Consider the following 226,193-nt stretch of genomic DNA (forward strand, 5'->3'; position numbering starts at 1 on the left):
TCTGCCGCTGCCCACGCTCGCCGACGGAGGCTCGAGCATCCGCCAGGGTGCGCCGGGCCGCGGAGGCGAGGTCGACCCGCTCGCCGAGGCCGCGTGGGGGAGGCTGCTCGCGAACACCGAGCGCGCCGCGGGCATCGTGCGCGCGGCCGGCTTCGAGCCGACCTTCCACCACCACGCCGGCACGTTCGTGGAATCGCCCGACGAGATCGACCGGTTCCTCGCGAACGTCGACGTCGATCTCACCCTCGACACCGGTCACCTCTTCATCGCCGGGGGAGACCCGCTCGACGCCGTGCGCCGCTGGGGAGACCGCATCAACCACCTGCACCTGAAGGACGTCGACCTCGGCGAGCTGACGCGCGTGCTCTCCGCCGGCGGCGGGATGCGCGAGGTCTGGTCGTCGGGTTCGTTCGTCGCGTTCGGCGCGGGCGACATCGACCTCGCCGCCGTGATGGATGCCGTCGACGAGCGCGGTTTCGACGGCTGGATCGTCGTCGAGCAGGACGTGCTGAACGGCCCCGACGTCTCCCTCTCCGAGTTCCGCGCCGCGCGCGGGGCCGACCAGATCCGCAACCGCGAGGCGCTGCGCCCCTGGGCGTGACCCCTTCTCCCCGACCCCTCTCCCCGAAGGACCGCACGATGTCACACGCTCCCCTCCGCTTCGGCCTGATCGGCACCGGACGCATCGGCCAGGTGCACGCCGCGAGCATCGCCGCCGACCCCGACGCGCAGCTCTCCTGGGTCGCCGATCCCTTCGTCGACGGCGCGCGCCGCGTCGCGGCGACGTACGGCGGCACGGCGACCGACACCCCCGACGAGGTGTTCGCCTCGGGGGAGGTCGACGCGATCCTCATCGCCTCGCCGACGCCGACGCACGTCGACCTCATCGCTCAGGCGGTGGATGCCGGCATCCCCGTGCTCTGCGAGAAGCCGATCGACCTCGACATCGCGCGGGTGGAGGCGCTGCGTCCCCGGGTCGCGTCGGCCGGGGTGCCGGTGGCTCTCGGCTTCAACCGCCGCTTCGACCCCGCGTTCGCGTCGGCCAGGGCCCGCGTCGCCGCGGGTGAGATCGGCGCCCTCGAACAGCTCACGATCATCAGCCGCGACCCCTCGGCCCCGCCCGCCGACTACGTCGCCGTGTCCGGCGGGATCTTCCGCGACATGACGATCCACGACTTCGACATGGCGCGGTTCTTCCTGCCCGAGATCGTCGAGGTCTCGGCATCCGGCTCGACGACCTTCGACGCCGGCGCCGCCCAGCACGGCGACTTCGACACCGCCGTGACGACCCTGCGCGCGGCATCCGGCGCCCTCGTCACGATCGTCAACTCGCGGCACAGCGCCGTCGGCTACGACCAGCGCATCGAGGCCTTCGGCGGCACCGGGATGCTGCAGGTCGCGAACGCGCCGACCAGCCTCGTCAGCCTGTCGACCGCGGATGCCGTCGAGGCGAAGCCCCCGTACGAGCCGTTCTTCCTGGAGCGCTACGCCGCCGCCTACGCCGCGGAGCTGCACGAGTTCATCCTGCTCGCCCGCGGAGAGCAGTCGACGAGTCCGACGTTCGAGGACGGCCGCGCGGCGCTGATCCTCGCCGACGCCGCGCAGCGTTCGGCGACCGAGCGCGTCGTCGTGCCGGTCGACCTGCGATGAGCGCCGTCGAGCAGCCCGCCCGCTACCGGCTGGCCGCGTCGGCCGAGATGCTCTACACCGACCTCGACTTCGTCGAGCGCGTACGCCGGCTGCACGAGCGCGGCTTCGAGGTCGAGATCTGGGACTGGAGCACCAAGGACCTTCCCGCTCTCGCCGCCACCGGCGCGGTGTTCTCGTCGATGACGGGGTACCTCCGCGGCGACCTCACGACGCCCGACGGCATCGCCGACCTCCTCGCGACGGCGGAGGAGTCGCTGCGGAAGGCGGAGGTGATCGACTCACCCCGGCTGAACCTGCACGGCACGGGGCTGGCGCCCGGCGGCCTTCCGGTGCGCCCGCAGACCGAGGTCGCCCCGCACGAGTGGGAGATCGCGGCGGACACCCTCGCGCGACTGGCCGCGCTGGGTGCGCGCGAGGGGCGCGTGTTCACGCTGGAGAACCTGAACACCGCCGTCGACCACCCCGGAACCCCGTTCGCCCGCGCTGCCGACACGCTGCGTCTGGCGCGGGCCGTGGACTCCCCGTGGCTGCGCCTCAACCTCGACCTGTACCACGCGCAGATCGGGGAGGGGAACCTGATCGAGCTCGTGCGGGAGGCGCTGCCGTGGGTCGGCGAGATCCAGGTCGCTGATGTGCCTGGTCGCTGCGAGCCGGGCACGGGGGAGATCCGCTACGAGGCGATCGCCGCGGCGCTGCGCGACCTCGGCTACGACGGGGTGATCGGCCTCGAGGGCTGGGCGCGCACCGACACGGATGCCGCGCTGGACGCGTTCCGGAGCGCCTTCGGGGTCTGAGGAGCAGAGACGCAACAAGAGGCCGATGCGGACACCGCATCGGCCTCTCTGTGGTCACGCGTCGTACGTCGTGGGGCCCGTCACCTCGGGCACGGACTCCCAGGCTCCGGATGCCGTGCTCCGCAGCGCGGCATCCACGATCTCCGCCGCCGACCACGCATCGGATGCCGACGGCGCGAGCTGCCTGCCCTCGGCGACCGAGCGCAGGAACAGCGAGGCCTCGATGGTCTTCAGGTCGTCGAAGCCCATGCCGGTGCCGGCCCCGGGCTGGAAGCGCGCGAAGTCGCCGTAGTCGGGCCCGGCCATGACGGTGCGGTAGCCGGAGGCGTCATCGGCCAGCTGGAGCTCGTTCAGGCGCTGGAAGTCCCACCGCAGCGAGCCCTTCGTGCCGTACACCTCGATGCGGTACTCGGCGCGGGGGCCGATCGCGACGCGGCTGGACTCCAGCACGGCGACCGCGCCGGAGTCGAAGCGGGCGAGGATCGCGGCGTAGTCCTCGTTCTCGACGTCGCCGCGGGGGCCGTCGTCGGCGCCCTTGCTGAAGTGGCTGGCCGCGCCGGCCGACGGCAGGGGACGGCTGCGGATGAAGGTCTCGGTGAGCCCGCTGACGGAGCTGATCCGGCCGACGATGTACTGCGCGAGGTCGGCCCCGTGCGAGAGCAGGTCGCCGAGCACGCCGCTGCCCGCGCGATCGCGGCTGAACCGCCACGTGAGGGCGCCGTCGGGATCGGCCGAGTAGTCGGCGAGCAGGGCGACGCGCACGTTCGTGATCGTGCCGAGCGCCCCGTCGCGCACCAGGCGCCTGGCGTGCGCGATCGCGGGGGCGTGCCGGTAGTTGAAGCCCACCGAGGTCACGAGGCCCGCGTCGAGAGCGCCCTGTGCGATCTCTCGCGACTCGCCGGCGCCGCGGCCCATCGGCTTCTCGATCCAGAACGGCTTGCCCGCAGCGATGGCGGCCAGGGCGATCTCGTGGTGGAGGAAGTTCGGCGAGCAGATCGAGACCACGTCGACGTCGGGGTGGGCGATCAGCTCGCGGTAGTCGGAGACGGTCTCGCGGTAGCCGAGCACGTCGGCGGCGTGTTCGCGGCCCCCGGCATCCGGGTCTGCGGCGACCGTGAGGTCGGCGACGAGGGGCAGGTCGGGGTAGTGCCTGTGCGCCTCCAGATAGGCGCGTGAGTGCAGGCGCCCCATCCATCCGACCGAGACCAGACCGACGCCGATGTGCTTCTTCGTCACCACGGGCGACTCCTTCCGTTGGACACAGCGTATACCCCGAATGGAGATGTTGACAGAATGTATTGACATTTGGACTCCACGGTGTCAGGATCGCCCTGACACCGACGTCACCAGGTGGGACGTGTCGACGTCGACAGGATCCGCATCGAAGGGAAACCGAAATGAAGAAGCGCCTCATCGGCGTTCTGGGGATCGCCGCCGCAGCCGCGCTGCTGCTGTCGGCGTGCTCTGGAACCGGACAGGAACCGACGACCGACTCGCAGGGCGGCGGCGGCGACACCAAGTCCTCAGGGCTGAGCTACGCCGTGGTCACGCACGCAGCGCCCGGCGACGCGTTCTGGGACCGCGTCAAGTCCGGCGCGGAGAAGGCCGGAGCCGACTACGGCGCCGACGTCACCTACAACTCCGACCCCGACCCCGCGAAGCAGTCGCAGCTCATCGACAACGCGATCGCGCAGAAGGTCGACGGCATCGTCGTCTCCATGGCCAACCCCGACGGCGTCCAGGCGAGCGTCGAGCGCGCCGTCGCCGCCGGCATCCCGGTCGTGACCATCAACTCGGGCATCGAGAAGTTCAAGGAGTTCGGCGCGATCACCCACGTCGGGCAGAGCGAGTCGATCGCGGGAGCCGCTGTCGGCGAGCGCCTCAGCACGGAGGGCGCGACCAACGCCCTCTGCGTCATCCAGGAGGCGGGCAACATCGGGCTCGAGGAGCGCTGCAAGGCCGCGGCCGGCGCGTTCGGCGGCACCATGGAGAACCTGCAGGTCGACGGCACGAACGATGCCGAGGTCAAGGCGACCATCAAGTCGAAGCTGCAGGCCGACCCCTCCATCGACGCCGTGCTGACCCTCGGCGGCCAGTACGCGATCGACGCGGTCGGCGCCGTCGAGGAGTCCGGCAGCGCGGCGAAGGTCGCGACCTTCGACCTGTCGGAAGACGTCGTGGCCGCAGTGGCCGACGGCAAGATCCTCTTCGCGGTCGACCAGCAGCCGTACGTGCAGGGCTTCCTCGGGGTGACAGCGCTCTACCTCAAGAGCATCAACGGCAACGACATCGGCGGTGGGGAGCCGATCTACTCCGGACCGGCGTTCGTCACGAAGGACAACGCGGCCCAGGTCGCGGAGTTCGCCAAGAAGGGCACGCGCTAACACCGGCGGAGGGGGCGGGATGACACCCGCCCCCTCGTCCGGCGAAAGGACTGAAGATGACAACGACGGACATCGTCACGGTGGGCAACAGACCGCGACTGGAACGGCGGCCGCTGCGCAATCTGCTCGTGCGGCCCGAGATGGGAGCGCTCGTCGCAGCGCTGGCGGTGATGATCTTCTTCTCCGTCTACACGAAGAGCTTCATGACCACCGCCGGAGCGGGCGTCTGGCTCGAATCCGCATCGACCTTCGGCATCATGGCCGTGGCGGTCGCCCTGCTCATGATCGGCGGGGAGTTCGACCTCTCGGCGGGTGTGCTCACCGGCTTCACCGCTCTCGTGGTCGGCATCCTGACCACCCGGTACGGACTGAATATCTGGGTGGCCGTGCTCGTCTCGCTCGTGCTGGCCCTCGCGATCGGCGCCCTCAACGGCCTCCTCGTGATGAAGACCGGGCTGCCGAGCTTCATCATCACTCTCGGCACGTTCTTCGTCCTGGCGGGCATCGACCTCGCCGTCACGAAGCTCATCACCGGTCAGGTGGCCATCCAGGGCATGACCAAGGTGCCCTACTACGACAGCATCCAGCCCCTCTTCGGCTCGTCGATCGAGATCGGCGGCGGCACCTTCTACATCTCGGTGCTCTGGTGGTTCGTCGTCACCGCCGTCGCGACCTGGGTGCTGCTGCGCACCCGGCCGGGCAACTGGATCTTCGCGGTCGGCGGGGCGGTCACGTCATCCCGCCAGGTGGGCGTTCCCGTGCTCAAGACCAAGATCGGCCTGTTCATGGTCACGGCCGGTGCGGCGTGGTTGGTCGGCATGATCTCGCTGTTCCGCACCTCGACGGTGCAGGCGAACACGGGCGTCGGGCAGGAGTTCATCTACATCATCTGCGCGGTCGTCGGCGGCTGCCTGATGACGGGAGGCTTCGGCTCCGCGATCGGCGCGGCGCTGGGCGCCCTCATCTACGGCATGGTCTTCCAGGGCATCACGTTCGCCCAGTGGGACACGAACTGGCTGCGCACGTTCCTCGGAGCGATGCTGCTGCTGGCGGTGTTCCTGAACCACTGGGTGCGACTCAGGGCGGGAGGAGTGAAATGACCGCGGTCAGCACGACGGCGCCCGTCGTCGAGGTGCGCGACATCGGCAAGAGCTACGGTCCGGTGAACGCGCTCGCCGGAGTCAGCACGACGGTGAACGCCGGACAGGTCACGTGCGTCCTGGGGGACAACGGCGCGGGCAAGTCCACGTTCATCAAGATGCTGGCCGGGGCGCACACCCCCTCCAGCGGCGAGCTGCTCGTCGACGGGGAGCAGGTGACGTTCTCGTCGCCGAGGGCGGCGCTGGATGCCGGCATCGCCACGGTCTATCAGGACCTCGCTGTCGTGCCGCTGATGCCGGTCTGGCGCAACTTCTTCCTCGGGTCGGAGCTGACGAAGGGCTGGGGGCCGCTCCGTCGGCTCGACGTGAAGCGCATGAAGCAGATCACGTACACGGAGCTCGCCAACATGGGCATCGACCTGCGCGACGTGGATCAGCCGATCGGCACGCTGTCCGGAGGGGAGCGCCAGTGCGTCGCGATCGCCCGTGCGGTGTACTTCGGTGCGAGGGTGCTGATCCTCGACGAGCCGACCGCTGCGCTGGGTGTGAAGCAGTCGGGCGTGGTGCTGAAGTACATCGCCAGGGCCCGCGATCGCGGACTGGGCGTCGTGTTCATCACGCACAACCCGCACCACGCGTACCCCGTGGGCGATCGGTTCCTGCTGCTGAACCGCGGCACCAGCATCGGCAACTTCGAGAAGGAGGAGATCTCCCTCGCGCAGTTGACGAGCATGATGGCGGGCGGCGCGGAGCTCGACTCGCTCGCTCACGAGCTGCAGCGGGAGATCGGCGACGACTCACCGGTCGTCGAGGAGATCGTGCGCGAGGCCGAGCAGGCGTCGGAGCTGGGGAGCCCCGACGCGGAGTCGCCGTCCGGCGGCCCCACCCCTGCATCCGCCTGAGCGCGCGGAAGAGATCGGCCGGCATCGCCCCCGCGATGCCGGCCGATTCCGCGTGTCCGGGGATACCGCTCGCCGAATCGATTCGATAAACTGGTCGGACCCCCGATCCACCCCCCAGTTCTGCGAGCCGCTCCTTCATGGCCACCTCTCTCACCACGGGCCGTCCGTGGCGTGTCATCCTTGCCTTCTCCATCCCGCTCCTGCTCGGCAACGTCGTCCAGCAGCTGTACCAGTTCGTCGATGCGATCGTCGTCGGCCGCCACCTCGGCGTCGGCTCCCTCGCCGCCGTCGGCGCGACCGGACCGCTGCTGTTCCTGCTGCTCGGCTTCGCGTGGGGTCTCACGAGCGGCTTCGCCATCTCCATCGCGCAGGCCTACGGCGCCGGCGACGAGGTCGCGGTGCGCCGCTCCGTCGCGACCGGGGTGATCCTCACCGGCATCACGAGCGTGATCCTCACGGTCGGGGCGCCCCTGATCTCGCACCCTCTCCTCGCGTTGCTGCAGACGCCGAGCGAGCTGATGGCCGAGGCCACCGTGTTCACGCAGATCAGCTTCATCGGCGCCGGCGCGACCATGTTCTTCAACTACCTGTCGGCGATCATCCGCGCGATCGGCGACTCCCGCACGCCGCTGGTCTTCCTCACGGTCTCGTGCGCCCTGAACGCGGGGCTCGTCGTGCTCATGGTCGGTCCGCTCGAGTGGGGCGTGGCCGGGGCGGCGCTGGCGACGGTCGTCGCGCAGGCCGTGTCGGTGCTGCTGTGCCTGGAGTTCGTGCGCCGCCGCCTGCCGCTGCTGCACCTGCGCCGCAGCGACTGGCGCGTCACGCGCGCCGACGTGGCGGAGCACCTGCGTCTCGGACTGCCTATGGGATTCCAGGCGTCGATCATCGCGATCGGCACCCTCACCGTGCAGGTCGCGCTCAACACCATCGGCGCCGAGGCGGTGGCCGCGTACACCACGGGCGCCAGGGTCGACAGCCTCGGCGTGGCCTTCCTCTCGTCGCTCGGCCTCGCCGTCTCGATGTACACGGCGCAGAACCTCGGCGGGCGCCGTCCCGACCGCATCCGCCGCGGCGTCGTGGAGGCGACGTGGATGGCGGTGGCCGCCGGTGCGGCGATCGGCATCGTCATCATCGCCTTCGGCGTGCCGATGGTGCGGCTGTTCATCGGCGACGGCTCCGACGAGGTCGTGAGGCTCGCGCACCTCATGCTCATCGTGAACGGATGCGGCTACTGGGCGCTCGGCGTGCTCTTCGTGCTCCGCGGCGCGCTCCAGGGCCTCGGGCACACGCTCGTGCCCACCGTCACCGGCGTCATCGAGCTCGTGATGCGCGTCGCCGCCGCGGTCGCCCTCGGCGCGTGGATCGGATTCCCCGGTGTCGCGCTCAGCAACCCGCTCGCCTGGGTGGGGGCGATCGTGCTGCTCGTGCCCGCGTACATCAGCGCGCACCGCGCCCTCGGACGGATGCCGGTGAACCCCGCGGAGGCCACCGAGACGTCGGCGATCGCCATCGTCGGACCGGTCGACGGATCGATGGTGGTCGACGCCGTCGTCACGCAGCCGGTGCGCGTGGTGAAGAGGTCGCCGCTCGCCCGCCTGAAGAGGCGTTAGACCGCAGGAGTACGAAACATCATCCTTGAGACGGATGCGTTCATCCAGACACTTTCCTAATGTAGAAGGTGCGGAGATACCGCTGACGGGGGGTCGTCATGACGACATCGAGGGTGGCCAGCGATCTGGCCCAGATCATGGTCCCGATCGGAGTGGTCGGCGCGGTGCTCGCGGCGGTCTGCGCGATCGTCGCAGCCGTCGCGATCACACGCGGCGCGAGCGGTCTGAGCGGAGGCGCGGTGGGGCTCTGGATCCCCAGCGCGATGATCAGCTCCATCGCCGGATTCGCCAGCCAATGGATGCCGCTGCTGGCCTCCGTCGCGGCGCTCGTCGGCCTGCTGGTGATCGGCGGCGTCGTGCGCGCGATCATGAACGCATCCGGCGCCGAGTGGCCGACGCGGGCGGAGAAGGCCGAGGCGGCGGCCGCTGCACCGGCCGTCGCGGCTCCGGCATCCGTCGCCCCGGCGACCAGCACGATTCCGACGCTCACGCGGCCGAATCCGGTCCGCGCGGCCTGAGCCGCGCGACCCAAGCGACTCCGCGGGAGACTCAGCGGTAGTCGCGGTCGCGGTGCTGCCCGGTCTCGTCTCCGGACTCGACGCGTGCGGCCTCGCGGGCGCGCAGCTCGACGCGACGGATCTTGCCCGAGATGGTCTTCGGCAGCTCGGGCGCGAACTCGATGATCCGCACCCACAGGTGCGACGACAGGCGGTCGTGCGCGTAGGCGAAGATCGATCGTGCGGCCTCCGCCTCGTCGGCTCCGGCATCCGTCCGCAGGCACACGTACGCCTTCGGCACCGCCAGGCGGGTCGGATCCGGGCTCGGCACCACCGCCGCCTCGACCACGAGGTCGTGCTCCAGCAGCACCGACTCGAGCTCGAACGGCGAGATCTTGTAGTCCGAGGCCTTGAAGACGTCGTCCGCCCTGCCGACGTAGGTGAGGTGGCCGTCGGCATCCCTCGTCGCGATGTCGCCCGTGTGGTGGAACCCGCCTGCGCGCGACTCCGCCGTCTTCTCCGGGTCGTCGTAGTACCCGGCCATGAGGCCGAGGGGCGGCTGCGACAGGTCGAGGGCGATCTCACCCTCCCCGTCGGTCACGGCGCCCGTCACGGGGTCGAGCAGCACGACGGGGTAGCCGGGGAGCGGTCGTCCCATCGATCCGATCTTGATCGGCTGGCCGGGGGAGTTGCCGATGCACGCCGTCATCTCGGTCTGACCGAAGCCGTCGCGGATCGTCCCTCCCCACGCGTTCCGCACGCGCTCGATGACCTCGGGATTCAGGGGTTCGCCGGCGCCGACGAGCTCACGCGGCGGATGCGTGAGGCGTCCGAGGTCGGCCTGGATCAGCATGCGCCACACGGTCGGCGGTGCGCAGAACGTCGACACGTGGTGGGTGTCCATGACCTGCATGAGGGCGTTCGCGTCGAAGCGGTCGTAGTTGTAGACGAAGACGGTGGCCTCGGCGAGGAACGGCGAGTAGAAGCTCGACCAGGCGTGCTTCGCCCACCCGGGCGACGAGATGTTGAGATGCACGTCGCCCGGCCGCACGCCCAGCCACCACATGGTCGACAGGTGGCCGATCGGGTAGGAGACGTGGGTGTGCTGCACGAGCTTGGGACGACTGGTGGTGCCGCTGGTGAAGTAGAGCAGGGCGGTGTCGGATGCCGGGGTCGGGGCATCCGGCTCGAAACCCGTCGGGGCGTCGGCGGAGTCCGCGAAGCGCTCCCACCCAGCGGGGATGCCGTCGCCGACGCCGATCCGCAGGGTGTCGATGCCGTCGAGCCGCCCGGCGAGTGCGCCGAGGGTCACGACGGCGCGGGCGCGGCCGTGCTCGATGCGGTAGGCGAGGTCGGATGCCGACAGCAGCGTCGAGGTCGGGATCGACACCGCGCCGATCTTGGTGATCGCGAGCATCACCTCCCACAGCTCGATCTGGTTGCCCAGCATCACGATGACGTGATCGCCGCGGCGGATGCCGAGACCCGTGAGCCAGGCGGCGACCTGGTCGGAGCGGGCGGAGAGTTGCCCGTAGCTCCACTCCGCGAGCGACAGGTCGGCGGACACGATCTGCACGGCGGGGCGGTCGGGGTCCTCTCCCGCGACGACGTCGAACCACTCCAGCGCGAAGTTGAACTCGTCGGGGTGCGGCCAGGAGAAGCCGGCGCGTGCGGCGTCGTAGTCCGTGGCGTTCGCGAAGAGGAAGTCCCGCATCTTGCGGATCGTGTGCGTGGCTGCGGTGGCGCTGCGGCTCATTCGGTGCTCCCTTGCTTCACGTGCCGTTCCATCCTCGCGTTCTCGGGCCCTGCGCGCGAGTGCGGGGCTGGGCATCCGTCGACGGCGCGGCTACCGGCCGAGCAGTCCGCTTCCGTCGCGGAGCTCGAACACCAGCTGGGTCTCGGTGCCCCGCACGACGGGGTGGATCGTGATGTGCTCCAGCACGATGTCCCGCAGTGCCGTCGCATCCTGCACGGCGACGTGCACGAGGAAGTCGTCGACCCCGGCGACGTGGAAGACCTGCAGCACGCGGGGGATGCCGACGAGCGCATCGAACAGCGCGGTGACCTTGGGGCCGGTGTGGTTCGCGAGGCGCACCTTGATGATCGCCTGCAGCGGGAAGCCCAGGGCGGCCTCGTCGACGCGGATGCGGGTGTCGCGGATGACGCCGCGCTCGCGCAGCGCCCGCACGCGGTGCGCGCACGTCGACTCGGCGAGACCCAGACGGGTGGCGAGCGCCTTGTTCGTGACCTCGGCATCGGCGGTGAGGGCGGCGAGCAGTTCGAGGTCGAGCTCGTCGAGTTGCGGTTTCGCCAAGATGGCTCCTCTTCGAAGGTCGCTTTCGGCACAGAATAGCGAATGCAGCGGAAGAACTGGCGGATGCTGTCGAATCCCTGCGCCCGGATTGGGATTCGGGCAACGTGGAGACATGACTGCACCGCTGCATCCCGACACCGTCGCCGTCCACAGCGGCCGCTCCGACCTCGAGGGTCTCGGGGTCCATGCGCTGCCGATCGACCTCTCCACGACGAACCCGCTGCCCGACATCGAGCGCGGAGGAGACTCGTACGAGGCGATGGCCACGGGCGGACGCCCTCCCGCCGACGGCAGCATGGTCTACGCCCGCCTGTGGAACCCCACGGTCGCGCGTTTCGAGGAGGCGCTCGCCGAGCTCGAGCACGCCGAGGCCGCGGTCGCGTTCGCCTCGGGCATGGCGGCGATGACCGCGGTGATCCTCGCGCACGGCCCCGCGACGGGCATGCGCCACGTCGTCGCGGTGCGCCCGTTGTACGGCGGAACCGATCACCTGCTGGGCTCCGGGCTGCTCGGCGTCGAGACCACGTACTGCCACCCCGACGAGGTCGCCGCCGCGATCCGACCCGACACGGGGCTCGTCGTGGTCGAGACCCCCGCGAACCCCACGCTCGACATCGCGGACATCGCCGACGTCGTGCGTCAGGCCGGCGGGGTTCCGGTCGTGGTCGACAACACGTTCGCGACCCCCGTGCTGCAGAACCCGATCGACCTCGGTGCGGCGATGTCGCTGCACAGCGCCACGAAGTACCTGGGCGGTCATGGAGACGTGATCGCGGGCGTCGTCGCGTGCAGCGAGGAGACCGCCGAGGCGCTGCGCCGCGTGCGCGCCGTCACGGGAGGGCTGCTGCATCCGCTCGGTGCGTACCTGCTGCACCGTGGACTCACGACCCTGCCGGTGCGGATGCGCGCGCAGCAGGAGAGCGCCCGCCGCATCGTGCAGTGGCTGATCGATCGGCCCGAGGTCGCCGAGGTGTTCTACCCGGGGCTGGACGGCGATCCGCGCGGCATCCTCGGGCGGCAGATGCGCGGCACCGGCGCGATGATCGCGATGCGGATGCGGGGCGGCTTCGCCGCGGCATCCGCCATCACCACGGCGACCGAGCTGTTCACGCATGCGGTCTCGCTCGGAGGAGTCGACTCGCTCATCCAGCATCCGGCGGCCCTCACGCACCGCCCGGTTCCGCCCGAGGCCCGGCCGGGCGCCGACGTGCTGCGCCTCAGCATCGGACTGGAGAACGTCGACGACCTGATCGCCGACCTCGCCACCGCGTTCGCCGCCCTCCCGCAGCACGCCCCCGAGCTGCACGCCGCCCGCTGACCCCCGCCCTCACCCCGAGGGTGGCGTCGAGATCCCGTGCACTCGTCGAGTGCACGGGATCTGCGCGTGAAGATCTCGTGCGTTCGAGAGGATGCCGTGCACTCGCGCGGCGCGTTGCCGCGAAGGGTCGCGCAGCAGGACGCTGTTGACTCGGGGTCAATGGGAATTGTGAGATCACTACAAGGAACCGAGTATCAGTGCTCCTGAGACTTGGTCCCGAGCGGCAAAGCTGTGCGGAGGCTGGGAAAGCCGCCCATACACTCGCCGGTGGCAACGACGCCACCGACCCCAGGAGTCCTCAATGATGAGTGCTAGACCCCATGCCCACGGACTTGGAATGCGCATCGCCGTGATCGTGCTCAGCGTTCTGCTGGCCGCGATGGTGATCCTGTTCTTCATCGTGACCGGCAAGATCGCCGCCGGTGCAGCCGAGCTCGCCGGCGGAACGACCACGGCCGAAGACGGCTCCGCCGCGCTGGCCGACGGGGCGGGAGACCTCTCGTCCGGCGCAGACAAGCTCGCCGCAGGCACCGAAGACCTCGCCGCCGGAGCGACCACCGCACACGACGGCGCGCAGAAGCTCGCCGCCGGAGCGCAGTCGGCCGCCACCGGTGCGGCGACGCTCTCCGAGGGCGCCGGAGCCCTCGCCGCAGGAGCGTCGAACGCCGTGGCCGGTGCGGGCAAGCTCAGCGCCGGGGCCCAGACGGCCCTCAGCGGCGCCCAGGACCTCCAGGCCGGGACCACGAGGGCGGATGCCGGGGCGCAGCTCGCCGTCGACGGCGCGAAGCTCCTCGCGGCCGGCGCCCAGAAGGTCGGCGGCGGCAGCGTGTCCTTGGCCGCCGGCGCCCAGCAGCTCGCTGCCGGGGCGAGAGAAGTCGATGGCGCCGCACAGCTCGCCCTCGACGGAGCCGGCAGCCTCTCCCGAGGCGCGTCAGATCTGGATGCCGGAGCGCAGCAGGTCCTCGACGGCGCCAACAACCTCGCCGCTGGTGTCGCGGGAGCGCACCAGGTCGCCGTTCAGGTGAAGGCGGGCGCCGACCAGCTCAGCGCAGGGCTATCTTCGGCGGTGACCCCTCAGCTGCAGAGCCTCGCCAGCGATCAGGCCGCGACCGCGATCAGCGGCGCGGCGCAGGGCGCGCCGGCCAACTCGCAGGCGCTGGCCGATGCGTTGGCGCAGCTCGCCGCTGCAGACCCCTCCAACACGAAGCTGCAGGAGCTGAAGGCGCTGGCGGCCGGTCTGGATCAGCAGGTCGACGGCATCGCGGGAGCGGCGGCCGCAGCGCCGCAGCTCGCCAAGGGTGCGCTCGCGGCGGCGAGCGGTGCACAGGGTCTCGCCGCGGGAGCGAACGCGCTGGTGAACGGCGACGCGGCGAAGGGGTGGCCCGGAACGGTCGCGCTCGCAGCCGATACGGGCGCTCCGGCGTTCGTGCTCGGCGTTCAGAGCCTCAAAGCGGGCAGCGCTGAGGTCGCTGCGGGAGCGTCCCAGCTCGTCGTCGGCCTCGACACGCTGAAGACCGAGGGCACGTCCGTCGTCGCCGCAGGGGCCGCGACCGTCGCACAGGGAGCGGTGCCCCTCGCGGCCGGTTCGACCGAGCTCTCCGCCGGAGCACAGCAGCTCTTCACCAAGCTGCAGCCGCTCAAGGACGGTACATCCCAGCTGTCCGCGGGAGCCGCCAAGCTCTCGGGCGGTCTCCAGGCACTCTCGTCCGGCGCCTCCACGCTCCACTCCGGAACGATCAAGCTCGACTCCGGCGCGACCTCGCTGAGCCAGGGCGCGGTGTCCCTCGCCGAAGGCGCGGCGACACTGCAGTCCGGAGCATCCGACCTCAGCACCGGCGTCGGCGACCTCTCCGAAGGCGCGGCCACCGTGGCCGAGAAGACCGGCGAGCTCGCGGCGGGCGGCGACAAGATCGAAGCGGGCGCGACCGACCTCGCCGAGGGCACCGGCCTGATCGCCGACGGCTCCGGCACCCTGGCATCCGCCACCGCCGGTGCGGCCCCGTCGACCCTTCCGTGGATGCTCGGCATCGGACTCGTGGGCCTCATCGCCCTCGGATTCTGGGTCGGTCACCGCATCTCCCACCGCCGCGCGCTCGCCGCGGCCTGAAACCCCACTCCCCACCCCACTCCCCACCCCACCCCCGCAGACCGCCCCCTCGACACGACGTCGAGGGGGCGGTCGGTGCGTGGGCGCCGCTCAGGGCAGAACCGCCCACAGCAGAAACCGGTCAGCGCAGAGACGGGGCGGCGGATGCTGGGGGCATGAGCGAAGACACCCCCATCCCGCAGTTCGGCCCCGAAGCGCGGCGTGCGCTGTTCCACGACCGCATCCTCGTGCTCGACGGCGCCCTCGACGACGACAACGGCACGCTGCTGATGACGCAGCTCCTCACCCTCTCGGCCGAGGACCCCGTGGCCGACATCGCACTGTGGATCCACTCGCCCGGAGGCTCGGTTCCCTCGATGCTCGCGATCCGCGACCTCATGAGGCTCGTGCCGAACGACGTCTCGACGCTCGCCCTCGGCCTCGCCTGCAGTGCCGGGCAGTTCCTGCTCTCCGCGGGCGCGAAGGGCAAGCGCAGAGCCCTGCCGCACGCGCGCATCCTCATGCACCAGGGGTCGGCGGGCATCGGCGGATCGGCGGTCGAGATCGAGACCCAGGCCGACGACCTCCGCCACATGCGCGACACCGTGCTCGGGCTCATCGCCGGCGACACCGGTCAGCCCCTGGAGCGCATCTTCGAGGACTCTCTCCACGACCGCTGGTACACGGCGGAGCAGGCGCGCGACTACGGCTTCATCGACGAGATCGTCGGCTCGTTCGCCGAGATCATGCCCCGCAGACGCGCCCGCGTCGGGCTGGGGGCGGACGCATGAGCAGCTACACGATCCCGAACGTGATCGCGCAGCATCCGCGGGGCGAGCGCGTCATGGACGTCTATTCGCACCTCCTCGCCGAACGTGTGATCTACCTCGGCACCGGCATCGACGCCGGCGTCGCCAACGCACTCATCGCGCAGCTGCTGCACCTCGACGCCGACAGCCCCGAGAGCGGCATCCAGTTCTACATCAACAGCGAGGGCGGCGATCCAGGGGCCGCTCTCGCGATCTACGACACCATGCAGCACATCCGTCCGACGATCGCGACGACGTGCGTCGGCCAGGCGATCGGCCCCGCGGCGCTGCTCGTCGCATCGGGAGCACCGGGTCAGCGGTCCGCCCTCGCCCACGCGCGCATCGTGCTGCATCAGCCCGCCGGGCAGTCGCGCGGCGCGATCCCCGACCTGATCCTCGCGGCCGACGAGGTGGTGCGGGTGCGCGCGGACATGGAGGAGATCCTCGCCAGGCACAGCGGCCGCACGGTCGCCGAGCTGCGGGCCGACACCGACAGGGACCGCGTGTTCGCGGCATCCGCTGCCAGGGACTACGGCCTCATCGACACCGTGCTGGGGGAGCGGGGCTGACCCCGGACGCCGTGCGGGGCGCCGGTGCGATAAGGAACGTGTCGGATGCGCGGTCGCGGTTTCCCGCTGTGCCTGACGTTCTGTCGGCCCCGAACCTGCTCTGTCGGCGCGCCTGCACGCACCGCGCCGACAGAGCGGCACCCGCGCCGACAGAGTGTCGGGCCGTCGGGCCGTGGGGGAGACACAGGCGACGGATGCCGGATTCGCGCCGACAGAACGGCACCCGCGCCGACAGAGTCTCGGGCCGTCGGGCCGTGGAGGGCGAGGCGACGGGATGCCGGATTCGCGCCGACAGAACGGCTCTCGCGCCGACAGAGTCTCGGGCCGTGGGGGAGACACAGGCGACGGATGCCGGATTCGCGCCGACAGAGCGGCACCCGCGCCGACAGAGTGTCGGGCCGTGAGGCCGTGGAGGGCGAGGCGACGGATGCCGGATTCGCGCCGCTCCTCAGGCGGCGAGGGCGAACGCGCCGCGCGCGGCCGAGACGGCGGATGCGGATGCCGGCTCCGACCGCAGCTCGTCGGCGACGGCGCTGGTGAGCTCGATCAGGGACGTGTCGAGGGCGCCGGCGATCGCGGCGATCATCTCGCTCGACGGCTCCTTGAGTCCGCGCTCGACCTCCGAGAGGTACTGCGGGGAGACGCCCGCCTTCTCTGCGGTCTCGGTGAGGGTCTCGTCGCGGTCGTGGCGACGGCGGCGCAGCTGGTCGCCCAGCAGCTGCCGCCACAGCGGCTCGGGCTCGGAGGGGCGACGCGGTGCACGGGGGAAGGGGACGAGTGCGGCCATGCCTCACGGTACGTCGGGCCGTGGCGCGGCATCCATCGATTCTGCTCTGAGCAGAACGATCAGGACTGCTCTCACGCGGAGGCGCGTCAGGCCTCCGTGGTGAGGCGGACGGATGCCGCGGCATCCGTCGCCGTCCAGCTCGCCAGCAGCCCCAGCTTCTCGGCCGACGCCGAGCCGGGCTCCGCGGTGTACGCCGACAGTTGGAGTCCGGGGTCGGCGGGAAGCTCGAACGCCTCGTAGGTGAGCTCCATCTCGCCGACGACCGGGTGGTTGATGCGCTTGCGGCCCGTGCGGTGGAAACGCACGTCGTGCGCCGCCCACAGCGTGCGGAACCGGTCGCTGCGCGTCGACAGCTCTCCGACGAGATCGGTGAGCTTCTTGTCGAAGGGGTTGCGACCGGCCTCGCCGCGCATCGCGGCGACGAGCTCCTGCGTGTTGCGCTCCCACTCGGGGTAGAACTCCTGAGCTGCAGGGTTGAGGAACGCGAAGCGCGCGCTGTTGGGCCGCGGCTCCGCGAACACGGGGGCGTACAGCGCCCGGCCGAGCGCGTTCGCCGCGCGGTAGTCGAAGTGATTGTCGCGCACGATCGCCGGCGCCTCGGTCATCGCGTCGAGCAGACGCAGGATGCTGGGCCGCAGCTGTCCAGGCTTGGTGCGGGGCGAGCGCGGAACGGGGCCGGCGTTGGCGGAGCGAGCGAGGTCGAACAGGTGCGCGGTCTCGGCCTCGTCGAGCTGGAGCGCGCGGGCGAGGGCGTCGAGCACGCTCTCGGACGCCCCGGACAGGTCTCCGCGCTCGAGGCGGGTGTAGTAGTCGACGCTGACGCCCGCCAGCAGCGACACCTCCTCGCGCCGGAGCCCCGGCACGCGCCGGTTGCCCCCGTACACGGGGAGTCCGGCCTGGTCAGGGGTGATGCGGGCGCGCCTCGACGAGAGGAACTCGCGCACCTCGCTGCGGGTGTCCATGCCTTCGACCGTACGCCCTGTCGGCCCCACGAGACAGGTACTGACGGTACCTCGCACGGCGGGCGCGGTTCGCACGTTCGGGCTGGGTTCGCACGTTCGGGCTGAGGTTCTGCCGGCATCCGTCCTCCCGAGCGTGCTTTCTCCTCCCGAACGTGCTCTCTCTTTCGGGGGCCTGAGGGCGTGCGCGCCGCGCCGCGCGTTGGGGCTGGGTTCGCATGTTCGGGCTGAGTTCGCACGTTCGGGCTGAGGTTCTCCCGGCATCCGTCCTCCCTAGCGTGCTTTCTCCTCCCGAACGTGAGGCGTGCCAGGAGGGCCGCACGTTGGGGCTGAGTTCGCACGTTCGGGCTGAGGCTCTCTCGGCATTCGTCCTCCCGAGCGTGTTTTCTCCTCCCGAACGTGCTCTCTCGGGCTGGGCCTGAGGGTGTGTACGCCGCGCCGCACGTTCGGGCTGAGTTCGCGCGTTCGGGCGGAGGTTCTCTCGGCATCCGTCCTCCCGAACGTGCTCTCTCTTTTGGGGGCCTGAGGGTGTGCACGCGGGTCGCGCGTTCGGGCTGAGTTCGCGCGTTCGGGCGGAGGTTCTCTCGGCATCCGTCCTCCCGAGCGTGCTTTCTCCTCCCGAACGTGCGGGCGTGCGAGGCCGCACGCGTCAACTCGCAGCACACCCCGCAGCACGACCCCGCACCTCACCCCAGCACGAGCCCCGCACCCCCGCAGCACGCACCCGCACCGCACCCCCAGCACGACCCCCGAGGCTCGCGCGCTACAGGGCGGCGGTGATCCCGGGCAGGAGCTTCGAGAGGATGCCGCCCAGCTGATCGCGCTCCTGCGTGGTCAGCGGATCGAGCACCAGCTCGCGGATCTGCGCCACGTGCACCGGGGCCGCCGAGCGCAGCAGTTCGCGTCCGGCATCCGTGAGCGCTGCCGTGAGGGTGCGCTTGTCGCTGCTGCAGCTCGTGCGCGTCACCCACCCCCGCTCCTCGAGCGAGTCGATGGCGTGACTGAGGCGTGAGCGGCTGAGTCCGGCGATGTGCGCGAGCTCGGTCATCGGGATCGCCCTGTCGGCCTGACCGGCGAGGGTGATGAGGATCGCGTAGTGCGCGTGGTTGAGTCCGGTCTCGGCCTTCAACGCCCGGTCGAGCACCTGTGGCAGCAGCTGCACGAAGCGGATGGTCGGCAGCCAGGTCGCCATCTCGGCGTCGTCGAGCCGCCGCTCGCTCATCAGGCGGCCGACAGGTCGAGCGTGTGCGAGGTGTGGTCGCGCTTCGCCTGCAGGTACCGCGTGTTCGCCTCCGACAGGTGGACGCCGGTCGGGATGCGCTCGGCGACGCGGATGCCGAGCTCTTCGAGCTGCACCGCCTTGTCGGGGTTGTTGCTGAGCAGGCGGATGCCGTCGACGCCCACGGCGCGCAGCATCTGCGCGGCGACGGTGTAGTCGCGTTCGTCCTCGCCGTGACCGAGGGCCACGTTCGCCTCGTAGGTGTCGAGTCCCGCGTCCTGCAGCGCGTAGGCGTCGAGCTTGGCATAGAGGCCGATGCCGCGACCCTCCTGGCGCAGGTACAGCAGGAAGCCGCCCTCGTCGGAGATCCGCTCGACCGCCTCGCGCAGCTGCGGACCGCAGTCGCAGCGCTCCGAGCCGAACACGTCGCCCGTGAGGCACTCGCTGTGCGGGCGCACGAGGGGTGCGTCGCCGCCCTCGGCTGCGCGCTCCATGGCTCCGCGCCAGTCGCCGAGTCCCAGCAGCAGGTGCTCGCGCCCGTCGACGAGACCGTCGAAGGTGACCACGTCTGCGGTGGTGGAGAACCCGTCGGCGAAGCGCATCGGCACGCGCACACGGGTCCGCTCTGCGGCGATCGGAACGACGGTTGAAGTTTCAATCATGTCTGGTGCAACGCGGACGCCCCGTCTCTATTCCCGGCATCTCCCGGTCACGATCGGGTTGCGGAGTCGCGGCGTTCTCAGCGTGTGGCGTAGAAAGGGAGGATGACGAAGGGGGCGAAGAGGGCGCTGTGGATCGTCCTCGGCTGTCTTCTCCTGACCACCGTGCTGTTCGCCCCCGTGTTCGGGGCTGGCATGTGCGTGGACGCTCAGGACTCCGCGAACTCGTACTGCCGCGAGTGGCAGACCTCGCTCATCGGGCTCGAGACCACGCCGTGGATGTGGCTGGCCCTGAGCGCTGCGGCCGTGGTCGTCGCGCTTCTCGTCGTGCGTCCGTTCCGCGCGAACGACTCGACGCCCCGGAGAGCCCGCTCCCCGGCGTCGACCTCACGTGACGTCGACGAGTGCACGGCATCCTCGCGTCGACAACTCGTGCACTCGCCGAGTCCGCGTGACGTCGACGGCGACCGCGGGGGACAGAAGAGTCAGGGCTGTCTGCGGCGGCGGATGAGCTTGAGCTCGCTGGCGAGGATGCCCAGCACGACGAGCCCGCCGCCGATCAGCGCGGTGACGGGCAGACGCTCGCCGGCGATGCGTCCGACGACGGCCGCCCAGACCGGCTCCCCGGCGTAGATGATCGTGGCGCGGGTCGGCGACACCGACTTCTGCGCCCAGTTCATGGTGAGCTGGATCAGGCAGCTCGCGGCTCCCAGACCGATGGCCGCCCCCACCCACACCCACGAGAACGCGGGAACGCCCTCGCCGACGACCGGCATGGTGAGGATGCCGAGCACCCCGGCCGTGAGCAGCTGCACGATCGTGACCCTGCCGAGGTCTACGCGGGTCGCGAAGAAGCTGATGAGGATGATCTCCGCCGCGATCGGCAGCGTGCTGATCATCGTGGCGAACTCGCCGGGGCCGAGCGTGAACGTGAGGGCGTCCGGCCCCGCGATCAGGAGCAGGCCGACGAACGCGAGACCCGCCCCGACGAACGCCATCACGGGCGGACGCCTGCGGAACACCGCCCACTGCGCGAACGGCACCAAGGGCACGTACATCGCCGTGATGAACGCCGACGTGCTGGAGTCGATGGTCTGCAGTCCCACGGTCTGCAGGCCGTAGCCGAGGTGGATCATCACGCCGATCGCGGCGCCCGCGCCGATGTCGCGCCAGCGGATGCCGCGCAGCGACCTCCGGAAGATCACCACGCTGATGAGACCGGCCACGAGGAACCGGATGCCGACGAAGAACCACGGCCCCGAGTGCTCCATGGCCCAGTGCACGAGCAGGAACGTGCTGCCCCAGACCGCGGTGATCGCGACGAGGGCGACCTCCTGAGGACGGAGACGCATCCAGCGGAGACGAGCGGGCATTCGGTGCCTTTCTCGATCTGCCTCCCCGAGCCTATCGCCGCCGCGGCGTCCGTCACCGGCATCCCCCTTTCGCGTTCACAGCGTTCGGACGGCGGGCGAATTGTCGGCGGGGAGGCCGGTGTGCCGGCGGGATTCTCCGGATGCTGCCGACACACCGCCGACCGCGCCGACAGGATGACCCCGTCCGCGGTCGGATGCCGCCGCGGCCCATGACGGAATGCGACCGGATCGGCGAGCCGAGGGTCGCCGGCGGGTAGCCTCGCCCCATGAGCAACTTCGTGACCGCCGCCGAACTCAACGACCTGCTGACCACGGGCGCGCCCGTGCGCGTCATCGACGTGCGCTGGCGGCTCGACCGTCCGGACGGACGCGGCGAGTACCTGGAGGGGCACGTCCCCGGTGCGGTGTACGTGCCGCTCGATCAGGAGCTCGCGACGCACGGGGAGCCGTCAGAGGGCCGGCATCCGCTCCCGTCCACCGCGACGCTGCAGGCGGCGGCCCGCCGCTGGGGCGTGCGCCCTGGCGACACGGTGGTCGTGTACGACGACGCCAAGGGCATCGCGGCGGCGCGCGCGTGGTGGCTGCTGCGGCAGGGCGGGGTCGATGTGAAGGTGCTCGAGGGCGGCATCCGCTCCTGGAAGGCAGCCGGTCTCGACACGACGACCGACGATGTCGCGCCGGAGCACGGAGACGTCGTGCTCGCCGAGATCGGGGCGGACGCGATCTCCATCGACGAGGCCGCGGCGTTCCCGGCATCCGGAGTCCTGCTCGACGTGCGCGCACCCGAGCGCTACCGCGGCGAGACCGAGCCCCTCGACCCGGTGGCCGGCCACGTGCCCGGCGCCCGCAACCTGCCCACCGTGCTGCACTTCGACGCCGAGGGGCGGATCCTCGATCACGACACCGTGCGGGCGACCTTCGCGTCGGTCGGCGTCACCCCCGGCACGGCCGTCGCCGCGTACTGCGGGTCGGGCGTCACGGCCGCGCACACCGCGCTGATCCTCGACGAGGTCGGCATCCCGGCGAAGGTGTTCCCCGGTTCGTGGAGCCAGTGGTCGAACACCCCCGGCCGCCCCGTGGCGACCGGCGATCAGCCGGGCTGATCCGTCCGCTCCCCGAAGCCCCAGCGCAGCTCCACCGTGCCGGGGCCGAACGCCCTGCGCACCTGATGGATCGACGACCGGCCCTCGAGCGACAGCGGGGCGAGGTGGATGCCGGTCGGCGTCTCGATCTTCTCCTCGATCCAGTCCGGCAGCGCGTCGGGGTGGAATCGCGTCCAGACCATCAGCTCACGGCACTGTCGGGCGACCGCATGACCCGTCTCGCGCGTGGGCGGATAGTCGTCCGGGTAGGCGATGGACCACTCGATGACCGCGGTGCCGGGGGCGGTGAGAGGGCTCTCCAGCTCGAACAGCGCGCCGTGGACCTCGCCGGTCGGGTGCGAGTACCGCCCCGAGATGCTGCCGCCGGAGACCGCGTCGAGCAGCGGCGCCGGAGTGCTGATCCCGGGGCTCAGCTCGAGGAAGGGGATGGCCGACACCGTGCCGACGGTCGACTGCACCACGCTGCGGGTGATGCAGCGGAAGACGTTCCCGTCGGCGTCGACGTCGGTGACCGAGTGCGTCGTGAGCTCGCGGCTCGTGTCGGGGTAGGGGGTTCCCAGGGCCTCGAAGGTGTCCTTCACCGCCTGTTCGAGCTCCTTCTCGTCGAGAGGGAACTGGTTCGGCCCCAGAGGACCCGTGCGGTTGGTGCCGCCGAGCAGGGCGGTCAGCGCCCCATCGGGGAGATGCAGCAGCTCCTCGATGTCGTGCAGCGCCGCCATCGACTGCACACCCTCGGGGCGCCGAGCCCCGGACCGCCAGTAGCTGAGGGTCGCCATCGACACCCTGTTGCCGCGGACGCGGAGCTGCTCGTGCAGCCACGCGAGGGTCACGCCTCTGGCGTTGATGCCGTCGCGGAGAGCGGCGGCGACAGCATCCGTCCCGGACGTGCGGAGAACTTTCTTCGAACTCATCACAGGCCCCCTCCGGTATGTGAAGATCTTCGTCCTAGAGTGAGCTTACGACCGCGCACGCGCACCTCAGGGGACGGAGGTGCCGGAGTGGGGTCACTTGGCTGTGTCGCCGCAAGCAGGGTGCCCGACCTTGCACGACCAGCCTGGCGCAGTGATGCCCCCCTCGCTGCGTATGTCGTGGGGCCTGGTGATCGATCTGGGGAGATCCACCCGGCCCCACGAACGTCTCCGGGCACGGCCACAGCTCTCCGCGCCCGCGCGTAGACTGGGTGAGACACCTCGGAGGACCCTGCTCGTCATGTCTGCCCCTGCTCGCACGTTCACCGTGCGCCACGTCCAGCTGGTGCGCGCGCTGTTCGCCGCGGCCGCTGCGCTGATGATCACCTTCTCGCCCGACCACTCGGCGGCGGTGGGACTCGCGGTCTTCAGCGGCTTCGCCCTGACCACCGCCCTCGTGCTGGCCCTCTCGGCCTGGCTCGTCTTCCCTGCGGGATCGCGCTGGCCGTACGTGCTGCTCGCGGCCCTCGGGTTCCTGTTCGGCATGGCGGGCGGCGTGCCCGCCTGGCGCACCGACGACCTGTTCTTCGTCATCGTCGTCGCCTGGGGTGTCACCACCGGGGTGGTCGAGCTCATCGCGGGTCTGCGAGCACGGCGTGCCGGAGAGTCGACCGCACGCGACGCGATCACCGTGGGCGCGTTCGGCATCCTGCTCGGCATCCTGCTGCTGGCGATCCCCGCCGGGTTCACGCAGCCCTACGCGATCAAGGACGCGGGGGAGTTCGTGCTCACCGGCATCATCCTCGGCGTCGGCATGTTCGGCGGGTACGCCGCGATCGTGGCGGTGTTCCTCGGCATCGCGGGTCTCACCCCGAAGCGAGCGGATGCCGTCACCACGGCATCCGATGACGGACTGAGCGCGGCCGAGGCCGCGCGCGGAGGAGAGCGATGAGCGACGAGAAGCCCACCAGACGGGACATCCTGCGCCCCCTCCACCTGCTCGGCATCGCGCTCGGGTGCGGTGTGTTCGCCGCGCTGGTCACGCTGATCTCCACCGGCGCCTTCACGTCGCGCGTCAACACCGCGATCGCCAACGGCACCTATCAGGGGCTCACCCCGATCGCGCTGGGCCTGGTCGTCGGCGGGGGCGCGTTCATCGTGACGCTGCTCGCTCTGGCCATGCTGATCCTCGCGGTCGACCCCGCCGACGTCACGAAGACGGTCGATCGGCCCGTGCTGTACGACCCCGAGACCGAGGGCGACGCCGAGTCCGAGTCGCCGAAGGGCACCGCCTCCTCCTGACCGGCACCCTCCGCCGACTCGGAATAGTCCGGCAGAGCGGGGACTTGTCCCTGTAGTGACTGCTTCGATCGACCGCGCCTCCATCGGACTCCGATCGGAACGCGGACCGGTCCTCGCGGCGCTCATGCTCTCGACCGGTCTCATCGCGATCGACGCGACGATCCTCGCCACCGCGGTGCCCAGCATCGTGCGGGATCTCGGCAGCTACCAGCAGTTCCCCTGGCTGTTCTCGGTGTACCTGCTCGCCCAGGCCGTCAGCGTGCCCATCTACTCGCGCTTCGCCGACACCGTCGGGCGCAAGCCGATCATCCTGCTCGGCATCGGGCTCTTCCTCCTCGGCTCGATCCTCTGCGGCTTCGCGTGGAGCATGCCCGCGCTGATCCTGTTCCGCATCATCCAGGGACTCGGCGCCGGCGCGGTCGCCCCGATGTCGATGACGATCGTCGGCGACATCTACACGGTCGCCGAGCGCGCCAAGGTGCAGGGGTACATCGCGTCCGTGTGGGCGATCTCCTCGGTGGTCGGCCCCGCCCTCGGAGGCATCTTCGCCCAGCTGGACGCCTGGCGATGGATCTTCTGGGTGAACATCCCGCTGTGCCTGATCGCGGGGTGGATGCTGCTGCGCAACTACGAGGAGAAGAAGCAGACCCAGCGCCACCGCATCGACTACGCGGGGGCCGTGCTGCTGACGGTCGGGCTCACCGGTCTCATCCTCGGGATGCTGGAGGGCGGCAACGCGTGGGCGTGGCTCTCCCTGCAGAGCGCGCTGTGCTTCGGCATCGGCGCGCTGGCCCTCGTCGCTTTCGCTCTGGTCGAGCGCCGGGCCGCGGAGCCGATCGTCGACCTGCGGCTCGCCGCACGCCCGCTCATCCTCACGACCACGATCGTCTCGCTCGGCATCGGCGCGCTCATGACCGGCGTCACCAGCTTCGCTCCGGCCTACCTCGAAGGATCGATCGGCATCGCTCCGCTGCTGTCGGGGCTCGCGGTCGCCGCGCTCACGCTCGGCTGGCCGATCTCGGCGGCCAACGCGGGGCGCCTCTATCTGCGCATCGGATTCCGCCGCACGACGCTCACCGGCATGAGCATCACGACCGCCGCCGCGATCGTGCTCGCCGTCGTGTCGCCGTGGCCCAACCCGTTCTCCGTGGCCGCGATCGCCTTCGTGCTGGGCTTCGGTCTCGGCTGGAGCGCGGCGCCGACGCTGATCGCCGCCCAGGCGTCGGTCGGGTGGGGCGAGAGGGGCGCCGTCACGGGCATGAACGCCTTCGCCCGCTCGGCGGGAAGCGCACTGGGCGTCGCCGTGTTCGGAGCGATCTCCAACTCCGTGATCGCACAGGGAGCCGGCCCCGACGACCCCGCGACGATCATCTCGGCATCCGTCTGGGTGTTCGTCGGCGCCGCGGTCGTGGCCGCGCTGACCCTGGCCGCCGCGTTCTTCATGCCCCGTGACTCCGTGGAAGAGCACTCCGGCGAGGCGCGCTAGCCCCCTCTCTTCCGCGCCTCAGCGTCGCGTCGACGTCGCGTGAACTCGACGGCGGCGGCAGCGTGACGCAGGGAGAGCGGGTCAGCTGCGGGGGCGCTTCTCGATGTCGTCGAGCATGGCGCGGAGCTCGGCCTCCTGCGCCTTCTCCTGCGCCGACTCCGGGTCGTACGCGCGCAGGCGCACGCTGACCTCGTCGAGCAGGGTGTCCACGGCATCCGCGTCGTAGCCGGTGCCGAAGAACGGCGCGTTCCGGAACTGCGCGAGCACGATCTCGTCCACGCGGAGCGCAGGGCGGAACCCACGCTCTCCGGCCCTCAGAGCCTCCCCGCACCGCGCGAGGAACGCGTCGACCTCCTCGACGTCGTACCGGCTCCCGATGCGACGCAGCGGCAGCGTCGCCGCTGCGAGCTGTGCGCTGTCCATCCGGGCTACTTCGCCAGCTGCTCGGCGATGCCCGTGTAGGTCGCGGGGGTCAGCGCGAGCAGTCGCTGCTTCGCGGCATCCCCGATCTCCAGCTTCTGCACGAACTCCGCGAGGTCCGCAGCGCCGACGCGGTGGCCGCGGGTGAGCTCCTTGAGCAGCGCGTACGGGTCCTGGATCGTGGAGCGCCCGGCGACGACCTCCGCGCGGATCACGGTCTGGATGGCCTCGGCGAGCACCTCCCAGTTCACGTCGAGGTCGGCGAGCAGCACGTCGCGCGACAGCGAGATCGCGTTCAGGCCGCGGCGCAGGTTGTCGAGCGCGAGCAGCGAGTGCCCGAACGCGACGCCGATGTTGCGCTGCGTCGTGGAGTCGGTGAGGTCGCGCTGCAGGCGGCTCGTGACCAGGGTCTGGCCGAGCGAGGCGAGCAGGGCGCCCGAGATCTCCAGGTTCGCCTCGGCGTTCTCGAAGCGGATCGGGTTGATCTTGTGCGGCATCGTCGAGGAGCCGGTGGCGCCTGCGACGGGGATCTGCGCGAAGTAGCCCAGCGAGATGTAGGTCCAGATGTCAGTGGCGAGGTTGTGCAGGATGCCGCCGGCGTGACGCACGCGGTCGTACAGCTCGACCTGCCAGTCGTGCGACTCGATCTGCGTCGTGAGGATGTTGAAGCCCAGCCCCAGGCCCTCGATGTACTCCCGCGCGATGGTCGGCCAGTCGGCGTCGGGGTCGGCGGCGAGATGCGCCGACCACGTGCCGGTCGCGCCGGAGAACTTGGCGAGGTAGTCGGATGCCGCGATCTGGCCCCGAACGCGCTCCAGGCGCCACGCGAAGACCGCGAGCTCCTTGCCCATGGTCGAGGGGGTCGCCGGCTGTCCGTGCGTACGGGAGAGCATCGCGGCATCCGCGTGCTCGACGGCCAGCTCGCGGAGCTTGGTGATGATCGTGTCGAGAGCGGGCAGCCAGACCTCCTCGACCGCGCGCTTGACGGTGAGCGCGTAGGAGGCGGAGTTGATGTCCTCGCTCGTGCAGGCGAAGTGGGTGAGCTCGGCGATGCGGTCGAGTCCGAGCGTCGAGAGACGGTCGCGCACCAGGTACTCGATGGCCTTCACGTCGTGCTGCGTGACGGCCTCCTTCTCGGCGAGCCAGTCGATCTCGGCCTGGCCGAAGTCGCGGTAGAGGGCGCGCAGGCGCTCCTTGTCGGCATCCGACAGGGGAGACGTCTCGAACAGCGAGCGGTCGGTGAGGGCGATCAGCCACTCCACCTCGACCTCGACCCGTGCGCGGTTCAGGCCCGCCTCGGAGAGGAAGTCGGCGAGACCGGTGACGGCGCCGCGGTAGCGGCCGTCGAGGGGGCTCAGGGGCTGGGGCGGGAGCGAGGGCTGGAAAGTCAGGGGAGTCCTCCTGATCGGGCCCCTATGCTCGGGGCGTGCGAGGGGCGCGAAGGGCCGGTTCGAGCTGGCGGAACAGGCCGCGCGTCGCCGCCTCAATCATACCGAGCACCGCATCGAACATCTCCGTGCCGGCGTAGTAGGGGTCGGGCACGTCCTGGGTCGAGGCGTCAGGGTCGAACGCGAGAAGCAGCGTGACCTTGCCCTCCTCGTCTTCATCGTGCGCCCACTCGCGGAGGATGCGCTCATGAGTGCGGTCGAGCGCCACGACCAGGTCGTTGTCGGCGAAGGATGCGGTCGTGAACTGCTTCGCTCGGTGCTGCGAGCCGTCGTAGCCGCGGCGGGTGAGGGAGTCGATCGTGCGCTGATCGGCCCTTTCCCCGAGGTGCCAGTCGCCCGTTCCCGCGCTGCGCGAGACGATCCGCGACCCCAGACCCTGGCGCTCTGCGAGATCGCGGAAGACGACCTCCGCCATCGGGGAGCGGCAGATGTTCCCCGTGCACACGAAGATCACGCGGAAGGGATCCGGGGATGTCACCGTTCCATTCTGCCGGTCTCCGGCTCATCCCGCAGTCTCATCCTCCACATTCAGCCTCTGGAGTGACCTGTCCACCGTCGTCGCCGTTCCGCGGATCGCGGCCCCGCACGTCGATCGCGGATCGTGGATGCTGGCCGCATGTACGCATTCGCCATCGCAGACACCGGCGGCTCAGAGGCGGCCTGGGCCCTGATCCTCGCCGGTCACGCCGTCGACGAGGCCGTCCAGGCGCTGGATGCCGTCGGGGCCGCACTCGACCCGCTGATCGCCGACACCGAGTGGGAGTCCGAGGGTGTGCGGGCCCTCCGACGCGAGCTCCTCGGCTATCGCGACGGCGCGGCGGCGGAGGTCGCGCGTCTGCACGAGAGGTCTCGGGAGATGGAGAGGGCGCTGGCATCGTGAGCGGCGGGATGGAGATCGACCACGGCGGAGCGATCTGCGTCGACCCCGAGTCGCTGCGGGAGGTCGCGGCGCGGCTGGCGGCGCTCGCGACGGACATCGACGGAGCGCGCTCCTCGATCATGCGGGCCCATCGCATCATCGTCGACGCCCCTGGGGCGGGCGAGCAGGTCGACACCGTGGCGCTCTGGGCGAGTGGAGAGCGCGCGGAGGAACTGCGGTCTGAGTGCGATTCGGCCGTGATCGGGATCAGGCTGATGGCCGATGTCTACGAGTACGTCGAGCTGCAGGCAGAGGCCGACGCGCTGGCGCTCGCCCACGACGCCGGGGCCGATGCGCTGCGCCGGAGGATGGAGCGGCTCGCCGACGGAGACGCCCGCATCCCCGACATGGCGACTCTGCTCGTGCAGGGCTGGAAGGACGAGCGGTTCCGAGGGCTCGACAGCCAGTTCGACCTCGGCGGGCTGCTGGCGCCGCTGTTCCTCGGGGCCAGCGCGGTCGGCGCCACGGGCCTCGGGGTGATCCCGGCGGGGTCGAGCCTCACGGGCACGGCCGATCCCGTCTCGGTGACGCCCGTGCGCACCTCCTCGCCGTCGGGCGCGCCCGCCGGGGCCGCCGATGCCCTCCGCAGGATGCCGAGTGCGGCGGGCGCGCAGATCGCCGTCGAGAAGTACACGATGCCCGGAGGGGAGGCGAGGTATGTGACCTACCTCTCGGGCACGCAGAACGCCTGGCCGCAGTCGCTGCTCGGCGGGAAGGAGCCGTGGGACATGAAGTCCAACCGAGAGCTCTACACGGGCCGGCGGTCGTCGTCCTATCAGGCGACGCTCGACGCGCTCGCGGCGGCCGGCGCGAAGCCGGGCGACGAGGTCGACGTCGTCGCCCACTCGCAGTCGGGCATGATCGCCGCGCACCTCGCGATGGAGTCGGACTACGACGTGAAGGTGCAGATCACCGCGGGGAGTCCGGTCGAGCCCGCTCTCGACGACGATCAGACCATCGTCCAGTTCCGGCACACCGACGACCTCGTCTCGAGTCTCGCGGGTGGCGGTTCCCCCGGGGGCACGGGCTCGGCCGACAGCGTCACCGTCACGCGCGAGGGCGACCCGCGCGACGGCATCCAGGACGCGGGGCTGGAGACCCATCAGCTCCGCACCTACATCGAGACGGCGGAGATGGCCGATGCCTCCGGCGACCCGCGGATCGAGGCGCTCGGCGAGTTCTGGGCCGACCTCGACGAGGCCGTCGAGGTCGAGCGGACCGAGTACCGGGCGACGCGGGACTGACCGATGGCGCACACGAGAGGAGCGCGCCGACCGGTCAGGGCGGGGGAGTCAGTCGCGGCGGGACTTCTTGGTCTGCGGGCGGAGGATGAAGCCGAAGACGCCGTTGATGACCGAGATGATGAGCGCGGCGAGCACGCCCCACCAGAAGTCCCCGACGGTGAGACCCCAGCCGAATCCGCTCGTGATCCACGCCGTGAGCCACAGGAGGAACCCGTTGATCACGAAGCCGATGAGGCCGAACGTGATGATGTAGAGCGGGAACGCGACGATCTTCACGATCGTGCCGATGATCGTGTTCACGAGGGCGAAGATCGCCGCCACCGCGAGCAGGGTCAGCACGAGCTGCAGGGTCTCGCCGGGCGCGAAGGCCTTGATCTGCACCTGCAGCGCGGGGATCAGCGTCACCACCCACAGGGCGAAGGCGTTCACGACGACACGGATGATGAAGCGCATAGTCCCTCCAGTCTCACACGAGGACGCCGAGATGTCAGCGGGGTGCCTCGGTCTCAGCCGATCGACACGGCGACGGCTGCGTCGACCCCAGTCGGCTCTCGTCCCGTCTGCGCGCCTGCGTCTCCCCTCCACGGAGCCCGAGGGTCTCGGCCGCGGACTCGTAGACTCATGACCGTGACCGACCCGATCCTGCCGCGCATCCGTCCCGCCATCGCCGCCCTCGCGCCGTACCGCCAGGGCAAGCAGGCCGGCCCCGACGCGTACAAGCTGTCGAGCAACGAGAACCCCTTCGAGCCGCTGCCGTCGGTCCTCGACGCGCTCCAGCACACGACGCCGATCAACCGCTACCCCGACGCCACCGCCGGACGCCTGCGCGAGCGCCTCGGCATCCGCTTCAGCGTCGACCCGAACCAGGTCCACGTCGCCGCCGGAAGCGTCTCGATCCTGCACCAGCTCATCCTCGCCACGGCATCCGTCGGCGATGAGGTCATCTACGCGTGGCGCTCCTTCGAGGCCTACCCGAGCCTTCCTCTGGTCGCCGGCGCCACCGGCGTCCAGGTCCCGCTGACCGCGGACTTCCGCCACGACCTCGACGCGATGGCGGATGCCGTCACCGACCGCACCCGCGCGATCATCCTCTGCACGCCGAACAACCCGACGGGCCCGATCATCACGAGCGACGAGTTCGCGAACTTCGTGGCCCGCGTCCCCGGAGACGTCCTCATCGTCCTCGACGAGGCGTACGCCGAGTTCGTCACCGCCCCCGGCGCGGTCGACGGACTCGCCGAGCGCGTCTTCGAGCGGCATCCCAACGTCGTCGTGCTGCGCACCTTCTCCAAGGCGTACGGTCTCGCGGGGCTGCGCATCGGCTATGCGATCGGCAACGAGAAGGTGCTCGACGCCGCCCGCAGCACCGGCATCCCCCTCTCCGTGACCTCCGCGGCCGAGAACGCCGCCATCGCCAGCCTCGACGCCGAGTCCGAGCTCCTCGCCCGCGTCGCCGAGATCGTCGAACGCCGCACGCGCCTCGTCGAGCGTCTCCGCGCCCAGGGGTGGGATGTGCCAGACGCTCAGGGCAACTTCGTCTGGCTGCCGACGGGCGAGCGGACGGATGCCGTGGCCGCGCTCTTCCTCCAGAACGATCTCGTCGTCCGGCCGTTCGCCGGCGACGGCATCCGCATCTCCGTGGGCGAGGACGCGTCCATCGCCCGCGTGCTCGACGTCGCCGCGACAGCCCTCTGACCGGGGATTCTTCGGGTTCCCGACAGATACAAGGGCGTCCTAGGTATGCGTGCCGGGGCATGCGGGCGCGGGTAGCGTAAGAGCCGTGACTACCTCCGAGACCCCCCTCGTGCGCGTCCTCGACGCGACCGGACGGTTCGCCCCGTCGGATGCCGCCGAGCGCTACCTCCCGCTGATCGAGAAGATCAGCGACGCGGAGCTCGAGCAGTTCTACCGTGACATGGTCGTCATCCGGGCCATCGACACCCAGGCGACGAACCTGCAGCGTCAGGGCCAGCTGGCGCTGTGGCCGCCGAGCCGCGGCCAGGAGGCGGCCCAGGTCGGCTCCGGTCGCGCCGCCCGCGCGCAGGACACGATCTTCCCGTCGTACCGCGAGCACGCCGTCACCCGCATCCGTGGCGTCGATCCGGTCGACATCATCAAGCTCATGCGCGGCGTCTCGCACGGCGGCTGGGACCCGACCGACCCGAAGAACGGCAACACCCGGCTCTACACCCTCGTGCTCGGCTCGCAGGTGCTGCACGCCGCGGGCTACGCGATGGGCCTCTCCTTCGACGACCGCACCGGCACGGGAGACCCCGAGCGCGACGAAGCGGTCATCGTCTACTACGGCGACGGCGCGTCCAGCCAGGGCGACGTGCACGAGGCGATGGTCTTCGCCGCCAGCTACCAGGCCCCGACGGTGTTCTTCCTGCAGAACAACCACTGGGCGATCTCGGTGCCGGTCTCGACCCAGTCGCGGGTGCCTCTCGTCGAGCGCAGCGCCGGCTACGGCATCCCCAGCGTCCGCGTCGACGGCAACGACGTCCTCGCCAGCTACGCCGTCTCGCGCGTGGCCCTCGACGAGGCCCGCGCCGGCGGCGGACCCCGCGCGATCGAGGCCGTGACCTACCGGCTCGGCGCGCACACCACCAGCGACGACCCCACGAAGTACCGCGGCTCCGAGGAGGAGCAGTCGTGGGCCGAGCGCGACCCGATCATGCGGATGCGCGCGTTCCTGGAGAACCGCGGAGCCTCGGCGGAGTTCTTCGCCGACGTGGACGCCGAGGGCGCCGACGCCGCGGAGGACCTCAGGGCGCGCACCGTGGAGCTGGGCGCGCCCAGCGCCGACAAGATCTTCGACCACGTCTACAGCGAGCCGCATCCGCTGATCGCCGAGCAGAAGGCGTGGCGCGCCAGGTACGAGGCGTCGTTCGAGGGAGGCCAGTCGTGAGCGGAATTCGGACGGATGCCGTTTTCTCGGACGATCCGTGCCGCAGCATCCGATATTCCTGCAATCGTCCGAACTCCGTGAAGGGGCACCAGGCATGACTCTCGAGACGATGCCGTTCAGCAAGGCCCTGAACGCGGGGCTCCGCGCGGCCATGGAGAACGACGACCGGGTCCTGCTCATGGGCGAGGACATCGGCAAGCTCGGCGGTGTCTTCCGCGTGACGGAGCACCTGCAGCGCGACTTCGGCGACCGCCGCGTGCTCGACACCCCGCTCGCCGAGTCGGGGATCGTCGGCACCGCGATCGGACTCGCCATGACCGGGTTCCGGCCCGTCATCGAGATCCAGTTCGACGGCTTCGTGTTCCCGGCGTTCGATCAGATCACCACGCAGCTCGCGAAGCTCACGAACCGGCACGAGGGCAGGCTCTCGCTCCCGATCGTGATCCGCATCCCCTACGGCGGGCACATCGGCGCGGTCGAGCACCACCAGGAGAGCCCCGAGGCGTACTTCGCGCACACCCCGGGTCTGCGCGTGGTGTCGCCGTCGACGCCGAACGACGCGTACTGGATGATCCAGGAGGCGATCGCCTCGAACGACCCGGTGATCTTCATGGAGCCGAAGAGCCGCTACTGGACCAAGGGCGAGGTGGAGCTCGATGCGTCCGCGGCGCCGCTGCACTCGTCGCGCGTCGTGCGCACCGGCACCGACGTCACGCTCGTCGGCCACGGCGCCATGGTCACGACCCTGCTGCAGGCCGCCGCGCTCGCCGAGGCCGAGGGCACCAGCTGCGAGGTCGTCGACGTGCGCTCGCTGTCGCCCATCGACTACGAGCCGATCCTCGACTCGGTGCGCAAGACCGGCCGCATGGTCTACGCCCAGGAGGCGCAGGGCTTCACGAGCCTCGGCAGCGAGGTCGCCGCGACCGTGATGGAGCGGGCGTTCTACGCGCTCGAGGCTCCCGTGCTGCGGGTGTCGGGCTACGACACCCCGTTCCCCCCGGCGAAGCTCGAGGGCGCGTACCTCCCGGATGCCGACCGCATCCTCGAGGCCGTCGACCGTTCGCTGGCCTACTGATGTACAACTGGCGCTCCAGAACTCCGGAGAATTGCGCCCCTTCGCCGCTGAATCTGCGTCAGAGTGGGGATCAGGCCGTGGATCTCCGGAGTTTCGGACGAGGCGCCAGCCGAAAGGACTCGAAATGAGCACGCAGAACTTCACCCTCCCCGACGTCGGCGAAGGCCTCACCGAGGCCGAGATCGTCGCCTGGAAGGTCGCCCCCGGCGACGCGGTCGCGATCAACGACGTCATCTGCGAGATCGAGACGGCCAAGTCGCTCGTCGAGCTCCCGTCCCCACACGCGGGGGTCGTCGGCGAGCTGCTCGTCGCCGAGGGGACGACGGTCGAGGTCGGCACCCCGATCATCAGCTTCGTGACGGATGCCGCTCCCGCTGCGCCCGCGGCCCCTGCCGCTCCGGCAGCTGAGGAGGGCGGCGGCTCCGTGCTCGTCGGCTACGGCTCTGGCGGCGGCGCCACGTCGCGCCGCAAGCGCCCGGCCGAGCGCCCGGTGCGCTCGTCGGTCGGCGTGATCGCGAAGCCGCCGATCCGCAAGCTCGCCCGCGACCTCGGCGTCGACCTCACGACGGTCACCCCGACGGGAGCCGACGGTGAGGTCACCCGCGACGACGTGATGAAGCACGCCTCGCAGGCGAGCGTGTTCCGCAACATCGAGACGCCCGAGTGGGGCGCCGTCCGTGAGGAGACCGTGCCGGCCCCGCAGAGCGCACCGGTGGGTCTCGCCCGCGGTCTCGCTCCGGCTCCGGCATCCGCTCCGCACGTCGACGAGCCGGGCCGCACCGAGTCCATCCCGGTCAAGGGCGTCCGCAAGGCGACCTCCTCGGCCATGGTGCAGAGCGCCTACTCGGCCCCGCACGTGACGGTGTGGAAGGAGATCGACGCGAGCCGCACGATGGAGCTCGTCAAGCGGCTCAAGGCCTCCCCGGACTACGCCGACATCCGCGTCTCGCCGCTGCTCATCATGGCGCGCGCCGTGATCTGGGCGGCCCGCCGCACCCCGATGGTGAACGCGGCGTGGGTCGAGACCGAGAACGGCGCCGAGATCGTCGTGCGCCACTACGTGAACCTCGGCATTGCAGCGGCCACCCCGCGTGGACTCCTCGTGCCGAACATCAAGGACGCGCAGGACCTCGGCATGAAGGACCTCGCCCGTGCCCTGAACCGCCTCACGCTCACCGCGCGCGAGGGCAAGACCAGCCCCGCCGACCAGCAGGGCGGAACCATCACGATCACCAACATCGGCGTGTTCGGGATGGATGCCGGCACTCCGATCATCAACCCCGGCGAGGCAGGCATCGTGGCGATGGGCACGATCAGCCAGAAGCCGTGGGTCGTCGACGGCGAGGTGCGCCCCCGCTGGGTGACCACGGTCGCCGGGTCCTTCGACCACCGCGTGATCGACGGCGACGGCATGAGCCGCTTCATCGCAGACGTGGCGAGCGTGCTGGAGGAGCCCGCGCTGCTCGTCGACTGAGGTCGGCCGTTCAGGTCGGACGCCCGCGCCGTCGGAAAACGGAGACCGACCTGCTGATCTCCGGCGTGTCGTGGCGTGCAACGCCGGGGCGGATCGAGTTCGTCTCTGTTTTCCCACCGCGCCCCTGCGCCCGGGAAGCCGGATGCCGGGGCTACCCGCGCGCCAGCCGCCGCTCGGCCAGCAGCGGCACGGCGCGCTCCCTCGCCGCACGCCGCGCCGTCGCGACGGCGCCGAGCGAGACCACCTCGGCCCCGAGCGACGAGGCGAGCAGTTCGGGGGCGGGGAGGTGCAGCTGTGACGGCAGCACGGCGCGGGCGGCGGCCAGCACAGGCTCGATGCTCTCGGCGACGGCGCCGCAGATGATGACGCGGGCGGGGTCGTACATGCTGCCGAGCACACCGACGATGCGGGCGACGGTCTCGCCCAGCTGGCCGGCGATGAGCAGGGCGTCGGCGTCGCCTGCGGCGGCGAGGGTCAGGACGAGGCGGGGGTCGATCCGCTCGGCGTCGGCGAGCCGGCCGATCGGGCTGCCGGCGTCGACTTCTCCGGTGTCCACGGCGGCGAGCAGCTGATGGTGCAGCGCCGGACCGAGGCCGAACGCCGAGCCGACCCCGATGATGTGGTCGAACACGACGCCCTCGCCGACGCCGCCGTGGGCGCCGTGCAGCAGGTGGCCGTCGACGACGACGCCGCCGCCGAAGCGCTCGCCGGCGAGCAGGGCGACGTAGTCCCGGCATCCGATCGCCGCGCCTTGCGCGCCCTCGGCGACGGCGGCGAGCAGGGCGTCGTTCTTGATCTCGACGACCGGCGCCCAGTCGCGCAGCGCTGCGGCGAGCCCCGGGTTCGTGCGCTCCCAGAACCCCTCCGGATGCGGGGGTGAGATGCCGTCGCGGGTGACGGGGGCGGCGACGCCGACGCAGATCGCGAGGAGATCGTCGCGGGTGCGACCGGCTTCGGAGAGGGCGTCCTGGAGGCGTTCGAGGATGATCGCCAGACGCTCCTCCGGTGTCTCCTCGGGGTCGACATCGGTGCGGTGCTGCACGAGCGTCGTCTGCAGCGGGTCGGCGACGGTCACTGCGAGGTGCGTGTCTCCCGCATCGATGCCCACGACGACGCCCAGATCGGGCATCAGGGCGAAGCGCCGCGCCGGCCGCCCCGCGCGGTAGGCGCCGACCGCACGGGCGTTCGGGAGCTCGCACAGGATCTGCCCGCTGACCAGGGTGTCCACGGCATCGATCGCGGTGGATCGGGTGAGAGAGGTGGCCGCCATGACCTCGGTCGCGGTGAACTCGCCGGCGGTCCAGGCGAAGTCGAGGACGGCCCCGACGCTCGCGCGTCCGGTGCCCAGATCTGCAGAAACTTCTGTCACGGCTCTTGACCTGCCCTCTTCTCCAATGAGAGAGTACCGTCCGACGAAGTAAATTCGCTCACTAGATTTAGTCTACGGATCTACCAATCGGAAGGACGACGGTGTCTGTGAAACCCCAACGACTCGCGGCCGGTGCGACCGCGCTGATCATGATCGGCGCCGCAGTCACGGGCTGCGCCGCGGGAGACGGTCGCGAGACCATCCGCTTCACCTTCAGCAAACGCGAAGCGATCGAGTTCATGACGAACCTCGTGGCCGAGTACAACGCATCGCAGAGCGACGTGCGCGTCGAGATCGACACCTCGGGCGTCGACGTGGTCTCGGCCAGCTTCGTGCGCGGCAACCCGCCCGACATCATGCTCGCCAACTACAACTTCGAGATCGCCCGGTTCGTGCAGCGCTGCGCGCTCATCGATCTCGGAAACACGGATGCCGCGGCATCCGTCCGCGACGACCTCCAGCCCCTCATGGACCAGTACGGCTCGTGCGCCGGACGCACCAGCGCGCTGCCGTACTCGGTGATGGCGGCATCCGTCATCTACAACAAGGAGATCTTCGCCGCCCAGGGCATCGAGGTCCCGCAGACCTGGGACGAGCTCATCGCGGCGTGCGACCAGCTCAAGGCCGCGGGCATCACCCCGTTCTACGCGACCTTCAAGGACGACTGGACCGTCGGGCAGGGCTGGTACGACTACTCCCTCGGCGGCTCGATCGACGTGATCGACTTCTTCGACGGCATGAACGCCGAGGGCGCCGACGTCGGACCCGACTCGACCGTGTCGTTCCAGAACGACTTCGCCGAGCCGATGGACAGGATGCTCCAGCTGACGAAGGACTACGTCAACGAGGACGCACCCAGCCGCGGCTACGGCGACGGCAACCTCGCCTTCTCGAAGGGCGAGGCCGCGATGTACCTGCAGGGCCCGTGGGCGTTCAGCGAGATCGCGAAGACGGCCCCCGACCTGCAGCTGGGCACGTTCCCGCTGCCGATGACCGACGACCCCGACGATCTCGCCGTGCGCGTCAACATGGACCTCGCCGCCATGATCCCCGAGGGGTCGCGGCACCAGGAGGCCGCACGCGACTTCCTGGAGTTCCTGTACGAGCCGCAGAACATCGAGGCCTACAACGAGTCCCAGCTCGGCTTCACGCCGACCGAGAATGCTCCGGCACCGAGCGATCCGCGCATCGCCGGGATGATCGACTACTACGACGACGGCCGGATCTACCAGGGTCCGTCGGTGCTCGTCCCGAAGACGATCCCCGTCTTCAACTACGCCCAGGCGATGGTGCTCGGCGCAGACCCGAACACGACACTCCGCACGATGGATGCCGACTGGGCGCGCGTCGCCTTCCGCGCACCGGTCGTGAAGACCGAGACAGAGGAGTCCGGCGAATGAGCACCACGACCACGATCGTCACCTCGGGCGACCGCACCGTACGGCGCAGCTCGCGCCGCGTCGAGCCGATCTACTACCTGTTCCTGCTCCCGACGCTGCTGCTGTTCACGCTCGCGATCACGCTGCCCGGGGTCATCGGCATCTTCTTCAGCTTCACCGACTCGATCGGCATCGGCGACTGGAGCTTCAACGGGCTCACGAACTACATCGCCGTCTTCAGCGACCCGGCGATCCTGCAGAGCTATCTGTTCACGTTCGGCTTCTCGATCGCGACGGTCATCGTCGTCAACATCGTGGCCTTCCTGCTCGCGGTGGGGCTGACATCCCGCATCCGCTTCAAGACGGGGCTGCGCACGGTGTTCGTGATCCCGATGGTGATCTCGGGCATCATCATCGCCTACGTCTTCAACTTCCTGTTCTCGAACTCGCTCCCTGCGGCTGGCGCGGCCACCGGCATCCCGTGGCTGGAGACGAGCCTGCTCGCCAACCCCGACCTCGCCTGGGTGGCCATCGTGATCGTGACCGCGTGGCAGGCGGTCCCCGGCACCCTGCTGATCTACATCGCCGGTCTCCTGTCGGTGCCGGGCGAGGTCTACGAGGCCGCGTCGATCGACGGCGCCAACAAGACCCAGCAGCTCACCCGCATCACCGTGCCGCTCGTGGCGGGGTACGTGGTGATCAACATCATCCTCGGGTTCAAGGGCTTCCTGAACGCCTACGACATCATCGTCGGCCTCACCAACGGCGGCCCAGGCACCTCCACCCGCAGCGTCGCCATGACGATCATCGCGGGCTTCAACGGCGGCGACTACGCCTACCAGATGGCCAACGCGACCATCTTCTTCATCGTCGCCATCCTCATCTCCCTGCTCCAGCTCTCGATGACCCGCGGAAGGAACGCACTCTGATGTCGACGCAGACACTCACCACCGTCACCGCCTCCGGCCGCAAACCCCGCATCAGGATGGAGAGGGTCAACTGGTCGGGAACGATCATCCTGATCCTGTGCGCGGTCACCGTGCTCCTGCCGCTGTACGTGACCATCTCGATGGCGTTCAAGACGACCTCCCAGGCCGTCGACGGCAACGCCTTCTCCCTGCCGGCGCCCTTCAGCATCGAAGGGTTCGTCGCCGCCTGGAACCTCACGAAGTTCCCCGTCGGCGCCGGCATCTCGCTGCTCGTCACCGCCGGCACCGTCGTCGCGACCATCCTCCTCGCCGCGCTCGCCTCCTACGCGATCGTGCGCAACTGGGATCGGAAGCTCTTCCGGTACTCGTTCTTCTACCTGCTCGCGGCGATGTTCATCCCGTTCCCCGTCGTGGCCCTCCCGCAGATCCAGCTCACCGGACGCGTGGGGCTCGACAACCCGTTCGGCGTGATCATCCTCGCCACGATGTTCCAGCTCAGCTTCAGCGTGCTGCTGTTCACGGCGTTCCTGCGGTCGATCCCCATGGAGCTCGAGGAGAGCGCCCGCATCGACGGCGCGACGACGTGGCAGACGTTCTGGAAGCTGATCTTCCCGCTGCTCGCGCCGATGAGCGCCACGGTCGGCATCTTCGCCTTCCTGTACGCCTGGAACGACTTCATGATGCCGTCGCTGATCATCTCCGATCCCGCACTGCAGACCCTTCCGGTGCGGCAGAACCTGTTCCAGACTCAGTTCAGCAACAACTACAACGTGTCCTTCGCCTCGTACCTGATGGCGATGGCCCCGGCGATCCTCGCCTACCTGTTCACGCAGCGCTTCGTCATGGAGGGCGTGACCCAGGGCGCCGTCAAGGGCTGAGCCGCACACCCGCAGAACCACCCACAAGAAAGAAGGAGCACGACCCCTCATGACCGACGCTCTCCTCGTCGAGACCCGCACCGCCGACACCGCCGCATGGTGGCGTCAGGCCGCCGTCTACCAGATCTACCCGCGGAGCTTCGCCGATGCGAACGGAGACGGCCTGGGCGACATCCCCGGCATCCTCTCCCGCGTCGACTACCTCGAGAAGCTCGGCATCGATGCCGTGTGGCTCAGCCCGTTCTACCCCTCGGCTCTCGCCGACGGCGGCTACGACGTGGCCGACTACCGCGACGTCGACCCCCGCCTCGGCACGCTCGAGGACTTCGACGCCATGGTGGCAGCCCTCCACGCCCGTGGCATCAGGGTCGTCGTCGACATCGTTCCCAACCACACGTCCGACCTGCACGCGTGGTTCCAGGAGGCGCTCGCCGCAGGGCGCGGCTCCGCCGCCCGTGAGCGCTTCATCTTCCGCGAGGGGAAGGGCGAGAACGGCGAGCTTCCTCCGACCGACTGGGTGTCGGTGTTCGGCGGCTCCGCCTGGGAGCGGGTCGAGGACGGGCAGTGGTACTTCCACAACTTCGCCGTCGAGCAGCCCGACCTCAACTGGGACAACCCCGAGGTGCGCGAGGACTTCCTGACGACGTTGCGCTTCTGGTCGGACCGCGGGGTCGACGGCTTCCGCATCGACGTCGCCCACATGCTCACGAAGGATCTCAGCGAGCCGCTGCCCAGCCGCGCAGAGCTCGACGCGATCCCGCAGGACGGCAACCACCCGCTGATCGACCGTGACGACGTGCACGAGATCTACGCCGAGTGGCGCCGCGTGTTCGACGAGTACGACCCGCCGCGCACGGCCGTCGCCGAGGCGTGGGTGTCGACGCCGGAGCGCCGCGCGAAGTACGCCTCCGCCGAGGGGCTGGGGCAGGCGTTCAACTTCGACCTGCTCGTCGCCGACTTCGACGCGGAAGAGTTCCGCACGATCATCACCGACAACCTCGCGCAGTCGGACACGACGGGATCCTCGACGACCTGGGTGCTCTCCAACCACGACGTCACCCGTCACGCGACGCGCTACGGCCTGCCGGCGCTGAACGGACGACACGTCAAGCAGGGCACCGAATGGGTCGCCGCCGGGGGGCCGGACGAGGGCATCGACCGCGAGCAGGGCCTCCGCCGCGCGCACGCCGCGACCCTGCTGCTGCTGGGCCTGCCCGGCAGCACGTACCTGTACCAGGGCGAGGAGCTCGGCCTCCAGGAGGTCGCCGAGATCACACCGGAGGAGCGTCAGGACCCGACGTTCTTCCGCGGCGGCGAGTTCGACGGACTGGGCCGTGACGGTTGCCGCGTGCCGCTGCCGTGGACGGCATCCGGGCCCTCCTTCGGATTCGGGGCCGTCGAGGCGCACCTGCCCCAGCCGGCGTGGTTCGCCGCGTTCGCCGCAGACGTCGAGGCCGCGGATCCCTCGTCGACGCTGTCGCTGTACCGCGAGGCGCTGCGCCTGCGTCGGGTGCTGCAGGCCGACGAGAGCCTGCAGTGGATCGAGACCGGCCGTGCCGACGTGCTGCGCTTCGCCCGCCCGAACGGCTGGCAGGTCGTGACGAACTTCGGCACGGAGCCGTTCGACCTCGGGAAGGATGCCGTCGACGTCGTGCTGGGCGCCCTCGACGGCGGTGCGGTGCCTGGCGAGTCCACGGTGTGGATCGCCCCGGCGGGCCTCATCGGCTGACGCCCGTCCGCTGCACGCGCTGCGGGCCTGTCGGTCGTCGAGATCGGCGGGCCCGCATCGCCCTGCGGGGCCAGGTGGCGCCGGTTCACACCACCGCGGTGTTCGGCAGCGAGCTCACGGTCGGCGTGACGTATGCGCGGCGTCGGGCGGAGATGTCGGTGGGGCGGGCGCTCCGCGGCACCGTGCGGTCGACGGCGATCACCTCGAACTCCTGGATCTGCGCGGGCTGCACGGGCGTGAGATGGATCATGCAGATCAGTTCGCCCCGGACGCCGGGGAGGGACCAGGTGACGTCGGCCGGCGTGGCGGAGGACAGGATCTCGGGCGCATCGGACCCCTCGCGGAGTCCGCCGACCTGGGAGATGAGCTCGTCGATCGCTGCTCTGCGCTGGGCGAGCGGGCGGTCGAAGTCGATGTTGTCGGCGAAGATCTCGGCCGCGGCGCCGTCGTCCCACGAGCGGACCAGCCCGTCGGCCGCGGCCATCAGCCGACGCGTCTCCGGCCACAGTCGGACCACCCGCGCCGGGGTGGCGTTGACGGAGAGCGTGCGGAGCAGCGCATCCTCGGACAGCCCGACCGGGTTGCCGCGATGGCTGTTGGTGAGCACGATCACCCCGGTGCCGGAGGAGGCGTGCCACACGATGTTCAGGATGAACCCCGGGAGCCCGCCGCTGTGCGACACGATCGACCCGCGGTGCAGGTCGTGGCGCACGAAGAGGCCGAGCGCGTAGCCTCCCGCCACGAACTTCCAGGTCCCCTCGGGCCGTGCCTGCAGCGACGGGATGTCGACCTGATGGATGCGCTGCAGCTCGCGCCGCGTCGCCCTGGCGACGATCGCGTCATCGCCGCCCGGACGGGTCGCCGCCGCGAGGAACGCCACCCAGATGCTGAGGTCGTTGATCGTGGAGTGCATGCCGCCGGCGGCGGCCATCGCATCGGAGACCTGGGGAGGGAAGGCCACCCAGTTCCCGTCGGCATCCAGCGAGTACCCGACCGCGCGATGGAACCCGCCGTCGGGTGCGCGGTTGTCGAACCAGGTGCGGGCCATGCCGAGCGGGCGCAGGATCTCCTCCGTGACCCAGTCCTCCACGCGCATGCCGACGGCCTTGGCGACCGCGAGACCGGCCATCGTGAAGCCGATGTTCGAGTACTCGAAGACCGTTCCCGGGTGGTTGCTGTAGGCGAGACCCGGTCTGATCCGATCCACGAGCTCGGTCTCGCTCAGACCGAGGAACGGATCGACCCAGGAGTTGTCCTCGGTGAGGCCCCCGCTCATGCTGAGCAGCTGTCGCAGGGTCGGCGCGGCGGCGGGCTCGTCGCCGACGGTGCCGTGCCACTCGGGGAAGAAGTCCGTGATCGGCGCCTCGATGTCGAGAAGACCGCGGTCCCTGGCCAGCAGCGCCCCCAGTGCGACGAAGCTCTTCGTGATCGACGCGATCGGGAACACGGTGTCGGCATCCGGCGCCCTGTCGTCGGCGTCGGCGGCGCCGAACCCCCGGCTGTGCGCGAGTCCGTCCGGGCCGACGAGCCCGTACACGAGCCCCCGGGCCTGACCCGCTGCGGTGTACTGCCCGAAGAAGGCGTCGAGCTGATCGACGAGGGGGACGGCCAAGGTTTCACTGGACATGGGGCTCCTTCGGTCTGTTCGTCCAGGCTCCCGTGCCGCGGCGCGCGACACAATGTCCCGGACGACCGAGAATCGATGTCGGCGTGTGCGCCACGACGAAGATTTGATAATGGTTCTCATTAGCGTTTAGAGTGGGAGCATGCACAAGCCCCTCGCCGCTCTCGCCCTCGTCTCCGTCGCCGCTCTCGCGCTCTCGGGCTGCGCAGGGTCGACCTCGGGGGCTTCACCCACGGGGGGAGCGGATGCCGGCGGCATCCGCGTCGTCGCGTCGACCAACGTGTACGGATCCATCGCCGCGGAGATCGGCGGCGACCGGGTCGACGTCACCTCGATCATCGACAACGCCGCGCAGGACCCGCACTCCTACGAGGCCACGGCCCGTGACCGCCTCGCCGTGCAGAAGGCCGACCTCGTGATCGAGAACGGCGGAGGCTACGACGCGTTCGTCGACACGCTGCTCGAGGACGCCAAGGACCCGGCCGTCGTCACCGCGGTGGAGTACTCGCACGACTACCCCGGCAACGAGGGGCACGACGCGGATGCCGAGGACCACGCCCACGACCACGGCGATGAGGCCGACGGCCACGCAGGACACGACCACATCGAGGGCTTCAACGAGCACGTCTGGTTCGACCCGCACACCATGACCCACGTCGTGGAGGCCATCGCCGAGGAGTTCACCGAGCTCGACCCCGATGGCAAGAGCGACTTCGAGGCCAACGCCGCGAAGATCACCGCCGAGCTGGAGGGCTTCGAGGGCGACCTGGAGACGCTGAAGACCGAGGCCGCAGGAGCAGAGGTCTTCATGACCGAGCCGCTGCCCGGCTACCTCGTCGAAGCCGCAGGACTCACCGACGCGACCCCCGACGGGTTCGCCGAGTCGGTCGAGGAGGGCACCGACGTCGCACCGGCCACCCTGCTCAAGGCGCTCGACGTGATCAAGGGCGGCTCGGTGCGCGCCCTGCTCGTGAACGCGCAGACCGGAGGCTCCGAGACGCAGCGCGTCGAAGACGCGGCGAAGGAGGCGGGCGTGCCCGTCGTGTCCTTCTCGGAGCTGCTGCAGGACGGATCGTCGTACGCTGAGTGGATGCGTGACGCGATCAAGAACCTCGCCGCCGCCGTCACCCCGTGAGCGGCGCCGGGGAGGGCGTCGCCGCGCCCGTGCTGGAGATCAGCGGCGCCGCTCTCCACCGCGGCGACCGAGAGCTGTGGTCGGGGCTCGACCTCACGGTGAACCCCGGCGAGTTCATCGCGGTGCTGGGGCCCTCCGGCTCGGGCAAGACCACGCTGCTGCGCAGCATCCTCGGTCTGCAGCCGCTGTCGGCCGGGACGATCACCGTGGCAGGAGAGCCCGTTCGCCGGGGGAACCCGCGCATCGGGTACATCCCGCAGCAGCGGTCCATCCCCGCGGACACCAGCATGCGGGCCCGCGACCTCGTCGCCCTCGGCGTGCAGGGCAGCCGCTTCGGGCTGCCCCTGCCGCACCGCGGCGACCGGGCGAAGGTCGACCGCCTCCTGGGGTCGGTCGGCGCGGCGCACTACGCCGAGCGCCGGGTCGGACTCCTGTCGGGGGGAGAGCAGCAGCGGCTCCGCGTCGGTCAGGCGCTGGCCGACGAGCCCTCGCTGCTGCTGTGCGACGAGCCGCTCTCCGCCCTCGACCTCGCGAACCAGGTCGCGGTGACCGACATCATCGACCGCCAGCGACGCGACCGCGAGGCCGCTGTCCTGTTCGTCACGCACGACATCAACCCGATCCTCGGCAGGGTCGACCGCATCCTCTACATCGCCGGTGGACACTTCGTTCTCGGCACCCCCGACGAGGTGCTGCAGACGAGGGTCCTCACCGATCTCTACGGCACCCCGGTGTTCGTGCTCAGGGCAGGCGACCGGCTGGTGGTCGTCGGGGTCCCTGACGTCGAGCCTCACCACGCGCACGACGAGGAGGGCGCCGCATGAACTGGGGTGACGTCTTCTCCTTCCAGGACTACGGCGAGCTCGTCGCCCTCCTCGCGAACTCGATCATCGCCGGCGCCGTGCTCGGCATCGTCGGCGGCCTGATCGGCGTGTTCGTGATGCAGCGCGACCTCGCCTTCGCCGTCCACGGAGTGAGCGAGCTCTCGTTCGCCGGCGCCGCCGCGGCCCTGCTGTTCGGCGGGAGCGTGGTGGCCGGATCCCTCGGCGGGGCGCTCGTGGCCGCGATCCTCATCGGGCTGCTCGGCGCCAAGGCGCGGGACCGCAACTCGGTCGTCGGCGTGCTCATGCCGTTCGGGCTCGGACTCGGCATCCTCTTCCTGTCGCTCTACGACGGGCGCAGCGCCAACCGGTTCAGCCTGCTCACCGGGCAGATCGTATCGGTGTCGAGCCCCGACCTCGGCTGGCTGATCGGCATCAGCCTGGTCGTCCTCCTCGGCCTGCTGCTCATGTGGAACCCGCTGCGGTTCGACTCGCTCGACCCCGAGTCGGCGGCCGCGCGCGGCGTGCCCACGCGCGCGGTGAGCCTGATCTTCATGGTGCTGCTCGGCCTGATCGTGGCCGTGAGCGTGCACATCATCGGCGCCCTGCTCGTCATGGCGCTGCTGGTGACCCCCGCAGCCGCCGCCATGCGCGTCACCGCCGGGCCGCTGGCCGTGCCGCTGCTCGCGGCGCTGTTCGGCTTCACGGCGGCGGTGGGAGGCATCCTGCTCGCGCTCGCCGGAACCCTCCCGGTGAGCCCGTACATCACCACGCTGTCGTTCCTGATCTACGTCGTGTGCTGGCTCGTGCAGCGCGTGCGCGGGCGGGTGCGCCGGGCCTGACGTCCACGGCTGTTGCTACACTGTAGTGCATGGTAGCGCCGACGAACGTACGCTTCACAGAGGCGGTCAACGATGCACTCACGCGCTTCGTCAAGACCACAGGTCAGACGAAGTCGAGCGTCATCAACAGCGCCGTCGAGGAGTGGCTCCGGATGCAGCTGCACCCGAGCATCCGCTTCCTCGCCGTCGAGACCGGAGAGCGGCGGGCCGCCGTGATCGGCGGTCCCCAGGTCTGGACGATCGCCGAGGCCTGGCTTGCTCACGACGTGAGCGAGCGCAGTCCGCAGGCGCTGGCCGAGACACTGGGCCTGCCGTTGGCGACGATCGACGATGCGCTGAACTACTGGGCCGAGAACCGCGCCGAGATCGACGACGTCATCGAGCGGCACCGGTCCGCACAGGACGAGGCGCTGGCCGCGTGGGAGAGGCGCAGGGCGATTGACGCCGCCTGACATCAGGCTGCTGCTCGACGAGCATTACCCGTCTCGGCTCGCTGCATCGCTTCGCGAGGCCGGGCTCGACGCCACGGCGATCGTGGAGCGCGCGGAGATGCTCGGGGTCGACGACACCTCCGTGTTGCGCGCAGCGAACGGGGAAGGGCGCATCGTCGTCACCGAGGACGTCACGACCTTCGGGATCGCGATGGCGCGGCTTCCCGACCACGCGGCGGGCGTCGTCTTCTGCCACCACGCCCGCTTCCCGCGCACTCGGCCGGGGCTCGAGAGGCTGCGGCGATCGCTGCTCGCTTTCGCCGCAGACCCGCCCCCCGGCATCGGGCGGCCAGGGTTCGTGTGGTGGCTGTCGAGCTGAATCGACTCGGACGCGTCTCGGCTCACACCCGGGCGAGCGCCTCGATGTCTTCCAGGAACTCGGCCGCGGTCTCGGGGGAGACGGTGGTGCGGGTGCCGGCGATCGCCTCGAGGTAGTCCTGCGTGCTCGGTCCGTCGGGTGCGGATGCCGTGGCGCCCGACGCGATGGCCACCTCGAACGCGCGCTGCGAGGCGCTCCGCGCCGCGAACTCGATGTCGGCGGGGGAGAAGCCTTCCGTGCGGTCGACGAGGATGTCGATGTCGACGGCATCCGACACCTGTGCGGGGATGTAGCGGAGCCAGATCGCCGCCCGCGCCGCCCGGTCGGGCAGCCCGATGGGGATGACGTAGTCGAAGCGTCCGTGGCGGAGGAACGCGCTGTCGAGCGCGCGGATGAAGTTCGTGGCGCACACCAGGAGGCGGCCCGGCTGCTCTCGGAAGGTCGGGATGATCTTCAGCAGCTCGTTCGTGACGCCCTGCAGCGGGGACGGCGGCTCGCCGGACCGCTGGGCGGCGATCTCCTCGACCTCGTCGATGAAGACCACGGCGTGCTCGAGCTCGGAGATCTTGGTGAAGGTGTCCCGCAGCGCGCCGGCGAGACCCTTCGGATCGGCGGCCAGCCGCGAGGGGAACACCTCGACGAACGACCACTCCAGACGCGAGGCGATGGCCTTCGCGAAGGTCGTCTTGCCGGTGCCGGGAGGGCCGAACAGCACCACGGCGCGCGGTGGCACGACGCCGAAGCTCTCCGCGAGGTCGGGTTCGGCGAGAGGCAGCACGAGCCGCTGCTCCAGGATCTCCTTCTCGCGCCGCATGCCCGACACCGACTCCCACAGGTCGCGCGGCATGAGGCGGCCGCCGAGCTCGGCGAGGGAGGTGAGCTCCTGCCGCTGCACCGGGATGCGCCGCTCGAAGTACTTCAGGTGGTGCTTCGACTCGAACCCGCGCGCCGCGAAGGCGGCGAGCCGCGTCTCGACCTCGGGCATCAGCGCTGAGAGCTTCGTCAGCCCGTGCGGCGCCATGCTCTTCTCCAGGGCGCCGAGGAGCGCCGAGCCGATGCCGCGGTCGCGCCAGGCCTCGTCGATCGCGAAGAACACGACCCAGCCCTGGTCGTGAGCCGCGCGTCCGACCACGGCGGCGATCACATCGTCTCCGTGCACCGCGACGATCGCGTGGTCCTTCTGGCAGGAGGCGACGACCTCGCTGAGGTCGTACACCGGCTCGATGCCGGCGCGCTTGAGCTCCTCCCACAGGTGCAGGATGCCGCCCAGATCGTCGTTGTGGAACTCGCGCAGTCGCCAGCCGGTCATCTGGACTCCCTCGTCTCGGATGCCGCAACGATACCGAGTCGCATGCACCCCGGCCGAACCCGCCCGTAACACTCCCCGCTCCCGCGTCTCTCGCCCCCACCGTCCCGGCATCCTCTCGCCTGCCGTCGAGCGCACGGGTTCTCGCCGAGTGCACGGCTTGTCGACGTGAAGATCCGGTGCACTCGTCGACTTCACGGGAAGTCGACGGGGGCGACGGGAGGGCGGGTGACGGTTCCCAGGCCGGGGAGAACACCGGCGATTAGACTCTCCTTATGGCTCAGCGGAACACCTGGCAGCGCGAACGCGTGCGCGAAGCGCTCGCCGACGCCCGCGGATTCGTGAGCGCGCAGAGCCTGCACGCGAGCCTCCGCGACGACAACACCGGCATCGGCCTCGCGACGGTGTACCGCGCGCTCGCCGGACTCGCGGCATCCGGCGACGCCGACTCGCTGCAGAGCCCCGAAGGGGAGGCGCTGTACCGCGCCTGCACCACCCAGGGGCACCACCATCACCTGATCTGCCGATCCTGCGGTCTGACCGTGGAGATCGAGGCCAAAGACGTCGAGCAGTGGGCGCATCGCACCGCCGCCCTGCACGGATTCACGGATGCCGCGCACGTCGTCGACATCTTCGGACTCTGCACCCCGTGCTCGAAGAAGGCCGCCGCGGCTCGAACCGACCTCGAGGAAGCGAGCGCGTGAGCAGCTCCGCCACCGCGGCGCCGCCCGCTCCGCACGCGCACCGCTCGGCACGCCCGCCGCGCTCTCCGTGGATCGGCGTGGGCCTGGGCGCCGCGATCGTCGCCGCGCTGTTCCTGGTCGACCGCTTCGTGCCGACGCTGTACACGGCATCCCTGCCGCATCGCGCGCAGGACGGCCTGACCCTCGCGATGAGCGTCCTCATCGAGGCGCTGCCGTTCGTGGTGCTCGGCGTGCTGCTGTCGATCGTCGTGCAGGTGTGGCTGCCCGCCGACGTCATCCACCGCTGGCTGCCGAAGGGGGCGTGGGCTCGACGGGCCGTGCTGTCGCTGCTGGGGATGCTGATCCCGGTGTGCGAGTGCGGCAACGTGCCCTTCGCCCGCGGTCTCATGATGCGCGGTCTCGCCCCCGCCGAGGCGCTCACCTTCTTGATCGCGGCGCCGATCGTGAACCCGATCGTGATCCTCACGACGCACGCGGCCTTCGGCTTCGACGACGGCATCCTCGTCGCCCGTCTCGTCGGCGGCTACCTGATCGCGAACCTGATCGGCTGGATCTACAGCCGGCATCCCTCTCCCGACGCCCTGCTCACCCAGCGCTTCGTCGACACCTGTGAGCGCGTCGCGCACGAGCCCGGCACGCCCGTGCGCCGCAGTCTCACGCAGTTCCTCGTCGAGTTGCGCGCCGTGATGCCGGCGCTCGTGATCGGATCCGCGCTCGCCGGGGCCGTGCAGGTGCTGGTGCCGCGCGACGTGCTGCTCGCGATCGGCGCGAATCCGGTGCTGTCGATCGTGGCGATGATGGCCCTGGCCATGACGGTCGCGATCTGCTCCAATGTCGACGCCTTCTTCGCGCTGTCGTTCGCCTCGACGTTCTCGGCCGGCGCCCTCGTGGCGTTCCTGCTGGTCGGTCCTCTGGTCGACGTGAAGATGCTCGCGCTCATGCGCACCACGTTCACCACCCGCACCCTGGCCGGCATCGTCGGCGTCGTGGTGCTCGCCGCCTTCGCGATCGGGATCGGGGTGAACGTCTTTGTCTGAGTCCGCGCACACTCACGCACCGTCCCGTGCCCGTTCGCTGGGCTCCCGGTGGCTGGGCATCGGCCTCGCGACCGTGCTCGCCGTCGTGACCCTCGGGCTCGGCGTCACCGGTCGACTCACGCTCTACATCAGCCCGGAGTCGGTCTGGTTCGCGTGTGCCGCCGCCGTCGTGACCCTGATCGGCGCGATCTGGTCGTGCACCCTGCCGCTCGGCGAGGAGGAGGGGCACGATCACGGCCACGAGCACGCGAGCCCCGGCGCTCTGGCGGCCACGGCCACGGTGACGGGAGGCGTGATCGCCTCCGGCGTCGTCGTCGCGGCGCTCGTGCTGCCCCCCGCCTCGCTCTCGGTCGAGCTCGCCATGTCGCGCGCGGGCGAGTCCTCCGCGCTGTTCGCCGGGGCCGACGACGTCACGCTCGGCGTCGCCGACACCACGAAGTTCGGGGTCGGCGACTGGGCCAGCGTCTTCGCGACCTCTACCAACACCTCCGCCTTCGACGGCACGACCGTGACCCTCACCGGCTTCATCACCCCGCAGGGCAGCAAGGGCGTGAACCTCACCCGGCTCGTGATCACGCACTGCGTGATCGACGCACAGCCCGCGAACGTCCCTGTCACGATCACCGCCGGCGAGTTCAAGACCGGTCAGTGGGTCAAGGTCACCGGAGCCGTCAAGGCGGATGCCGACGGCGCACTGCACGTCGAGCCCACCTCGGTCGAGGCGATCGACGAGCCGGGGGATCCGTATGAGTACTGACGACGAGCGGCCGGACGCCCCTGCGGTGCCGCGCACGCGCGCCGAGATGCGCGCGGCGCGAGAGGCTGCCGCTGCCGCTGCCGCTGCCGCTGATACGTCGGGCGCGGATGCCGTCGACCCGAACCCCACCGCGGGCTCGTCATCCGCTGACGCGCCGTCGGCTGACGCGCCGTCGGTCGCGCCTTCCGCGGTGCCGTCCGCTGAGGCGGGCGCCCGTGGTGCCGGTGAGGCGCTGACCGCGCGCGCGTCTGCAGCGGCTCCCTCGGAGCCCAGTGCCCTCGCAGGCGGTGCCGCGGATGCCGCTGAGCCCGCCCCCGAGAAGCCCGCCCCCGCTGCGTCGACCCGTGAGTCCACCCCGGATGCTCCGGCATCCCGCTCGCGCTTCGAGCCCGCAGACGAACGCGAGGCGGCGATGCGGGCGGCGATGGTCGAGGCAGCCGCCGCAGCGGCCGCAGCGACCGAAGCCGCGAATCGACCTGCAGACGTGTCGTCTCGCTCCGCTCGCTCGACGACCGGTTCTTCCGCGATCGACCCGTTCGCCCGCTCCTCGACCGAGTTCGCCTCACGGTCCGCGACCGACTCTGCCACCCGGTCGACCGACACCGACTCTGCCACCCGGTCGTTGAGCGGGGAGCGCAGCGACGAGACGACACGCCCGTCTCCGGCATCGACGTCGGATGACGCCCCGGCCGAGGCCGCGCGCACGACTGCGGGCGTTTCGTCTCGCTCCGCTCGCACAACGACCGGGGAGTCCTCGTCAGCGACCAGCGCCTCCGCTCGCACAACGACCGGAGAGTCCGCCCCGACGTCCGAGAAGTCCGGCGCCTCGCGGCGCTTCGCGCTGGCACTGGCATCCGTGCTCGGCATCCTCGTGCTGGTCGGAGCCGGGCTCGGCGCCGTGAGCCTGACGCAGGGACCGCGCATCACCGCGACGCAGGTCGACCCGATGCACGCGATCGAGTCGAGCGGCAGCCGCGTGATCCTCACCGCGAACCAGTCCCTCGCTCCTATCGACGACTCCCAGGTCACCGTGAAGCCCGCCGTGCCGTTCACGGTCGATGCCTCGGGCCGCGGCATCGGCGTCCGCTTCACGGTTCCGCTCGACGACTCCACGAAGTACACGATCACGGTCGCCGGGGTCACCGGCGCCGGCGGCGGGCCGACGACCACGCTCACGAAGAGCTTCACGACGCCGGCATCCTCGATCTTCCTGCTCAAGCGCGACGCGAAGAAGAAAGACACGATCTTCCGCACGGATCTCACCGGGGAGAAGGCCGTTCCGGTGTTCTCTGACGACAAGATCAACGACTTCCGCGCCACCTCGAACCTCCTCGTCGTCTCCGTCGAGGAGGACGAGGTCTCGAAGCTGTACGTGATGAACCGCGACGGCTCGAACAAGCACGAGCTGAAGCTCCCCGGCGTCGGGTACATCGGCTCCATCCAGGTGTCGGACCGCGGCGGGCTCGTCGGCTACACCTACTCCGACCAGGAGCTCAGCGACACCGAGGGGCGTGCGAGCGTCCTGGTCACGCAGCCCCTCTCCGGCGGGGATCCGACGATCGTCAAGGTCGGCGACAAGGAGGCGAACATCCTCGTCTGGCAGTTCGTGCCCGACTCCGCCGCGATGCTGTTCATCGACTTCGACGGTGCGCTCTCGCTCATCGACCACTCCGCGGATTCGGGGGTGCAGTCCCTGGGTCTCGCGACCGACATCCAGGGCGTCTCCCGGGGCACGTACACGGCCGTCATCGAGCGCCTCGACGGCTCGGTCGTGGATCTGAACCTCGCCGACGGAACGGAGCAGCCGCTCGCGGCATCCGACCCCGACTACGGCACGGCGAGCACGATCACGCCGTTCCCCGGCGGCACGCTGCGCCACGTGGCATCCCTCGACGAGACGGGGATGCCGAACGGGCAGGCGATCGTCAGGGTCGGCGACGACGGCAAGGCCGTGAAGATCGCCGAGGTCGGGCCGAGTGATTCGATCCTGCAGGCGTGCGCCTCGCCGAGCGGCCAGTACGCCGCCGTCGCGATCGCCCCGAACCTCGCGGACAACCCCTACGATCAGATGCTGCTGCCGCTTCCGCAGACAGTCCAGACGCACCTGTTCGACCTCCGCACGGGCAAGGAGCTGGTCGCTCTGACCGGCTTCGACGCCTCGTGGTGCGCGACCGCCCCGCACTACTGATGCGCCGTGCGACCCGGGACGATCTGAGCGGTCTGCCGCTCGAGGTCGCCCCGCGTCTGCTCGGCGCCGAGCTGCGCACGGTCGTCGGCGAGGACGAGGTGCGTCTGCGTCTCACCGAGGTCGAGGCGTACCACGGGCACGGCACGGGCGAGATCCCCGATCCCGGCTCGCACGCCCGCATGGGCCGCACGGCCCGCAACGCGACGATGTGGGGAGAGCCGGGTCATCTGTACGTGTACCTGAGCCACGGCATCCACTCCTGCGTGAATGTGGTCGCAGGGCCGGAGGGGCAGGCGGGCGGGATCCTGCTGCGCGCCGGCGAGGTCACGGGAGGCGCGGATGCCGCGGCCCTCCGTCGCGGTGCGAACCTTCCGCTGACGCCGCTCGCACTGCGGGATCTGGCGAAGGGGCCTGGGCGGTTCGGGCAGGCGTCGGGTCTGCGGCATCCGCTGCACGACGGCATCGATGCGGTCTCCGGCGACGGATGGCACGGGGCGAGGGCGCAGCTGTGGCTGGCGGAGACGCCGGTGGCCGACGTCGCGTCGGGGCCGCGGGTCGGCGTCGCCGGAGCGGCGGGAACGGATGCCTTCCCCTGGCGGTTCTGGATCGCCGGCGACCCGACGGTCTCGGCGTTCCGGTGGGGGAGAGGCGCGAGGGACGCTCAGGCGGAGGTGCGCCAGACCACGGGCGCGTCGAGCAGGATGCCCTCCCGCGGACGCTGATCGTCTCCCAGCTGGGAGAGGACGGATGCCGCGGCTGCCGCCCCCAGCCCCTCGGCCGGCTGGTCCACCGTCGACAGCGGCGGCGTCGTGCGGGTCGCCCACGTGCTGTTGTCGAAGCCGACGACCCCGACGTCCTCCGGCACGCGTCGCCCCGCTTCGCGGAGGGCCCACATGGCGCCGGCGGCCACCGCGTCTGAGGCCGCGAACACCCCGTCGACGTCGGGAGCGCGCTCGAGCAGGCGCGTCATGGCGGATGCCCCGTCGGCGTAGGAGTACAGCGGCACCTCTTCGACGAGGTTCTGGTCGAAGGCGTCGCCGAGCGCATCGGTGAAGCCGGCGAGGCGGTCGGTGCCCGAGTCCCTGTCGAGAGCGGCGGCGATCATGCCGACGCGCTTCCTGCCGGTCGCCACGAGCCGGGAGGTGATCGTGCGTGCGGCTCCGCGGTTGTCGATGCCGACCCAGGCGGCGTCGACGTCGGGCGGATGGCCGACGTAGGCCACGGGCAGATCGAGGCGCATCACGGCCTTCGTGATCGGGTCCTGCGTGCGCGCCGAGACGATGACGGCGCCGTCGACGAAGCCGCCGTTGAGGTAGCGCGCGACGCGTTCGGTGTCGCGCACGGAGTCGACCACGAGGCACACCATCTGGTAGTCGGCCTCGGAGAGCGTCTCGTTCGCCCCGAGCATGATCGCCCCGATGTTCGGGTCCTCGAGGAAGAGCGCGTGGGGCTCGTGCACGATGAACGCGACGGCCTGCGTGCGCTGCCGCACGAGGTTGCGCGCGGCGGTGTTCGGCACGTACCCGACCTCGCGGATCGCGTCTTCGATGGCGCTGCGCGCGGCGTCGGACACGTAGCCGCCGTTGAGCACGCGACTGACCGTTCCGCGCGAGACGCCGGCGACGCGCGCCACGTCGTGCACGGTGCTGCGACGGCGTCCGGACGAGGTCATGTGCACAGCCTATCGATCAGGACTTGACGTGATCCGCCGACACCTGCGACTATGTGTGCACGTTCACAGAAATCTGATCCTCTTTCTCTTCGGTTGGATCTGTGCACGTGCACACATCTCTCGCAAAGGAGCGTCACCGAATGGCCGCCGCCGTGTCCACCCGCATCTCCTCGCTCACCGAGGGGCGCGGACTCGTCTTCGGGTGCGACTACAACCCGGAGCAGTGGGACCGCAGCGTCTGGCCCGAGGACGTGCGTCTGATGCAGGAGGCGGGGATCGGCCTCGTCGCGATCAACATCTTCGGCTGGTCGTCGATCAACCCCGCGAAGGGGGTGTGGGACTTCGCCGCGCTCGATGAGATCATCGGACTCCTGCACGAGGGCGGCATCCGCGTCAACCTCGGCACCGGCACGGCATCCCCGGCGCCCTGGCTCACCGCCCGGCATCCCGAGATCCTGCCGGTCGGCGAGGACGGCACCGTCTTCCATCCCGGCGGACGTCAGGCGTACTGCCCCAGCTCCCCGGTGTTCCGCGCGTACGCCGCCGAACTCGTGACCCGCGTCGCGGATCGCTACGGAGACCACCCCGCCGTCGCGCTCTGGCACGTCTCGAACGAGCTCGGATGCCACAACGCCCTCTGTTACTGCGACGCCAGCGCCGAGGCGTTCCGCGGGTGGCTCCGTGCACGCTACGCCGACATCGACGCGCTCAACCGGGCATGGGGCACGACGTTCTGGAGCCAGCGCTACGGCGCCTTCGACGAGGTGCGGCCTCCCGCACAGGCGCTGTCGCTGCGCAACCCCGGCCAGGTCCTCGATTTCCAGCGGTTCAGCTCCGACGAGCAGCTCGCGCTCTACCGCGCCGAAGCCGAGATCCTGCGTGCGCGGAGCGACCGACCGGTCACGACGAACTTCATGGTCACCGCCCACATCCGCAACCTCGACTACTGGACGTGGGCGTCCGACATGGACCTGATCGCCAACGACCACTACCTCGACCGTCGTCTCGACGACGCCCGCGGCGAGCTGTCCTTCGCCGCCGATCTCACGCGCGGACTCGCGGGCGGTGCGCCCTGGCTCCTCATGGAGACCTCGACGGGCGCCGTGAACTGGCAGCCCTACAACCTCGCGAAGGCCCCGGGAGAGCTGCGACGCAACGTCGTCGCCCACATCGCCCGAGGAGCCGACGGCATCTGCTTCTTCCAGTGGCGGGCGTCGACACAGGGCGCCGAGAAGTACCACTCGGCGCTCCTCCCGCACGCGGGTGAAGACTCCGCGCAGTGGCGGGAGTCCGTCGAGCTCGGCGGCATCCTCGACCGGCTCGGGGAACTCGCCGGCACCGAGGTCGTCGCGGACGCCGCCCTGCTGTTCTCCTGGGAGAGCTGGTGGGCGGCGGAGGGCGAGGGGCGCCCCAGCGAGGGGCTCGAGTACCTGCAGCAGGTGCACGCCGCGCACGCCGCGCTGGCCGATGCGGGGATCACCGCAGACGTCGTGCGCCCCGGCGGCGCTCTCGACCGCTACCGCCTCCTCATCGTCCCGGCGCTGCACCTGATCAGCGATGCGGATGCCGCGGCCATCGCCCGCGCCGTCGAGAACGGCGCCACGGCCGTGATCACGTTCTTCAGCGGCATCGTCGACGAGGAGGACAGGGTGCGCACGGGCGGTTACCCCGGGGCGTTCCGTGAACTCCTCGGCATCCGCTCCGAGGAGTTCGCGCCGCTGCTCCCCGGACAGACCGTCGCCCTCACCGACGGCACGACGGCATCGACGTGGAGCGAGCGCCTCACGACGACGGGTGCCGAGATCGTCGCGTCCTACGTCGACGGTCCGGCCGCCGGCGGTCCCGCGATCACGCGCCGTCGGCACGGCGGCGGCGAGGCGTGGTACCTCGCGAGTCAGCCGAGCCGCGACGACTATCGACGACTGATCGCCGACATCGCGGCATCGGCCGACGTCGCGCCGCAGCCCGGAGCCGGCCGCGACGTCGAGATCGTCCGCCGCGCGGGGGAGTCCGGCAGCTACCTGTTCATCATCAACCACGGCGTCAGCGACATCGAGATCACGGCCACCGGCCGCGACCTCGTCACCGGCGCTCCCACCACCGGAACCGTCCCCGCCGGGGCGGTCCGCATCATCAAGGAGGACGCATGACGACGACGCTCGCGTCACCGGTCGGCGCGCAGATGCGCCGACGCCGGATACCGCACAAGCGCGCGATCGCGATGCTGCTGGTGCCCTTCGGCATCCTGTTCACGCTGTTCTACATCGTGCCGATCGTGTACGCGTTCTGGCAGTCGCTGCTGGTCGTGAAGCGCGACGGCACCTTCGGCAAGGCCGAGCAGGTGTTCGGCGGTCTCGCCCAGTACGCGCTGGTCTTCCAGGATGAGGCGTTCTGGGCGTCCATGGGGCGCATGCTGATGTTCGGCGTCGTGCAGGTGCCGGTCATGCTGGGCCTGGCGCTGCTGTTCGCGCTCCTGCTCGACTCCCCGCTGGTCAAGGGGCGGCGGTTCTTCCGCCTCGCCTTCTTCGTGCCGTACGCGGTCCCCGGTGTGATCGCCGCGATCGTGTGGGGGTCGCTGTTCTCACCGAACCTCTCGCCCTTCACGGCCCTGACGAAGAACATCGACTTCCTCGGCGCCGACCTCGTGCTGTGGTCGATCGCCAACATCGTCACCTGGGTGTTCGTCGGCTACAACATGCTGATCATCTACTCGGCGCTGCTCGCGATCCCGCAGGAGCTGTACGAAGCGGCCAGGCTCGACGGCGCCGGCCAGTGGCGCGTCGCCTGGTCGATCAAGATCCCGCTCGTGCGGCCGGCGATCGTGATGACCGCGATCTTCTCGATCATCGGCACGCTGCAGCTGCTCGCCGAGCCCCAGGTGTTCCGCTCGTTCAGCTCGGCGGTGACCAGCACGTTCACCCCGAACATGACCGTGTACGCCACGGCATCCATCCCGAACACCAACCTCGCCGCGGCCTTCTCGGTCGTGCTCGCGGTGACGACCTTCGTGCTCTCCTTCGGGTTCATGAAGTACATGCAGCGCAAGGAGGACAACGCATGAGCACCGCATCGATCGTCGCTCCGGGCGGAGTGAAGGCCTCATCCGGGAAGTCGCCGATCAGGGAGTCGGGGATCTCGCGCGCCGGGGCCATGCTGATCATGGTCGTCTTCACGCTCTACTTCCTGATGCCGCTGTGGTGGCTGCTGGTCGCGTCGAGCAAGGACACCGGCGACATCCTCACCACGGCTCCGCTGTGGTTCGCGGACTTCCGACTGTTCGACAACATCGGGGCCGTGTTCGCGTACAACGACGGCATCTACCTGAAGTGGCTGTGGAACTCGATCCTGTACGCGGCTCTGGGCGGCGCCATCGCGACGCTGCTCGCGGCCATGGCGGGGTACGCGCTCGCCAAGTACCGGTTCCCCGGCCGTGACACGCTGTTCAACATCGTGCTCGGCGGGGTGCTCGTGCCCGCCACCGCGCTCGCGCTGCCGCTGTTCCTGCTGTTCAGCCAGGTGCAGCTCACCAACACGTTCTGGGCGGTCTTCCTGCCCTCGATCGTGAGCCCGTTCGGGGTGTACCTCGCCAGGATCTTCGCGGCGCAGTCGGTGCCCGACGAGCTGCTCGAGGCCAGCCGGCTGGACGGCGCGGGCGAGATCCGCACGTTCTTCACCGTCAGCATCCGCCTGATGACCCCCGCGCTGGTGACGATGTTCCTGTTCCAGTTCGTCGGCATCTGGAACAACTTCTTCCTGCCGATGATCATGCTGCGCAGTGAAGAGCTCTTCCCCGTCACCTACGGGCTCTACAACTGGAACACCCAGCTGAGCCAGATCCCCGAGCTGCGCAGCCTCGTGCTCGTCGGAGCGCTGCTCTCGGTCATCCCGCTCATCGTCGCATTCCTCCTGCTCCAGCGCTTCTGGCGCAACGGCCTCGGGGCCGGCGCGCTCAAGTGAGCAGGATGCCGGGCGGACCCGCCGACCGGCATCGCACCACCACCCTCGCATTCACGAAAGGACAAGAAATGCAGCATTCGAAGAAGAAGGCGGCCGCCGTCGTCACGATCGCGGCGTTCGCGCTCACCGGCTGCTCCGCAGGCGGCGGAGACGGAACCTCGAGCGGCGACGGCGCCGCGTCGTGCACGCCCGCAGGCGGAGACGTGACCCTGGAGTTCACGACCTGGGTCCCCGGGATGGAAGACGTCGTCGCCATCTGGAACAAGGAGAACCCTGACATCCAGGTGAAGGTGCAGACCGGCCCCAACGGCAACGGCGGCACGTACCAGAACTTCTTCAACCAGATCAAGGCGGGAGACGCACCAGACCTCGGCCAGATCGAGTACGATGCCCTGCCGAACTTCCTGGTGCAGGACGGCGTCGAGGACCTCAGCGCGTGCAAGGACGTCGTGGCGGCGGAGGGCGACTTCGTCGACTGGGCGTGGGGACAGGTGACGCTCGGCACCGACGGCATCTACGGCGTGCCGCAGGACACCGGCCCCATGGCGCTGTTCTACCGCGCCGACCTGTTCGAGCAGAACGGCATCGCGATCCCGACCACCTGGGACGAGTACCGCACCGCCGCCGAGCAGATCCGCGCTCTGGGCGGATACATCACCAACTTCTCGCAGTCCGACATCAACCAGTTCGCGGGCTTCGCCTGGCAGGCGGGCGCCCAGTGGTTCTCGAGCGACGACGCGGGCTGGGACGTCACGCTGACCGATGACGCCACCACCACGGTCGCCGACTTCTGGCAGGGCATGATCGACGACGACCTGGTCGCCACCGTTCCGGCCTGGACCGACGAGTGGAACAACGCGTACAACTCGGGCCAGGTGTGGACCTGGAACTCCGCCGTGTGGGGCGCCAACTCCATCTCCAGCGGAGCCCCCGACACCGCGGGCGACTGGGCCGTCGCCCCGCTCCCGCAGTGGAAGGCCGGCGACAGCGCCGCCGGCAACTGGGGCGGATCGTCCACCGCCGTCCTCAAGGGCAGCGACCACCTCTACGAGGCGACGAAGTTCGCACTGTGGCTGAACACCTCGGACGAGGCGATCACCGCGCTCGCCGAGGCGGCCAACCTGTACCCCGCCACCACGGCGGGCCTGAAGCTGCCCGTCTACGCCGACGGCGTGGACTTCTACGGCGGTCAGAAGATCTACGACATCTTCGCGGATGCCGCCGTGCAGGTCTCGCCCGACTTCGCGTGGGGCCCGACCATGACGCAGACCTACGCCGACGTCTCCGACGGTTTCAAGGCCGCCGTGTCCGGTGACGGCACGCTGGGTGATGCGCTGAAGAAGGGGCAGGAGAAGACCATCGACGCCCTGAAGGCGGCGTCGATCCCCGTCACGGAGTAGCACTGTCCTGAGGCCCGTCCGCGCGCTCGCGGGCGGGCCTCTCGCGTGCCCGCTGCGCGAACTTTCGCGTGGCTTCCGCGTGAGGGGTCGCAGAGTGCGGGGTCGCGCCCTCGGTATCCGGCAGTTGCTGACCTCTCGCGTCGTGCGCGGGCGTGGGACGTGGGGCGTGGAGCGTGGAGCGTGGAGCGTGCTAAACTGTCTCTTTGTCTGCGCACACTCCTGTGCGCAGTTCGTGTGCATCCCCCTTCTGCGGCCGAGGAATCGGCGGGTGGAGGGTTGCGCGCAGACAAGGGATCTTGGGTGAGGCCGTCCGGTCTCACGGTATAGAAGGAGTCACATCATGGCAGCAGTGTGCCAGGTGACTGGAGCTGTTCCCGGCTTCGGTCACAACGTCTCGCACTCGCACCGCCGGACGAAGCGCCGCTTCGACCCGAACGTGCAGAAGAAGACCTATTTCGTTCCGTCGCTCGGTCGTAAGATCACGCTCAACGTGTCCGCCAAGGGCATCAAGGTGATCGACGTCCGCGGCATCGAGAACGTGGTCAAGGACCTCCAGGCGAAGGGTGTGAAGCTCTAATGGCCAAGAAGGCTCAGGACGTCCGTCCGATCATCAAGCTGCGTTCGACCGCTGGCACGGGTTACACCTATGTCACCAAGAAGAACCGCCGCAACACCCCCGACCGCCTCGTGCTCAAGAAGTACGACCCGGTCATCCGTCAGCACGTCGAATTCCGAGAGGAGCGTTGATCAATGGCTAAGAAGAGCAAGATCGCTCGCAACGAGCAGCGCAAGGTCATCGTCGAGCGTTACGCAGAGCGTCGCGCAGAGCTGAAGAAGACCCTGGTCGACCCGAACGCCACCGACGAGGCCCGCGAGGCCGCACGCGTCGGCCTGCAGAAGCTGCCGCGCAACGCGTCGCCGGCTCGCGTGCGTTCGCGCGACGTCATCGACGGCCGCCCCCGCGGTGTCCTCACGAAGTTCGGCATCTCGCGTGTCCGCTTCCGTGACATGGCACACCGTGGCGAGCTGCCCGGCGTGACCAAGTCCAGCTGGTAAGTCTCAGCAGACCGTCGAAAGGGGCGGGGATCTTCGGATCCCCGCCCCTTTCGCGTACCCCCCGGCGTCTGCGCCCGGCATCCTGCCCCGGCATCCTGTCCCTGTCCCTGTCCCTGTCCCTGTCCCTGTCCCTGTCCTTGTCCCTGCTCCGGCGCCCGCGCCTGGAATCCTGCCCCGGCATCCTGTGTCGGCGCCCGGCATCCTGCATCCAGCCCCCGCGCCGAGCATCCCTGCTCCTGCATCCTTGCCTCCGCGCCCCCTATCCTGCCCTGGCCGAACCCCTGCATCCTGGGGAGGAGTTCTCACGCTCGGGCTGAGGAATCCGGCAGAATCCTCAGCCCGAACGTGAGATCTCCTCCCGTCGTGCGAATCGCAGTCTTCCTCCACAGAGCCGGAAGTCCGGCATCTGTCCCCAGATCGTGGGTTCGGCGCCCAGCGAGGCCAGCACGGATGCCGCAGATGGGCATGATCGACGGATGGATCCGGTCGCCGCACTCATGAAGCGCGACGGCGTCGCGCGTGTCGAGACTCTCCGCCGCGACGGCGTCGCGGCGTATGCCCTGCGTCGCGCTCGTGAGCGCGGCGACATCGTCTCGGTGCGACGCGGCTGGGTGGCCATGAGGGATGCCGATCCGCTGCTCGTCGCGGCAGCCCGTCGTGGCGTGGTGCTCAGCTGCGTGACGCTCGCCGCGCGCAAGGGGCTGTGGGTCCTCGACTCCTCCGAGCCGCACGTGGCGGCGCCGCCCACTGCGGGCCACGTGAAGACGATGCGTGGGGTGATCCACTGGAGTGTTCCGCTCGTTCCCCGCGACGTCGACACCTGCGAGGACTCGATGGAGAACGCGCTGGTCCTCATCTCCCGCTGTCAGCCCTACGAGAGCGCCCTCGCCACGTGGGAGTCGGCTCTGCGCGCGCGGGTCGTCGATCCCGGCATCCTGGAGCGCTCACCGCTCCCGCCGTCAGCGAGGCGCCTGCTCGCCGACGCCCGGCCGTTCGCGGATGCCGGCACCGAGACGATCTTCCGCACGCGACTGCGCTGGCTGAACATTCCGATCACACCGCAGGTGTGGATACTCGGGCATCGAGTCGACTTCCTCCTCGGCGACCGACTCGTCATCCAGATCGACGGTGGTCATCACGTGGGAGCGCAACGCGCCAGCGACATCGCTCACGATGCCCTGCTGAAGCTGCACGGGTACCACGTCATCCGCATCGGATACGACCAGCTCATGAACCACTGGGCCGAGGTGCAGCGGATGATTCTCGCCGCGATCGGTCAGCGCCTGCACCTCGCGGCCTGAGCGGGCTCCCGTGCGGCGATGCCCCGCGGTGCTCCCTCGCCAGACCGAACGCACTCACGGGAGGAGTTCTCACGCTCGGGCTGAGGAATCCGGCAGAATCCTCAGCCCGAACGTGAGATCTCCTCCCGTCGGGCGATCCACGCAGCGCCCCGGCAACCTGCCCTGCCCCGGCAACCTGCCCTGCCCTGCCCGGCAACCTGCCCTGCCCTGCCCGGCAGCCTGGCCTGCCTTGCCCCCGCCTGCCCTACCCCGCCCGGCAACCTGCCCTGCCCCTGCCCTTGCCCTGCCCTGCCCTGCCCTGACCTGCCCTGCCCTGCCCTGCCCTGCCCTGCCCTGCGTCCGTCACGCGGCGTGCGACACGGCCCAGTCGAGGGCGTCGTCGGCGATCTCCTCCCAGCCGTCCTGGCTGACGAGTCGGTGCGTGCGTCCCGCGTACTCCCGGTACTCGACGACGGCGGGGCTGCCCGATGAGCGGTACTTCTTGACGAGAGCGCGCCCGATGGTCGGCGGCACGACGTGGTCGATCTCGCCGGTGATGACGAGCAGCGGGGCGCGGTCGGCGCGGGCGTAGTCGACGTGGGTGACGCCGCCCTTCTCGTTGAAGACCGAGCCGACTCCCTCGAAGAACACGCGGTTGTACGAGTTCACGGCGTACTCCTCCCACAGGGCGTCGGATGCCGTACGCGAGAGGTCGTTGCCGAAGGTGAAGTGGAAATGCCGCTTCGACAGCGGCTTGGCGCCGTTGATGCCGAAGGGGTTGGAGAGGATCGGGGTTCCCGTCCACAGCGTGGAGAGGGGGAGCGCGACGACGCCTGCCGTCTGTCCGGGGGCGACGCCGACGTAGGCGGCCCCGACGCCACGGTCGGCGAGCATCTGGGTGATGACCCCGCCGAAGGAGTGACCCATGATGATGGGCTTCACGGGCAGAGCGCGGATGATGCGCTCGTAGTGGTCGACGATCTTCTTCAGTCCGATGCCCTTCAGCGCGGAGGGGTCGCGTCGGATGTCTGCGACCGTGCGATCGTCGATGCCGGGCCACCCGGGGACGATCACCTCGTGTCCCCGTGCGCGGAACCGCTCCGCCCAGGTGTCCCAGCTCTTCGGCGTCATCCATAGGCCGTGGATCAGGACGATCGGCGTCTTCTCGGTGGTGCTCATGTCTTCTTCTCCTGGTTCGGACCCCTCGCCTGCTGCGGGGGCTATACTGATGGTAGACCGAACGTTCTATCTACTGCAATCTATTCCCGATGTCGAGAAGTCGCCCGACGGATGCGACGATGAGGGAGGACCATCATGAACACCACTCCGAAGCGCCCGAGCCCCGCCCGCACCCGACTTATCGATGCGGCGACCCACCTCTTCTACGAGGAGGGCATCCACGCGGTCGGCGTCGACCGCATCATCGACGAGGCACAGGTCACCAGAGCCACGCTCTACAAGCAGTTCGGCGGCAAGGAGAACCTCGTGCTCGCCTACCTGCGCAATGAGGACGAGCTGCTCAGGGGGATGTTCGCCGACGCGGGCGCCGCGGTGTCCGACCCCGACGAGCTGCTCGAGGCGGTGATCGCCGGCATCGCCGCCGACATCCGAGACCGCCACACCCGCGGGTGCCCGTTCATCAACGCGGCCGCCGAGTACCCGGATGCCGACGGCGCGGTGCGCGCGCTCATCGCCGAGCATCGGGAGTGGTTCCGCTCGACGCTGCAGAGCGTGGCGGAGGGGGCGGCGCTGGAGCGCCCGGCGGATGCCGCGGCATCCCTCGTCCTGCTGCGCGATGCGGCCCTGGTCGGTGGCTACCTCGACGGCGATGAACGCGTGAATCCGGCGTTCGAGCGCACGGCGCGGTCGGTCATCGCGGCTCACCGAGCCCGCTGAGCGTCGCGGCCATCACTGTTCGGGGCACGGTTGCGCCCCTCGAATCTGTGACTGAAGTGACAAATGTGACGCGACACGCCCTGAAAATGACCAAAACCCGCGAAATGACGCGGAAATGTCGGCTGTCGTTGGTACATTCAAGGCGGTCACTCGACCAGGAGCATCCGCTCCGACTCACACAACGATGCGACGGGATCCTCGTCGCTGGAGGATGACATGGCTGACAAGTCCATCACCAAGACCGAGCTCGTCGCGAGCATCGCTTCCGCCACCGGCCAGAGCCAGGCCACCGTCTCGGGTGTCCTCGACGCGCTGTTCTCCTCGGTCTCCGACGCTGTTGCCAAGGGCAGCAAGGTCTCGATCCCGGGCTGGATCTCGTTCGAGCAGGTCGCGACCGCCGCTCGTACGGGCCGCAACCCGCAGACCGGCGCCGAGATCAAGATCCCGGCCGGCAAGCGCGTCAAGGTGACCGCTGGTTCCAAGCTCAAGGCAGCCGTCAAGTAAGACCGCTTCCTCACCGAAGGCCGCCGCCCCGCTCGGGGTGGCGGCCTTCGTGTGTCGGGGCCCCGCGCCGGTCGGGATGCCGCGCCGCGCGGCTTAGGCTGGAGGGGTGACTTCCCGCGCCGCGCAGCCCCCGACACTGTCGGCGTACCGTCTCGGCGGAGTCGGGCTGCTCCTCGCCGCGGGCGTCATCGCGGTGACCATCGCCCTCATGTACGGCGGGGGCGCTGAGCCTCTGCTCATCCGTGACCCGGGGCCGTTCGTGCGGTGGGCGCTCCCGTTGGTCAAGCTCGTCATGAACGTCGCAGCGGCGGCGATGCTCGGCTCCCTCGTCCTCGCACTCTTCGCGCTGCGCAGCGGTGAGAAGTCCTTCGACACGGCGCTGAACATCTCCTCGATCGGCGCCGCCGTCTTCACGGTCACGGCGGGTATTACCGGCTTCCTCTCATTCATGAACGCCTTCGCGCCGAAGCTCAGCGCAGATGCGCAGTTCGGGGCGCAGCTCGGGAAGTTCCTCCTCGAGACCTCCCTCGGCCAGTCCTGGCTGATCACGACGATCGTCGGTTCCGTCATCACGGTGCTCGCCTTCGCATGGCGGTCGTGGACGGCCACTCTGATCACGGCGCTGCTGGCTGCGGCATCCTTCCTCCCGCTCGCGACCCAGGGGCACTCCGGCGATCTCGCCGGCCACAACATGGCGGTGAACTCGATCCTGCTGCACACCGTCGGCGCGGCGGTGTGGCTGGGCGGTCTGCTGCTGGTCATCCTGCTCCGCGGCCGGGGCGATGTTCCCGTCGCCGATCTGGTGCGGCGCTACTCGACCCTCGCGATCGCGGCGTTCGCGGTCGTGGCCGTCTCGGGCATCACCCGGTCGATCGTCGCGCTCGGCGACTGGAGCGCGCTGTGGACGCCGTACGGCGGCATCCTGCTCGCCAAGGCCGTGCTCCTGTGCGCCATGGGCCTGCTCGGCGCCTGGTACCGGGTGCGGCTGATCCCCAAGCTCGAGGGTCCGCGCGCCGCCGGCTGGTTCTGGATGCTCGTGATGTGCGAGATCGCGCTGATGGGGCTCGCCTCAGGAGCGGCGGCCGCACTGGCGCGCACGCCCCCGCCGGTGGGAGACGAGGCGCCCTTCGTGCGCACGCCCGCGCAGAACCTGACCGGCTCCGAGCTTCCGCCCGAGTTCACCATCGACCGCTGGTTCACGCAGTGGGACATCGACATCCTGTGGCTGGTGGCCGCCGGGTTCGGGCTCTTCTTCTACCTCGCGGGCGTGCGTCGTCTGCGCCTGCGCGGCGACCGCTGGCCGATCCACCGGACGGTGTTCTGGGTGCTGGGTCTGCTGATGCTGGTCTGGGTCACCGGCGGGCCGATCAACGCGTATCAGGAGTACCTGTTCAGCGTGCACATGCTCGGACACATGATGCTGTCCATGGCGATCCCCCTGCTGCTCGTCGCCGGTGCTCCGGTCACGCTGGCGCTGCGCGCGATCCACAAGCGCGACGACGGCACCCGCGGCGGTCGGGAGTGGATCATGTGGGCCGTGCACTCGCCGTTCGCCCGCGTCGTGACCCACCCGTTCGTCGCGGCGGCGATCTTCATCCTGTCGCTGTGGGCGTTCTACTTCACCGATCTGGTGCGCTGGTCGATGTACGAGCACCTGGGCCACGAGTGGATGACGATCCACTTCCTGATCTCGGGCTACCTCTTCGTGATGAGCCTGATCGGCGCCGATCCGGTGCCGTACCGCCTGCCGTACCCCGGTCGCCTGATCACCCTGATCGCCGTCATGGCGATGCACGCGTTCTTCGGCATCGCCATGATGATGCAGGAAGGCCTGATCGTCGCCGACTGGTTCGGTTCGATGGGCCGCGCCTGGGGTCCGGACCCGATGCAGGATCAGTACATCGGCGGCGGCATCGCCTGGTCGATCGGCGAGATCCCCACGCTGATCCTCGCGATCACGGTCGCGATCCAGTGGAGCCGCAGCGACACCAAGCTGCAGAAACGGCGCGATCGGCACGCGGACCGCACGGGGGATGCCGAACTCGAGGAGTACAACGCCAAGCTCGCCGCCCTCGCCGACCGGGACCGGCGTCAGGCCGAGCGCGAGGCCCGCTAGACCCTGTGCTTTCAGGCTCGTCGGCGTGCCGGCATCGCCTGTTCGGGAGGAGAACTCGCGTTCGGGAGGAGGTTTGGGCTGAGATCCTCAGCCCGAACGGGATATCTCCTCCCGAACGGCTGGGTCGCGCTTGGGCACCCGGGCTCGAGAACCCCGAGTACGAGAACCCCAGCGCGAGAACCCCGAGCGCGAGAACCCGAGCTCGAGCGCCCGGACGCGAATCGCGGAAGTGCCGAGCGGATGCGCGGACTCGGAGGTCACTCCTCCGGGGGCGGGATCACTCCTGCGGAACCTCGCCGGGGGAGCCGACGCGGATCGACGCCGACCCGTCGGGGAGGATCGTGATGGTCCCGTTGACCTGGAACGGGACGTCTTCGGAGACCTCCTCCACGCTCCCGTCGAACAGCGACTTGATGCCGACGTCGACGTGGGCGACGGCATCCGTCGGCGGGATCTGCCACTGTCCTCCGTCGGGCACGACGGTGATCTTCGGCTGCGTCGCGATCGACCACACCGGCAGGGAGGAGAGGCGGTTGCGCACCTCGAGCCCGAACGGGCATGCGGTCGGCTGCAGCACCTGCTGGGTGGTGCACTCGGTGAGGAACTCCTCGACGCGCTGCTGCACGACGCCGATGAACTCGTCGGTAGGCGTCGTCTGCACGGAGACGGGGGTCGTGGCCAGCGGGGAGTCGGCGAGCACGCCCACGCCCTTCGAGGTGGAGATGGCCGTGTCGACCGTGATCGAGTAGAGCCCCGGAGTGAAGACGAGCATCGGCAGCGGATCCAGGGGTTGGGCTTCCGCCCCCGCGGCGGAGATCTGCCGACGGTCGACCTCGAACCCGTTGACCGCGTACTGGTCGGCGCCGCTCAGCGTGAGGTCGACGACGGCCAGGGGACTCGTCGCGAACCGCCAGTTCGGGGTGACTCCGGCCCACCCGTCCTGCGTCACGAGGAAGGTCGTCTTGCCCTCGTGCCCACCAGCCCGGTACGACACCGTGACGGCGGTGCCGTCGTCATCCGCCGGCTTCTCCGACACGACCTCGACATCGGTGAGGGCGGCGAGGGCGGCGGGCCGGAGCATCGCCTCCGAGGGCGTGCCGGTGATGCCGGACTTCTCCAGCGTCGCGCGATCGAGGGCGACCCCGGGGACGTGCAGAGCATCGGCCGCCCGACCGCTGGAGAGGAGATCGAGATAGCGCACGACGAAAGCGGACGGACCGTAGTACGACGTGTAGAGCACGGATGCTCCCGCCCCGATGGCGGCGAGCAGCATCGCGCCGACCAGGGCCAGCAGCGCCAGGTCGACGCCGAGACGGGATCGCCGAGGCGTCGTCGTCTCCACCTGATCCATGCCGTCAGTCTAGAAGCGCGTCCTGAGACGACGCCGAGCGTGACGCCGTGAGGCGCGCGCGGGCACGTAGCATGGTGAGCGCCAGCATCCGTTCTTCTGCCGTGAGTGAGCCGTGTCCCTACCCGCCCTGTCCGAGGAGCAGCAAGAGCTGTTCCAGCTCATCGAGGACACCGGCGAGCACGTGTTCATCACCGGTCGCGCCGGCACCGGAAAGTCCACGCTGCTGCAGTACTTCGCATGGAACACGAAGAAGCAGATCGCGATCTGCGCGCCCACCGGAGTCGCGGCGCTGAACGTCGAGGGACAGACGATCCACTCGCTGTTCCGGTTGCCGATCGGTCTGATCGGCGACTCCGACATCGACCAGAACGACAACACGCGCCGCATCCTCAATGCCATCGAGACGCTCGTGATCGACGAGATTTCGATGGTCAACGCCGACCTGATGGATGCCATCGACCGATCCCTGCGTCAGGCGCGCGGACGCCGAGGCGAGCCGTTCGGCGGCGTGCAGGTCGTCATGTTCGGCGACCCGTACCAGCTCGCCCCCGTGCCCCCGCGCGGCGACGAGGCCCGCTACGTGCAGGATCACTACCGCTCGTTCTGGTTCTTCGACGCCAAGGTCTGGGCCGGCGGATCCGGCGGCATCGGGTCGTCCGACCAGCAGGGGCTCTTCGAGGTCGACACCCGCGCCGAGCTGCACGTGCGGGAGCTGGTGCAGATCCACCGCCAGTCCGACGACGGCTTCAAGGCGATGCTGAACGCCGTGCGCTACGGACGGGTGACCGCCGAGATCGCCGGAGTGCTCAACGCCCAGGGGGCGCGCACGCCCCCCGACCCGGAGCCGGGGGAGGTGCCGATGATCACCCTCGCCACGCGCAACGACATCGTGAACAGCATCAACAGCCGGCACCTCGCCGCGCTGCCCGGCAAGGAGCAGACGGCCCGCGCCGAGGTCAGCGGAGACTTCGGCCGCGGCGAGGCGGCGCTCCCCGCGGAGTCGGAACTGAAGCTCAAGGTCGGCGCTCAGGTCATGTTCCTGCGCAACGACACCGCCATGTCGGGAGAGCCGCCGCGGTGGGTGAACGGCACGATCGGCACCGTCATCCGCATCCTCGGTGAGAAGGTGCGCGTCGAGATCGACGGCGAGGAGGTCGACGTCGAACCCGCCGTCTGGGAACGGTTCCGGTACTCGTACGAGCCGACGACCAAGAAGCTCACGCGCGACGTCGTGGCCGAGTTCACGCAGTTCCCGCTCCGGCTCGCGTGGGCGGTCACGATCCACAAGTCGCAGGGCAAGACCTACGACCGGGCGATCATCGACCTCGGCTCCGGGGCGTTCGCGCCGGGTCAGACCTACGTCGCGCTGAGCCGGCTCACGTCCCTCGAGGGGCTGTATCTGTCGCGGGACCTGCGTCCGCGCGACATCAGGGTCGATGAGGATGTGCGGCGCTTCATGCGCGAGGCGTGGGAGGCGCGGTCGACGCCGGAGCTGCCGAGAGCCTGAGCGCACCGCCCCGGTCGCTGAGCGAGTGAGCGAGTCGAAACGGTGCGTCAGGCGGCGGCGCGCGCCCTGTCGAGGTCTTCGAAGAGCTCGGTGTTGAAGCGGTAGGCGAGCAGCACCTCGTCGATCACGCGCTCGCGCTCGGCCTCGTCCCACGGGGCGGAGTCGAGCTGCTCGCGGTAGACGTCCTTGAACGCCGACGGGTCTGCGATGTCGTCGAACAGGTAGAAGCCGATGCCGTTGGTCTCGAACCCGAAACGGCGGGCCATCACGCGGCCGATGAAGATGCCGCCCGACAGGTCGCCGAGGTAGCGCGTGTAGTGGTGGGCGACGAAGCCGCCGGCCCACGTCGCACCGACCTGGCGGATGCGGTCGACGTAGCGCTGCGTCGTCGGCAGCGGCGTGATCCGCTCGCGCCAGTCGGCGCCGATCAGGAACTCCAGGTCGGCCTCGAGGGCGGGCAGGCGCGTGAGCTTGTCGCTGAGGAAGACGGAGGCGATGGGGTCCTGACGCATCCGCTCACCCGCGCTCTCCAGAGCCTCGTAGATGAAGTAGTGCTGCGCGACGAGGGAGATGTAGTCCTCGCGCGACCCTTCGCCCTTCAGCAGGTCGGACATGAAGCCCGCGCCCTCGCTCTGGGAGTGCGACCCGGACGAGCGCTCGCGGAGCGCGGCGGAGAAGGAGAGGATCTCGGACATGCGTCCAGTGTAAGGGTTGCCTTACTCGTCCGCCACGTCGACGGCGAACGCGGCCTCAGGCGTGAGGGCGAACGCCGCCTCAGGCGTGCGGGCGGGGCTCGACGTCGAGCCGCTCGCAGGCGAGATCGTAGAGCGCCACGACCTCGCGGCGGACCGCGGGCCGCTCGGTGATCGGTCCACCAGGCCAGGGGACGCGGAGCTCGGATGCCGCGCCGTCGCGCGTGACCGACCACAGGCCGCCGTCGCCGTCGAACCCGGTCATGACGGCATCCGTGATCTCGTCCTGGCCTTCGGGTGCGAAGGCTCGGGCGATGAGCAGGTTGTCGTCCACGTGGTCGCCGTTCATGTGGCGGAGAACGGCGGAGACGATGTCGGCGTCGAAGGCGAAGGTCACGAATCCACCCTAAACGCCCGTACAGTGCGGGTTCTCAGCATCCGCGTTCTAGACTCGGGGAACACGTCTTCCGGGGGTCTTTTCCACATGCAGCTTCTCTCGTCGCGCCGGGTGCGCGCAGCCGTCGCGAGCGTCGTGGTGCTCGGGCTCTTCCTGACCGGATGCTCTGCGGACAAGACGTTCACGTACACGCCTCCTGAGCAGGTCGACGGCAGCCTCCCCGACGACACGGTCGCGGCGATGCAGGATGCCGTGTCGAACGCGCTCACGGCCTCCGGCGCCTCCGGGGCCGTCGTGGGCGTCTGGGTGCCCTGGAGCGGCACCTGGGTGACCGGCCTCGGCACGCAGGAACCCGGAGCGGGCGCGGAGATCAGCACCGACATGTCCTTCCGCGTCGGTGACGTGACGCGACTCATGACGTGCGACGTGCTCTACGCGCTCGCCGACGACGATGTGCTCAAGCTCGATGCGCCGGTGACGGACTACGTCTCCGGCGTCGCGGGCCTCCAGGACATCACCCTCCTCGATCTCTGCAACGGCACGAGCGGACTCGGCTCCTCCGAGCCGACGGTGAAGTCCGCCTGGCTCAACACCCCGGGTCGCGAGTGGGCTCCGCTCGAGCTCGCCTCGTACGGGCTCGGCCAGGCGCGTACCCCCGCGCACACCGCATACCGCGACTCGGATGCCGGCTATCTTCTTCTCGGCCTCGCGCTCGAGCGCGCATCGAGCCTCAGCGCGTCGGAGCTGATCGCCAAGTACGTCACCACCCCGCTCGGCCTGAGCGGCACGTCCCTTCCCGCCGCGCCCGCGGCCGCACCGTCGACGGGGCCGGTCATGAACGGTCACTACCTGTCTGCGGTCGAGGGTGGTTACAACTGTGCGGCTCCCGTCGACATCACGAAGCTGTCGTCCAGCGCCGGGTTCACCGACTCGGGCGTCGTGTCGACCATCGAGGACCTCGGGCGCTACGTGCAGGCCGAGGCGGCGCAGAAGCTGCGGACCAAGAAGAAGCCCGAGCGCTTCAGCGCGCCGCTGCCCGCCTACGACGGCGCCCCGTCGTGGCTGCAGGCGACGGGCGGCGGCAACCTCGTGGGCTCCATGATCGGCCAGCAGGGATGGGCTCCCGGCTATGCCACCGCCGCGTACTCCGACCCGGCGACGGGCTTCACCGTCGCGGTCGTGCTGAACGACTCGACGGCGAGCGGAACCTTCGCCTCGTACCTGGCGTGGGAGCTCGCAGCGATCGCCTCCAAGGCTCCGGCGGCGTCGGGCCAGACGGCCCCCGAGTTCGGTCTGCCGTTCACGGCTGAGCAGTACCATCAGGCGATCACGGATGCCGCGCTCGTCTGCGTCGAGCAGCCGGCCGCCTAGCACCGGAGCGGGGCCGCGATGACGATCATCGACAACGCGATCTACGTCGACGGGGTGCGCTCCGAGAACCCGAAGAGCCTCAGCGAGACGTTCGAGCGGATGCGGGAACGCGGCGGCATGGGCTGGATCGGCCTGTACCGGCCCAGCGAGGAGGAGATCCGCGCCGTCGCCGACGAGTTCGGCATCCACGCCCTGGTGGTCGAGGACGCCCTCGCCGGGCATCAGCGCTCGAAGCTGGAGCGGTACGGCGACATCCTCTTCATGGTGCTGCGCCCCGCGCGCTACCTCGACGATGTCGAGGAGGTGGAGTTCGGCGAGGTGCACGTCATCCTCGGTCCCGATTTCGTCGTCACGATCCGGCACGCCGAGTCGCCGGACCTCGGGCGGGTGCGCCGCCGGCTCGAAGGCGACCCCGCTCTGCTGAAGCACGGACCCGAGGCGGTGCTCTACGCGATCCTCGACGAGGTGGTCGACGAGTACGCCCCCGTGCTCGCCGGACTCGAGAACGACATCGACGAGATCGAGAGCCAGCTGTTCGTCGAGGACTCCGACGCGACCCAGCGCATCTACGAGCTGAGCCGAGAGGTCATCGACTTCCAGCGTGCGACGCAGCCGCTGGCGGGGATGCTGGAGGGGCTGCTGCGCGGCTCCGAGAAGTACGCGGTCGATGAGGAGCTGCAGACCTATCTGCGCGATGTGCTCGACCATGCTCTGCGGATCGCCGACAGGGCCACCACCTTCCGCACGCTGCTCGACAACGCGCTCACCGTGGAGTCGACGATCGTGGCCCGTCGTCAGAACGCGGAGATGCAGCGGATGACGGAGCTGAGCATCCGCCAGAACGACGAGGTCAAGAAGATCTCGGGCTGGGCGGCGATCCTGTTCGCGCCCACGCTCGTCGCCGGGGTCTACGGCATGAACTTCCACAACATGCCGGAGTTGAGCTGGGTGTTCGGCTACCCGATGGCGATCGGGTTGATGATCGCGATGGGCTGCGGACTGTACTTCGTGTTCAAGAAGAAGGGGTGGCTGTAGGCCCTCCGACGCACGCTCGGCGTGTTCAGCCTATTCACAGGATCGCCGCGCGGCATCCTCTCCCTTCGGTATGCGACCCGATATTCTCGGTGACGCTATGGAGGGTGCGTCGGCCGGAGTGCGCGGGCGGTCGAAGTGCTCACCGCATTCCAATCTCAAGAAAAGAGCACTCTCATGACCGGGACAGCACGCAAGGCGCTCGCTGAAGCGATCGCCACATTCCTCTTCGTCCTCAGCATCATCGGCGCGGTGAACAGCGGCAGCCCGCTGACGCCGCTCGCGATCGGCCTCGCCCTCGCGGTCCTCGTCTTCTCGACGGGCCACATCTCGGGCGCGCACCTGAACCCGGCCGTGTCGGTCGGCGTCTTCCTGCGCGGCGGACTCAGCGCCGGCGACCTCGTCGCGTACATCGTGGCGCAGTTCGTCGGTGGCGCTGCCGCCGCCCTCGTCAGCTTCGCCGTGTGGCCGGCCGCCGAGAAGGCCGTCGAGATCGAGGTCGGCCCCGCCTTCCTCGTCGAGGCGCTCTTCACCCTCGCCCTCGTGTGGGTCGTCCTGAACGTCGCGACGTCGAAGGACACCGACGGAAACTCCTTCTACGGTCTCGCGATCGGTGGCACCGTCTTCGTCGGCGCCGTCGCGGTCGGCGGCATCTCGGGCGGCGGCTTCAACCCCGCCGTCGCGCTCGGCCTGTCGATCAGCGGCCAGTTCGCATGGAGCAACCTGTGGCTCTACATCGTGGCCCCGATCGTCGGCGCCGCGATCGCTGCGGTCCTGTTCCGCGTGCTCAACAGCGACGACGCCAAGAAGATCGGCGCCTGACCTCAGCTGCACCCGAATGCCGCGCCCTCCCGGGCGCGGCATTCCTGCGTTCGGGGTGCGCGTGGGGTGGGTGCGGGGTGCTGGGCGCGTGGCGCTGGACATCCGTTCGGGAGGAGTTCGCACGTTCGGGAGGAAGTTTCGGCGGCATCCGTCCTCCCGAACGTGAGATCTCCTCCCGAACGTGCGTCGGGGTCGTCCTGGAGCGTGACGCGTTCGCAGGCGCGCGGCGCGGGGCTTGGGTTCGGGGCGGGTGCGGGTGGCGCTGGGCGCGTGGCGCTGGGCATCCGTTCGGGAGGAGTTCGCGCGTTCGGGAGGAGCTTTCGGCGGCATCCGTCCTCCCGAACGTGAGATCTCCTCCCGAACGTGCGTCGGGGTCGTCCTGGAGCGTGACGCGTTCGCAGGCGCGCGGCGCGGGGCTTGGGTTCCGGGCGGGGTGCTGGGTGCTGGGCGCGTGGCGCTGGGCATCCGTTCGGGAGGAGTTCGCGCGTTCGGGAGGAGCTTTCGGCGGCATCCGTCCTCCCGAACGTGAGTTCTCCTCCCGAACGTGCGTGGGTGGCCCGAATCGCCGGTCGCCCGGGAGGCCGTGTCGCGGAGTCCTCCTCGAGGGGGATGCCGGAGGCGGCGGGTGGGCTCTAGCCTGAGGCCATGCTGATCGTCGAGGAGCTCCACCTGCTGCTACTGCGCCCGGACGGGCGGGTCGAGAATGCGGTGAGCGTGCACCGCCTGTACGGGGAGATCGCCGCGGTCATCGTGGATCTCGCCCTGCACGGACGCGTCAGGATCGCCGAAGGCAAGAACCCGGTGCTGGAGATCGTGTCCGCCGAGCCCACGGGCAACCCGGTGCTGGACGTCGCTCTCGCGAAGCTCGTTCCGCTGCACGGCAAGAAGGTGCAGTCGCTCGTGATGCGCTCCGGCCTCGATCCGCTCGAGTCCGTCGTCGAGTCGCTGGTCGTGCAGGGCGTGCTCGTGCGCGGTGAGCGCGGCTTCTTCGGCTGGGGCTCGGAGCGCACGCCCGAGTCCGATCCGGGGCCGGAGCGACTGCTCCGCTCGCGCTTGGCGGCGGTCCTGGCAGGTCACGTCCCGCCGACTGCCGCCGACCAGGCCCTGCTCTCGATCCTGCAGGGGCTGGGGGCGGCGCATGCGCTCCTGCGCGAAGAGGCCGCCGGAATGTCGGCCGGTGAGCTGAAGAAGAGGATCGGGGCGCTCGCGGAGGATTCGGCCGCCGGAGACGCCGTCGCGAAAGCGGTGAGCACCGCGGTGAGTGCCGCGCTCATGGCGGCGATGACGCCGGTCATCGTGGCGGCGACCATCACCTGAGGTTCGGTTCAGCCGCCCTGGCGCGTGTACGTCCCGCGCATGAGCGGGGCGGGCTCGGCATCCGGTGGCGCAGCCGTGTCGAGCTCGATCGCAAGACGTTCGCCGTCTCGGCGCAGCCGCATGATCGTGCGCCCGCGCGCGGATCGTCGGTCGAGCACGAGCTCGTCGCCCTCCCACGCGGCCGTGCCCGGGGTCTCCGGCACGAAACCGTAGGAGTCGAACCACCAGAAGCCGGCGGCGCAGACCACGCCGTGGGCGATGAGGTGACCGGCATCCTGCATCTCCACGTAATCGAGGAGGATGCCGTCGGGTCCCGGCTCGACCGTCAGCGCGCCTCGTGCCGAACCGGCTGCGGTCCAGGCGGTGGCGAAGAGCTCTTCGTCGCCCGACCAATCGCCGAGCAGGGACGCGTATCGCTGGTCAGGGGCCATGTGAAGAGCGTACTGACCTGATGGGCGTCGACGTGATGTGGAGGCTGTGTCGCTTAACCTCGTGACCTGGGGTTCCTTGCGTCCACCGGTGAGCATTTGTACACGGGATTGTTCGTGTTTGTACACGGGCCACGGTGACGACACTCCGTCCTGAGTATTGAGTTGCCCGGTTCCCGAGTGCTGAGCAGCTTTGAGAGAGGCTTCTTCGCCTCCCCGTCATCCGCGATCACGAGGAAATCGTGCCGGCCGTTCTGCCGCCAACTGGGTCGGTACTCTGAACCCATGGCGGTAGACGACGAGCTTCCTGACAAGGTGCGCAAGCTGATGGTGGTCGAGTACGGCGCGGGCGGCGAGTTGTCTCCATCGCACAAGAGCGAGGGCGGGTTTAGCCCGCTCGTGCACGGTGCCAATGGCGTTGACGAGCAGGCCGTGCTCTTCGACTACGACGGCAAGGAAAGCAACACCGCGGGACAGATTCTCGTCGCGCTCGGGATCGTCGTAGTGACGGCAGCGACGACCGTCGTGGTGGATCGCGTGGTCGTCCCGCGCGTCAAGAAGTGGTGGTCGAACTGGCGCAACAAGACGGTAGTCGAGGAGCCGTCAGACGGCGCACCAAGCATCGAACTAGACGCGCAGACCGCCCCGGGTTCCGGCCTAGCCGATCAGGTTGGCACCGAGGTAGAGGCCTCCACCGAGGTGACCAGCGAGCAGTGGTTCCAACTCCTCTTCGATGCCATCGCGCATGGCGCAGCGGGCAGCAGGCACAATCAGATCAGCGCCGAGCGATGGGCGGAGCTGGCGACCGCTCACGTCGTCGATGACCCTGAGATTCAATCGCTTGCGAACGCGATGCGCGAACTCTCCCCGGAGGAGATCAGCGAACGGATCGATCGCGCGCTGGAGGCGCACCCGGAGCTTGCGAGCGAGGATCCGGAGTCAATCATCTCCACGCTGCTCGGCAATGCTCGCGATCCGCAGCCCATTCCGATCCCTCTCACCTCTGACGACATTCCGTGCACCCTCGCAGTAGAAGACCGTGCGCCCGAGGAAGACGATTCGGACGAGTTTGGAATTCCGCGGAGCTAGGATCGTCGCGTCCGCGATTGAACCGCGAGAACGATGACGGTGCGCTTGGTCATCTATCCCGACAGCAGCGCCTTCTTCTCGGATTGGAGGATGACGGGACAGAGACCGTGCTTCGTCGCATCTCCGGTCCCGGACGTCTCCGAGCAGCCTCGCTATCTTGAGGCGGAGGAACCTAATGCTGATGAAACCTCCGGGGCAGGGCCACAGTGACAACTATCTACCCCGACACGAACGTATTGCATGCTGATCCCTTGATGCGACGAGGCAGGCGCTCGTCGGGCAACTGACCGCATAGATATCCTCGACGCATGGACTGGACGCCAATCTTGACTGTCGTCGCGACAGGAGTCGTAACCCTGTCCGGCGTATGGATCAACGGACGAATCACCGCCCGATCGGATCAGCGGAAGCTTGAAGCGGAGCAGAAGAAGCTCGACGCGGAAGCGGCTCGCGAAAGGGAGCGTCAGCGTCGTGAGGACGAAGCTGAAGCGAAGCGCGAGGCGCGCGAACGCGACGATGCGGACACGGCGCGAGGGCAGGAGGTCGTCGATGCGTTGCTCCGGGGTCTCCGAGACGTTCGCGATTTCGAAGAGGCGGATGAGGAGGGATTCCGCACCTACTTCACAGAGAAGTGGTCCTCGCGTCTCGACCTGATCGTTCGACCAATCGTCGGGCGCATCCGTAGAGATGAGGCGCGTAACCGCCTGATCGTCGTGATGGACGGGCTGGACGACTTCAGCGACCTTGCCGATCAGTCGTACGGTCAGCATCCGAGAAGGTTCGCAGAGGGGACAATCTTGCTCGGCGCTGATCTCGCATCCGCGATCGCGCGCGGGCAGGAACCGGACGAAACGCTCCTCCGGCAGTACGACCAACTTGTCGAGTTGATTAGAGCGTTGGACGACCACCGTCAGTTCCAGCAACAGATGCGGGCGGAGGAGCGCCGAGAAGCCATTCGCGTCGAACGCGAGGAGCTTCTCGCCCAGGAGGAAGGTTCACTCCGCTCGCAGGGTTAGTTGTTGAACTGATGCACGCGAACGATGTTGATCTCGTGCAGGTCGTTTGTGGCTTCGCTATCGTCAACCGCAACGGGGAAGATCATGATCTCTTCTTCGGCGAAGCCGGGGGAGATCGCCAGACATCCTGTCGGCACGAGGGCTTCCAACACGACTCCGTTGGCTCCGTGGGCGAACCGCTCCGCGTCTTCGAACGTCGTGGACCACGACGCCAACGGTCGCATTGGATAACCGCTCCGGCTGACACCTTCAACGGTTGTCGGAACGTTGCCCTCACGGAGGCCTCGAAACATGAGCAGATCGTGGTTGCCCCTCGCGAGAGAGCGTAGGCGCAGTTCCGACGCCGACTGCTCAAGAATGCTGCCTATTACCTGGTTGTATGCGGGAAGCACCGATCTGATGCGGCTTGCGCCACGCTCAGCCTCGCGCTCAGCCTCGTTCTGCAGGTCGGCATGGAATGTGTGGGTTCCTTGGCGCATATTGATCAGTCGCGCGGCGTGGGCGAGGATCACTCGTCCGAGAACTGTTCGGCTTGGCCCAGTTGTCTGGAGCGATTCGCACATGGCCTGAGCGATGGAACGAGTCACGTCCAACCCGCCGAGAACGGTATCGGAATCGACTAGGGACCGGATAAGTTTTCCAGTCGCCCATCCGTACAGCTTGTTGAGGCGATCTACAGCGTCATCGGCGCACGCCGCCGTGAGTTCATCCGCGACACGAGACAACAAGGAGCCCGGCAGCTCCAACACGGGCGCAAGGTTTATGGGCGTGAGCCGAGGCAACGAGACCGCTAGTTCACCAGCGAAGACGGGATGCGACAGGTCCAAAATCGGACACCCTTGCGACTCGGAACATGCGCCGGGGACTCCGCACTCCGGCAACGTTCATGCGACCTTGCTGAAGTGATCTTGCGCACTTCTTAGTCACTTTCCGTGGGTGCCACCGCGCGGTCGGAGGTCAGCCCCCGCGTGTTGCAACAAGGTCCGCACTCGCTGGATGCTGTACTCAGTTGCCTCGGCGATGTCGCGGATGCTCTGTCCCGCCTCATAGAACGCCCGCACCAGCTTCGCGAGTTCGTCCGAAGCTGCGCCGTCGAGGCGCTGATGCGGTGAAAGGCGCGGTGCCTCGTCGGGCTGCCAGGTGCGCTCGATCTCGCCGCCGCTATAGCCCCTCTGCTCGCGGCCCCGGGGCTCAACCTCGTCCGGAGCTTCGTCGCCGAACGCGTGCCAACCCGGCTGGGCGCGACGTGCGAACATCTCAAGGAACGGCCCGGGCGAACATGCCTCGATGAGCGGATAGAACTCGTCTGGCTTGCGCGAGTGCTCGCGTTTGCGTGTTTCAACCATATTCACCTGGGAGCGTGCTGGCGCCAGGGTGCGCAAAGAGCCCCTCACCCCGAAGAGCAGAATTTCCGTGACATTCCGGAAGTAGAACCCGACCCCGCGCCCGTCAGGGCCGCCATCCTTTCGCCGCTTCGCCCAAATGATGTTGCTGACGTAGCGGAACCCCCACGCCTCCATCACCGCGAGTCCCTCGGGGAGCAACGCATTCGGCACCCAGAGGTAGAGGTGCGCGTCCTTCGCGACATGGTCGGCGACCGGCAACGCTTTGATGGCGTCCAAGGTCATTGTCGAGTATCGGTCAAGGCGGCGGTGCTCCGGTGCGACCTTGCCTGTCCTGTTCTGGAACTGCCACGGCGGGTCGGCGTAGACCGTCTTGAACCCGCCTTCGACAGTTGGCAGCGGCGGCGCGGTCTGCTCCTCGCGGAGGGGCGCAGCAGACGTCCTGCGGGGCGGCTCGACAGTCAAGGTCATGGGGGCTCCAATTTAGATCTTGGGAATGAGGCTACTTTAGATCTTGGGTCAGACGTTATGTGCGGTATCCGCCGCGCGTGTCGCATTCCGTGCCTCTCCGCCGGGGCGTCGATAGCATCGGATCATGGAAGTTGGGCTCGAACACATGTCTCTGACGAGGAACACGACCCTTGCGAGTCTGACGACCACCGCCGCACAGGTCTCGCCCGGCATGAGTCTGCAGCAAGTCATGGACATTGCTGATAGGAACAGCGCAGAGTCCGCATCGAGCTGGGTGGAGAGCATGTTCGCTTTCCACGGCGGCTTGCTCGCGGATGACGCTTGGCTTCGTGCGGCACGCTCGGGCGACACAGCTACGGCGAACGCGCTGGCCTGGGCGGCTCGCGTTTTCGCCGAACCGCGCATCGCCCAGGTCGTTGAAGAGACTCTCGGTAACGATGCTGGCAGTTTCGACACCGCTGGTTTCTCGACTGATGTAGTAGAGCAGGCGTTCGATCACCTCGGCGTTGGCGCTCAAGCCCGCAAGGCGGCATCTTCGCTTCTTAACCAAGCGGTCGCTGTTCCGCTGTTTGAGCCGCAGCGCTACGGCTCAACGATCGTCGGCGCTAGCCGGTTCCTCCCCACGGCGCAGTTTGTACCCGCCGTCGTCGAGTTCCTCACGGAGCGGATCCGTGGTCAGGTCAGCAAGGTGGTCGCGAAGCGCGGAGATCCCGTTGAGCTTGCACTTCTGTGGCGGGCAAACCGCTGGTTCGGGCTCACAAAGGACGAGTTCCGCGCAGCGGCACACCCCCGCGTGACGGTGCCTCTGTCGGCACGCGCCCCGCTCCCCTCCGATCTGCAGCTCCTGCACGAGGAAGCTCGACGGCGCAAGCAAGTGGTCTTGCAGGGCGCTCCCGGCACCGGCAAGACCTTCGTCGCGAAACGCTATGTAGAGTGGGCATCCGCGGGTCGAAGTGACGATTCGAACTTGTCCGCAGTCGTCGCTGCATTGCCGGCCAATGAACGAAGCCCTTTCGATGTCGCTCAAGCCGCCATGCGACGGGGGCTCACCGCTGTCTGGGACATCGCCCAATTCCATCCGAGCTACGGGTACGAGGACTTTGTGCGGACGCTCGCACCCGTCCCAACGGCCAATGGCGTCACGTTCCAAGCTGAGCACCGGGTGCTCAGCTTCCTCGCTGCGGTCGCCGTTGAACTGCGCGCCGCTGGGAGCAGTTGCGACGTCATATTGATCGTCGATGAAGTTAACCGCGCGGACATCGCGAGGGTCTTCGGTGAGCTCCTCTACGCGCTCGAGTACCGCGATGCTCCTGTGCGAACGCCGTACACCGTGGATGGCAGTGCCTCTATGACACTCCCGTCGAACCTCGTCCTGCTCGGCACGATGAACACCGCCGATCGCAGCATCGCGCTGATCGACTACGCACTTCGGCGGCGGTTCACTTTCCTCACGCTGGTGCCAGACGTCTCCGTCATCGACCGCGCTCCGTGGCATGGAACCGCTGACAGGGACGCGGCTCGACACCTCTTCGAGGCAGTCTCCGGGCTGTTCACGACGGCTGACAACAATGCCGCACTTGCCGTCGGGCATTCGTACTTCCTTCCGTCAGGCGACGCGACCAACGAAACTGAGTCGTTGAACTCGATCGCACGGCGATTCGCTTACGAGGTTGCGCCTCTGCTCACCGAGTACGCGGCCGAAGGCCTCGTTGACAGCGCGAAGCTGGCAGCCGTGTTGAGCACGGTCGGGGTGGACGGCGACACTGACAAGCAGGACAGCGTCGAGCAAGCGTTGCTCGCCTGGCTCACCGCGAGAGAGCCCGGTGACGACGAGACAGAGCATCTGGGCGATGCTTGACGTGCCGTCCGCGGACTGGGACGTCGGGAAACCGACTCTTGAGATCGCGGAGCAGTCGACAGCTCGCGCAACTACCGCGCTGATCGAAGCTGTGCCCGCGGAGCGATGGCAGGACCTGAACCTCTCATTCCAGAAGGCCCCTGGGGACGAAGACTGGACAGTCCGATCTGCAGATTTCACTGGTATCGCTCGGCTCGACGTCAACGGCGAGCCGGTCCACCTGAGGGTCACGCCGAAGATTAGCGGCCTCGACCTCTTTTTCCTAGCGGATTGGGCGTTCGGCACGAAGAGCGTCGGAAAGAAGCTCAAGGACGCGCGGGCGAACCTTGCGGCGATGCGCCCCGAACCCGCCGCGTGCTTGCTCGGCTGGTACGTGGCCGAAGTGCTTTCATTCGCGACACGCTGGCTCCGCCGCGGATATGTGGTGCGTGAAGAGGACCTGATCGGGCGTGTCCGTGGACGCATCGATGTAGCTCGATACCTCAGGCATTCTCTCGCAGGGGCACGACCGCATGTTATCCCTGCGCGCTTCACCGAACCCACCCACGACACCGCTGCGAATCGCTACCTAAAGGCTGGGCTCCGTCAGGTCGCCGTTCTATCGCGCGCAGTTCCTCTCGAAGGCGCGCGTACAGCGCTCGATGAGCTCACCCGGAGAACGCTCGCGCTGTTTGCCGGAGTCGCGGACGTGCCGATGCGCCCGCAGGATGCGCGCCGGTTCAATCTCTCTGGCCCACTCCGTCACTATGGTCCAATCGTGCGCTTCACAACTGCGCTGCTTGAGGGCACTTACGTCTCAACGGAGATCGGTGGGCATACGCAAGACGAAATCATGTGGTCGCTGAACGGGCTGTATGAACAGGCGCTGGGAAACGTTCTCGACGCGTGGCCTGGAGCGACGCGCGTGCAGGGTCGCCACCGTGCGACCCTCGTTGACGAACTCGGAGCCGTAAATGGCTCGACACCCGTGAAGCCGGACTACGTGATCGGCCGCGCCGATGGCACGAGACTCATCCTCGACGCGAAGTACAAAAATGTGATGCCGAAAGGATCGGCTGCAGAAGAGACGATCGATCTCGCCACCGCGCGGGGACAGCGCATTCGCGTTCGGCGAGCTGACATCTATCAGGCAGTCGCATATGGACGCCATTCGGGTTTGCGCACTGACAAGGTAGCGCTGCTCTACCCCGTCGCTCTCGGCCCAACCGAGCCCTACCCAGAGCCCTTGCGCGTACTCGGATTCTCGCCCGTCTGTCACGTGGTCTTCTTCGATGTCGGTCCGAGCGCAGACACTCGCCGAGCGGACCTCTATCGAGCCCTTGACGCTCTGTAGTTGTGATGTACAGGGATGCTTGTTGAGGCTGCTGGGCTAAGGGTCAAGCAGAGCAAGGGTCCGCGTGCGGTCGAATTGCTCGATCTTCCCGTTCGCATGCGGGCAATCAGATCGCGCTGCGAACTGTGCAGACGGCTTGCGACGTAGGTGTGGTCAAGCAATCACACCGCAAGCAGCGCACGCCCAGACAGGCTCACTGTCACGCTCAACCGCTTCCATAGGATGTAGACAACCAGGGCAGTTGGGGGTTCCGAGAGCCTCATCACGGAGCTTGCGCAATTCCCGCTGGTGTTCGAGGTCATCCATGGGGAGATCGTACGCTTAGCGGAGCGGGTGTCCCCCTTTTGATGGCCCGAGCGTCTTGATGAGTTCGCTCAGTTGAACGTCAAGCCCGTGTGCGATGGCCCATAGCGTTGCGATCCGGGGCTCATGGTGAGCGCCTTCCAGATTGATGATGCTCCGCCGTCCCAGGCCGGCCGCTTCCGCGAGCCGCTCAATCGACCAGCCGCGGGCGTGCCGCAAGCGGGCTATCTCGACACCGAGCGCGCGGTAGTCGGGATCGGGGACATTGGGCACAAAACAACGGTCTCGCGATGCAAAGCTTTGCACAGTGCTACGCGTTGCCCTATCTTCAGTGAAGCACCTAGAGAGAGGGCAGACCATGCGCGCATCCCAGATCAGACACCTCGGAGTAGCTCTCGTAATGGGACTCACGCTGACCGCATGCGCACCCGCCGTCTCGAATCCACCGCCGTCATCCGCCTCACCGTCGAGCGCGCCCGTTCAGTCGATCCCGGTCGCGTCTGAGGTGTTCGGACCTGCGGAGTGGTCGGCTCAGGCGCGGAAAGGCTCGACGCCTCTGGTCCTCAGTGGCGTCGTAGTCCTCGTGACCGACCGCGGAGTCACTGGCGTAGATGCGGACGGGAAGGAACTGTGGCGGGCCGACCTCGACCTCCTCTCGGGCGCGGCGAACCCGGATGGGGGACGGGATGTGATCGCCGTCACGCCGGATGTCGTCGCGGTCATCGACAAGGGCGTGCTCCCAAAGGGATCAGACCCGCTCGCAGCCGATGCACCTGGAACACGGGTCACTCTCCTGAACGTCACGGACGGGTCGGAGATCGCGCAGCAGTACCTTCCCGGCGAACAGGTCAAGCGGACGACCGGTCTCGCGTTCGAGATCGCCGGGAACGCTCCCGAATATGTCGCGTTCACCCCGATTGGAGAGAAGATCACCGCGCAGGATGGAAAGTTCCCCCTCGCGACGGTGGGCGAGCACATCGTCTGGGGCATGCCGTACACGGCAAACATGGGTGCACAGGTGATGCACGTCACAGGGCTTCCTCTGGAGAACGCGACCCTTGCGGCCTCCGATGAGCGGGATATCGTCGTCCTCACCAGCTACGACGGCACGACCACCACCACCATGTGGGTAAACCTCGCCACAGGCGAACCTCTCACACCTGATTCGGCTTGCCCGCAGACGCTCCTGCCGAAGACCCTCACCCCCAGTCTGAACGGCGCGTTCGTCGTCGGCGACAACGCTATTGCTGACACCGAGAACCGGACGATCACGTGCACGGGTGGCAGCGATGGCCAACGACCCGTGCTCTGGAGTGCCGTCACGAATGAGGGGGTCGCCTACGGGCAGACCGCGGATGCCAACGATACGTTCGTCATCGGGCGCGACAGCAGCATCGAGACCGTCACCATTCCCGCGGCTGCCGCCCACACAGTGCTCGTCGGGTTCGTCAGCGACCGTACTGCGATCCTCTACGACCGCAACACCGGCATCGTCAACGCCAACCCCACGCGCAAGTGAGGTTGTGCGTGGGAATGGCGATGAACCGTCGATGAGCTTCCTCCCTCACTGACTACGGCAGTGGACGGGTGTGCGCAGTTTCTGCCACGGTGTAATAGAGAGTGGGGGGAACGACCATGGATTTTGACAGGCTCTTTCGTGAGGCAGAGGCGGAGCAAGCGACGGAGCCTCGCGAACTCTACGAGCAGCTTCCTTCGAAGGCTCAGGGGTACGGGTACTTGCGCGACGTCCAGGCACAAGTGCTGACCAAGTGGGATGAGCGCCGTTCACGCCGGGACATCGTACTCAAGGTCAACACCGGAGGAGGGAAGACCATCGATGGGCTGGTCATCCTCCAGAGCTACCTCAACGACGGCGTGATTCCTGCGCTGTACGTGGCACCTGACAACTACCTCGTGTCGCAAGTAGTCACGGAGGCAGGCAGGTTGGGCATCCCGGTGACGACTGATCCGGAATCGCCGGAGTACCTCGCTGGGGAAGCCATCGGTGTCGTCAACGCCGCGAAACTGTTCAATGGTCGTTCGATCTTCTCCGAATCAAGGGACCCCAGCCACCGCATCCCGATCCAAGCAGTTGTCATCGATGACGCCCACGCCGCCCTGACGACGGTCCGGTCCCAGTTCGCGGTGACCGTCGCAAGGAGCAACGGAACGTTCGACAAGCTCTTGGCTCTGTTCAAGGAAGACCTGCGCACACAGGCTCCCGATGTGCTGCTCGATATCGAAGCGGAGACCGGCAACGGCTTTGCTCGCGTGCCGTTCTGGTCGATCACCAGCCATCTCGAAGAACTCCGCAGCATCATTCGCGATCACAAGCCCGAGAACGACCGTGACTACTCCGCGCTCGCGATCCGCGACGTGCTCCAGTTGTGTCGGGTCGTGTTCACGAGGTCGGCGGTGACGATCACGCCGCCGTGCCCGCCGATCCGACGTGTTGTGAGCTTCGACCAAGCCGCTCATCGCGTGTTCCTCACCGCGACTCTTGCGGACGACAGCGTCCTCGTGTCCGAGTTCGGTGCGGATTCTGAACTTGTCGCTCAACCGATCTACCCGCTCTCGGCGGGCGATATCGGTGAGCGAATGATCCTGGCACCCGAAGAGATCAACGAGTCGATCACCGCGGCGAAGGTCCGCGAGAAGATCGTGAAGCTGAGCGACAAATACAACACGCTGGTCATCGTGCCCAGCGACCGAGCGAGAGCCGCGTGGCCGGACGACGCGATCTTCGCGAACGCCTCATCGTTGGACAATGTGGTTGGGCGGATGCGCGAAGGGTACGTCGGCCTGGTGATCGTGGCGAACAAATACGACGGCATCGACCTACCGCAGGACGCGTGTCGCGTTCTCGTCATCGACGGGCTCCCGCAGAGCTACAACGGCGACGACCGGCTCAACGCATTGATGCGTGCCTCCGTCACAGGGATCGACGACCGCCAAGTGCAGCGTCTTGAACAGGGCATGGGCCGCGGTGTGCGCAGCAACGAAGACCACTGCGTGGTGTTCCTCATCGGTAGGCGTCTCGCACAGATCACAATCGACCCCCGCACGCTCGCACGCTTCAGCCCCGCGACCCGCAAGCAGTTGACTGCCTCGCGGACGGTTGCCAAGGGTTTGAAGGACACCCCTCTTGAGAAGATCATGCAGACCGCGCAGCAGGCACTGGAACGCGACCCCGACTGGGTGCGAGGTGCAAAGCGGGCGTTGAGAGGGCTTGCTCCCGAACCTGCGCGGATTGATCCCGCGACGACCGCGGAGCGCCGCGCGTTCGACCTCGCTTCCCAAGGCAATCTGGCAGCCGCCAGCCGTATCCTCACCGAAGCCGCTAAAGAGCTTCCCGACGAAAGGCGAGCCGGGAGCCTCCTCGAACAAGCCGCCGCCTACCTCAACCCTGTTGATCCGGCCCAAGCGCAGCAACTACTTGCCACCGCGCAGGCAAAGAACTACTACGTACTCAAGCCGCTGGCCGGGGTGACATTCGTGCCGCTCACATACGCGGGTGCGCAGGCGAACACCATCGCGGAGCGTCTTGCGGCGAAGTACGGCACACCCGCTCAGATGAGGGTCGAGATCGAGAGCATCTTCGACGCGCTCAGCTTCGATCCCGACCGCACTGAGGACTTCGAAGAAGCGATGCGTGAACTCGGTGCGTTCCTCGGGTTCAACTCGCAACGCCCCGAGCGGGAACTTTCCGCTGGCCCCGACAACCTCTGGGCACTCGAGACCGGTAGCTTCTGGGTGATCGAAGCCAAGAGCGGTGCAACCAGCGAGTTCATCGCCAAGAAGGATGCGGGCCAGCTTTCTCAGTCCATGCTCTGGTTCGGCAAGCACTATGCGCCGACCGACGTCGCCACTCCGGTGATGGTGCATCACTCGCGAAAGCTGTACAAGGACGCCTCGGCACCGGTTGGTATGAAGATTCTCGATGAGAGGACTCTCGGGGAGTTGGTCAACGATGTCCGGGCGTTCAGCGTCGGTCTCACGGGGAACCCTTGGTGTGACCCAGAGGCGATCGACAGACTCCTCACTGGACACCATCTGCGGCCCGCCGATATGACCGCTCGTCTCAGACCGGTGACTGGGGGAGCCGTGTAATGCCTGCCCTTCAACCGCAACCGGACAGGGCACTGCAGGAGTAGCGCCCGGGATGTCCGTCAGGACCCGGTCAAAGCCACGACAGTTCGTCCGCGTACTGTACGACAGCGCCAGGGTCGCGACCGGCGAGAAGCCACGCAGCAGGTGGCCACCCGTCGAGGTGATCCTCGTCCCAGGAGGTCATAAAGCTCTGCACAAGTAGAGGGTGCTCGTCGGCGGGGAGAGCCGCTATCACTTCTCGTAGATGCGGTACCACACGGCCCTCCTGGAACTGCCAACCAGGAAACAGTGGCTCGGGGGCTGGAGGTTCTCCCAGAACTGCGTACAAGTCGCCCGAAGCGGCGGCTTGCAGGACCTCGGCGCGAGGCTGGCCGAGAAGCGATGCAACTTCGGAGACCGTTAGTGCGCCTGCTCGAACCTCAGCGATAGATGCTGCAATAGCATGCTCTGCGACGGAGGCGGCTTCCGCGAGCGCCTCGGGCGTAAGTTCCGCAGCGGTGAGGCCTCCATACTCGATCAGGAATCGTCGCTCGCTATCTGTGAGGTCGTCGTCCGACATGACTCCATGATGTCGCACCGCTAACTCCCGCACACCCCGCAATCAGCGGCGGACACCCGGCATGCCGAGATCGTTGATGCCATTGCATGCAATCGTGGAATCAGAGACGCATGGGATCGGCGGAGTCGATCAGCCATTGGCCAGTCCGGGAAGACGGAAGATGCTTGGACGATGCCCGTCGCGCCTCTGAGTGCGCCAACGGCGCTTTCTGGAGAGGACGTCGTCGGGCTCCGCGAAGCCTCAGCAGGTCGCACGCTTGAAACCGAGCGACCAATATTGGACGACTTTTCTTTCCTATGTTCACCTCCCGCGCTAGCGTTCAAGTGTCGTGTCGCAGTGCGTGGAGTTTCCGGGGTGATAGCCGATGGTGGGTGTGGTGAGGCCCTCTCCGGCCGCGGCGCTGCATTCGCGGAACTGGCTGATCGATGTGCTCTCAGACAAGTTGAGGCCGACCCGCGGAGATGAGGCCGTCGCCGTCGAGTTCTCGCTTGTAGCGGGCACTTACCTGAACATGACTGGGGCGGTGAGAACTCCAGGGCCTGGTTCGGATCATCGTGGATTGGCCTCGGAGCTGGGGATTTCAAAAGCCACACTGGTTCGCACAATCAACGGGGAACGGTGGTTGAGTCTTCCGGAGTACGCTGCCGCGCTCGCTTCTGCACGGATTGGTGATGCCCTCACGGCGGGCGATTGCTCCAGACGTGACGCCCTGCTACACAGAATGATCGATGATCGGCCCGCCCCGCTTATGTCTCTCACGTCGGACGCCAGCCGTGGCACGCTGAGGGGAAATCAGCCGGAGGCGAAGGAGCAAGAGGACATGCCGCCCGAAGTCGCGAGGACGAAGTTTGAGAATGTCGTGGCGCTCGTTCGCGAACTCGAAGCCGCGCAGTACGCAGGACGTCTCCCCGCAGACACGCTCCCGTTTACCGTTCGCAACTGGACGCGTATCCGTGAACTCATCGAAGGCGAGCAACCCCTCGCGGGTCTTGCGCGTATCGCGCTCTCCAATGATGAGGAATGGACCGTCACCGGAGTACGACGATTTATGGAGCAGCAGGGGCGGTGGGCCGACGCCACGCAGGTTGGACGGTCACTTGACCTCCTTAGGCAACGCGGCGATGCCGAGCGTCCGCGGCGCGCGACCTACCGCAGGCCAGCGCGCGATAACTCCGCGACCTAGATCGATCGCGCGATATCACGGCGATTGCCGCGATACAGAGCCCTGGATCACGAACTACTGACGATCGCCTCCAAGGGGGAGGCAGGAAGGACACCGACAGGAACTCATCATGCTCACGCACCGAACTCGGGTGCGAACAAAGAGGAAGGCCTCCACGGTCTCCCGCAAAGGCCCTCAATCTCTAGACAAGTTTGAGACTACGCGGAACACGACTGCCGGTCAAGGTCATCTTCGGCGTGCGCTGAAACCCGCCACGATCTGTTTCAATGACGTTGCCTTGACGGTAACGCTCTCCGTCTGGCTCCTACTCGGGGTCGCAGTCCACCTTGGGTGGCTGTCTTGACCGGGCGGATGATCGCCGGGGACTGGATCACGTCCCCCACTCGCGTGTACGAGACCTACACGCCGCGGCACGAATATGTGCCTGAGCGCGTCTGGGCCGTGATTCGCCCGCTCGTTGTCGAATCGTGCGAAGCCGCCGATCACAGCAGCGTGGATGCCGCTTTGGCGGCGATCCGCGCGACTGCCCAGTTCCTCTGCTGGTGTCACCAGCAGGAGATACCCCTGACCGCGGAGCGGGTATTCCTTCCGGATCATGTCGAACGGTTTATCGCCACTCAGACAGCCCACATGACTCCGGCATCACGGGCGACGCGCCGCTCCCATCTGCGACGTGTCGCCCGTGCTGCGACGAAGGCGGTGCCGTGGCCGCAACCCGATCGGGTATATGCGCGCGACGCACCGATGACGGCTCCATTGGCGCCTGCAGAAGTTGACGCATATTGGGACGCTTTGCGCGCACAACCCACCGTGACGGCAGAGCGCCGACTGAAGGCGTTCATGGTCCTTTGCCTCGGTGCCGGACTCCGTGCTGGAGAAGCGCTCACGGTATCCATCGCGGGCCATCTTGGCTACACCGATGCCGACGGGATGCAGGTGTGCACGATTCAACTCCCCGACCGCGTCGTCCCGATCGACACCAGGTACGTGCCCCTCCTTCACGAGCTCGCTGAGTTCGATCAATCCGAGCCGCTCGTCGGGCCGTTCAATCCGCGAGCGAAGCATCCGGTGGGGAACTTGATCGATGGGATCGCGTTGCCTGCGAAGCAACGGACTTTGCGGTTGTCGAGGTTTCGAATCACCTGGATGGTGAACGTCCTGAGCCGCGACGTCCGGGTCAGCGAGTTTCAAGCTCTCGCAGGTGTCGTGTCAGCGAAGACGCTGGAGACGGTTGCCCCATTCGTGCCTGGGCGCTTCACCAACGGCCTGTGGCTGCGGAAGGCCGCAGGCGCGTGAGCGTCTTCCTCACCGAGGTCGACGAAGGCCTCGTGCGCCGCGCGATCGTCTGGAGTAGTGCGGCCTGGGTAGCGCGTCTCGACGCAGCACTTGTCCACGACAGGGGGCGACCGCGGATGCACAAGGTCCGGTCGATCGTCGCGCTCATGCTGATCGCGGCGATGGAAGCCAGAGGGGAACTGCTCCTCACCAACGCTGCGAATGTCGCCACCCGACTGAATTCGCATCAGGCGGCACGGCTCGGCATTCACCCCCTCGCGCGAATCTCGAAGCAGCAAGTTTCCCGTACGCTCACGGAGATCGTGCGCGCCACCACCGCGACGGTGAACGCGATCACCGGGGAGATCACGGAACCCGTAGCGCCGATGGACCTGTCGGTGCTTCTGACCCAGATGGTCGAGGGCATGATTCCCGCGTCGATCCCACCATCACGGGTGCAAGCGATCGACAGCACCGACCTGGAATCGTGGGCCGAACGACACTCCCCGCCCGGAAGCAAGCCTGACACCACGAAAGACGCGCTCCCTGAGCAGGCCGCGCCGAGCAAGAGCAAGAACCGGGTGTGGCCGGGATTCCCTCTCATCGGAGCGGACGGTCGCAAGCAGCACACTCTCGACCCCGAGGCGCGGGAGGGTTACCGGTCAGGGAAGAACGGCGCACCGAAGGGCACCTTTGTCGGTTGGGATAACCATCTGCTCGTGGATGTCACCGAGACACCCGGGGAACCGCGCCCGCTCTTGATCCGTGGGGTCGCGATCGTCCCCGCCGGAAGCTGCAAAGGCACCGCGGGCATCGCCGCGATCGATGCGGCGCTGTCCAGCGGCGTCCCCATCGATCATGTCTTCGCCGACCGCGGGTACACATACCTGCTTGCGGAGAACTGGGCTTACAAACTCGCCGACCGTGGCATCAAGTCGACCCTGGACCTACACGCTAACCAGCGCGGTGTCACCCCCGGCCCGAAGCCCGGGACGATCTGGGTAGACGGGGGACTGTTCAGCAACGCTCTCCCGGAACGGCTCCGTCGTCTTCCGGGCTACCCGCTGAATCAGCCTGCCGACGAAGCCGCCGAACTCGCCAAGATGTACGACGAGCGTCTCCTGTACGCGCTTCTCCCGCAGGGTGCCCCGGACCTTGCGAGGCGGAAGCAACGCTATCGGGGACCTGCGCGCCGTAGCGTGCTCCGCTGCCCGAACTACCCGGAGTCGATGCGGCTGCGTGCGGACCGCCATCCCACGACCTCCTGCACGCCCGGTGTCGCGTGCGGATGCGCCGCGACCGTCGTGGCAGGGCCGGGCGATCACTTCCGGGAACGGCAGGAACTGCTCTGGGGGACGACCGCGTGGCGGAAGCGGTACGGGGGACGGAACAAGGTTGAGACCGCGAACTCCTTGCTGAAGACCCACAAGACTCGAATCGCTCGGGGAAGTGTGCGTGTGCTCGGGCTGTTCAAGAACGCGTTTCTGTTCGGCATCATCATCGCCACCGTTAACATCGCCGCGCTCATGAGCGGCTACGACCACGACATCGGGGACCCGCACCCGGCCCCTTCGTCGGCCACCGTCGCGACCGACGAAGGTACGCCGCCGCCGGTTGAGTCGTCCACGCAGCACCTCGGTGACACCGGGTAGCAAGACCGAACCCACGCGCCGCACTACATCACCAACGCGCCACCAGGGCAATCGCCCCTGCCCTTATACGAGCGCAGGGGCTTCGACATGCTGGCGAACACTCGCTGGTTCGATGCTCGTCAGCCAAGACCGACCGAACCCGCGCCGAAATCGTCACTTCGAGGATGCTCCGCCCGCATTATGCGACGAGAACCGCCGAATAATGCGACAGAGCCGTGGAGGGGCTGACGGGAATCGAACCCGCGCTGTCTGCTTGGGAAGCAGAAGTTCTGCCATTGAACTACAGCCCCGGATCGCTCGCCGCGAAGTCGCGGGAACGGGGTACGGCCAGACTACCCGGCGCCCCGTGATTGGCAAAACGGCGCGGATGTCGTCGTCGGCTGCGTGTTGTGCGGCCGGGCGTCGTCGACGGAGGCGCCAGAACTCCGGAGATCCGCGGCAGACGGAGGGGATTGGAGGCTGGAGAGGTCGGAGAAGGCCGAGACTCCGGAGTTCTGGCGGAGGCGGGGCCGAGAGGACGGCGTCATCGGTCGAGGACGTCCTGGCCCCGCCGAGTAGGCTGGTCGCGTGCTTCTCAGCGATCGCGACATCAGGGCAGAACTCGCATCCGGCCGGATCGGCCTCGAACCGCACGCGCCGGAGATGATCCAGCCGTCGAGCATAGACGTGCGGCTCGACCGCTACTTCCGCCTCTTCGACAATCACAAGTACCCCTTCATCGACCCGTCCGTCGATCAGCCGGAGCTGACGCGTCTGATCGAGGTCGACCCCGACGAGCCGTTCATCCTGCACCCGGGGGAGTTCGCCCTCGGGGCGACGTTCGAGCAGGTCACGCTCCCCGACGACATCGCCGCACGCCTCGAAGGAAAGTCATCCCTCGGTCGGCTGGGCCTCATCACCCACTCGACGGCGGGATTCATCGACCCGGGCTTCACCGGCCACGTGACCCTGGAGCTCGCGAACGTCGCGACCCTTCCGATCAAGCTGTGGCCGGGCATGAAGATCGGCCAGCTCTGCTTCTTCCGTCTGACCTCTCCCGCCGAGAACCCCTACGGCTCCGGCCCCTACGGCAACCGCTACCAGGGGCAGCGCGGGCCGACGGCATCCCGCTCGTTCCAGAACTTCCACCGCACGAACGTCGGGACCACCGACGTCGGGGCGCTCGGGGGATGACGGGGCTCGAGCGGCCGGAGGACGTCTACCGGCCGCCCGCAGCGCCGACGCCGCCGGTGGAGTCCGACGGCGATGACGCCGAGGAATCGCAGGAGGTCGCCCGCGTCCGGCGACGCAGCCGTGTGGTGGTGATCACGGTGATCGCCGCGAGCGCGACGCTGCTGCTCGGCCTGACGGTGGCGATCGTGATGCTGACCACCGGCCTGCTCAGCGCGATCGGCGATCGCGGAGGGGATGCCGACACGGAGAAGCCGGCCGTCGTCGAGCAGGAGCCCGACGACCCGCAGCCCGTGCGCGCCGGAGAATGCGGCGAGCTGTGCGGTGCGCTGGAGTCCGAGATCGGCGTCGATGCGGGTGCATGGACCGCCGAGGCCGGATGGTCGGATGCCGAGCCCGAGGTCGGGGCGACGGCCGCGGCGACCGCGGTCTTCACGTCGGACCTCGGCGCCGGAACGCTCACGGTGCTGCAGTTCGACACCGACGAGCAGGCGGCGCAGGCCGTGAAGGACCTCGGGGCGCGCATCGGCGAGCCGGTGTTCCAGACCACGGTGTTCGACGACGGATCCGGCACCCGCTACGACTACGACGGCGCCCTCACCAGCCGGGTGCTGTGGCACCTCGATGCGCAGTCCACTCCGCACGAGGTCGGTCGGCTGTACCTGATCGAGGCTCCGGCCAACGACGCCGCCGACTTCTCGGAGCAGGCCGCGTACCAGCTCTACCTCGCGCTGCCGCTCTGAGTCTCCGCCGCCGCGCGACCCGCTCCCTGAAGCTGCTCGATGACCGCGTCGAGCACGGCATCCGCCCGCAGGATCCGCGTGTGCCCGAATCCCTCGGTGCGCAGCAGCCGCGAACGCCCCTGGTGTGCGGCGTGCAGACGAAGCGAATCGGCATCCGGCATCCGGCTGTCGGCGCGATCGTGCACGACGAGCAGGTCGACGGAGTCGGGGAGCGGATGCCGCACGGCGTCGTATGTCTCCTCGAGCTGCCGTTCGTCGACGCCGAGGCGGTCGCGGAACCGCCTCTCCATCCGCGTCACCGCCGCAGCCGGAAGCCGGAACTCGCGCGCGAACTCCTCGACGAACGCTGCGGGGCTCGCGGCGCCGGAGACGGCGACGACCGTGTCGGTCGGCACGCTCGCGCGCGCAGCGGTCAGTGCGGCCAGGGCGCCGAATGAGTGGCCGATGATCGCGTCGAAGCGTCCGTGCGCGGTCTGCAGCTGTTCGGCGGCCTCGATCCAATCGCGCATGTCGGTGCGACGTCCGGCCGACGAGCCGTGCGCCGGAGCGTCGAAGGAGACCACGCGGAACCCTTCGGCCACAAGCTCGCGCACGAGCGGCGCGAACTGCGAGGCGCGGCCCCTCCAGCCGTGCAGCAGCAGGACGGCGCGCGCGCCCGAGCCCCACTCGTAGGCCGTGATGTCGGCGTCGTTCACGCGCAGGGCCGTGGTCTGCGCATCGGCGTGGGTCGCCGCGTCGCGGGGGTGCACGGGCATCTGCGGCGCCGTGCTGAAGAACGCGCGGTAGGCCAGATCGCCGCCCAGTGACGGGGAGACCGTGGACGCGAGGCGGATGCCGCCGGCGATGAGCTCGGACAGGGAGGGCATGGGGATCCTTCCGACGAAGAATACGAACGATCATACGTATAGTACGCGAACGATCGTTCGTATACTAGAAGCATGTCGGAGATCCTTGACGGGCGCAGGGCCCGCGGCGATGCCTCGCGGCGCGTGGTGCTGGCGAGCGCGACCGACCTCGCCTCGGTCGACGGTCTCGACGGGCTGACGATCGGCCGCCTCGCCGAGGCGTCGGGATCGAGCAAGAGCAGCATCGCGACCCTGTTCCAGAGCAAGCAAGGGCTGCAGCTCGCGACGATCGCCGCCGCCAGGGAGATCTTCACGACGCGGATCGTGGATGCTGCGCGCACGGAGCCCCGGGGTGCACGCCGCCTCGCCCTCCTCCTGCGCAACGCGCTGATCTACTCGCGCGATCGGGTGTTCACGGGCGGGTGCTTCTTCGCGGCCACCGCGGCCGACGTCGATTCGAAGCCGGGGCCGGTGAGCGACGCCGTGCGCACGGCGCTCGTCGACTGGTACGGCTATGTCGAGGCGCAGGTGCGGCACGCGGTCGCGGCGGGCGAGCTCGTCGTCGACGACCCCGAGGTGCTCGCGTTCGAGCTGATCGCGCTCAACGAGGAGGCGAACTCCCGTTCGCTCATGATGCGCGACGAGCGTCCGTACTCGGTCGCCGCCGCGGCAATGCGCGGACGGCTGACGGATGCCGGTGCGGATGCCGCGGTCGTGGGGCTACTCGACCTCTGAGCCGCGAAACGCGCTGCGCTGCTGTTCTCTGCACGCGCGGTGGAAACTTCTGCCGCGTATGCAGATATGAGCAGCGTGAGTCGGCATCCGGCAGCGTGAGCGCGGCATCCTGAAGCGTGAGCGTGGCATCCCGCGGCATGAGCGTGGAACCGCCGCCGCCCCGTCGGAGGTTGTACGAGGCTCGGGGCGTTTCGTCTCGGTCGCTGCGCGTCCTCGCTCAACGACCGGGTAGCCCTATCGCTGCGCGAGCGGAGTGAGTCGGCACGGGGTGAGGCTCCGCGTGGACATGGCAGCGCCCCCCCCGCTCGACGACCGCTGGTCGCGGTGTGAGCGAGGGGCGCCGGTATGCGGGGTCAGGCGTCGCGACCGCGGGAGTAGCCGGCGTCGAAGCCGCGCTCGTACGCGTGCTGCGCGGCGCGGGCCGCACGGTGGTCGCCGTGCCCGTGGTGAGGGCGGCCGTGGCCGAACTCGGGGGCGAAGCGGTGTCCGCGCCCTCCGTCGAAGCCGCGGCGGTGCTCCGCGGGGGAGTCGTGACCGTGCTCGGCGTCGGCGCCGTGGCGGTGCGCGTGCGCGTGGCCGCAGTCGTCGCCGTGCTCGTCGCCGGGGCCGAAGCCGGGGCCGAACCCTGCGCGGAAGCCGGGGCCGAAACCGGGACCGAATCCTCCGCGGAACGGGCCGAATCCGCGACCGCGTCCGAACGGATGCCCGTGGCGACGGCCGAAGCCGCGGCCTCCGCGGCGACGGGGAAGGGGGGTGTTCTCGTCCCAGCCGAAGGCGCGGGCGATCTGCTCGAGAGTCGCGAGGGTGGTCGCGAGGTCGTCGGGGCTGACGGCATCCGTCACCGTGGCGCGGATGTTGTCGACCAGCGCTGCGAGGCGCTCCTTGGCGGCGCGGCCGTCGTCGGTGAGCGTCCAGCCGTCGGCGGTCTGCTCGACCCAGCCGCGCTCGACCAGTGCACGGACCTTGCCGGGGTGCAGCGGGCGTGACGCGGGGACCGTGCCGTCGATCACGTTGAGCAGGCGCCAGTCGCGGCGGCTCGCTCCTTCGCGCTCGAAGGCGGTGGCGAACTCGGCCGCCATCAGGCGATCGGTCGCGGTGATCCAGTAGCCGAAGGGGCGTGGGTTCTGTGTGTTGTCAGAGGTGTTCATGGTGAAGTCCTTAGATGTCAGTGTGCATGTGCTTGTCACAGTGCATGTATATGTATGGTGACATGAGTTCTAATGCATGTCAAGTCGCATGTAAAATCGAATCGTGAGCGCAGCAGAGAACGATCCGGCAGAGATCATCGCCCAGGCCCTGTCGCGGCTGCGTGGCCGGCGACCCGGCGGGCGAGGCCCCGGCGGCTGGCACGGCGGACCCCACCCTGAGCACTTCGGCCACGACGATCACGAGGGCAGAGGTGGTCGCGGCGGACACCCCGGCCGCGGCGGCTTCCCCGGCCCCCCGTGGATGACCGACCCCAGCGGGCGCTTCGGCGGTCCCGCCCGGATGCGGATGCTGGAAGCGCTGGCCGCGGCATCCGCTCCGCTCAGCGTGAGCGACCTCGGCGCGGCGATCGGCGTCGATCAGCCGCGTGCCTCCCGCCTCGTGCAGCAGGGCGTCGCGCACGACCTCGTGCGCCGCGAGGCCGACCCCGACGACGCCCGGCGCACGCGCATCGCCCTGACCGATGAGGGCCGTCGCCTCGCACGGGGCATGAGGGGAGAGCGGCGCGAGGTCCTCGGCAAGGCGCTCGCCGCCTTCACCGACGATGAGCGCGCAGAGCTCGCGCGCCTGCTGAACAAGCTCGCCGACAACTGGGGGCAGTGAGTCAGGCCCGCCAGGTCGGGGCTCCGGTCAGCGGCCGGAGGTCGCCTCGACGGGATCAGGCGCTGGGAGGCAGGGCTTCCGGGTCATAGGCGGCGAACTCGCCGCGCACCCGATAGGACGGGCCCAGCTCGTCCTGGATGTCATGGACCAGCGCTGCACCTTCGGCGATCCACTGTCGGCCGACGTCTGGATCAGGCCATCGGATCTCGGTGACGGGATCCAAGACCTCCTCCCAGATCTGGTTCCAGGCCTTGAGGCGGCGCCGGACGCCGATCGACAGCGGCAGCCAGCTCAACATCATCCCGCCGCCGAACCATCCGGGGACGACGACGACGTCCCGCGAGGGGCCTTCCGGGACAGGCATGCGCCGAGCCTACGAGCGGCCGGACTTGACCGGAAGCAGGAGCAGGAAGCCGGCGATCAGCACGACGACGATGCCGAGGATGCCGAACGCGGTCTGCGAGGTGAGGACGATCAGCAGCGTCCACGCGCCGGACGCCATCCAGCTCGCCGCCCTGCCGGTCGTGGCGTAGAGGCCGAAGATCTCGCCCTCGCGCCCCGCGGGGGTGACCCTGGCGAGGAAGGAGCGCGCCGCGGCCTGCGCCGGTCCGACGAATGCGCACAGGACGAGCCCGCCGATCCAGAACACCATCGTGCCGCCGTCGCGCAGGAAGAACACCACGAGTCCGGCGATCGTCATGGACGCCAGCGAGAGCAGGATGATGCGCTTGGGGCCGAACCGGTCGTCGAAGAGGCCGGCGATGATCGTGGAGACGCCCGCGATGAGGTTCGCGGCGATGCCGAAGATCACGAGCTCCTGGAACTCGAAGCCGAAGATCGTCGAGGCGATCACGGCGCCGAATGTGAACACGCCGCTGAGTCCGTCGCGGAACACCGCGCTCGCGAGCAGGAACCAGAAGGTGGTGCGGGTCTCGGGGGAGCGGTAGAGGCCGACGACGTCCTTCACGAGGAGGCCGTACGAGGCGAAGAAGCCCACCTTGCGCTCCGGGCGCCCCAGCGACGGCTCCGGCACGTTGAGGAAGATCGGGATGCTGAACACGATCGCCCACACCGCGCAGCCGACGGCGATCAGGCGGAACGGCAGGCCGTTGTCGGTCGACATCCCGAACCAGTCGAACGCGTCGAGCACGACGACGATCACGAGCGCGATGATGCCGCCGATGTAGCCGAAGCCCCAACCGAGCCCGGAGATGCGGCCGATCGTCTTCTGGTTGGCGATGCCGATCAGCATCGCGTTGGAGTTCACCGCCGCGATCTCCTGGAACACGGTGCCCGCCGAGATCAGCGCCACACCCACCCAGAACATGCTCACCTGCGGGGTCACGAACCAGAGCCCGAACATGCTGACGATGAGCGCGCCGGTGCCGATGCCGAGCCACAGCTTCTGCTTGCCCGCGGCATCCGCCCGCTGGCCGAGCACCGGGGCGAGCAGCAGGATCGCGAGCGCCGCGATGGTGCTGCCGAGTCCGAGACCCGAGGCGAGGTCGGCCTCGGCCGCCACGCGCACGGGGTCCTTCTCGCCGAGGGCCGCGATGTCGGCGGGCAGGAAGTCGGGGCCCACCAGGTACAGCGCCGTGAAGATGAACGTGAGGATCACCGAGTTGAACGGCTGCGTCGCCCAGTCCCACAGCGCCCACGAGTAGACCTGCTTCTTCGGAGCAGGGGTGTCGCCGCGGAGGTCGAGGCCGATCACGCCGACGGCGCCGCTCTTCGCGGTCGCCAGGGGTTCGGCGCGCTCTTCGGGTTCGCTCATGAGGGAAGTCTGGCGGCGGCCGGTGAACGGGCGGTGACGGCGCGCCGTGCGGCAGGGCGCACTCGACCGGCGGGGTAGGGTCGACGCATGTCGAGGCGGATGCGATGACGCGAACGGTCGTGCTGTTCGAAGGGGCCAGCGACAGGCTCGCGTTCGAGGCCGCCTCGCGACGACTCGACGTCGGAGTCGACGCGCTCGACCTCGTCGACCTCGACGGGATCACCAATCTGCGCGCCGTGCTCCGCGACCTTCTCGCGCAGACGGACGAGGTGCGGGTGCTCGGCCTCTACGACGCCGCGGAGGGCGCTTACGTGCGGCGGGTGCTGTCGGACCTCGGGGTGCTCGACTCCACCGCAGACCCCGAGCGCGTCGGATTCTTCGGCTGCGAACGCGATCTGGAAGACGAGGCGATCGCCGCCGCCGGCCCCGAGCTCGTCGTCGAGACGCTGGACGCCCGGGGAGAGCTCGCCCGCTTCCGCGTGTTCCAGGGGCAGCCAGCGCAGCGCGAGCGCGCCGTCGAGGATCAGCTCCACCGGTTCGCGGGAACGGCGGCCGGACGCAAGGCGCGGTTCGCGGCCGACGTGATCGACGCCATCCCCCTGGATCGGATGCCGCGCCCCCTCGTCGCGCTGCTCGATGCCGCGCTCGCCGGATAGCAGCGGCCCTCTTCTGTGGTCTAGCGGCCCTCGACGCTGATGCGGGGGTCGCGCAGCGTGCGGGCGTAGTCCTCCTTGAGCACGGCGAGGTGCAGCCACGCCTCGATGCGGGTGACGCCGGGCAGGGCGCGCAGCCGTTCGAGGCTCGCGTAGAGGGCTCCGGCCGACGGCTCGACCAGCGTCGCGACGATGTCGAAGCGGCCGAGGGTGCGCGCGGCGAAGTCGACGCCTCGTCCGGTGCGCAGCTCCTGCACGATCGCGGTGTCGTCATCGAGGTTCACCCCGACGCCCATCGACAGCTGCCGGTGCGCGAGGCCTCTCGCCTCCACGGCGCTGATCTTGATGACGCCGCCGTCGATCAAGCGCTGCACGCGGGTGGCGACGGCAGAGGGGGAGAGCCGCACGGCCTGGCCGAGGGCGCGGAAGCTCTTGCGTCCGTCGATCTGGAGCTGCTCGATGAGGGCCTCGTCGATCGCATCGAGGGTGATGTCGCCGTGGTACTCCGAGACGAAGAAGCCCTTGACGACGGTCGAGTAGATGATCGTGTTGATGTCGAGCACGCCGTCGAGGGCCCTGATGCGCGCGAGGAGGTCGTGCAGCTCCGCCATCGAGCCGAGGCGCACCTCGGTGACGAGGTCGTGCGCCCCGCCGACCGAGGAGACGAACACGGTCTCCGTCATGTCGCGCAGCGGCGCGGCGACGACGCCCGCCGCGCCCTCGGTGCGGATCGACACGTGCGCGAGCACGTGCTGTCCGAGGAACACCGGGTCGACGGCGGCGACGACGCGCACGGTGCGGTCGTCGAGCAGCACGCGCAGGCGCGCGGCCACGGCGGCGCGCGTCTGCGAGAGGCGGTCGGCGAGGGAGCGGATGCTGGCGCGTCCGTCCTCCTGCAGTGCGCGGATGAGATCGGCGTCGAAATCCATGGTCGTCCCGAAAGTGCTCGATTACCGGCGAACGCACGCGAGTGCGTACATGAATACAGTGCAGGATGGGCCACGCGTGTCGCAAGAGACACTTTTGCCTGTGAGGGCTGACAGAACTCCAGTGAATGAGTCTTCTCGCTGGAGTTCTGCCCTTGTCGAGGGGCTCGGACGCCCGTAGCATCCTTCGCTATCCGACATCTTCCGCAAAGGAGCGGGCTCCATGAACTCCACCACCACCAGGGCGCGACGCGCAGGCATCGCCGCCTTCGTCGGCACCACCATCGAGTGGTACGACTTCTACGTCTACGCGACGGCTGCGGCTCTCGTGTTCGGCCCCCTGTTCTTCCCGAGCGGCGATCCGCTCGTCGAGACCTCCCGGGCCTTCGCCACCTTCGCCGTCGCGTTCCTCGTGCGTCCGCTCGGCGGCATCATCTTCGGCCACATCGGCGACAAGTTCGGACGCCGCGTCTCCCTCGTGATCACCCTGCTCATGATGGGCGTCGCCACGGTGCTCGTCGGCTGCCTGCCGACCTTCGCCGACATCGGCATCGCCGCCCCCATCCTGCTCATCATCCTCCGCGCCCTGCAGGGTCTCGCGGTCGGCGGCGAGTGGGGAGGCGCGGTGCTCATGAGCGTCGAGCACGCCCCCGCGGGCAAGAAGACCTTCTACGGCGGCTTCACGCAGCTCGGCAACCCGGCCGGCGCCCTGCTCGCCTCCGGCATCTTCGCGATCATGTCCCGCGGCGGCGACGACTTCATCCTCAACGGCGGCTGGCGCATCCCGTTCCTGCTGTCGATCGTGCTCGTGGGCGTCGGCTTCTGGGTGCGCTACCGCGTCGAGGAGTCCCCGGTGTTCGAGCAGAAGGTCGAGGGCCGCAAGCAGTCCATGCCCCTCGGGTTCGCGCTCCGCGCCAACTGGCTGCCGATCCTCCTCGGCATCGGCATCCTGCCCATCTCCACCGGCGGCTACTACCTCGCCACGACCTTCGCGACCGCCTACGCGACCGGCGAGCCCATCGCCATCAGCGAGCAGGTCATCCTCGACGCCATGACCATCGCCTCCTTCGTGGAGTTCGTCGTCACTCTCCCTGTGGCCTGGCTCGGCGACAAGTGGGGCCGCAAGAACATCATGTACATCGGCCTCGTGACCTCGGTGCTGACGTTCATCCCGTTCCTGCTCGTGATGCCGGGCAGGGTCGAGCCGCTGATCTTCCTGTTCGCCTCGCTGGTGCGCATCGCGATGAGCGCGACGTACGCGCCGATCGCCGCGATCCTCGCGCAGATGTTCCGTCCGCAGGCCCGCTACACCTCGATCGCGCTGTCCTACGGCGTGGGCGCGGCGATCTGGGCCGGGTTCTCGCCCTGGTTCGCCACCCAGCTCGTCGCCTGGACGGGCAGCATCTGGTCGGTCATCGCGATGTTCATCGGCATGGCCGTCATCGCCGGAGTCTGCACCAGGCTCGCGCCGCAGCACTCCGACGAGGCGCCCGTCACGGCATCCTTCACCGCCCGCACCGACACGACTGCGAACCCGCTCCCATGAGAAAGCTCTCCCCCTTCGACCGCTCGGCCCAGACCGAGCCCCTCCTGATCACGGCCAGGGCGATCCACACGGCGGATGCCGTCGCCACGACAGCGTCCGCCATGCTGACCGACCGTGGACGGATCGTCGCGATCGGCACGGCCGCCGAGTGCGAGGCCGCCGCCGAACGCGCCGGTCTCGCCCCGGAGCGGATCGACCTCGGCGATGCCGTGATCGTCCCCGGGTTCGTCGACGCGCACGCCCACCCGCTCATGTTCGGCCAGATGATGACCTGGGTGGACTGCGGACCCGGCCAGGCCGGCAGCATCCCCGAGATCGTGGCGCTGCTGCGCGCGGCGGCGGCCGACGCTCCCGAGGGGCGGCCGGTGCGCGGCTACGGCTACGAGCAGCGCAACCTCGTCGAGCAGCGGCATCCGACCCGCTTCGAGCTCGACGAGGTGGCCTCCGACCGCGAGGTGTACCTCATGAACGCGTCGGGGCACGGCGGCGTCGTGAACTCGTACACGCTCGCGGCCGGCGGCATCGACCGCGACACCCCGAACCCCGCTGGCGGCGAGTTCTTCCGCGATGCGGACGGCGAGCTGACGGGCGAGCTCTCGGATGCCGCGTGCAACATCCTCACGGGCGTGCACGGCGTGAAGATCGGCCACCACGGACCGAACTTCCACCTCGCCGACGAGCCGGAGGAGCACCTGCGTCAGCTGGATGCCGCCACCCAGCGGTTCCTCGCCGGCGGCGTCACCTCGATCGGCGACTGCCAGGTCACCCGCCGCGAGTTCGACATGTACCTGCGTCTCGCCGAGGCCGGACGCCTGGAGCTGCGCGTCTCGATGTACCTGCTGTCGCACCTGCTCGACGAGGCCCTGGAGATGGGGCTCGTCGGCCAGTTCGGCAACGCCCACCTCAGCTTCGCCGGCATCAAGTTCTACGCCGACGGCACGCTCGGCGGCTGGACCGCGTACTTCCCCGACGGCTACGTCGGAGACCCGTGCCGCACCGGACAGCTGTACCACGAGCCCGCCGCATACGCCGAGCTCATCCGCAAGGCGCACGCCGCCGGCCTGCAGACGGCGACGCACGCGCAGTCCCCGACGGCGATCGAGATGGTCGTCTCGGCGATCGAAGCCGCTCTCGCCGAGCGCCCCGACGCCGACGCCCGGCACCGCATCGAGCACTGCGGTCTGCCCACCACCGAGCAGATCGAGCGCATGGCCGCCTCCGGCATCCGCCCCGTCAACCAGACGCAGCACTACTTCAACTGGGGCGAGGGCGTGGAGCAGGCGATCGGCACCCCCGGCGAGCGGTTCAACCCGCTCGGCGAGTTCGAGCGCGCGGGGGTCGGCTTCACCATCTCCTCTGACGCGCCCGTGGCCGAGCCCATCCCGCTCGAGGCGATCCAGACCGCCGTCACCCGCGTGACGCGCCGCGGCCACACCCTCGGCCCCGACGACCTCCGCATCTCGGCGCTGTCAGCGCTGCGGGCGCACACCATCGAGGGCGCCATCTCGATCGGCCGCGAAGACGACCTCGGCTCGCTCGAGGTCGGCAAGTACGCCGACTTCGCCGTGCTGTCCGACGATCCGCTCGCCGTGGCCCCCGAGACGATCTCCGCGATCATCGTCCGCGAGACCTGGGTCGACGGCACGCGCCGCCACTCGGCGGCGTGAGGGAGGATGCCATCATGACCGATCAGTACGCGGACACGGCGGGGCGGGCGGTCCTGGAGACCATCCGCGGCTACGGGGTGACGGCGGTGTTCGGCATCCCCGGCACCCACAACCTGGAGCTGTACCGCCCGCTCGCCGACCTCGGCATCCGCGCGGTGACGAACCGCCACGAGCAGGGCTCCGGCTACGGCGCCGACGGGTGGGCACAGCAGACCGGGCTCCCCGGGGTGGTCATCACGACCTCCGGGCCGGGACTGCAGAACGCCATGAGCGCGATCGGCACGGCCTTCTGCGAGTCGCGTCCGCTGCTCGTGCTCTCGCCGGGTGTGCCGCTCGGCTCCGAGTTCGCCGACGTGGGCACCCTGCACGAGACGAAGGACGCGACGGCGATGGTCGGCGCGATCGCCGAGTGGTCGCGCCGCGTCACCACGGCGGCGGAGGCGGTGGATGCCGTGCACGACGCCTTCGCGCTGTTCCGCACCGGGCGTCCCCGCCCCGTGCACATCGAGATCCCCCTCGACGTCCTGGAGGCGCCGGCCGGGGTCCCCGAGGCGCACAGGCTCCCCAGGCCGGCGCCGTCCCCTCACTCGGGAGACCCGGCCGGCGTCGCAGAGGCGGCGCGGCTGCTCGCGGACGCCCGCACCCCGGTCATCGTCGCCGGCGGCGGAGCGACGGATGCCGCGGCCGGCGTCACCGCGCTCGCCGAGCATCTCGGCGCCCCGGTGCTGACGACCCTGAACGGCAAGGGCGTCGTCGACGAGCGGCATCCGCTGTCCCTCGGATCGAACCTGCGTCTCGCCGCGGCCCGTGCGGTCGCCGAAGACGCCGACGTGCTGCTCGTCGTCGGCTCGAAGCTGGGGGAGGCCGAGCTGTGGGCTCCCCGGCTGGAGGCACGGGGAGCCGTGGTGCGCATCGACATCTCCGTCGCGCAGCTCGACAAGAACCTCGCGGCCACGGTCGGGATCGCGGGCGATGCCGCGGCGGTGGTCGACGCCCTGCTCGCGCACCTGCCCTTGGGCGACCGCCCTCCGCGCGACCTCGCGGCCGAGCGCGCCGCGATCGACGCGGAGATGCGCGACACGGCCCCCCAGACCGTCGCGCTCGCCGAGATCATCGCCGAGGCGCTGCCCGACGACGCGATCGTCGCCGGGGACTCCTCGCAGATCGTTTACATGGCGCTGGGGAGCGTGCTGCGGTCGCAGCATCCGCACTCCCTGCTCTACACGCCCACCTATGCGACCCTCGGCTACGGCCTGCCCGCCGCGATCGGCGCCCGCGTGGCCGACGACTCGCGCCCGGCCGTCACCGTGATCGGCGACGGAGCCCTCATGTTCTGCGTCAACGAGCTCGTGACTGCGGTCGAGCAGCGTCTCGACGTCACGGTCGTGTGCGTCGACAACGGCGGATACGCCGAGATCCGTCAGAACGAGCTCGATCGAGGGATGACCCCGATCGGCGTCGACCTCGTGCAGCCCGACTGGGCGGCCCTCGCGACCGCGTTCGGCGCGACCGGGCGCCGCGTCGAGCGCCGGGAGGACATCGCGGCGAGCATCCGCGACGCCATCGCCGACGGCGGCGTGCAGCTCGTGCACATCCCGCAGAACGCCCTCTGAACAGCATCCGACAGACAGGACCCACCATGACCGAGAACGTCGGACCCATCGACGCCTCCCAGAACCCGCGGTACTCCGGGATCGCCACCTTCGCGCGGCTTCCCCGCATCGAGGACGTGCCGCGCGCCGACATCGCCGTCGTCGGCATCCCCTTCGACTCCGGGGTGAGCTACCGCCCAGGCACCCGGTTCGGGCCGTCGCACGTGCGCGAGTCGTCCCGCCTGCTGCGGCCGTACAACCCCGCGCAGGACGTGTCGCCGTTCGCGATCGCCCAGGTGGTGGATGCCGGAGACATCCCGGTGAACCCGTTCGACATCACGGCGGCCGTGAACGAGGTGGAGAGCGCGGCGTTGGCCCTCGGCGAGCAGGTCTCGCGCATCGTCACGATCGGCGGCGACCACACGGTGGCCCTGCCGCTGCTGCGCGTCGTCGCGGCGAAGCACGGTCCGGTCGCCGTGCTGCACTTCGACGCCCACCTCGACACCTGGGACACCTACTTCGGCGCCCCGATCACGCACGGGACGCCCTTCCGCCGCGCGAGCGAGGAGGGCCTGATCGACCTCACCGCGAGCTGCCACGTCGGCACCCGCGGTCCGCTCTACTCCAAGCAGGACCTCGAGGACGACGAGCGCCTGGGCTTCTCCATCGTGTCGAGCGAGTACATCGAAGAGCACGGCGTCGAGGCCGGCATCCAGCGCATCCTGCAGCGCATCGGCGACCGTCCGCTCTACGTCTCGATCGACATCGACGTGCTCGACCCCGCGCACGCCCCCGGCACCGGCACTCCGGAGGCCGGCGGCCTCACGAGCCGCGAGCTGCTGCGCATCCTCCGCGCCCTGTCGGCGACGACCATCGTGGGAGCGGACGTGGTCGAGGTGTCGCCCGCCTACGACCACGCGCAGATGACCGGCATCGCCGCGAGCCACGTCCTGTACGAGCTGGTGACGCTGCTCGCGGCGCAGCTCGCGCGCGACTGACGCGGGGCGGCGCCGGCCGTGTCCTCACACGAAGGATGCCGCGAGCAGCTCGGCGAAGAGCTCCTCGGCGTCGCAGTCCACGCGGCGCCGGGCGAACCAGTCGCAGATGTTGACGCAGTCGCGGTGCAGCAGGTCGAGGCCCTGCGGATTGGCGATGATGTCGACGATCTGCGGCAGATCGATCACCCGCACACGCCCCTCGTGCACGAGGAGGTTGTACGCCGACAGGTCGCCGTGCGCGAAGCCGGCCACGGCGAACACCCGCATGATCTCCACGATCTGCGTGTAGAAGCCGGCGAGCTCCTCGCGTGAGGAGCGCACCTGCGCCAGCCGCGGCGCGGCCGTGCCCGACTCGTCGCCGATGAACTCCATCAGGATCTCGGTGCCGTTCACCTGCACCGGGTACGGCACCGGCGCCCCGAGCTCGTGCATCCGGCACAGGGCGTCGAACTCGGCGATCGACCAGGCGGATGCCGCGACCTCACGGCCGTGGGAGGACTTCTTGGCGAGCGCGCGGGCGTCGCGCGTGTTCTGCACGCCGCGACCCTCCGTGTACATCGCCGAGCGGTGGAAGCTGCGGGTCTCCTCGCCGCGGTACCGCTTCGCCGCGAGCAGCGTGCGCTGATCGGGGTCGTCGGGCACGGCGCGCTCCAGCAGGAACACGTCGGCCTCCTTGCCGGTCTTGAGGATGCCGAGCTCGGTGTCGAGCGCGCCGGCATCCGTCACGATCCAGGAGGGCCACGGCAGCGGTCCGCGCTGCGTGGGGATGGTGGTCGGCCAGGTGGTCCAGCGCTGCCCGTCGCCGGGCTCGACGTCGGCGAAGGTGAGGGAGAGTTCGAGTGCGTCGAAGGACGCGAGGGGATCGGTCACTTTTGATTGCTCCGTGATGGCCAGGAGGCCACACAGGCGGCGACCTCAGGGAAGGATGTCGGCGAGGGGCGCGACAAAGACGTTCGTCATCTTCTCGGCTCCTCTCGCTCGTTCTTCCCGGGCTCTTCCCGGTGCGCCGTCGAGCCTACCCTCGGCGGCGGCGGTTGTCACGACCGGGATGGCGGAACGAGACGGACCAGCACCCCGTCGCCTTCGCCCCCGATCGCGACGACCCAGGAATCACCGACCCGCGCGGCGGCGTTCGCCCCGCACAGGAACGGCAGCGGATGCTCGTCGCCGCCGGCGTCGGTCAGGAGCAGTGCATCCGCGCACCCCGAGCGCGCCTCGATGCTCGCGCGGGCCTCGGATGAGCCGCCGACGACCACACCCTGCTCGGCGGAGTCGCGGGCGCCTCCGCCCCACCAGAGGGCCGTCCCGTCGGCGGCGACAGCGACGTGAGGGCGCTCCGCGTTCTGCGCAGCCCGGGATCTCTCGGCGCCGTCGGGTTCGAGGACGACCCTGGCGGTGCGGGTGGCGAGGTGGATGGCGCCCGTCGCGTCGACGTCGACGTCGACGGGGGGAAGGTCGGGCGATGATCCGGGCGCATCGCTCCAGTCCAGCGGCTCGGAATGCAGCAGGGTCCGTGCGCCGTCGTCGAGCGAGACCCGCAGCACCTCGTAGCCGAGTGCGCCGTCGTCGCCCACCCGGTAGCGGATGACGATCGCCGCACCGGACTGGACGGCGACGTCGCCGAACTCGAAGTCGCCGAAGTCCGTGGGTCCGCCGGATCCGCTCGGCGCCTCGCCGGGCAGATCGCGCATGCTCAGGGTCGAGGTGTCGAGAACCGCGAGCACGGGGGCGCCCTCGTCGCGCACCACGACGAGCTCGGTCGGGGAGAGCGTCGCCATCGCGGTGACCCGCGAGAGGGGGGAGTCGAGCGGAGCGTTGAATCTCGCGACCGTCTCCTCCTCGGCGTCGACGTGCAGCCAGGACCCGGAGGACACGGCCCAGAAGCCGCCGTCGCCGTCGGGCGTCAGATGGGACATGCCGTAGGCGATGTCGGCGCGCTCGGCGCCGAAAGGGACCGGCGCGAGCGTCCAGTCGGAGGGCCCCGGCTGCGGCGCGCACCCCGTCAGCGCCGTCGCCAGCACGGCGGCCACCGCGGCTCCCGTCAGCATCCATCCGCCGTTCCGCCGTCTCCTGTACATGCGACCACCCTGCAGGGCCGACCTGGGAGGCTCCCGATCCCGACCGGCCACGGACTGCCCCGGACGAATGGTCGGATGCCGTGGACGCGACGTCGGGCGACGGCATCCGGAGCCTGCGAGGGTGGAACCATGACGACGACCGCCCCCGTTCCCACCATCGGCTCCGCCCCCGTCGAGCGCATGCGCTACGGCGGGCTCATCGTGCTGATGCTGATGGGGTTCCTGCTGGTGACGGCGGAGTTCCTGCCCAACGGCGTCCTCACCGAGATGGCCGACGCGCTGGGGGTCACCCCGGGGCAGGCCGGGCAGACCGTGACGGTGACCGCGCTCGTCGGTCTCGTGGTGGCGCCGACCATCGGCCTCATCTTCCCTCGTCTCGACCGACGATCGCTGCTCGTGTGGATGGCGCTCGCCGCGGCCGTGTCGAACCTCATCGTGGCGTTCGCGCCGAACCTCATCATCGTGCTGGCGGCGCGGTTCCTGCTGGGCGCCGCCATCAGCGCGTTCTGGTCGATGTCGATCACGGTCGCCGCGGCCCTCGCCGGCCCCGACCGGCTCGGACGCGGGGTCATGTTCACGTCGGCCGGCGTCTCGCTCGCCACGGTCGCCGGGGTTCCGCTCGGCGTCATGCTCTCCGAGCTCGTCGATTGGCGCATGGTGTTCGGCATCGCCAGCGCGCTGATGGTGGTGCTCGCGGTCGCGCTGCGGTTCACGCTCCCCTCGGTGCCTGCGGCGCAGGCCTCCAGCATCCGCCTCCTCGTCGACACGCTGCGTCGCCCCGGCATCGGCCTCGGCATGGCCGGTCACATCTTCGTCGTGCTCGGGCACTTCCTCGCCTACACGTACGTGCGGCTCGCTCTCGAGCGCATCCCCGAGGTCGACGCCTCCACGATCGTCGTGCTCCTCGCACTGTTCGGCCTCGGCGGCCTGGCGGGCAACATCGCCATCGGACTCGTGATCGACCGCACCTTCGCGTTCTTCGCGGTCTTCGCGCCCGTGGTGATCGCGGTCGCCGTGATCTCGATGATCGTCTTCTCGGGCTCGATCGTCGGCGTCGCGGTGGTCGTGCTCGTGTGGGGCTTCTTCTTCTCGTCCTGGCTGATCGTCGCGAACACGTGGGTGGGGCATCGGATGCCGGATCGCCTCGAAGCAGGCGGCAGCCTCGTCGTCGTGGGCTTCCAGGCGGCGATCACGATCGCGGCCGGTGTGGGCGGACTCCTCGTCGACACGCTGAGCATCGAGCTCGTCTACGTGGTCGGCGCCGTGTCGCTGCTGCTCGGCGCCGTGCTCTTCGGCGCATCGAACCGGGCGCGGGCTCCACGGATCGCCGTCGCGTAACCGCGCGCACCTGCAGGTGCCCGACCCGAGTCCGTCCGAGGCTGATGCCTGGGGAAACGGAGACGAGAGTGTTCGCGTGCGGGGTGTCGACCAGAGACACGCCGTGCACGGTGCACTTCGTCTCCGTCTTCCGACGAACGAGGCGAGGCGGGGCTAGGCCGAGACGGGGAAGCGGGATGCCGTGCGCCAGGCGCTCGGGGTCAGGCCGGTGCGGCGGCGGAAGGCGCGGCTGAACCCCTCATCGGAGGCGTAGCCCAGCTCGCGGGAGGTCTCCGAGACGGAACGCCCCGCCTCCAGCATCCGCTTCGCCGCGTCGACGCGCACCTCGGTGACGTAGTCGGCGGGGGAGCGGCCGATCGCGCTGCGGAACCGCTCTGCGAACGCGGAGCGCGACATGGCGCCGACGCCGGCGAGGCGTTCGACGGTCCACTCGCGACCGGGCTCCTCGTGGATCGCCTCGACGACGCGGTCGAGGAACGGATCCTTCGAGACCGACGGCCACCCCTCGGGGGCGCAGCCGTTCGCAGCCCAGGCGCGGATGACCGACAGCAGCACCGTCGTCGCCATCATGCGGCAGATCAGCGGATCACCCTGGCGCACCGCGCAGGCGGCCGGGTCGGTCGGGCCCATGCTGGCGGCCAGCGCCGCAGCCGCAGGTTCGAGCACGTCGAATCCGGTGACGGTGATGTAGTCGGGCAGCACGGCGTCGAGCGTCGATGCCGAGTCGGCCCATTCGAGATCGACGACCACAAGCGTGGTCTCGGCGTCAGCCTCGAGAGCGAGGGCGGCGCGCCCCACCGTGAGGAAGGCGTCGCCGGCCGTCAGCGCGGCGCGCGGGCCGGGGATGTCGACGGCGATGAGGTGCGAGGAGCGGTCGACGTCCAGTCGGCACCCGGAGTCCAGCGGAGGGATGCCGTGCACGGCGCCGTGGGCGATGTAGACGAGCGTCGCCGCACCCGGCGCGAGCGGAAGCAGCGCCCCGGCATCCAGGATCCGGCGTCGACCGACGCCGACGCGGAGGTCGACGGCGCCGAGAACCTGCGAGAGGGCTTCGGAGTCGACGGTCACCATGCCTTCGGCAACGTCGGGGAGCGCCGGGGTATTCCGCGGAGACGCGAATGTGACGGGCAGCACCTCCTGGGGGCGTTCCCATCCGCGGGCTCTAACGTTGATCTCGTGCAGAAGAAGCGTGGACGTCGTGTCCTGAAAGCGATCGTCTGGGGTGTCGTCGCCGTCGTCGTGCTCGGGATCGTCGGCGTCGTCGGCTGGAGCCAGATCGGGGTGATGCCCGCCGAGAAGGCCCAGCTGGCGAGCGTTCGCGAGAACCCGGCGATCCACGTCGAGGATGCCGAGCAGGGCATCGTGCTCGCGCCCGCAGACGGCGATTCCGAGCTGGGCCTGGTCTTCATCCCCGGGGCGAAGGTGGATCCGTGGGCGTACGCCCCGATCCTGCAGAGCCTCGCCGAGGAGGGCGTCACCGTGGTGATCACGCGCCCGTGGCTGAACCTCGCCTTCTTCGACCTGCGTGGACTCGACGCCTTCACCTCCGCCGCCCCCGACATCGACCACTGGGCCGTCGGCGGGCACTCGCTGGGCGGCGTGCGCGCGTGCCAGCTGGCCGCCGATGCGGACGCCCTCGTGCTCTTCGGCTCGTACTGCTCGAACGACCTCTCCGACACCGATCTCGCCGTGCTGAGCATCTCGGGGAGCGAGGACGGACTGTCGACGCCGGAGAAGATCGATGCGGCCAGGGCCCTGCTCCCCGGTGACGCCGAGATGGTCCAGATCGAGGGCGCGTCTCACGCGTCGTTCGGCGACTACGGTCCCCAGGACGGCGACGGGCAGCCGACGATCACGGACGAGGAGATGCACGCGCGCGTCGCCGAGATCCTGGACGCCTTCGTGGCCGACCTCCCCCAGTCCTGAGCGGTCGCTCCGCGCATCCGAGCGAGCACGACTCAACCATTCGATGGATCACGGATGCCGCGGAGCCGCCTAGCGTGGGGAGTACCCGATTCCTAGGAGCACTGTGTTCACCGAGCCCTCCCGCCTGTACCGCGTCCTGGCCATCACCGAGGCGATCACCTGGACGCTCCTCATCTCGGCCCTCATCGCGCGGGCGGCCGGCGCTCCGGGGATCGTCGTCACGATCGGCGGCGGCATCCACGGGTTCGTGTTCCTCGCCTACGGGGCGACCGCGATCCTCGTGGCATTGAACAACCGCTGGCATGCGGGCGTCGCCGTGCTCGCCGTCGCCAGCGCGATCGTGCCCTACGCGACGATCCCGATGGAGATCTGGCTGCACCGCACGGGGCGCCTCGCCGGCGCCTGGCGGCTGGAAGAGGGCGAAGACCCGCGCGACCGGCGCTGGATCGACCGGCTGATGCGCTGGTTCCTGCGGCGTCCGTGGGTGCTGGGCGGGCTGATCGCGATCGCGGTCGTGGCGCTCTACGTCATCCTGCTGCTCGTCGGTCCGCCCGGAGGCAAGTGACCTCGCCCGTCACGGGGTGATGATGATGGCGTTCTTCTCGACGATCTCGTCGAAGACCGCATCCACGTCGCCGCCCACGCAGTCGACGATCACGAAGACGCCGGCCCCCGTCGCCGTGAACGCGCGAGCCGTGATCGACCAGTCGTGCCCGTCGCGCGTCCCGGTCAGCTGACGCGCATCGACCAGCGGCGTTCCGCCGGTCTGGTACCCGAGCTGCACGGTCGTCGCGAGCAGCGTCACGGAGGCCGAGGTCGTGCCGCCGACGACCTGCGCGAGCACCGCGTCCGAACTGACCTCGTCGTCGCCCGGCGTCATGTCCACGTCGGATGCGAGCCCCTGCCAGAACCGCGCCGTGCAGGTGTCGTCGATCGTGCCGTCCGTCCATCCGCCGTTGCCGTCGTCGGGGGCGACCGACTTCCAGCCGTCGTCGAACAGGAGGCCGTCGCCCCACTGGATGTACGCGGTCGACGGCAGATCGGCGCCGTCGGCGAACGACATCGTCGCGGGGATGCCGTCTTCTGCGGGCTCGTCGGAGGGAACCGGGGTGCTCGTCGGCCCGTCGACCGCCGGCGGATCCGCGGGGATCTGCGCGTAGAGGCAGCCGCTCAGCGGCAGCGCGACGACTCCGACGATGATCGCCGCGGCGAGACGGCCCCCCGATGTACGCGTCATGCCGGTCAGCCTAGCCCCGGGGCCACGGGCGCGGGGAGTCAGTGCGCAGTGGCGACGCCGACGGCGTCGTGCACGATCACGGCCGCGACGCGGGCTCCGGCGCCGGCCGCGACGATGAGCTGCTGGGGTCCGGGGGCGGCGGCATCCCCCGCGGCGTAGAGGCCGGGCACGTCGGTGCGCCCTGAGCGGTCGGTGACGAGGTGCCCGTGCCCGTCGACCGCCGCGGTGAAGCCGTCGAGGAACGAGAGGTCGGTCTCCCACGCCGGCCGCACGAACCCGCCGCCGACCCTGATCACCTGACCGCCGTCGAGACGGATCGCCTCGAGCCTGCCCCGTTCGCCCACGAGCTCGGTGATCGGTTGCCGCAGCACGGCGATCCCCGCGGCGGCGAGCTCGGCCTCCTCCGTCGTCGTGACGGCGTCGGAGCCGTTCGTGAAGACCGTGAGGCTCTCGGTCCAGCGGGCGATCAGCCGTGCGCGATCGGCGAGGTCGGCGGACTCCCCGATGAGCGCGAGGCGTCGACCGCGCAGCTCCCATGCGTCGCAGGCCGCGCAGCTGAACAGGCTCATGCCGTAGAAGCCCCGCAGGTTCGGCACCTCAGGCAGCGTCTCGCGCAGGCCGGTGGCGAGCAGCACGGCGCGGGTGCGGACCGTCTCCGTGGCCTCCGTGCGGCCGATCCCCGCGGCGAACCCGTCGTCCGTCTGCGTCAGCGAGGCGACGCGCACGCGGGAGCGGATCTCGACGTTCGGGTAGGCGGCGAGCTCCGCCCGGGCGAGCTTGCGCAGCTCGTGCGGGGGCACGCCGTCGCGGGTCAGGAAACCGTGCGAGTTCAACGTCGCCGCGTTCCGTGGGCGATCGGCATCCACGACGAGCACCCGCACCAGGGACCGGCCCAGGTTGAGGGCGGCGGAGAGGCCCGCAGGGCCCCCGCCGATGATCAGCACGTCGTACGGAGCCGTCTCAGCCATGCGCACCCTCCTGTGGGGGAAGGGCGGCGACCACCGGGTGGTCGAACGCGGAGACGCCGACCTTGGCGGCGCCGCCGGGCGAGCCGAGCTCATCGAAGAACTCCACATTCGCCTTGTAGTAATCCTGCCACTCCTCGGGCAGGTCGTCCTCGTAGTAGATCGCCTCCACGGGGCACACCGGCTCGCAGGCGCCGCAGTCGACGCACTCGTCGGGGTGGATGTAGAGGGAGCGCTCTCCCTCGTAGATGCAGTCGACGGGGCACTCGTCGATGCAGGCGCGATCCTTCACATCGACGCAGGGCAGCGCGATGACGTAGGTCATCGGACGAGAGCGCCGTCGCGCGACACCGCGACCTGCTCGTCGCGGGGCACGACCTTCACGCGCTCGCGGGCGTGCCGGTGCGTCTCGCCGAGGCGCCGCTCGTGGGCGTCGAGGGCCAGCCACCCGTCCCAGGTCGTGTACTCGGCGCCGTCCGCGTCGAGCACGTCGAGCACGTCCTCGTCGGAGGCGGGGTCTGCGAGCAGCCCGGCCTCCGCGTCCGCCACGAGGTGCGTGATCGTCTCCAGCGCGTCGGACTTCGTGTGCCCGATGAGGCCGACGGGTCCGCGCTTGATCCAGCCGGTCGCGTACAGGCCGGGCTCGTCGGCCACACGGCCGCCGTCGTTCGGCACCACGCCGCGCGCCTCGTCGAACGGCGCATCGACCACACGGGTGCCGTAGTACCCGACCGCGCGGTACACGGCCTGCACGGCGTAGTCGCGGAACTCACCGGTGCGCACGAGGGCGCCATCGGCATCCGCGCGGGTCCGCTCGAAGCGGATGCTCTCGACCCGCCCGTCGCCCTCGATCGCGACGGGGGCGTGCCAGAAGTGCAGGTGCAGTCGGCGGGATGCCGTGCCCGCCGGGCGGTCGCGCCAGCCGTTCAGCGTGCGCAGCATGACCTTGAGCTGGTTGTTCGTCGCGGCTGCCGGATCGACGCCGTCGAAGTCCTCGTCGTGCAGCACGATGTCGACGTCGCGCACCTCGCCGAGCTCCCGCAGTTCGATGGGCGTGAACTTGATGTCGGCGGGGCCGCGGCGCCCGAACACGTGCACGTCGGTGACCGCGGAGGACTCCAGACCCGCCAGGACGTTGTCGGGCACCTCGGTCGTGCGGAGGTCCACGGCGTGCTTCGCGAGAACCCGGGCGACGTCGAGTGCGACGTTGCCGTTGCCGATCACCGCCACAGACGACGCGTCGAGAGGCCAGGTGCGCGCGACATCGGGGTGACCGTCGAACCACGCCACGAAGTCGGCGGCGCCGTAGGAGCCGGGGAGCTCGACGCCGGGGATGTCGAGGGCCGCATCGCGGATCGCCCCGGTCGCGAGGATCACCGCGTGGTAGCGCTCGCGGAGGTCGTCGAGGGAGACGTCGCGGCCGACCTCCACGTTGCCGATGAAGCGGATCGTGCGCCGGGTGGGCGCGGGGTCCCCGTCGTCGACGACGGGGAATGCGTCGAGCATCTCGTGCAGCGAGTTGACGATGCCCTTGATGCGCGGGTGGTCGGGGGCGACGCCGTAGCGGATGAGGCCGTAGGGCGCGGGGAGCGATTCGAACAGGTCGATCTCCACGCGGCCGGAGCGCTCGGCGACGGCGTTCGCGAGGAGGTTGCCCGCGTAGATGCCCGCGGGGCCGGCGCCGACGATCGCGACGCGCAGGGCCAGCGGGCGCGGCGAAGACGAGGAGACGGGGGTCGTTGACATGGCGGATCTTTCGGTGCGGGTGCGGGTGCGGGTGCGGGTGCGGGTGCGGGTGCGGGTGCGGGTGCGGGTGCGGTCAGCGGTTGAGGGAGGTCTCGACGACCTGGACGAGTCCGGTGTCGACGGCGAGCCCCGCGATGAGGGCGTCGCTCCAGTGGGTCCTGGGAGGCTGCGAGGAGATGGTCACGGATGCCGCGGCGTGTGGGCTCAGCCGCACGACGTCTCCCACCACGATCACGGCGGGGGAGCGCACCTGGCGGGAGGCCGCGAGCGAGGCGATCGTCCCGAGGGTGCCGATCGTGATGCGCTGGCTCTCGCCGAAGCCGTCTTCGATGATCGCGACGGGGCAGTCGTCGCCGCGGGCGCCGGCGGCGAGAACGTGGGCCGAGTGCCCCAGCGTGTTCACCCCCATCAGCAGCACGACGGTGTGGTCGGAGCCACCGGGGATGCGCTCGATCTGGTCGTGCGCGCTGACCACGGTGAACGAGGCCGCCAGGCCGCGATGGGTGAGCGGGATGCCGGCGACGGCGGGCACCGAGACGGCGCTGGTCACGCCGGGCACGACCTCGACCGTGACGCCGGCCTCCTCGCAGAACAGCTGCTCCTCACGGCCTCGGCCGAAGACGAACGGATCGCCGCCCTTCAGGCGCACGACGTCCCGACCCTCGCGGGCCAGGGAGACGAGGAGGTCGTTGATGCCGTCCTGGGGCACCGGGTGGTGGCCGGGGAGCTTGCCGACGTCGACGACCTCCGCCGTCAGCACGACGCCCTCCTCCGCGAGCTGCTGCAGCACCTGCCGCGCGCCGAGGCGGTCGGCGACGATGACGTCGGCATCCTGCAGCGCCCGCAGGCCGCGGAGCGTGAGCAGGCCGGCGTCTCCCGGTCCCGCCCCGACGAGGGTCACTCTTCCGGTCATCGTGCACCTCCGAGGAGCAGTCCGCGATTGCGCAGCATCCGGCGCTCGAGCGGGGCGAACAGGACCAGCTCGATGACGATGCCGATCGCGAGGATGAGCAGGATCGTGCCGAGCACGCTCGCGAGGTCGGCGAGCTCGCGCGACTGGTTGAGCATCGTCCCCAGCCCGAATCCCATCGACCCGCCCATCGTGATGATCTCGGCCGCCATCAGGGAGCGCCACGAGAACGCCCACCCCTGCTTGAGGCCCGCGAAGTACCCGGGCAGGGCGGCGGGGAGCGTCACCGCGGTCGCCAGCTGCCAGCGGCTCGCGCCGAGCACGATGCCGACGCGACGCAACTGCGGCGGCACCTGGTCGATGCCGGAGAGCAGCCCGTTCACGATCGAGGGGATCGCCCCCATCAGGATCACGAAGTATGCGGTGCCGTCGGTCAGGCCGAACCAGATGATCGCGGCGGGCACCCAGGCCACGGAGGGCAGCACGGTGAGTCCAGAGATGAGCGGGCCGGCGGCGCGACGCAGCAGCTTCCACTCGGCGAGCAGCATCCCGAGCGCTGTGCCGCCCACGATCGCGATGAGGAAGCCGATGACGCCGCGTTCGAGGCTCGTGAGCACCGCCTCCTGCAGGCGACCCGACTCCCACGCGTCGCCGAGCGCCGAGGCGACCGCGAGCGGGCTCGGAGCCTTGTCGGGGCGGGGGTTCGCGATGACGACGTAGAGCTGCCAGACGGCGAGCAGCACGACGAGCAGCGTGACCGGAGGCAGCGTCTTGGCGAGCACGTCGCGCCACCGCGGTGTGCGCTGCACCTCGTCGGACTGCAGGCGGTCGAGGCCGGTCGACAGCGTGCGCAGGTCGCTGTACGCATCGCCGCTCGCGGTGTCGTCCGCCGGGCGGAAGACGGTGGTCTCATGAGGCATTGCGGGCGATCTCCTTCCGCAGCTCGGCGGTGATCTCGGTGGCGAGGGCGGCGACCTCGGGCGACTCGATGCGGCGCCCAGAGGTGTTCGCGATGCGCCACTCGCCGGCGATGCGACCTGGGCGACTGGAGAGCAGGATGACCCGCTGGCCCAGTCGAGCGGCCTCTCGCACGTTGTGCGTGACGAACACGATCGTGCGGCCGGTGGCCCGCCACACGCGCTCGAGCTCCTCGTGCAGCAGGTCGCGGGTGATGGCGTCGAGGGCGGCGAAGGGCTCGTCCATGAGCAGCACGGCGCGATCCTGCGCGAGGGCGCGGGCGAGGGCGACGCGCTGGCGCATGCCGCCGGAGAGCTCGTGCGGCCGCTTGTCGGCGGCCTCGGCGAGGTTGACGGTGCCGAGCAGACGCTCGGCCTCCGCGCGTCGGTCGCCCCGGGGCACGCCGCGCAGTCGCAGCGCGAGCTCGACGTTCTGACGGGCGGTGAGCCACGGCATCAGCGCGGACTCCTGGAACATCACGGCCGCGCCCCCGTCGGGGGTCTCGATCCCGCCGCTGGTGACGGGCTCGAGCCCCGCGACGAGGTTGAGCAGCGTCGACTTGCCGCAGCCGGAGGCCCCGAGCAGGCAGATGAACTCTCCGGGGGCGATGTCGAGGGAGATGTCGTCGAGGACGACCGGCCCCGAGCCGTAGCGCTTGGTGACGTGCGAGAGGCGCACCGCGGGGTCGACGGAGGGCGCGGGCGCGGCCAGGGGGGTGACGCCGTCGAAGCTCGGCGTCAGCCTGGGTGCGGATGCTGGCAGGGGAAGGTCCCTGAGCCCGCCGAAGGGCCCCGCGGGCGCGCTCATCAGTCCTCCCCGAGACCTGCGGCCGAGACGGTGTCCTCGCCGGCCTTCTTCAGGAGCGCGTTCAGCGGCGTCAGATCGAACAGCCCGTCGATCGAGCCCTTCTTCTGCGTGCCGGCGGCCAGCCCGTTCTCCACGAGCTTCGTGAAGGTCTCGGCGTGCGGGTCGACCGTGAACGTGACGTTCTCGAGTGCGCGGGCCAGCACCTCATCGGAGAGCTTCTTGCCCGTCGCCTTCTCCAGGGCGTCGTTGATGACGGCCGGGGCCTTGTCGGCGTGCTCGTCGAGCCACTGCACCGCGGCGATGTGCCCCTCCAGCAGCTCCTCGACGATCTTCGGGTGCTCCTCGGCGAAGTCCTTGCGCACGAGCAGCACCGTGGTCGGGAACGCGCCGTCGGGCCAGAGGTCGGCCTCGTCGACGAGCACGTGGGCTCCCGCCTCGACGACCAGTCGCGACACCCACGGCTCGGGGAGCCAGGCGCCGTCGAGCTGCCCGTCCTGGAACAGCGTCAGCGTCTGCGCGTTCTCGGTGGGCGTGATGGCGACGTCGCCCCCGCCGGAGGTCGAGGTCTCGAAGCCCTCGTCTGCGAGCCAGCTGCGCAGCGCCACGTCCTGCGTGTTGCCGAGCTGGGGCGTCGCGATGTTCTTGCCCTTGAGGTCCTCCGGCTTGTCGATGCCGTCGCGCACGACCAGCGCCGCGCCGCCCGAGGTCGCTCCGGCGATGATGTTCGCCGACTCGCCGCCCGACTGGATGAACGTGTTGATCGCCGGGTTGGGCCCGATGTAGGTGGCGTCGATCGCCCCGGCCGAGAGGGCCTCGATCGCGGCCGGTCCGGCGTTGAAGACCTCCGTCTTCACGTCGACGTCGCCGAGAGCATCCTGGAACAGTCCCTCGGAGAGCCCGACCAGCGCCGGAGCGTGCGTGACGTTGGCGAAGTAGCCCAGACGCACTTCGGCGAGGTCGTCCTTCGCGGCGTCTGACGCGCTCGGCGCGGCGGATGCCGAGGCGCAGCCGGCCAGCATCATGGCAGCGAGTCCAAGGGCTGTGAGTGCGGTGGTCCTGCGGGTGATCTTCACGGTGTCGCCTCCTTAGCGAGTGGTGGGGTGGTGCGGGTCAGTCCCCGACGACGGTCGCTGCGGCCAGCGTCGCGCCGTCGGCGGGGTGGATGAGCACGAGGGAGCCGCCGGAGCGGCTCTGCTCGTACGGTTCGAGGGGGAGGTCGGCGGCGAAGCGCAGACGCACGCGGCCGATCTCGTTGACCGCGAGCGCGTCGGCGTCGAGGTGGCCGAGCGTGTCGAGGTCGCGGCGGTCGATGACCTCGGACACGAGCGCCTGCACGGTCAGCGTGCCGTGCTTGACCAGCACCCTGGCGCCCGCGGTGATCGTGCGCGGATCGAGCTGGAAGAGCTCGACGACCGCCTCCCGGCGCCCGGCGGGAACGGTGCCGGATGCCGCGATCACGGCGCCCCGTGCGGCGTCCAGCTCATCGGCGAGCGTCAGCGTGACCGACTGCGGAGCCGTCGCGGCATCCGCCTCCGCCCCCGCGACGTGGATGCCGGTGACCGTGGTGGCGTGCCCTCCGGGGAACACCTCCACGATGTCGCCGACGCGCACGGAGCCCGCGGAGATGCGGCCGGCGAATCCGCGGAAGTCCCGGTAGCGTTCGGCGTCGTCGGCGCTCACGGTCGGCGAGAGGCCGCCCTGGGGGCGCAGCACGAGCTGCACGGGAAGGCGGAAGTCCGAGGCCGCGGCCTCCGACTCGTCGATGGTCGGGAGGGTCTCCAGCAGCTCGATCAGCGTCGGCCCCTGGTACCAGGGCGTGCGCTCCGACCGGTCGACGATGTTGTCGCCTTCGAGCGCCGACACCGGCAGCACGTGGATGCCGGTGAGGCCCAGCTGCTCGGCGACCCTGGCCGCCTCGATCTCGATCTCCACGAAGACGTTCTCGTCGAAGCCTGTGAGGTCGATCTTGTTCACCGCGATGACGACGTGGGCCACGCGCAGCAGGGAGACCACGGCGAGGTGACGGCGGGTCTGCTCCACGATGCCCTTGCGGGCGTCGACCAGCACGATCACGGCATCCGCGGTGGCGGATCCGGTGACCATGTTGCGCGTGTACTGCACGTGGCCGGGGCAGTCGGCGAGGATGAAGCTGCGCCGATCGGTCGCGAAGTAGCGGTAGGCGACGTCGATCGTGATGCCCTGCTCGCGCTCGGCTCGGAGCCCGTCGGTGAGGAGCGCGAAGTCGAAGTCGCCGTGCGCGAAGCCGCGCTGACGGCTGGTGGCGGCGACCTGCTCCAGCTGGTCGGCGAGGATCGCCTTCGCGTCGTGCAGCAGTCGGCCGACGAGCGTGGACTTGCCGTCGTCGACGGAGCCGGCCGTCGCGAAGCGGAAGAGCGTCTGCTCTGCGGTCATAGCGGTCATCAGAAGTACCCGTCCTTCTTGCGATCCTCCATGGCGGCCTCGCTGATCCGGTCGTCGGCGCGGGTCGCTCCGCGCTCGGTGAGGGTGGAGCGCTGCACCTCGGCGACGACGGATGCCGTGTCCACGGCATCCGACTCCACCGCACCCGTGCAGCTCATGTCGCCGACCGTGCGGTAGCGCACCGTGCGGCGAACGACGTCTTCGCCGGTGCGCGGCTGCGAGAACTCGCCCACGGCCCACCACATGCCGTCGCGACGGAAGACCTCGCGCTCGTGCGCGTAGTACAGGGGAGGGAGGGCGATGCCCTCGCGCTCGATGTAGTTCCAGATGTCGGTCTCGGTCCAGTTCGAGATCGGGAAGGCCCGCACGTGCTGTCCGGGGAGGTGGCGGCCGTTGTACAGGCTCCACAGCTCGGGGCGCTGGTTGCGCGGGTCCCACTGGCCGAACTCGTCGCGGAGCGAGATGATGCGCTCCTTCGCCCGCGCCTTGTCCTCGTCGCGGCGGGCGCCGCCGAACACGGCATCGTGCTTTCCCGCGGCGATCGCGTCGAGCAGCGGCTGCGTCTGCAGCGGGTTGCGGGTGCCGTCGGGGCGCTCGGCCAGGCGGCCGTCGTCGATGTAGTCCTGCACGCGCGCGACCTCGAGGTCGATGCCGAGGCGGGCGACCGTCTCATCGCGGAAGGCGATCACCTCGGGGAAGTTGTGGCCGGTGTCGACGTGCAGCACGGGGAACGGCACCTTGCCCGGCGCGAAGGCCTTCGCCGCGAGGTGCAGCACCACGACGGAGTCCTTTCCGCCCGAGAACAGCAGCACGGGGCGCTCGAACTCGGCGACGACCTCGCGGATGATGTGGATGCCCTCCGCCTCGAGCAGGTCGAGGGCGCTCAGCCCCTGGGTCCGGGTGGCGACGCTCATAGGTGGAGTCCGCATTCTGTCTTGGAGAGCCCGGCCCATCGGCCGGAGCGTGGGTCTTCGCCGGCGGCGACGGGCTTCGTGCACGGCGCGCAGCCGATCGACGGGTAGCCGTTCGCGATCAGGGGGTTCACCGGCACCGCGTTCACGGTGGCGTAGTCGATGAGGTCGTCGAAGCTCCACGCGGCGACCGGGTTGACCTTCACGAGGCCGTTGCGCTCGTCCCACACGATCAGCGGGGTCTCGGCGCGCGTCGGCGCCTCCTCGCGGCGCACACCGGTGAACCACACCTCGTACTCGCCGAGCGAGCGCTGCAGCGGCTCGACCTTGCGCCGCGCGCAGCACAGGCCGGGATCGCGCTCGAACAGGTTCGCGCCGAACTCGGCATCCTGCTCGCGCACGGTCTGCTCCGGCTTCACGTCGACGATGCGCACGTCGAGCTCGCGCTCCACCTCGTTGCGCGTGAACGTGGTCTCGGCGAAGTGGTAGCCCGTGTCGAGGAACAGCACGTCGACACCGGGGAGGCCCTGCGCGACGAGGTGCGGCAGCGCGGCATCCGCCATCGAGCAGGCGACGGCCGCCTGCGAGACGTCGAAGTTCTCGGCGATCCAGGCGACGACCTCCGCCGGCGTCGCCTCGTCGGGCTGCCGACTGCGCAGCTCGGCCGCCCCGCGCTCGGCGAGGGCGCGCAGCTCGTCGACCGAACGCCGGGGAGGTCGCGCGGAGCGGATGACGACCGGAGTGCTCACTGCAGCGCCTCCTCGTCGGCCCTGTGCGCCCACTGCGCGAAGCTCTCGGCCTCCTCGCGGTCGGCGAGGTAGCGGCGGATCACCCGCTCGGCGTAGTCGGCGATGCCGTCAGCGGCGACCTTGAGGCCGCGCACGGTGCGTCCCAGACCGGCCTCCTCGCGGTCGACGCCCGCGAGGCCGCCGCCCAGGTGCACCTGGTAGCCGGGGACCTGCTCACCGTCGATCGACACCAGCTGGCCCTTCAGCCCGATGTCGGCGATCTGGATGCGGGCGCACGAGTTCGGGCAGCCGTTCACGTGCAACGTGATCGGGCGGCCGATCTCCGGCTCGAGCGCACCGAGGCGCTCCTCCAGCTGACGGATCGCATCGGCCGCGTTCGCCTTGGTCTCCACGATCGCGAGCTTGCAGTACTCGATGCCCGTGCATGCGATGGTGCCGCGGCGGAACAGGCTGGGCCTGGCCGAGAGCCCGAGGGCGTCGAGGCCGGCGACGAGGCTCTCGACCCCGTCCTCCGGCACGTCGAGCACCAGCAGCTTCTGATGCGGGGTGGTGCGGATGCGCTGCGATCCGTGCTGCTCCGCGAGGTCGGCGAGGGCCGTCAGCGCGCTGCCGGAGACGCGGCCGACGAGGGGAGCGGCGCCGACGTAGAAGCGTCCGTCCTTCTGCCGGTGGATGCCGACGTGGTCGCCGATCGTCGTGGGCTTGGGGGCGGCCGGTCCGTCGGGGAGGGGAGCGTCGAGGTACTCGGTCTCCAGCACCTCGCGGAACCTCTCGACTCCCCAGTCGGCGAGCAGGAACTTCAGGCGGGCCTTGTTGCGCAGGCGGCGATAGCCGTAGTCGCGGAAGATCTGCGTGACCCCGTGCCACACCTCGGCGACCCGCTCGGGGGCCACGAACGCGCCGAGGCGCTCGCCGAGCCGCGGCACCACCGAGAGCGCGCCGCCGACCCAGATGTCGTAGCCGATGCCGAGCTCTGGATGCTCGACCGCGACGAACGCGCAGTCGTTGATCTCGTGCACCACGTCCTGGCTCGGGTGGCCGGTGATGGCGGTCTTGTACTTGCGGGGGAGGTTGGCGAGCGACTGGTCGCCCACGAAGCGCTCCGCGATCTCGAGGATCTGCGGGGTGGGGTCGATGATCTCGTCCGCGGCGATGCCGGCGACGGGAGAGCCCAGGATCACGCGCGGCACATCGCCGCACGCCTCGGTCGTGCTGAGCCCGACCTCTTCGAGACGGCGCCAGATCTCGGGCACGTCTTCGACCTGGACCCAGTGCAGCTGCACGTTCTGACGGTCGGTGAGGTCGGCGCTGTCGCGGGCGAACTCGGTGGAGATCTCGCCGATCACGCGCAGTTGATGGGTGGTGAGCTGCCCGCCGTCGATGCGGACCCGCAGCATGAAGTACTCGTCCTCGAGCTCATGCGGCTCGAGCTGGGCCGTGCGGCCGCCGTCGATGCCGGGCTTGCGCTGCGTGTACAGGCCCCACCAGCGGAAGCGCCCGTGCAGGTCGGTCGGGTCGATGCTCGCGAACCCGCCCTGCGCGTAGACGTTCTCGATGCGCTCGCGGACGTTCAGGCCGTCGTCGGCGAGCTTCCACTCCTCGTTCGCGTTCAGCGGCTCCGTGCCGTCGACCGCCCACTGCCCGTGGGGTTTGGTCGGAGTCCTCGTGGTGCGCGTGCGGGCACCACGGATCGGCGTCGGCTGCTGGATGGTCATGAACGGCTCCCTGGGATGGCTTCGCATCACGGTAGGGAGTTGGACGGTGTTCAAGAACCTTGGACGACATGTGACGTCAAGGATCGTCACACAGCGTCATGCAGCACGGAATATGCCCGCAGGGTCTGGTGCGGGGCGACGTTCTGTGCTGTGCAGCCGGCGGATGACGGCGGCGGTGCTCAGAAGCGGGCGGCGGCGTCCTCGTAGCGCGCGACCACCAGATCGACGAGCGGCTGCGGCACGGGCCCGCCGTCGAGCAGAGGGAGGCTGAGGGCGCGGCCGTCGCCCTGCTGCACGGCCAGATCGTAGAAGTAGCCGCGGGCGAGGAGGAAGGTCGCCACGGGGGAACCCGGATGCTCGCGCAGCGCGGTCGGCAGATCGGGGTCACGCGCGGCGAGGTAGGCGAGCGCGACGTCGCGGCCCAGTCGCTCGGCGAACAGGGACGCCATGCCCTCGGCATCCGTGAGCGAGCGGGGGTCGCGGGATCCGGCGACGGCCAGGACCACGGGGCCGCCCGCGGCCGCGTCGGCGGTCGCCGCGAGGCGCTCCGCGAGCACGTCGGCGAGCCGCGCGTCTGGTCCCAGGGGGTCGGCGACGACGGCATCCGCCCGCTTCGCCGCGATGCCGTGCAGATCATGGTGCACGTGGAAGCCGCTCGACAGCAGCAGCGGCACGATGACGAGCTGTCCGCCGATCGCGGGGGCGAGGTCGGCCGCATCGGGCTCCTGCACGTCGACGTACGCCTCCCGCACTTCGACGTCGGGCAGCGCCGCGCGTACTTCGGCGACGAGGGCGGCGATCGCGGTCGAGCCGTCGGCATCCGCGGTCCCGTGCGAGACGGCGAGCAGTGTCGGTCGGGGCATGCCTGAGACTCTAGCTCCCGCTCTCCTCGGCGCCGGGATCGGTCAGGGATGCGGCTTCATGGGCGGGGGAGCAGCATTGGTGCCCGGTCATCGGCTCTCGTCGAGAGCAGGGAGGGCGATCTGCGCGTCGAGGAGCGCCCGGCGCAGCGGCAGGACGCCGGTGAAATGGTGCGTCGTGATGCCGAGCTCGTCCGCCCCGGTGAGCTTGGACGGGGAGTCGTCGGTGAAGAAGACCTCCTCCGCGCGGAGCTCCAGGGCATCCAGTGCGTGCTGGAAGGCGCGCGGATCCGGCTTGGCGTAGCCGATCTCGGCGGAGTTGACGATGCCGTCGAGGTGGGCGTCGAGCCCGCTGTCCCTCAGCTCCCGGGGGATGGTGTCGGTGCCGTTGGTGAGGATCATGCAGCGGATGCCGGTGGCTCTGAGCGCGTCGATCACCGCGAGCACCTCGGGGTCGAGGCGGAACGGCGTGCGTCCCCACTCCTCGGCGGCGGCGGGAGCGGTTCGCTCGGCGATGCGCGCGATCCATTCGGCGCGGGTGATGCGCCCGGTCGTGACCTCTTCGATGAGAGGGGAGGCGAAGGCGACGCGCGCGATGTCGCCGTCGTCGAGGCCGTGTCGGCGTTCGAGGTCGGGGTCGTGGTCGAAGTGGCGCACGACCCCGTCGAGGTCGAAGAACACGGCGCGGATCATGGACCCATCCTGCCCTGCCCCATCCTCGTTCAATCCCGCCGGGATCGGTCAGAAACGCAGCTTCGTGAGCCTCGGGAGCAGCACTTCTGCCCGATCATCGCGGTTCGGGTGTCAGAGGACGTCGGCGGACGAGAGCCAGGAGCGCATCACAGTGCGGAACTCGGCGGGCTGCTCGACCCAGGGGTAGTGACCGCAGTCCCGGATGAAGGCGACCTCCGCGCCCAGCGCCGCCGCGTAGTCGCGGACGGGCTGCACTCCGGTCAGATAGTCGCGGTCGCCGCCGATCACGAGCGTCGGCGGAATCCGCGCGGCACGCACCTGCTCGACCGCGTCGGCGGGGATGCCGGTGAACCAGGCGCTGGTCGCCGCGAGGCTGACCGAGCCGATCGTCGCGTGAGCCTGTTCCACCGGAGACCAGTGAGCGTAGGTCGCGGGGGTCTGGCGGAGGAAGGCGGCGGTGAACTCCGACTCCGTGGCGGGGTCGTCCTCCTGCAGCGCATCGATGGCCGCCGCGACCGCGGGGTTCGTGCGATCGAGCGGAATCGAGTCGCCGTCGTGCGGCGTCCCGGTGATCCAGGTCGCAGGCGGCGTGATGAGGGCCATGGATCGGATCCGCCCGGGGAAGCGCGTCGCCGCTGCGAGGGCGAGCCTGGTGCCGGCCGAATGGGCCACCACCTGCGCGTGCTCCAGCCCCAGGGCGTCGATGACGGCGATCACGTCGTCGGCATCCGTCCACCATCCTCGGGACACGTCGGTGCTGCCGGGGACGCCCCGCGGGTGCAGCACGACGATCGGGCAGGTGTCTCCGAGGCCGGCGAGGTCGCCGAGGTAGGCGGGGTCGCGACAGGGCCCGCCGGGGAGGACGACGACCGGATCCCCGGTCACCCGTCCGATCCGCGAGAGGGCGACGGGCAGGTGGGCGAGGTCAGCGCTCATGCGTCCAGCGTGGCAGAGGAGCATGGGCGATCGGCATCCGCGGTTCAGGGCAAAAGTTGAGCCGATTCATATCAAGTTTGTTTGACAGCATCCGAGCGTCGGAGTACAGTTGAGTCATCGCGACTCAGGTTTCTCTGGTCGCCGCAGGTTTTTCAGATCACCACACACTTCGAACACAAGGAGAGAACACATGGCACGTGCTGTTGGAATCGACCTCGGAACCACGAACTCCGTCGTCAGCGTCCTCGAGGGCGGCGAGCCGAAGGTCATCGCCAACGCCGAGGGCTTCCGCACGACCCCGTCGGTCGTCGCGTTCACCAAGGACGGCGAGGTGCTCGTCGGTGAGACCGCCAAGCGCCAGGCCGTCACCAACGTCGACCGCACCATCTCGTCCGTCAAGCGCCACATGGGCACCACCTGGGGCTTCGACGTCGACGGCAAGAAGTGGACGCCGCAGGAGATCTCCGCGCGCATCCTCATGAAGCTCAAGCGCGACGCCGAGGCCTACCTGGGCGACACGGTGACGGATGCCGTCATCACCGTCCCCGCGTACTTCAACGACGCCGAGCGTCAGGCCACCAAGGAGGCCGGCGAGATCTCGGGCCTCAACGTCCTGCGCATCATCAACGAGCCCACCGCTGCGGCCCTCGCCTACGGCCTCGACAAGGGCAAGGAGGACGAGCTCATCCTCGTCTTCGACCTCGGCGGCGGAACCTTCGACGTCTCCCTCCTCGAGGTGGGCAAGGACGACGACTTCTCCACCATCCAGGTGCGCTCGACCGCCGGTGACAACCGCCTCGGCGGCGACGACTGGGACCAGCGTCTCGTCGACTACCTGATCAAGCAGTTCAAGGAGACCACGGGCGTCGACGTCTCGGGCGACAAGATCGCCCTGCAGCGTCTCAAGGAGGCGGCGGAGCAGGCCAAGAAGGAGCTCTCCTCCTCGACCTCGACGAGCATCAACCTGCCCTACCTGTCGCTGACCGAGTCGGGTCCGGTGTCGCTCTCCGAGACCATCACGCGCGCGAAGTTCGAGGACCTCACGAAGGACCTGCTCGACCGCACCAAGAAGCCCTTCGAAGACGTCATCCGCGAGGCGAACATCAAGGTGGCCGACATCGACCACATCGTGCTCGTCGGCGGATCGACCCGTATGCCCGCCGTGGCCGAGCTCGTCAAGCGCGAGACCGGCAAGGAGGCCAACAAGGGCGTCAACCCCGATGAGGTCGTCGCCGTCGGCGCCGCTCTGCAGGCCGGTGTCCTGAAGGGCGAGCGCAAGGACGTCCTCCTCATCGACGTCACCCCGCTGAGCCTCGGCATCGAGACCAAGGGCGGCATGATGACCAAGCTCATCGAGCGCAACACGGCCATCCCGACCAAGCGCAGCGAGACCTTCACCACGGCAGACGACAACCAGCCGTCCGTCGCGATCCAGGTCTTCCAGGGCGAGCGCGACTTCACCCGCGACAACAAGCCGCTCGGCACCTTCGAGCTCACGGGCATCGCTCCGGCTCCCCGCGGCATCCCGCAGATCGAGGTCACGTTCGACATCGACGCCAACGGCATCGTGCACGTGTCCGCGAAGGACAAGGGCACCGGCACGGAGAAGTCGATCGTCATCTCCGGCGGCTCGTCGCTGTCGAAGGAGGACATCGAGCGCATGGTGCGCGAGGCCGAGGAGCACGCCGCAGAAGACAAGGCGCGCCGCGAGGCCGCCGAGGTGCGCAACCAGGCCGAGACGCTCTCGTACTCGATCGACAAGCTGATCTCCGAGAACGAGGACAAGCTGCCCGAAGACGTGAAGACCGAGGTCAAGGCCGACGTCGACGCGCTCAAGACGGCACTGGCCGGCGACGACGACGAGGCCGTGAAGACCGCGTTCGAGAAGCTGAACCAGTCGCAGTCCAAGCTGGGCGAGGCCATCTACGCGCAGTCCCAGGCTGAGCCCGCACCGGGTGCAGCCGAGGGCGAGGCCCCCGCGGGCGATGCCTCCTCCGACGAGGACGTCATCGACGCCGAGGTCGTCGACGACGAGGACGAGAAGAAGTAACCATGACCGACAAGAACTTCGACAACAACGAGGTTCCTGGGAGCGAGGGGTCGGATGCTGCGGCATCCGGCCCCGCGCCGCAGAACCCGGACTCCACCGAGGCCAGGGCCGCGGAGGGCTCCGACGAGGAGCTCACGGTCGACGACATCCTGGGCACCGAGCAGACCGGTGAGGCCGCGGCGGAGGACGCCGTGCTCGCCGACCTCGAGTCCACGCTGCTGAACGACCTCAAGCGCCTCCAGGCCGAGTACGCGAACTACCGTCGCCGCACCGAGGAGCAGCGCCAGGTCGAGATCGAGCGGGCGAAGGGCGAGGCCGCCAAGGGCCTCATCCCGGTGCTCGACGACCTCGGCCGCGCCGCCCAGCACGGCGATCTGGTCGAGGGCACGCCCTTCGCCGCGATCGCCGACAAGGTGCGCGGAGTCGCCGAGCGGCTCGGAGTCGTCTCCTACGGCGAGGCGGGCGAGGACTTCGACCCGCAGCGCCACGAGGCGATCTTCCAGCAGCCCACCCCGGGTGCCGAGAAGACCACGATCCTCGAGGTCGTCGAGGTGGGATACCGCCTCGGAGACGTCGAGCTGCGCCCTGCGAAGGTCGTCGTCGCTGTACCGGCTGAGTAGGCAGGTGATCGATGGCTAGCCAGGACTGGTTCGACAAGGACTTCTACAAGACCCTCGGGGTCTCGAAGGACGTCAGCGACGCCGATCTCAAGAAGACGTACCGCAAGCTCGCCCGCAAGTACCACCCCGACTCCAATCAGGGGGATGCCGCGGCCGAGGCGAAGTTCAAGGAGATCAGCGAGGCGTACTCGGTGCTCTCCGATGCCGAACAGCGCAAGGAGTACGACGAGATCCGCGCCATGGGCTCTGGCGCCCGCTTCACGGCGAGCGGCCAGGGCGCAGGCGGCTTCGAAGACGTGTTCAGCCGGTTCGGTCAGCAGGGCCGCGGCCAGACGGCCGACTTCGAGGACATCTTCTCGATGTTCAATCAGGGCGGCGGGAGCTTCGGCACCGGTCGCTTCGGCCAGACGTCGGGCGGTTTCCGCGGCTACGGAGGCCCGCAGCGCGGCGCCGACGTGACGGCGCGCACCACGCTCGACTTCGCCACGGCCGTGCAGGGCGAGACCATCACGCTGCAGGGCGAAGACGGCAAGCCGTTCAAGGTGAAGATCCCCGCGGGCGTCGCCGACGGGCAGAAGATCAAGCTGCGCGGCCGCGGTCGCCCCTCGCCGGACGGTGGGGAGAACGGCGACATCGTCGTGCAGATCGCGGTGCGCCCGCATCCGGTCTTCACGCGCGAGGGCCTCAACCTCCGCGTCGTGGTGCCGGTGACGTTCACCGAGGCCGCGCTCGGCGCGACCATCGAGGTGCCGACGCTCGGCGGCGACACGGTCAAGCTCCGTGTGGCCCCCGGCACGCCGTCCGGACGCGTGCTGCGCGTCAAGGGACGCGGCGTCACCACCACCAAGGGCACCGGCGACCTGCTCGCCGAGCTGCAGATCGCCGTGCCGTCGCACCTCGACGAGGCGGCCCGCGAGGCACTCGAGAAGTTCCAGTCGCTGGAGCCGAACGAGAACCCGCGCGCCGACCTCATGGCGAAGGCGCGGCGATGAGATCACTCCGGTCGTCGAGCGGGCGACGCGAGACGGGACGTCCCACAGCGGAGTGTTCCGTCTCGTCGCCGCGCTCGCTCGACGGCCTGGGGCGCGCCTCGTCGGGCCGCGCCTCGCTCTACGGCCGAGGGTGGGTGACGCGTCATGGCTGAGCAGCGCATGGATGCCGACACCCCGGTGTTCGCGATCGCCGTCGCGGCCGAGCTCGCCGGCATGCACCCGCAGACCCTGCGGCAGTACGACCGCATCGGCCTCGTCGTGCCAGGGCGCACCTCCGGCGGCTCCCGCCGCTACTCGACCCGCAACATCGAGCAGCTCCGCGAGGTCGCACAGCTCTCCTCCGAAGGGGTGAGCCTGCCCGCCATCGCACGGCTGCTCGACCTGGAAGACGAGAACCGGATGCTGCGTCGCCGCGTCGCCGAGCTCGACACGGCGCTGCGAGCCGAACGGGAGAATCGCCCCGGCGTCCGTGTGTTCGCCGCGGGGTCGGCCGGTGTCGTCCCGATGCCCGGCGGCCGGCGCATCCGCCGCTCCACCGAGGTCGTGCTGTGGCACCCCGGGGGCGGGCGCGACTGATCCCCTGGAGAGGCGGATCCAGGGCGATCGCCGGCGCTGTGGAGAACGCGTAGACCTCGCCCCTGTGTGGACGACGGATGCGCGCGCGGTATCGTTGCGTCACGATGAGGATGACGCGTCGCACTCTGCTGATCGGCGCCGGAGCCGGCGTCCTGGGAGTGCTGCTCGCCTCCTGCACCCCGGAACCGGTGCCGTCTCCCACGCCCGATCGCTCCCCGTCGCCGCGCCCGACCGGCAGCACGATCGCTCCGCTCGCCTTCGCTCGCAGCAGGTGGGCCTCCGATCCGTTCGCCCTGGGGTCGGCCAGCTTCACTCCCGCCGGCGTGCAGGCGAGCGCGCGCGACGCCCTCGCCGCGTCCGTCGACGGACGGCTGTTCTTCGCCGGGGAGGCGACGGATGCCGATACTCCGGGAACGATGTCGGGTGCGCTGCGCTCCGGCACGCGAGCGGCGGAGGAGCTGCTGGCCGCGGCCGAGTACGGAGAGCGCATCGCCATCGTCGGTGCGGGCCTCGCCGGGGCGGCAGCGGCCGCACGGCTCTCGGGAACGGGTTTCGAGCTCACGGTCTTCGACGCCAGGGACCGTGTCGGCGGGCGCGTGCAGTCCGTCGTCGATGAGAAGTCCTGGCCGGTGCCTGCTCAGCTCGGCGGCTGGCTCCTCGGTGCGCAGGACGCCGACGTCAGCGAACAGCTGAACGCGCTCGACATCCGCACGGGGTCGCTGTCGGCATCCCTCTGGAAGTCGACGGAGGGCGACGTCGAACCCGTCGCCGACCAGGTGCTCACCGACGCGATCGCGTCGGCGCAGGCCCTCCCCGCCGACATCCCGCTGGCGCGGGCCCTGACCGACGCAGGCGCCGACCCCGCCGAGCCCGGCCTCGCCGCTCTGCTCGCCTCCCTCTCGGCCTCCTCCGGCTCCGACGCCGACCAGGCCTCGTCGTGGTTCCCTCCCGTGATCCCTCCCGCAGAGCGCACGGCGGTGCTCGGCGATCTCGGTGCGCTCGCCGCCCACCTGCTCGACGACGTCAAGACGAGCCTGTCATCGCCCGTCAGCCGCGTCGCGTACGACGACGCGGGGGTGAGCCTCGGCATCGCGACGGGCGAGTCGCTGTCGTTCGATCGCGTCGTGATCACCGTGCCGCTCGGAGTGCTGCAGAGCGACGGCATCGAGTTCTCGCCGAAGCTGCCCTTCGGTCAGCGCGGCGCGATCGCGGATCTGAGCATGGGTTTCATCGAGACGGTCTGGCTGCGTTTCGAGGAGCCGCTGCTCGTCACCGATGCCGCCATCTGGCATGTCGTCGGAGGCGACGCGACCATCCGCACCTGGTTCAACCTCGCACCGCTCACGGGCGAGAACATCCTGGTGGGACTCGTCGGCGGTGCGGATGCGGCGGACTTCGCCGACCTCGACGACGACGCCGTGCTCGCCGCGGCCGCGGCATCCCTGGCGCCGTTCCTCGCACCAGCGAGCTGAGCTCTGTTCACGCGGCGTCGGTGCGCCCCCGCCGCGTCCGGCTGATGAGCACGATCGCCGTCGCGACCAGCGCGAAGATCGCGAGCGCGACGGCGCTGGTGAGCAGGAACTCCGGCGGTCCCGAGACCTGCCGCGGGTCGAGGAAGTAGTACGGGTACCAGCCGACGAGCGGACCGCGCCACAGCGTCACGGCGCCCCATGTGAGGGGGAACGCGAGCGACGCGGGCACGACCCACCACGGCACCTCACGGTGCCCCGGGGTCAGCGCCCAGGCGAGCGCCGTGCACGCGGGGAGCCAGAAGTGCAGCAGCTGGTCGGACCACGGCACGTCCACGCGGATGCCGCGGATGCCGGCCTGCCACACGATCAGCGCGAACGCGAGGCCTGCGGTGATCGTCCAGGTGAGGACGAGCGCCAGGCAGACGGAGAACCAGCGGGGGTCCGTCGCGCGGAGGAATGCGAGTGCTCCGCCGATCACGAGCACCACGACGAGTGCGCAGTTCGACTGCACGGTGAGGTAGGCGAAGAAGTTCTCTCCGGCGATCGTGCGCGAGCTGAGGCCCCAGAACAGCCGGTGCACGAGGGCGATGACGCAGGCGGCCGCTGCGGCGAGACGCAGCACGCCGAAGACCGCTCGTGCCCTCACCTTCGCCTCTGCCCTTCCCCGCGCGGGTTCGCGCCATCCGGCGAGTCTACGGAGTCGGGCTGAGCGCGCGGGTCAGCGTGACCGCTCTCCTCGGCTCACGCATCCGACCGGCCGCCGTGCACGGTCCGCACGCGGGGTCTCCGCTCGTGGTGCCGCGTCCGCAGATTCTCGAATTCATCGACATGCAATAGATTCTTCATAGCGGGGGGCGCGAGAAGCCTTCTGCGTGACTGGAGGAGGACATTATGCGTACAGCACGCAAGGGCGCGCTTTTCATCACCGCGATCGCGATCGCCGTGGGACTGACCGGATGCTCCGGAGGGGGCCAGTCGGTGGCCGACGCCTGCAAGCTCATCAACGATCAGGGTGAGGCGATCACGAGCAAGGCGCAGAGCGCCATGACCGAGGCGGCGAGCGACCCCAAGGCTGCTGCGGAGACGCTGGCCACCATCGACGCGGAGTTCCAGAAGCTCGCCGACAAGGTCACCAACACGGAGGTCAAGCCCGTGTTCGACAAGTTCACCGACGCCTACAGCGACCTGGCGACCCTCATGAAGGACGTCGCAGAAGACCCGTCCAGCGCCGCCAAGGCGACCGAGAAGCTCACGGCCTCGTCGACCGCGATCCAGGAGTCGGGGACGAAGCTGCAGGACCTCTGCTCCTGAGCCACCCATGACCGCGGCGGCCTGTCCTCGATCTCGAGGGCAGGCCGCCTTTCTCTGTACCTCGGAGGATCAGTCCACGGGGTCGACCGAGAACCGGAGCGCGGCACCCTGCCGGAACGGCTCCACGACTTCGACGTTCTCGTAGGCGGGGCCGCCGGGGATGGGTGAGGCGCTCGCCCAGTACGACCACCGTGCGTTGACCAGCGCCTCGAGAGCCGGATGGGGGTCGTCGACGCGCCAGGTCTGCACCGCCCTCCGTCCGAGGAAGCGCCAGTGCTCGGCCGTGTCGGCGGAGTACTCGACCGACCACGGGTCGTCTTCATCTCCGGTGGCGCTCACGATCGCGGCATCCCCGTCGCGCGTCAGGGCGTCGAGCGGGAAGCGCGCGTGCTCCGCGAACCCGGTGCCGGAGAATCCGGGCCACAGCTCGGCGGGCGTCACCACGCGCCCGGCGAGGTGCAGGCGGCGCAGGCGCGCCCAGTTGCCCATGGTCGCGGTGAGGATCAGGTGCGACAGCGGAGCGGATGCCGCGTTCGCGAACCCCGCGAGCTCGACCTCGTGCGGTCGGTCAGCCCGGAACCGCACCCGCACTCTGACGTCGGCGCCGCTGTCGAAGCGCTCGACGCCGATCCACACGGTCAGCGTCTCGATGCCGTCGATGGCATCGATCACGCCGCGGGCCGGCGGGGCGTCTGACACCTGCTCGGCGAGGTCGGACGAGTCGGCCGACCAGAACCTCTTGCCGCGCTGGCCGGGGTCGAGGCTGCTCGCCTCCAGCTCGGAGAATCCGCGCTCCGAGCCGCCCTGCACGATCGGCTCGACGGCGACGAAGTTCACCAGCCGTTCGCGCGGGTGGTCGAGGTACGGGGTGAACACGCGGAGGAGGCCGCGCGGCCCGGGGATCGGCGCGATGCCGATCTGGAGGCCGTCCGGGTGCCCCCACCGGGGCTCGGAGGAGGCGCTGCCGGATGGGCGCAACCACGGGGTCGAGACGGAATCGGACATGCCGAAGACCCTAGTGTCTTGAAATCGATTTCGCTAGATTCGGGTCCATGACCGTCGCCGATCGAGGAGGATCATGTCCGTCACCGCAGCACCCCGCAGGACCGCCGTCGCCGCATCCGTCGTCCTCGCTCTGGCGCTCGCCGGATGCGCAGGGGGATCGGGTGTGAGCGTCGACCCGAACCCCGACAAGCCCTTCGTGCTCGACGGCGTCTCCGGCCTCACCGAGATCGCGCAGCTCACCGGTCCCGACGCCATGAACGACACGGCATCCGTGTCCGTCGCCGGCACCGATCTCGGATCCATGGTCGACGTCGGCGACCGCACGCTCTTCCTGTTCGGCGACACGTTCGGGGAGCGCGATCCCGAGTCGATCGGCGGGCAGGGCGGCTTCTGGCGGTCGAACGTCGCGGCCTGGAGCACCGACGACGACCCCTCCGACGGCATCTCGTTCGACGGCTGGGTGACGGATGACGTCGGCTTGGCCGCCGCGCTGATCGAGGGCGATCACGACGCCAACGGGGCGGGCGGAGAGGTGACGAAGATCCCGACATACGGCTTCACGGTCGGCGATGCGATCTACGTGTCGTACATGTCCGTGCGGTTCTGGGGAGAGCCGGGCGCCTGGGATGCGAACCGCTCGGCGCTGATCGTGTCGCGCGACGACGGCACGACCTGGCAGCCCGTCGAGGGTGTCGAATGGCCGGGGGGCTCGAACTTCGTGCAGGTCGCCACGGCGCGCGTGAGCGAAGGGGGCGAGGACTGGATCTACTTCTGGTCGATCCCCTCGGGGCGCTTCGGCGGCGTGCAGCTGATGCGCGTCCGGGCGACGGAGGAGGCGGTCGAGGACCAGTCCGCCTACTCCTACTTCGCCGGCGCCGACGGGGCGACCCCGCGCTGGAGCAGTGATCTCGCGGACGCGGAGACCATCGTCGAGGGCACGATCGGCGAGCTCTCCGTGATGTGGTCGACGTACCTGGAGCGCTGGATCATGACCTACTCGGATGCCGGGAACGCCTACATCCGCGAGGGGATCACGCCGTGGGGGCCGTGGGGCGACCCGATCGAACTCGTGCCGGGCGCGGACTACCCGGGGCTGTACTCGCCCTACCTGAATCCGCGCTACGTGAGCGACGACGGCAGGACGATCTACTTCACGCTCTCCCTCTGGGGACCGTACAACGTGTTCTGGTTCTCGGCGGATCTCGAACGGAAGGGCTGAGAAGCACATCTGAGACCTTGCGCATGAAATCGATTTCGCATAATCTGACGCATACCCGGTCACCGAAGATCGACGGCGCGGCCGGAACCCTTCGGCGGCAGCCGAGCACACAGCAGCGACTCGACGAGGAGTCCGTTCCTGAGGAGGAACCCATGAGAATCACCACACGCACGCGCCGCACGGCGATCGCCGCTCTCGGCGCGCTGACGGTCGGCTCGATGCTCGCCGCCTGCGGCTCGGGCACGCCGGGGGAGTCGGCGGGAGGCGGCGGCGAGAACGGCGTCACCACCGTGCAGTTCTGGCACCGCACGTTCACCCCCGTGGAGAACGAGTGGTACGCCGACATCGTCAAGAAGTTCAACGCCTCGCAGGACAAGATCAAGGTCGTCGACACCGAGGTGCCGGCGGACGCCTGGGACCAGAAGATGAAGGCCGCGCAGGCCGCAGGCAAGGCGCCCGACGTCTACACCAGCTCCGCCAACCTCCACGACCTCGTGAGCGCGGGCTCCGTGCACGAGCTCGACTCCATCGTCTCGAAGGACGCGATCGGCGAGATCCTCGACATCGCCTCCTCCATCTCGGAGATCGACGGCAAGCACTACGCGTATCCGCTGCTCCTCGAGCCTCAGACCGTGCTCTTCTGGAACACCGACATGCTCGACGCCGCGGGCGTCGACTCCAGCAAGGCCCCCGAGACCTGGGACGACCTCCTCGCCGCCTGCGCGAAGATCCAGCCCACGCTCGGCGACGGCCAGTACTGCATCTCCCCGGCGCAGGATGCCGTGACGATGGCCTGGTCGACGGTCGGCCAGCAGTACAACTTCGCCGGACACCTGGCGCTCACCGACGACTGGTCGGCCCCCGACATCGACAACAAGGGCTACCGCGCCCTCATGGAGCAGTACAAGGTGCTGTGGGACAAGGGCTACATGCCCAAGCAGCCCCTCGCGGCCTACGTCGCCGGCGAGGACTTCGGACAGCAGAAGGTCGCCTTCAAGGTCTCCGGCTCGTGGATGATGTCGGAGATCGGCTCCGACTACGCCGACCTGCTCGGCAAGACCGGCGTCGGCCGCTTCCCGAGCTCGTCCGACGCCGACGGCCGCACCGCCACCACCATGGGCAACTTCACCTGGGTCGTCGACGCGAAGACCAAGAACGCGGATGCCGCCGGGAAGTTCCTCGAATGGGCCATCGCCGGAGACCCCGACAACCTCGTGCCGTTCTTCGTGAACACGCAGTTCACCAAGGTGCCCGTGCGGCAGTCGGTGCAGGATGCGGTCGCCGCGAGCGAGGAGGCCGCGAAGGCCCCCTGGTCGAAGGTCATCGTCGACGAGATCGCCCCTGACGCCATCGCCGGCTCCACCTACCCGTGGGACGTGAACCTGGCCGTCGGCACCGCGATGGAGTCGGTCATGAAGGGCTCCGCCTCCGTGGACGACGCGATCAAGACCGCGAACGCCGCGATCCAGACCGTGATCGACCGCGACGGGCTGCCGGACAAGGCCCCGAAGAACTGACCCTGCCCGCGTGACCGCCCGGGGCCCCAGCGGCCCCGGGCGGGACGACGCCCCGAGAGCACGACGAGGTGGATATGGCCAGCCAGGCTGTGGAGGAGCGCCGGGAGACCCGGCGCAGGAAGAACCGCTATCGATACCGCGACAACAGGACCGCCTACTGGTTCCTGCTGCCGGTCGTGGTGCTGCTGGGGATCTTCGTTATCTGGCCGGCGGTGTACGCCGGATACCTGTCCTTCCAGGACTGGAGCTTCTACAAGGATCCCGAGTTCGTCGGCATCCGCAACTACGCCAACGTCCTGAAGGATCCGCTGTTCCTCGCCACGATCGGACGCGGCTTCGCGTTCGTGCTCCTCACGGTGCCGGTGATGCTCGTGCTGGCCTTCTTCTTCGCGAGCCTCGTGGTCGCCGTGTCGCGTCGGGCGGCGAGCATCCTGAAGGTCAGCATCTACATCCCGACGATCATCTCCGCCGTGATCGCCTCGATCATCTTCGTGCTCATCTACAACTACTCCGGCGGACTCCTGAACGCGTTCCTCGGGAACTTCGGCATCGAGCCGATCGCCTGGATCGGCGACCCGAAGTGGGCGCTGATCGCCGTGGCCGTGCCCGCGATCTGGCTGGGCATGGGCCTCACCTCCCTCATCATGGTCGCCGCGATGGTCGACATCCCCGCCGAGTACTACGAGGCGGCCGCGATGGAGGGCGCCAACTGGTGGCAGAAGACCTCGTACATCACGATCCCGCAGATGAAGAACGTCGTGCTGTACCTGCTCATCACCGGCTTCGTCGCCGCGATCCAGCAGTTCGAGCTGCCCCTCGTCATGACCCAGGGCGGACCGCTCGACTCGACGACGCTGCCGAACCTCTTCATCTTCAACCACTTCCGCAACGACGTGAACGTCGGCTACTCGATCGCGGCAGCGCTGCTGCTGTTCGTCGTGCTGGGGACGATCTCCGCCCTCGTGTTCAAGTTCGTCAACTCCGAGAGGCTGGTGGACTGATGGCCGTCATGCAGGAGACCACCCGCATCGTCCTCGCCGGCAAGGAGCCGCGCTCGACGCGGACGCCGCGCAGCGCCGGAGGATGGCTCGTCCTCCTCGGCAAGGTGATCGTCGGCGCGCTGTTCGTGGTCGCGTCGCTGTTCCCGCTCGCCTGGATGGTGATCGCCGGCTTCAAGTCGAAGACCGAGGTCGTCGAGACGCCCTTCCAGTTCTTCCCCGAGGTGTGGCTGTGGCAGAACTACGCGCAGATCCTCGCCGACCCGACCTTCCTCCGGACGATGATCTGGACGTTCTTCGGGGCCGTGCTGTTCACGGTCGGCAGCCTCGCGGTGAACTCCCTCGCGGCGTACGCCTTCGCGCGGCTGGACTTCCGCTTCAAGGGACTGATCTGGGCGATCATCATCACGACCATGTTCATCCCCGGCATGACGATCCTGCTCACCAGCTTCATCGTCGTCACCCGGCTGGCGATGCTCGACACGCTCGCCGTGCTCGTCATCCCCGGGCTCGCGAGCGCGGGCATGGTGTTCTTCATCCGGCAGTTCTACCTGAACATCCCGAAGAGCCTCGAAGAGGCGGCGATGCTCGACGGCTGCGGCAGGTTCGGCATCTTCTGGCGGATCTTCCTGCCGCTCTCCAAGCCGCCTTTCGTCGTGATGGGGATCACCGCCTTCCTGGCCTACTGGAACTCGTACGTCTGGCCGATCCTCACGATCACCTCGCCGGAGAAGTTCGTGCTGCAGCAGTACCTCGCGACGTTCCGCTCCGAGCGCAGCACCGAGCTCGGACTGCTCATGGCCGGCTCCGTGCTGGCCGCGGCCCCGGTCATCATCCTCTTCCTGATCTTCCAGCGGCAGATCATCGGCAACATCAAGATGGCAGGTCTCAAGTAGCAGTACCCATGCGGTGACGAGAGGAGCGGTCGATGGAGACCGAGAGCACGAACGAGCGCGGCATCAGCCGCCGAGGACTCATCCAGGGAGCAGCGGTGATCGGCGCGGCCTTCATCGCCGCGACGGCCCCTGCGCCACCGGCATCCGCCGCCGGTCTCACCGTGACGAGGGTCAAGGTGCTGGCCGGAACCCAGGCGCCCCTGCAGTACGGGGTGGGGGCGACGGATCTCGGCATCCCCGCGCGCACGCCCGACGGACGGATGCTGTTCATGTTCGGCGACACCTGGGCCGACCACGTCGGTGGCGCGAACTGGCGCTCGCCGGTGGCGCTGTACTCGTCGACCACGAACCTCGTCTCCGGCGTCACGTTCAACGGCTGCGCGGGTGCCGGCGCGAACACGCAGGGCACGGCCCCGCAGCTCTGGTACTACCCGCACGACAACTACTTCACGACCGTCATCCCGTCGGACGTCATCACGATCGGCTCGCGGATGTACCTGCACGCGATCGTCAACGGCCCGCAGTTCGGCACGGTGCGCTGGACGGAGCTGTGGAAGTCCGACGACAACGGCGCGACCTGGCAGCACACCGGGCTGCAGTTCCCCGCGGACATGGCCGGTGGCAAGTTCCAGTGCATCACGTGGGGCGAGGGCAACGACGGCTACGTGTACATCTACGGCACCGGCTTCCAGCGCGACAAGGGCATCGTGCTCTACCGGGTCCCGTCGAACAACATGACCACGCTGTCGGCCTACCAGCCCTGGGGATACGCGAACGGCTCATGGGGATGGGGCAAGCCGGTCACCGAGGTGCTGGGCGGCACGTTCGGCGAGATGTGCCTGCGGCCCCTCGGCGGCAAATGGATCCTCACGTGGTTCAACTCCGGCGCGTACCGGATCGACGCGATGGTGCTGAACACGCCCACCGACAACCTCTACACGGCCACGAAGACCACCCTGCTCACGGGGTCGGAGTGGAACCAGGAGGACGCCTCGCACGTGGCGCAGCTCTACGGCGGATACATCATCCCCGGGTCGACGCTGTCCGACCTCCACCTCAGCGTCAGCCAGTGGCGCACCGACAACAACAGCGTCTACCACTCCGAGCAGTTCCGGGTGCAGGGGCTCGTCTGAGTCCCGCCGCGCGGTGCGCGGTGTGTAGCGGGCGGCGCGGCGAGGAGGGGCCATGGACAGTGGTTCGGCAGAGGACGTCGTCAAGACGGGGCGTTCTCGCGAGCGATCCGTCAACGAGGCGCTGCACTATCTCGCCATGGAGGTCGTACCCCCGCCCTTTCGGGCCCCGCGACTCGTCTCGTGGGGGTCGGAGGGGATGGTGTTGCGTCGCCTCGACGGTGCAGTGCTCGGCGAGGGGAAGATCCTCGATCGGGGCGTGTCGCCGGCGACCGCGCAGCAGTGCCTCGACCTCGCGCTCTCCACCGCCGGGTGGGAGTCGCCGGTGGACGGACATCGGGTCGACTATCGCCGTCGACTCGGCTGGGGACGCGAGCGTGGCCTTCTCAGCACAGCGGAGATCGACCTCCTCGGCGAGCACGAACGGCACGCGGACCGACGATTCCAGCACGGCGACCTCATCCCGTCGAACGTGATCGTCGATGAGGACGGCGTCGGCGTGATCGACTTCGAGTGGTCGGGGCGGAGCGCCGTGAACGGCCTGGACTGGGCGACGCTGCTCGTGAACGGGTGGAGGGCCGAGTCGTTGCGGTCGATCTTCCTCGGCGCCCGGATGGCGATGACGGCCGACGGCATCCTGAACTGGGCGACGGCGATCTGCCATGAGCTTCGCCAGGTCGAGCGGGACGGAGGGCAGAGCTCGTGGGCGCACGAGGCGCGCGACCTGTACGGGCAGCAGATCCCCGTTCTCCGGGATGCCATGGCGAGGGTGATGACGTGACGACGTGGAGGGGCCCGCGTGGACGCGCCGATGGAGCGAGCGGTAACGGGACGTCACACGCACAGGAGACGGATAGAACCGCTTCCTAGCGTGGTCGGCAGGGAACGACCCTGCTCCGCGCCTGGCGCGCGGGTGTCCTGCCACGAAGGAAGAACTCCTCATGACGAACACCACCGCCCCCTCCGCCTCCGCCTCGCTGGGACTCCTCGTCCTGCGCGTCGTGGTCGGTCTGATCTTCGCCGCCCACGGTGCGCAGAAGATCTTCGAGTACACCCTTCCTGGGACCATCGGCAGCTTCGCCGACATGGGAGTCCCGCTCCCCGAGATCGCGGCGCCCGTCGTCGCGTTCGTCGAGCTCATCGGCGGCATCCTGCTCGCCCTCGGGCTGTTCACGCGTCCCGTCGGCATCCTGCTGGCGATCGACATGCTCGTCGCGATCGTCGCCGTGCACCTCCCGGCCGGCCTCTGGGTCGGCGAAGGCGGCTACGAGTTCGTCGCCGTCCTCGGCGTCGCGGCCCTCGCGCTGGCGTTCACCGGCGCCGGACGCTTCTCCCTCGACGGCGCGTTCCTGCGCGGACGCGCGCCCGCCTGGCTGGCCTGAGCAGGATCGCCCGTCTCACCGGGCACGGTTTCGGATGCCGCGGCGAACACGCCGCAGCATCCTGAGATGGCCCGATAGCCGCTCCCGTCGCAGAAGATCCCGGAAACCGGCATCCATACCGGGAGGTTTCGCGACGGGAGCGGAGAACCTCAGAGTGCGGCGCGCTCGCGGCGCACCCAGGATTCGACGGATGCCGCGACCTCCTGCGGGGTCAGCGCGTCCGTGTCGATGATCTCGGCCGACCACCGCGGGTCTCCCGGTTCCAGGTCGGCCCAGCGCTCCCACCGCATCGGCAGGGGGCTCGCGACGCGGATCACCTCCGGGGCGTGCCGGGGGTCGAGGGTGTGCGCGCGGAACCACTCGCCGAAGCGGTTGTGGTGCACGATCGCCTCCAGGTGCTCGCCGCGGTGCACCAGCCGCTCCGTGCGCACGTCAGGGGAGCAGTCGAGCAGGCACACGCGGATGCCGTCGAGCTGATCGGCGGAGGGTGCGGCGAGGAGCTCGCCCATCGGCACCTGGCCGCACAGCAGCACGTGGGCGCCGTCGGCCTGGGCGATCAGCGCCTGCTGAACCCAGTGCTCGACGGCGCCGTGCCGCCACGCGGTGTCCGCCCCGTCGGGAACCCCGATCGAGTCGAACTCCACGCAGCGGACCGGGACTCCCCAGTCCACGGTCTCGAGGTGCGCCAGCACGGTCGACTTGCCCGCGCCGCTCGCACCGGTCAGAGAGAACAGCATCCGCCCTCCGTCAGCTCCGCGGCTCGCGCGGCGGGGTCGCCCCGATGTCGGGCACCGGGGCCGTGCCTAGGTGCACCTCCAGGTCGTCTGCGGTCGGCGTCTTCGGCCGACGAGCCGTGGGGCGGTCGAGGTAGAACATCGCCGTGGAGGCGATGTCGTCACGGAGCGGCAGGTAGCGCCAGCCGCTGCGCCATCCGAGCGCCTGGATGTCGACCTTCGGGATGCCGGTGGCGAAGTGGATCGGGTCGAGCAGGTGCCAGCGGTACATGCCGAACCGCTGCTGACTCACGTACAGCCCATCGGGCTTGATGACCTGCGGCATCCCGAGGTAGGGCGTGGAGAACTCGGTGTATCCCTTGCCGGGGATGTCGAAGTTCCACGCGCCGCCGAAGTAGTCCTCGGTGCCGGTTCCGCAGATGGTGGGGTACTCGGCGTCGTCGTCGAGGTAGAACTTGATCTCGCCCTCGCCCCACCAGCCGTTGGAGTTCACGCCCCAGGCGATGTAGGTGCCGACGTACTGACCCTGGCCTTCGATGCCCTCCAGGATGACGTGGGGCGTGAGGTCCTCGAGCGGGTTCGAGCGCCGCCACTGCGCGTGGAAGTACGCGTCGTTCGAGTGGTCGCCGCCGATCTCGTACGTCACCTGGTAGTAGATGCGCACGTCGACGTCCGAGGTGTTCTCGATCGTGAGGCGCGCGCCGTCGCGGAACGGCATGGGCCAGTACGAGTTGAAGCCGCCGTGCGGGTTCGCGGCGATGGCCTGCGAGTTCACCTGCGCGAAGACGCCCCAGCCGTTGCAGAAGAAGTCGCCGTAGGGGACCTCGACGGCCGGCTCGTCTGCGCCGTCCCAGTAGGCGCGCAGCAGGAGCGTGCGCCAGTTGTCGGTGTGGGTGGTGATCCAGATGTGCGTGATCTTGCCCGATCCCTGGATGCGGGCGAGGTCGAAGGTCTCTCCCGCCCTCACGTCGACGCTCGGCGAGATCTTCCAGCCGGGGCCGAGGTCGCGGGCGCACGAGGCCCCCGTTCCCTCGGTCGCCCGGCCCCCGCCCCCAGCGGATCCATCGAAGTTCTCCGGCGAGATCGACCGCGTCTGCACGGGGCGCAGCGCTGCGAGGGATGCCAGATCGGAGGGTGTGAAAGTCATGAGCGCCAATGTAATCGATTTCACTCCTGAACGCCATAGATCGCCCTCCTGCGCGCTACTGTTGCTTTCATCTCCGACGGGGTCGGGGCAGCAGTGAGGGTGGGCATGGCTACGATCTACGACGTCGCGGCGCTCGCGGGCGTCTCTCCCGCGACGGTCTCGCGCGTGTTCAACGGCACGAGCGTCTCCGACGAGAAGGTGGCCGCCGTGCGGGATGCCGCGGCGAAGCTGAACTTCACGCCGAATCGCACCGCGCGCACGCTCCGTCGTCAGAGCTCCGAGGTCATCGCCCTCGTCATCCCCGACATCGAGAACCCCTACTTCACCGAGATGGCCCGCGGCGTCGAGGACGTCGCCTCCGAGGCCGGGTACTCCGTCGTGCTGTGCAACTCCGATTCGCAGACCGTGAAGGAGGCGACCTACCTGCGCATCGCGGTCGCCGAGCACATGTCGGGCGTCATCATCGCGACCGCCGACGAGGGCACCAGCCTCGATGAGATCCTCGCGACGGGGCGGCCGGTGGTGGCCGTCGACCGCAGCACGAGCTACGACATCGACGGGGTCGTCATGGCCAACCGCGCCGCCGGCACCTCGGCGACACAGGACCTGATCAACGCGGGATACCGCCGTATCGCCTACATCGGCGGCCCCGAGCACATCGACACCGCCGCCGAGCGTGCGGCCGGGTGGCGCTCCGCCCTGTCGGCCGCACAGCCGGATGCCGACATCGAGTCCCTGGCGCGCTTCGCGACCTTCCGCGTGGACGGCGGTCGCGCGGCGATGGAGGAGCTGCTGGCCCTGCCCGAACCGCCCGACGCTGTCGTCGCCGGAAACAACCTCATCGGGGTGGGGGCGATCCAGGTGCTCACCGAGCGGGGGCTCACCCCGCCCAAGGTGGGCGTCGCCGTCATCGGCTCCCTGCCCTTCACCACGCTGTCGCCGACCGCGGTGACGGTCGTGCGGCTGCCCGCGCGCCACATGGGCGTCACGGCGGCCCGGATGCTGCTCGAGCGCATCGGCGGCGACACCCAGCCGGCGCGCACGATCGTGCTCCGCAACGAGGTGCAGCCCGCCTCGGCCCTGCGCGTCTGAGCCGATCCGGACGGATGCTCCCTCAGGCGCTTGCGCCTTGAAATCGATTTCGCGTACAGTGGCGCACAGGTTTCATGATTCGCGGCATCGGTTTCAAGGAGGACGCCATGCGCTGCACCCTCGGGGTGGACATCGGCACATCCAGCAGCAAGGGCGTACTCGTGGATGCCGACGGCGCGATCCTCGCCACGGCGAGCAGGGCGCACGACGTGAGCCGCCCGCACAGCGGCTGGGTCGAGATGGACGGACGCGTCTGGTGGGAGGAGTTCGTCTCCCTCGCCGGTGAGCTGATCGCCGCCGTCCCCGGAGCCGAGATCGTCGGCGTCGGCGTGAGCGGCATGGGGCCGTGCATCCTGCTCGCAGACGAGGAGGACGAGCCCGTGCGACCCGCCATCCTCTACGGCGTGGACACCCGAGCCGGTGAGCAGATCGAGCGGATGACGGACGAGCTCGGCGCCGAGGAGATCGCCAGGGTGGGCGGCTCGCTCCTCACCTCGCAGGCGGGCGGCCCGAAGATCGCGTGGATCGCCGAACGCGAGCCTGAGGCCTGGGCGCGAGCGCGTCGCCTGTTCATGCCCGCCTCGTGGCTCGCCAGGCGGCTCACCGGAGAGTACGTGCTCGACCACCAGTCGGCGAGCCAGGTGTCGCCCCTCTACGACATCGAGGCGGAGCGCTGGCACGACGAGTGGTGGGAGCGGTACGCGGGCCCGATCGAGGCCCCTGAGCTGCGCTGGGCGGGCGACATCGCCGGCGCGGTCACCGCCGACGCGGCATCCCTCACCGGCATCCCGGAGGGGGTTCCCGTCATCGTCGGCACCATCGACGCGTGGACCGAGGCCGTGAGCGTCGGAGCGCACGAGGTCGGCGACCTCATGCTCATGTACGGCACGACGATGTTCCTCGTGGCGACGGGGGAGCAGACCCTCCGCACCCCCTCGATGTGGACCACAGCCGGGGCCTTCCCCGGCACGCGCAACCTCGCGGGCGGGCTCTCGACCTCCGGGGCGCTCACCGCCTGGCTGAAGGACCTCACCGGCGCCGACTATCCGGAGCTGCTCGCCGAGGCCGAGGTTTCCGGCCCCGGCGCGCGCGGGCTGCTCATGCTGCCCTACTTCGCCGGGGAGCGGACGCCGATCCAGGACCCCGACGCCCGCGGTGTCATCGCAGGACTCGCGCTGGAGCACACCCGCGGGGATCTGTACCGTGCGGCGCTCGAGGCCACGGCCCTCGGGGTGCGGCACAACGTCGAGACCATGCGCGCCGCAGGCGCCGACATCCGCCGCATCGTCGCGGTGGGCGGAGGCACGCAGGGGCGGCTGTGGCTGCAGGTCGTGTCCGACGTCACCGGTCTCGTGCAGGAGGTGCCGGAGAAGACCATCGGCGCCAGCTTCGGAGCCGCGTTCCTCGCCGCGGTCGCGACCGCCGAGGGAGAGCCGGCGGAGATCCGCGACTGGAACCCGATCGTCGAGAGCATCCGCCCGGCCCCTGAGACACGAGCGCTCTACGACGAGCTCTTCGACCGCTACCGGTGGCTGTACGAGTCCTCCAAGGACCTCGTGCACGAGCTCGCCGCAGACCAGAGAGAGGCATCCGCATGACCCGCAGGGCCCGCGGCATCCCGCACACCTCACAGGCCACGGCCTTCCCCCTCGGAGGCATCGGCACGGGCAACGTCTCGATCGGCGCCCGCGGAGAGCTGCGCGACTGGGAGTTCGAGAACCTTCCGGACAAGGGGCGCGACAACCCGTACTCCTTCTTCGCGATCCACGCGGCGCCCGAGGGCGGCCCCGCGGTCACCCGCGTACTGGAGGCGCGGCTCACAGGACGCCACGACGCCGACGCCGGCTACGCCTTCGACCGGCTCTCGGGCCTTCCCCGCCTGGACGCGGCCACGCTGCACGGCGAGTACCCGGTGGTCGACGTCGACTTCGAAGACGCGACGCTGCCGGTCGACGTCTCCCTGCACGCCTTCACCCCGCTCGTTCCCCTCGACGCCGACGCCTCCGGCATCCCCGCCGCGATCCTCCGCTACCGCGTGAGCAACCCCGGCTTCGCGCCCGTCGCCGTGACCGTGGTGGGCAGCGTCTCGCACACCGCCGGCCGCGGTGCGCCCGGTCCCGATGCGCCCTGGGGCATGCGCGCGACGCAGACCGTGCGCTGGCGCGAAGAGGGCGGAGTGCGCGGCCTCGACTTCGGCATCGACCTCCCCGCAGACGACCCCGGATACGGCACGCTGAGCCTGACCACGACGGATGCCGCCACCACGGTGAAGCCGCAGTGGGTGACCAGCTACTGGCCCGACGGCGCACGGCTGTTCTGGAACGACCTCACCGACGACGGGCTGCTCGCCCCCGAACCGCGGCTGACCCTGGAGGACCGCCCGCGCGGGCTGTTCGCCGAGCTCGACGCCGACCCCGACGCTCCGCCGCTGACCGAGGAGGAGATGCTCGCCAAGCTGCCCCGCATCCGCACCGGCTCCCTCGGCATCGTGCACACCCTCGCCCCGGGGGAGAGCCGAGACTTCGAGTTCGTCCTGTCGTGGAGCTTCCCCCACCGGCGGCGTGGGTGGCACGGGCACATCGTGTTGGCGGATCCGCCCGGCGACGAGATCGTCCGCAACCGCTATGCGACGCTCTGGCCCGACGCGTGGGCCGCGGCCTCGCACCTGCACGAGAACCTCGGTGCGCTGGAGTCCGCGACGGATGCCTTCGTCGACGCGCTCTACGGCGGCACCCTCGACCCGGTCCTCGTCGATGCGATCGGCGCGAACATCGCCGCGGCGCGATCGACGACCGGATTCGTGCTGGAGTCCCCGAACCCCGAGCTGGGGGAGGGGCCCGTCTTCGCGGCGTGGGAGGGGTCCTTCGACCACGGCGGCTCGTGCGAGGGCACCTGCACGCACGTCTGGTCGTACGCCCAGACCCTCGCGTGGCTGTTCCCCTCACTCGAGCGCAGCGCCCGCCGGGTCGAGTACCTGCTCGAGACCGACGACGCCGGTGCGCAGAAGTTCCGCGGCAACCGCATCTTCGGCGGCCCCTCCTGGTTCATGGGTCCCGCCGTCGACGGGCAGCTCGGCACCCTGCTGCGCCTGCACCGGGAGTGGCGGTTCAGCGGTGACGAGGGGTTCCTCCGCGAGCTGTGGCCCGCGGCATCCCGCACCCTCGACTACGCGATCCGCGAGTGGGACAGAGACGGCGACGGCCTGCTCGACGGCGAGATGCACAACACCTACGACATCGAGTTCCACGGGGCGGAGCCGCTCGCGAACGGCGTGTACCTCGCCGCGCTGCGGGCGGGGGCGCGGATGGCCTCCCACCTCGGCGAGGCCGAGCGCGCCGCCGCATGGACCGCGCGCGCCGACCACGTCGCCGCCGCGATGGACGAGACGCTGTGGAACGGCGAGTACTACCGGCAGGTCATCGACGATGCCGACGCCCACCGCTACCAGTACGGCGACGGCGTGCTGTCCGACCAGCTGCTCGGGCAGTTCCACGCGTTCGTGAACGGACTCGGGCTCCTCCTCCCGGCGGAGCGCGTCGACTCCGCGCTCGCCGCGATCGCCCGCCACAACCTGCGCGACGACCTCTCCGCCCACGAGAGCACGCAGCGCGTGTACGCCCTGAACGACGAGGGCGGACTGCTCCTCGCGTCCTGGCCGCGCGGCGGACGGCCGGCGATCCCGTTCGTCTACTCCGACGAGGTGTGGACGGGCGTGGAGCACCAGGTCGCGGCATCCCTCCTCTTCGCCGGCCGCTACGACGACGCCCTCCGCATCGAACGGGCGCTGCGCTCGCGCTACGACGGAGCCCACCGCAGCCCGTGGAACGAGATCGAGTGCGGCAACCACTACGCCCGCTCCCTCGCGTCCTGGGCGCTGCTGCTCGGCGCGAGCGGAGCGCAGTGGGACGCCCCGCTCGGGGTGCTCTCCTTCGCTCCGACGACCGAGGGTCCCTTCCGCAGCCTCTTCACGACCGGCGACGGCTGGGGCCGCGTCGAGATCGACGGAGACGCCCTCACCCTCCGCCTCGACGGCGGATCCCTCGACATCGACGATCTGCGGCTGCACGGCCGCAGCGTCGACCGCGGCATCCGACTCCGAGCCGGGGAGTCGCACACCACCCCCATCCAGACACCGGAGGCATCATGACCACCTACACCCTGCCGACGCCGGTCACCCGGCCGGCATCCGCGCCGAAGACCGCCTACCTCATCACCTCCGGCGATCTCCGCGAGTCGGCGAACATCGCCGGCTGGCCCACCCAGGTCGAGCTCGAAGAGGGCGTCACGGGGGTGCTCGACGGCCTCGGCTGGACCGTCATCCGCCCCTTCGGCGTCGACCCGGCGACCGGGCACGGGTTCATCTCCAGCCAGCGCATGGGTCTGGAGGTCTTCAGGGACATCCCCGTCGACGCGCCGCTCGTGGTGGCCATCGCCAACTGGCAGTACTCCCACCACGTGCTCGCGGGCCTCCGCACGCACGAGGGGCCGATCCTCACCGTGGCGAACTTCGCGGGCGACTGGCCGGGGCTCGTCGGCCTGCTCGGTCTCAACGCGGGACTCACCAAGATGGGCAAGCCCTACGCCACCACGTGGTCGGTCGACTACACGGACGCCTGGTTCACCGACGCGATCAGGGAGTGGACCGAGACCGGCTCCATCACGCACGACGACTCGCACGTGCGCCCTCTGCCCGAGCTCCCTGACAGCCCGGAGAAGCGGCTCGGCGAGGCGCTCGCCGCTCAGCTGCGCGCGGAGAAGGCCATCATCGGCGTCTTCGACGAGGGCTGCATGGGCATGTACAACGCCATCTTCGACGACGAGCTGCTCAACGGCACGGGCATCTACAAGGAGCGCCTGTCGCAGTCCGCGCTCTACGCCGAGATGCTTAACGTCACGGAGCAGGAGGCGGATGCCGCCTACGACTGGCTCGTCGCGCACGGCATGACCTTCAAGTACGGAGAGGATGCCGCGACCGAGCTCACCCGCGAGCAGGTGCAGTGGCAGATGAAGATGTACATCGCCGCCCTCCGCATCGCCGACGACTTCGGACTCGACGCCGTCGGCATCCAGTACCAGCAGGGGCTCAAGGACCTCGTGCCCGCGTCGGACCTCGCCGAGGGCATCCTGAACTCCACCGAGCGCCCTCCCGTGACCTCGCGCGACGGCTCGCGCGTGCTGCACGAGGGGCGGGCCTTCCCGCACTTCAACGAGGCCGACGAGGGCGTCGCGGTCGACGCGTTGGTCACCGATCGCGTGTGGCGAGCGATGGGGCTGGTGCCGGACAACACCCTGCACGACGTGCGCTGGGGTGAGGACTACGACGGCGAGTTCGTGTGGGTGTACGAGATCTCGGGCTCGGTGCCGGCCTCGCACCTGGGCGGGTGGCAGAACGCCGAGGGCTGGCGCCAGGGTCACGTGTTCTTCCCGGCGGGAGGGGCGACGATCAACGGCGTCTCGAAGCCGGGCGAGATCGTGCTGTCGCGCGTGTTCATCGCCGACGGGGTGCTGCAGGCCGACATCTTCCGCGCATCCGTCGTGGAGCTGCCGGAGGAGGAGACCCGGCGCCGCAAGGAGGCCACCAACCCCGAGTGGCCGATCGCGCACGTCGTGCTGCACGGGCAGACGCGCGATCAGTTCATGGCGCGTCACAAGGCCAACCACGCGCAGCTCGTCTACGCCCCCGACGCCGAGACCGCCGATCGGGCGCTGGTCGCGAAGGCCGCGATGTTCGCGGGCATGGGCATCCGCGTCAACCTCGTGGGGGACGTGACGTCGCTCTGACGCAGCAGTGAGGGGCCAGTGAGTGCGGCATACGGGTCTCTCGACCCCGCACTCACCGGCCCCTCACGTGATCGTCAGCGACGGAAGAGCACCGTCACGGGGTCGGATGCCGTGCCCTTCACGCTCTGCGTCACGGCGACGGACTGCGGCCGCGTCAGCTTGCGGTCGAGGACCAGCGCCCAGGTGCCGTCGGCGGCGACAGACGCGGTCGCGGGTGATGCCGTGCGCCCGGGGCCGCTCGTGAGCGCCGTGACCTCGGCGCCGGCGACGCCGGTGCCGCGGATCGTGATGCGGTCGCGGTCGAGCGCGGCGGTCGGCGCGGCCGGCGGCTGCGGGGTGACTCCCGCGGCCTCGTCCTGCACGGCGGAGAGGCTCGTCATCCACGTGAAGTCGGTCTTCGTGATGCTGTTGTCGCCGAACACCTTGCCGTCACGATCGACGGCGTAGGCGAAGAAGCCGCCCTTCGCGCCCTCCTCCGGCTGCCAGATGGCGTACTGGTAGGCGGTCGACGACGGCGCCGTGGCCGGGTCGTAGATGCCCTCGGCGTCGCCCCAGTGGGTGCGGTCCTGCTCCTCGTAGAAGGAGAAGCCGGGGAGGAAGCGGCACGGCGCGATGTCGTCGGCGAACGTCTCCCACGTCGCCTGCATGCCGCCCGTGCCGCGCCCGTACGCCTGCAGCAGCACGTAGGAGACGGTGTCGGAGACCGCCTCGAACAGTGCGGTGTCTCCGTCCTGGTTGGTGTCGTAGATGAAGATCCGGTCGGTGCCGGACTTCGGCCCGATGAGCTCGCCGAGGGCTCTGAACACGCCGATCGCGCGGGTGAGCTCGTCGCCCTGGGGGTAGGACTCGACGTCGATGTCGATGCCGTCGAGCCCGTACGGCGTGACGTAGGTGTCGACGAGCTCCTGCGCGTAGGCGGCGTAGGCGGCATCGGTCAGGGGGATGTCGGCCTTGGCGAGCCGGTCGATCCACAGCGTGTAGACGACCTTCGTCCCGCGCGCGTGCAGCGTGGGCACGTAGGTGTCGCGGAGCGTCGGCCAGTAGTCGGTGCCAGCGGTGGCGCCGGCGTCGAACACCATCGCGACGTCGATCTCGGACGGCAGGTCGGTCATGCGCGTGACGTTCGGGTCCGGCAGGTTCGAGTTCGCGCTCTGCGGCACCGTGACGTCGCGCCAGGTGCGGTAGTACGCCATGGTCTGCGGAGTGCTCTCGCACTGCGCGGTGCTGGAGGCGGAGGATGCCGCCGGAGCTGCGGTCGTGTCGGCGACGGCGGGCTGCGCGGCGAAGGCCGCGAGTCCGGTCAGCAGTGCGCTCAGTGCGAGCGCCGTCGTTCGCTTCATTGCTCTCTCCTTCGAGGGGTGGGGTGCTCAAGAGCGGCGAGTCGGCCGCCGCTACTTAAGCGCTTTAGTGGCACCGTAGCAGAGCGCAACTGTTGTGCCCAGTCCAATTTCACGATCGGCCTTGATCGCTACAGTTGTGGAATGTCCAAAGCCAAGCGCGTGACCATCACGGACATCGCCCGTCTGGCCGGGGTCTCTCCCGGCGCGGTGTCCTTCGCGCTGAACGGGCGCCCCGGAGTCAGCGAGCAGACGCGCCAGCGCATCCTCGACATCGCCGAGGAGCACCAGTGGCAGCCCAGCTCCGCCGCCAGGGCGCTGGTCGGAGCCCGCGCGGGGGTCATCGGCTTCGCGGTGAACCGTCCAGCCGACACGCTCGGCAACGAGGCCTTCTTCACCGACCTCATCGCCGGCGCCCAGTCGGCCCTCGCCGCCCACCGCATCGCCATGCAGATGGTGCTCGTCTCCTCGATCGAGGAGGAGGTGGCGACCTACCGCCGCTGGCGCAGCGCCAATCAGGTCGACGGCGTGATCGTGATCGATCCGCGCGACGACGACCCGCGTCTCGCCGTGCTCCCCGAGCTGGACATGCCCGCCGTCGTGATCGGCAGCCGTTCCTCCGAGGAGGGGCAGCCGGCATCCATCTGGCTCGACGACAGCCAGGTGGCCCACTCGCTCTTCGACTACCTGTCGGCGCTGGGACACCGCTCGATCGTCTACGTCGCCGGTCCCGAGGAGTTCCAGCACACGCGGCTGCGCATCGACGTGCTGGCCGGCCTCGCCGCCCGCGGCGTGACGGGAGAGGTGATCACGACGGACTTCTCCCCGCTCGCGGCATCCGCCACCATGCGCCGTGTGCTGAGCCGCCGCGATCGACCCACCGCCGTCGTGTTCGACAACGACGTGATGGCCATCGCCGGACTCCGCATCGCGCAGGAGATGGGCGTCTCGGTGCCGGGCGACCTCTCGATCGCCTCCTTCGACGACTCGGTCGTCGCAGGGCTCATGCACCCCTCGATCACCTGCGTCACGCGCGACACCTTCGGCCTCGGAGCGGATGCCGCGGCCTTCCTCCTCGAGCAGATCGAGGTGCCGGACGTGCTGCCCGACCGGGTGGGCGCGCTGCCCGTGCTCACCGTGCGCGAGAGCACGAGCGCCCCGCGCTAGCGGCTTCCCCTTCGGGACGGAACGGGCCGGAACGGCGCGGCGGCGGATGCGGTGCGGTCAGACGACCGTGTTCTGCGAGGCGTACGCGGGGCCGCCGACTCCGGGGCGCACGAGCTCGGTGATCCCTCGCGTCGCGAGGACCTCGGGCTTCTCGGCATCCGCCGACGTCACGAACGCGGGGTCGACGCCCGACTCGCACGCGTCGACCCAGGCCTGGAACACCGCGCCGCCGGGACCCAGGGCCGCGCGGCTGACGGGGGTCTCGTCCTCATCGACCTCGACGACGATGCCGAGCGTTCGTGCCGGAGCGTCCTGACGCTCGCGCAGTTCGGGGATGAGGTCGGCGAAGCGGCGGCCGATCGGCTTGGCCGATCCGTCCTGATCGATCAGCCCGAGCGTGTACTCCAGCTCGGGGAAGTCGGCGAGGCTGCGGCTGACGTCGTGGGAGCACCACCACGTCACGCCCCACAGGTTCTCGGTGCGGGCGGCCGAGCGCAGAGTCGCCTCGAGGAACCCGGGCGTCTCCTCCGGAGCGAGGCAGTTGGAGGGGGCGCCGACCTCCTGCAGCCAGATGGGCCGCGCGGGGTCGGTGGCGAAGCCGCGGGCCAGCTCGATCATGTACTCGGCGTGGCGGTCGGATGCCGTGGATCGGCCGCCGTAGCGCTGCGCCGTGCCGTTGAAGATCCAGGAGTGCACGGTCGTGATGTCGCCGAGCCGCGATGCGAGCCGCGGGGTGAAGCCGTGGCCGTCCATGTACCAGGCGGCGTCGTACTCGCTGTGCACGTGCTGCTGCGCGGGGGCCGCGGCGCGGGCGGCGTCGAGGAGAGTGGTGATCCAGTGCGCGGCCTCGGCTTCGGTCACCGGCCACGGCGACGGGTGCGTCTCCGCGGAGAACTGGTTGGTCTCGTTGCCCAGCGTGAAGCCGAGGAAGTTGCCCGCCTCGCTGAGGTTCGCGCCCAGCCGGGTGACGAGCTCGGCCTGGCCGCTCAGCGCGTCGGGGTGCGTGAACATGTTCTTGTCGTGCCAGGTGAACAGCCACGAGGGGATGAAGTCGAAGCTCGACAGGTGCCCCTGGATGACGTCGACGCTCGCGTCGAGCCCGAACTCCCCGGCCATCTCCACCACGGCGCGCACGTCGTCGATCGCGTCGCAGCGGATAAGGGTGCGGTTGGGCTGGAGCTGCGTCCACAGCGGGAAGATCCGCACGTGGTCGAGCCCGAGTCCGGCCAGCGCCTCGAAGTCGCGGCGGACCTCGTCGAGGTCGAGCGACATCCAGGAGTGCATCCACTGCGAACGCGGGGTGTAGTTGGCGCCGAAGCGCAGCGGGGCGACGAGACTGGGCATCGCTGTCCTTTCGAGAATCGACGCTGACACGAAGCATCCCGTGGCTGGACCCTCATGGCGACGGTGTGGCATGCTAAGGTCACTATACCGTTTTAGTACGGGTTGTGACAGCGACTCGAGCGAGACGCGCCAGCCTGGCCACTTCGAAGGAGAAGTCCATGAAGCACCGTTCCACAGCAGTCGCGGGCCTCGCGGTCGCGGCATCCCTCGTCCTCGCCGGATGCACCGGCGGCGGCGCCTCCACCCCGTCGGGTGGCGACGGCGAGATCGGCGGGGAGATCACCTTCCAGACCTGGTCTCTCAAGAACGACAAGTTCACGCCGTACTTCGAGGGCGTCGTCGCGGCGTTCGAGAAGGAGCACCCCGGCACGAAGGTGAAATGGATCGACCAGCCCGGCGACGGGTACGAGGACAAGATCCTGCAGCAGGCCGAGTCCGGCGAGCTGCCCGACGTGATCAACCTGCCGCCGGAGTACGCGTACTCGCTGGCATCCGCCGATCAGCTGCTCGACCTCGGCGGCGCATCGAAGGTCATCGACGACTACGTCGCCGGCGGCGTCGCGGCCTACCAGTACGACGGCGTCGAGGGCTCGTTCGCCTTCCCGTGGTACCTCGGGACCGAACTGAACTACTGGAACAAGGCGCTGCTCGCCAAGGGCGGCGTGACCGAGGCGCCGAAGGACTTCGACGAGACCCTGGATGCCGCCGAGAAGCTCGCCGCTGCCGGCGTGCCGATGTTCTCCTCCGTGCCCAGCCCGAAGACGCTGCAGATCGTCGGCGCCTCGCCCGACATCTTCAAGGACGGCGAGTTCGTCTTCAACACCCCCGAGGCCGCGAAGATCGTCGACCGCTACGCCGAGCTCTACAAGGCGGGCGCCATCACGGCCGAGGCTCTGCAGGGCGCGGGAACGGCGAACTCGAACATCAACATCTTCAACACCGGCGGCGTCGCCTGGACCACGGCCGGCCCGAACTACATCGACAAGGACGTCGCGGTCAACGCGCCGAACCTGCTCCCCGACGTCGATGTGACCAACGGCTTCGGCAACCCGCCGCTGTTCGTGCAGGGCATCAGCGTCTCGAAGAACTCGAAGAACTCCGCCACGGCCCTGGCCTTCGCCGAGTTCGTCACGAACACGGAGAACCAGATCGCGTTCGTGAAGCTCGCCGCGGGCTTCTTCCCCGGGACGATCGCGGCGAACGCCGACCCGTCCGTGTTCGCCGAGGCTCCGGTGAACGAGCTGCAGGGCACGGCGACGACGCTCGCCGCCGCGCAGATGGCCGACGCGAAGCAGACCGGCGCCCCGCAGTACACCGAGGCGATGGAGACCTACGCCAAGCAGCAGATCGCCCTCGCCATCACCGGCGAGATCTCCGGCCAGGAGGCGCTCGACAAGGCTGTGGAGTACGCCCAGCAGAACCTCGTCGGCTGAACGACGCGGCGGAGAGGACGAGACCGTGAAGAGACAGAGATGGTTCACGCCGTATCTGCTGGTGCTGCCGGCGGTGATCTGGGTGTTCGTGTTCGCGCTGTGGCCGTTCCTGAACACCGTGATGCTGGCCTTCACGGATGCTCGTCCGCTCCGCCCCGCCGAGTTCGTCGGGCTCGCGAACTTCGCGAAGCTCTTCGAGGACGAGCGGTTCGGCTACGCGCTGTCGACGTCGCTCGTCTACGTCGTCGTGTGCGTGCCGCTGCTGACGTTCCTGCCGCTGCTGCTCGCGATGCTCGTGCACAACAAGATCCCCGGCATCGGGTTCTTCCGCACGACGTTCTACTTCCCGGTGATCGCCTCGGCCGTGGTCGTGGCGATCGTCTGGGAGTTCCTGTTCTCCGGCAGCGGCACCGTGAACTCGGCGCTGAAGTTCTTCGGGCTGGCCGACCGGCCGATCGAGTTCCTCTCCGACCGCTGGCTGCTGATCGGCTGCGCGATCGGCCTCACGGTGTGGAAGGGTCTCGGCTACTACATGGTCGTGTACCTCGCGGCCCTCGGGAACGTCGGCCGTGAGCTGCACGAGGCGGCGGCGATGGACGGCGCCGGTCGCTGGCGCCGGTTCTGGTCGGTGACCGTCCCGGGGGTGCGCGGCCCGATGATGCTCGTCTCGGTGCTCGTCTGCGTGGGGGCGATGCGCGTGTTCACCGAGCTCTACGTCCTCTCCAACGGCTCTGGCGGCCCCGGCGGGCGCGCGATGAGCATGGTGATGCTCATCCAGTCGATGGGCAAGGGCCTCAACGGCCAGGTCGGCTACGCATCCGCCATCTCCCTCGTGCTGTTCCTGCTCACGCTCGTGCCCCTCGCGGTCGTCGGCATCCTCAACAACAGCGACACGATCAAGGAGGCGCTGGTGACCAGACGCACGGCGAAGGCCGCGAAGGTCGCCCGCCGCGCGCAGGAGGTGGCCCGATGAGCGTTGATCAGAAGCTGCGCCGCGAGCGCCCGTACCGCACGAGCGGATCGGTCGACATCATGAAGCCGTCGCTCGGCGGCCTGATCGGCAGGTACGCACTGCTGCTCGTCGTGCTCGCCGTCATGGTGTTCCCGTTCCTGTGGCAGATGTCGACGTCCTTCAAGGGCGCCACCGAGAACATCTACGACTTCCCGCCGACGCTGATCCCGCAGGCGCCGACGCTCGACAACTACGCCGAGGTGTTCCGCACCATCCCCGTGCTCGACTACGCCTGGCACTCGCTGCTGGTCGGCGTGGGCACGGTCATCACCAACGTCATCTTCGCCACCATCGGCGGCTACGCGCTGGGGACGATGCGCTTCCGCGGCAAGTGGATCGTGCTGGCGATCATCTTCTCGACGCTCCTGCTGCCCGGGGAGGTCACGCTGACCAGCCAGTACCTGACGGTGAAGTCGCTGGGGCTCGCGAACACCCTGTGGGGGGTCTTCCTCCCCGGAGCGATCGCCGCGATCAACGTGCTGCTGATGATGGCGGCGTGCCGCATGATCCCTCCGGACACCCTGGACGCCGCGACCATCGACGGCGCCAACACGATGCAGCGGCTGCGTCACATCGTGTGGCCGAACGTGCGGGGCATGGTCTCGGTCGTGGCGCTGTTCGCGTTCATCGGCGCGTGGGACGACTTCCTCTGGCCGCTCGTCGTGCTCTCCGACCCGGCGAACTACACCCTCACCGTCGGCATGCAGTACCTCAGCTCGAACTTCTCGGCGAACCCGCGCGTCATCGCGGCGGGCACGATGATCGCGCTCGTGCCGATCATCCTGCTCTTCGCGGCGCTGCAGCGGCAGTTCTTCAAGGGCGTCGAGGAGGGCAGCGTCAAGGGATGACAGCGGATGCCGAGAACACACCGCGCTGGCTGGCGCTCCCGCAGCCTCGGACGGCGACGCTGACCGGAGGGCTCTGGCGCCCGGCATCGGTGCGCGTCGTCGCCGACGACCCCGCGTTCGCGCGGGAGGCCGTGCGGCTGGAGGCGGAGCTCGCCGCGCGGGGGATGCCGAGCGGCGACCGCTCGATCATCCGCCTGGTGGCCACCGCTCCGAGCGCGGCCTCGACGGAGGCGTTCGAGATCGACATCGCCGACGACGTCGAGGTGCGCGCGTCGAGCCCGGTCGGGATCTTCCGTGCGACCAGGCAGCTGCTGCACAACCTCCGAGCGCAGGGCGCCGTGCCTCACGGGGCGGTGCGGTCGGCGCCGTCGGTGCCGGAGCGCGGCCTCCACCTCGACGCCGCCCGCAAGCACTTCCCGACCGAGAGCATCCTCGCCCTCCTCTCCGCGCTCGCCGACGTCGGCCTCACCTCCCTCCAGTGGCACGTGTCGGAGCACGAGGGCTTCCGCATCGGATCGGAGGCGTTTCCGGAGGTCGTCTCGGCGGAGCACGTCTCGCGCACGGACGCGGCGGTCATCGCGGAGGCGGCGGCGGATCTGCACATCGACCTCATCCCGTCGCTCGACATGCCGGGGCACCTCGGGCGCGTCCTGGCCGCGCACCCGGAGCTGCGGCTCCCCGGGGCGGACGGGAACCCGATCGAGGGAGCCCTGGACATCACCCGCGACGAGGCCGTGGCGTTCGCGCGCCGGCTGATCGACGACGTCGCCCCGCTGTTCCCGCACAGCACGCGGTGGAACCTCGGCGGAGACGAGTTCGTCGACTTCGCCCGCATCGACGACCATCCGGCCCTCGCCGGGGCGGCGCGCGAGCGCTTCGGCGACCGCGCGACGGGCTTCGACCTGCTGACCGACTTCGTCAACCGCATCGCCGCGCACCTGCGCGATCACGGCTTCGCCGCGCGGGCGTGGAACGACGGGATGCTGCGCGGCGAGGTCGTCGCGCTCGACCCCGACGTGACGCTCACGTGGTGGACCAACTGGCACGTCGACATGCGCCCGCTCTCCGCGGCGGTCGCGGCGGGCGCCCGGCTGGTCAACTTCCACGACGGCCTCTTCTACTACGTGCTGGGGGAGAAGGCCGGCTACCGCTACCCGACGAGCGCGCGGATCTGGGAGGCCGAATGGCACCCCGGGCTGTTCCCCTCGCTGCCGGACGGGACGCGTCAGGAGATCGCGGCGCCCTACCCGGCGCTCCTGCTCGGCTCGTTCTTCTCGGTGTGGTCCGACGACTCCGACGCGCAGAGCGTGGAGCAGGTGCTCGACGGCATCCGCTCACCGCTGCGGGCGATGGCGGAGCGCGCGTGGAACGGCGGCTCGCGCCTCCGGCTCGACGAGTTCGACGAGATCGACGCGCGGATCGGTGTCGCGGCTCTGCCCGCGGCGGCTGCCCGGTAGCGTCGAGGCGTCGAATCGATTCCGTGCGCTCCATCGAATTAGTAAAGTAATCTGAGTAATCCCCCGACCCGTCAAACGGAGACACCCCCCTCATGCATGACGACACCTCTCTCACCGTCGGCCGCGTCAAGCGGGTGCTCGATGAGCGCATCCGCCCCGCCATCCACTCGGCCGCTGTGCCGCTGACGGTGGAGCGCAACGAGCTGCCGGGCGAGCCGATCGCGCCCGCAGACGGCCTGGCGCTGCCCTTCGCCCCGGACTCCGTGCCGAGCGTGTGGGGACCCGCCTGGTCGACGACCTGGTTCAAGCTCACCGGTCGCGTGCCGGCGGAGTGGGCCGGCCGCAGGGTCGAGGCCGTCATCGACCTCGGCTTCGACATCAACATGCCGGGCTTCCAGTGCGAGGCGCTCGTCTATCGCGCCGACGGCACCCCGGTGAAGAGCATCAACCCGCGCAACCAGTGGCTTCCCATCACCGAGACCGCCGACGGCGACGAGCCGGTCGAGCTGTACCTCGAAGCCGCCGCCAACCCCGTGCTGCTCGATTACCACCCCTTCCTGCCGACGCAGGAGGGCGACATCCGCACCTCCTCCACGGAGCCGCTGTACCGCACGCGCCGCATCGACCTCGCCGTCTTCGAGAGCGAGGTGTTCGAGCTCTCCCTCGACCTCGAGGTGCTGTTCGAGCTGCAGGCCGAGCTCCCCGCGACGTCCCCGCGCCGCATGCGGATCCTGCAGGCGATGGACGACGCCCTCGACGTCCTCGATCTGCAGCGCATCGCCGCCACGGCATCCGATGCCCGCGCGCGGCTCGCCGACGTCCTCGCGGCGCCCGCCGAGGCGAGCGCCCACCGCATCTCGGCCATCGGGCACGCCCACATCGACTCCGCCTGGCTGTGGCCCGTGCGCGAGACGATCCGCAAGGTGGCCCGCACCACGTCCTCGATGACGACGCTGCTCGAGGAGCAGCCCGAGTTCCAGTACGGCATGTCGAGCGCGCAGCAGTACGCATGGCTCAAGGAGCACCGCCCTGAGGTGTACGCGCGGGTCAAGGCCGCCGTCGCCGACGGTCGCTTCCTGCCGCTGGGCGGGATGTGGGTCGAGTCCGACACCGTGATGCCGACGGGTGAATCGCTCGTGCGGCAGTTCTCCTACGGCCAGCGGTTCTTCGAGAGCGAGTTCGGCATCCGATCGAAGGGCGTATGGCTGCCCGACAGCTTCGGCTACTCGCCCGCCCTCCCGCAGCTCATGCGCAGGGCCGGGTTCGAGTGGTTCTTCACGCAGAAGATCTCGTGGAACCAGCAGAACGTCTTCCCGCACCACACCTTCCTCTGGGAGGGCATCGACGGCTCGCAGATGTTCACGCACTTCCCGTCGATGGACACGTACAACTCGCAGCTCAGCGGCATGGAGGTGGCCAAGGCCTCGCGGCAGTTCAAGGAGAACCGCCTGAGCTCGCGCTCGATCGCCCCCGTCGGCTGGGGAGACGGCGGCGGAGGCACCACCCGCGAGATGACCGGCAAGGCCACCCGCCTCGCCGATCTCGAAGGCAGCGCCCAGGTCGTGTGGGAGCACCCCGACGTCTTCTTCGACGCCGCGCGCGCCGAGCTGCCGCACCCCGCCGTGTGGGTCGGCGAGCTCTACCTCGAACTGCACCGCGGCACGCTCACCAGCCAGCACGCCACGAAGGCGCTCCACCGCTGGGCCGAGCACGCGCTGGTCGAGGCCGAGCTGTGGGCCGCGACGGATGCCGTGCGCACCGGCGCGGCGTACCCGCAGGAGGCGCTCGACCGCCTGTGGCAGACGGTGCTGCTGCACGAGTTCCATGACATCCTCCCCGGCACCTCCATCGCCTGGGTGCACCGCGAGGCCGTCGAGGTGCTGTCCGGGGTTCTCGACGAGGCGCGAGCGCTCGCCGACGACGCCCGTCGCTCCCTCGCGGGGGAGGGTGACCGCGAGCTGCGCTTCGTGCCCAGCTCCGTCGGTGCGGGCGGTGCGGGCGGTGCGGGCGGTGCGGGCGGTGCGGGCGGCGCGGGTCGGGCGCTGGGCGCCGCGTTCGCCGAGGCCCCGGCCGCGGCATCCGTCTCCCTCGCCGAGGAGAGCAGCGGCTGGCGTCTGGAGAACGACCTCGTGTCGGTGCTCATCTCGGCCGACGGGCTGATCGTCTCCGCGGTCGATCGGGCCTCCGGGCGCGAGGCCATCGCCGAGGGCGCCGCCGCGAACCTGTTCCAGCTGCACCAGGACTTCCCGAACATGTGGGATGCGTGGGACATCGACCGCTATTACCGCAACAGCGTCGACGACCTCACCGAGGTCTCCGAGATCACGGCATCCGTGGTCGACGGCGCCGCCGTCGTGAAGGTCGTCCGCCCGTTCTCGGAGTCAACGATCGCGCAGACGATCATCCTCCGCCCTGGATCGCGCACGGTGCTCCTGCGCAACGAGATCGACTGGCACGAGACCGAGAAGCTGCTCAAGCTCGCCTTCCCTCTCGACATCCAGGCCGCGCATACCGAGGCCGAGACGCAGTTCGGGTACCAGTCGCGCGTGACGCACACGAACACCAGCTGGGAGGCCGCCAAGTTCGAGACGTCCATGCACCGGTTCGTGCTGGTGCGCGAGCAGGACTTCGGCGTCGCTCTGGTGAACGACTCCATCTACGGCTACGACACCTCGCGCGAGGTGCACGACGACGCGGTCACCACGACGGTGCGGCTCTCGCTGCTGCGCGCCCCGCGCTTCCCCGACCCCGACACCGACCACGGCCACCACGAGATCGAGATCGGCTTCGTGATCGGGGCGGATGCCGCGATCGCCACCGCCGAGGGCATCGCGCTGAACTCCCCGGCCACGGTCGTGCAGGGCGCCCGCGAGGTCGCTCCGCTCGTGTCGGTGCAGGGCGACGGCATCGTCGTGTCGGGCGTGAAGCTCGCCGACGACGGCTCGGGAGACGTGATCGTGCGGCTCTACGAGGCGCTCGGACGCCGTGCGACCGGTTCGATCACGGCGGACTTCGAGCACAGCGGGATCCGCGAGGTGAGCCTCATCGAGGACGCGCTGGACGAGCCGCGTCTCGGCGGCGAGCTGCGACTGCGTCCCTTCGAGGTGCGCACGCTGCGCATCGTGCGCTGAGCCCCTGCGGGCGGTTCCCGTCGCGAAAGATCTCGGAATAGCGCCGAGATAGCGGGATCTTTCGCGACGGGAGCAGGCGGCGTGTCCTCAGGAGGCGCGGAACGCCTCGAAGTCGGCGCGCGAGACGTCGGCGTAGGCGCGGGCCCAGTCGAGCAGCGCCGATGCGACGGCGCGGCCTCCGCCGATGTACCCCGCGACCTCGGATGCCGTGACCGACTGGCTGTGCGCGCGGGCGACGGTCGCCGCGCACGCCTGCGCATAGGTCACGAAGGGTCCGTCGTCGAGCTCCTCGACCTCGATGCTGCCCTTCATGTCGTGGAACTGCCGCACGTAGAAGTCGGCGTTCGGCGACCGCAGGTGACCGAGGAACGGGTCGGAGAGCGCCTGCAGGATGCGCTGCATCGACACGACGCGGGCCCCCTCTCCGTGAGCTTCGATCAGCTCCTGCAGCGCGGGCGGCTGCTCGACGCGGCCGTACTCGACGAGCACGCTCTGCGCGGCCTCCTTCGGCTGCATCAGCACGGTGCTGTCCTCGCCGTCCTGGAAGAGCACCAGGTAGCAGCGGGTGCCGACGCTGCCGACACCGACGACGCGGCGGGCGACGTCGCTGACCGTGTAGTGCTCGAACAGCAGCGCCACGTCGGGGCTCGCCGTCCGGCGGTACTGGTCGACGAGGTCGTGCACGACGGCGAGCAGGTCGTCGGCGACGGGTGCGGTCGTCGGCTCCTGGTGGAGGAAGCGCCGGCGTCCGTCGGCATCCACCTGCGTCAACCGCCGGACCGCCCGCTCGCCGGTGCGACGCTCGGCCTGCTTCACCGCGCTGCGGATCGCCTTCTGCGACGCCCTGTCGAGCATGCTGCGGGTCTGGTCGACGTCGAAGTGCGTGAAGTAGCGGTCCTTCGGGCTGAGCGCGGTGGCCCTCGCGATGCCGCGGGAGTAGGTGGTGACGGCGGCGAGGGCGGCCTGGTCGATCACGGCATCCGTGCGCCCCGACGCCTGACCGCCGATCACGATGCTCGCGACGAGCCGCTTCACGTCCCACTCCCACGGCGCCCAGGCGGCCTCGTCGAAGTCGTTGAGGTCGAACATGAGGCTGCGCTGCGGCGACGCGTAGAAGCCGAAGTTCGACACGTGGGCATCGCCGCAGGACGCGACGAGGATGCCGCTGTGCGGAGCGTCGGCGAGATCGGCCGCCATGAGCGCCGCTGTTCCGCGGTAGAAGGCGAACGGGCTCGCCGACATGCGCTCGGTGCGCAGCGGCACGAGGTCCTGCAGCCGTGTGCGGTTCTGCCTCTCGAGGATGCCGAGCGGATCGCGAGCGCCCGTGGAGTGCTCAGCCAGCATGCGCCGCGGGGTGCTCTTGCGCGCCTCGGCTCCCTTCTGGAGGAGGGCGGCGTGCGAGGGCGGCGGTGTCCACAGAGCGACCATTCCGTCATTGTGGCAGGAGTCCGAGCGGAGGACGATGGCGGGATGGCGAACATCGACGACGTGCGGGAGATCGCGATGGCGCTCCCCGGGGTGGAGGAGCGCACCGGCGGTCACACGGGGGAGCCGGCATGGCGGCTGAAGAGCGGTCAGATCGCCTGGATCCGCGGGCCGAGGGCGACGGATCTGCGCCAGCTGGAGGAGCTCGGCCGCTCCTGGCCGGACGGCCCCGTGCTCGGGGTGCGGGTCGGGTCGCTGGAGGAGAAGGCGGCGCTGCTCGCCGCCGAGCCGGATGCGCTGTTCAGCATCCCCCACTTCGACGGGTATCCGGGGCTACTCGTGCGACTCGATGCGATCGACCGCGACCGCCTGGCGGAGATCATCGCCGACGCGTGGCTGCTGCGCGCTCCGGTGCGGATCGCGAGGGAGTGGCTCGCGGAGCGCGGGCTGGAGTAGGGCCGCTCCAGAACTCCGGAGAATCGGGCGGAATCAGGGCGGGAAGAGGCGCGGTCGGTGTTCTTCGGAGCCGATCTCCGGAGTTCTGGAGCCAGTGCGGGGCTGTCCGGGCTGACCGCGCTGCCGGGGGCTGCCGGGGGCTGCCGGGGGCTGCCGGGGCTAGCGGCTGCCGCCGACTCAGGCCGGAGGCAGCCGCAGGACCTCGGGCGACTCCCCGCCGGTGAGGTCGTCGGCGATGCGGATGCTGCGCGCCAGCTCGTCGAGCGCGCCGATCAGGGTGCCGAAGCGCTCGTGCTCGCCGCAGATCGCCGTGAGCGTCACGAGATGCGTTCCGGTGTCCCACGTGTAGGACGCGAAGGGCGGAGAGGAGGGCGACGCCGGCATCGGCACGACGAGCTTCTCGCCCCGGCCGAGCCAGCGGCTCTGGAACGACTCGGTGTCGTCGTAGTCCATCGGCATCGACGCCCGCGCGATGCGCACGTCGGGGGTGAGCGCCTGCGCCGTGACCATCGCGACGACGAGCTCGGGGTCGGCCTTCCACGTCCACACCAGCACGCGGCCGTCCGCGCGCTTCATGAGCAGCGGCGCCGCCTGGCTCATCACCCATGCGCCGAACTTCGACCCGGGGCGCTCGACGGCGCCCAGAGCGGAGTTCGCCTGACCCAGCAGCATCCGGATGGCGGCCTTGCGATGGCGGCGGCCCTTGAATCCGAGCGAGTCCGTCACGGGGATCCAGAGCTGGGGGTCGGCGTCGGCGATCAGTCGCATGACACCACGGTAGGGGGTGAGCCTGTGCGGATGCCGGTGCACGAACGGAACAGGACGCCGCTATCGTGACCGTGGGCGGAGTTCTGGGAGGGCAGCGCATGAGCGGGTTCGAGCGTCGGACGATCACGATCGATCGCCGCGATCAGCGGGCCGTGCTCGGCGGCCACGTCAGACAGTCGCGCAGGGTCTTCGTCCTGCTCGGGGTCGTCGTCGTGCTGTTCGCCGTCGCGGCCGGGCTCAGCGCCCTCGACGGCTCGCCGTCGTCCGCCTGGGGGATCGCCGGGGGCAGCGTGTGCCTCGTCGTCGTTCTGGTGACGCTCCTTATCGGGAACCAGGCCCTGATGGTCCGCCGGCAGCTGCCGCTCGGCGCCGAGTTCAGCCTCACGGTCTCCGATGACACCCTCGACATCGACGGCCCCGGCGGCGCCGATCGCATCCGGTGGCGTCAGCTGTCGAACCTGACGAGGGTCGGCGGCGGCGTCTACGTCACGATCGCCCCGTCGAACGCGCGCCTCGGGCTGCCGGGACGACTCATCGGAGATGACGCGCTGGCGCAGGCCGTGGAGTCGATCCGCCTGGCCGACGGCGTCGGCGGTCGGGCGGACGACATCGCTTCCGCCTCCGCGGACGCTTCCGCCTCCGCCTCCGCGGACGCTTCCGCCTCCGTGGACGCTTCCGCTTCCGCTCGCGCACACGCTTCCGCGGACGCTTCCGCTTCCGCTCGCGCACACGCTTCCGCGGACGCTTCCGCTCCCGCTCCCGCGGACGCTTCCGCCCGCGCATCCGCTCCCGCATCCGCCGTCGCAGACGCTGTCCCGTCGGCTCCCGCGCTCAGCGCCTCCATCGTGTTCACGGCGGGCGACCAGCGCGTCGCGCGCGCCGCGCTGCTGCGTCGGTCGGGACCGCTCCTCGCCGTCTTCGGGGTCCTCGGTGCGGTCGGCATCGCCGGACTCGCGGCGGGAGCCGCCGGCATCCTGTCTCGCGACACGATGGGGTTCTCGGCCGTCGTCGCGGCTCTCGCCGCCGTGTGCCTGATCGTCCTGGTCGTGGCGGTGAGCCGTGCGGTCACCCGGACCCTCGCGCTCGGTACGGCGCAGACCCTCACGCTCGCTCCGGACGCCCTCGAGCTGACCGGCCCCGGTGGCGAGACGCGACTGCTCTGGAATCAGCTGTCCGGGCTCAGGCACGCGGGGGCGCCGTGACGGTGAAGACGGCGCCGTCGCGGACGACGCTGCTGTTCGTCGGGCGCCTCATCGACGACGAGATGTACGCCGCGATCGAGCAGCGCATCGAGTCGGCGCAGAGGAGCGGAGCGGACTCGCACCGGGTCTGACTGTGCGGATGCCGGTACGCCTGAGCCGCGGGATCAGGGGCCTCCGGTAAAGTGGCGACCGCCCGACCAGGGCTTTCCTTGGCCGCCGAACCGTAAGGCAGCATGTCCTCTTCTCCCATCGATTCGACGAGTGCCCCCGCACCCGCGCCTCGCGCGCTGAAGATCCTCATCGGGTGCGACACCTTCTCGCCCGACATCAACGGCGCCGCCCGCTTCGCCGAGCGCCTCGCCGCCGGACTCGTGCAGCGGGGCCACGACGTGCATGTCGTCGCCCCCAACCAGGCCTACCGTCGTGCCGCTGCGCGGACCGAGGTCATCGAGGGCGAGCCCATGACGCTGCACCGTCTGCCGTCGGTCCGCTGGGTCGCGCACGACTGGATCCGCTTCGTGTGGCCGTGGCGCTCGAAGCACTACGCACGTCAGATCATCGACCAGGTGAAGCCCGACGTGGTGCACATCCAGTCGCACATCGTCATCGGCCGCGGGCTCGCCCGCATCGCCCACGAGCGCGGCATCCCCGTCATCGCGACGAACCACGTCATGGCGGAGAACATCCTCGACCACTCGATGATGCCGAAGTTCATCGACGACCTCGTGCTCAAGTACGCGTGGGCCGACGCGAAGAACACCTTCGACCTCACCCGCGCGGTGACCACCCCGACGCGTCGCGCGGCGGACTTCCTCGAGAAGACGGTCGATGTGAAGGGCGTGATCCCGATCAGCTGCGGCATCGACCGCACGCAGTACACCCCGGTCATCGGGCCGCGCGAGAAGAACCGCATCATCTTCGTGGGGCGCCTCACCGCCGAGAAGCAGGTCGAGGTCATCCTGCAGGCGATGACGAAGCTCGACCCGGCGCTCGACGCGACGTTCGACATCGTCGGCGGCGGCGACCAGCGCAAGAACCTCGAGAACCTCGCCGTCAAGCTCGGGCTCGGCGACCGCGTCACCTTCCACGGGCGCACGACCGACGAGCAGCTGCGCGCACTGCTGTCGCGGGCCTCGGTGTTCGCGATCGCCTCGATCGCCGAGCTGCAGTCGATCGCGACGATGGAGGCGATGGCGTCGGCGCTCCCGATCGTCGCCGCGGATGCCGTCGCCCTCCCGCACCTCGTGCACGACGGCGAGAACGGCTACCTGTTCGAGCCGGGGAACGTGGAGGAGCTCGCCGCACGCCTCACCGACGTGCTGACCGCCGACAAGGCGGAGTACGAGCGGATGCAGCAGGCATCCCTCGACGGCGTCGCGATCCACGACATCAACCGCACCCTCGACACCTTCGAGGCTCTGTACCGCGACGAGAAGCTGCCCGAGTAGCGGGCGGCCCGGCGCGATGCACATCGTCTTCTTCGGCGATCAGCACCTCGACTCCCTTGGCGGGGCGCAGGTGTCGATGCGGCTGCAGCGCGAGTTCCTCGAACGCGCCGGGCACACGGTCACCGTCGTCGCGCCGAAGATGCACGGACCGCGTGCCGGCGGCTTCGACGCGGCGAACGTCGATCTGCCGTCGATGCCGATCACCGCAGACCGCGAGTATGCGATGAGCTGGCCGGGGCGCTCCACCGACCGCTTCCTCGACCGCGCGATGACGCGGCGTCCGCCCGTCGATCTCGTGCACGTGCAGGCCGACTTCTGGGGCGGCTTCATCGGACACAGGTATGCGGAGCGCCACGGCATCCCCGTCGTGCACACGATGCACAACCGCGTCGACGTCGGCATCCGCGCGGTCACGCCGCTCGCCGCTCCCGTGCTGGCCTTCCTGAACGCGTGGCGCCGTCGTGCGCTGCGCGGCTCGGGCTCCGGTACCGACGGCTGGGCGTTCCTGCGGGGGCTCGCCGCCGGAGCCTCCGCGGTCACGGCGCCCTCGACGCACTTCGCCCGCAGGCTCGAGGAGCACGACGTGTTCTCCCCGGTCGACGTGGTGTGGAACGGCATCGACGACGACGTGCGCGAGGCGACCCTCGCGGCGGCGCCGGAGGAGCGGGCGCCCGGCCGGCCGCGCTTCGTGTGGCTCGGACGGATGAGCCCCGAGAAGCGGCTGCTCCCGTTCCTGGAGGCGTTCGTCGCCGCGGGAGTCGACGCCGACCTCGAGATCATCGGGGGCGGTGCGCAGCGAGCAGCAGCGGAGAAGATCGTCGCGGGACTCCCGCACGTGCGGTTCGCGGGAAAGCTCAGCTACCCCGAGACGCTCGCCCGCATCGCGGCGGCCGACGCCCTCGTGCAGACCTCGATCGGCTTCGAGACCCAGGGCATGACCCCCTTCGAGGCGGCGACCCTCGGCACCCCGTCGGTGATCAGCGATCCGGACATCGCGGCAGAGCTCGGCGGCGGCCTGTGGGCGGTGCCGGATGCCGACGGCGACGAGCCGCGACGCATCGCCGCGCTCGCGGAGACGCTGCGGCAGGCGGCATCCGATATCGCGGGAGGCACCGCACCCGTGCCGCTGCCGTCCGTCGCCGAGGCGTTCCGTCAGTCGTCGCGCACGGCGGCGATGGTCGAGGTGTACGAGCGGGTGCTCGCCGGAGCTCGCTGAACCGGACTCGCGGTCGTCAGCTCTTCGCGCCGGTCAGGGCGAGCGTGCCGCCGAGGCCGATCATCATCACGCCGCCGGCGCCGGAGAGCGTCGACATGCGCCGCGGAGAGCGCCCGAACCACGCGCGGGCCGTGCCGGCCACGAGGACCCACACGCTGTCGCAGACCATGGCAAGGGTCTGGAAGATCAGCCCGAGCAGCAGGAGCTGCGCCCACACCGGCCCCGCGGCGGGAGAGACGAACTGGGGCAGGACTGCGACGAAGAACGCGATGGTCTTCGGGTTGGTCGCACCGACGATGAAGCCCTGGCGCAGGAGCTTTCCGGCGGATGCGGGCTCGCGCGCGGCATCCGCACGGTGATCGTGCCGGTGGCGGATCGCCTGGATGCCGAGCCACACGAGGTAGGCGGCGCCGACGATCTTGATGATCGTGAAGGCGAGCACGGACGAGGCGACGATGGCTCCGACGCCGAAGGCGACGGCGACGACCGCGGGGACGGTGCCGAGCGCGTTGCCCACCACGCTCAGCGCACCGGCGCGGCGGCCGAGGGAGAGGGAGCGTCCGATGACGAACAGCACGCTCGGGCCGGGGATGACGATGATCACGACCGAGGCGACGACGAACGCCACGAGGCTGTCCAGAGGGATCATGAGCCGACCCTACACCTCGGTGTCAGAGGAGCGTGTAGGCCAGGTTCACCGCCCAGCCGCCGAGATGTGCGACGACCGTCGCCCCGGCGATGCCGACCGCGATGGCGGCGGCGAGTCGCGGTTCCGGGCGGCGCAGTGCGATGATCCCGAGGACGAGAGCGACCGCGCCCGCGATCAGCACGACGAGAGCGACGACACTCGACAGCACACTCACGATGCCGTAGCCGCCCCTGGTGATGAGGAAGGGGTAGATCAGGCCCGAGAGGGAGCCGATGCCGGCGGTGATCGCGGCGATGAGCAGGGCGATCCGGCCGAGCGGGTTCCCGGGCTCCGTCAGACCGGCGTACACGGGCGAGGTCGGATACGGCGGAGTGAGGGGATGCGGGGGGCCTCCGGCCGACGTCGGGTACTGCGGCGGAGCGCCGTACGGCTGTCCGGGGCTCGGCTGGTGCGGATCGCTCATGAGGTCTCCCGGTCAGATGAAGGAGTAGACGAGAGTGGAGAGCCAGGACACGACGGTGCCGAAGAGCTCCGCGGCCGCGATGCCGATCGCGATGCCCGCGAGCACCCGCGGCCCTGGACGCCGGAGCGCGGCCAGACCGAGAGCGAGTGCGACCCCGGCGGCCGCCAGGGTGATGACGCCGATGAGCGCGGAGAGCACGCCCATGCTGATCGGCGTGGAGTAGTCGAGCAGGCTGCTCGCGAGCGGGTAGGCGATCGTGCTCAGGGTACCGACGACGAGGCCGACCAGGGCGATGATGAACGCGGTGCGACCGAGCGCGCCGCTCGACGTCGGAGGAGAGGGAGGGCCGGCGGGCCCCGAGGTCGGGAACTGCCCGGGATGCGGGGCGCCGACGGGGTGACCGACCCGCTGATACGGCGCGGTCTCGGGCGGATGGCCCTGCGGGCCGCCGTAGGTCTGAAGAGGATGCGGTGCGGATTGGGGCTGAGGAGGATGCGGTGCGGACTGGGGCTGAGGAGGATGCGGTGCGGACTGGGGCTGAGGAGGATGCGGTGCGGACTGCGGCTGATGCGGTGCGGACTGGGGCTGAGCGCTCGGCTGAGGAGGAAGCGGTGCGGACTGCGGCTGAGGGCTCGGTTGTCCGTGCGGCGGGACAGGAGGCTGCAGGGGCTCGCTCATGCAGTCGAGCGTAGCCCCGGCATCCGACGGACGGGGAGACCTACCTGTACACGTGCCCGAGCTCGGCCCGGTCGAGGGCATCGTGCTCGGCGACGCGGTTCCAGTCGGTGGGCGTGCGGCGGTAGCCGTCGCGACGCAGTTCGATGACGGTGGCGATGAGCCCCCACACGCTGAGGGCGATGAGTGCGAAGACGAGTATCATGGCAGAAACACTACGATCAGTGTTGATCCGCCACGAGTGGCAGAATAGACTACAAACGCATGAAATCTGCCAAAGAACGGACGCGCTCATGAAGACGGTCGCCTGCATCATCCAGGACGGTTTCGCCCCCTTCGAGTTCGGCGTCGCCTGCGAGGCCTTCGGTCTCGACCGCAGCGACGAAGGGGTGCCGAGCTTCGACTTCCGCGTCGTCGCGCCGCGGGCCGGGGTCGTGAACTCGAAGATGGGGTTCTCGGTCAACGTCGAGAACGACCTGTCCTTCGCCTACGAGGCCGACCTCGTCGTCTTCTGTCCGCTGCCGCGCGAGTACTGGGCGCAGATCGATCCGCTGCTGCTCGATGTCGCGCGCGACGCCGTGGCCCGAGGCGCGTGGGTCATGAGCGTGTGCAGCGGCTCCTTCATCCTGGGGGCTGCGGGCGTGCTCGACGGACGCCGGGCCACCACGCACTGGATGTACGCGCACCACATGGCGGAGATGTACCCGCAGATCGACATCGACCCCGATGTGCTGTTCGTGCAGGACGGCCGCATCATCACGAGCGCCGGCACCGCCGCCGGCATCGACGCGTGCCTGCACCTGCTGCGGCTGGAGATCGGCGCCGAGCTGACCAACCGCGTCGCCCGGCGCATGGTCGTCCCCCCGCAGCGCGACGGCGGGCAGGCGCAGTTCATCGATCGCCCGATCCCGCACGGCAACGGGGACTCGCTGTCGGCGGTCGCGGACTGGGCCGTCGAGAATCTGCGCGACGATCTGGGCGTCGAGCGCCTGGCCGCGAGGGCGCTCATGTCGCCCCGCACCTTCGCCCGTCGGTTCAAGGCCGAGTACGGAGCGACGCCCGCGGCCTGGCTCGGCCGACAGCGGATCATCCACGCGCAGCGGATGCTGGAGCGCACCGACCTCGCGCTCGATCAGATCGCCGACGAGTGCGGCTTCGGCTCCGCGGCCGTGCTGCGGCAGAACTTCACGCGCATGCTCGGCACGACCCCGACCGCCTACCGTGCGCGCTTCTCCTGCGCGTCCGACGAGGCCTCCGCGGCCTAGCGCCGCGGCATCCGCTTCCGGCTGCGGCATCGGCATCCGCGTCCGGCGTCGTCACCCGCTCGCGTCTGCCAGAACTCCGGAGAACCTCGACGGCTCGGCTGTGAACGGGGCGGATCGGCGGAATCCGCCGCGGATCTCCGGAGTTCTGGCGTGCGTGATCGCCGCACCCCCGCGTCGGTCGTGCGCCGGGAGCGGACGCGGCGAGGCTCAGGAGGCCTTGGGGAAGAGGATGCGGAAGGCGCGCAGGTAGCGGTCGGTGCGCTCGGGCATGGAGAAGTCGGGGTCGATGTAGACGAGCGGGGACTCGCGGTCGTCGCGGACCTTCGGCGTCTGGTCGTCGTGCGTCATGTCGGTCACCTCTCCGTTGAGCTAGATTCCATGATTCGGAAGTTTACTTCTGATTTATGGAAGAGTAGCGCGATGGCCGCGATCCGGTCAAGGGGTGCACGCCGAAGCGCCCGGGTCGGCAGGCGACCCGGGCGCTCCGTTCGGAGGATCAGCTGCAGGTCATGGACCCTGCGCGCAGGGCGTGGCCTCCCGTGTCGCCGTCATCCGCCCAGACCGCGTAGCGAGAGCCGCTGACGCACTGCGGGGCGAGGGCGAATCCCTCGTTGTTGATGTTCGGCATCCCGCTCGGGCGGTCGTGGTGCGCGACCTCCGTGAACGAGCCGGAGGTGATCTTCAGCGCAGCCACCTCGCCATCGCAGGTGTCGTCGCACACGCTCCACAGCGTGTGCGTGCTCGGCTGGTACTCCAGCTCCATGACGGCGTCGAAGCCCGAGCCGAAGGTCGCGACCCTGGTGAAGCCGCCGCTGAGGTTCAGCGCGTAGGCGTAGACGTCGCCCGTGGCCTCCAGGCCGACGAAGAACAGGCCGCCGCCGTGGTTCGCGTAGGACGAGGGCGAGTACGCCGCCCCCGTGCGCTGGTCGATGAAGCCGTCTGCGACGAGGTCGGCATCCGGGATCCAGGCGATCGACTCGAGGCTGTCGTTCGCGCCCACCGAGGGCAGGTCGGACGTGAGGTTCCACTCCTTGACCGCCGTCAGCGATCCGGAGCCCGATCCCGGCTGGTATCGCAGGATCGACGGGCGGCTCGTGCTCTTGCTCGATCCGTTGCGCTCGGAGGCGACGAACAGGTCGGTTCCGACTGCAGCGACGCCCTCGGCGTCGACCGTGCCCGAACCGGTCGGGAAGCGCAGGGTGCGTCCGCCCGACCAGCCGGAGGAGTCCACCCAGGTCGTGCCCTGGCGGACGAGGCGGTGCAGCGTGCCGGAGCCGTTGTTCACGGCCCACAGCACGGAGCCGTCGGCGGAGAACGACAGGCCGCTCATGTCGGTGTCGAACGTGTCGGTGGCGTCGGCGACCGTGATCTGCGACGAGCCCGGCCATGCCGGTCCGGTCGGCGTCGTCGGAGTCGGGGTGGGCGTCGGGGTGGGCGTCGGCGTGGGGGTGCCGCCGCCGGTGAGGGTGTAGGCCTCGACCTCGAACAGCGAGTACCCGTAGGAGGTGCCGCGTGCGGTGCCGTAGATGCGCAGGTAGCGGCCGGTGCCGTTGAGGTTCGTGAACTCGTCGGTGGCGCCGTTCCCCGCAGCCTCCGTGGCGAGGGTGGTCCAGGTGGTGCCGTCGGCGGAGATCTCGACGCGGTACTTGGACGCGTACGCGGCTTCCCACTTCAGGACGACCTTGTCGACCTTGGACCCTGCGCCGAGGTCGATGCGGATCCACTGCGGGTCCACGCCTTCGACGCTCGACCAGCGGCTCGTCGCGTTGCCGTCGACCGCCTTCGCGCCCTCGAAGCCCGACCCCTCGACAGAGGATGCCGTGACCGGCTTGTTCTTCGAGATCAGCGTCGCGGTGCCGGGTGTGGGCGTCGGCGTCGGTGTGCTGGTCGGGGTCGGCGTGGGGGTCGGCGTCGTGCCTCCGACGGGCCAGTGCGGGGTGGGGTTGGTGGGGATCGAGTACGGGTCGCCGTAGACCGACCAGTTCAGCGGGGTGTTGAGGGTGAGGTTGCCGGCGTTGAGCCAGACGCGCTGCGCGTTCTCGATGCGGCTGACGTCCTCGTGCGCCTCCTCCTTCTTCATCTCGACCACGCGCGCGTCGAGGAAGGCCTTGAGGTAGGCGGTCTCGGTGCCGCCTGCGGCCGGCGTCTTCGCCTTCTTCTTCGCCTGGGTGCGCACGTCCTCGAGTCCGGAGTAACCGTGCACGACGGCGGCGTCGTAGTACGCGAACTGCCCAAGCGGACCGACGCCGTCGGCGATCGCGAGGTCGACGGCGGGGTCGAAGTACTGCACGGTGACCTCGTCGCGCTGCGCCTGCTGGAACGCGGGCACCGCACCCTCGGCGCGCCAGTCGGCCATGTACGCCTCGCCGAGCGGCGCCGTGTTGTCGGTGCCGTCGACCTGCTCCAACTCGTCGATCCACTTCGCGAGGCGGTTGTTCGGGTACTTCTGGGTGTAGTTCTGCACGAGCACGAGCATGTCGTGGGTGCCGGACGTGAAGCCCACGATGCCGGCGGTGAGGCCGCGGCCGTCGGGGTAGGGCTCGATGTAGCTGTACTGGTCGTACCAGTTCAGCGAGGAGTTCTCAGCCGAGGTGATGATCTCCTGGGCGATCTCCCGCTTCACGGGGTCGCGCAGGGTGATGGTCGTCGTCGCCTGGGCCGAGGTGGCGATCAGGCCGGTGAGCGGTAGTGCGACTGCGGCTGCCAGCAGGGCCAGCAGGGGTCGACGGTGACGCATTGTTCCTCCGGTGGGGTGGGGGGAGAACATTTAGGAAACGTTCTTTACGAAGAGTTATACCCGAGGAACCCGCCCGGAGCAATGGGTCGAGGCGAGAAGGCGCGACGCGTCAGGACGCCGGCGCCGCCCAGTGCGCCGGCGTCGGCAGCGCGTGATAGTCCAGGTCGATGCCCCGGTCGGAGACGGATGCCGTGCAGTACAGCAGCGACTGCGTCGGATACCCGTGGGGCCGGTTGTCGCGGATGATGGCCCTGTCGTCTTCGGGGGAGAGGCGGGCGGATGCCGCCAGCATCCCCACCCACTCCGCTCGCCAGTCGGCGCTCGCGGAGGTCGGTCCGAGAGAGCGGAACTCCGGCAGCCACGCCGCGATGCGCGGCGTCTCCTCGTCGTCGAGATCGTCGTGCGCGATCATGTGCGTGCCGGGCTCGATGGGCGTCTCCCGCAGTGTCGCGCCGTCCCAGCTGAGCACGCGGGCGCCCTCCGGACCGACCTCCAGGAGGTTGAAGCCGTGCATCCTCTCGGGGGCGACGGGCGAACGCCCCATGACCGACTCCAGGGCGAGCGACCCCCGCGACAGTGCCTGATCCGCCGGCAGATCGAGCACGTCGGCACGGTTCAGCAGCACAGCGAGACGGCGCTCCGCCGGGTTCGCGGCGAGCCAGGCCCCTCCGGCGCGGCGGTCGCGGATGCCGATCACGCCCGGATGGCTCTCCGGCCACCAGGCGCCGGGCTCGTCCCAGTCGCGCTGCGGGTCTTCATCGCGCACCGCGAGCAGACGGACGGATGCCGCGTCTGCCGCATCGACGATGACGGTGCACATCAGTGATCCCCTCCGGAGAGCTGATCGAGCACGTGGTCGAGCACGCCGTCGAGCACGGCGAGACCGTCGCGGACGCCCCCCGAGGATCCGGGCAGGTTCATCACGAGGCATCCGCCGGCGATGCCAGCCACGGCCCTGCTGAGCACGGCGGTCGGCGTCACGGCGGCACCGCGGCGGCGGACCTCCTCGACGATGCCCGGCAGCTCCGCATCGAGCAGAGCGCGGGTCGCCTCCGGAGTGCGGTCGTCGGGCGAGATCCCCGTGCCGCCGGTCGTGAGCAGGACGGACGGATGCTGCGACAGCAGCGCCGCGAGGGCATCGGCGACCCCGGCATCCGCCGTCACCTCGACCCGCACGTCGAAGCCGCGATCACGCAGCCACTGGGCGATCACCGGGCCGGTGCGGTCGTCGTACACGCCGCTCGCGGCCCTGGTCGACACCACGAGCACGTGAGCCGTGCGGGTCACGGGCGCGACCAGTCGCCGCTCTTGCCGCCCGACTTCGCGAGCACGAGCACATCGGTGATGACGGCGTGCTTGTCGACGGCCTTGATCATGTCGTACAGCGTCAGCGCCGACACGCTCGCCGCCGTGAGGGCCTCCATCTCGACCCCGGTGACGCCGTTCGTCACGGCGGTCGCGACGATGCGCACCCGATCGCCCTGGGGCTCCAGGTCGACCGACAGCTTCGTCAGCGGCAGCGGATGGCACAGCGGGATCAGCGTCGACGTCTGCTTGGCGCCCATGATGCCGGCGAGCCGCGCCGTGCCCAGCGCCTCGCCCTTGGGCAGCGAGCCGTCGGCGATCATCGCCACGACCTCCGGCGTCGTCACGAGCACGGCCTGTGCGGATGCCTCTCGACGGGTCACCTGCTTCTCGGTGACGTCGACCATGTGCGCCGACCCGTCCGCTCGCAGGTGCGAGAGCTCACTCATCGATCCTCCAGACCTCGACCTCGGCGCCGGCGGGAAGCGCGGCGATACCCGTCGGCACATGAACCAGAACCGTGGCGCGCGCGTAGTCGTGCAGCAGATGCGACCCCGGCGCCCCCACCGCGACACTGCCGTCGTCGCGCAGCATCCCTCGGCGGATCTGGTGCTTGCCCTGCGGGGACTCGATCGCGTGCGCGAGCGGCAGCCACGACACCTCGCGCCGTTCGCGCAGACCCGCAGCCCGCCGCAGCAGCGGGCGCAGGAACATCTCGAAGGACAGCAGCGCCGACACCGGGTTGCCGGGGAACGCGATGACCGGAAGATCCGGGAGCCCCTCGCGTCGGAGGAGGCCCGCGCCTTGCGGCCCGCCCGGCTGCATGGCGACGTGCCCGAAGCTCACGCCGCGGGGTTCGAGGGCGTCGCGCACGACCTCGAAGGCGCCGGCGCTCACGCCGCCGGTCGTGACCAGCAGGTCGGCCTCTGGGTGCGCGGCGACGACCGTCAGCAGGGCGGACGCGTCGTCGGGGGCCGCCGCACAGGCGACCTCGGCGCCGATGTCGACGAGGGATGCCGCGAGCGAGGCCGTGTTCGCGTCGTGGATCTGACCGGAGTCGAGAGGTTCGCCCGGGGCGCGCAGCTCGTGCCCCGTCGAGACCAGGAGCACCTTGGGGCGCGGACGCACCGGTGCGGACGTGAGCCCGACCGCGGCGAGAGCGGCGAGCTGCGCGGGGCCGAGGCGCGTGCCCGCGGCGAGCAGCGACTGCCCCGCGGTGACATCGCTGCCGACCTCGCGCACGAACGCTCCCGGCGTCGCGGGGGCCGAGAACGCCACCCCGTCGCTCGGATCGCCCTGCGCGCCGCCGATGCCGAGGAAGCGCGGGGGATCCACCGCCTCGATCTGCACGACCGCATCGGCGCCCTCGGGGATGGCGGCTCCCGTCATGACCGGGGTCGCCGTGCCGGGCTCGTGCACGCCCGCGGCATCGCCCGCCGCGCGCACGCGTCCGATCGGGAGCCGCACCGGCCGCGCCTCGGTCGCCGCGGCGAGGTCGGCGGAGCGCACGGCGTAGCCGTCCATCTGCGAGTTGGTGAACGGAGGAACCGGGATCGGGCTGGCGATGTCGGCGGCCAGCACGCGGCCCCTGGCCGGACCTGCGGGAGCGAGCGGCACGGTCTCGGCGTGCGCCGGATCGGCGAGCGCGGAGAGGACGGGAGAGAGCAGAGCGGCGACGGCGGCGGCGTGCTCGTCGAGGGTCACGGCCATCGCGTCACCCGCCCGCGAACGGGGGGAGGATGTCGACGCGCTCGCCGGCGGGCAGCGCCGGGTCGCGGCGCACGACGCCGTCGACGAGGAACGACCCGCTCTTCAACACGCGCGACATGGGGTCGCCGTAGCGGCCGATGAGCGCATCGCGAAGCGCCCCGAGGGTGTGGTCGGCTCCGAGGTCGAGCTCTTCCGCCTCGCGCCCCGCGGCCTCGGCGGCCGCGGCGAAGTACCGCAGCATCACGATCGCCATGCCGCTCATCCTATGACGAGCGGCCGACACCGGGCCCGCCGCCCCGACCTGCGCCGGACGTAGACTGGCGCGCATGACTCCTGGGCTCATCGAACCGGGGCCGGCGCTGGAGCCCGACCGCATCACCCGGTACAGCCGTCAGCTCATGCTGCCCGGCTTCGGCGAGACGGCGCAGCGACGGCTTGCCGCATCCCGCGTCCTGGTGATCGGCGCGGGCGGTTTGGGGAGTGCCCTCGTCCCCGCGCTCGCGGGAGCCGGCGTCGGCACGATCGGCATCGTCGACGACGACCTCGTGGAGCTCTCCAACTTGCACCGCCAACTCAGCCACGGCGTGGCCGACATCGGTCGGGCGAAGGTCGACTCGCTGGCCGAGACCGTGCGGGCGATCGACCCCGCCTGCACCGTGCACCGGCACCGCGAGCGGGCGGTGGCGGCGAACCTCCCCGGACTCCTCGCCGACTACGACCTGCTCGTCGACGGGAGCGACAACTTCGCCACCCGCTACCTCGCGAACGACACCGCGGAGCTCGCGGGTAAGCCCCTGGTGTGGGGGTCGATCCTGCGCTTCCACGGTCAGGTGGGCGTCGCGTGGAAGGGGCACGGCCCGACGTTCCGCGACCTGTTCCCCGCGCCGCCCCCGGCCGACGAGGCGCTCTCGTGCGAGCTCGGCGGAGTGCTGCCCAGCCTGTGCACGGCCATCGGATCGCTCATGGCGACCGAGGTCGTCAAGCTGATCACCGGCGTCGGAGAGCCGCTGCTCGGCCGCGTGCTGTTCTACGACGCGCTCACCGCCCGCACCCGGGAGATCGCCTACGCGGTCGACGAGACGCGCGAGGAGCTCACGGGGCTCGACGACTACGAGGTCCTGTGCGGCACGGCGCCCGACCCCGGCGCCTCGATCTCCGCGGCCGAGCTCCTGCGCAGGCGGCGGGCGGGGGAGCGGATGCTGCTGCTCGACGTCCGCGAGGCCGAGGAGGCCGCGCTGCGTCGGATCCCCGGAGGGAGCCTCCTCCCGGTCGGACGGATCGACGCGGGGGAGGGCCCGGAGACCGCCCTGCCCGTCGTGGTCTACTGCGAGAAGGATCCGCGCTCCCGCCGGGCCGCCGCGGCGCTGCGCGAACGCGGATTCGACGCGGTCCACGTCGTGGGCGGCATCCGCTCGTACGTCGAGATCGGCGGAGAGGTCGTCGGCGACGCCGACCGCCAGACAGACACGTCCGCCGCGCGCGGAGAAGGAGTTCCCGCATGACCTTCGCCCTGATCACCGACGAGCCGATCGACGAGGCGACCGTCCGCGGCGCCGTGGGCGGAGACGCCGACGGCGCGGTCGTGATGTTCTGCGGCGTGGTGCGCGACCATGACGGCGGACGGGCGGTGCGCGCGCTGGACTATCGGGCGCACCCCGACGCCGAGCGGTTCCTGCGCGAGATCGTCGAGCGCACGGCAGCCGAGACCGGGATGAGGGTGGCGGCGGCGCACCGCATCGGTGATCTGCACATCGGAGACATCGCGCTGTTCGCGGCGGCATCCGCCGGCCACAGGGCCGCCGCGTTCGAGGCGTGCGAGCGCCTGGTCGAGGAGATCAAGCGCGGCGTGCCCATCTGGAAGCGCCAGCACTACGACGACGGCGTCTCCGAGTGGGTCGGCCTCTGACTGCCGGCGGTTCCCCGTGGTCGTTCGATACGGATCAGAAATGCGGCTGCGCGACGGCGCGGGGAGGCGTTTCTGATCCACGCTGCGCGCCCGCCGCGCTCAGCCGCCGATGTAGCTCATCTCGATGCGCTGGCGTGCGGCGCGCAGCTCGGGGGTGAGGTCGGCGCGGATCTCGGAGTAGCGGTCGTCGCGCGCGGCCCAGATGCCCGCCATCGCCGCGGACAGCTCGTGGTCCGACGCGCCGCCGCGGAGCAGTGCGCGCAGGTCGTGCCCCTCGGTCGCGAACAGGCAGGTGAAGAGCCGTCCCTCGGTCGAGATCCGTGCGCGGTTGCAGGTGCCGCAGAACGTGTTGGTGACCGAGGAGATGATCCCGATCTCGCCCGAGCCGTCGGCGTAGCGCCACCGCTTCGCGGTCTCGCCCGTGGCTCTGGCCCCCACCGGCTCGAGCGGGAACAGCGCGCCGATGCGCTCCACGATCTCGGCCGCCGAGACCACCTCGTCCAGCTCCCAGCCGTTCGAGGTCCCGACATCCATGTACTCGATGAACCGCAGCGTGTACGGGGTGTCCTTGAAGCGGGCGGCCATCGCCTCGATCTCGCCGTCGTTGAGACCTCGCTTGACGACCATGTTGATCTTGATGGGGCCGATGCCCGCCGCCCGCGCGGCCTCGATGCCCTCCAGCACCCGTGACACGGGGAAGCGGACGTCGTTCATGCGCTGGAACAGCTCGTCGTCGAGGGTGTCGACCGAGACGGTGAGCCGGTCGAGCCCCGCGTCCTTGAGCGCCTGCGCCTTCACGGCGAGGGCGGAGCCGTTCGTGGTCAGCGCGATCTCGACCCTGTCGCCGTCCGGCGTCCGCAGCGCCGAGAGGCGGGAGATGAGATCCTCGATGCCGCGGCGCAGCAGGGGCTCACCGCCGGTCAGCCGCAGCTTGCGGACGCCGTGGTCGACGGCGATCCGCGAGAGGCGTTCGATCTCGTCGAAGCTCAGCAGCTCGTCGCGGTCGAGGAAGGCGTAGTCCCGCCCGAACACGGCACGCGGCATGCAGTACACGCAGCGGAAGTTGCAGCGATCGGTCACCGAGATGCGCAGATCGCGCAGCGGACGATCACGGGCGTCGAGGAGGCCGACGGAGGGCAGGCGCAGCGCTCCGGCGGTGCCTGCACCGGTTCCGTGAGACGGCGTGATCCTCATCGTCCACCCTTTCGAGTGGCTACGGTAGCACCGGATGCCGGGAGTGCCTCTCCCGCCCCCGGTCGTTCCGGTGGCGTTCCCCGCCGCCCGAACGGCGGGGCGGAGACGGATGCTCAGGCGGGAGCATCCGCGTCGCGCCGCAGGGAGACATCGGCGGCATCGACGCGGAAAGCGAGGGCCGCACCGGGGCGGATGCCGAGGGCCGCGGCGGTCCCTGACGGGCAGTCCACCGCCAGCTCCGGATGCTCGGCGGTGAACAGGCGCACGCCGCCGGCGACGGCCTCCATGACCGCGACCGTCCCGTGCCAGGAGTTCTCTCCCGGGGGCGGGGCCGTGCCGGCATCCGCCGAGATCCGCACCGACGAGGGGGGGAACACCGCCGATCCCGCCTCGCCGACCGCGAGGGCGTCGCCGTGGCCGACGAGGCGGAGGCCGCTCTCGGCCTGCAGGGCGTTCCCGGTCGCACCGGATCCCGCGATGAGGTTCACCCCGGCGATGGCCGCGGCGAAGCGAGAACGCGGATGACCGAGCACCTCGGCGGTCGGCCCGTGCTGCACGACGCGCCCGTCGTCGATCACGACGGTGCGCGCGGCCAGCATCACCGCGTCGAGCGGATCGTGCGTCACGATCACGGTCGGGATGCCGAGGCGGTCGCGCAACTGCGTGACCAGTCGGCGGGCCTGCGTACCCGTCTCGGCGTCGAGGGAGGCGAAGGGCTCGTCGAGCAGCAGCGCGAGCGGGTCGGCAGCGAGGGCGCGCGCGAGGGCCACGCGCTGCTGCTGGCCTCCGGAGAGCTCCGCAGGGCGGCGCCCCGCGACGTCGTGCAGACCGACCTCGTCGAGGTGCACGAGCGCTCGGCGCCGTGCCTCGGGGGCGGCCACGCCCTGGGCGCGCGGGCCGAAGGCGACGTTCTCCAGGGCCGTGAGGTGGGGGAACAGCAGCGCGCGCTGACCCAGCAGGCCGATCCGTCGCCGCTCCGGGGGAGTCGACGCGGCGATCGGCGAGCCGTTCAACGCGATCGTGCCCTCGGCGTGCGGAGCGTGACCGGCGATGGCCGCGAGCAGCGTGGATTTGCCCGCGCCGTTGGGTCCGAGCAGCGCCAGCGCCTCGCCCGGCGAGACGGCGAACGCCGCAGCCACGCGGAAGGCTCCGGCCCGAGCCGTGATGTCGACGTCGAGGGTCATCGCACGGCATCCGCTCGCCAGCCGCGCATCAACAGGAGCACGGCCACCGCCACGAGGATCAGCAGCAGCGACAGCGCGATCGCGGTGTCCTCCTGCACGCCCGCTCCGTTGAACGCCGTGTAGATCGCGAGCGGCATGGTCCTGGTCACACCGGGCGCGTTGCCGGCGAACAGGGCGGTGGCCCCGAACTCGCCCATCGCCCGCGCGAAGCAGAGCACGGCGCCCGCGATGAGACCCGGTGCGGCGAGCGGCAGGGTCACCCGGCGGAACACGGTCAGCGGGCGAGCGCCCAGGCTCGCGGCGACCGACTCGTGCCCCGTGCCGACGGCGCGCAGGGCCCCCTCGACGGAGATCACGAGGAACGGCAGCGCCACGAAGACCTGGGCGATCACGACCGCGGCGGTCGTGAACGGGATGCGGATGCCGAGCACCGCGAGAGCACCGCCGAGAAGACCGTTGCGGCCGAGGAGCGACAGCAGCGCGATGCCGCCGACGAGGGGCGGCAGCACCAGCGGCAGCGTGGTCAGGGTGCGCAGGACCGCGGCGAGGGCGCCCGAGCTGCGTGCGATCACGAGGGCGAGCGGCACGCCGAGCAGCACGCACACGGCGGTCGCGACCGCCGCGGTGGACAGCGACAGGCCGAGGGCCTGCAGGGCCGCCGATGCGGTGATCGCCGCGGGCACGGCCGTCCAGTCCAGGCGGATCAGGAGGGCGACGAAGGGCAGCGTCAGCACGAGGGCGCCGAGCGCGGCCGGCACCCAGAGCCAGGGCGGCACCCGTCGATGGATGCCGCCGCGCCGCCCTTCGTCGCCGCCGCTCACGGAGCGCCGAAGCCGAGGGTCGTGAGCACCTTCTGTCCGGCATCCGACAGCACGAAGGCGACGAACGCCTTCGCGGCCTCCGGATTCTTCGTGCCCTTCAGGGCGGCGATCGGGTAGATGTTGGTCGCGGCATCCGCGCCGTCGATCTCGATGCCGGTCACCGCGTCGCCCGCGGCCTTCACATCGGTCGCGTACACGAGCCCGGCGTCGGCCTCGCCCGACTTCACCTTGGACAGCACGGCTGTCACGTTCTGCTCCTCGCTGGCCGGGGTCAGCGTCACGCCCGCGGCGTCGAGCAGAGTGCGCGAGGCGCTGCCGCACGGCACCTCGGCCGCGCACACGACCACGGTGAGGGCGGGGTCGGCGAGATCCGCGAGGGTCTCGACGCGCGTCGGGTCGCCAGGGGCGACGGCGATCTGCAGCACGTTCGTCGCGAACGCCTCACCGGACCCGGCGAGCCCCGCTTCGGTGACCTTGGCGAGGTTCTTCTCATCGGCCGAGGCGAAGACGTCGGCCGTGGCGCCCTCGATCAGCTGGGTGGCGAGCACCGAGGAGCCGTCGTAGCTGATCGGGAGCACGTCGACGTCGGGATGCTGCGCCTCGAACTCGGCGGCGAGCTCGTCGAAGGCCGCGGTGAGCGAGGCGGCCGCGAAGATCGTCAGCTCGCCGCTGAGGGCGTCGGCTTCGGTGGTGGCCGCGGGGGAGGCCGGAGCGGCGTCGGGCGCGGGGGCGCTGCAGCCGACCAGGGCGGCGAGGCCCACGGCGGTCAGCGCGACGAGCGCGGAGGCGCGGATGGTGCGGGTCACGGAGTGTTCTCTCTCTCGGTCTCGACGACCACCATGGTCGCCTTGATGACGGCTGTCGCCTTGCTGCCGACCTCGAGTGCGAGCTCGCGGGCGGCCTCGGCGGACATCAGGGACACGACGCGGTGCGGACCGCTCTGCAGCTCGACCTGCGCCATGAGGCCGTCGATCTGGACGGACGTCACGAGTCCGGTGAAGCGGTTGCGGGCGCTGCGGCGGACGGGGTCGTCGTCGGCCGCTTCTCCGGCGAGCCGCTGAGCCTGCGCGGCGAGGTCGGCCCCCGCCACCACCTGGCGCCCCGAGGCGTCGGGAACGGCGGGCAGGATGCCGTCGCCCACCCAGCGGCGCACGGTGTCGTCGCTGACGCCCAGAAGATGGGCTGCTTCACTGATCCGGAAATGCGTCATGGCGATGACCATAGTTCCGCATCTGCGGAATCACAAGACACGATTTCGCATCGCGGAATGTGAATTTCACAATCTTCTGGACGTTCGGCTCTCACGGGGGTACAGTCGGTGCTGGCTGGACGACCGATGATGGTCGCCCGTCACGAAAGCACAACCTAGCGGTTCGACGTATATCTCGAGGCCGACCCCCACAGGGCCTGCCGGAAGCCGTATCACTGCGACGACAGCAAGGAAGCCTTCATGAGCAGCATCAGCGCGCCCGCCATCGACTCCCAGCCGACTCCGGCCGAGTACCTCTCCCGGGCCGTCGCCCTCGCCACCGAGAACGTCCGCGACGCGGGCGGTCCGTTCGGGGCGATCGTCGTCTCGGCGGACGGACAGGTCTTCGAGGGCGTCAACCGGGTTACGGCGAATCTCGACCCCTCGGCGCACGCCGAGGTCACGGCGATCCGCAACGCCTGCCAGGGGCTCGGCACGTTCGATCTCACCGGGGCCACGCTCTACACGAGCTGCGAGCCCTGCCCGATGTGCCTCGCCACCTCGCTCTGGGCCCGCATCGACCGGGTCTACTTCGCCGCCGACCGACACGACGCGGCAGACGCCGGCTTCGACGACGCGGTGTTCTACCGCTACTTCGAGGGCGGCCCCGAGGACCGGGCAATCATGCCCGTCGGCCAGGAGGCCCTGGCCCCCGCCGAACGCGTCGCCCCGTTCACCGAGTGGAACGCCAACGTCTCGCGCATCGACTACTGACGCGCACCGCTGACGCGCGCCGAAGGCCGACGCGCACCGACCGCTGACGGGCCCCTGCGCCCGCGGCGACCACCGGGGAGCCGCTCCTTCGGCGAACCCGAGCACCACCTCCGCACAACAACACTGGAGCCGATGATGTCTTCACATGTCTTCAACGACCCCGAGACCGGCGCGATCCCCGCGCCGGAGCTCCCGCCCCTGGCCACCGGAGCGACCGCCACGGTCGACGCCGAGCCCAAGAACGCGTTCGACCGATTCTTCGAGATCACCCGTCGCGGGTCGACGGTGGCCCGCGAGATCCGCGGAGGCATCGTCACCTTCGTGACGATGGCGTACATCGTCATCCTCAACCCGCTCATCCTCGGCGGCGTCGAGGATGTCGCGGGCAACGCCCTGAACGGCGCGCAGATCGGGGCGGCCACCGGCCTCACCGCCGGCGTCATGACGATCCTGTTCGGACTCATCGCACGACTCCCGTTCGCGCTCGCCGCGGGGCTCGGCATCAACTCCTTCCTCGCCGTGTCCGTCGTCGGACAGGTCACCTGGCCCGAGGCCATGGGGCTCGTGGTCATCAACGGCATCCTGATCGTGCTGTTCGGAGCCACCGGCATCCGGACCGCCATCTTCAACGCGGTTCCCGCCCAGCTCAAGGCGGCGATCACGGTCGGCATCGGCCTGTTCATCGCCTTCATCGGCTTCGTCGACTCGGGCTTCGTGAACCGCACGGCCGGCGGCCCGCCCGTGCAGCTCGGCGACGGCGGATCGATCACCTCGATCCCGACGCTCATCTTCCTCATCGGGCTCGTGCTCATCGGCGTGCTCGTCGCGCGCAAGGTGCCCGGTGGCATCCTCATCGGCATCGTCGCCTCGACCGTCCTCGCGATCATCGCGCAGGCGATCTTCAAGCTCGGCCCGAGCTTCGAGAACCCCGGCGGCTGGCACATGACGATCCCGGAGATCCCGACGGCGCTCGTCACGATCCCCGACTTCGGCCTCATCGGCCAGTTCGACCTCCTCGGATCCTTCGGCCGCATCGGCGCCTTGTCGGCCACGATGCTCGTCTTCACCCTCGTGTTCTCCAACTTCTTCGACGCCATGGGCACCATGACGGGGCTCGCGAAGAACGCCGGTCTCGCCTACAAGGACGGCACGTTCCCGCGGCTGCGCTCGGCGTTCGTCGTCGAGGGCCTCGGCGCCGTCGCCGGTGGCGCGACCTCGACCTCCTCGAACACGGTCTACGTCGACAGCGCCTCCGGCATCGGTGAGGGGGCGCGCACGGGTCTGGCCGCGGTCGTCGTCGGCATCCTGTTCCTGCTCTCGATGTTCTTCACCCCGCTCACCCTCGTGGTGCCGATCGAGGTCGGATCCGCCGCGCTCGTCGTGGTCGGCGCGATGATGATGGGGCAGATCAAGGAGATCAAGTTCACGAACTTCGCCGTCGCCCTGCCGGTGTTCCTCACGATCGTCACGATGCCGCTGACCTACTCGATCGCCAACGGCATCGGCGTCGGCTTCATCTCCTGGGCGCTCATCAACGCGCTCTCGGGTCGTGCCCGCAAGGTGCACTGGCTCATGTGGATCGTCGCGGCGGGCTTCGCGCTCTACTTCGTCCGCGGTCCGATCGAGGCGGCGCTCGCAGGCTGAGCCTCCTCTTTCTCTGCCGACGCCCCCTCTGATCTGATCCCCCGACGCCCCGTCTGGTTGTCCCGCCCCACCGGGCGGACGTCGCCCAGGTGGGGCGTCGGCGTGCGGGAGGGGCATTGCGTTCACGAGGGCGTCGCGTTAGCAGGGCGTCGCGTTAGGAGGGCGTCGCCTGCCGGAAGAGAGCCGCAGTGGAACGGGCGTCGGAGCGTGGGAGACGGGACGGCTCAGCTGAGCTCGGGCCAGGTCGCGAGGTCGGCGGGGACGTCGATGTCGGCTCCCGAGCCGAGGTCCCCGCACTCGATGTCGTCGACGAGCTGCGGATGCATCGCCATCCACACCCTCGCCCCGGAGTCGCCGAGCGCGGTGTCGGCCGCGTCGAACAGGTCGTCGATGTCGAACACGACGGGGGTGCCCGGCACGCCGTCCCACGCCGCTCTGGTCGCCCGACCAGGCCTGTGCGCGTCGAGGAGTCGGCGGATGACCGGCTCGCCGACCCCTGGCTGATCGACGAGGAGCACGATCACCACGTGGGGCCTCTCGCCCGCCGATCGGAGATGCCGGGCGGCGGCGCGCAGCGAGGCGCTCATGCCGAGCTCGGCATCGTGCACGTACACGGTGACCGCCGACGACGAGCGCCGACGCAGCCAGCGCCGCACGGTCGCCGCCTCGGGGCCGATAGCGATCGAGACGCTGCAGCCGGCGAGAGCCGCAGCCCGAGCGGCCCTGGTCGCCAGCACCTCGTCGTTCCAGGGCAGCAGCGCCTTGGGTCCGAGGCCGAGACGCGATCCGCGCCCCGCGGCCAGCACGATCGCGTGGCGATGGTGCAGCGTCATCCGTCCGTCCCCCTCGTCGCATCGCGCTCGAGGATCGCGGCGTGGATCACGTCCCGAGTGAAGGGCGTCGTCGTCAGGCGGATGCCGGTGGCATCGCGGATCGCGGCCGCCAGCGCGGGGGCGACGGGGTTGAACGGCGACTCGCTCATCGACTTCGCCCCCAGGGGGCCCAGCACGTCGCTTGTCGTCGCGAAGGAGATCTCCGACCGTGGCACATCGGCGAACGCGGGCACGTGATACATCCGCAGGATGTCGCTGGTCACCCGGCCGTTCTCGTCGACGCGCACGATCTCGTGCAGCGCGGCGCCGATCGCCTGGGCGATGCCGCCCTCGATCTGCCCGCGGCACTGCTCCGGATTCACGACCACCCCGGCATCGGCCGCGTGGATCGAACGGAGGATGCGCAGTTCACCCGTGGCCTCGTCGATCGCGACGCGGAACCCCTGCACGTTGAACGCTACCGACCGCGGGGTCCCGCCCCAGTAGCCGGCCGCCTCGAGGGGGCCGTCGGCGGCGAGGTCGATGAGCGAGACCGAGTCGCCTCCGCGCATGACGCGGTCGCCCGTGAGCAGGCACTCGTCGACGGGGGCGCCGAGCAGCGCGGCGGCGCGGGCGCGAAGCTTCTCGGCGAGTGAGGTCGCCGCGGCGTGCGTGGCGCGGCCGGCGACCACGGTGCCGGTCGAGCCGAACGCGCCCGTGTCGTGCTCGACGAGGTCGGAGTCGGCCTGGCGCAGCCGCACCCTCCTCGTCGTGGTCTGCAGCACCGTGGCCGCGATCTGCTGGTGCACGGTCGAGGTGCCGTTGCCGAACTCCGCGGTGCCGACGTCGAGCCCGAAAGCCCCGTCCGCTTCCAGGCGGATCGTGACGTGCGAGTGGTGTCCGCGCGGAGGCACCGTCGCGATCATGGCGACGGCGGCGCCCTCGCCGATCGTCCAGCCGGGCGCGAGGGCCGCCGCATCCGCCTCCCTGTTCCTCGCGAGACCCGCCTGCACGTCTCGCACGCACTCGTCGAGACCGTAGCTGCCGATGATGAGGTCGGGCTCCTCGTGCGCGGCGATCATCGCGTCGTCGGCGCCGATGAGGTTGCGGGTGCGCATCTCGAGCGGATCGAGGCCGAGCCTGCGGGCGAGCTCATCGACCGTCGACTCGATCGCGAAGATCATCTGGCTCAGCCCGTAGCCGCGGAACGCGCCGGACGGGATGGAGTTCGTGTAGACGACGGAGGCGTCGATCTTCTTCGCCGCGGCCCGGTAGACGGCGATCGACTCGCCCACGCCGTGGAACATGACCCCCGGGCCGTGGTTGCCGTAGGCGCCGGTGTTCGAGCGCACATCGACGGCGATGCCGGTGATCGTGCCGGAGGAGTCGGCGCCCATGCGCACGCGCATGCGGAACGGATGCCGCACGGTCGTCGCCGTGAGCACCTCCTTGCGCGAGAACTCGATGCGGACGGGGCGGCCCGTGGCCCTCGTCGCGAGCAGCGCGAGGTCTTCGGTGAGCATCTCCTGCTTGCCGCCGAAGCCGCCGCCGACGCGGCCCGTGTACACGCGCACCTCGTCCTTCGACAGTCCGAACACGCGCGCGAGCGCCCGCCGCACGAGGAACGGCACCTGCGTGCTGCTGCGCACGACGTAGCGGCCGTCGGCATCCTGCCAGGCGATCGATCCGTGGGTCTCCAAGGCCGTGTGCGAGACGCGGTGCGTGTGGAAGGTGCGGTCCTCGACGATGGCGGATGCCGCGAGCGCCGCCTCCAGGTCGCCGACCTCGGAGTCCATCCGCATCACGATGTTGCTGTCTCCGTGCAGGACAGGCGTGTCGGGGTGATCGGCGACCTCGGGGTCGAGGTTGAAGGGCAGCACCTCGTACTCGACCTCGACGAGGCGCGCCGCACGGTCGGCGGCCCGCTGGGTCTCGGCGACCACGAGCGCCACGCGCTGGCCGACGAAGCGCATGACGTCGTCGAACACCATCGTGTCGTCGGGGTCGTCTTCGACGAGCTCGTGCTGGGCGGTGGAGAACAGCGCGCGGGGCGCGTCGGCGGCCGTCAGCACCCGCACGACACCGGGGGAGGAGAGGGCGCGCGCCGCGTCGATGCGGACGACGCGGGCGTGCGCGTGCGGACTGCGGACCACGGCCCCGTACAGCAGCGCCCCCGGCAGCTCGTCGGGGTCGACGTCCATCGTGTAGCGGACCGTGCCGGTCACGACGCCGAGCGCCGCGGGGGTGCCCGTCGCGTGACCGACGCCGCCCGCACGGTCGTCGATGTTCTCGACGCCGTGCACCGCGTCCTCGATGCTGCGGTATCCGGTGCAGCGGCAGATGTTGCCCTTGAGGGTGCGGTCGAGGTCGTGCTCGGCGCCCTCCGGCATCCCGGCGACCGTGCACACCATCCCGGCCGTGCAGAACCCGCACTGGAAGCCGGCCGCCCTGCGGAAGCGCTCCTGCACGGGGTGCGGATGCTCGGGGGTGCCGAGTCCCTGCACCGTCACGATGTCGCGGCCCGCCGCGCGGTGCGCCGGATACACGCAGCTGTGCACGGGGTCGCCGTCGACGATCACCGTGCACGCGCCGCAGTCACCGCCGTCGCACCCCTTCTTCACTCCGTACGAGCCCTGGTCGCGCAGCCAGGTGCGCAGGCACTGGCCGGGCTCGGGGGCGACGTCGACCTCGCGTCCGTCGAGCGTCGCGGTGCGCGCGGCTGCGGCGACCGCGGCATCCGCGCCGACCCTGTTCTCGATGATGCTCATGCCGATGTCCTCTCCATGCGCAGATCCCCGGTGACGCGGCCTCTCGCCCCGTCGACCCCGGTCGCGTCGGGGAGCAGTTCGGCGAGGATCTCGTCGCCGAGCCGGTGGGTCATCAGGCGGCGCCAGGCCGGATCACCGTGGATGTCGTCGTACCAGCCGCCCGTGCCCGCCGCGGCCGTGTCGATCGCGGCGCGCCAGGCGCCGGCATCCGCGGGAGTGAGGCGGTCGGCGCGTCGACGCCCCGCCTGCCCGTCGTCGGCGTGGAGGTCGAGCAGGACGGGACGGAAGACGGATGCCGTGACCGAGAGCCGCAGCGAGCGATCGGACGTGCGGCGGCCGATCAGGAGCGCCGCCGAGCGGCCGCGCTCGGTGAGCGAGAGGCGACGGAACGCGTGCCGCTGCCGCAGCGCCTCCGCGGGGACGAGGAAGCTGCGGATGAGCTCGCCGTAGCCGAGACGGGTCCTGGCGGGGCCGACGACGAGGTCGGCGACGGCGGCGCGGCGACGGCGGCCGTCGGGGCGCAGGATCAGGGCGGTGGCGCCCCACGCGGTGAGCAGCGAGATCATGGGGCCGGCGGGCAGGGCGGTGGCGACGTTGCCGCCGACGGTGGAGACGTTCCAGATCTTCCACGAGGCGACGAAGGAGTCGCACGCCGGCGGGATGACGTCGAGCCCCGGCAGTTGGGCACGGGGGATGCCGCCGGGGAGCGGGTCGTCGGAGAGGGCGCGCAGCTCGGCGATGCGGCAGGTGGCGGCGATCTCGAGGTCGCCGTCCGGCGTCCAGGCGAGGGGCACCCAGCCGGCGCCGGTGATGTCGAGCAGGCGGGTCGGGGCGCCGCGGGTGATGTCGGTGCCGTAGGAGTAGATGACCGTGCCGCCGGCGAGCCAGGAGTCGCCGGGGCGCCAGCTGCGCGGATCCGCGCACATCAGGACCTCGTCGACGCTCGTCACATCCATGCGAGCGCCTCCTCCGTGCGCCGGGGTTCTGCGCCGGGCCCTCGTGCACTCTGCGGGTCGGGATGCTGCGTCGCGGGGCGCTGCGGGCCGTCGCCCGGCAGGTCGCCTCGCAGGTCGCCTCCGTGCGGCGCGACGAGCTGCGGCCCTGGCGCGCAGACGCGGCGCGCGTCGTGGACATCGCCTGTGGTGTCGCGCAGCTTGCGCTGCGGCGACGCGGTGATGCCGGTGCGCGCGGCGGTCTCGACGAGGATCAGCTCGGCGAGCACGGACACCGCCACCTCCGCAGGGGTGCGAGCGCCGAGGTCGAGTCCGATCGGGGAGTGCAGCCGATCGAGGTGCGCGTCGGCGAGGCCGCCCGCGCGGAGCTCCTGCACGCGCTTCTCGTGGGTCACGCGCGACCCCATGGCGCCGACGTAGGCGAGGTCGGCCCGGAGCGCGCGGTCCAGCACGGGCAGATCGAAGCGGGGGTCGTGGGTGAGCACGACGATCGCGGTGCGGGAGTCGATGCGACCGGCATCCGTCTCCGCGGCGAAGTGCTGCGCCGGATGCGCGAGCACGACCTCGTGCGCGCCGGGGTGCCGCGCCCGGGTGGCGAAGACGGGACGGGCGTCGCACACCGTGACGTGCCGGCCGAGCACGGCGGCGGCCTGGGCGAGTGCGGCGGAGAAGTCGTTCGCCCCGTAGATGACGAGGCGGGCGGGCGTCGCGCTCGACTCGACGAGCAGTCGGCGCGCGACCGGACACTCCGGAACGGAGCGGTCGGTGATCTCCACGACGTGCGCGCCGCCCAGGTCGAGGGCCGCGTGGACCCGGTCGCCGAGGTCCGCCGCCGTGTCGCCAGGGAGGAGAACGCGCGCTCGGGAGGAGGCATCCGCCGCAATCGTCCTCCCGAACGTGAGAACTCCTCCGTTGCGGGCGGCATCGTCGAGCGGCAGCTCCCGCACGAGCCGCAGGGCGCGGTCCGGGTGGGCGAGGGCGGAGAGGATGCCGGCGGGCAGGGTGCGCAGCGGCTGCACGAGCACGCGCACGTCCCCTCCGCACATCAGGCCGACGGAGATCCCGTCGTCGTCGGCGTAGCCGAAGGAGTGCAGCTCGACCTCGCCGGTGTCCAGGCATCCGATCGCCGCGTCGACCACGGCGCCCTCGACGCAGCCGCCCGAGATCGAGCCGATCGTGCGGCCGTCGTTGCGCACGGCCATGGAGGTCCCAGCGGGGCGCGGGACGGAGCCGGACACTTCGACGATCGTGGCGATCGCCCAGCGATCGGGGTCGGCCAGGCAGTCGGCGTAGTCGTGCAGACGGTCGAGCATGGAGCACCTCCGGGTCACAATCCGCGGCGTCTTCGCCGCTGGTTGCCCGGTAGATGGTTGTGAGAACCCGCCTAGGCCTGAGGAGATTCTAGATCAGGCGCGGGGAAGTGTCCATAGTGCGGAGTCAGGATTCCGGATGGTGGATAGACGGCGCCGACCCGTCGGACTATGCGCGGGCGTCGTGCACCCAGGTGCGCCCGAGCTCGAGGAGGACGTGGTCGGCGGTGAGCAGCGGCATCCCGTCGGCGAACGACTGCGCGAGAAGGAAGCGGTCGAAGGGGTCGTGGCGGGCCAGCTCCGGCTCCTCGCGCAGCGCGTTCGCATGGCGGGACGTGAAAGGAAGCTCCACGAGACCCATCTGCGCGAACACCTCGGGGAATCGGTCGCCGCCCGGAAGGTCGATCCTGCCGAGCATGTGCTTGATGACGATCTCCGAGATGGACACGGCGGAGTAGTGCACCCGGGGAGCCTCCGCGATGCGGGCGCGGCTGTGCGGGCCGAGTCGATCGTCGTCCGTCGCGAGCCAGAGCAGTGCGTGGGTGTCGAGCAGCATCAGTCGGCGGATCCGTAGAACATCTCGCGGATCTCGGCGTCGGCGTCGTCGAAGGCGGCGGCGTCGTAGATGAACGTGCCCTTGAGGGCGCCGATGACGGGGCGATCCTCCCGGTGGATGACGAGGTCGATCACCGGGTTGCCCGCGCGCGCGATCGTGACCTGCTCGCCGGCGAGGACGCGCTCGACCAGCGCGGAGAGCTGACTCTTCGCCTCGTGCATGTTCACCTGGATCGCCATGGGCTTAGTCTAGTCGGGCTAAGTGCGTCCGAGCCAGGGCCGCAGCTATCCGCTCTGCCGCGCCTGCTCGTCGATCAGCTGCAGCATCCGTGCGGCGACGCTGACCGCGATCGCCGCCGGCTGCTTGCCCGCCACCTCGGGGATGCCGATGGGCGTGGTGACGCGCTCCAGATCGGCATCCGTCTGCCCGAGCTCGCCGAGCCTCTTGCGGAATCGCGCCCACTTCGACGCCGAGCCGATCAGGCCGATCGAGCCGAGGTCCGGGGTGCGCAGCGCCATGTCGACCACGGCCAGGTCCTCGACGTGGTCGTGCGTCATGACGAGCACGTGAGCCCCCGCCGGCAGCGCGGCCAGCGCCGACTCCGGCACGGGGGCGTGCGTGATGTGCACCCGGGCCACGGCATCGGCGAGCACCCCGCTGCGGCCGGGGTCGCCCAGCCTTGCGACGTCGAGCATCGCCGGTCGCGAGTCGATCAGGTGCAGGTCGAGCTCGTGCCTGGCGAGGATGCGGGCGAGCTCGATCCCCACATGTCCGATGCCGAAGACGGCGACGGTCGGGACGACCCTGATCGGCTCCAGCATCATGGTGACCTCTCCTCCGCAGCACTGCACGCCGTACTCGGTCACGGTCTTGTCGCTCAGGGTCAGCGTGAGCAGCTCGGGCTCGGCGGAGCCCGCGGCCAGCATCTCCCTGGCGCGATCGATCGCCGTCTCCTCGAGGTTGCCTCCGCCGACCGTGCCGAAGACGGCATCCGGGGAGACCACCATCTTCGCCCCGCCGTTGCGCGGGGCGTGACCTCGCACGACCGCCAGGGTCACGACGACCGCGGGGCTGCGTCGTGCACGCAGCTCCTGCAGGGCGTCGAGCCAGTCCATCCGGATCCTCAGACGGATGCGAGCGCGGGCTGCGCCGCCTGTTGCGCCGTGCGCACCGCCCAGAACACCGCTTCCGGTGTCGCGGGTGACGCGAGCTCGACCGAGTGGCCCGCCGGTCCGAACGCGGCCACGGCGTCGCGGAGCGCCTCGCGGGCGCTGAACGCGAGCATGAACGGCGGCTCGCCCACGGCCTTCGACCCGTACACGGCGCCCTCCTCGCGGGCGTTCTCGAACAGGCGCACGTGGAACCGCTCCGGCATCTCCGAGAAGCTGGGCAGCTTGTACGTCGATGCCGACTGCGTCTGCAGGCGTCCGCGGTGCGGGCCGTCGCTGGTGTCCCAGCGCAGCTCCTCCAGGGTCAGCCAGCCGACGCCCTGCACGTACGCGCCCTCGATCTGTCCGATGTCGAGCATGGGGGAGAGCGAGTCGCCCACGTCGTGCACGATGTCGACCCGGCGCACCCGGTACGCGCCGGTGAACGCGTCGACCTCGACCTCTGTCGCCGCCGCCCCGTAGGCGAAGTACTTGAACGGGGAGCCCTGCATGATCTCCGGATTCCAGTGCAGACCCTCGGTGCGGTAGTACCCGGCGGCGAACAGCTGCACGCGCTGCAGATAGGCGGCCTTGGCGACCTCGGCGAACGACACCTTCTTCACCGGGGCGCCCAGCGCCGTCACGTACCCGCCGCCGAAGCGCACATCGCGCTCGTCGACGCCGAGCAGGCGGCTGGCGACCGCAGCCATCCGGTCGCGGATCTGCTCGCATGCGTTCTTCACCGCACCGCCGTTGAGGTCGGCGCCGGACGATGCCGCCGTCGCCGAGGTGTTCGGCACCTTGTCGGTGCGCGTGGGGGCGAGCCGCACCGCGTGCAGCTCGACGCCGAGGGCGGTGGCGGCGACCTGCAGCATCTTGGTGTGCAGGCCCTGGCCCATCTCGGTGCCGCCGTGGTTGATCAGGATCGAGCCGTCCTTGTACACGTGCACGAGGGCGCCCGCCTGGTTGAAGGCGGCGAAGTTGAACGAGATGCCGAACTTGATCGGCGTCATCGACAGCGCGCGCTTGGCGTGCGGGCTCGTCGCGTTGAACCGCGCGATCTCGGCTCGGCGCGCGTCGACCTCGGCCTCGGAGGAGAGCTGGTCCCAGATCGTCGACATGCGCTCGGCGTCCTTGACGACCTGCCCGTACGGGGTGGTCTGCCCCTGCCGGTAGAAGTTGCGCCGGCGCAGGTCGAGCGGATCGATGCCGAGCTGCGGCGCGACGCGACCGAGGATGTCCTCGATGAGGAACACGCCCTGAGGTCCGCCGAAGCCGCGGTAGGCGGTGTTCGAGGTCTTGTTGGTCTTCGCGATCTGCCCGTAGGCGTGCACGTTCGGGATCCAGTAGGCGTTGTCGATGTGGCACAGTGCCCGACCGAGCACCGGCTCGGAGAGATCGATCGACCATCCGCCGTCGCAGGTGAGCACGGCGTCCAGCGCCTGCAGCATCCCCTCCTCGTCGAAGCCGACCTTCCAGGCGATGTGGAACGGATGCCGTTTGCCGGTCATCGTAATGTCCTGCGTGCGGTTCAGTCGCAGCCGGACGGGGCGCCCGGTGAGCTTCGCGCCGAGGGCCGCGATGGCCGCGAAGCCGTGCGGCTGCATCTCCTTGCCGCCGAAGCCGCCGCCCATGCGCAGGCACTGCACGGTGACCTCGTTGGAGTGGATGCCGAGAACGTGCGAGACGAGCTCCTGGGTCTCGGACGGATGCTGGGTGGAGCACTGGATGAAGTACTGCCCCTCCGAGTCGCGGATCGCGAAGGAGGCGTGCGTCTCGAGGTAGAAGTGCTCCTGGCCGCCGAACTCGGTGACCCCCTCGAACACGTGCGCGGCGGTCGCGAGGCCGGCGGCGGCGTCTCCGCGCTGCACGGTGCGCGGCGTGCCCTGGAACGACTGCGCGTCGAGGGCGTCCTGCACCGTGATGACGGAGGGCAGCGGCTCGTACTCGACCGTCACCCGCTCGGCGCCGAGGCGGGCGGCCTCCTGCGTCTCGCCGAGCACCCACACGAGCGCGTGGCCGTAGAACATGGCCTCGCTGGGGAACAGCGGCTCGTCGTTGCGGATGCCGGCGTCGTTGAGGCCCGGCACGTCGTCGGCGGTGAGCACGCGCACGACGCCGGGCACCTCGTAGGCGCCGGAGACGTCGATCGTGACCTTCGCGTGCGCGTTCGTGGACTGCACCGGCCACGCGGTGAGCACCCCGGCGGTGTGCTCGGCGACGTCGTCGGTGTACATGGCGGCGCCGGTGACGTGCAGTGCGGCGCTCTCGTGGGCGGCGCGCAGGCCGACGACGGGGTTCTCGGGGCGGTCGGCGAGCGTGCTCATACCGGCACCTCCTTCGATTCGATGACGGTTCGGCTGTACAGCTTCAGCAGCGCGGTGTTGAGCATCAGCGAGCGGTACTCCGAGCTGGCGCGGTGGTCGGACATCGGCGTGCCCTCGGCGCCCAGTACCTCGGAGGCCGCGCGCACGGTCTCCACGTTCCACGGCCGCCCGATCAGCGCGGCCTCCGTGGCCGTGGCGCGCAGCGGCGTCGCGGCGACGCCGCCGAGGCCGATCCTCGCGGCGGTCACGACACCGGCGTCGATGTCGAGGGCGAAGGCGACGGCGACGCTGGAGATGTCGTCGAAGCGGCGCTTGGCGATCTTGTGGAAGGCGGTGACCCCCGCCAGCGGGAGCGGGATGCGCACCGACTTGATGAGCTCTCCGGGCTGGCGGACGGTCTGCCGGTACCCGGTGAAGTACTCCGACAGCTCGACCTCGCGCTCCACGACGTCTCCGTCGGGCCCCGCGCTCGCGAGCACGAGCCGGGCACCCAGGGCGAGCAGTGCAGGGGGAGTGTCGCCGATGGGGGAGCCGGTGCCGAGGTTGCCGCCGAAGGTGCCGCGGTTGCGGATCAGGCGGGAGGCGAACTGGGGGAACAGCTCGGCGAGCAGCGGCACGGCGCCGTCGAGGCCCTTCTCGACCTCCGAGAGGGAGAGGGCGGCGCCGATCTCGACCAGCTCCTCGGTCACGGTGAGGCCGCGCAGCTCGGGGAGGTGTTCGATCGCGACGACGAAGGGGGCGCGGCGGCCGCGGATGTTCACCTCGACGCCCCAGTCGGTCGACCCGGCGACGAGGAGCGCGTCGGGTTCGTCACGCAGCATCCCCAGGGTGTCGCCGAGGGATGCCGGTCGCACGAAGCGCGATCCGCCGACCTCGACGTCGGTGGCGACGGCGGCGGGCGCGGGCTGTGCGAGGCGCTGCTGGAGGGGGTCGTCGCTCTCGGGTGCGCCGAGGGCGTACGCGGCGTCGCGGATGGGGCGGTAGCCGGTGCAGCGGCACAGGTTGCCGCTGAGCGCGTGCAGGTCGAAGCCGTTGGGGCCGTGCTCGGCGTCGTGGACGGGGCACTCCTCTTCTGGAGCGGCGCGATCCGCGCGGTAGTACTCGCCGGCCATGCTGCACGCGAAACCGGGGGTGCAGTAGCCGCACTGCGAGCCGCCGGCCTCGGCGAGCTTCTCCTGCACAGGGTGCAGGCGCTCGGGGTCTCCGAGGCCCTCGGCCGTCACGATCTCCTGCCCGTCGAGGGCGTAGACGGGGACGAGGCAGGCGTTCACCGGCGTCCACGCGGTGCCGCCGTCAGGCGACGGCGTCGCGAGGAGCATGGCGCAGGCGCCGCACTCGCCCTCGGCGCAGCCCTCCTTGCTGCCGGAGAGGCCGCCTCCGCGCAGCCAGTCCAGGGCCGTCGTGTGCGTCGCGGTCTCGGAGAGGGCGCGGCGCACCCCGTTCACGGTCACGGCGGAATCGCTCATGGGCGTCTCCTCTTCGTCGAGGGCGGGTAAACATTCCGAGATGCGGAACTGTGTTTCTGAGTTCTGAAAGTAGCATTCGGGGTTCTGAAAGCCTATGACCACGGTCGGAGGTGGTCAAGGCGACCCGCGCGCGCGGCTGCTGAGGCAGAATCGAGAGCGTGAACATCGTCGTCGGGGTCACTGGCGGAATCGCCGCGTACAAGTCCGTGCAGCTCGTCAGGCTGCTGATCAAGGCCGGACACGAGGTGACGGTCGTCCCCACGGAGGACGCGCTGCGCTTCGTCGGACTGCCCACCTGGGAGGCGATCAGCCGCAACCCGGTGACCACCAGCGTGCACGACGACGTCGCCAGGGTGCGGCACGTCGCGCTCGGGCAGGGCGCCGATCTCATCGTCGTGGCGCCCGCGACGGCGAACACGATCGCGAAGATGACCGCGGGCATCGCCGACAACCTCCTCGGCACGACGCTGCTCGCCACCGAGGCGCCGGTGCTCATCGCCCCCGCGATGCACGCGGAGATGTGGCGGCATCCCTCGACCCAGGCGAACATCGAGACCCTGCAGCATCGGGGCGTGCGCATCCTCGGCCCGGCCGTGGGCGAGCTCGCCGGCGGCGACAGCGGGCCGGGGCGGATGGTCGAGCCCGAGGACATCGCGGATGCCGCGCTCGCGCTGCTCGCCCCGAAGGACCTCGCCGGTCTGCGGATCGCGATCTCGGCCGGCGGCACTCGGGAGCCCATCGACCCCGTGCGCTACCTGGGCAACCGCTCCAGCGGACGGCAGGGCGTCGCGCTCGCCGCAGAGGCCGCGGCCCGCGGCGCGGAGGTGACGCTCATCGCGGCGAACATCGCCGGCGACGTGCTGGCCGGGGCGCGGCATCCGTCGATCCGCATCCGACAGGCGGGCACCGCGTCCGAGCTGGCTCTGGCGATGGCGGATGCCGCGGAGACCGCCGACGCGATGGTGATGGCGGCGGCCGTCGCCGACTATCGGCCCGTCGAGGTGGCGCATCGCAAGCTGACCAAGGAGTCGGGCGGGATCCCGGTGATCGAGCTCGTGGAGAACGAGGACATCGTGGCCGGGCTGGTGCGCGCACGTCGGGAGGGGCAGGTGATCGTCGGCTTCGCGGCGGAGACGCCGGAGACCGCAGGCGACGAGGAGGAGCTGCTCGCCCGGGCTCGGCGCAAACGGCAGCGCAAGGGCGTCGATCTGCTGGTCGTGAACGAGGTGGGCTGGGAGCGCGGCTTCGAGGCGGGCGAGAACGAGGTGATGGTGCTCGGGCGCGACGGTCTCGTGACGGCGACGGCATCCGGCTCCAAGCGCGCGGTCGCCGCTGTCGTCCTCGACGCGCTGCGACCCCTCTGGACGGCCGGGCGCACCTCGGTTTAGACTTTTCGGAATGTAGAAAGTGATTTTCACAGAACGGAAAGAATCATGAACGCTCCTCTGGCTCCGCTGGCGCCGGTGACCGCGCGCGAGGTCGCGCCTGAGCTCGCCCGCTCCTGGCTGCTCGTCGCGGCCACCCGTCCGGAGACCTTCGACGAAGCCGCCGCGTCGCACGCCGACGCCGTCGTGCTCGACGTCGAGGATGCCGTCGACGCGAGTCACAAGGACTCCGCGCGTCAGGATGTCGTGGACTGGCTGAGTTCCGGCGGCAGCGCGTGGGTGCGCATCAACGACGCCACGAGCGAGCACTGGGCCGCCGACATCGAGGCGCTGCGCGCCGCCCCCGGCCTGCGCGGCGTGATGCTGGCCAAGACCGAGTTCGGCGGGCAGGTCATGGACACCTACAACCGCCTCGGCGCGAAGGTGCCGGTGGTCGCGCTCGTGGAGTCCGCGATCGGCATCGAGAACGCGACCGAGATCGCCCGCGCCAAGGGCGCGTTCCGTCTCGCCTTCGGCAGCGGAGACTTCCGCCGCGACACCGGGATGTCCGCCGACCGGGAGGCCATGGCGTACCCCCGCGCGCGTCTCGTGATCTCCAGTCGCGCGGCCGGCCTCCCCGGTCCGATCGACGGGCCGACCGTCGGCTCCAGTCATCCGCTCCTGCGTGAGCAGTCGGCGATCACGGTCTCGATGGGGATGACGGGCAAGCTGTGCCTGTCGCCCGATCAGACGCCCGTCGTCAACGAGGTCATCAGCCCGACCCGCACCGACGTCGAGTGGGCGTTCGAGTTCCTCGAGGACTTCGAGGCCAGGGGCCGGATCGTCCGCGACGGCAGCGATCTGCCTCGCCTGGGCAGGGCCCGCAAGATCATGCAGCTCGCCGAGGCGTTCGAGGTCCACATCGTGGTGCGCTGAGGCGCGCCTCGTCTCATCGCGGCGCTCCTCGCTCGACGACCGGATGTGCACCGCATCCTCACCCCAGACCGGACACACAAGGAGAGATCATGACCGACACCCTCGCCCCGGGGGACACCGCCCCCGCGTTCACCCTCGCCGACGCCGATGGCAGGAACACGTCGCTCGCCGACTACGCCGGCCGCAACGTCGTCGTCTACTTCTACCCGAAGGCCGCGACGCCGGGATGCACGACCGAGGCGTGCGACTTCCGCGACAGCCTGTCGTCGCTGAACGCCGCGGGCTACGCCGTGATCGGCGTCTCGCCCGACAGCGTCGACGAGATCCGCGCCTTCGCGGATGCCGAAGCGCTCACCTTCCCGCTGCTGGCCGACTCCGACGCCTCCGTGGCGAAGGCGTGGGGCGTCTGGGGGCAGAAGACCGTGGGTGACCGCACGTTCGACGGCGTCATCCGCTCGACCTTCGTGCTCGACGGCGACGGCGTCGTGCAGCGCGCCGAGTACGGCGTGGATGCCGACGGCCACGTCGCCCGCCTGCGCGCCGAGCTCGGGGTCTGACCGTCTGATCGAAGCGGCGGGGCGCGATGCGTCCCGCCGCTTCGTCGTGTCGCACCGCGCCGAAATCTGGGAAAGTAGGCGGAGAGGGTTGACACCGTCGACCATCCTGCTCATACTGTTTACACATGCTGAAATAACAGTTCCGGCATACGGAAAGAGCAAGGCTCCTCGACAGGGGAGATTCCGTATAGTCTTACGCGCCGGATGCCAGTATGTGCTTGAGGATCAAAGATGTTGCTCGAGGAGTTCAACTCCAGCACCCGCGATGACGCTCTGAGCATCGCGAAGCCTGCACTGGACATTCCCCGCTGGTACGACGCGATCGTCGACGGCCGCCCCTACGCCTCGGTCGAGGCGCTCACGGATGCCGCGATGGCGGTCGCCGCGCCCCTCTCCGAGGGAGAGCTCGACGCCGCACTGGCGCACCACCCCCGTATCGGGGAGCGCGCTCAGGGCGACAGCGCCGAAGCGGCGCACGCCCGCAGCGAGCAGGCGGGCGTCGACGCCGGCGCTGCCGACGCCCTCGCCGCAGGCAACAGGGCCTACGAGGCGAAGTTCGACCGGGTGTACCTGGTCCGCGCGGCCGGTCGCACGGCCGACGACATCCTCGCCCTGCTGCAGGAGCGCCTGGGCAACACCCCCGCGCAGGAGCTGGTCGTCATCGACCAGCAGCTGCGCGAGATCGCCGCGCTCCGGCTCGCCGGCGCCATCGAGACAGAAGGAGCGCGCGCATGAGCGTCTCTCACGTGACCACCCACATCCTGGACACATCGATCGGGCGCCCCGCGCCCGGCGTCGCCGTCGTACTCGAGGCCCGAGTCGGCGACGGATGGTCGGGGATCGGTACGGGCCTCACCGATGCCGACGGGCGGGTGAAAGCGCTCGGCCCGGAGCGGCTGGAGAGCGGTGCCTACCGCCTCCGGTTCGACACCGCGGCCTACTTCGCCGGCATCGACACGGACACCTTCTTCCCGGAGGTGGTGTTGACCTTCCTGGTCGACTCTGAGCAGGCGCACTACCACGTGCCGCTTCTGCTGAGCCCGTTCGCCTATTCCACTTACCGAGGAAGCTGAGTAGAAAATGACCGAGATCATTCTGGGCAAGAACCAGTACGGCAAGGCCGAGAACCGCGTCGTCCGCATCACGCGCGACACCGCTCGCCACGAGATCGAAGACCTGAACGTCACCTCGCAGCTGCGCGGCGACTTCGAGGCGGTGCACTTCGAGGGCGACAACGCACACTGCGTCGCCACCGACACGCAGAAGAACACGGTGTACGCGTTCGCCAAGGACGGCATCGGCAGCCCCGAGGAGTTCCTGCTCCGTCTGGGCCGCCACTTCACGGGCGAGTTCGACTGGGTCACCGGCGGCCGCTGGGCTGCCGAGCAGTACACCTGGGCCCGCATCGAGGGAGATGACGGCCCCCACGACCACGCCTTCGTGCGTGCGGGCACCGAGACCCGCACCGCCGTCGTGCAGATCGACGGCGACGACACGGTCGTCATCGCCGGTCTGCAGGACCTCACGGTACTCAAGTCCACCCAGAGCGGCTTCGTCGGCTACCCGCGCGACAAGTACACGACGCTGCCCGAGACCGAGGACCGCATCCTCGCCACCTCGGTCACGGCCAAGTGGCGCTACAACCGCAACGATCTCGACTTCAACGAGACCTTCGCGGACGTCCGCCGACTGCTCCTCGCCGGCTTCTCGCGCAACTACTCGTACGCGCTGCAGCACACGCTGAAGGAGATGGCGGAGGCCGTTCTCGAGGCGCACCCCGAGATCGACGAGATCCGCTTCTCCACCCCGAACAAGCACCACTTCGTCGTCGACCTGTCGCCGTTCGGCCTGGAGAACCCCAACGAGGTCTTCTTCGCCGCCGACCGTCCCTACGGCCTCATCGAGGCGTCGTTCCTGCGCGACGGAGCGGACACCGACCACTGGTCCTGGAGCGGCATCGCCGGCTTCTGCTGATCGTCAGGGCGGGGAGCCGCTCCGCTCCTCGCCCTGAACACTGCGCCGGATGATCGTCCGGCGCCGAGGGCGGGTCCGTTTCCCGACGCACCGGGCCCGCCCCCGACCCTCGCCATGCCCGCTCCCCCGAGCGAGCATCATTCGTCATGCCCATCACGCCCATCATGCCCACCCCGAAGAGCGGGTCCCGGACAAGGAGGTCCACCAGATGTTCGCTGCACGCAGTACCAGCAAGACCAAGACCACGACCGAGTCGGACCGACCGGAGGACGAGCGCCTCGGTCTCGGCACCGCCTTCACGTTCGGGCTCCAGCACGTCCTCACCATGTACGGCGGCATCATCGCGCCGCCGCTCATCATCGGCGCGGCTGCAGGCCTGACCCCCACCGAGGTCGGTGTGCTCGTCGCCGCCTGCCTCTTCATGGGCGGTCTCGCGACGCTCCTGCAGACCCTCGGCATCCCCTTCTTCGGCTCGCAGCTCCCGCTGGTGCAGGGCGTCTCGTTCGCGGGCGTCGCGACGATGCTCGCGATCGTGAACCAGGGAGGCGGGCTGCCGGCCGTGTTCGGCGCCGTCATCGTCGCCTCGCTGATCGGCCTCGTGATCGCGCCGTTCTTCGCGCAGATCGTGCGGTTCTTCCCGCCGGTCGTCACCGGAACCGTGATCACGATGATCGGCCTCTCGCTCGTCCCCGTGGCGGCGCGCTGGATCACCGGCGCCAACCCCGAGGCCGACAACTACGCCGATCCGGTGTTCGTCGGCATCGCCGGGTTCACACTGCTCGTCATCATGCTGCTGAGCAAGCTCGGCAACTCGACGATCTCGCGCCTGTCGATCCTCCTCGCGATGGTGATCGGCACCGTGTTCGCGGCCCTCATCGGCAAGGCCGACTTCTCGAAGGTGTTCGAGGGGCCGATCTTCGCCTTCCCGACCCCGTTCGCGTTCGGCGTCCCGACGTTCGATCTCGCCGCGATCGTCTCCATGACCATCGTCGTCCTGGTGATCCTCACCGAGACCACCGCCGACATCATCGCCGTGGCCGAGATCACCGGCTCGAAGGTCGATCGCAAGCGCATCGCCGCCGGTCTCCGCGCCGATATGGCGTCCAGCGCCATCTCGCCGATCTTCAACTCCTTCACCCAGAGCGCCTTCGCGCAGAACGTCGGCCTGGTCGCGGTCACGAAGATCAAGAGCCGCTATGCGGTGGCTGCCGGCGGCGTCATCCTCATCATCCTCGGCCTGCTGCCGGTGCTCGGACGCATCGTGGCCGCCGTGCCCACCGCCGTCCTCGGCGGCGCCGGCCTGGTGCTCTTCGGCACCGTGACGGCATCCGGCATCCGGACGCTCTCGAAGGTCAAGTACGACGGCAACATGAACCTCATCATCGTGGCGGCGTCGCTGTCGTTCGGTGTGCTGCCCGAGGTCAACCACGACATCTACTCGAACTTCCCGACGTGGTTCCAGGTCATCTTCGGATCGGGCATCAGCTCGGCGGCGATCATGGCGATCCTGCTGAACCTCGTGTTCAACCACTTCTCGAAGGGCACTCCCGACAACCCGTCGGTCTTCGCCGCGAGCCCCGTCAGGGCCGTGAAGACCGACGTCATCCGGGTGCTCCGCGAGGGCGACCGCTACGAGGGCGGCAAGCTCATCGACGCGAAGGGCACGCCGATCACGGTCGTCGACGAGGAGCCCGGGGGCTCCGGTCACTGATGCGGCTTCCCTGCGGGGTCCGCTCGGCCCGACGGGGCGAACGGACCCCGCAGAACCTTGACAAGAGCGCCTCTGATCGACACACTAGTTACACATACTGAAAGTATTATTCCATAATACGGAATGTATGTACTCGGGGGTGCACCGGATCCGATGCCGGCGCATCGGGGGTGAGCTCGTTCGATGACGCACCGGGCTCACCCCGAACCCCGCAGCCACCCGATGCCGACACCGGCGAGAGGACGAGGAGGTCCCGAGATGAACAGGACCCCCGCGCTCCTCTCAGCCGCGGCCCCCGTAGGGCATGCCGGATGCCGCGACCGTGAGGCTCGCGACGTTCGCCTCCGCCGGCAGCTGCGCCATGAAGAGCACGGCCCGCGCGGCATCCGCGACGTCGAAGGTCGGCTCCACCCGACGCGAGCCGTCGGCCTGCAGGGCGCCGTCGCCCACGCCGATCTCCGACATGATCGACGTCCGGGCGTTGCCGATGTCGATCTGCCCCGCCGAGATCCCGTGCGGGCGCCCGTCCAGGTCGATCGACCGGGTGAGCCCCGTGATCGCGTGCTTGCTCACCGTGTACGCGACCGACAGCGGCCGCGGCACCTGAGCGGAGATCGAGCCGTTGTTGATGATGCGGCCGCCCGACGGCCGCTGCGCGATCATCGCCCGCATGGCCGCGCCGGCGCACAGCAGCGAGCCCGTCAGGTTGACGTCGAGGGTGCGCCGCCAGTCGGCCGGGGAGATCTCCGCCGCGGATGCCGTCGGCCCGAACGCCCCGGCGTTGTTGAACAGCACGTCGACGCGTCCCCACTCCGCGACCACGCGGTCGAAGAGAGCCTCGACCTCGGACTCCACGGTGACGTCCGTCGGCACGACGAGAGCATCCGCATGCCCGTCCGCGGTCTCCCGCAGCGCCTCCTCCCGTCTCCCGGCCAGCGCCACGCAGAAGCCGTCCTCGAGCATCGCGCGTGCGACCGCCCGTCCGATCCCCGACCCCGCGCCTGTGACCACGGCGATCCGTCCCTCGCTCATCGCTGACTCCTCTCCTGAACTCGACGCATGACCCATCTAACAAGAAAGGCCGAATCGTGACCGACAATCGCGCCTCCGCCGCCCTCCCCGCCGACCTCGACCCCGAGGAGACCGCGGAGTGGCTCGAATCCCTGGACGCCCTGATCGCCGAGCGCGGCACCGACCGCGGCGAGCAGATCGTCCGCACGCTGGTCGATCGCGCCGGCATCCGCTCCGAGCCGATCGCGACCACCGACTACATCAACACGATCTCCGTCGCCGACGAACCCGAGTACCCCGGCGACGAGGAGCTCGAGCGCCGCTACCGTGCCTGGATGCGCTGGAACGCCGCCGTCATGGTGCACCGCGCGCAGCGCCCTGGCATCGGCGTCGGCGGCCACATCTCCACCTACGCGGGCGCCGCCACCCTGTACGAGGTCGGCTTCAACCACTTCTTCCGCGGCAAGGACCACCCCGGCGGCGGCGACCAGATCTACTTCCAGGGCCACGCCTCTCCCGGCATGTACGCCCGCGCCTTCATGGAGGGCCGCCTCAGCGAGGAAGACCTCGACGGATTCCGCCAGGAGAAGTCGCGCGAGGGTCACGCGCTCTCGTCCTACCCGCACCCCCGGCTCATGCCGGAGTTCTGGGAGTTCCCGACGGTGTCGATGGGCATCGGCCCGATGAACGCGATCTACCAGGCGCAGTCGAACCGCTACCTGCACGGGCGCGGCCTCAAGGACACGAGCGACCAGCACGTGTGGGCCTTCCTCGGCGACGGCGAGATGGACGAGCCCGAGTCGCGAGGGCTGCTGCAGCTCGCGGCGAACGACGGCCTCGACAACCTCACCTTCGTCGTCAACTGCAACCTGCAGCGGCTCGACGGCCCCGTGCGCGGCAACGGCAAGATCATCCAGGAGCTCGAGGGCTTCTTCCGCGGCGCCGGATGGAACGTCATCAAGGTCATCTGGGGTCGCGAGTGGGACGGCCTGCTCGAAGCGGATGCCGACGGCGCCCTGGTCGACATCATGAACACCACGGTCGACGGCGACTACCAGACCTACAAGGCCGAGTCGGGCGGGTTCATCCGCGAGAACTTCTTCGGCCGCGACGAGCGCACCCGCGCCCTCGTCGACGGGCTGACCGACGACCAGATCTGGGGCCTCAAGCGCGGCGGCCACGACTACCGCAAGGTCTACGCGGCCTACGAGCAGTCGATGCAGCGCAACGGCAAGCCCACCGTCATCCTCGTGAAGACCGTCAAGGGCTACGGCCTCGGGCAGCGCTTCGAGGCGCGCAACGCGACGCACCAGATGAAGAAGCTCACGCTGCAGGACCTCAAGGACTTCCGCGACCACCTGCGGGTGCCGATCACGGATGCTCAGCTCGAGGCCGACCCGTACCAGCCGCCGTACTACCACCCTGGTGCGGATGCTCCCGAGATCGCGTACCTGCACGAGCGCCGTCGCGCGCTCGGCGGCTTCGTGCCGGAGCGCCGGCCGAACGCTTCGGGTCAGATCACGCTGCCCGATGCCAAGGCGTACGAGGTCGCGGCGCGCGGCTCCGGCAAGCAGCAGGCCGCGACGACGATGGCGTTCGTCCGGGTGCTGAAGGACCTCATGCGCGACCCGGAGTTCGGCAAGAGGATCGTCCCGATCATCCCCGACGAGGCCCGCACCTTCGGCATGGACGCGTTCTTCCCCACCGCGAAGATCTACAACCCGAACGGTCAGAACTACCTCGCCGTCGACCGTGACATCGTGCTGTCGTACAAGGAGTCGACGAGCGGGCAGATCGTGCACGTCGGCATCAACGAGGCCGGGTCCATCGCCGCGTTCACGGCAGCGGGAACCTCGTACGCCACGCACGGCGTGCCGCTGATCCCCGTGTACGTCTTCTACTCGATGTTCGGGTTCCAGCGCACCGGCGACTCGCTGTGGGCGGCGGCCGACCAGATGGCCCGCGGCTTCCTCATCTCGGCCACGGCGGGGCGCACGACCCTGACGGGCGAGGGCCTGCAGCACGCGGACGGGCACTCCCCGCTACTCGCGGCGACGAACCCGGCCGTCGTCACCTACGACCCCGCGTTCGGCTACGAGATCGGGCACATCATGCGCGCCGGCATCGAGCGCATGTACGGACCGGACTCGACCGACCGCAACCGCATCTACAACCTCATGGTCTACAACGAGCCGATCGTGCAGCCGGCGGAGCCCGAGGGTGTCGACGTGGACGGCATCCTCGGCGGCATCCACCGCATCTCCGCCGTCGAGAACCCGCAGACGCACCTGCTCGCCTCCGGCATCGGAGCGACCTGGGCGCTCGAGGCGCAGCAGCTGCTGCGCGACGACTGGGGCGTGCAGGCCGACGTCTGGTCGGTCACCTCGTGGACAGAGCTGCGCCGTGACGCGGTCGCCGCCGAGGAGGACGAGTTCCTCGGACGTGGCGCGCGCACGCCGTTCCTCGTCTCGCAGCTGGCGGGGGCGGAGGGGCCGATCGTCGCCGTGAGCGACTACGCCAAGGACCTGCCAGACCAGGTGCGCCAGTTCGTGAAGAACGACTGGGCGACGCTCGGCGCCGACGGCTTCGGCTTCTCCGACACCAGGGCCGCCGCGCGGCGCTTCTTCAAGATCGACGGTCCGTCGATCGTCGTGCGGACCCTGCAGCTGCTCGCGAAGCGCGGAGAAGTGGATGCCGCGGCCCCGGCCCAGGCGGCGGAGAAGTACCGCCTCCTCGACGTGAACGCCGGCACGAGCGGCTCCGACGCGGAGTAGCCGGCGCGCGCGGGTCGTCGCCGCCTCGGGAGGAGAAAGCACGTTCGGGCTGAGGATCTTCGCGGATTCGTCAGCCCGGGCGTGCGTTCTCAGCCCGGGCGTGCGGGTCAGTTCGGGCTTGTGTCGGCGCGAGTGGATGCCGGTGCGGAGTGGTTGTCGCCGCTTCGGGAGGAGAAAGCGCGTTCGGGCTGAGGGTCTTCGCGGATTCGTCAGCCCGGGCGTGCGTTCTCAGCCCGAGCGTGCGGGTGAGTCCGGGCGTGCGGGTGAGTCCGGGCGTGCGGGGTGAGTCCGGGCGTGCGGGGCTAGTTTCGGGCGCACGTCGGTGCGAGTGTCCCCGGTGCGGAGTAGCCGGCGCGCGCGTTCGGGAGGAGAAAGCACGTTCGGGCTGAGGATCTTCGCGGATTCGTCAGCCCGAGCGTGCGTTCTCAGCCCGAGCGTGCGTTCTCAGCCCAAGCGTGCGGGGGCAGCCCGAGCGTACGTTCTCAGCCCGAGCGTGCGTTCTCAGCCCGAGCGTGCGAAGGCATCGGAGCTGGTGGATGCCGGTGCGGTGTCGCGCAGGGGAGTGCAGCGCGAGGCCGCGAGTGTCGGTCGGGGCTCAGTCGTTGAGCTCGGCGACGATCGCCTCGGCCGCGCGACGCAGCAGCGGCACGGCGCGTCCGCCGAAGGCCTCGTCGACGCGCGAGATCGGGCCCGAGACCGACACGGCGGTCGGGGTCGGAGCATCCGGCACCGCCATCGAGAAGCAGCGCACGCCGATCTCCTGCTCCTGGTCGTCGATCGCGTAGCCGCGCTCGCGGATCACGTCGAGCTCGGCCAGCAGGTCCTCGACCGTGCCGATGCTGTGCTCCGTGGGGGTCGGCATCCCGGCCCTGCTGACGATGCCGCGCACGGTGTCGTTCGGGAGCTGCGCGAGGATCGCCTTGCCCACGCCGGTGTCGTGCAGGTGCGCGCGGCGGCCGACCTCGGTGAACATGCGCATGGAGTGCAGCGACGGCACCTGCGCCACGTAGACGACCATGTCGCCGTCGAGCACCGCCATGTTGGCGCTCTCGCCGAGCGCGTCGACCAGGCCCTTGAGCTGGGGGCGGGCGAGGGCGCCGAACTGACGCTGCGCTCCCTCGCCGATGCGGATCAGCCTCGGGCCGAGCGCATAGCGTCGGTTCGGCAGCTGCCGCGCGTAGCCCAGCGACACGAGCGTGCGCAGCAGGCGGTGGATCGTCGGGAGGGGGAGATCGGTGGATGCCGCGAGCTCGCTCAGCGTGACATCACCACCGGCATCCGTCACGAGTTCCAGGAGCTCGAAGACGCGCTCGACCGACTGCACTCCGGATCCGGCGCTCTTCGGGGTCTTGCTCTCAGCCATTGAAACCTCCCAGTGTCGCGATCATTCCATCATGCGAGAGCCCCGTGTCGAAAATCTCGTCTCGAATACCTCGACTCTTGCGTCGAACTTCCATAAAGTAGACAATAGACTCCACGATACGAAAATCGTTGAAGATTTCTGAAGAAAAGCATCTCGTGTGCCACGGCGACTCGGCCGGGCTCACCTCGACGAGGAGGAAACATGGCGAATCCCGGACCAGGAAACTCGATCACCCTGCGGATCGACGCGCCGTCCAAGTTCAGCGTCACCAGCGAGCTCGCCGCGGCGGCCGCGGAGGCCGGCGCAGCCGTCACCGCCCTCGACGTCGTGGAGTCGCACCCGACCACGATCGTCGTCGACCTCACCTGCAACACCACGGGCGAGGAGCACGCCGACCGCGTGCGCGCAGCCGTCGACGCCCTCGAGGGCGTCACCGTGCGCCTCGTCAGCGACCGCACGTTCCTCATGCACCTCGGCGGCAAGCTCGAGGTCAACCCGCGGGTTCCGCTGCGCAACCGCGACGACCTCTCCCGCGCCTACACGCCGGGCGTCGCCCGTGTCTGCCTCGCCATCGCCGAGGACAAGAGCCTGGCCCGCAAGCTCACGGTCAAGCGCAACACGATCGCCGTCGTGACCGATGGCACCGCCGTCCTCGGCCTCGGCGACATCGGCCCCGAGGCCGCGCTCCCGGTCATGGAGGGCAAGGCCGCCCTCTTCAAGCAGTTCGCGAACGTCGACGCGTGGCCCGTCTGCCTCGACACCAAGGACACCGAGGAGATCATCCGGATCGTCAAGGCCATCGCCCCCGTCTACGGCGGCGTGAACCTCGAGGACATCGCGGCTCCCCGCTGCTTCGAGATCGAGGCCCGTCTGCGTGAAGAGCTCGACATCCCGGTCTTCCACGACGACCAGCACGGCACAGCGATCGTCACCCTCGCCGCCCTGCGCAACGCGCTCAAGGTCGTCGGCAAGACGATCGGCGAGGTCCGCATCGTCGTCTCCGGCGTCGGCGCCGCCGGCAACGCGATCATCCAGCTGCTCCTCGCCGAAGGCGCGCACGACATCGTCGCCGCCGGCCGCGACGGAGCGATCCACGGCGGCGGTGAGTACACCGACGCGCACCGCACCGAGATCGCCGCGACGACCAACCCGCGCGGGTTCCAGGGCACGCTCAAGGAGGCCGTGGTCGGCGCCGACGTCTTCATCGGCGTGAGCGCACCGAACGTCCTCGACGAGAACGACATCGCCGCGATGGCCGACGACGCGATCGTGTTCGCCATGGCCAACCCGACCCCCGAGGTCGACCCGATCGTCGCGTCCAAGCACGCCGCCGTGGTCGCGACCGGACGCAGCGACTTCCCGAACCAGATCAACAACGTGCTCGCCTTCCCCGGCTTCTTCCGTGGTCTGCTCGACGCGGGCGTGTCCGACATCACGCCGCCTATGCTGGTCGCAGCCGCCGAGGCCATCGCCTCCCGCGTCGGCGAGGACGAGCTCAACGCGAGCTTCATCATCCCGAGCGTGTTCGATCCGCTGGTGGCCGGCGCGGTCGCCGAGGCGATCGTCCGCGTCGTCGAGTCCTCCGCCTCGAACGAGGAGTGAGCACCGTGGCAGCAGGAACCCTGGGTGACGCCGACCTCGTCGACATCGACGCGCAGCTCGCAGGCACCGACGCGCTGCTGACGACCGAGTATCCGGGAGACGACGGCACCCGCCAGCCCGTGCACACCCTGTACGTGCCGGCGGACCGGTTCACCCCGGAGCTCCCCGCGGCGTACGGAGCGAAGGCGGCTGCGGCCGTCGCCGCGGTCGGCGGGACGGTCGCGCTCGCCGAAGCGGTCGGCCTCGGGCGCCTCGCCTCCGAGCTCGCCCCCCTGGTCGACGCGAAGCTCGTCGCCGAGCCGATCGAAGACCTCCGCCTCGACTTCGAAGACGGCTACGGCGCCCGACCGGATGCCGAGGAGGACGCGGATGCCGTGCTCGCCGCCGAGCGCGTGGCGGCAGCCGTGGCCGCCGGCGTCGCTCCGCCGTTCATCGGCATCCGCTTCAAGTGCTTCGAGGCGCCGACCCGGCGCCGCGGCATCCGCACCCTCGATCTGTTCCTGACGACCCTCGCCGGTCTCGGTCCGCTGCCCGCGGGGCTCGTGCTCACGCTGCCCAAGGTGACGACGGTCGCGCAGGTCGAGGCCATGGTCTCGCTGTGCGAGAGGTTCGAGGAGCGCCTCGGCCTGCCCGCAGGGCGCCTCCGCTTCGAGGTGCAGATGGAGACGCCGCAGCTGATCGTCGCGGCCGACGGGTCCGTGCCGGTCGCCACGCTGCTGCACCGTGCGAACGGACGCGTGTCGGCCCTGCACTACGGCACCTACGACTACAGCGCCTCGCTGCAGATCGCGGCGGCGTACCAGTCGATGGAGCATCCGGCCGCCGACTACGCGAAACAGGTCATGCAGGTCGCCGTCGCCGAGACGGGGGTGCGGCTCTCCGACGGGTCGACGAACGTGATCCCGATCGGCGAGAACGCCCTCGACGCCTGGAGGCTGCACGCGCGCCTCGTGCGGCGTTCGCTGGAGCGCGGCTACTACCAGGGCTGGGATCTCGCCGCCGAGCAGCTGCCCACCCGGTACCTCGCGACCTACGCGTTCTACCGCGAGGGCTTCGCCGCCGCGGCGAAGCGCCTCGACAACTACCTGCACGGCAGCGACCCCGCCATCATGGACGAGCCGGCGACGGCTCGGGCCCTCGCGCGCTTCGTCGTGCGCGGACTGGAGTGCGGCGCCGTCACCGAGGCGGAGGTGCGGGATGCCGCGGCCGCCACGCCCTCCGAGCTGATCAGGCTCGCCCACCCGAAGCTCGCCGTCTCCGAGGAGGACAACTCATGAGCACCGACACCCGCACGTACTACACGCCCGCCGGCGGACTCCCGCCGCAGAGCGATCTGCTCACCGACCGCGCGGTCGTGAAGCTCGCGTACACCTTCATCCCGAAGGGCGTGCTGCGCGACATCGTCACCAGCAGCCTCCCCGGCTTCACGAACACGCGCGCATGGATCATCGCCCGCCCGACCCCGAGCTCGGCGACCACGTTCTCGCAGCTGATCGTCGAGATCGCTCCGGGCGGGGGGGCGGCGAAGCCCGAACCGGAGGCCGGTGTCGAGGGCGTCGTCTTCGTCACCACGGGACGGCTCACGCTCACGCTCGACGGGGAGCGCCACGTGCTGGAGGAGGGCGGCTACGCGTTCCTCGCACCGGGGGCGAAGTGGTCGCTCGCGAACGAGGGCGACGAGATCACCAGCTTCCACTGGATCCGCAAGGCCTACGAGTGGCTCGACGGCGTCGACGCCCCGGCATCCTTCATCACCAGCGACAAGGACATCGCGCCGGTCTCGATGCCCGACACCGACGACGTCTGGGCCACCACGCGCTTCTCCGACGCCAGCGACATGGCGCACGACATGCAGGTGAACATCGTCACCTTCAAGCCGGGCGGGTCGATCCCGTTCGCGGAGACGCATGTGATGGAGCACGGGCTGTTCGTGCTGCAGGGCAAGGCCGTCTACCGCCTGAACGACGACTGGGTCGAGTGCGAGGCGGGGGACTACATGCTGCTGCGCGCCTTCTGCCCGCAGGCGTGCTACGCCGGAGGCCCCGAGGACTTCCGGTACCTGCTCTACAAGGACATGAACCGCCAGATCACCCTGACCTGACGTCTTCCGTCAGCCTGAAGGCGCCGCCCCGCTGCTGCGGGACGGCGCCTTCGTCGTCGCCGGCCTCTCCATGACCAGGGCCCTACGGCACCCGGCACCACGGGCTGACGCCGAGGACACGGCGCACGGTCGGGAGGAGAAAGCGCCCTCGGGCTGAGGAATCCCGCGGAATCCTCAGCCCGAGGGCGCTTTCTCCTCCCGGAGCGTTGACGTGAGGGGAGGTTGACCGTGACCGGAGCGTTGACGTGCCGGGAGACCGACGAGCCGGAGCGCGTCGGCCCGGATGCCGCGGCTGACGTCGTACGCCCCGTGAGGCGTGTCGTCTCGGTCGCCGGCGCGTCCTCGCTCAACGACCGGGGACTGCTCGATGGACGGGGCCGAACGTGTGAGAGGAGCGGGGCCCGGGGCCCCACTCCTCGACGGATCCGACGGGTCAGGCTCGACTGATCCGACGGGTCAGGCCTTCGCGACAGCGGCGGCGGCGCGCTCCTCGACGGTCGGGATCTGCTCGATCCGGCCGAGCACCACCGTGTAGAACACGATGCCGATGACCAGCATGATGCCGGCGACGATGAACGCCCAGGCGAAGCTGCCGGTGAACTGCACGATGAATCCGGTGACGATCGGAGCGGTCGTGCCGATGAGGTTGTTCACCGTGTTCATGACGGCGCCGGTCGCGCCCACCGCGCCCTCGGGGGCGATCAGGGCGGGGAGCGAGTTCGTCACGCTGAACGTGATGGTGATGCCCGTGATCCCCAGGGTGATCCAGACGAGCGACCAGACGAGGTCGGTGGTGAACGCCGTCCCGACGATCGTGGTGGCGAGCAGCATCCCGCCGATGATGAACACCCGCCTGACCGCGGTGCTGGACCTGCCGTTGCGGACCATGCGGTCCAGCAGGTAGCCGGGGAGCAGGTACTGCACGACGACGGCGAACAGCCAGGGGACGGCGGTGAACAGGCCCGACTTCGCGACGTCCATGTGCATCTGCGACTGCAGGAAGCCCGGCAGCCAGGTGAGCAGCATCCACTGCACGTAGCCGGCGCAGCCGAGGCCGAGGGACATGCCCCACACCTTGCGCTGGCGCAGGATGTATCCGAGGTTGGCGAGCGGGTTCGGCGTCGGAGCGTCTTCGTGCTGCGCACCGCCGTCGAGGATGTGGTTCAGCTCGGCGTCGCTCAGCCGGCCCTTGCGGTTCATCTCCTTCGGGTCGCGGTAGAAGACGAAGAACACGATGAAGTAGACGAGGCTGAGCACGCCGATGGTGATGAACGCGCCGCGCCAGCCGAACAGGGCGACGGCGGCGCCGACGAGCGGGAAGCCGATCACGTTGGACAGGCGCTGGCCGCTGTCGAAGATCACGGTGGCCATGCCGCGCTCGCTGCGAGGGAACCAGTAGCTGGTGGTCTTCATGGCGCCGGGGAAGATCGGCGCCTCGGCGAGGCCGAGGATCAGCCGGGCGATGAGGAGCAGCCCCATGCCGCTGATCATGGCGGTGAGGAAGCAGGAGACCGCCCACAGCACGGTCGCCGCCCGCATGACCCACTTGATGCCGATCTTGTCCAGCAGCATCCCCATCGGGATCTGCATGAGCGCGTACGACCAGCCGAAGCTGCCCAGGATGATGCCGATCTGGCCCTCGGTGAGGCCGAACTCCATCCGCATGTCGTGTTCCGCGATGGACATCGAGCTGCGGTCGATGTAGTTGATCAGCACCGCGAAGAACAGCAGGAACCCGATGGCCCAGCGGACGCGGCCGACCTTCTTCGCCTTCGGGACGATCAGTCCGGTGCGGGGGATCAGGTCGTTCCGCCCTGAGGGCGGCCCTGCGGGATCGCGAGGATCGGTGGATGACATGTGAGACCTCTCTTGCTCATCGTCGAGTTGAGTCTGGACGCTCCCAGACGGGGCGCCCGGTCACTGTATCCCCGCGGCGATAGTTTTCGAAAGAGGGAATTCAATATCCACATAGCGGAAAGGTTGGTATATCACTTGAGGCTCCGAATCGTTGACACGTCGAGCCTTCGCGCGTAGTCTTTTCATTACTAGGAACTTTTCTTCCACGATTCGGAATCAAGGATGATCTCATGAGCTACACCGTCAACGCCTCGATCCTGCTGACCGAGCTGCCGATCACCGAGCGCCCCGCTGCGGTCAGGGCGGCCGGTTTCGACGCCGTCGAGTTCTGGTGGCCGTTCTCCTCCGCGGTTCCCGCGCAGGAAGAAATCGACGCCTTCGTCGCGGCCATCCAGGATGCCGGCGTGCAGCTCACCGGCCTCAACTTCTTCGCGGGCGACATGCCGGCGGGCGATCGCGGCCTCGTCTCCTGGATCGGCCGCGAGGACGAGTTCCGCGCCAACGTCGAGGTGGTCGTCGCCATCGGCGAGCGGCTCGGCACGAAGGCCTTCAACGCCCTCTATGGCAACCGCATCGAGGGCGCCGACGCTCAGGCGCAGGACGACCTCGCCGTGCAGAACCTCGCGATCGCGGGTGCCGCAGTCGCGAAGATCGGCGGCATCGTGCTGCTGGAGCCGGTCTCGGGCATGGACGCCTACCCCCTGAAGACCGCGGCCGATGCGCTGGCGATCATCGCCAGGGTCGCGGACGAGCACGGCGTCGACAACGTCAAGCTGCTCGCCGACTTCTACCACCTGGCCGTCAACGGCGACGACGTCGCGGCGGTCGTCGCCGACCACGCCGCCGAGTTCGGTCACATCCAGATCGCCGACGCCCCCGGGCGCGGCGAGCCCGGCACCGGCGACCTGCCGCTCGCGCAGTGGATCGCCGACGCCCAGGCGGGCGGCTACGCCGGACCCATCGGACTCGAGTACAAGGCCACCCAGGCGGACCCCTTCTCCTGGATCCAGAACTGACACCCCCTCGCGAAGGAGCGACGACATGACCAGCATCGCCATCATCGGCCTCGGCATCATGGGCCTCCCCATGGCCAAGAACCTCGTCTCGGCCGGCTACGACGTGACCGGATTCAACCGCAGCCAGCAGGCCATCGACACGCTCGTCGAGGCCGGAGGCACGGGCGCGACCAGCATCGCGGATGCCGTGAAGGACGCCGACGTCGTCATCACGATGGTCCCCGACTCCCCGGACGTCGAGGGCGTCGTGCGCGGCGAGGACGGCGTCTTCGCGAACGCGAAGGCGGGCGCCCTGTGGATCGACAACTCCTCCATCCGCCCCGATGTCGCCAAGACGCTGGCGGAGGAGGCCGTCGCGGCCGGCTTCGGCGCCGTCGACGCCCCGGTCTCCGGCGGCGAGCAGGGCGCGATCGACGGCGTGCTGTCGATCATGGTCGGCGGATCCCCTGAGGACTTCGCGAAGGCCGAGCCCGTGCTGAACGCGATCGGCAAGACCATCGTGCACGTCGGCCCCGCCGGCGCCGGTCAGACCGTCAAGGCGGCCAATCAGCTCATCGTCGCCGTCAACATCCAGGCGCTCGCCGAGGCGGTCACGTTCCTCGAGGCGTTCGGCGTCGACACGGATGCCGCCCTCACGGTCCTCGGCGGCGGCCTCGCCGGCTCCAAGGTCCTCGACCAGAAGGGGCAGAAGATGCTGAACCGCGACTTCGCCCCCGGATTCCGCCTCGCCCTCCACAACAAGGACCTGGGCATCGTCACCGCAGCCGCGCGCTCCGTCGGGGTCACCGTCCCGCTCGGCGCCGCCGTCGCACAGCTCGTGAACGCCCTCGTCGCCCGCGGCGACGGCGGGCTCGACCACTCGGGCCTCTTCAAGCTCACCGCAGAGCTCTCCGGTCGCGACTGAGCGACCCCCATCACTTTCCCCAAGGAGACATCATGACCCGCATGCGCGCAGTTGACGCCATCGTCCAGATCCTCGTGAAGGAGGGCGCCACCGAGGCGTTCGGCCTGCCAGGCGCCGCCATCAACCCCCTCTACTCGGCGATGCGCCAGAACGGCGGCATCCGTCACACCCTCGCCCGCCATGTCGAAGGCGCATCGCACATGGCCGACGGCTACAGCCGCACCGGCGACGGCCGCATCGGCATCTGCATCGGCACATCGGGCCCCGCGGGTACCGACATGATCACCGGCCTGTACGCCGCGATCGCCGACAGCATCCCGATGCTCTGCATCACCGGACAGGCTCCGGTCGCGAAGCTCGACAAGGAGGACTTCCAGGCCGTCGACATCGCGTCGATCGCGAAGCCGGTGACGAAGTTCGCCAAGACCGTGCTCGAGGCGGGGCAGATCCCCGGCGCCTTCCAGACCGCGTTCCAGGTCATGCGCTCCGGTCGCCCCGGTCCTGCTCTGCTCGATCTGCCGTTCGACGTGCAGATGACCGAGATCGAGTTCGACATCGACACCTACGAGCCGCTGCCCGTGGCGAAGCCCGTCGCGACCCGCGCGCAGGCCGAGAAGGTGCTCGACATGCTCATCGCGGCGACGCACCCCGCGATCATCGCGGGCGGCGGCATCGTGAACTCCGGCGCCTCCGCGAAGCTCGTCGAGCTGGCCGAGACCCTGGGCGTGCCCGTGTTCCCGACCCTGATGGGCTGGGGTGCGATCGGCGACGACCACCCGCTCGCCGGGGGCCTCGTCGGCATCCAGACCTCGCAGCGCTACGGCAACGCGAGCTTCCTCGAGAGCGACTTCGTGCTCGGCATCGGCAACCGCTGGGCCAACCGCCACACCGGCGGCCTCGACACGTACCGCACGGGCCGCACGTTCGTGCACGTCGACATCGAGCCCACCCAGATCGGCCGCGTGTTCGCGCCCGACTACGGGGTGGTGTCCGACGCCGGTGCGTTCATCGACGCGCTGCTCGAGGCCGCGCGCGACCGCGTCGCCGAGCTGCCCGACTACAACGGCTGGGCTCAGGAGTGCCGCGATCGCAAGGCGCGTCTGCAGCGCAAGACGAACTTCGACGACGTGCCCATAAAGCCGCACCGCGTGTACCAGGAGATGCTCGCGGCCTTCGGCCACGACACCACCTACGTCACCACGATCGGCCTGTCGCAGATCGCGGGCGCGCAGCTGCTGCACGTCTACGGCCCCCGCCAGTGGATCAACGCCGGCCAGGCCGGACCCCTCGGCTGGACCCTGCCCGCAGCGCTGGGCGTCGTCCGCGGCAAGCCGGAGCAGCCCGTCGTCGCGCTGAGCGGCGACTACGACTTCCAGTTCATGATCGAGGAGCTCGCCGTGGGCGCGCAGCACAAGCTGCCGTACATCCACGTCGTGGTGAACAACAGCTACCTCGGTCTGATCCGCCAGTCGCAGCGTCCGTTCGAGATGGACTACGAGGTCTCGCTGGCCTTCGACAACATCAACACCCCGCAGGACTCCTCCAGCATCGCCACGGGCTACGGCGTCGACCACGTCAAGGTCGCCGAGGGACTGGGCTGCAAGGCGCTCCGCGTCGAGCGCCCTGAGGACCTCGCCGCGGGCTTCGCCGAGGCCGAGCGCCTGCGGGACGAGTTCCAGGTGCCGGTGGTCGTCGAGGTCATCCTCGAGCGCGTCACCAACATCGCGATGGGCGCCGACCTCGACACCATGAACGAGTTCGAGGACCTCGCGACGTCGCCCGCCGACGCACCCGAGGCCGTCTACGCCCTGCTGGACTGAGACCGGTCCATGCGCATCCTGATCGCCTCCGACAAGTTCAAGGGCTCCGCCACCGGGGCCGAGGTCGCGGCGTCGCTCGCCGACGGCATCCGGACGCTGATCCCGGATGCCGTCGTCGAGGCGGTTCCCGTCGCCGACGGCGGCGAGGGCACGGTCGACGCGGCGATCGCGAGCGGGTTCGACCCCGTGACCGCGACGGTGACGGGCCCCGTCGGGCAGCCCGTCACCGCGGGGTTCGCGGTGCGGGGCTCCGAGGCGATCATCGAGATGGCGGCAGCGAGCGGGCTCGACCTGCTGCCGAACGGCGAGAAGGCCCCGCTGACGGCGACCAGCCGCGGCACGGGCGAGCTGATCGCCGCGGCCCTCGACCGCGGGTGCACGACGATCGTGCTCGGCGTCGGCGGAAGTGCGAACACCGACGGCGGCGCCGGGATGCTGCAGGCGCTGGGCGTCTCCCTCCGGACGGACGATCGTCCGGTGCGGGCCGGCGGCGCCGCGCTCGTCGAGCTCGTCTCTGCTGATGTGTCGGGGCTCGATCCGCGGCTCGCCGAGGCGGAGATCGTGCTGGCGAGCGACGTCGACAATCCGCTCCTCGGGGAGCGGGGGGCGGCTGCCGTGTTCGCACCGCAGAAGGGGGCGAGCGCCGATGACGTCGCCGCCCTCGAGGCGGGCCTCGCACGATTCGCCGCCCTCCTCGAGCAGCAGCCGGGGGTGCGGCCCTCGGCATCCGCCCCCGGCGCCGGGGCCGCTGGGGGCGTCGGGTATGCGGCTCTGGCGGTGCTCGGCGCGCGCCGCGAACCCGGCATCGACGTCGTGCAGCGGCTCACCGGACTCGCTGATCGCATCGTCGGCGCCGACCTCGTGATCACGGGCGAGGGCAGTCTCGACGATCAGAGCCTCGGCGGCAAGACGCCCCTCGGGGTGGCTGCTGCCGCGCGTGCGGCGGGGGTGCCCGTCGTGGCCGTGTGCGGGCGGTCGACGCTGTCGGCGCAGGAGGCGACGGATGCCGGATTCCACCGTGTGCACGCGCTGAGCGCGCTCGAACCCGACCCTGCCGCGAGCATCGCGAACGCGAAGACGCTGCTCGTCGAGGTCGGCGCCCTCATCGCTCGCGATCTCCTCTGATTCTGGTATCCCAAAGCATTGACACGACATCACCGCGTGTGGTGAAATTTCTTTAGTTGAAAACTAGATTCCATATTACGGAATTACCCTGCAACATCTCTTACCTGACGGAGCGGTCAAGGAAAGGCAATGATGTCCACCGAAGAGTTCGTCCACATCCCGAGCAGAGCGTCAGAGGGCCTCGACGAGGCACCCTCCATCACCATCGCCGTGCAGGCCGGCATCAGCCCCCGTCTGTACAACACCGACCTCGCGCCCACGACCCGCGAAGGTCGCCACTGGAGCGCGTACAGCATCTTCACCCTGTGGGCCAACGACGTCCACAGCCTCGGCAACTACGCGTTCGCGATCGGCCTGTTCGCCCTCGGCCTCAGCGGCGGCGCGATCCTCGGAGCACTCGCCTTCGGAGCGCTGTTCCTGTTCCTGCTGCTCACCCTCTCCGGGTTCATGGGGGAGAAGACGGGCGTCCCGTTCCCCGTCATGAGCCGCATCGCCTTCGGCGTCCACGGCGCGCAGATCCCCGGCCTGCTCCGCGGCATCGTCGCGATCGCGTGGTTCGGCATCCAGACCTTCCTCGCCTCGCAGGTGCTCCAGGTCGTCATCCTCGCGATCGCCCCCGGCGCGGCATCCCTCCAGGAGGGGTCCTTCCTCGGGCTCTCGGCCCTCGGCTGGATCACCTTCGTCGTGCTGTGGATCGTGCAGGTCATCATCGTCAGCTACGGCATGGAGATGATCCGCAAGTATGAGGCCTGGGCCGGCCCCATCATCCTCGCCACCTTCGTCGTCCTCGCCGTATGGGTGCTCGTGCAGAGCGGCTTCCAGATCAACTGGGCCCCGCACGGCACCGCAGAGGGCGGGGAGCTGTGGCTCAAGATGCTCGGCGCCGCCTCCCTCTGGGTCTCGATCTACGGCACCTTCGTGCTGAACTTCTGCGACTTCACCCGCGGTGCGAAGTCGCGCAAGGCGATCATAAAGGGCAACTTCTGGGGCATCCCGATCAACATGCTGTTCTTCGGCGTGATCGTCGTCGTCCTCGCCGGCGGCACCTTCCAGATCGACGGCACCGTCATCACTTCCCCGGCCGACGTCGTCGCCGCGATCCCGAACACGTTCCTCCTCGTGCTCGCCTCGCTCGCACTGATCGCACTCACGGTCGCCGTCAACCTCATGGCCAACTTCGTCGCCCCGACCTACGCCTTCACGAACCTGCTGCCCAAGCACCTGAACTTCCGCAAGGCGGCGATCCTCTCCGCGGTGATCGGACTCGTCATCACGCCCTGGAACCTGTACAACTCGCCGATCGTCATCAACGTGTTCCTCGGCGGCCTCGGCGCCCTGCTCGGCCCGCTGTTCGGCATCATCATGGTCGACTACTGGCTGATCAAGAAGCAGCAGATCAACGTGCCGGCGCTGTACTCGACGTCGCCGGTGTCGGAGTACGCGTACTCCCGCGGATTCAACCCCCGCGCGATCATCGCCCTCGTGGTGGCCGGCGGCATCTCGCTGCTGCTCACCTTCCTCCCGGTCTTCGAGTCGGTGCGCGAGTTCTCCTGGTTCTTCGCCGCGGGGCTCGCGGCCATCGTCTACGGTGTGATCGCCGACCGTCGCGGCCCGTTCCACGACGTCGACGCGGGCGACATCGCCGTCACCCCGACCCACTGACCCAGGGAGAACGATCATGCGCATCCTCGTCGCGAACGTGAACACCACCCAGACGATGACCGACGGCATCGCCGAGGCCGCGAGAGCGGTCGCATCCCCCGGCACCGAGATCATCGGACTCACCCCCGACTTCGGCGCCGAATCCTGCGAGGGCAACTTCGAGAGCTACCTCGCCGCGATCGCCGTGATGGACAAGATCGTCCGGTACGACGGCGAGTACGACGCGGTCATCCAGGCGGGCTACGGCGAGCACGGGCGCGAGGGGCTCCAGGAGCTGCTCACGGTCCCGGTCGTCGACATCACCGAGGCCGCGGCATCCACCGCCATGTACCTCGGGCGCTCGTACTCCGTCGTCACGACGCTCGACCGTGCGGTGCCGCTCATCGAGGACCGTCTGATCCTCGCGGGGCTCCACGACCGCTGCGCCTCCGTCCGGTCCTCCGGTCTCGGCGTGCTCGAGCTCGAGTCCGACCCCGAGCGCGCGATCGAGGCCATCGCCGCCGAGGCGCAGAAGGCGGTCGAGATCGACCGTGCCGAGGTGATCGTGCTCGGCTGCGGCGGCATGGCCGAGCTCAAGGACCGCGTCGTCGATCTGTGCGGCGTGCCCGTCGTCGACGGCGTGCAGGCCGCGGTGGCCGTGGCCGAGGGGCTCGTGCGTCTCGGCCTCACGACCTCGAAGGTGCGCACGTACGCGCCGCCGCGCCCCAAGCGCATCACCGGCTTCGGACCCTCCGCGCGTTGAAGCGCGCACAATCGATACAACGGACATCGTCGGCACCGCAGCCGGCAGAAGGGAAGCGACATGTCGCAGGAGAACGAGCACCAGGATGCCGGAGCGGTGTCGCTCGACCCGACGGGGGAGCACTACGACCTGGTGATCCGCGGGCAGCGGGTGCTCACCTCGGCGGGCGTCCGTCCTCGTGAGGTCGGCATCCGCCACGGCGTGATCGTCGCGATGCAGCCCCTGGGGAACAACCTCGACGGCGCCGAGATCATCGAGCTCGCCGACGATGAGACACTCATCCCCGGCCTCGTCGACACCCACGTGCACGTGAACGAGCCCGGCAGGACCGAGTGGGAGGGCTTCGCCTCCGCCACGCGCGCCGCCGCCGCCGGCGGGGTCACGACCATCGTCGACATGCCGCTGAACAGCATCCCGCCGACCATCAGCGTCGAGGCGCTGAACATCAAGCGCGAGGCCGCGAAGGGGCAGACCCACGTCGACGTGGGCTTCTGGGGTGGCGCCGTGCCCGGCAACACCGCCGACCTCCGTCCGCTGCACGACGCCGGGGTCTTCGGATTCAAGAGCTTCCTGCTGCACTCCGGTGTGGACGAGTTCCCGCCGCTGGACGCCGACGAGCTCGAGAAGGATATGCGGGAACTCGCGACGTTCGACTCGGTCATGATCGTGCACGCCGAGGACTCCCGCGCGATCGACCGCGCCCCGCAGCCCGAGGGCGACGACTACGCGAAGTTCCTCGCGTCGCGCCCCCGCGGCGCCGAGAACCTCGCGATCGCCGAGGTCATCGAGCGTGCGCGCTGGACGGGTGGACGCGCGCACATCCTGCACCTGTCGTCGTCGGATGCGCTGCCCATGCTGCGCTCCGCCAAGAACGACGGACTCAAACTCACGGTCGAGACCTGCCCGCACTACCTCACGCTCACGGCCGAGGAGATCCCGCACGGCGCCACGCAGTTCAAGTGCTGCCCGCCGATCCGCGAGGCGGGCAACCGCGAGCAGCTGTGGCAGGGCCTGGAGGACGGCACGATCGACTTCATCGTGTCGGACCACTCGCCGTCGACCCTCGACCTCAAGGACCTCGAGAACGGCGACTTCGCCGTGGCCTGGGGCGGCGTCGCGTCGCTGCAGCTCGGCCTCTCGCTGATCTGGACCGAGGCCCGTCAGCGCGGCCTCTCGCTCGAGACGGTCGTCGCGTGGATGAGCGAGCGCCCTGCGCAGTTCGCCGGGCTCACGGGCAAGGGGCGCATCGCCCCCGGCTACGACGCCGACTTCTCGATCTTCGCGGCGGATGACGCGTACGTCGTCGACGTGAAGAAGCTGCACCACAAGAACCCGCTCACGCCGTACCACGGCAAGGCCCTCGCGGGCGTCGTGCGCAAGACCTGGCTGCACGGCGAGGTCATCGACTTCGAGACCCCGCGCGGTCGTCTGCTTCGTCGCGGGATGACCGAGTAGCGGCGCTCTTCGGGGCGGGTCCGGGCACTGCGCTCGGGCCCGCCCCTCTTCGTGTGCGGCTGCTCTGTGTGCGGGTATCTCGCGGGACGGCGCCCCTGCTCTGCGTATCTGCGTCTGGAGTTGCGTGCCGGCATCCGAAATTCGGACGGTTGCGGGGAATTCGGATGATTCAGACGCGTGCGTCCGAAGAAGGTGGCGGCATCCGAAATTCGGACGGATGCGCGGAATTCGGATGATTCCGACGCGAGCGTCCGAAAATCCTGCGATCGTCCGAAAGGAAGGGAGGGATGGAGAACCGGGGAGAGTGTGGGCGTCCCGGCGGAGGGATGCTGCGGGCGTTGACGGGAGGGAGGGGAGAGGAGTAAAGTTGAGCCAACACCACTCAACTTTGATCCAGAACGGATCCACCAGAAGGAGACTCCCCAGGAGGACGAATGACCACCCCTCAGACCGAAGACCAGCAGTCCGCACTCGAGCAGTTCGGGATCAACCTCACCGACCGCGCCCGCCAGGGCAAGCTCGACCCCGTGATCGGCCGTGACAACGAGATCCGCCGTGTCAGCCAGGTGCTCACCCGCCGCACCAAGAACAACCCGGTGCTGATCGGCGAGCCCGGCGTCGGCAAGACCGCCGTGGTCGAGGGGCTCGCCCAGCGCATCGTCGCGGGCGACGTCGCCGAGTCGCTCAAGGACAAGGAGCTGGTCTCGCTCGACATCTCCGCCCTCGTGGCCGGAGCCATGTACCGCGGCCAGTTCGAAGAGCGTCTGAAGAGCGTCCTCAAGGAGATCACCGAGTCCGACGGGCGCGTCATCACCTTCATCGACGAGCTGCACGTGCTCATGGGCGCCGGCGGCGGTGAGGGATCGGTCGCGGCATCCAACATGCTCAAGCCGATGCTCGCCCGCGGCGAGCTGCGTCTGATCGGCGCGACCACGCTCAACGAGTACCGCGAGTTCATCGAGAAGGATGCCGCGCTCGAACGCCGCTTCCAGCAGGTGTACGTGGGCGAGCCGACCGTCGAGGACACGATCGCGATCCTCCGCGGGCTCAAGGGCCGCTACGAGGCGCACCACGGCGTCACGATCTCCGACAGCGCCCTGGTCGCCGCCGCGGCGCTGTCGAACCGCTATCTGCCCGCGCGACAGCTGCCGGACAAGGCCATCGACCTGATCGACGAATCGATGTCGCGCCTCAAGATGGAGATCGACTCCTCGCCGGTCGAGATCGACCAGCTCAAGCGCCAGGTCGACCGCATGAAGCTCGAAGAGCTCGCCCTCAAGCGCGAGAAGGACGCCGCATCGAAGGAGCGCCTGAGCGCCCTGCGCGAGCAACTCGTCGGCATGGAGAAGCAGCTCGCAGGACTCGAGGAGCGGTGGGCGCGCGAGCGGCAGGGGCTGAACCGCGTGGGCGAGCTGAAGAAGCAGCTCGACGACGCCATCACGCAGCGCGACCTCGCGATGCGCAACGCCGACTACACGAAGGCGTCGAAGCTCGAGTACGAGACGATCAAGCGCCTCGAACGCGACATCGCGGAGGCCGAGCAGGCCGAGGCCACGACCTCGACCGAGCCCCGCATGGTCAACGAGCAGGTCACCGACGAAGACATCGCCGCCGTGATCGCCGCGTGGACCGGCATCCCCGTCGGCCGCCTCATGCAGGGCGAGAGCGAGCGTCTCCTGCACCTGGAGTCCGAGCTGGGCAAGCGCCTGATCGGGCAGAAGGATGCCGTGAAGGCCGTGTCGGATGCCGTGCGCCGCTCCCGCGCGGGCATCAGCGACCCCGGTCGCCCGACCGGCTCGTTCCTGTTCCTCGGTCCGACCGGTGTCGGCAAAACCGAGCTGGCGAAGGCCCTCGCGGACTTCCTCTTCGACGACGAGCACGCCATGGTGCGTATCGACATGTCGGAGTACGGGGAGAAGCACTCCGTCTCGCGGCTCGTCGGCGCACCTCCCGGCTACGTCGGCTACGAGCAGGGCGGTCAGCTCACCGAGGCCGTGCGGCGTCGCCCGTACAGCGTGATCCTGCTCGACGAGGTCGAGAAGGCGCACCCCGAGGTGTTCGACGTGCTGCTGCAGGTGCTCGACGACGGGCGTCTCACCGACGGCCAGGGTCGCACGGTCGACTTCTCGAACGTCATCCTGATCCTGACCTCGAACCTCGGCTCGCCGATCCTCATCGACCCGACGCTGTCGCCCGACGACAAGCGCGAGCAGGTCATGGCGCTCGTGCGTCAGGCGTTCCGTCCGGAGTTCCTGAACAGGCTCGACGACATCGTGATGTTCTCGGCGCTGAGCGAAGACGACCTCGCCCAGATCGTCGAGCTCACGGTCGACGCGCTGCAGAATCGTCTGCACGATCGCCGTCTCACGCTCGCGGTCACCCCGGATGCGCGGACCTGGCTCGCCGAGCGGGGCTACGACCCGGTGTTCGGTGCGCGTCCGCTTCGTCGCCTCATCCAGAGCGAGGTGCAGAACAGGCTGGCGACCGCGCTGCTGTCGGGCAATGTGCACGACGGTGACACGGTGCGGGTCGACATCGCCGCCGACGGGTCGGGCCTCGTGCTCACCGCCGAGACCCCGGAGCCGCCGGCCCCTGGCGCCCCGGCATCCGACGACGACGTGATCGAGGCCGAGCTCCTCGACGACTGAGTGCCACTCGCGGGCTCACGCGGGTGA

At 69.7% G+C, this 226,193-nt stretch carries 212 protein-coding genes and 1 tRNA gene (1 of these 213 cut by a window edge); 125 read left to right on the top strand and 88 right to left on the bottom strand.

All coding sequences use genetic code 11. The features are described 5' to 3' along the window. The 3 genes in view from LC438_RS01085 to LC438_RS01095 are tightly spaced (at most 38 nt apart) and all read left to right on the top strand, a layout consistent with a single transcriptional unit that may run on beyond the window. Positions 1-601 carry the 3' portion of a sugar phosphate isomerase/epimerase gene (locus LC438_RS01085; RefSeq protein WP_223585556.1) on the top strand. Its footprint begins 317 nt before the window's first position, so the window shows 601 of its 918 coding nt (coding positions 318-918); its start codon lies beyond the left edge, outside the window; its stop codon occupies positions 599-601. 38 nt (positions 602-639) lie between these two features. Further along, the gene (gene iolG / locus LC438_RS01090; RefSeq protein ID WP_223585557.1) at positions 640-1,650 is read left to right on the top strand and encodes an inositol 2-dehydrogenase; all 1,011 of its coding nucleotides are present in this window, start codon (positions 640-642) and stop codon (positions 1,648-1,650) included. After that, positions 1,647-2,444 carry a TIM barrel protein gene (locus tag LC438_RS01095; RefSeq protein WP_223585558.1) on the top strand — a complete coding sequence of 266 codons (798 nt, stop codon included), beginning with the start codon at positions 1,647-1,649 and terminating at the stop codon, positions 2,442-2,444. The genes iolG and LC438_RS01095 overlap by 4 nt, the downstream gene beginning before the upstream one ends. Positions 2,445-2,498: 54 nt before the next feature. Here the strand turns inward: LC438_RS01095 and LC438_RS01100 are convergent, their stop codons facing one another. After that, positions 2,499-3,683, bottom strand: a complete 1,185-nt coding sequence (locus LC438_RS01100) for a Gfo/Idh/MocA family protein (protein ID WP_223585559.1) — start codon at positions 3,681-3,683, stop codon at positions 2,499-2,501. A gap of 158 nt (positions 3,684-3,841) precedes the next feature. Here LC438_RS01100 and LC438_RS01105 point away from each other — a divergent pair, with 158 nt between their 5' ends. The 5 genes from LC438_RS01105 (at position 3,842) to LC438_RS01125 (ending at position 8,958) form a co-directional block, all read left to right on the top strand. Beyond that, positions 3,842-4,828, top strand: a complete 987-nt coding sequence (locus LC438_RS01105) for a sugar ABC transporter substrate-binding protein (RefSeq protein ID WP_105675937.1) — start codon at positions 3,842-3,844, stop codon at positions 4,826-4,828. A gap of 56 nt (positions 4,829-4,884) precedes the next feature. Continuing rightward, entirely contained in the window at positions 4,885-5,928 is a 1,044-nt protein-coding gene (locus tag LC438_RS01110) for an ABC transporter permease (RefSeq protein WP_223585560.1), read from the top strand. Next, positions 5,925-6,830: an ATP-binding cassette domain-containing protein gene (locus tag LC438_RS01115; protein ID WP_223585561.1), complete on the top strand. Its 906-nt coding sequence runs from the start codon at positions 5,925-5,927 to the stop codon at positions 6,828-6,830. Before LC438_RS01110 ends, LC438_RS01115 begins: the two co-directional genes overlap by 4 nt. 137 nt (positions 6,831-6,967) lie before the next feature. Next, the gene (locus LC438_RS01120) at positions 6,968-8,440 is read left to right on the top strand and encodes an MATE family efflux transporter (RefSeq protein ID WP_223585562.1); all 1,473 of its coding nucleotides are present in this window, start codon (positions 6,968-6,970) and stop codon (positions 8,438-8,440) included. A 98-nt stretch (positions 8,441-8,538) separates the two neighbouring features. Continuing rightward, positions 8,539-8,958 (top strand): hypothetical protein, encoded by a 420-nt coding sequence (locus LC438_RS01125; protein WP_105675944.1) that lies wholly within the window; start codon positions 8,539-8,541, stop codon positions 8,956-8,958. 31 nt (positions 8,959-8,989) lie between these two features. Here the strand turns inward: LC438_RS01125 and LC438_RS01130 are convergent, their stop codons facing one another. Continuing rightward, on the bottom strand, positions 8,990-10,693 hold the full coding sequence (locus LC438_RS01130; protein WP_223585563.1) for an AMP-binding protein: 1,704 nt from the start codon (positions 10,691-10,693) through the stop codon (positions 8,990-8,992). 90 nt (positions 10,694-10,783) lie between these two features. Next, positions 10,784-11,251 (bottom strand): Lrp/AsnC family transcriptional regulator, encoded by a 468-nt coding sequence (locus tag LC438_RS01135; RefSeq protein WP_223585564.1) that lies wholly within the window; start codon positions 11,249-11,251, stop codon positions 10,784-10,786. 112 nt (positions 11,252-11,363) lie between these two features. Here LC438_RS01135 and LC438_RS01140 point away from each other — a divergent pair, with 112 nt between their 5' ends. The 4 genes from LC438_RS01140 (at position 11,364) to LC438_RS01155 (ending at position 16,033) form a co-directional block, all read left to right on the top strand. Continuing rightward, a complete protein-coding gene (locus tag LC438_RS01140) occupies positions 11,364-12,569 on the top strand; it encodes a PLP-dependent aspartate aminotransferase family protein (protein WP_223585565.1) in 1,206 nt (401 codons plus the stop codon). Between the two features lie 337 nt (positions 12,570-12,906). Continuing rightward, a complete protein-coding gene (locus LC438_RS01145) occupies positions 12,907-14,676 on the top strand; it encodes a hypothetical protein (RefSeq protein ID WP_223585566.1) in 1,770 nt (589 codons plus the stop codon). Positions 14,677-14,831: 155 nt separating this feature from the next. Next, a complete protein-coding gene (locus LC438_RS01150) occupies positions 14,832-15,446 on the top strand; it encodes a ClpP family protease (RefSeq protein ID WP_223585567.1) in 615 nt (204 codons plus the stop codon). Further along, positions 15,443-16,033, top strand: a complete 591-nt coding sequence (locus tag LC438_RS01155; protein ID WP_105677536.1) for a ClpP family protease — start codon at positions 15,443-15,445, stop codon at positions 16,031-16,033. Before LC438_RS01150 ends, LC438_RS01155 begins: the two co-directional genes overlap by 4 nt. A 448-nt stretch (positions 16,034-16,481) precedes the next feature. Here LC438_RS01155 and LC438_RS01160 read toward each other — a convergent pair whose 3' ends face one another. From LC438_RS01160 to LC438_RS01185, 6 genes are all read right to left on the bottom strand, one after another. After that, positions 16,482-16,820 carry a helix-turn-helix domain-containing protein gene (locus tag LC438_RS01160; protein WP_223585568.1) on the bottom strand — a complete coding sequence of 113 codons (339 nt, stop codon included), beginning with the start codon at positions 16,818-16,820 and terminating at the stop codon, positions 16,482-16,484. Positions 16,821-16,906: 86 nt separating this feature from the next. Beyond that, entirely contained in the window at positions 16,907-17,782 is an 876-nt protein-coding gene (locus LC438_RS01165) for a helix-turn-helix transcriptional regulator (RefSeq protein ID WP_223585569.1), read from the bottom strand. Positions 17,783-18,542: 760 nt separating this feature from the next. Next, entirely contained in the window at positions 18,543-19,001 is a 459-nt protein-coding gene (locus LC438_RS01170; RefSeq protein ID WP_223585570.1) for a MarR family winged helix-turn-helix transcriptional regulator, read from the bottom strand. Further along, the gene (gene ribA, locus LC438_RS01175) at positions 19,001-19,660 is read right to left on the bottom strand and encodes a GTP cyclohydrolase II (RefSeq protein WP_223585571.1); all 660 of its coding nucleotides are present in this window, start codon (positions 19,658-19,660) and stop codon (positions 19,001-19,003) included. The genes LC438_RS01170 and ribA overlap by 1 nt, the downstream gene beginning before the upstream one ends. Positions 19,661-19,866: 206 nt before the next feature. After that, positions 19,867-20,067, bottom strand: a complete 201-nt coding sequence (locus tag LC438_RS01180) for a hypothetical protein (protein ID WP_223585572.1) — start codon at positions 20,065-20,067, stop codon at positions 19,867-19,869. A 75-nt stretch (positions 20,068-20,142) separates the two neighbouring features. After that, complete coding sequence (locus LC438_RS01185) at positions 20,143-21,030, bottom strand: DMT family transporter (protein WP_223585573.1); 888 nt, start codon at positions 21,028-21,030, stop codon at positions 20,143-20,145. A 266-nt stretch (positions 21,031-21,296) separates the two neighbouring features. Here LC438_RS01185 and LC438_RS01190 point away from each other — a divergent pair, with 266 nt between their 5' ends. Continuing rightward, positions 21,297-22,133 (top strand): sulfurtransferase, encoded by an 837-nt coding sequence (locus LC438_RS01190; protein WP_223585574.1) that lies wholly within the window; start codon positions 21,297-21,299, stop codon positions 22,131-22,133. On the opposite strand, the gene LC438_RS01195 is transcribed toward LC438_RS01190, so the two are convergent. Then, complete coding sequence (locus LC438_RS01195) at positions 22,121-23,044, bottom strand: hypothetical protein (protein ID WP_223585575.1); 924 nt, start codon at positions 23,042-23,044, stop codon at positions 22,121-22,123. The genes LC438_RS01190 and LC438_RS01195 overlap by 13 nt on opposite strands. 298 nt (positions 23,045-23,342) lie before the next feature. Here LC438_RS01195 and LC438_RS01200 point away from each other — a divergent pair, with 298 nt between their 5' ends. The 3 genes from LC438_RS01200 to LC438_RS01210 are packed head-to-tail and all read left to right on the top strand — an operon-like array spanning position 23,343 to position 25,829. Next, positions 23,343-23,993, top strand: coding sequence for an acyl-CoA synthetase (locus tag LC438_RS01200; protein WP_223585576.1), 651 nt, complete (start codon positions 23,343-23,345; stop codon positions 23,991-23,993). Next, positions 23,990-24,343: a hypothetical protein gene (locus LC438_RS01205; protein ID WP_105677477.1), complete on the top strand. Its 354-nt coding sequence runs from the start codon at positions 23,990-23,992 to the stop codon at positions 24,341-24,343. The genes LC438_RS01200 and LC438_RS01205 overlap by 4 nt, the downstream gene beginning before the upstream one ends. Positions 24,344-24,398: 55 nt before the next feature. Then, a complete protein-coding gene (locus LC438_RS01210; RefSeq protein ID WP_181156010.1) occupies positions 24,399-25,829 on the top strand; it encodes an MFS transporter in 1,431 nt (476 codons plus the stop codon). A gap of 81 nt (positions 25,830-25,910) precedes the next feature. On the opposite strand, the gene LC438_RS01215 is transcribed toward LC438_RS01210, so the two are convergent. Genes LC438_RS01215 through LC438_RS01225 form a run of 3 tightly spaced genes read right to left on the bottom strand, consistent with a single transcriptional unit; the run spans position 25,911 to position 28,112 of the window. Continuing rightward, entirely contained in the window at positions 25,911-26,252 is a 342-nt protein-coding gene (locus LC438_RS01215) for a hypothetical protein (protein WP_223585577.1), read from the bottom strand. 5 nt (positions 26,253-26,257) lie between these two features. Then, complete coding sequence (purB, locus tag LC438_RS01220; protein WP_223587437.1) at positions 26,258-27,640, bottom strand: adenylosuccinate lyase; 1,383 nt, start codon at positions 27,638-27,640, stop codon at positions 26,258-26,260. A gap of 22 nt (positions 27,641-27,662) precedes the next feature. Then, positions 27,663-28,112 carry a low molecular weight protein-tyrosine-phosphatase gene (locus LC438_RS01225; protein WP_258132734.1) on the bottom strand — a complete coding sequence of 150 codons (450 nt, stop codon included), beginning with the start codon at positions 28,110-28,112 and terminating at the stop codon, positions 27,663-27,665. Between the two features lie 201 nt (positions 28,113-28,313). Here LC438_RS01225 and LC438_RS01230 point away from each other — a divergent pair, with 201 nt between their 5' ends. Both LC438_RS01230 and LC438_RS01235 read left to right on the top strand, forming a co-directional pair. Continuing rightward, a complete protein-coding gene (locus LC438_RS01230) occupies positions 28,314-28,577 on the top strand; it encodes a hypothetical protein (protein ID WP_105677264.1) in 264 nt (87 codons plus the stop codon). A gap of 8 nt (positions 28,578-28,585) precedes the next feature. Further along, positions 28,586-29,860, top strand: coding sequence for a hypothetical protein (locus tag LC438_RS01235; protein ID WP_223585579.1), 1,275 nt, complete (start codon positions 28,586-28,588; stop codon positions 29,858-29,860). 48 nt (positions 29,861-29,908) lie between these two features. Here the strand turns inward: LC438_RS01235 and LC438_RS01240 are convergent, their stop codons facing one another. Then, positions 29,909-30,313 (bottom strand): phage holin family protein, encoded by a 405-nt coding sequence (locus tag LC438_RS01240; protein ID WP_105677266.1) that lies wholly within the window; start codon positions 30,311-30,313, stop codon positions 29,909-29,911. 168 nt (positions 30,314-30,481) lie between these two features. On the opposite strand from LC438_RS01240, the gene LC438_RS01245 reads away from it, so the two are divergent. The 4 genes from LC438_RS01245 to LC438_RS01260 all read left to right on the top strand — a co-directional run bounded on the left by LC438_RS01245 (position 30,482) and on the right by LC438_RS01260 (position 35,317). Then, the gene (locus LC438_RS01245; protein WP_374197862.1) at positions 30,482-31,555 is read left to right on the top strand and encodes a histidinol-phosphate transaminase; all 1,074 of its coding nucleotides are present in this window, start codon (positions 30,482-30,484) and stop codon (positions 31,553-31,555) included. Positions 31,556-31,640: 85 nt separating this feature from the next. Continuing rightward, positions 31,641-32,768, top strand: a complete 1,128-nt coding sequence (locus LC438_RS01250) for a thiamine pyrophosphate-dependent dehydrogenase E1 component subunit alpha (RefSeq protein ID WP_223585581.1) — start codon at positions 31,641-31,643, stop codon at positions 32,766-32,768. 94 nt (positions 32,769-32,862) lie between these two features. Beyond that, positions 32,863-33,843, top strand: a complete 981-nt coding sequence (locus LC438_RS01255) for an alpha-ketoacid dehydrogenase subunit beta (RefSeq protein WP_105677269.1) — start codon at positions 32,863-32,865, stop codon at positions 33,841-33,843. Between the two features lie 124 nt (positions 33,844-33,967). Further along, positions 33,968-35,317, top strand: coding sequence for a dihydrolipoamide acetyltransferase family protein (locus LC438_RS01260; protein WP_223585582.1), 1,350 nt, complete (start codon positions 33,968-33,970; stop codon positions 35,315-35,317). A 151-nt stretch (positions 35,318-35,468) separates the two neighbouring features. On the opposite strand, the gene LC438_RS01265 is transcribed toward LC438_RS01260, so the two are convergent. After that, positions 35,469-36,686, bottom strand: a complete 1,218-nt coding sequence (locus LC438_RS01265) for an ROK family protein (protein WP_223585583.1) — start codon at positions 36,684-36,686, stop codon at positions 35,469-35,471. A 149-nt stretch (positions 36,687-36,835) separates the two neighbouring features. Between LC438_RS01265 and LC438_RS01270 the strand changes: the two genes are divergently transcribed. The 4 genes from LC438_RS01270 to LC438_RS01285 are packed head-to-tail and all read left to right on the top strand — an operon-like array spanning position 36,836 to position 41,601. Continuing rightward, entirely contained in the window at positions 36,836-38,086 is a 1,251-nt protein-coding gene (locus LC438_RS01270) for an ABC transporter substrate-binding protein (RefSeq protein WP_223587438.1), read from the top strand. Next, entirely contained in the window at positions 38,083-38,994 is a 912-nt protein-coding gene (locus LC438_RS01275; protein ID WP_105677273.1) for a carbohydrate ABC transporter permease, read from the top strand. The genes LC438_RS01270 and LC438_RS01275 overlap by 4 nt, the downstream gene beginning before the upstream one ends. Beyond that, positions 38,994-39,872 carry a carbohydrate ABC transporter permease gene (locus tag LC438_RS01280; protein ID WP_105677274.1) on the top strand — a complete coding sequence of 293 codons (879 nt, stop codon included), beginning with the start codon at positions 38,994-38,996 and terminating at the stop codon, positions 39,870-39,872. The genes LC438_RS01275 and LC438_RS01280 overlap by 1 nt, the downstream gene beginning before the upstream one ends. Before the next feature lie 49 nt (positions 39,873-39,921). Then, positions 39,922-41,601, top strand: a complete 1,680-nt coding sequence (locus tag LC438_RS01285; RefSeq protein WP_105677276.1) for a glycoside hydrolase family 13 protein — start codon at positions 39,922-39,924, stop codon at positions 41,599-41,601. An 85-nt stretch (positions 41,602-41,686) separates the two neighbouring features. Here the strand turns inward: LC438_RS01285 and LC438_RS01290 are convergent, their stop codons facing one another. After that, positions 41,687-43,228, bottom strand: a complete 1,542-nt coding sequence (locus LC438_RS01290) for a serine hydrolase (protein WP_223585584.1) — start codon at positions 43,226-43,228, stop codon at positions 41,687-41,689. Positions 43,229-43,367: 139 nt separating this feature from the next. Here LC438_RS01290 and LC438_RS01295 point away from each other — a divergent pair, with 139 nt between their 5' ends. The 5 genes from LC438_RS01295 to LC438_RS01315 are packed head-to-tail and all read left to right on the top strand — an operon-like array spanning position 43,368 to position 46,833. Beyond that, positions 43,368-44,360 carry a metal ABC transporter solute-binding protein, Zn/Mn family gene (locus LC438_RS01295; protein ID WP_105677280.1) on the top strand — a complete coding sequence of 331 codons (993 nt, stop codon included), beginning with the start codon at positions 43,368-43,370 and terminating at the stop codon, positions 44,358-44,360. Then, entirely contained in the window at positions 44,357-45,184 is an 828-nt protein-coding gene (locus LC438_RS01300; protein WP_223585585.1) for a metal ABC transporter ATP-binding protein, read from the top strand. Before LC438_RS01295 ends, LC438_RS01300 begins: the two co-directional genes overlap by 4 nt. Continuing rightward, positions 45,181-46,023 (top strand): metal ABC transporter permease, encoded by an 843-nt coding sequence (locus tag LC438_RS01305; protein WP_105677282.1) that lies wholly within the window; start codon positions 45,181-45,183, stop codon positions 46,021-46,023. Before LC438_RS01300 ends, LC438_RS01305 begins: the two co-directional genes overlap by 4 nt. 29 nt (positions 46,024-46,052) lie before the next feature. After that, complete coding sequence (locus tag LC438_RS01310) at positions 46,053-46,475, top strand: hypothetical protein (protein WP_105677284.1); 423 nt, start codon at positions 46,053-46,055, stop codon at positions 46,473-46,475. Then, on the top strand, positions 46,462-46,833 hold the full coding sequence (locus LC438_RS01315; RefSeq protein ID WP_223585586.1) for a DUF5615 family PIN-like protein: 372 nt from the start codon (positions 46,462-46,464) through the stop codon (positions 46,831-46,833). The genes LC438_RS01310 and LC438_RS01315 overlap by 14 nt, the downstream gene beginning before the upstream one ends. A 22-nt stretch (positions 46,834-46,855) precedes the next feature. Here the strand turns inward: LC438_RS01315 and LC438_RS01320 are convergent, their stop codons facing one another. Continuing rightward, positions 46,856-48,142, bottom strand: coding sequence for an ATP-binding protein (locus LC438_RS01320; protein ID WP_105677286.1), 1,287 nt, complete (start codon positions 48,140-48,142; stop codon positions 46,856-46,858). A gap of 272 nt (positions 48,143-48,414) precedes the next feature. Between LC438_RS01320 and LC438_RS01325 the strand changes: the two genes are divergently transcribed. From LC438_RS01325 to LC438_RS01345, 5 genes are read left to right on the top strand one after another with little or no spacing between them, the layout of a single operon-like run. Continuing rightward, positions 48,415-48,843 (top strand): Fur family transcriptional regulator, encoded by a 429-nt coding sequence (locus LC438_RS01325; RefSeq protein ID WP_105677287.1) that lies wholly within the window; start codon positions 48,415-48,417, stop codon positions 48,841-48,843. Next, the gene (locus LC438_RS01330) at positions 48,840-49,880 is read left to right on the top strand and encodes a permease (RefSeq protein ID WP_223585587.1); all 1,041 of its coding nucleotides are present in this window, start codon (positions 48,840-48,842) and stop codon (positions 49,878-49,880) included. The genes LC438_RS01325 and LC438_RS01330 overlap by 4 nt, the downstream gene beginning before the upstream one ends. Continuing rightward, complete coding sequence (locus LC438_RS01335) at positions 49,873-50,637, top strand: TIGR03943 family protein (protein ID WP_223585588.1); 765 nt, start codon at positions 49,873-49,875, stop codon at positions 50,635-50,637. The genes LC438_RS01330 and LC438_RS01335 overlap by 8 nt, the downstream gene beginning before the upstream one ends. Continuing rightward, entirely contained in the window at positions 50,627-52,825 is a 2,199-nt protein-coding gene (locus LC438_RS01340; protein WP_223585589.1) for a hypothetical protein, read from the top strand. The genes LC438_RS01335 and LC438_RS01340 overlap by 11 nt, the downstream gene beginning before the upstream one ends. Next, the gene (locus LC438_RS01345) at positions 52,825-53,547 is read left to right on the top strand and encodes a DNA-3-methyladenine glycosylase (protein ID WP_223585590.1); all 723 of its coding nucleotides are present in this window, start codon (positions 52,825-52,827) and stop codon (positions 53,545-53,547) included. Before LC438_RS01340 ends, LC438_RS01345 begins: the two co-directional genes overlap by 1 nt. Here the strand turns inward: LC438_RS01345 and LC438_RS01350 are convergent. Next, positions 53,487-54,497 carry a LacI family DNA-binding transcriptional regulator gene (locus LC438_RS01350; RefSeq protein ID WP_223585591.1) on the bottom strand — a complete coding sequence of 337 codons (1,011 nt, stop codon included), beginning with the start codon at positions 54,495-54,497 and terminating at the stop codon, positions 53,487-53,489. The two genes, LC438_RS01345 and LC438_RS01350, sit on opposite strands and share 61 nt — an antisense overlap. Positions 54,498-54,637: 140 nt before the next feature. On the opposite strand from LC438_RS01350, the gene LC438_RS01355 reads away from it, so the two are divergent. The 8 genes from LC438_RS01355 to LC438_RS01390 all read left to right on the top strand — a co-directional run bounded on the left by LC438_RS01355 (position 54,638) and on the right by LC438_RS01390 (position 62,211). Next, positions 54,638-56,647: a beta-galactosidase gene (locus tag LC438_RS01355; RefSeq protein ID WP_223585592.1), complete on the top strand. Its 2,010-nt coding sequence runs from the start codon at positions 54,638-54,640 to the stop codon at positions 56,645-56,647. After that, complete coding sequence (locus LC438_RS01360) at positions 56,644-57,558, top strand: carbohydrate ABC transporter permease (RefSeq protein WP_105677432.1); 915 nt, start codon at positions 56,644-56,646, stop codon at positions 57,556-57,558. The genes LC438_RS01355 and LC438_RS01360 overlap by 4 nt, the downstream gene beginning before the upstream one ends. Beyond that, positions 57,555-58,454: a carbohydrate ABC transporter permease gene (locus LC438_RS01365; RefSeq protein ID WP_105677433.1), complete on the top strand. Its 900-nt coding sequence runs from the start codon at positions 57,555-57,557 to the stop codon at positions 58,452-58,454. The genes LC438_RS01360 and LC438_RS01365 overlap by 4 nt, the downstream gene beginning before the upstream one ends. A gap of 68 nt (positions 58,455-58,522) precedes the next feature. Then, positions 58,523-59,854 carry an ABC transporter substrate-binding protein gene (locus LC438_RS01370; RefSeq protein WP_223585593.1) on the top strand — a complete coding sequence of 444 codons (1,332 nt, stop codon included), beginning with the start codon at positions 58,523-58,525 and terminating at the stop codon, positions 59,852-59,854. 340 nt (positions 59,855-60,194) lie between these two features. Next, positions 60,195-60,431, top strand: coding sequence for a 50S ribosomal protein L28 (gene rpmB / locus LC438_RS01375; protein WP_017203559.1), 237 nt, complete (start codon positions 60,195-60,197; stop codon positions 60,429-60,431). Then, positions 60,431-60,601 carry a 50S ribosomal protein L33 gene (gene rpmG, locus LC438_RS01380; protein WP_017203558.1) on the top strand — a complete coding sequence of 57 codons (171 nt, stop codon included), beginning with the start codon at positions 60,431-60,433 and terminating at the stop codon, positions 60,599-60,601. The genes rpmB and rpmG overlap by 1 nt, the downstream gene beginning before the upstream one ends. Positions 60,602-60,604: 3 nt before the next feature. Then, a complete protein-coding gene (rpsN, locus tag LC438_RS01385) occupies positions 60,605-60,910 on the top strand; it encodes a 30S ribosomal protein S14 (RefSeq protein ID WP_017829734.1) in 306 nt (101 codons plus the stop codon). A gap of 476 nt (positions 60,911-61,386) precedes the next feature. After that, positions 61,387-62,211: a DUF559 domain-containing protein gene (locus tag LC438_RS01390; protein WP_223585594.1), complete on the top strand. Its 825-nt coding sequence runs from the start codon at positions 61,387-61,389 to the stop codon at positions 62,209-62,211. Between the two features lie 342 nt (positions 62,212-62,553). On the opposite strand, the gene LC438_RS01395 is transcribed toward LC438_RS01390, so the two are convergent. Further along, a complete protein-coding gene (locus LC438_RS01395) occupies positions 62,554-63,369 on the bottom strand; it encodes an alpha/beta hydrolase (protein WP_223585595.1) in 816 nt (271 codons plus the stop codon). Between the two features lie 135 nt (positions 63,370-63,504). On the opposite strand from LC438_RS01395, the gene LC438_RS01400 reads away from it, so the two are divergent. The 3 genes from LC438_RS01400 (at position 63,505) to LC438_RS01410 (ending at position 66,706) form a co-directional block, all read left to right on the top strand. Continuing rightward, on the top strand, positions 63,505-64,086 hold the full coding sequence (locus LC438_RS01400; RefSeq protein ID WP_105677500.1) for a TetR/AcrR family transcriptional regulator: 582 nt from the start codon (positions 63,505-63,507) through the stop codon (positions 64,084-64,086). A gap of 216 nt (positions 64,087-64,302) precedes the next feature. Further along, the gene (locus LC438_RS01405) at positions 64,303-64,590 is read left to right on the top strand and encodes an HU family DNA-binding protein (protein ID WP_050724056.1); all 288 of its coding nucleotides are present in this window, start codon (positions 64,303-64,305) and stop codon (positions 64,588-64,590) included. A 208-nt stretch (positions 64,591-64,798) separates the two neighbouring features. Further along, positions 64,799-66,706, top strand: coding sequence for a cytochrome c oxidase assembly protein (locus tag LC438_RS01410; protein WP_223587439.1), 1,908 nt, complete (start codon positions 64,799-64,801; stop codon positions 66,704-66,706). Between the two features lie 277 nt (positions 66,707-66,983). Here LC438_RS01410 and LC438_RS01415 read toward each other — a convergent pair whose 3' ends face one another. After that, the gene (locus LC438_RS01415) at positions 66,984-68,057 is read right to left on the bottom strand and encodes a hypothetical protein (protein ID WP_223585596.1); all 1,074 of its coding nucleotides are present in this window, start codon (positions 68,055-68,057) and stop codon (positions 66,984-66,986) included. A 112-nt stretch (positions 68,058-68,169) separates the two neighbouring features. Between LC438_RS01415 and LC438_RS01420 the strand changes: the two genes are divergently transcribed. Further along, positions 68,170-69,564 (top strand): ATP-dependent RecD-like DNA helicase, encoded by a 1,395-nt coding sequence (locus LC438_RS01420; protein WP_105677497.1) that lies wholly within the window; start codon positions 68,170-68,172, stop codon positions 69,562-69,564. 47 nt (positions 69,565-69,611) lie between these two features. Here LC438_RS01420 and LC438_RS01425 read toward each other — a convergent pair whose 3' ends face one another. Then, complete coding sequence (locus tag LC438_RS01425; RefSeq protein WP_223585597.1) at positions 69,612-70,259, bottom strand: heme oxygenase (biliverdin-producing); 648 nt, start codon at positions 70,257-70,259, stop codon at positions 69,612-69,614. Between the two features lie 79 nt (positions 70,260-70,338). Beyond that, complete coding sequence (locus LC438_RS01430; RefSeq protein WP_223585598.1) at positions 70,339-70,653, bottom strand: DUF2470 domain-containing protein; 315 nt, start codon at positions 70,651-70,653, stop codon at positions 70,339-70,341. Between the two features lie 87 nt (positions 70,654-70,740). On the opposite strand from LC438_RS01430, the gene LC438_RS01435 reads away from it, so the two are divergent. The 4 genes from LC438_RS01435 to LC438_RS01450 all read left to right on the top strand — a co-directional run bounded on the left by LC438_RS01435 (position 70,741) and on the right by LC438_RS01450 (position 75,195). Then, on the top strand, positions 70,741-72,024 hold the full coding sequence (locus tag LC438_RS01435) for a serine hydrolase (protein WP_223585599.1): 1,284 nt from the start codon (positions 70,741-70,743) through the stop codon (positions 72,022-72,024). An 18-nt stretch (positions 72,025-72,042) separates the two neighbouring features. Beyond that, entirely contained in the window at positions 72,043-73,059 is a 1,017-nt protein-coding gene (gene corA, locus LC438_RS01440) for a magnesium/cobalt transporter CorA (protein WP_223585600.1), read from the top strand. Between the two features lie 174 nt (positions 73,060-73,233). Next, the gene (locus tag LC438_RS01445) at positions 73,234-73,878 is read left to right on the top strand and encodes an MIP/aquaporin family protein (protein ID WP_105677039.1); all 645 of its coding nucleotides are present in this window, start codon (positions 73,234-73,236) and stop codon (positions 73,876-73,878) included. 645 nt (positions 73,879-74,523) lie between these two features. Beyond that, a complete protein-coding gene (locus tag LC438_RS01450; RefSeq protein ID WP_105677041.1) occupies positions 74,524-75,195 on the top strand; it encodes a GPP34 family phosphoprotein in 672 nt (223 codons plus the stop codon). Positions 75,196-75,203: 8 nt separating this feature from the next. Here LC438_RS01450 and LC438_RS01455 read toward each other — a convergent pair whose 3' ends face one another. Continuing rightward, positions 75,204-75,626, bottom strand: coding sequence for a hypothetical protein (locus LC438_RS01455; protein WP_223585601.1), 423 nt, complete (start codon positions 75,624-75,626; stop codon positions 75,204-75,206). 282 nt (positions 75,627-75,908) lie between these two features. Here LC438_RS01455 and LC438_RS01460 point away from each other — a divergent pair, with 282 nt between their 5' ends. Together LC438_RS01460 and LC438_RS01465 are read left to right on the top strand one after the other, a co-directional pair. Next, positions 75,909-76,712, top strand: coding sequence for a hypothetical protein (locus tag LC438_RS01460; protein ID WP_223585602.1), 804 nt, complete (start codon positions 75,909-75,911; stop codon positions 76,710-76,712). A gap of 308 nt (positions 76,713-77,020) precedes the next feature. After that, positions 77,021-77,728 carry a hypothetical protein gene (locus tag LC438_RS01465; protein WP_223585603.1) on the top strand — a complete coding sequence of 236 codons (708 nt, stop codon included), beginning with the start codon at positions 77,021-77,023 and terminating at the stop codon, positions 77,726-77,728. On the opposite strand, the gene LC438_RS01470 is transcribed toward LC438_RS01465, so the two are convergent. Both LC438_RS01470 and LC438_RS01475 read right to left on the bottom strand, forming a co-directional pair. Then, positions 77,725-78,477 (bottom strand): hypothetical protein, encoded by a 753-nt coding sequence (locus tag LC438_RS01470; RefSeq protein ID WP_223585604.1) that lies wholly within the window; start codon positions 78,475-78,477, stop codon positions 77,725-77,727. The two genes, LC438_RS01465 and LC438_RS01470, sit on opposite strands and share 4 nt — an antisense overlap. 174 nt (positions 78,478-78,651) lie before the next feature. Further along, a complete protein-coding gene (locus LC438_RS01475) occupies positions 78,652-79,542 on the bottom strand; it encodes an MT-A70 family methyltransferase (RefSeq protein WP_223585605.1) in 891 nt (296 codons plus the stop codon). A gap of 124 nt (positions 79,543-79,666) precedes the next feature. On the opposite strand from LC438_RS01475, the gene LC438_RS01480 reads away from it, so the two are divergent. Beyond that, positions 79,667-81,400, top strand: a complete 1,734-nt coding sequence (locus tag LC438_RS01480; protein WP_223585606.1) for an McrB family protein — start codon at positions 79,667-79,669, stop codon at positions 81,398-81,400. Beyond that, entirely contained in the window at positions 81,393-82,733 is a 1,341-nt protein-coding gene (locus LC438_RS01485) for an McrC family protein (protein WP_223585607.1), read from the top strand. Before LC438_RS01480 ends, LC438_RS01485 begins: the two co-directional genes overlap by 8 nt. A gap of 153 nt (positions 82,734-82,886) precedes the next feature. Here the strand turns inward: LC438_RS01485 and LC438_RS18900 are convergent, their stop codons facing one another. Together LC438_RS18900 and LC438_RS01495 are read right to left on the bottom strand one after the other, a co-directional pair. Further along, on the bottom strand, positions 82,887-83,039 hold the full coding sequence (locus tag LC438_RS18900; RefSeq protein WP_223585608.1) for a zf-TFIIB domain-containing protein: 153 nt from the start codon (positions 83,037-83,039) through the stop codon (positions 82,887-82,889). A 15-nt stretch (positions 83,040-83,054) separates the two neighbouring features. Further along, positions 83,055-83,309, bottom strand: coding sequence for a helix-turn-helix domain-containing protein (locus tag LC438_RS01495; RefSeq protein WP_223585609.1), 255 nt, complete (start codon positions 83,307-83,309; stop codon positions 83,055-83,057). Positions 83,310-83,394: 85 nt separating this feature from the next. Between LC438_RS01495 and LC438_RS01500 the strand changes: the two genes are divergently transcribed. Next, on the top strand, positions 83,395-84,555 hold the full coding sequence (locus LC438_RS01500; protein WP_223585610.1) for a hypothetical protein: 1,161 nt from the start codon (positions 83,395-83,397) through the stop codon (positions 84,553-84,555). 116 nt (positions 84,556-84,671) lie between these two features. Continuing rightward, positions 84,672-87,146, top strand: a complete 2,475-nt coding sequence (locus LC438_RS01505) for a helicase C-terminal domain-containing protein (RefSeq protein ID WP_223585611.1) — start codon at positions 84,672-84,674, stop codon at positions 87,144-87,146. A gap of 70 nt (positions 87,147-87,216) precedes the next feature. Here the strand turns inward: LC438_RS01505 and LC438_RS01510 are convergent, their stop codons facing one another. Next, entirely contained in the window at positions 87,217-87,705 is a 489-nt protein-coding gene (locus LC438_RS01510; RefSeq protein ID WP_223585612.1) for a hypothetical protein, read from the bottom strand. Between the two features lie 364 nt (positions 87,706-88,069). Between LC438_RS01510 and LC438_RS01515 the strand changes: the two genes are divergently transcribed. The 3 genes from LC438_RS01515 to LC438_RS01525 all read left to right on the top strand — a co-directional run bounded on the left by LC438_RS01515 (position 88,070) and on the right by LC438_RS01525 (position 91,815). Then, on the top strand, positions 88,070-88,888 hold the full coding sequence (locus tag LC438_RS01515; protein WP_223585613.1) for a hypothetical protein: 819 nt from the start codon (positions 88,070-88,072) through the stop codon (positions 88,886-88,888). A 330-nt stretch (positions 88,889-89,218) separates the two neighbouring features. Then, positions 89,219-90,184: a hypothetical protein gene (locus LC438_RS01520; protein WP_223585614.1), complete on the top strand. Its 966-nt coding sequence runs from the start codon at positions 89,219-89,221 to the stop codon at positions 90,182-90,184. Next, complete coding sequence (locus tag LC438_RS01525) at positions 90,181-91,815, top strand: hypothetical protein (protein WP_223585615.1); 1,635 nt, start codon at positions 90,181-90,183, stop codon at positions 91,813-91,815. The genes LC438_RS01520 and LC438_RS01525 overlap by 4 nt, the downstream gene beginning before the upstream one ends. Positions 91,816-92,031: 216 nt before the next feature. Here the strand turns inward: LC438_RS01525 and LC438_RS01530 are convergent. Then, positions 92,032-92,105: transfer RNA gene (locus LC438_RS01530), tRNA-Gly, on the bottom strand. Positions 92,106-92,382: 277 nt separating this feature from the next. Between LC438_RS01530 and dcd the strand changes: the two genes are divergently transcribed. Both dcd and LC438_RS01540 read left to right on the top strand, forming a co-directional pair. Beyond that, complete coding sequence (gene dcd / locus LC438_RS01535) at positions 92,383-92,988, top strand: dCTP deaminase (protein WP_105677044.1); 606 nt, start codon at positions 92,383-92,385, stop codon at positions 92,986-92,988. Beyond that, a complete protein-coding gene (locus LC438_RS01540) occupies positions 92,985-93,728 on the top strand; it encodes a hypothetical protein (RefSeq protein ID WP_105677045.1) in 744 nt (247 codons plus the stop codon). The genes dcd and LC438_RS01540 overlap by 4 nt, the downstream gene beginning before the upstream one ends. Here LC438_RS01540 and LC438_RS01545 read toward each other — a convergent pair. Then, the gene (locus tag LC438_RS01545; protein ID WP_223585616.1) at positions 93,707-94,594 is read right to left on the bottom strand and encodes an alpha/beta fold hydrolase; all 888 of its coding nucleotides are present in this window, start codon (positions 94,592-94,594) and stop codon (positions 93,707-93,709) included. The genes LC438_RS01540 and LC438_RS01545 overlap by 22 nt on opposite strands. 72 nt (positions 94,595-94,666) lie before the next feature. On the opposite strand from LC438_RS01545, the gene LC438_RS01550 reads away from it, so the two are divergent. After that, positions 94,667-95,308 carry a TetR/AcrR family transcriptional regulator gene (locus LC438_RS01550; RefSeq protein ID WP_223585617.1) on the top strand — a complete coding sequence of 214 codons (642 nt, stop codon included), beginning with the start codon at positions 94,667-94,669 and terminating at the stop codon, positions 95,306-95,308. A 353-nt stretch (positions 95,309-95,661) separates the two neighbouring features. On the opposite strand, the gene LC438_RS01555 is transcribed toward LC438_RS01550, so the two are convergent. After that, positions 95,662-96,456: a MarR family winged helix-turn-helix transcriptional regulator gene (locus LC438_RS01555; RefSeq protein WP_223585618.1), complete on the bottom strand. Its 795-nt coding sequence runs from the start codon at positions 96,454-96,456 to the stop codon at positions 95,662-95,664. A 103-nt stretch (positions 96,457-96,559) separates the two neighbouring features. On the opposite strand from LC438_RS01555, the gene LC438_RS01560 reads away from it, so the two are divergent. Continuing rightward, positions 96,560-97,117: a MarR family winged helix-turn-helix transcriptional regulator gene (locus LC438_RS01560; protein WP_223585619.1), complete on the top strand. Its 558-nt coding sequence runs from the start codon at positions 96,560-96,562 to the stop codon at positions 97,115-97,117. Between the two features lie 55 nt (positions 97,118-97,172). On the opposite strand, the gene LC438_RS01565 is transcribed toward LC438_RS01560, so the two are convergent. Then, a complete protein-coding gene (locus LC438_RS01565) occupies positions 97,173-97,481 on the bottom strand; it encodes a hypothetical protein (protein WP_223585620.1) in 309 nt (102 codons plus the stop codon). Between the two features lie 9 nt (positions 97,482-97,490). Beyond that, on the bottom strand, positions 97,491-98,891 hold the full coding sequence (locus tag LC438_RS01570; RefSeq protein ID WP_223585621.1) for an MFS transporter: 1,401 nt from the start codon (positions 98,889-98,891) through the stop codon (positions 97,491-97,493). A 104-nt stretch (positions 98,892-98,995) separates the two neighbouring features. Between LC438_RS01570 and LC438_RS01575 the strand changes: the two genes are divergently transcribed. Beyond that, on the top strand, positions 98,996-99,547 hold the full coding sequence (locus LC438_RS01575; RefSeq protein WP_223585622.1) for an ATP-dependent endonuclease: 552 nt from the start codon (positions 98,996-98,998) through the stop codon (positions 99,545-99,547). Between the two features lie 20 nt (positions 99,548-99,567). Here the strand turns inward: LC438_RS01575 and LC438_RS01580 are convergent, their stop codons facing one another. Beyond that, positions 99,568-100,473: an Lrp/AsnC family transcriptional regulator gene (locus LC438_RS01580; protein WP_105677054.1), complete on the bottom strand. Its 906-nt coding sequence runs from the start codon at positions 100,471-100,473 to the stop codon at positions 99,568-99,570. A 220-nt stretch (positions 100,474-100,693) separates the two neighbouring features. Between LC438_RS01580 and LC438_RS01585 the strand changes: the two genes are divergently transcribed. The 4 genes from LC438_RS01585 to speB are packed head-to-tail and all read left to right on the top strand — an operon-like array spanning position 100,694 to position 106,273. Beyond that, the gene (locus LC438_RS01585; protein WP_105677056.1) at positions 100,694-102,016 is read left to right on the top strand and encodes an MFS transporter; all 1,323 of its coding nucleotides are present in this window, start codon (positions 100,694-100,696) and stop codon (positions 102,014-102,016) included. Next, positions 102,013-103,683, top strand: coding sequence for an amidohydrolase (locus LC438_RS01590; RefSeq protein WP_223585623.1), 1,671 nt, complete (start codon positions 102,013-102,015; stop codon positions 103,681-103,683). Before LC438_RS01585 ends, LC438_RS01590 begins: the two co-directional genes overlap by 4 nt. Positions 103,684-103,697: 14 nt before the next feature. After that, a complete protein-coding gene (locus LC438_RS01595; protein WP_223585624.1) occupies positions 103,698-105,296 on the top strand; it encodes a thiamine pyrophosphate-binding protein in 1,599 nt (532 codons plus the stop codon). Between the two features lie 26 nt (positions 105,297-105,322). After that, positions 105,323-106,273, top strand: coding sequence for an agmatinase (gene speB / locus LC438_RS01600; RefSeq protein WP_223585625.1), 951 nt, complete (start codon positions 105,323-105,325; stop codon positions 106,271-106,273). A gap of 24 nt (positions 106,274-106,297) precedes the next feature. Here the strand turns inward: speB and LC438_RS01605 are convergent, their stop codons facing one another. After that, positions 106,298-107,143: a serine protein kinase RIO gene (locus tag LC438_RS01605; RefSeq protein ID WP_105677061.1), complete on the bottom strand. Its 846-nt coding sequence runs from the start codon at positions 107,141-107,143 to the stop codon at positions 106,298-106,300. A gap of 167 nt (positions 107,144-107,310) precedes the next feature. After that, entirely contained in the window at positions 107,311-108,351 is a 1,041-nt protein-coding gene (locus LC438_RS01610) for a hypothetical protein (protein WP_223585626.1), read from the bottom strand. A 129-nt stretch (positions 108,352-108,480) separates the two neighbouring features. Between LC438_RS01610 and LC438_RS01615 the strand changes: the two genes are divergently transcribed. Next, positions 108,481-109,689 carry an MFS transporter gene (locus LC438_RS01615; protein WP_223585627.1) on the top strand — a complete coding sequence of 403 codons (1,209 nt, stop codon included), beginning with the start codon at positions 108,481-108,483 and terminating at the stop codon, positions 109,687-109,689. Positions 109,690-109,842: 153 nt separating this feature from the next. Here LC438_RS01615 and LC438_RS01620 read toward each other — a convergent pair whose 3' ends face one another. Then, complete coding sequence (locus LC438_RS01620) at positions 109,843-110,760, bottom strand: helix-turn-helix domain-containing protein (RefSeq protein ID WP_223585628.1); 918 nt, start codon at positions 110,758-110,760, stop codon at positions 109,843-109,845. A 105-nt stretch (positions 110,761-110,865) separates the two neighbouring features. Here LC438_RS01620 and LC438_RS01625 point away from each other — a divergent pair, with 105 nt between their 5' ends. Beyond that, on the top strand, positions 110,866-111,615 hold the full coding sequence (locus LC438_RS01625; protein ID WP_223585629.1) for an alpha/beta hydrolase: 750 nt from the start codon (positions 110,866-110,868) through the stop codon (positions 111,613-111,615). A gap of 103 nt (positions 111,616-111,718) precedes the next feature. After that, positions 111,719-112,180, top strand: coding sequence for a DUF3817 domain-containing protein (locus LC438_RS01630; RefSeq protein ID WP_223585630.1), 462 nt, complete (start codon positions 111,719-111,721; stop codon positions 112,178-112,180). A 9-nt stretch (positions 112,181-112,189) separates the two neighbouring features. On the opposite strand, the gene LC438_RS01635 is transcribed toward LC438_RS01630, so the two are convergent. The 15 genes from LC438_RS01635 to LC438_RS01705 form a co-directional block, all read right to left on the bottom strand. Further along, entirely contained in the window at positions 112,190-112,852 is a 663-nt protein-coding gene (locus LC438_RS01635) for a hypothetical protein (RefSeq protein ID WP_105677070.1), read from the bottom strand. 38 nt (positions 112,853-112,890) lie between these two features. Continuing rightward, positions 112,891-113,820 carry an NAD(P)/FAD-dependent oxidoreductase gene (locus LC438_RS01640; RefSeq protein WP_105677071.1) on the bottom strand — a complete coding sequence of 310 codons (930 nt, stop codon included), beginning with the start codon at positions 113,818-113,820 and terminating at the stop codon, positions 112,891-112,893. Further along, positions 113,813-114,142: a ferredoxin gene (gene fdxA / locus LC438_RS01645; protein ID WP_105677072.1), complete on the bottom strand. Its 330-nt coding sequence runs from the start codon at positions 114,140-114,142 to the stop codon at positions 113,813-113,815. Before fdxA ends, LC438_RS01640 begins: the two co-directional genes overlap by 8 nt. After that, positions 114,139-115,563: an FAD-dependent oxidoreductase gene (locus LC438_RS01650; protein ID WP_223585631.1), complete on the bottom strand. Its 1,425-nt coding sequence runs from the start codon at positions 115,561-115,563 to the stop codon at positions 114,139-114,141. Before LC438_RS01650 ends, fdxA begins: the two co-directional genes overlap by 4 nt. A gap of 73 nt (positions 115,564-115,636) precedes the next feature. Then, on the bottom strand, positions 115,637-116,476 hold the full coding sequence (gene cobA, locus LC438_RS01655) for a uroporphyrinogen-III C-methyltransferase (protein WP_223585632.1): 840 nt from the start codon (positions 116,474-116,476) through the stop codon (positions 115,637-115,639). Next, complete coding sequence (locus LC438_RS01660; RefSeq protein WP_223585633.1) at positions 116,473-117,393, bottom strand: ABC transporter permease; 921 nt, start codon at positions 117,391-117,393, stop codon at positions 116,473-116,475. The genes cobA and LC438_RS01660 overlap by 4 nt, the downstream gene beginning before the upstream one ends. Continuing rightward, entirely contained in the window at positions 117,383-118,237 is an 855-nt protein-coding gene (locus LC438_RS01665) for an ABC transporter ATP-binding protein (protein ID WP_223585634.1), read from the bottom strand. Before LC438_RS01665 ends, LC438_RS01660 begins: the two co-directional genes overlap by 11 nt. Beyond that, positions 118,237-119,310, bottom strand: a complete 1,074-nt coding sequence (locus LC438_RS01670) for an ABC transporter substrate-binding protein (protein WP_223585635.1) — start codon at positions 119,308-119,310, stop codon at positions 118,237-118,239. Before LC438_RS01670 ends, LC438_RS01665 begins: the two co-directional genes overlap by 1 nt. Positions 119,311-119,347: 37 nt before the next feature. Beyond that, positions 119,348-120,658, bottom strand: a complete 1,311-nt coding sequence (locus LC438_RS01675; protein WP_223585636.1) for a sulfate adenylyltransferase subunit 1 — start codon at positions 120,656-120,658, stop codon at positions 119,348-119,350. Continuing rightward, positions 120,658-121,572, bottom strand: coding sequence for a sulfate adenylyltransferase subunit CysD (gene cysD, locus LC438_RS01680; RefSeq protein WP_223585637.1), 915 nt, complete (start codon positions 121,570-121,572; stop codon positions 120,658-120,660). Before cysD ends, LC438_RS01675 begins: the two co-directional genes overlap by 1 nt. After that, positions 121,569-122,318, bottom strand: coding sequence for a phosphoadenylyl-sulfate reductase (locus LC438_RS01685; protein ID WP_223585638.1), 750 nt, complete (start codon positions 122,316-122,318; stop codon positions 121,569-121,571). Before LC438_RS01685 ends, cysD begins: the two co-directional genes overlap by 4 nt. Further along, on the bottom strand, positions 122,315-124,033 hold the full coding sequence (locus LC438_RS01690) for a nitrite/sulfite reductase (RefSeq protein WP_105676410.1): 1,719 nt from the start codon (positions 124,031-124,033) through the stop codon (positions 122,315-122,317). Before LC438_RS01690 ends, LC438_RS01685 begins: the two co-directional genes overlap by 4 nt. Before the next feature lie 179 nt (positions 124,034-124,212). Further along, positions 124,213-124,896 (bottom strand): sirohydrochlorin chelatase, encoded by a 684-nt coding sequence (locus LC438_RS01695; RefSeq protein ID WP_105676408.1) that lies wholly within the window; start codon positions 124,894-124,896, stop codon positions 124,213-124,215. An 87-nt stretch (positions 124,897-124,983) separates the two neighbouring features. Further along, positions 124,984-125,586, bottom strand: a complete 603-nt coding sequence (locus LC438_RS01700; protein ID WP_223585639.1) for an HAD family hydrolase — start codon at positions 125,584-125,586, stop codon at positions 124,984-124,986. 111 nt (positions 125,587-125,697) lie between these two features. Continuing rightward, positions 125,698-126,522 carry an alpha/beta fold hydrolase gene (locus tag LC438_RS01705; RefSeq protein WP_223585640.1) on the bottom strand — a complete coding sequence of 275 codons (825 nt, stop codon included), beginning with the start codon at positions 126,520-126,522 and terminating at the stop codon, positions 125,698-125,700. A gap of 190 nt (positions 126,523-126,712) precedes the next feature. Here LC438_RS01705 and dnaK point away from each other — a divergent pair, with 190 nt between their 5' ends. The 5 genes from dnaK to LC438_RS01730 all read left to right on the top strand — a co-directional run bounded on the left by dnaK (position 126,713) and on the right by LC438_RS01730 (position 132,232). Further along, complete coding sequence (gene dnaK, locus LC438_RS01710) at positions 126,713-128,572, top strand: molecular chaperone DnaK (protein WP_105676404.1); 1,860 nt, start codon at positions 126,713-126,715, stop codon at positions 128,570-128,572. A 2-nt stretch (positions 128,573-128,574) separates the two neighbouring features. Continuing rightward, complete coding sequence (locus LC438_RS01715) at positions 128,575-129,192, top strand: nucleotide exchange factor GrpE (protein WP_105676403.1); 618 nt, start codon at positions 128,575-128,577, stop codon at positions 129,190-129,192. Between the two features lie 11 nt (positions 129,193-129,203). Next, entirely contained in the window at positions 129,204-130,184 is a 981-nt protein-coding gene (locus tag LC438_RS01720) for a DnaJ C-terminal domain-containing protein (RefSeq protein WP_105676402.1), read from the top strand. Between the two features lie 144 nt (positions 130,185-130,328). After that, positions 130,329-130,760: a heat shock protein transcriptional repressor HspR gene (locus tag LC438_RS01725; protein ID WP_105676400.1), complete on the top strand. Its 432-nt coding sequence runs from the start codon at positions 130,329-130,331 to the stop codon at positions 130,758-130,760. A gap of 110 nt (positions 130,761-130,870) precedes the next feature. Continuing rightward, positions 130,871-132,232: an FAD-dependent oxidoreductase gene (locus LC438_RS01730; RefSeq protein WP_223585641.1), complete on the top strand. Its 1,362-nt coding sequence runs from the start codon at positions 130,871-130,873 to the stop codon at positions 132,230-132,232. A 7-nt stretch (positions 132,233-132,239) separates the two neighbouring features. On the opposite strand, the gene LC438_RS01735 is transcribed toward LC438_RS01730, so the two are convergent. Next, the gene (locus LC438_RS01735; RefSeq protein WP_223585642.1) at positions 132,240-132,878 is read right to left on the bottom strand and encodes a Pr6Pr family membrane protein; all 639 of its coding nucleotides are present in this window, start codon (positions 132,876-132,878) and stop codon (positions 132,240-132,242) included. A gap of 245 nt (positions 132,879-133,123) precedes the next feature. Here LC438_RS01735 and LC438_RS01740 point away from each other — a divergent pair, with 245 nt between their 5' ends. Continuing rightward, on the top strand, positions 133,124-133,543 hold the full coding sequence (locus LC438_RS01740) for a hypothetical protein (protein WP_105676398.1): 420 nt from the start codon (positions 133,124-133,126) through the stop codon (positions 133,541-133,543). 69 nt (positions 133,544-133,612) lie between these two features. Here the strand turns inward: LC438_RS01740 and LC438_RS01745 are convergent, their stop codons facing one another. Continuing rightward, entirely contained in the window at positions 133,613-134,548 is a 936-nt protein-coding gene (locus tag LC438_RS01745) for a hypothetical protein (RefSeq protein ID WP_223585643.1), read from the bottom strand. A gap of 73 nt (positions 134,549-134,621) precedes the next feature. Here LC438_RS01745 and LC438_RS01750 point away from each other — a divergent pair, with 73 nt between their 5' ends. From LC438_RS01750 to LC438_RS01780, 7 genes are all read left to right on the top strand, one after another. Continuing rightward, the gene (locus LC438_RS01750; protein WP_223585644.1) at positions 134,622-135,767 is read left to right on the top strand and encodes a DUF4185 domain-containing protein; all 1,146 of its coding nucleotides are present in this window, start codon (positions 134,622-134,624) and stop codon (positions 135,765-135,767) included. Between the two features lie 152 nt (positions 135,768-135,919). Then, positions 135,920-137,284, top strand: coding sequence for an extracellular solute-binding protein (locus LC438_RS01755; RefSeq protein ID WP_223585645.1), 1,365 nt, complete (start codon positions 135,920-135,922; stop codon positions 137,282-137,284). Positions 137,285-137,358: 74 nt separating this feature from the next. Beyond that, entirely contained in the window at positions 137,359-138,285 is a 927-nt protein-coding gene (locus LC438_RS01760; protein WP_223585646.1) for a carbohydrate ABC transporter permease, read from the top strand. Next, complete coding sequence (locus tag LC438_RS01765) at positions 138,285-139,178, top strand: carbohydrate ABC transporter permease (protein WP_105676393.1); 894 nt, start codon at positions 138,285-138,287, stop codon at positions 139,176-139,178. Before LC438_RS01760 ends, LC438_RS01765 begins: the two co-directional genes overlap by 1 nt. 32 nt (positions 139,179-139,210) lie before the next feature. Beyond that, positions 139,211-140,311, top strand: a complete 1,101-nt coding sequence (locus LC438_RS01770; protein ID WP_105676391.1) for a DUF4185 domain-containing protein — start codon at positions 139,211-139,213, stop codon at positions 140,309-140,311. 52 nt (positions 140,312-140,363) lie between these two features. Continuing rightward, positions 140,364-141,089, top strand: a complete 726-nt coding sequence (locus LC438_RS01775; protein ID WP_223585647.1) for a phosphotransferase — start codon at positions 140,364-140,366, stop codon at positions 141,087-141,089. Between the two features lie 160 nt (positions 141,090-141,249). Continuing rightward, positions 141,250-141,690 (top strand): DoxX family protein, encoded by a 441-nt coding sequence (locus LC438_RS01780; protein WP_105676389.1) that lies wholly within the window; start codon positions 141,250-141,252, stop codon positions 141,688-141,690. Between the two features lie 149 nt (positions 141,691-141,839). Here LC438_RS01780 and LC438_RS01785 read toward each other — a convergent pair whose 3' ends face one another. Next, positions 141,840-142,427, bottom strand: coding sequence for an AAA family ATPase (locus LC438_RS01785; RefSeq protein WP_223585648.1), 588 nt, complete (start codon positions 142,425-142,427; stop codon positions 141,840-141,842). 10 nt (positions 142,428-142,437) lie between these two features. Then, on the bottom strand, positions 142,438-143,571 hold the full coding sequence (locus tag LC438_RS01790) for a glycoside hydrolase family 172 protein (RefSeq protein WP_223585649.1): 1,134 nt from the start codon (positions 143,569-143,571) through the stop codon (positions 142,438-142,440). 105 nt (positions 143,572-143,676) lie between these two features. On the opposite strand from LC438_RS01790, the gene LC438_RS01795 reads away from it, so the two are divergent. The 4 genes from LC438_RS01795 to LC438_RS01810 all read left to right on the top strand — a co-directional run bounded on the left by LC438_RS01795 (position 143,677) and on the right by LC438_RS01810 (position 150,444). Continuing rightward, positions 143,677-144,663 (top strand): LacI family DNA-binding transcriptional regulator, encoded by a 987-nt coding sequence (locus tag LC438_RS01795; RefSeq protein ID WP_105676385.1) that lies wholly within the window; start codon positions 143,677-143,679, stop codon positions 144,661-144,663. 74 nt (positions 144,664-144,737) lie between these two features. After that, positions 144,738-146,261, top strand: a complete 1,524-nt coding sequence (locus LC438_RS01800; RefSeq protein WP_374197863.1) for an FGGY-family carbohydrate kinase — start codon at positions 144,738-144,740, stop codon at positions 146,259-146,261. Beyond that, complete coding sequence (locus LC438_RS01805; protein WP_223585650.1) at positions 146,258-148,810, top strand: GH116 family glycosyl-hydrolase; 2,553 nt, start codon at positions 146,258-146,260, stop codon at positions 148,808-148,810. Before LC438_RS01800 ends, LC438_RS01805 begins: the two co-directional genes overlap by 4 nt. Further along, complete coding sequence (locus tag LC438_RS01810; protein ID WP_223585651.1) at positions 148,807-150,444, top strand: fucose isomerase; 1,638 nt, start codon at positions 148,807-148,809, stop codon at positions 150,442-150,444. Before LC438_RS01805 ends, LC438_RS01810 begins: the two co-directional genes overlap by 4 nt. A 74-nt stretch (positions 150,445-150,518) precedes the next feature. Here LC438_RS01810 and LC438_RS01815 read toward each other — a convergent pair whose 3' ends face one another. After that, entirely contained in the window at positions 150,519-151,784 is a 1,266-nt protein-coding gene (locus LC438_RS01815) for an endo-beta-N-acetylglucosaminidase family protein (RefSeq protein WP_223585652.1), read from the bottom strand. A gap of 141 nt (positions 151,785-151,925) precedes the next feature. Between LC438_RS01815 and LC438_RS01820 the strand changes: the two genes are divergently transcribed. Then, entirely contained in the window at positions 151,926-152,948 is a 1,023-nt protein-coding gene (locus LC438_RS01820) for a LacI family DNA-binding transcriptional regulator (protein WP_105676382.1), read from the top strand. A 57-nt stretch (positions 152,949-153,005) separates the two neighbouring features. Here the strand turns inward: LC438_RS01820 and LC438_RS01825 are convergent, their stop codons facing one another. After that, complete coding sequence (locus LC438_RS01825) at positions 153,006-154,292, bottom strand: glycosyl hydrolase (protein WP_223585653.1); 1,287 nt, start codon at positions 154,290-154,292, stop codon at positions 153,006-153,008. Positions 154,293-154,450: 158 nt separating this feature from the next. Here LC438_RS01825 and LC438_RS01830 point away from each other — a divergent pair, with 158 nt between their 5' ends. The 5 genes from LC438_RS01830 (at position 154,451) to LC438_RS01850 (ending at position 162,173) form a co-directional block, all read left to right on the top strand. Next, the gene (locus tag LC438_RS01830) at positions 154,451-155,725 is read left to right on the top strand and encodes an extracellular solute-binding protein (RefSeq protein WP_105676379.1); all 1,275 of its coding nucleotides are present in this window, start codon (positions 154,451-154,453) and stop codon (positions 155,723-155,725) included. Between the two features lie 25 nt (positions 155,726-155,750). Continuing rightward, positions 155,751-156,698, top strand: coding sequence for a carbohydrate ABC transporter permease (locus tag LC438_RS01835; protein ID WP_105676377.1), 948 nt, complete (start codon positions 155,751-155,753; stop codon positions 156,696-156,698). Next, entirely contained in the window at positions 156,695-157,585 is an 891-nt protein-coding gene (locus tag LC438_RS01840) for a carbohydrate ABC transporter permease (protein WP_223585654.1), read from the top strand. The genes LC438_RS01835 and LC438_RS01840 overlap by 4 nt, the downstream gene beginning before the upstream one ends. Continuing rightward, entirely contained in the window at positions 157,582-159,042 is a 1,461-nt protein-coding gene (locus tag LC438_RS01845; RefSeq protein WP_223585655.1) for a family 20 glycosylhydrolase, read from the top strand. Before LC438_RS01840 ends, LC438_RS01845 begins: the two co-directional genes overlap by 4 nt. Positions 159,043-159,134: 92 nt before the next feature. Further along, complete coding sequence (locus LC438_RS01850; RefSeq protein WP_223585656.1) at positions 159,135-162,173, top strand: glycoside hydrolase family 38 C-terminal domain-containing protein; 3,039 nt, start codon at positions 159,135-159,137, stop codon at positions 162,171-162,173. Between the two features lie 87 nt (positions 162,174-162,260). On the opposite strand, the gene LC438_RS01855 is transcribed toward LC438_RS01850, so the two are convergent. Then, the gene (locus tag LC438_RS01855) at positions 162,261-163,601 is read right to left on the bottom strand and encodes a DUF2252 domain-containing protein (RefSeq protein ID WP_223585657.1); all 1,341 of its coding nucleotides are present in this window, start codon (positions 163,599-163,601) and stop codon (positions 162,261-162,263) included. Positions 163,602-163,643: 42 nt separating this feature from the next. Between LC438_RS01855 and LC438_RS01860 the strand changes: the two genes are divergently transcribed. After that, positions 163,644-164,054 carry an MmcQ/YjbR family DNA-binding protein gene (locus LC438_RS01860; RefSeq protein ID WP_223585658.1) on the top strand — a complete coding sequence of 137 codons (411 nt, stop codon included), beginning with the start codon at positions 163,644-163,646 and terminating at the stop codon, positions 164,052-164,054. A gap of 177 nt (positions 164,055-164,231) precedes the next feature. Here the strand turns inward: LC438_RS01860 and LC438_RS01865 are convergent, their stop codons facing one another. Further along, on the bottom strand, positions 164,232-164,822 hold the full coding sequence (locus tag LC438_RS01865; RefSeq protein ID WP_223585659.1) for a hypothetical protein: 591 nt from the start codon (positions 164,820-164,822) through the stop codon (positions 164,232-164,234). A 98-nt stretch (positions 164,823-164,920) separates the two neighbouring features. On the opposite strand from LC438_RS01865, the gene LC438_RS01870 reads away from it, so the two are divergent. The 4 genes from LC438_RS01870 to LC438_RS01880 all read left to right on the top strand — a co-directional run bounded on the left by LC438_RS01870 (position 164,921) and on the right by LC438_RS01880 (position 168,688). Beyond that, a complete protein-coding gene (locus tag LC438_RS01870) occupies positions 164,921-166,024 on the top strand; it encodes a hypothetical protein (protein WP_223585660.1) in 1,104 nt (367 codons plus the stop codon). Beyond that, complete coding sequence (locus tag LC438_RS18405; RefSeq protein WP_263294793.1) at positions 166,021-166,155, top strand: hypothetical protein; 135 nt, start codon at positions 166,021-166,023, stop codon at positions 166,153-166,155. Before LC438_RS01870 ends, LC438_RS18405 begins: the two co-directional genes overlap by 4 nt. Before the next feature lie 102 nt (positions 166,156-166,257). Next, on the top strand, positions 166,258-167,472 hold the full coding sequence (locus LC438_RS01875; RefSeq protein WP_223585661.1) for a glycosyltransferase: 1,215 nt from the start codon (positions 166,258-166,260) through the stop codon (positions 167,470-167,472). 16 nt (positions 167,473-167,488) lie between these two features. Beyond that, positions 167,489-168,688, top strand: coding sequence for a glycosyltransferase (locus tag LC438_RS01880; RefSeq protein ID WP_223585662.1), 1,200 nt, complete (start codon positions 167,489-167,491; stop codon positions 168,686-168,688). Positions 168,689-168,704: 16 nt separating this feature from the next. Here the strand turns inward: LC438_RS01880 and LC438_RS01885 are convergent, their stop codons facing one another. The 4 genes from LC438_RS01885 to LC438_RS01900 are packed head-to-tail and all read right to left on the bottom strand — an operon-like array spanning position 168,705 to position 170,680. Beyond that, positions 168,705-169,337: a LysE family translocator gene (locus tag LC438_RS01885; protein WP_223585663.1), complete on the bottom strand. Its 633-nt coding sequence runs from the start codon at positions 169,335-169,337 to the stop codon at positions 168,705-168,707. 22 nt (positions 169,338-169,359) lie between these two features. Next, positions 169,360-169,800, bottom strand: a complete 441-nt coding sequence (locus LC438_RS01890; RefSeq protein ID WP_223585664.1) for a hypothetical protein — start codon at positions 169,798-169,800, stop codon at positions 169,360-169,362. 12 nt (positions 169,801-169,812) lie between these two features. Then, the gene (locus LC438_RS01895; protein WP_223585665.1) at positions 169,813-170,478 is read right to left on the bottom strand and encodes a hypothetical protein; all 666 of its coding nucleotides are present in this window, start codon (positions 170,476-170,478) and stop codon (positions 169,813-169,815) included. Positions 170,479-170,518: 40 nt separating this feature from the next. Then, positions 170,519-170,680, bottom strand: coding sequence for a hypothetical protein (locus tag LC438_RS01900; protein WP_181155953.1), 162 nt, complete (start codon positions 170,678-170,680; stop codon positions 170,519-170,521). A gap of 88 nt (positions 170,681-170,768) precedes the next feature. Here LC438_RS01900 and LC438_RS01905 point away from each other — a divergent pair, with 88 nt between their 5' ends. Beyond that, positions 170,769-171,740 (top strand): GlxA family transcriptional regulator, encoded by a 972-nt coding sequence (locus LC438_RS01905; protein ID WP_105676360.1) that lies wholly within the window; start codon positions 170,769-170,771, stop codon positions 171,738-171,740. Positions 171,741-171,947: 207 nt separating this feature from the next. Here LC438_RS01905 and LC438_RS01910 read toward each other — a convergent pair whose 3' ends face one another. From LC438_RS01910 to LC438_RS01940, 7 genes are all read right to left on the bottom strand, one after another. Continuing rightward, a complete protein-coding gene (locus LC438_RS01910) occupies positions 171,948-172,088 on the bottom strand; it encodes a hypothetical protein (protein WP_181155952.1) in 141 nt (46 codons plus the stop codon). 148 nt (positions 172,089-172,236) lie between these two features. Further along, the gene (locus LC438_RS01915; protein WP_223585666.1) at positions 172,237-174,477 is read right to left on the bottom strand and encodes a chitosanase; all 2,241 of its coding nucleotides are present in this window, start codon (positions 174,475-174,477) and stop codon (positions 172,237-172,239) included. A gap of 109 nt (positions 174,478-174,586) precedes the next feature. After that, entirely contained in the window at positions 174,587-175,297 is a 711-nt protein-coding gene (locus LC438_RS01920; RefSeq protein WP_223585667.1) for an NRDE family protein, read from the bottom strand. Continuing rightward, on the bottom strand, positions 175,297-175,764 hold the full coding sequence (locus tag LC438_RS01925; protein WP_105676194.1) for a molybdenum cofactor biosynthesis protein B: 468 nt from the start codon (positions 175,762-175,764) through the stop codon (positions 175,297-175,299). The genes LC438_RS01920 and LC438_RS01925 overlap by 1 nt, the downstream gene beginning before the upstream one ends. After that, positions 175,761-176,231, bottom strand: a complete 471-nt coding sequence (gene moaC, locus LC438_RS01930) for a cyclic pyranopterin monophosphate synthase MoaC (protein ID WP_105676196.1) — start codon at positions 176,229-176,231, stop codon at positions 175,761-175,763. Before moaC ends, LC438_RS01925 begins: the two co-directional genes overlap by 4 nt. Further along, entirely contained in the window at positions 176,224-177,492 is a 1,269-nt protein-coding gene (gene glp, locus LC438_RS01935) for a gephyrin-like molybdotransferase Glp (protein WP_223585668.1), read from the bottom strand. The genes moaC and glp overlap by 8 nt, the downstream gene beginning before the upstream one ends. A gap of 4 nt (positions 177,493-177,496) precedes the next feature. Next, on the bottom strand, positions 177,497-177,745 hold the full coding sequence (locus tag LC438_RS01940; protein ID WP_105676200.1) for a MoaD/ThiS family protein: 249 nt from the start codon (positions 177,743-177,745) through the stop codon (positions 177,497-177,499). Positions 177,746-177,818: 73 nt separating this feature from the next. On the opposite strand from LC438_RS01940, the gene LC438_RS01945 reads away from it, so the two are divergent. Together LC438_RS01945 and LC438_RS01950 are read left to right on the top strand one after the other, a co-directional pair. Then, a complete protein-coding gene (locus LC438_RS01945; protein WP_223585669.1) occupies positions 177,819-178,994 on the top strand; it encodes a ThiF family adenylyltransferase in 1,176 nt (391 codons plus the stop codon). Further along, complete coding sequence (locus LC438_RS01950; protein WP_105676204.1) at positions 178,991-179,398, top strand: molybdenum cofactor biosynthesis protein MoaE; 408 nt, start codon at positions 178,991-178,993, stop codon at positions 179,396-179,398. Before LC438_RS01945 ends, LC438_RS01950 begins: the two co-directional genes overlap by 4 nt. Before the next feature lie 99 nt (positions 179,399-179,497). On the opposite strand, the gene moaA is transcribed toward LC438_RS01950, so the two are convergent. The 5 genes from moaA to LC438_RS01975 form a co-directional block, all read right to left on the bottom strand. Further along, positions 179,498-180,592 carry a GTP 3',8-cyclase MoaA gene (gene moaA / locus LC438_RS01955; RefSeq protein WP_105676206.1) on the bottom strand — a complete coding sequence of 365 codons (1,095 nt, stop codon included), beginning with the start codon at positions 180,590-180,592 and terminating at the stop codon, positions 179,498-179,500. 113 nt (positions 180,593-180,705) lie between these two features. After that, positions 180,706-181,776, bottom strand: a complete 1,071-nt coding sequence (locus LC438_RS01960; protein ID WP_223585670.1) for an ABC transporter ATP-binding protein — start codon at positions 181,774-181,776, stop codon at positions 180,706-180,708. Then, positions 181,773-182,597 carry an ABC transporter permease gene (locus LC438_RS01965; protein ID WP_223585671.1) on the bottom strand — a complete coding sequence of 275 codons (825 nt, stop codon included), beginning with the start codon at positions 182,595-182,597 and terminating at the stop codon, positions 181,773-181,775. Before LC438_RS01965 ends, LC438_RS01960 begins: the two co-directional genes overlap by 4 nt. After that, the gene (gene modA / locus LC438_RS01970; protein ID WP_223585672.1) at positions 182,594-183,403 is read right to left on the bottom strand and encodes a molybdate ABC transporter substrate-binding protein; all 810 of its coding nucleotides are present in this window, start codon (positions 183,401-183,403) and stop codon (positions 182,594-182,596) included. Before modA ends, LC438_RS01965 begins: the two co-directional genes overlap by 4 nt. Then, a complete protein-coding gene (locus LC438_RS01975) occupies positions 183,400-183,807 on the bottom strand; it encodes a molybdopterin-binding protein (protein ID WP_105676275.1) in 408 nt (135 codons plus the stop codon). The genes modA and LC438_RS01975 overlap by 4 nt, the downstream gene beginning before the upstream one ends. 240 nt (positions 183,808-184,047) lie before the next feature. Between LC438_RS01975 and LC438_RS01980 the strand changes: the two genes are divergently transcribed. Beyond that, a complete protein-coding gene (locus LC438_RS01980) occupies positions 184,048-184,560 on the top strand; it encodes a nucleoside deaminase (protein ID WP_105676210.1) in 513 nt (170 codons plus the stop codon). Between the two features lie 132 nt (positions 184,561-184,692). Next, positions 184,693-186,204, top strand: a complete 1,512-nt coding sequence (locus LC438_RS01985) for an NCS2 family permease (protein ID WP_105676212.1) — start codon at positions 184,693-184,695, stop codon at positions 186,202-186,204. 224 nt (positions 186,205-186,428) lie between these two features. Here LC438_RS01985 and LC438_RS01990 read toward each other — a convergent pair whose 3' ends face one another. The 9 genes from LC438_RS01990 to LC438_RS02030 all read right to left on the bottom strand — a co-directional run bounded on the left by LC438_RS01990 (position 186,429) and on the right by LC438_RS02030 (position 197,544). Then, the gene (locus tag LC438_RS01990) at positions 186,429-187,037 is read right to left on the bottom strand and encodes an NTP transferase domain-containing protein (protein WP_223585673.1); all 609 of its coding nucleotides are present in this window, start codon (positions 187,035-187,037) and stop codon (positions 186,429-186,431) included. Continuing rightward, on the bottom strand, positions 187,034-189,784 hold the full coding sequence (locus tag LC438_RS01995; protein WP_223585674.1) for a molybdopterin cofactor-binding domain-containing protein: 2,751 nt from the start codon (positions 189,782-189,784) through the stop codon (positions 187,034-187,036). Before LC438_RS01995 ends, LC438_RS01990 begins: the two co-directional genes overlap by 4 nt. Then, a complete protein-coding gene (locus LC438_RS02000; protein WP_105676218.1) occupies positions 189,781-190,740 on the bottom strand; it encodes an FAD binding domain-containing protein in 960 nt (319 codons plus the stop codon). The genes LC438_RS01995 and LC438_RS02000 overlap by 4 nt, the downstream gene beginning before the upstream one ends. Further along, positions 190,731-192,050, bottom strand: a complete 1,320-nt coding sequence (locus tag LC438_RS02005) for an XdhC family protein (RefSeq protein ID WP_223585675.1) — start codon at positions 192,048-192,050, stop codon at positions 190,731-190,733. The genes LC438_RS02000 and LC438_RS02005 overlap by 10 nt, the downstream gene beginning before the upstream one ends. Before the next feature lie 166 nt (positions 192,051-192,216). After that, complete coding sequence (locus tag LC438_RS02010) at positions 192,217-192,603, bottom strand: type II toxin-antitoxin system VapC family toxin (protein ID WP_223585676.1); 387 nt, start codon at positions 192,601-192,603, stop codon at positions 192,217-192,219. Beyond that, entirely contained in the window at positions 192,603-192,842 is a 240-nt protein-coding gene (locus LC438_RS02015; RefSeq protein ID WP_223585677.1) for a type II toxin-antitoxin system Phd/YefM family antitoxin, read from the bottom strand. The genes LC438_RS02010 and LC438_RS02015 overlap by 1 nt, the downstream gene beginning before the upstream one ends. A 45-nt stretch (positions 192,843-192,887) precedes the next feature. Next, on the bottom strand, positions 192,888-193,718 hold the full coding sequence (gene xdhC, locus LC438_RS02020) for a xanthine dehydrogenase accessory protein XdhC (protein WP_223585678.1): 831 nt from the start codon (positions 193,716-193,718) through the stop codon (positions 192,888-192,890). An 8-nt stretch (positions 193,719-193,726) separates the two neighbouring features. Beyond that, positions 193,727-196,078, bottom strand: a complete 2,352-nt coding sequence (gene xdhB / locus LC438_RS02025) for a xanthine dehydrogenase molybdopterin binding subunit (RefSeq protein ID WP_223585679.1) — start codon at positions 196,076-196,078, stop codon at positions 193,727-193,729. Further along, positions 196,075-197,544, bottom strand: coding sequence for a xanthine dehydrogenase small subunit (locus LC438_RS02030; RefSeq protein WP_223585680.1), 1,470 nt, complete (start codon positions 197,542-197,544; stop codon positions 196,075-196,077). Before LC438_RS02030 ends, xdhB begins: the two co-directional genes overlap by 4 nt. A gap of 158 nt (positions 197,545-197,702) precedes the next feature. Here LC438_RS02030 and coaBC point away from each other — a divergent pair, with 158 nt between their 5' ends. The 7 genes from coaBC (at position 197,703) to LC438_RS02065 (ending at position 204,086) form a co-directional block, all read left to right on the top strand. Then, positions 197,703-198,932, top strand: a complete 1,230-nt coding sequence (gene coaBC, locus LC438_RS02035; protein WP_223585681.1) for a bifunctional phosphopantothenoylcysteine decarboxylase/phosphopantothenate--cysteine ligase CoaBC — start codon at positions 197,703-197,705, stop codon at positions 198,930-198,932. Positions 198,933-198,977: 45 nt separating this feature from the next. Then, a complete protein-coding gene (locus LC438_RS02040; protein ID WP_105676237.1) occupies positions 198,978-199,844 on the top strand; it encodes a CoA ester lyase in 867 nt (288 codons plus the stop codon). Between the two features lie 89 nt (positions 199,845-199,933). Beyond that, complete coding sequence (gene bcp, locus LC438_RS02045; RefSeq protein ID WP_223585682.1) at positions 199,934-200,401, top strand: thioredoxin-dependent thiol peroxidase; 468 nt, start codon at positions 199,934-199,936, stop codon at positions 200,399-200,401. A gap of 231 nt (positions 200,402-200,632) precedes the next feature. After that, positions 200,633-201,136 (top strand): 2-oxo-4-hydroxy-4-carboxy-5-ureidoimidazoline decarboxylase, encoded by a 504-nt coding sequence (uraD, locus tag LC438_RS02050; protein WP_105676241.1) that lies wholly within the window; start codon positions 200,633-200,635, stop codon positions 201,134-201,136. Next, entirely contained in the window at positions 201,133-201,474 is a 342-nt protein-coding gene (gene uraH, locus LC438_RS02055) for a hydroxyisourate hydrolase (RefSeq protein ID WP_105676242.1), read from the top strand. The genes uraD and uraH overlap by 4 nt, the downstream gene beginning before the upstream one ends. 7 nt (positions 201,475-201,481) lie before the next feature. Beyond that, positions 201,482-202,375 carry a factor-independent urate hydroxylase gene (gene pucL / locus LC438_RS02060; RefSeq protein WP_223585683.1) on the top strand — a complete coding sequence of 298 codons (894 nt, stop codon included), beginning with the start codon at positions 201,482-201,484 and terminating at the stop codon, positions 202,373-202,375. A 208-nt stretch (positions 202,376-202,583) separates the two neighbouring features. Then, a complete protein-coding gene (locus LC438_RS02065) occupies positions 202,584-204,086 on the top strand; it encodes a nucleobase:cation symporter-2 family protein (protein ID WP_223585684.1) in 1,503 nt (500 codons plus the stop codon). A 282-nt stretch (positions 204,087-204,368) separates the two neighbouring features. Here the strand turns inward: LC438_RS02065 and LC438_RS02070 are convergent, their stop codons facing one another. After that, complete coding sequence (locus LC438_RS02070; protein ID WP_223585685.1) at positions 204,369-205,118, bottom strand: SDR family oxidoreductase; 750 nt, start codon at positions 205,116-205,118, stop codon at positions 204,369-204,371. A 56-nt stretch (positions 205,119-205,174) separates the two neighbouring features. Here LC438_RS02070 and aceE point away from each other — a divergent pair, with 56 nt between their 5' ends. Continuing rightward, positions 205,175-207,871 (top strand): pyruvate dehydrogenase (acetyl-transferring), homodimeric type, encoded by a 2,697-nt coding sequence (gene aceE / locus LC438_RS02075; RefSeq protein WP_223585686.1) that lies wholly within the window; start codon positions 205,175-205,177, stop codon positions 207,869-207,871. Positions 207,872-208,466: 595 nt separating this feature from the next. Here aceE and LC438_RS02080 read toward each other — a convergent pair. Beyond that, positions 208,467-209,234, bottom strand: coding sequence for an IclR family transcriptional regulator (locus tag LC438_RS02080; RefSeq protein WP_105676250.1), 768 nt, complete (start codon positions 209,232-209,234; stop codon positions 208,467-208,469). Between the two features lie 201 nt (positions 209,235-209,435). Here LC438_RS02080 and LC438_RS02085 point away from each other — a divergent pair, with 201 nt between their 5' ends. Genes LC438_RS02085 through LC438_RS02095 form a run of 3 tightly spaced genes read left to right on the top strand, consistent with a single transcriptional unit; the run spans position 209,436 to position 212,937 of the window. Next, complete coding sequence (locus LC438_RS02085; RefSeq protein ID WP_105676251.1) at positions 209,436-210,836, top strand: NAD-dependent malic enzyme; 1,401 nt, start codon at positions 209,436-209,438, stop codon at positions 210,834-210,836. Positions 210,837-210,841: 5 nt separating this feature from the next. Further along, on the top strand, positions 210,842-212,113 hold the full coding sequence (locus LC438_RS02090; RefSeq protein WP_223585687.1) for an aldolase/citrate lyase family protein: 1,272 nt from the start codon (positions 210,842-210,844) through the stop codon (positions 212,111-212,113). Further along, positions 212,110-212,937, top strand: a complete 828-nt coding sequence (locus LC438_RS02095; protein ID WP_105676252.1) for a bifunctional allantoicase/(S)-ureidoglycine aminohydrolase — start codon at positions 212,110-212,112, stop codon at positions 212,935-212,937. Before LC438_RS02090 ends, LC438_RS02095 begins: the two co-directional genes overlap by 4 nt. 456 nt (positions 212,938-213,393) lie before the next feature. Here the strand turns inward: LC438_RS02095 and LC438_RS02100 are convergent, their stop codons facing one another. Then, entirely contained in the window at positions 213,394-214,794 is a 1,401-nt protein-coding gene (locus tag LC438_RS02100) for an MFS transporter (RefSeq protein WP_105676254.1), read from the bottom strand. Positions 214,795-215,024: 230 nt separating this feature from the next. Here LC438_RS02100 and LC438_RS02105 point away from each other — a divergent pair, with 230 nt between their 5' ends. The 8 genes from LC438_RS02105 to LC438_RS02140 all read left to right on the top strand — a co-directional run bounded on the left by LC438_RS02105 (position 215,025) and on the right by LC438_RS02140 (position 226,166). Beyond that, positions 215,025-215,810: a hydroxypyruvate isomerase family protein gene (locus LC438_RS02105; RefSeq protein WP_223585688.1), complete on the top strand. Its 786-nt coding sequence runs from the start codon at positions 215,025-215,027 to the stop codon at positions 215,808-215,810. A 25-nt stretch (positions 215,811-215,835) separates the two neighbouring features. Continuing rightward, positions 215,836-216,714, top strand: coding sequence for a 2-hydroxy-3-oxopropionate reductase (locus LC438_RS02110; protein ID WP_105676257.1), 879 nt, complete (start codon positions 215,836-215,838; stop codon positions 216,712-216,714). Between the two features lie 32 nt (positions 216,715-216,746). Then, positions 216,747-218,534: a glyoxylate carboligase gene (gcl, locus tag LC438_RS02115; RefSeq protein WP_223585689.1), complete on the top strand. Its 1,788-nt coding sequence runs from the start codon at positions 216,747-216,749 to the stop codon at positions 218,532-218,534. Between the two features lie 9 nt (positions 218,535-218,543). Then, positions 218,544-219,659: a glycerate kinase gene (locus LC438_RS02120; protein WP_223585690.1), complete on the top strand. Its 1,116-nt coding sequence runs from the start codon at positions 218,544-218,546 to the stop codon at positions 219,657-219,659. A 129-nt stretch (positions 219,660-219,788) separates the two neighbouring features. Beyond that, the gene (locus LC438_RS02125; protein ID WP_223585691.1) at positions 219,789-221,321 is read left to right on the top strand and encodes an NCS1 family nucleobase:cation symporter-1; all 1,533 of its coding nucleotides are present in this window, start codon (positions 219,789-219,791) and stop codon (positions 221,319-221,321) included. Positions 221,322-221,337: 16 nt separating this feature from the next. After that, entirely contained in the window at positions 221,338-222,063 is a 726-nt protein-coding gene (locus tag LC438_RS02130; protein ID WP_223585692.1) for an aspartate/glutamate racemase family protein, read from the top strand. 60 nt (positions 222,064-222,123) lie between these two features. Further along, entirely contained in the window at positions 222,124-223,518 is a 1,395-nt protein-coding gene (gene allB / locus LC438_RS02135) for an allantoinase AllB (protein WP_223585693.1), read from the top strand. 434 nt (positions 223,519-223,952) lie between these two features. Next, positions 223,953-226,166: an ATP-dependent Clp protease ATP-binding subunit gene (locus LC438_RS02140; protein ID WP_223585694.1), complete on the top strand. Its 2,214-nt coding sequence runs from the start codon at positions 223,953-223,955 to the stop codon at positions 226,164-226,166. Positions 226,167-226,193 lie beyond the last annotated feature (27 nt).

It is taken from the genome of Microbacterium sp. OVT16B (assembly GCF_019969705.1).
Classification (GTDB): Bacteria; Actinomycetota; Actinomycetes; order Actinomycetales; family Microbacteriaceae; genus Microbacterium; species Microbacterium natoriense.

Excerpts from the sequence above, each read along its gene's own strand:
- iolG (WP_223585557.1), top strand. The coding sequence starts at position 640 with ATGTCACACGCTCCCCTCCGCTTCGGCCTGATCGGCACCGGACGCATC.
- LC438_RS01095 (WP_223585558.1), top strand. The coding sequence starts at position 1,647 with ATGAGCGCCGTCGAGCAGCCCGCCCGCTACCGGCTGGCCGCGTCGGCC.
- LC438_RS01105 (WP_105675937.1), top strand. The coding sequence starts at position 3,842 with ATGAAGAAGCGCCTCATCGGCGTTCTGGGGATCGCCGCCGCAGCCGCG.
- LC438_RS01110 (WP_223585560.1), top strand. The coding sequence starts at position 4,885 with ATGACAACGACGGACATCGTCACGGTGGGCAACAGACCGCGACTGGAA.
- LC438_RS01115 (WP_223585561.1), top strand. The coding sequence starts at position 5,925 with ATGACCGCGGTCAGCACGACGGCGCCCGTCGTCGAGGTGCGCGACATC.
- LC438_RS01120 (WP_223585562.1), top strand. The coding sequence starts at position 6,968 with ATGGCCACCTCTCTCACCACGGGCCGTCCGTGGCGTGTCATCCTTGCC.
- LC438_RS01125 (WP_105675944.1), top strand. The coding sequence starts at position 8,539 with ATGACGACATCGAGGGTGGCCAGCGATCTGGCCCAGATCATGGTCCCG.
- LC438_RS01130 (WP_223585563.1), bottom strand. The coding sequence starts at position 10,693 with ATGAGCCGCAGCGCCACCGCAGCCACGCACACGATCCGCAAGATGCGG.
- LC438_RS01140 (WP_223585565.1), top strand. The coding sequence starts at position 11,364 with ATGACTGCACCGCTGCATCCCGACACCGTCGCCGTCCACAGCGGCCGC.
- LC438_RS01145 (WP_223585566.1), top strand. The coding sequence starts at position 12,907 with ATGCGCATCGCCGTGATCGTGCTCAGCGTTCTGCTGGCCGCGATGGTG.
- LC438_RS01150 (WP_223585567.1), top strand. The coding sequence starts at position 14,832 with ATGAGCGAAGACACCCCCATCCCGCAGTTCGGCCCCGAAGCGCGGCGT.
- LC438_RS01155 (WP_105677536.1), top strand. The coding sequence starts at position 15,443 with ATGAGCAGCTACACGATCCCGAACGTGATCGCGCAGCATCCGCGGGGC.
- LC438_RS01160 (WP_223585568.1), bottom strand. The coding sequence starts at position 16,820 with ATGGCCGCACTCGTCCCCTTCCCCCGTGCACCGCGTCGCCCCTCCGAG.
- LC438_RS01165 (WP_223585569.1), bottom strand. The coding sequence starts at position 17,782 with ATGGACACCCGCAGCGAGGTGCGCGAGTTCCTCTCGTCGAGGCGCGCC.
- LC438_RS01170 (WP_223585570.1), bottom strand. The coding sequence starts at position 19,001 with ATGAGCGAGCGGCGGCTCGACGACGCCGAGATGGCGACCTGGCTGCCG.
- ribA (WP_223585571.1), bottom strand. The coding sequence starts at position 19,660 with ATGATTGAAACTTCAACCGTCGTTCCGATCGCCGCAGAGCGGACCCGT.
- LC438_RS01185 (WP_223585573.1), bottom strand. The coding sequence starts at position 21,030 with ATGCCCGCTCGTCTCCGCTGGATGCGTCTCCGTCCTCAGGAGGTCGCC.
- LC438_RS01190 (WP_223585574.1), top strand. The coding sequence starts at position 21,297 with ATGAGCAACTTCGTGACCGCCGCCGAACTCAACGACCTGCTGACCACG.
- LC438_RS01195 (WP_223585575.1), bottom strand. The coding sequence starts at position 23,044 with ATGAGTTCGAAGAAAGTTCTCCGCACGTCCGGGACGGATGCTGTCGCC.
- LC438_RS01200 (WP_223585576.1), top strand. The coding sequence starts at position 23,343 with ATGTCTGCCCCTGCTCGCACGTTCACCGTGCGCCACGTCCAGCTGGTG.
- LC438_RS01205 (WP_105677477.1), top strand. The coding sequence starts at position 23,990 with ATGAGCGACGAGAAGCCCACCAGACGGGACATCCTGCGCCCCCTCCAC.
- LC438_RS01215 (WP_223585577.1), bottom strand. The coding sequence starts at position 26,252 with ATGGACAGCGCACAGCTCGCAGCGGCGACGCTGCCGCTGCGTCGCATC.
- LC438_RS01225 (WP_258132734.1), bottom strand. The coding sequence starts at position 28,112 with ATGGCGGAGGTCGTCTTCCGCGATCTCGCAGAGCGCCAGGGTCTGGGG.
- LC438_RS01230 (WP_105677264.1), top strand. The coding sequence starts at position 28,314 with ATGTACGCATTCGCCATCGCAGACACCGGCGGCTCAGAGGCGGCCTGG.
- LC438_RS01235 (WP_223585579.1), top strand. The coding sequence starts at position 28,586 with ATGGAGATCGACCACGGCGGAGCGATCTGCGTCGACCCCGAGTCGCTG.
- LC438_RS01240 (WP_105677266.1), bottom strand. The coding sequence starts at position 30,313 with ATGCGCTTCATCATCCGTGTCGTCGTGAACGCCTTCGCCCTGTGGGTG.
- LC438_RS01245 (WP_374197862.1), top strand. The coding sequence starts at position 30,482 with ATGACCGTGACCGACCCGATCCTGCCGCGCATCCGTCCCGCCATCGCC.
- LC438_RS01255 (WP_105677269.1), top strand. The coding sequence starts at position 32,863 with ATGACTCTCGAGACGATGCCGTTCAGCAAGGCCCTGAACGCGGGGCTC.
- LC438_RS01260 (WP_223585582.1), top strand. The coding sequence starts at position 33,968 with ATGAGCACGCAGAACTTCACCCTCCCCGACGTCGGCGAAGGCCTCACC.
- LC438_RS01270 (WP_223587438.1), top strand. The coding sequence starts at position 36,836 with ATGATCGGCGCCGCAGTCACGGGCTGCGCCGCGGGAGACGGTCGCGAG.
- LC438_RS01275 (WP_105677273.1), top strand. The coding sequence starts at position 38,083 with ATGAGCACCACGACCACGATCGTCACCTCGGGCGACCGCACCGTACGG.
- LC438_RS01280 (WP_105677274.1), top strand. The coding sequence starts at position 38,994 with ATGTCGACGCAGACACTCACCACCGTCACCGCCTCCGGCCGCAAACCC.
- LC438_RS01285 (WP_105677276.1), top strand. The coding sequence starts at position 39,922 with ATGACCGACGCTCTCCTCGTCGAGACCCGCACCGCCGACACCGCCGCA.
- LC438_RS01290 (WP_223585584.1), bottom strand. The coding sequence starts at position 43,228 with ATGTCCAGTGAAACCTTGGCCGTCCCCCTCGTCGATCAGCTCGACGCC.
- LC438_RS01295 (WP_105677280.1), top strand. The coding sequence starts at position 43,368 with ATGCACAAGCCCCTCGCCGCTCTCGCCCTCGTCTCCGTCGCCGCTCTC.
- LC438_RS01305 (WP_105677282.1), top strand. The coding sequence starts at position 45,181 with ATGAACTGGGGTGACGTCTTCTCCTTCCAGGACTACGGCGAGCTCGTC.
- LC438_RS01310 (WP_105677284.1), top strand. The coding sequence starts at position 46,053 with ATGGTAGCGCCGACGAACGTACGCTTCACAGAGGCGGTCAACGATGCA.
- LC438_RS01320 (WP_105677286.1), bottom strand. The coding sequence starts at position 48,142 with ATGACCGGCTGGCGACTGCGCGAGTTCCACAACGACGATCTGGGCGGC.
- LC438_RS01325 (WP_105677287.1), top strand. The coding sequence starts at position 48,415 with ATGGCTCAGCGGAACACCTGGCAGCGCGAACGCGTGCGCGAAGCGCTC.
- LC438_RS01340 (WP_223585589.1), top strand. The coding sequence starts at position 50,627 with ATGAGTACTGACGACGAGCGGCCGGACGCCCCTGCGGTGCCGCGCACG.
- LC438_RS01345 (WP_223585590.1), top strand. The coding sequence starts at position 52,825 with ATGCGCCGTGCGACCCGGGACGATCTGAGCGGTCTGCCGCTCGAGGTC.
- LC438_RS01350 (WP_223585591.1), bottom strand. The coding sequence starts at position 54,497 with ATGACCTCGTCCGGACGCCGTCGCAGCACCGTGCACGACGTGGCGCGC.
- LC438_RS01355 (WP_223585592.1), top strand. The coding sequence starts at position 54,638 with ATGGCCGCCGCCGTGTCCACCCGCATCTCCTCGCTCACCGAGGGGCGC.
- LC438_RS01360 (WP_105677432.1), top strand. The coding sequence starts at position 56,644 with ATGACGACGACGCTCGCGTCACCGGTCGGCGCGCAGATGCGCCGACGC.
- LC438_RS01365 (WP_105677433.1), top strand. The coding sequence starts at position 57,555 with ATGAGCACCGCATCGATCGTCGCTCCGGGCGGAGTGAAGGCCTCATCC.
- LC438_RS01370 (WP_223585593.1), top strand. The coding sequence starts at position 58,523 with ATGCAGCATTCGAAGAAGAAGGCGGCCGCCGTCGTCACGATCGCGGCG.
- rpmB (WP_017203559.1), top strand. The coding sequence starts at position 60,195 with ATGGCAGCAGTGTGCCAGGTGACTGGAGCTGTTCCCGGCTTCGGTCAC.
- rpmG (WP_017203558.1), top strand. The coding sequence starts at position 60,431 with ATGGCCAAGAAGGCTCAGGACGTCCGTCCGATCATCAAGCTGCGTTCG.
- rpsN (WP_017829734.1), top strand. The coding sequence starts at position 60,605 with ATGGCTAAGAAGAGCAAGATCGCTCGCAACGAGCAGCGCAAGGTCATC.
- LC438_RS01390 (WP_223585594.1), top strand. The coding sequence starts at position 61,387 with ATGGATCCGGTCGCCGCACTCATGAAGCGCGACGGCGTCGCGCGTGTC.
- LC438_RS01395 (WP_223585595.1), bottom strand. The coding sequence starts at position 63,369 with ATGAGCACCACCGAGAAGACGCCGATCGTCCTGATCCACGGCCTATGG.
- LC438_RS01400 (WP_105677500.1), top strand. The coding sequence starts at position 63,505 with ATGAACACCACTCCGAAGCGCCCGAGCCCCGCCCGCACCCGACTTATC.
- LC438_RS01405 (WP_050724056.1), top strand. The coding sequence starts at position 64,303 with ATGGCTGACAAGTCCATCACCAAGACCGAGCTCGTCGCGAGCATCGCT.
- LC438_RS01410 (WP_223587439.1), top strand. The coding sequence starts at position 64,799 with ATGTACGGCGGGGGCGCTGAGCCTCTGCTCATCCGTGACCCGGGGCCG.
- LC438_RS01415 (WP_223585596.1), bottom strand. The coding sequence starts at position 68,057 with ATGGATCAGGTGGAGACGACGACGCCTCGGCGATCCCGTCTCGGCGTC.
- LC438_RS01425 (WP_223585597.1), bottom strand. The coding sequence starts at position 70,259 with ATGTCCGAGATCCTCTCCTTCTCCGCCGCGCTCCGCGAGCGCTCGTCC.
- LC438_RS01435 (WP_223585599.1), top strand. The coding sequence starts at position 70,741 with ATGCAGCTTCTCTCGTCGCGCCGGGTGCGCGCAGCCGTCGCGAGCGTC.
- corA (WP_223585600.1), top strand. The coding sequence starts at position 72,043 with ATGACGATCATCGACAACGCGATCTACGTCGACGGGGTGCGCTCCGAG.
- LC438_RS01445 (WP_105677039.1), top strand. The coding sequence starts at position 73,234 with ATGACCGGGACAGCACGCAAGGCGCTCGCTGAAGCGATCGCCACATTC.
- LC438_RS01450 (WP_105677041.1), top strand. The coding sequence starts at position 74,524 with ATGCTGATCGTCGAGGAGCTCCACCTGCTGCTACTGCGCCCGGACGGG.
- LC438_RS01455 (WP_223585601.1), bottom strand. The coding sequence starts at position 75,626 with ATGGCCCCTGACCAGCGATACGCGTCCCTGCTCGGCGATTGGTCGGGC.
- LC438_RS01460 (WP_223585602.1), top strand. The coding sequence starts at position 75,909 with ATGGCGGTAGACGACGAGCTTCCTGACAAGGTGCGCAAGCTGATGGTG.
- LC438_RS01465 (WP_223585603.1), top strand. The coding sequence starts at position 77,021 with ATGGACTGGACGCCAATCTTGACTGTCGTCGCGACAGGAGTCGTAACC.
- LC438_RS01475 (WP_223585605.1), bottom strand. The coding sequence starts at position 79,542 with ATGACCTTGACTGTCGAGCCGCCCCGCAGGACGTCTGCTGCGCCCCTC.
- LC438_RS01480 (WP_223585606.1), top strand. The coding sequence starts at position 79,667 with ATGGAAGTTGGGCTCGAACACATGTCTCTGACGAGGAACACGACCCTT.
- LC438_RS01485 (WP_223585607.1), top strand. The coding sequence starts at position 81,393 with ATGCTTGACGTGCCGTCCGCGGACTGGGACGTCGGGAAACCGACTCTT.
- LC438_RS18900 (WP_223585608.1), bottom strand. The coding sequence starts at position 83,039 with ATGGATGACCTCGAACACCAGCGGGAATTGCGCAAGCTCCGTGATGAG.
- LC438_RS01500 (WP_223585610.1), top strand. The coding sequence starts at position 83,395 with ATGCGCGCATCCCAGATCAGACACCTCGGAGTAGCTCTCGTAATGGGA.
- LC438_RS01505 (WP_223585611.1), top strand. The coding sequence starts at position 84,672 with ATGGATTTTGACAGGCTCTTTCGTGAGGCAGAGGCGGAGCAAGCGACG.
- LC438_RS01510 (WP_223585612.1), bottom strand. The coding sequence starts at position 87,705 with ATGTCGGACGACGACCTCACAGATAGCGAGCGACGATTCCTGATCGAG.
- LC438_RS01515 (WP_223585613.1), top strand. The coding sequence starts at position 88,070 with ATGGTGGGTGTGGTGAGGCCCTCTCCGGCCGCGGCGCTGCATTCGCGG.
- LC438_RS01540 (WP_105677045.1), top strand. The coding sequence starts at position 92,985 with ATGACGGGGCTCGAGCGGCCGGAGGACGTCTACCGGCCGCCCGCAGCG.
- LC438_RS01545 (WP_223585616.1), bottom strand. The coding sequence starts at position 94,594 with ATGCCCTCCCTGTCCGAGCTCATCGCCGGCGGCATCCGCCTCGCGTCC.
- LC438_RS01550 (WP_223585617.1), top strand. The coding sequence starts at position 94,667 with ATGTCGGAGATCCTTGACGGGCGCAGGGCCCGCGGCGATGCCTCGCGG.
- LC438_RS01555 (WP_223585618.1), bottom strand. The coding sequence starts at position 96,456 with ATGAACACCTCTGACAACACACAGAACCCACGCCCCTTCGGCTACTGG.
- LC438_RS01565 (WP_223585620.1), bottom strand. The coding sequence starts at position 97,481 with ATGCCTGTCCCGGAAGGCCCCTCGCGGGACGTCGTCGTCGTCCCCGGA.
- LC438_RS01570 (WP_223585621.1), bottom strand. The coding sequence starts at position 98,891 with ATGAGCGAACCCGAAGAGCGCGCCGAACCCCTGGCGACCGCGAAGAGC.
- LC438_RS01575 (WP_223585622.1), top strand. The coding sequence starts at position 98,996 with ATGACGCGAACGGTCGTGCTGTTCGAAGGGGCCAGCGACAGGCTCGCG.
- LC438_RS01580 (WP_105677054.1), bottom strand. The coding sequence starts at position 100,473 with ATGGATTTCGACGCCGATCTCATCCGCGCACTGCAGGAGGACGGACGC.
- LC438_RS01585 (WP_105677056.1), top strand. The coding sequence starts at position 100,694 with ATGAACTCCACCACCACCAGGGCGCGACGCGCAGGCATCGCCGCCTTC.
- LC438_RS01590 (WP_223585623.1), top strand. The coding sequence starts at position 102,013 with ATGAGAAAGCTCTCCCCCTTCGACCGCTCGGCCCAGACCGAGCCCCTC.
- LC438_RS01595 (WP_223585624.1), top strand. The coding sequence starts at position 103,698 with ATGACCGATCAGTACGCGGACACGGCGGGGCGGGCGGTCCTGGAGACC.
- speB (WP_223585625.1), top strand. The coding sequence starts at position 105,323 with ATGACCGAGAACGTCGGACCCATCGACGCCTCCCAGAACCCGCGGTAC.
- LC438_RS01610 (WP_223585626.1), bottom strand. The coding sequence starts at position 108,351 with ATGTACAGGAGACGGCGGAACGGCGGATGGATGCTGACGGGAGCCGCG.
- LC438_RS01615 (WP_223585627.1), top strand. The coding sequence starts at position 108,481 with ATGACGACGACCGCCCCCGTTCCCACCATCGGCTCCGCCCCCGTCGAG.
- LC438_RS01620 (WP_223585628.1), bottom strand. The coding sequence starts at position 110,760 with ATGGTGACCGTCGACTCCGAAGCCCTCTCGCAGGTTCTCGGCGCCGTC.
- LC438_RS01635 (WP_105677070.1), bottom strand. The coding sequence starts at position 112,852 with ATGACGCGTACATCGGGGGGCCGTCTCGCCGCGGCGATCATCGTCGGA.
- LC438_RS01640 (WP_105677071.1), bottom strand. The coding sequence starts at position 113,820 with ATGGCTGAGACGGCTCCGTACGACGTGCTGATCATCGGCGGGGGCCCT.
- fdxA (WP_105677072.1), bottom strand. The coding sequence starts at position 114,142 with ATGACCTACGTCATCGCGCTGCCCTGCGTCGATGTGAAGGATCGCGCC.
- LC438_RS01650 (WP_223585631.1), bottom strand. The coding sequence starts at position 115,563 with ATGTCAACGACCCCCGTCTCCTCGTCTTCGCCGCGCCCGCTGGCCCTG.
- cobA (WP_223585632.1), bottom strand. The coding sequence starts at position 116,476 with ATGACCGGAAGAGTGACCCTCGTCGGGGCGGGACCGGGAGACGCCGGC.
- LC438_RS01660 (WP_223585633.1), bottom strand. The coding sequence starts at position 117,393 with ATGCCTCATGAGACCACCGTCTTCCGCCCGGCGGACGACACCGCGAGC.
- LC438_RS01665 (WP_223585634.1), bottom strand. The coding sequence starts at position 118,237 with ATGAGCGCGCCCGCGGGGCCCTTCGGCGGGCTCAGGGACCTTCCCCTG.
- LC438_RS01675 (WP_223585636.1), bottom strand. The coding sequence starts at position 120,658 with ATGACCGCTATGACCGCAGAGCAGACGCTCTTCCGCTTCGCGACGGCC.
- cysD (WP_223585637.1), bottom strand. The coding sequence starts at position 121,572 with ATGAGCGTCGCCACCCGGACCCAGGGGCTGAGCGCCCTCGACCTGCTC.
- LC438_RS01690 (WP_105676410.1), bottom strand. The coding sequence starts at position 124,033 with ATGACCATCCAGCAGCCGACGCCGATCCGTGGTGCCCGCACGCGCACC.
- LC438_RS01695 (WP_105676408.1), bottom strand. The coding sequence starts at position 124,896 with ATGCCCCGACCGACACTGCTCGCCGTCTCGCACGGGACCGCGGATGCC.
- LC438_RS01700 (WP_223585639.1), bottom strand. The coding sequence starts at position 125,586 with ATGATCCGCGCCGTGTTCTTCGACCTCGACGGGGTCGTGCGCCACTTC.
- LC438_RS01705 (WP_223585640.1), bottom strand. The coding sequence starts at position 126,522 with ATGAGCGCTGACCTCGCCCACCTGCCCGTCGCCCTCTCGCGGATCGGA.
- dnaK (WP_105676404.1), top strand. The coding sequence starts at position 126,713 with ATGGCACGTGCTGTTGGAATCGACCTCGGAACCACGAACTCCGTCGTC.
- LC438_RS01715 (WP_105676403.1), top strand. The coding sequence starts at position 128,575 with ATGACCGACAAGAACTTCGACAACAACGAGGTTCCTGGGAGCGAGGGG.
- LC438_RS01720 (WP_105676402.1), top strand. The coding sequence starts at position 129,204 with ATGGCTAGCCAGGACTGGTTCGACAAGGACTTCTACAAGACCCTCGGG.
- LC438_RS01725 (WP_105676400.1), top strand. The coding sequence starts at position 130,329 with ATGGCTGAGCAGCGCATGGATGCCGACACCCCGGTGTTCGCGATCGCC.
- LC438_RS01730 (WP_223585641.1), top strand. The coding sequence starts at position 130,871 with ATGACGCGTCGCACTCTGCTGATCGGCGCCGGAGCCGGCGTCCTGGGA.
- LC438_RS01740 (WP_105676398.1), top strand. The coding sequence starts at position 133,124 with ATGCGTACAGCACGCAAGGGCGCGCTTTTCATCACCGCGATCGCGATC.
- LC438_RS01745 (WP_223585643.1), bottom strand. The coding sequence starts at position 134,548 with ATGTCCGATTCCGTCTCGACCCCGTGGTTGCGCCCATCCGGCAGCGCC.
- LC438_RS01750 (WP_223585644.1), top strand. The coding sequence starts at position 134,622 with ATGTCCGTCACCGCAGCACCCCGCAGGACCGCCGTCGCCGCATCCGTC.
- LC438_RS01755 (WP_223585645.1), top strand. The coding sequence starts at position 135,920 with ATGAGAATCACCACACGCACGCGCCGCACGGCGATCGCCGCTCTCGGC.
- LC438_RS01760 (WP_223585646.1), top strand. The coding sequence starts at position 137,359 with ATGGCCAGCCAGGCTGTGGAGGAGCGCCGGGAGACCCGGCGCAGGAAG.
- LC438_RS01765 (WP_105676393.1), top strand. The coding sequence starts at position 138,285 with ATGGCCGTCATGCAGGAGACCACCCGCATCGTCCTCGCCGGCAAGGAG.
- LC438_RS01770 (WP_105676391.1), top strand. The coding sequence starts at position 139,211 with ATGGAGACCGAGAGCACGAACGAGCGCGGCATCAGCCGCCGAGGACTC.
- LC438_RS01775 (WP_223585647.1), top strand. The coding sequence starts at position 140,364 with ATGGACAGTGGTTCGGCAGAGGACGTCGTCAAGACGGGGCGTTCTCGC.
- LC438_RS01780 (WP_105676389.1), top strand. The coding sequence starts at position 141,250 with ATGACGAACACCACCGCCCCCTCCGCCTCCGCCTCGCTGGGACTCCTC.
- LC438_RS01785 (WP_223585648.1), bottom strand. The coding sequence starts at position 142,427 with ATGCTGTTCTCTCTGACCGGTGCGAGCGGCGCGGGCAAGTCGACCGTG.
- LC438_RS01790 (WP_223585649.1), bottom strand. The coding sequence starts at position 143,571 with ATGACTTTCACACCCTCCGATCTGGCATCCCTCGCAGCGCTGCGCCCC.
- LC438_RS01795 (WP_105676385.1), top strand. The coding sequence starts at position 143,677 with ATGGCTACGATCTACGACGTCGCGGCGCTCGCGGGCGTCTCTCCCGCG.
- LC438_RS01800 (WP_374197863.1), top strand. The coding sequence starts at position 144,738 with ATGATTCGCGGCATCGGTTTCAAGGAGGACGCCATGCGCTGCACCCTC.
- LC438_RS01805 (WP_223585650.1), top strand. The coding sequence starts at position 146,258 with ATGACCCGCAGGGCCCGCGGCATCCCGCACACCTCACAGGCCACGGCC.
- LC438_RS01810 (WP_223585651.1), top strand. The coding sequence starts at position 148,807 with ATGACCACCTACACCCTGCCGACGCCGGTCACCCGGCCGGCATCCGCG.
- LC438_RS01815 (WP_223585652.1), bottom strand. The coding sequence starts at position 151,784 with ATGAAGCGAACGACGGCGCTCGCACTGAGCGCACTGCTGACCGGACTC.
- LC438_RS01820 (WP_105676382.1), top strand. The coding sequence starts at position 151,926 with ATGTCCAAAGCCAAGCGCGTGACCATCACGGACATCGCCCGTCTGGCC.
- LC438_RS01825 (WP_223585653.1), bottom strand. The coding sequence starts at position 154,292 with ATGCCCAGTCTCGTCGCCCCGCTGCGCTTCGGCGCCAACTACACCCCG.
- LC438_RS01830 (WP_105676379.1), top strand. The coding sequence starts at position 154,451 with ATGAAGCACCGTTCCACAGCAGTCGCGGGCCTCGCGGTCGCGGCATCC.
- LC438_RS01840 (WP_223585654.1), top strand. The coding sequence starts at position 156,695 with ATGAGCGTTGATCAGAAGCTGCGCCGCGAGCGCCCGTACCGCACGAGC.
- LC438_RS01845 (WP_223585655.1), top strand. The coding sequence starts at position 157,582 with ATGACAGCGGATGCCGAGAACACACCGCGCTGGCTGGCGCTCCCGCAG.
- LC438_RS01850 (WP_223585656.1), top strand. The coding sequence starts at position 159,135 with ATGCATGACGACACCTCTCTCACCGTCGGCCGCGTCAAGCGGGTGCTC.
- LC438_RS01855 (WP_223585657.1), bottom strand. The coding sequence starts at position 163,601 with ATGGTCGCTCTGTGGACACCGCCGCCCTCGCACGCCGCCCTCCTCCAG.
- LC438_RS01860 (WP_223585658.1), top strand. The coding sequence starts at position 163,644 with ATGGCGAACATCGACGACGTGCGGGAGATCGCGATGGCGCTCCCCGGG.
- LC438_RS01865 (WP_223585659.1), bottom strand. The coding sequence starts at position 164,822 with ATGCGACTGATCGCCGACGCCGACCCCCAGCTCTGGATCCCCGTGACG.
- LC438_RS01870 (WP_223585660.1), top strand. The coding sequence starts at position 164,921 with ATGAGCGGGTTCGAGCGTCGGACGATCACGATCGATCGCCGCGATCAG.
- LC438_RS01875 (WP_223585661.1), top strand. The coding sequence starts at position 166,258 with ATGTCCTCTTCTCCCATCGATTCGACGAGTGCCCCCGCACCCGCGCCT.
- LC438_RS01880 (WP_223585662.1), top strand. The coding sequence starts at position 167,489 with ATGCACATCGTCTTCTTCGGCGATCAGCACCTCGACTCCCTTGGCGGG.
- LC438_RS01885 (WP_223585663.1), bottom strand. The coding sequence starts at position 169,337 with ATGATCCCTCTGGACAGCCTCGTGGCGTTCGTCGTCGCCTCGGTCGTG.
- LC438_RS01890 (WP_223585664.1), bottom strand. The coding sequence starts at position 169,800 with ATGAGCGATCCGCACCAGCCGAGCCCCGGACAGCCGTACGGCGCTCCG.
- LC438_RS01895 (WP_223585665.1), bottom strand. The coding sequence starts at position 170,478 with ATGAGCGAGCCCCTGCAGCCTCCTGTCCCGCCGCACGGACAACCGAGC.
- LC438_RS01900 (WP_181155953.1), bottom strand. The coding sequence starts at position 170,680 with ATGATACTCGTCTTCGCACTCATCGCCCTCAGCGTGTGGGGGCTCATC.
- LC438_RS01905 (WP_105676360.1), top strand. The coding sequence starts at position 170,769 with ATGAAGACGGTCGCCTGCATCATCCAGGACGGTTTCGCCCCCTTCGAG.
- LC438_RS01910 (WP_181155952.1), bottom strand. The coding sequence starts at position 172,088 with ATGACGCACGACGACCAGACGCCGAAGGTCCGCGACGACCGCGAGTCC.
- LC438_RS01915 (WP_223585666.1), bottom strand. The coding sequence starts at position 174,477 with ATGCGTCACCGTCGACCCCTGCTGGCCCTGCTGGCAGCCGCAGTCGCA.
- LC438_RS01920 (WP_223585667.1), bottom strand. The coding sequence starts at position 175,297 with ATGTGCACCGTCATCGTCGATGCGGCAGACGCGGCATCCGTCCGTCTG.
- moaC (WP_105676196.1), bottom strand. The coding sequence starts at position 176,231 with ATGAGTGAGCTCTCGCACCTGCGAGCGGACGGGTCGGCGCACATGGTC.
- glp (WP_223585668.1), bottom strand. The coding sequence starts at position 177,492 with ATGGCCGTGACCCTCGACGAGCACGCCGCCGCCGTCGCCGCTCTGCTC.
- LC438_RS01940 (WP_105676200.1), bottom strand. The coding sequence starts at position 177,745 with ATGGCGATCGTGATGCTGCGGTACTTCGCCGCGGCCGCCGAGGCCGCG.
- LC438_RS01945 (WP_223585669.1), top strand. The coding sequence starts at position 177,819 with ATGACTCCTGGGCTCATCGAACCGGGGCCGGCGCTGGAGCCCGACCGC.
- LC438_RS01950 (WP_105676204.1), top strand. The coding sequence starts at position 178,991 with ATGACCTTCGCCCTGATCACCGACGAGCCGATCGACGAGGCGACCGTC.
- moaA (WP_105676206.1), bottom strand. The coding sequence starts at position 180,592 with ATGAGGATCACGCCGTCTCACGGAACCGGTGCAGGCACCGCCGGAGCG.
- LC438_RS01960 (WP_223585670.1), bottom strand. The coding sequence starts at position 181,776 with ATGACCCTCGACGTCGACATCACGGCTCGGGCCGGAGCCTTCCGCGTG.
- LC438_RS01975 (WP_105676275.1), bottom strand. The coding sequence starts at position 183,807 with ATGACGCATTTCCGGATCAGTGAAGCAGCCCATCTTCTGGGCGTCAGC.
- LC438_RS01980 (WP_105676210.1), top strand. The coding sequence starts at position 184,048 with ATGAGCAGCATCAGCGCGCCCGCCATCGACTCCCAGCCGACTCCGGCC.
- LC438_RS01985 (WP_105676212.1), top strand. The coding sequence starts at position 184,693 with ATGATGTCTTCACATGTCTTCAACGACCCCGAGACCGGCGCGATCCCC.
- LC438_RS01990 (WP_223585673.1), bottom strand. The coding sequence starts at position 187,037 with ATGACGCTGCACCATCGCCACGCGATCGTGCTGGCCGCGGGGCGCGGA.
- LC438_RS01995 (WP_223585674.1), bottom strand. The coding sequence starts at position 189,784 with ATGAGCATCATCGAGAACAGGGTCGGCGCGGATGCCGCGGTCGCCGCA.
- LC438_RS02000 (WP_105676218.1), bottom strand. The coding sequence starts at position 190,740 with ATGGATGTGACGAGCGTCGACGAGGTCCTGATGTGCGCGGATCCGCGC.
- LC438_RS02005 (WP_223585675.1), bottom strand. The coding sequence starts at position 192,050 with ATGCTCGACCGTCTGCACGACTACGCCGACTGCCTGGCCGACCCCGAT.
- LC438_RS02010 (WP_223585676.1), bottom strand. The coding sequence starts at position 192,603 with ATGCTGCTCGACACCCACGCACTGCTCTGGCTCGCGACGGACGACGAT.
- LC438_RS02015 (WP_223585677.1), bottom strand. The coding sequence starts at position 192,842 with ATGGCGATCCAGGTGAACATGCACGAGGCGAAGAGTCAGCTCTCCGCG.
- xdhC (WP_223585678.1), bottom strand. The coding sequence starts at position 193,718 with ATGGACTGGCTCGACGCCCTGCAGGAGCTGCGTGCACGACGCAGCCCC.
- xdhB (WP_223585679.1), bottom strand. The coding sequence starts at position 196,078 with ATGAGCACGCTCGCCGACCGCCCCGAGAACCCCGTCGTCGGCCTGCGC.
- LC438_RS02030 (WP_223585680.1), bottom strand. The coding sequence starts at position 197,544 with ATGAGCGATTCCGCCGTGACCGTGAACGGGGTGCGCCGCGCCCTCTCC.
- LC438_RS02040 (WP_105676237.1), top strand. The coding sequence starts at position 198,978 with ATGAACGCTCCTCTGGCTCCGCTGGCGCCGGTGACCGCGCGCGAGGTC.
- bcp (WP_223585682.1), top strand. The coding sequence starts at position 199,934 with ATGACCGACACCCTCGCCCCGGGGGACACCGCCCCCGCGTTCACCCTC.
- uraD (WP_105676241.1), top strand. The coding sequence starts at position 200,633 with ATGTTGCTCGAGGAGTTCAACTCCAGCACCCGCGATGACGCTCTGAGC.
- uraH (WP_105676242.1), top strand. The coding sequence starts at position 201,133 with ATGAGCGTCTCTCACGTGACCACCCACATCCTGGACACATCGATCGGG.
- pucL (WP_223585683.1), top strand. The coding sequence starts at position 201,482 with ATGACCGAGATCATTCTGGGCAAGAACCAGTACGGCAAGGCCGAGAAC.
- LC438_RS02065 (WP_223585684.1), top strand. The coding sequence starts at position 202,584 with ATGTTCGCTGCACGCAGTACCAGCAAGACCAAGACCACGACCGAGTCG.
- LC438_RS02070 (WP_223585685.1), bottom strand. The coding sequence starts at position 205,118 with ATGAGCGAGGGACGGATCGCCGTGGTCACAGGCGCGGGGTCGGGGATC.
- LC438_RS02080 (WP_105676250.1), bottom strand. The coding sequence starts at position 209,234 with ATGGCTGAGAGCAAGACCCCGAAGAGCGCCGGATCCGGAGTGCAGTCG.
- LC438_RS02085 (WP_105676251.1), top strand. The coding sequence starts at position 209,436 with ATGGCGAATCCCGGACCAGGAAACTCGATCACCCTGCGGATCGACGCG.
- LC438_RS02095 (WP_105676252.1), top strand. The coding sequence starts at position 212,110 with ATGAGCACCGACACCCGCACGTACTACACGCCCGCCGGCGGACTCCCG.
- LC438_RS02100 (WP_105676254.1), bottom strand. The coding sequence starts at position 214,794 with ATGTCATCCACCGATCCTCGCGATCCCGCAGGGCCGCCCTCAGGGCGG.
- LC438_RS02105 (WP_223585688.1), top strand. The coding sequence starts at position 215,025 with ATGAGCTACACCGTCAACGCCTCGATCCTGCTGACCGAGCTGCCGATC.
- LC438_RS02110 (WP_105676257.1), top strand. The coding sequence starts at position 215,836 with ATGACCAGCATCGCCATCATCGGCCTCGGCATCATGGGCCTCCCCATG.
- gcl (WP_223585689.1), top strand. The coding sequence starts at position 216,747 with ATGACCCGCATGCGCGCAGTTGACGCCATCGTCCAGATCCTCGTGAAG.
- LC438_RS02120 (WP_223585690.1), top strand. The coding sequence starts at position 218,544 with ATGCGCATCCTGATCGCCTCCGACAAGTTCAAGGGCTCCGCCACCGGG.
- LC438_RS02125 (WP_223585691.1), top strand. The coding sequence starts at position 219,789 with ATGATGTCCACCGAAGAGTTCGTCCACATCCCGAGCAGAGCGTCAGAG.
- LC438_RS02130 (WP_223585692.1), top strand. The coding sequence starts at position 221,338 with ATGCGCATCCTCGTCGCGAACGTGAACACCACCCAGACGATGACCGAC.
- allB (WP_223585693.1), top strand. The coding sequence starts at position 222,124 with ATGTCGCAGGAGAACGAGCACCAGGATGCCGGAGCGGTGTCGCTCGAC.
- LC438_RS02140 (WP_223585694.1), top strand. The coding sequence starts at position 223,953 with ATGACCACCCCTCAGACCGAAGACCAGCAGTCCGCACTCGAGCAGTTC.